221 protein-coding genes, 6 tRNA genes and 2 pseudogenes (2 of these 229 cut by a window edge) are annotated in these 221,296 nt (G+C 67.7%); 123 read left to right on the top strand and 106 right to left on the bottom strand.

Translation table 11 applies throughout. From position 1 onward, the window contains the following. Positions 1–2,091 carry the 5' portion of a transcription-repair coupling factor gene (gene mfd / locus ACP2AH_RS00620; RefSeq protein WP_425104063.1) on the bottom strand. Its footprint begins 1,422 nt before the window's first position, so only the first 2,091 of its 3,513 coding nucleotides appear in the window; the start codon lies at positions 2,089–2,091; the stop codon falls past the left edge of the window. Then, the gene (locus ACP2AH_RS00625; protein ID WP_425104064.1) at positions 2,088–2,384 is read right to left on the bottom strand and encodes a succinate dehydrogenase assembly factor 2; all 297 of its coding nucleotides are present in this window, start codon (positions 2,382–2,384) and stop codon (positions 2,088–2,090) included. The genes mfd and ACP2AH_RS00625 overlap by 4 nt, the downstream gene beginning before the upstream one ends. Positions 2,385–2,545: 161 nt before the next feature. On the opposite strand from ACP2AH_RS00625, the gene recG reads away from it, so the two are divergent. The 3 genes from recG (at position 2,546) to mobA (ending at position 5,797) form a co-directional block, all read left to right on the top strand. Continuing rightward, the gene (gene recG, locus ACP2AH_RS00630) at positions 2,546–4,627 is read left to right on the top strand and encodes an ATP-dependent DNA helicase RecG (RefSeq protein WP_425104065.1); all 2,082 of its coding nucleotides are present in this window, start codon (positions 2,546–2,548) and stop codon (positions 4,625–4,627) included. 145 nt (positions 4,628–4,772) lie between these two features. Beyond that, positions 4,773–5,180, top strand: coding sequence for a YbaN family protein (locus ACP2AH_RS00635; protein WP_425104066.1), 408 nt, complete (start codon positions 4,773–4,775; stop codon positions 5,178–5,180). Then, on the top strand, positions 5,177–5,797 hold the full coding sequence (gene mobA, locus ACP2AH_RS00640) for a molybdenum cofactor guanylyltransferase MobA (RefSeq protein ID WP_425104067.1): 621 nt from the start codon (positions 5,177–5,179) through the stop codon (positions 5,795–5,797). Before ACP2AH_RS00635 ends, mobA begins: the two co-directional genes overlap by 4 nt. Here mobA and mobB read toward each other — a convergent pair. After that, positions 5,782–6,318, bottom strand: coding sequence for a molybdopterin-guanine dinucleotide biosynthesis protein B (gene mobB, locus ACP2AH_RS00645; protein WP_425104068.1), 537 nt, complete (start codon positions 6,316–6,318; stop codon positions 5,782–5,784). The two genes, mobA and mobB, sit on opposite strands and share 16 nt — an antisense overlap. A gap of 117 nt (positions 6,319–6,435) precedes the next feature. On the opposite strand from mobB, the gene ACP2AH_RS00650 reads away from it, so the two are divergent. Both ACP2AH_RS00650 and ACP2AH_RS00655 read left to right on the top strand, forming a co-directional pair. Continuing rightward, positions 6,436–6,762, top strand: coding sequence for a sulfurtransferase TusA family protein (locus tag ACP2AH_RS00650; RefSeq protein ID WP_425104069.1), 327 nt, complete (start codon positions 6,436–6,438; stop codon positions 6,760–6,762). Between the two features lie 29 nt (positions 6,763–6,791). Beyond that, entirely contained in the window at positions 6,792–7,430 is a 639-nt protein-coding gene (locus ACP2AH_RS00655; RefSeq protein ID WP_425104070.1) for an alpha/beta hydrolase, read from the top strand. 36 nt (positions 7,431–7,466) lie between these two features. Here ACP2AH_RS00655 and ACP2AH_RS00660 read toward each other — a convergent pair whose 3' ends face one another. After that, positions 7,467–7,952: a hypothetical protein gene (locus ACP2AH_RS00660; protein ID WP_425104071.1), complete on the bottom strand. Its 486-nt coding sequence runs from the start codon at positions 7,950–7,952 to the stop codon at positions 7,467–7,469. A gap of 46 nt (positions 7,953–7,998) precedes the next feature. Beyond that, positions 7,999–8,075, bottom strand: a tRNA-Lys gene (locus ACP2AH_RS00665). Between the two features lie 223 nt (positions 8,076–8,298). Between ACP2AH_RS00665 and wrbA the strand changes: the two genes are divergently transcribed. Continuing rightward, a complete protein-coding gene (wrbA, locus tag ACP2AH_RS00670; RefSeq protein ID WP_425104072.1) occupies positions 8,299–8,895 on the top strand; it encodes an NAD(P)H:quinone oxidoreductase in 597 nt (198 codons plus the stop codon). Positions 8,896–9,033: 138 nt separating this feature from the next. Here the strand turns inward: wrbA and tgt are convergent, their stop codons facing one another. The 7 genes from tgt to gyrA form a co-directional block, all read right to left on the bottom strand. Continuing rightward, complete coding sequence (tgt, locus tag ACP2AH_RS00675; protein ID WP_425104073.1) at positions 9,034–10,188, bottom strand: tRNA guanosine(34) transglycosylase Tgt; 1,155 nt, start codon at positions 10,186–10,188, stop codon at positions 9,034–9,036. Beyond that, on the bottom strand, positions 10,185–11,270 hold the full coding sequence (gene queA / locus ACP2AH_RS00680; RefSeq protein WP_425104074.1) for a tRNA preQ1(34) S-adenosylmethionine ribosyltransferase-isomerase QueA: 1,086 nt from the start codon (positions 11,268–11,270) through the stop codon (positions 10,185–10,187). Before queA ends, tgt begins: the two co-directional genes overlap by 4 nt. A gap of 82 nt (positions 11,271–11,352) precedes the next feature. Further along, positions 11,353–11,811, bottom strand: coding sequence for a peptidylprolyl isomerase (locus tag ACP2AH_RS00685; RefSeq protein ID WP_244376647.1), 459 nt, complete (start codon positions 11,809–11,811; stop codon positions 11,353–11,355). 31 nt (positions 11,812–11,842) lie between these two features. Next, complete coding sequence (locus ACP2AH_RS00690; protein WP_425104075.1) at positions 11,843–12,409, bottom strand: peptidylprolyl isomerase; 567 nt, start codon at positions 12,407–12,409, stop codon at positions 11,843–11,845. 41 nt (positions 12,410–12,450) lie between these two features. Continuing rightward, a complete protein-coding gene (gene coaD, locus ACP2AH_RS00695) occupies positions 12,451–12,960 on the bottom strand; it encodes a pantetheine-phosphate adenylyltransferase (RefSeq protein ID WP_421697738.1) in 510 nt (169 codons plus the stop codon). A 98-nt stretch (positions 12,961–13,058) separates the two neighbouring features. Continuing rightward, complete coding sequence (locus ACP2AH_RS00700) at positions 13,059–14,150, bottom strand: alpha/beta hydrolase family protein (protein ID WP_425104076.1); 1,092 nt, start codon at positions 14,148–14,150, stop codon at positions 13,059–13,061. Positions 14,151–14,242: 92 nt separating this feature from the next. Then, a complete protein-coding gene (gene gyrA / locus ACP2AH_RS00705; protein ID WP_425104077.1) occupies positions 14,243–17,026 on the bottom strand; it encodes a DNA gyrase subunit A in 2,784 nt (927 codons plus the stop codon). Positions 17,027–17,301: 275 nt separating this feature from the next. Between gyrA and ACP2AH_RS00710 the strand changes: the two genes are divergently transcribed. Further along, positions 17,302–17,928, top strand: coding sequence for a MarC family protein (locus ACP2AH_RS00710; protein ID WP_425104078.1), 627 nt, complete (start codon positions 17,302–17,304; stop codon positions 17,926–17,928). Between the two features lie 150 nt (positions 17,929–18,078). Here ACP2AH_RS00710 and ssb read toward each other — a convergent pair whose 3' ends face one another. Continuing rightward, the gene (ssb, locus tag ACP2AH_RS00715; protein WP_425104079.1) at positions 18,079–18,645 is read right to left on the bottom strand and encodes a single-stranded DNA-binding protein; all 567 of its coding nucleotides are present in this window, start codon (positions 18,643–18,645) and stop codon (positions 18,079–18,081) included. Between the two features lie 272 nt (positions 18,646–18,917). Between ssb and ACP2AH_RS00720 the strand changes: the two genes are divergently transcribed. Next, positions 18,918–19,070, top strand: a complete 153-nt coding sequence (locus ACP2AH_RS00720; protein ID WP_425104080.1) for a hypothetical protein — start codon at positions 18,918–18,920, stop codon at positions 19,068–19,070. Between the two features lie 97 nt (positions 19,071–19,167). Continuing rightward, positions 19,168–22,071, top strand: a complete 2,904-nt coding sequence (uvrA, locus tag ACP2AH_RS00725) for an excinuclease ABC subunit UvrA (protein WP_425104081.1) — start codon at positions 19,168–19,170, stop codon at positions 22,069–22,071. Positions 22,072–22,105: 34 nt separating this feature from the next. On the opposite strand, the gene ACP2AH_RS00730 is transcribed toward uvrA, so the two are convergent. Further along, a complete protein-coding gene (locus ACP2AH_RS00730; protein WP_425104082.1) occupies positions 22,106–23,194 on the bottom strand; it encodes a COX15/CtaA family protein in 1,089 nt (362 codons plus the stop codon). Between the two features lie 153 nt (positions 23,195–23,347). Here ACP2AH_RS00730 and ACP2AH_RS00735 point away from each other — a divergent pair, with 153 nt between their 5' ends. Beyond that, positions 23,348–23,590, top strand: a complete 243-nt coding sequence (locus ACP2AH_RS00735) for a DUF2842 domain-containing protein (protein WP_425104083.1) — start codon at positions 23,348–23,350, stop codon at positions 23,588–23,590. Between the two features lie 9 nt (positions 23,591–23,599). Here ACP2AH_RS00735 and ACP2AH_RS00740 read toward each other — a convergent pair whose 3' ends face one another. Then, a complete protein-coding gene (locus tag ACP2AH_RS00740) occupies positions 23,600–25,078 on the bottom strand; it encodes a lipopolysaccharide biosynthesis protein (RefSeq protein WP_425104084.1) in 1,479 nt (492 codons plus the stop codon). A 92-nt stretch (positions 25,079–25,170) separates the two neighbouring features. Further along, positions 25,171–25,248 (bottom strand) — tRNA-Pro (locus ACP2AH_RS00745). A 133-nt stretch (positions 25,249–25,381) separates the two neighbouring features. Here ACP2AH_RS00745 and ACP2AH_RS00750 point away from each other — a divergent pair. Next, on the top strand, positions 25,382–26,050 hold the full coding sequence (locus ACP2AH_RS00750) for a nitroreductase family protein (protein ID WP_425104085.1): 669 nt from the start codon (positions 25,382–25,384) through the stop codon (positions 26,048–26,050). Here ACP2AH_RS00750 and ACP2AH_RS00755 read toward each other — a convergent pair. After that, a complete protein-coding gene (locus tag ACP2AH_RS00755; RefSeq protein ID WP_425104086.1) occupies positions 26,023–27,564 on the bottom strand; it encodes an aldehyde dehydrogenase family protein in 1,542 nt (513 codons plus the stop codon). The genes ACP2AH_RS00750 and ACP2AH_RS00755 overlap by 28 nt on opposite strands. A gap of 390 nt (positions 27,565–27,954) precedes the next feature. Between ACP2AH_RS00755 and ACP2AH_RS00760 the strand changes: the two genes are divergently transcribed. Next, positions 27,955–28,329, top strand: coding sequence for a septal ring lytic transglycosylase RlpA family protein (locus tag ACP2AH_RS00760; protein WP_244450897.1), 375 nt, complete (start codon positions 27,955–27,957; stop codon positions 28,327–28,329). Positions 28,330–29,045: 716 nt separating this feature from the next. Here ACP2AH_RS00760 and ACP2AH_RS00765 read toward each other — a convergent pair. From ACP2AH_RS00765 to ACP2AH_RS00790, 6 genes and pseudogenes are all read right to left on the bottom strand, one after another. Then, positions 29,046–29,337: pseudogene (locus tag ACP2AH_RS00765) on the bottom strand (MerR family transcriptional regulator); the annotation flags it as partial. Next, entirely contained in the window at positions 29,334–29,639 is a 306-nt protein-coding gene (locus ACP2AH_RS00770) for an integration host factor subunit alpha (protein WP_244376685.1), read from the bottom strand. The gene ACP2AH_RS00770 and the pseudogene ACP2AH_RS00765, both read right to left, overlap by 4 nt. A 98-nt stretch (positions 29,640–29,737) precedes the next feature. Continuing rightward, the gene (locus tag ACP2AH_RS00775) at positions 29,738–30,709 is read right to left on the bottom strand and encodes a beta-ketoacyl-ACP synthase III (RefSeq protein WP_425104087.1); all 972 of its coding nucleotides are present in this window, start codon (positions 30,707–30,709) and stop codon (positions 29,738–29,740) included. Further along, a complete protein-coding gene (plsX, locus tag ACP2AH_RS00780) occupies positions 30,706–31,785 on the bottom strand; it encodes a phosphate acyltransferase PlsX (protein ID WP_425104088.1) in 1,080 nt (359 codons plus the stop codon). The genes ACP2AH_RS00775 and plsX overlap by 4 nt, the downstream gene beginning before the upstream one ends. 121 nt (positions 31,786–31,906) lie before the next feature. Beyond that, positions 31,907–32,446 carry a YceD family protein gene (locus ACP2AH_RS00785; RefSeq protein WP_425104089.1) on the bottom strand — a complete coding sequence of 180 codons (540 nt, stop codon included), beginning with the start codon at positions 32,444–32,446 and terminating at the stop codon, positions 31,907–31,909. Beyond that, a complete protein-coding gene (locus ACP2AH_RS00790; RefSeq protein WP_425104090.1) occupies positions 32,443–33,006 on the bottom strand; it encodes a ubiquinol-cytochrome C chaperone family protein in 564 nt (187 codons plus the stop codon). Before ACP2AH_RS00790 ends, ACP2AH_RS00785 begins: the two co-directional genes overlap by 4 nt. Before the next feature lie 207 nt (positions 33,007–33,213). Here ACP2AH_RS00790 and ACP2AH_RS00795 point away from each other — a divergent pair, with 207 nt between their 5' ends. Continuing rightward, positions 33,214–33,750 carry an outer membrane protein assembly factor BamE gene (locus tag ACP2AH_RS00795; RefSeq protein WP_425104091.1) on the top strand — a complete coding sequence of 179 codons (537 nt, stop codon included), beginning with the start codon at positions 33,214–33,216 and terminating at the stop codon, positions 33,748–33,750. An 18-nt stretch (positions 33,751–33,768) separates the two neighbouring features. On the opposite strand, the gene ACP2AH_RS00800 is transcribed toward ACP2AH_RS00795, so the two are convergent. The 9 genes from ACP2AH_RS00800 to glyA all read right to left on the bottom strand — a co-directional run bounded on the left by ACP2AH_RS00800 (position 33,769) and on the right by glyA (position 41,587). Further along, positions 33,769–35,010 (bottom strand): NAD(P)/FAD-dependent oxidoreductase, encoded by a 1,242-nt coding sequence (locus ACP2AH_RS00800; protein ID WP_425104092.1) that lies wholly within the window; start codon positions 35,008–35,010, stop codon positions 33,769–33,771. 72 nt (positions 35,011–35,082) lie between these two features. Then, on the bottom strand, positions 35,083–35,847 hold the full coding sequence (locus ACP2AH_RS00805) for an ABC transporter substrate-binding protein (RefSeq protein WP_425104093.1): 765 nt from the start codon (positions 35,845–35,847) through the stop codon (positions 35,083–35,085). Between the two features lie 108 nt (positions 35,848–35,955). Then, on the bottom strand, positions 35,956–36,966 hold the full coding sequence (gene thiL / locus ACP2AH_RS00810; RefSeq protein ID WP_425104094.1) for a thiamine-phosphate kinase: 1,011 nt from the start codon (positions 36,964–36,966) through the stop codon (positions 35,956–35,958). A gap of 12 nt (positions 36,967–36,978) precedes the next feature. Continuing rightward, entirely contained in the window at positions 36,979–37,473 is a 495-nt protein-coding gene (gene nusB, locus ACP2AH_RS00815) for a transcription antitermination factor NusB (RefSeq protein WP_425104095.1), read from the bottom strand. Between the two features lie 5 nt (positions 37,474–37,478). Then, positions 37,479–37,973, bottom strand: coding sequence for a 6,7-dimethyl-8-ribityllumazine synthase (ribH, locus tag ACP2AH_RS00820; RefSeq protein WP_425104096.1), 495 nt, complete (start codon positions 37,971–37,973; stop codon positions 37,479–37,481). A 42-nt stretch (positions 37,974–38,015) separates the two neighbouring features. Continuing rightward, on the bottom strand, positions 38,016–38,606 hold the full coding sequence (locus ACP2AH_RS00825; RefSeq protein WP_425104097.1) for a riboflavin synthase: 591 nt from the start codon (positions 38,604–38,606) through the stop codon (positions 38,016–38,018). Between the two features lies 1 nt (position 38,607). Continuing rightward, a complete protein-coding gene (ribD, locus tag ACP2AH_RS00830) occupies positions 38,608–39,720 on the bottom strand; it encodes a bifunctional diaminohydroxyphosphoribosylaminopyrimidine deaminase/5-amino-6-(5-phosphoribosylamino)uracil reductase RibD (protein ID WP_425104098.1) in 1,113 nt (370 codons plus the stop codon). A gap of 31 nt (positions 39,721–39,751) precedes the next feature. Continuing rightward, complete coding sequence (nrdR, locus tag ACP2AH_RS00835; protein ID WP_307017463.1) at positions 39,752–40,270, bottom strand: transcriptional regulator NrdR; 519 nt, start codon at positions 40,268–40,270, stop codon at positions 39,752–39,754. Between the two features lie 9 nt (positions 40,271–40,279). Continuing rightward, positions 40,280–41,587, bottom strand: coding sequence for a serine hydroxymethyltransferase (glyA, locus tag ACP2AH_RS00840; RefSeq protein WP_425104099.1), 1,308 nt, complete (start codon positions 41,585–41,587; stop codon positions 40,280–40,282). A 240-nt stretch (positions 41,588–41,827) separates the two neighbouring features. On the opposite strand from glyA, the gene ACP2AH_RS00845 reads away from it, so the two are divergent. Further along, positions 41,828–42,859, top strand: coding sequence for a histone deacetylase family protein (locus ACP2AH_RS00845; RefSeq protein ID WP_425104100.1), 1,032 nt, complete (start codon positions 41,828–41,830; stop codon positions 42,857–42,859). A 15-nt stretch (positions 42,860–42,874) separates the two neighbouring features. Here ACP2AH_RS00845 and ldtR read toward each other — a convergent pair whose 3' ends face one another. The 3 genes from ldtR to ACP2AH_RS00860 all read right to left on the bottom strand — a co-directional run bounded on the left by ldtR (position 42,875) and on the right by ACP2AH_RS00860 (position 45,058). Further along, complete coding sequence (gene ldtR, locus ACP2AH_RS00850; RefSeq protein WP_244376700.1) at positions 42,875–43,396, bottom strand: transcriptional regulator LdtR; 522 nt, start codon at positions 43,394–43,396, stop codon at positions 42,875–42,877. Positions 43,397–43,539: 143 nt separating this feature from the next. Continuing rightward, positions 43,540–43,971, bottom strand: a complete 432-nt coding sequence (locus ACP2AH_RS00855; RefSeq protein WP_244376701.1) for a DUF6163 family protein — start codon at positions 43,969–43,971, stop codon at positions 43,540–43,542. A 25-nt stretch (positions 43,972–43,996) separates the two neighbouring features. Beyond that, positions 43,997–45,058 carry an enoyl-CoA hydratase/isomerase family protein gene (locus ACP2AH_RS00860; RefSeq protein ID WP_425104101.1) on the bottom strand — a complete coding sequence of 354 codons (1,062 nt, stop codon included), beginning with the start codon at positions 45,056–45,058 and terminating at the stop codon, positions 43,997–43,999. A 249-nt stretch (positions 45,059–45,307) separates the two neighbouring features. Here ACP2AH_RS00860 and hemB point away from each other — a divergent pair, with 249 nt between their 5' ends. The 6 genes and pseudogenes from hemB (at position 45,308) to ACP2AH_RS00890 (ending at position 52,526) form a co-directional block, all read left to right on the top strand. Further along, positions 45,308–46,369 carry a porphobilinogen synthase gene (hemB, locus tag ACP2AH_RS00865; RefSeq protein WP_244376704.1) on the top strand — a complete coding sequence of 354 codons (1,062 nt, stop codon included), beginning with the start codon at positions 45,308–45,310 and terminating at the stop codon, positions 46,367–46,369. A gap of 20 nt (positions 46,370–46,389) precedes the next feature. After that, positions 46,390–47,730: a branched-chain amino acid ABC transporter permease gene (locus ACP2AH_RS00870; RefSeq protein ID WP_425104102.1), complete on the top strand. Its 1,341-nt coding sequence runs from the start codon at positions 46,390–46,392 to the stop codon at positions 47,728–47,730. 8 nt (positions 47,731–47,738) lie between these two features. Further along, on the top strand, positions 47,739–48,965 hold the full coding sequence (locus ACP2AH_RS00875; protein ID WP_425104103.1) for a threonine ammonia-lyase: 1,227 nt from the start codon (positions 47,739–47,741) through the stop codon (positions 48,963–48,965). Between the two features lie 70 nt (positions 48,966–49,035). Next, positions 49,036–49,551, top strand: coding sequence for an RDD family protein (locus tag ACP2AH_RS00880; RefSeq protein WP_425104104.1), 516 nt, complete (start codon positions 49,036–49,038; stop codon positions 49,549–49,551). Between the two features lie 83 nt (positions 49,552–49,634). Further along, positions 49,635–50,384 (top strand): arginyltransferase, encoded by a 750-nt coding sequence (locus ACP2AH_RS00885; protein ID WP_425104105.1) that lies wholly within the window; start codon positions 49,635–49,637, stop codon positions 50,382–50,384. Positions 50,385–50,509: 125 nt separating this feature from the next. Continuing rightward, positions 50,510–52,526: pseudogene (locus ACP2AH_RS00890) on the top strand (PhoX family protein). Positions 52,527–52,629: 103 nt separating this feature from the next. Here the strand turns inward: ACP2AH_RS00890 and parC are convergent. The 11 genes from parC to rpoZ form a co-directional block, all read right to left on the bottom strand. Next, on the bottom strand, positions 52,630–54,864 hold the full coding sequence (parC, locus tag ACP2AH_RS00895; RefSeq protein ID WP_425104106.1) for a DNA topoisomerase IV subunit A: 2,235 nt from the start codon (positions 54,862–54,864) through the stop codon (positions 52,630–52,632). A gap of 57 nt (positions 54,865–54,921) precedes the next feature. After that, positions 54,922–55,650 carry a DNA repair protein RecO gene (recO, locus tag ACP2AH_RS00900; RefSeq protein WP_425104107.1) on the bottom strand — a complete coding sequence of 243 codons (729 nt, stop codon included), beginning with the start codon at positions 55,648–55,650 and terminating at the stop codon, positions 54,922–54,924. Positions 55,651–55,659: 9 nt separating this feature from the next. After that, positions 55,660–56,595, bottom strand: coding sequence for a GTPase Era (gene era / locus ACP2AH_RS00905; protein WP_425104108.1), 936 nt, complete (start codon positions 56,593–56,595; stop codon positions 55,660–55,662). Beyond that, entirely contained in the window at positions 56,592–57,311 is a 720-nt protein-coding gene (gene rnc, locus ACP2AH_RS00910) for a ribonuclease III (protein WP_425104109.1), read from the bottom strand. Before rnc ends, era begins: the two co-directional genes overlap by 4 nt. Next, on the bottom strand, positions 57,308–58,063 hold the full coding sequence (lepB, locus tag ACP2AH_RS00915; RefSeq protein ID WP_421697702.1) for a signal peptidase I: 756 nt from the start codon (positions 58,061–58,063) through the stop codon (positions 57,308–57,310). Before lepB ends, rnc begins: the two co-directional genes overlap by 4 nt. 133 nt (positions 58,064–58,196) lie before the next feature. After that, positions 58,197–58,607, bottom strand: coding sequence for a holo-ACP synthase (acpS, locus tag ACP2AH_RS00920; RefSeq protein WP_244376715.1), 411 nt, complete (start codon positions 58,605–58,607; stop codon positions 58,197–58,199). Between the two features lie 13 nt (positions 58,608–58,620). After that, positions 58,621–59,397, bottom strand: coding sequence for a pyridoxine 5'-phosphate synthase (locus ACP2AH_RS00925; RefSeq protein WP_425104110.1), 777 nt, complete (start codon positions 59,395–59,397; stop codon positions 58,621–58,623). Beyond that, positions 59,394–59,987: an orotate phosphoribosyltransferase gene (gene pyrE, locus ACP2AH_RS00930; protein WP_425104111.1), complete on the bottom strand. Its 594-nt coding sequence runs from the start codon at positions 59,985–59,987 to the stop codon at positions 59,394–59,396. The genes ACP2AH_RS00925 and pyrE overlap by 4 nt, the downstream gene beginning before the upstream one ends. Before the next feature lie 78 nt (positions 59,988–60,065). Then, a complete protein-coding gene (locus tag ACP2AH_RS00935) occupies positions 60,066–60,254 on the bottom strand; it encodes a CsbD family protein (RefSeq protein WP_425104112.1) in 189 nt (62 codons plus the stop codon). 66 nt (positions 60,255–60,320) lie between these two features. Next, complete coding sequence (locus ACP2AH_RS00940; protein WP_425104113.1) at positions 60,321–62,522, bottom strand: RelA/SpoT family protein; 2,202 nt, start codon at positions 62,520–62,522, stop codon at positions 60,321–60,323. A gap of 168 nt (positions 62,523–62,690) precedes the next feature. Next, positions 62,691–63,077: a DNA-directed RNA polymerase subunit omega gene (gene rpoZ / locus ACP2AH_RS00945; protein WP_425104114.1), complete on the bottom strand. Its 387-nt coding sequence runs from the start codon at positions 63,075–63,077 to the stop codon at positions 62,691–62,693. A 245-nt stretch (positions 63,078–63,322) separates the two neighbouring features. Between rpoZ and ACP2AH_RS00950 the strand changes: the two genes are divergently transcribed. Together ACP2AH_RS00950 and ACP2AH_RS00955 are read left to right on the top strand one after the other, a co-directional pair. After that, on the top strand, positions 63,323–63,940 hold the full coding sequence (locus ACP2AH_RS00950; protein ID WP_421697698.1) for an NYN domain-containing protein: 618 nt from the start codon (positions 63,323–63,325) through the stop codon (positions 63,938–63,940). Between the two features lie 5 nt (positions 63,941–63,945). Then, positions 63,946–64,617, top strand: a complete 672-nt coding sequence (locus ACP2AH_RS00955; RefSeq protein ID WP_425104115.1) for a uracil-DNA glycosylase — start codon at positions 63,946–63,948, stop codon at positions 64,615–64,617. A 4-nt stretch (positions 64,618–64,621) separates the two neighbouring features. Here the strand turns inward: ACP2AH_RS00955 and epmA are convergent, their stop codons facing one another. Further along, the gene (epmA, locus tag ACP2AH_RS00960; RefSeq protein WP_425104116.1) at positions 64,622–65,665 is read right to left on the bottom strand and encodes an EF-P lysine aminoacylase EpmA; all 1,044 of its coding nucleotides are present in this window, start codon (positions 65,663–65,665) and stop codon (positions 64,622–64,624) included. Between the two features lie 131 nt (positions 65,666–65,796). Between epmA and efp the strand changes: the two genes are divergently transcribed. Then, positions 65,797–66,366 carry an elongation factor P gene (gene efp, locus ACP2AH_RS00965; protein ID WP_425104117.1) on the top strand — a complete coding sequence of 190 codons (570 nt, stop codon included), beginning with the start codon at positions 65,797–65,799 and terminating at the stop codon, positions 66,364–66,366. 74 nt (positions 66,367–66,440) lie between these two features. On the opposite strand, the gene smpB is transcribed toward efp, so the two are convergent. Continuing rightward, positions 66,441–66,914 carry an SsrA-binding protein SmpB gene (gene smpB / locus ACP2AH_RS00970; RefSeq protein WP_244376725.1) on the bottom strand — a complete coding sequence of 158 codons (474 nt, stop codon included), beginning with the start codon at positions 66,912–66,914 and terminating at the stop codon, positions 66,441–66,443. Between the two features lie 39 nt (positions 66,915–66,953). Continuing rightward, positions 66,954–67,844 carry a 4-hydroxy-tetrahydrodipicolinate synthase gene (gene dapA / locus ACP2AH_RS00975; protein ID WP_421697694.1) on the bottom strand — a complete coding sequence of 297 codons (891 nt, stop codon included), beginning with the start codon at positions 67,842–67,844 and terminating at the stop codon, positions 66,954–66,956. Positions 67,845–68,169: 325 nt separating this feature from the next. Here dapA and ACP2AH_RS00980 point away from each other — a divergent pair, with 325 nt between their 5' ends. Then, positions 68,170–70,383, top strand: coding sequence for a transglycosylase SLT domain-containing protein (locus ACP2AH_RS00980; RefSeq protein ID WP_425104118.1), 2,214 nt, complete (start codon positions 68,170–68,172; stop codon positions 70,381–70,383). A 126-nt stretch (positions 70,384–70,509) separates the two neighbouring features. Here the strand turns inward: ACP2AH_RS00980 and ACP2AH_RS00985 are convergent, their stop codons facing one another. The 7 genes from ACP2AH_RS00985 to ACP2AH_RS01015 form a co-directional block, all read right to left on the bottom strand. Then, a complete protein-coding gene (locus ACP2AH_RS00985) occupies positions 70,510–70,647 on the bottom strand; it encodes a hypothetical protein (protein WP_425104119.1) in 138 nt (45 codons plus the stop codon). A gap of 3 nt (positions 70,648–70,650) precedes the next feature. Beyond that, positions 70,651–72,762, bottom strand: coding sequence for a flagellar motor protein MotB (locus tag ACP2AH_RS00990; RefSeq protein ID WP_425104120.1), 2,112 nt, complete (start codon positions 72,760–72,762; stop codon positions 70,651–70,653). A 104-nt stretch (positions 72,763–72,866) separates the two neighbouring features. Next, a complete protein-coding gene (locus ACP2AH_RS00995; RefSeq protein WP_425104121.1) occupies positions 72,867–74,126 on the bottom strand; it encodes an aminopeptidase in 1,260 nt (419 codons plus the stop codon). A 134-nt stretch (positions 74,127–74,260) separates the two neighbouring features. Beyond that, complete coding sequence (locus tag ACP2AH_RS01000) at positions 74,261–74,539, bottom strand: hypothetical protein (RefSeq protein ID WP_425104122.1); 279 nt, start codon at positions 74,537–74,539, stop codon at positions 74,261–74,263. A gap of 165 nt (positions 74,540–74,704) precedes the next feature. Continuing rightward, positions 74,705–75,289: a nucleoside 2-deoxyribosyltransferase gene (locus ACP2AH_RS01005; protein ID WP_425104123.1), complete on the bottom strand. Its 585-nt coding sequence runs from the start codon at positions 75,287–75,289 to the stop codon at positions 74,705–74,707. A 46-nt stretch (positions 75,290–75,335) separates the two neighbouring features. Continuing rightward, positions 75,336–75,412 (bottom strand) — tRNA-Arg (locus ACP2AH_RS01010). Positions 75,413–75,436: 24 nt separating this feature from the next. Then, positions 75,437–75,742 (bottom strand): ETC complex I subunit, encoded by a 306-nt coding sequence (locus ACP2AH_RS01015; protein WP_425104124.1) that lies wholly within the window; start codon positions 75,740–75,742, stop codon positions 75,437–75,439. 410 nt (positions 75,743–76,152) lie between these two features. Between ACP2AH_RS01015 and rpsU (ACP2AH_RS01020) the strand changes: the two genes are divergently transcribed. The 3 genes from rpsU (ACP2AH_RS01020) (at position 76,153) to ACP2AH_RS01030 (ending at position 76,937) form a co-directional block, all read left to right on the top strand. Further along, positions 76,153–76,434, top strand: a complete 282-nt coding sequence (rpsU, locus tag ACP2AH_RS01020) for a 30S ribosomal protein S21 (protein WP_425104125.1) — start codon at positions 76,153–76,155, stop codon at positions 76,432–76,434. A 45-nt stretch (positions 76,435–76,479) separates the two neighbouring features. Continuing rightward, on the top strand, positions 76,480–76,737 hold the full coding sequence (locus tag ACP2AH_RS01025) for a hypothetical protein (protein WP_425104126.1): 258 nt from the start codon (positions 76,480–76,482) through the stop codon (positions 76,735–76,737). Positions 76,738–76,860: 123 nt separating this feature from the next. Continuing rightward, a tRNA-Pro gene (locus tag ACP2AH_RS01030) sits at positions 76,861–76,937 on the top strand. A gap of 10 nt (positions 76,938–76,947) precedes the next feature. Here ACP2AH_RS01030 and ACP2AH_RS01035 read toward each other — a convergent pair. The 4 genes from ACP2AH_RS01035 to ACP2AH_RS01050 all read right to left on the bottom strand — a co-directional run bounded on the left by ACP2AH_RS01035 (position 76,948) and on the right by ACP2AH_RS01050 (position 80,648). Then, positions 76,948–78,492, bottom strand: a complete 1,545-nt coding sequence (locus ACP2AH_RS01035; RefSeq protein WP_425104127.1) for a hypothetical protein — start codon at positions 78,490–78,492, stop codon at positions 76,948–76,950. 135 nt (positions 78,493–78,627) lie between these two features. Continuing rightward, a complete protein-coding gene (locus ACP2AH_RS01040; RefSeq protein WP_425104128.1) occupies positions 78,628–79,125 on the bottom strand; it encodes a DUF192 domain-containing protein in 498 nt (165 codons plus the stop codon). A gap of 28 nt (positions 79,126–79,153) precedes the next feature. Continuing rightward, the gene (locus tag ACP2AH_RS01045; RefSeq protein WP_425104129.1) at positions 79,154–79,756 is read right to left on the bottom strand and encodes a cold-shock protein; all 603 of its coding nucleotides are present in this window, start codon (positions 79,754–79,756) and stop codon (positions 79,154–79,156) included. Between the two features lie 124 nt (positions 79,757–79,880). After that, positions 79,881–80,648 (bottom strand): SIR2 family NAD-dependent protein deacylase, encoded by a 768-nt coding sequence (locus ACP2AH_RS01050; protein ID WP_425104130.1) that lies wholly within the window; start codon positions 80,646–80,648, stop codon positions 79,881–79,883. Between the two features lie 54 nt (positions 80,649–80,702). On the opposite strand from ACP2AH_RS01050, the gene ACP2AH_RS01055 reads away from it, so the two are divergent. Further along, positions 80,703–81,125, top strand: a complete 423-nt coding sequence (locus tag ACP2AH_RS01055) for a VOC family protein (protein WP_425104131.1) — start codon at positions 80,703–80,705, stop codon at positions 81,123–81,125. Between the two features lie 235 nt (positions 81,126–81,360). Beyond that, a tRNA-Glu gene (locus ACP2AH_RS01060) sits at positions 81,361–81,435 on the top strand. A gap of 464 nt (positions 81,436–81,899) precedes the next feature. On the opposite strand, the gene ACP2AH_RS01065 is transcribed toward ACP2AH_RS01060, so the two are convergent. From ACP2AH_RS01065 to ACP2AH_RS01095, 7 genes are all read right to left on the bottom strand, one after another. Further along, positions 81,900–85,340 (bottom strand): bifunctional cytochrome P450/NADPH--P450 reductase, encoded by a 3,441-nt coding sequence (locus tag ACP2AH_RS01065; RefSeq protein WP_425104132.1) that lies wholly within the window; start codon positions 85,338–85,340, stop codon positions 81,900–81,902. Between the two features lie 26 nt (positions 85,341–85,366). Next, positions 85,367–86,647, bottom strand: coding sequence for a glycosyltransferase (locus tag ACP2AH_RS01070; RefSeq protein WP_425104133.1), 1,281 nt, complete (start codon positions 86,645–86,647; stop codon positions 85,367–85,369). Then, on the bottom strand, positions 86,647–88,188 hold the full coding sequence (locus tag ACP2AH_RS01075; protein ID WP_425104134.1) for an MFS transporter: 1,542 nt from the start codon (positions 88,186–88,188) through the stop codon (positions 86,647–86,649). Before ACP2AH_RS01075 ends, ACP2AH_RS01070 begins: the two co-directional genes overlap by 1 nt. A 249-nt stretch (positions 88,189–88,437) precedes the next feature. Further along, positions 88,438–89,403 (bottom strand): aminotransferase class IV, encoded by a 966-nt coding sequence (locus ACP2AH_RS01080; RefSeq protein ID WP_425104135.1) that lies wholly within the window; start codon positions 89,401–89,403, stop codon positions 88,438–88,440. A 33-nt stretch (positions 89,404–89,436) separates the two neighbouring features. Further along, positions 89,437–90,684, bottom strand: coding sequence for an aminotransferase class III-fold pyridoxal phosphate-dependent enzyme (locus ACP2AH_RS01085; RefSeq protein ID WP_425104706.1), 1,248 nt, complete (start codon positions 90,682–90,684; stop codon positions 89,437–89,439). Positions 90,685–90,733: 49 nt separating this feature from the next. Continuing rightward, complete coding sequence (locus ACP2AH_RS01090; RefSeq protein WP_425104136.1) at positions 90,734–92,326, bottom strand: ABC transporter substrate-binding protein; 1,593 nt, start codon at positions 92,324–92,326, stop codon at positions 90,734–90,736. Positions 92,327–92,369: 43 nt separating this feature from the next. Next, positions 92,370–94,547 carry an alpha-ketoacid dehydrogenase subunit alpha/beta gene (locus ACP2AH_RS01095; RefSeq protein ID WP_425104137.1) on the bottom strand — a complete coding sequence of 726 codons (2,178 nt, stop codon included), beginning with the start codon at positions 94,545–94,547 and terminating at the stop codon, positions 92,370–92,372. 158 nt (positions 94,548–94,705) lie between these two features. Here ACP2AH_RS01095 and ACP2AH_RS01100 point away from each other — a divergent pair, with 158 nt between their 5' ends. Genes ACP2AH_RS01100 through ACP2AH_RS01110 form a run of 3 tightly spaced genes read left to right on the top strand, consistent with a single transcriptional unit; the run spans position 94,706 to position 97,766 of the window. Continuing rightward, positions 94,706–95,845 (top strand): acyl-CoA dehydrogenase family protein, encoded by a 1,140-nt coding sequence (locus ACP2AH_RS01100; protein WP_425104138.1) that lies wholly within the window; start codon positions 94,706–94,708, stop codon positions 95,843–95,845. 8 nt (positions 95,846–95,853) lie between these two features. Then, positions 95,854–97,110: a four-carbon acid sugar kinase family protein gene (locus ACP2AH_RS01105; protein ID WP_425104139.1), complete on the top strand. Its 1,257-nt coding sequence runs from the start codon at positions 95,854–95,856 to the stop codon at positions 97,108–97,110. 17 nt (positions 97,111–97,127) lie between these two features. Next, positions 97,128–97,766 (top strand): class II aldolase/adducin family protein, encoded by a 639-nt coding sequence (locus ACP2AH_RS01110; protein ID WP_425104140.1) that lies wholly within the window; start codon positions 97,128–97,130, stop codon positions 97,764–97,766. 15 nt (positions 97,767–97,781) lie between these two features. Here ACP2AH_RS01110 and ACP2AH_RS01115 read toward each other — a convergent pair whose 3' ends face one another. Together ACP2AH_RS01115 and ACP2AH_RS01120 are read right to left on the bottom strand one after the other, a co-directional pair. After that, a complete protein-coding gene (locus tag ACP2AH_RS01115) occupies positions 97,782–99,107 on the bottom strand; it encodes an acetoin dehydrogenase dihydrolipoyllysine-residue acetyltransferase subunit (protein WP_425104141.1) in 1,326 nt (441 codons plus the stop codon). A gap of 23 nt (positions 99,108–99,130) precedes the next feature. After that, complete coding sequence (locus tag ACP2AH_RS01120) at positions 99,131–99,985, bottom strand: IclR family transcriptional regulator (RefSeq protein WP_425104142.1); 855 nt, start codon at positions 99,983–99,985, stop codon at positions 99,131–99,133. 183 nt (positions 99,986–100,168) lie between these two features. On the opposite strand from ACP2AH_RS01120, the gene ACP2AH_RS01125 reads away from it, so the two are divergent. Genes ACP2AH_RS01125 through ACP2AH_RS01150 form a run of 6 tightly spaced genes read left to right on the top strand, consistent with a single transcriptional unit; the run spans position 100,169 to position 107,269 of the window. After that, positions 100,169–101,182, top strand: coding sequence for an ABC transporter permease (locus ACP2AH_RS01125; protein WP_425104707.1), 1,014 nt, complete (start codon positions 100,169–100,171; stop codon positions 101,180–101,182). Positions 101,183–101,186: 4 nt separating this feature from the next. Further along, a complete protein-coding gene (locus ACP2AH_RS01130) occupies positions 101,187–102,023 on the top strand; it encodes an ABC transporter permease (protein WP_425104143.1) in 837 nt (278 codons plus the stop codon). Next, positions 102,020–103,018, top strand: a complete 999-nt coding sequence (locus ACP2AH_RS01135; RefSeq protein WP_425104144.1) for an ABC transporter ATP-binding protein — start codon at positions 102,020–102,022, stop codon at positions 103,016–103,018. The genes ACP2AH_RS01130 and ACP2AH_RS01135 overlap by 4 nt, the downstream gene beginning before the upstream one ends. Before the next feature lie 29 nt (positions 103,019–103,047). Beyond that, positions 103,048–104,052 (top strand): ABC transporter ATP-binding protein, encoded by a 1,005-nt coding sequence (locus ACP2AH_RS01140; protein ID WP_425104145.1) that lies wholly within the window; start codon positions 103,048–103,050, stop codon positions 104,050–104,052. Positions 104,053–104,072: 20 nt separating this feature from the next. Then, positions 104,073–105,329, top strand: coding sequence for a CaiB/BaiF CoA transferase family protein (locus ACP2AH_RS01145; RefSeq protein WP_425104146.1), 1,257 nt, complete (start codon positions 104,073–104,075; stop codon positions 105,327–105,329). After that, complete coding sequence (locus ACP2AH_RS01150) at positions 105,326–107,269, top strand: 3-hydroxyacyl-CoA dehydrogenase NAD-binding domain-containing protein (protein ID WP_425104147.1); 1,944 nt, start codon at positions 105,326–105,328, stop codon at positions 107,267–107,269. The genes ACP2AH_RS01145 and ACP2AH_RS01150 overlap by 4 nt, the downstream gene beginning before the upstream one ends. A 136-nt stretch (positions 107,270–107,405) precedes the next feature. On the opposite strand, the gene pcaF is transcribed toward ACP2AH_RS01150, so the two are convergent. The 4 genes from pcaF to ACP2AH_RS01170 form a co-directional block, all read right to left on the bottom strand. Continuing rightward, complete coding sequence (gene pcaF, locus ACP2AH_RS01155) at positions 107,406–108,611, bottom strand: 3-oxoadipyl-CoA thiolase (RefSeq protein WP_425104148.1); 1,206 nt, start codon at positions 108,609–108,611, stop codon at positions 107,406–107,408. A 506-nt stretch (positions 108,612–109,117) separates the two neighbouring features. Then, a complete protein-coding gene (locus ACP2AH_RS01160; protein WP_425104149.1) occupies positions 109,118–109,333 on the bottom strand; it encodes a hypothetical protein in 216 nt (71 codons plus the stop codon). 283 nt (positions 109,334–109,616) lie between these two features. Beyond that, positions 109,617–110,975 (bottom strand): sigma-54-dependent transcriptional regulator, encoded by a 1,359-nt coding sequence (locus tag ACP2AH_RS01165; protein ID WP_425104150.1) that lies wholly within the window; start codon positions 110,973–110,975, stop codon positions 109,617–109,619. After that, positions 110,975–112,813: a sensor histidine kinase gene (locus ACP2AH_RS01170; protein ID WP_425104151.1), complete on the bottom strand. Its 1,839-nt coding sequence runs from the start codon at positions 112,811–112,813 to the stop codon at positions 110,975–110,977. The genes ACP2AH_RS01165 and ACP2AH_RS01170 overlap by 1 nt, the downstream gene beginning before the upstream one ends. A gap of 260 nt (positions 112,814–113,073) precedes the next feature. On the opposite strand from ACP2AH_RS01170, the gene ACP2AH_RS01175 reads away from it, so the two are divergent. Both ACP2AH_RS01175 and ACP2AH_RS01180 read left to right on the top strand, forming a co-directional pair. Beyond that, positions 113,074–114,453: a dicarboxylate/amino acid:cation symporter gene (locus ACP2AH_RS01175; RefSeq protein WP_425104152.1), complete on the top strand. Its 1,380-nt coding sequence runs from the start codon at positions 113,074–113,076 to the stop codon at positions 114,451–114,453. 516 nt (positions 114,454–114,969) lie between these two features. Next, positions 114,970–115,095: a hypothetical protein gene (locus tag ACP2AH_RS01180; protein ID WP_279613748.1), complete on the top strand. Its 126-nt coding sequence runs from the start codon at positions 114,970–114,972 to the stop codon at positions 115,093–115,095. A 21-nt stretch (positions 115,096–115,116) separates the two neighbouring features. Here the strand turns inward: ACP2AH_RS01180 and ACP2AH_RS01185 are convergent, their stop codons facing one another. Genes ACP2AH_RS01185 through ACP2AH_RS01195 form a run of 3 tightly spaced genes read right to left on the bottom strand, consistent with a single transcriptional unit; the run spans position 115,117 to position 117,410 of the window. Further along, complete coding sequence (locus tag ACP2AH_RS01185; protein ID WP_425104153.1) at positions 115,117–116,475, bottom strand: MFS transporter; 1,359 nt, start codon at positions 116,473–116,475, stop codon at positions 115,117–115,119. A 1-nt stretch (position 116,476) separates the two neighbouring features. Next, on the bottom strand, positions 116,477–116,866 hold the full coding sequence (locus tag ACP2AH_RS01190) for a hypothetical protein (RefSeq protein ID WP_425104154.1): 390 nt from the start codon (positions 116,864–116,866) through the stop codon (positions 116,477–116,479). A gap of 40 nt (positions 116,867–116,906) precedes the next feature. Further along, complete coding sequence (locus ACP2AH_RS01195) at positions 116,907–117,410, bottom strand: DUF3833 family protein (protein WP_425104155.1); 504 nt, start codon at positions 117,408–117,410, stop codon at positions 116,907–116,909. Between the two features lie 352 nt (positions 117,411–117,762). Between ACP2AH_RS01195 and ACP2AH_RS01200 the strand changes: the two genes are divergently transcribed. From ACP2AH_RS01200 to ACP2AH_RS01230, 7 genes are all read left to right on the top strand, one after another. After that, positions 117,763–118,275, top strand: coding sequence for a nuclear transport factor 2 family protein (locus ACP2AH_RS01200; protein WP_425104156.1), 513 nt, complete (start codon positions 117,763–117,765; stop codon positions 118,273–118,275). Between the two features lie 240 nt (positions 118,276–118,515). After that, a complete protein-coding gene (locus tag ACP2AH_RS01205) occupies positions 118,516–118,818 on the top strand; it encodes a hypothetical protein (RefSeq protein WP_425104157.1) in 303 nt (100 codons plus the stop codon). Positions 118,819–119,010: 192 nt separating this feature from the next. Next, positions 119,011–120,477 carry an amidase gene (locus ACP2AH_RS01210; RefSeq protein ID WP_425104158.1) on the top strand — a complete coding sequence of 489 codons (1,467 nt, stop codon included), beginning with the start codon at positions 119,011–119,013 and terminating at the stop codon, positions 120,475–120,477. Positions 120,478–120,599: 122 nt separating this feature from the next. Then, on the top strand, positions 120,600–121,706 hold the full coding sequence (locus ACP2AH_RS01215; RefSeq protein ID WP_425104159.1) for an ABC transporter ATP-binding protein: 1,107 nt from the start codon (positions 120,600–120,602) through the stop codon (positions 121,704–121,706). Positions 121,707–121,709: 3 nt separating this feature from the next. Further along, positions 121,710–122,633, top strand: a complete 924-nt coding sequence (locus ACP2AH_RS01220; RefSeq protein ID WP_425104160.1) for an ABC transporter permease — start codon at positions 121,710–121,712, stop codon at positions 122,631–122,633. Next, positions 122,626–123,429, top strand: a complete 804-nt coding sequence (locus tag ACP2AH_RS01225; protein WP_421697627.1) for an ABC transporter permease — start codon at positions 122,626–122,628, stop codon at positions 123,427–123,429. The genes ACP2AH_RS01220 and ACP2AH_RS01225 overlap by 8 nt, the downstream gene beginning before the upstream one ends. Before the next feature lie 53 nt (positions 123,430–123,482). Further along, positions 123,483–124,514 (top strand): extracellular solute-binding protein, encoded by a 1,032-nt coding sequence (locus tag ACP2AH_RS01230; protein ID WP_425104161.1) that lies wholly within the window; start codon positions 123,483–123,485, stop codon positions 124,512–124,514. A 297-nt stretch (positions 124,515–124,811) separates the two neighbouring features. On the opposite strand, the gene ACP2AH_RS01235 is transcribed toward ACP2AH_RS01230, so the two are convergent. From ACP2AH_RS01235 to ACP2AH_RS01255, 5 genes are read right to left on the bottom strand one after another with little or no spacing between them, the layout of a single operon-like run. Next, positions 124,812–126,326, bottom strand: a complete 1,515-nt coding sequence (locus ACP2AH_RS01235) for an ABC transporter substrate-binding protein (protein ID WP_425104162.1) — start codon at positions 126,324–126,326, stop codon at positions 124,812–124,814. Between the two features lie 18 nt (positions 126,327–126,344). Continuing rightward, entirely contained in the window at positions 126,345–128,045 is a 1,701-nt protein-coding gene (locus ACP2AH_RS01240) for a dipeptide ABC transporter ATP-binding protein (RefSeq protein WP_425104163.1), read from the bottom strand. Further along, positions 128,042–128,839: an ABC transporter permease gene (locus tag ACP2AH_RS01245; RefSeq protein ID WP_425104708.1), complete on the bottom strand. Its 798-nt coding sequence runs from the start codon at positions 128,837–128,839 to the stop codon at positions 128,042–128,044. Before ACP2AH_RS01245 ends, ACP2AH_RS01240 begins: the two co-directional genes overlap by 4 nt. A gap of 23 nt (positions 128,840–128,862) precedes the next feature. Next, on the bottom strand, positions 128,863–129,801 hold the full coding sequence (locus ACP2AH_RS01250) for an ABC transporter permease (protein ID WP_425104164.1): 939 nt from the start codon (positions 129,799–129,801) through the stop codon (positions 128,863–128,865). Positions 129,802–129,803: 2 nt separating this feature from the next. Beyond that, complete coding sequence (locus tag ACP2AH_RS01255) at positions 129,804–130,691, bottom strand: proline iminopeptidase-family hydrolase (RefSeq protein WP_425104165.1); 888 nt, start codon at positions 130,689–130,691, stop codon at positions 129,804–129,806. Between the two features lie 117 nt (positions 130,692–130,808). Between ACP2AH_RS01255 and ACP2AH_RS01260 the strand changes: the two genes are divergently transcribed. Next, a complete protein-coding gene (locus ACP2AH_RS01260; protein WP_425104166.1) occupies positions 130,809–131,570 on the top strand; it encodes a helix-turn-helix transcriptional regulator in 762 nt (253 codons plus the stop codon). Between the two features lie 98 nt (positions 131,571–131,668). After that, the gene (locus ACP2AH_RS01265) at positions 131,669–132,580 is read left to right on the top strand and encodes a proline iminopeptidase-family hydrolase (RefSeq protein ID WP_425104167.1); all 912 of its coding nucleotides are present in this window, start codon (positions 131,669–131,671) and stop codon (positions 132,578–132,580) included. 24 nt (positions 132,581–132,604) lie between these two features. On the opposite strand, the gene phnX is transcribed toward ACP2AH_RS01265, so the two are convergent. From phnX to ACP2AH_RS01280, 3 genes are all read right to left on the bottom strand, one after another. After that, entirely contained in the window at positions 132,605–133,414 is an 810-nt protein-coding gene (phnX, locus tag ACP2AH_RS01270; RefSeq protein WP_425104168.1) for a phosphonoacetaldehyde hydrolase, read from the bottom strand. 143 nt (positions 133,415–133,557) lie between these two features. Then, positions 133,558–134,250 carry a response regulator transcription factor gene (locus ACP2AH_RS01275; protein WP_425104169.1) on the bottom strand — a complete coding sequence of 231 codons (693 nt, stop codon included), beginning with the start codon at positions 134,248–134,250 and terminating at the stop codon, positions 133,558–133,560. Then, the gene (locus tag ACP2AH_RS01280; RefSeq protein WP_425104170.1) at positions 134,243–135,334 is read right to left on the bottom strand and encodes a sensor histidine kinase; all 1,092 of its coding nucleotides are present in this window, start codon (positions 135,332–135,334) and stop codon (positions 134,243–134,245) included. The genes ACP2AH_RS01275 and ACP2AH_RS01280 overlap by 8 nt, the downstream gene beginning before the upstream one ends. Before the next feature lie 642 nt (positions 135,335–135,976). On the opposite strand from ACP2AH_RS01280, the gene gvpA reads away from it, so the two are divergent. The 20 genes from gvpA to ACP2AH_RS01380 all read left to right on the top strand — a co-directional run bounded on the left by gvpA (position 135,977) and on the right by ACP2AH_RS01380 (position 150,484). After that, on the top strand, positions 135,977–136,189 hold the full coding sequence (gene gvpA, locus ACP2AH_RS01285; RefSeq protein WP_018390783.1) for a gas vesicle structural protein GvpA: 213 nt from the start codon (positions 135,977–135,979) through the stop codon (positions 136,187–136,189). Between the two features lie 165 nt (positions 136,190–136,354). After that, positions 136,355–137,242 carry a hypothetical protein gene (locus tag ACP2AH_RS01290; RefSeq protein WP_425104171.1) on the top strand — a complete coding sequence of 296 codons (888 nt, stop codon included), beginning with the start codon at positions 136,355–136,357 and terminating at the stop codon, positions 137,240–137,242. A 103-nt stretch (positions 137,243–137,345) separates the two neighbouring features. After that, a complete protein-coding gene (gvpN, locus tag ACP2AH_RS01295; RefSeq protein ID WP_425104172.1) occupies positions 137,346–138,404 on the top strand; it encodes a gas vesicle protein GvpN in 1,059 nt (352 codons plus the stop codon). After that, entirely contained in the window at positions 138,401–138,751 is a 351-nt protein-coding gene (locus ACP2AH_RS01300) for a hypothetical protein (RefSeq protein ID WP_425104173.1), read from the top strand. The genes gvpN and ACP2AH_RS01300 overlap by 4 nt, the downstream gene beginning before the upstream one ends. Before the next feature lie 30 nt (positions 138,752–138,781). Further along, positions 138,782–139,345 carry an Hsp20/alpha crystallin family protein gene (locus ACP2AH_RS01305; protein ID WP_425104174.1) on the top strand — a complete coding sequence of 188 codons (564 nt, stop codon included), beginning with the start codon at positions 138,782–138,784 and terminating at the stop codon, positions 139,343–139,345. Between the two features lie 4 nt (positions 139,346–139,349). After that, complete coding sequence (locus ACP2AH_RS01310; protein WP_425104175.1) at positions 139,350–140,363, top strand: hypothetical protein; 1,014 nt, start codon at positions 139,350–139,352, stop codon at positions 140,361–140,363. Beyond that, positions 140,360–141,154 carry a GvpL/GvpF family gas vesicle protein gene (locus ACP2AH_RS01315; RefSeq protein ID WP_425104176.1) on the top strand — a complete coding sequence of 265 codons (795 nt, stop codon included), beginning with the start codon at positions 140,360–140,362 and terminating at the stop codon, positions 141,152–141,154. Before ACP2AH_RS01310 ends, ACP2AH_RS01315 begins: the two co-directional genes overlap by 4 nt. 10 nt (positions 141,155–141,164) lie before the next feature. Further along, positions 141,165–141,416 carry a gas vesicle protein GvpG gene (locus ACP2AH_RS01320; RefSeq protein ID WP_425104177.1) on the top strand — a complete coding sequence of 84 codons (252 nt, stop codon included), beginning with the start codon at positions 141,165–141,167 and terminating at the stop codon, positions 141,414–141,416. Between the two features lie 98 nt (positions 141,417–141,514). Continuing rightward, entirely contained in the window at positions 141,515–141,778 is a 264-nt protein-coding gene (locus ACP2AH_RS01325) for a gas vesicle protein (protein WP_425104178.1), read from the top strand. 90 nt (positions 141,779–141,868) lie between these two features. Continuing rightward, a complete protein-coding gene (locus ACP2AH_RS01330; protein WP_425104179.1) occupies positions 141,869–142,210 on the top strand; it encodes a gas vesicle protein in 342 nt (113 codons plus the stop codon). Continuing rightward, positions 142,200–144,320 (top strand): CDC48 family AAA ATPase, encoded by a 2,121-nt coding sequence (locus tag ACP2AH_RS01335; protein WP_425104180.1) that lies wholly within the window; start codon positions 142,200–142,202, stop codon positions 144,318–144,320. Before ACP2AH_RS01330 ends, ACP2AH_RS01335 begins: the two co-directional genes overlap by 11 nt. Continuing rightward, on the top strand, positions 144,317–145,330 hold the full coding sequence (locus tag ACP2AH_RS01340) for a GvpL/GvpF family gas vesicle protein (protein ID WP_425104181.1): 1,014 nt from the start codon (positions 144,317–144,319) through the stop codon (positions 145,328–145,330). The genes ACP2AH_RS01335 and ACP2AH_RS01340 overlap by 4 nt, the downstream gene beginning before the upstream one ends. A gap of 68 nt (positions 145,331–145,398) precedes the next feature. Then, positions 145,399–146,196 (top strand): GvpL/GvpF family gas vesicle protein, encoded by a 798-nt coding sequence (locus ACP2AH_RS01345; RefSeq protein WP_425104182.1) that lies wholly within the window; start codon positions 145,399–145,401, stop codon positions 146,194–146,196. Next, positions 146,189–146,425: a gas vesicle protein gene (locus ACP2AH_RS01350; protein ID WP_425104183.1), complete on the top strand. Its 237-nt coding sequence runs from the start codon at positions 146,189–146,191 to the stop codon at positions 146,423–146,425. Before ACP2AH_RS01345 ends, ACP2AH_RS01350 begins: the two co-directional genes overlap by 8 nt. 10 nt (positions 146,426–146,435) lie before the next feature. After that, a complete protein-coding gene (locus ACP2AH_RS01355) occupies positions 146,436–147,128 on the top strand; it encodes a GvpL/GvpF family gas vesicle protein (protein ID WP_425104184.1) in 693 nt (230 codons plus the stop codon). Then, entirely contained in the window at positions 147,125–147,430 is a 306-nt protein-coding gene (locus tag ACP2AH_RS01360) for a gas vesicle protein K (protein WP_425104185.1), read from the top strand. The genes ACP2AH_RS01355 and ACP2AH_RS01360 overlap by 4 nt, the downstream gene beginning before the upstream one ends. 110 nt (positions 147,431–147,540) lie before the next feature. After that, the gene (locus ACP2AH_RS01365; RefSeq protein WP_425104186.1) at positions 147,541–147,816 is read left to right on the top strand and encodes a metal/formaldehyde-sensitive transcriptional repressor; all 276 of its coding nucleotides are present in this window, start codon (positions 147,541–147,543) and stop codon (positions 147,814–147,816) included. Between the two features lie 8 nt (positions 147,817–147,824). Further along, on the top strand, positions 147,825–148,790 hold the full coding sequence (gene dmeF / locus ACP2AH_RS01370) for a CDF family Co(II)/Ni(II) efflux transporter DmeF (RefSeq protein WP_425104187.1): 966 nt from the start codon (positions 147,825–147,827) through the stop codon (positions 148,788–148,790). 146 nt (positions 148,791–148,936) lie between these two features. Next, the gene (locus ACP2AH_RS01375; protein WP_425104188.1) at positions 148,937–149,965 is read left to right on the top strand and encodes a L,D-transpeptidase family protein; all 1,029 of its coding nucleotides are present in this window, start codon (positions 148,937–148,939) and stop codon (positions 149,963–149,965) included. A 135-nt stretch (positions 149,966–150,100) separates the two neighbouring features. Beyond that, positions 150,101–150,484, top strand: a complete 384-nt coding sequence (locus ACP2AH_RS01380; RefSeq protein ID WP_425104189.1) for a hypothetical protein — start codon at positions 150,101–150,103, stop codon at positions 150,482–150,484. Between the two features lie 8 nt (positions 150,485–150,492). Here ACP2AH_RS01380 and eutC read toward each other — a convergent pair whose 3' ends face one another. Then, a complete protein-coding gene (eutC, locus tag ACP2AH_RS01385) occupies positions 150,493–151,314 on the bottom strand; it encodes an ethanolamine ammonia-lyase subunit EutC (RefSeq protein ID WP_425104190.1) in 822 nt (273 codons plus the stop codon). Next, a complete protein-coding gene (locus ACP2AH_RS01390) occupies positions 151,311–152,699 on the bottom strand; it encodes an ethanolamine ammonia-lyase subunit EutB (RefSeq protein ID WP_425104191.1) in 1,389 nt (462 codons plus the stop codon). Before ACP2AH_RS01390 ends, eutC begins: the two co-directional genes overlap by 4 nt. 181 nt (positions 152,700–152,880) lie before the next feature. Here ACP2AH_RS01390 and ACP2AH_RS01395 point away from each other — a divergent pair, with 181 nt between their 5' ends. The 3 genes from ACP2AH_RS01395 to ACP2AH_RS01405 all read left to right on the top strand — a co-directional run bounded on the left by ACP2AH_RS01395 (position 152,881) and on the right by ACP2AH_RS01405 (position 155,597). After that, positions 152,881–153,624 carry an alpha/beta fold hydrolase gene (locus tag ACP2AH_RS01395; protein ID WP_425104192.1) on the top strand — a complete coding sequence of 248 codons (744 nt, stop codon included), beginning with the start codon at positions 152,881–152,883 and terminating at the stop codon, positions 153,622–153,624. Positions 153,625–153,747: 123 nt separating this feature from the next. Further along, on the top strand, positions 153,748–154,803 hold the full coding sequence (gene speB / locus ACP2AH_RS01400) for an agmatinase (RefSeq protein WP_421697609.1): 1,056 nt from the start codon (positions 153,748–153,750) through the stop codon (positions 154,801–154,803). Beyond that, entirely contained in the window at positions 154,803–155,597 is a 795-nt protein-coding gene (locus ACP2AH_RS01405) for a carbon-nitrogen hydrolase family protein (RefSeq protein ID WP_425104193.1), read from the top strand. Before speB ends, ACP2AH_RS01405 begins: the two co-directional genes overlap by 1 nt. Positions 155,598–155,671: 74 nt before the next feature. Here the strand turns inward: ACP2AH_RS01405 and oxlT are convergent, their stop codons facing one another. Beyond that, on the bottom strand, positions 155,672–156,979 hold the full coding sequence (oxlT, locus tag ACP2AH_RS01410; RefSeq protein ID WP_425104194.1) for an oxalate/formate MFS antiporter: 1,308 nt from the start codon (positions 156,977–156,979) through the stop codon (positions 155,672–155,674). A 644-nt stretch (positions 156,980–157,623) separates the two neighbouring features. On the opposite strand from oxlT, the gene ACP2AH_RS01415 reads away from it, so the two are divergent. The 3 genes from ACP2AH_RS01415 (at position 157,624) to zigA (ending at position 160,620) form a co-directional block, all read left to right on the top strand. Then, positions 157,624–157,767: a hypothetical protein gene (locus tag ACP2AH_RS01415; protein WP_244376795.1), complete on the top strand. Its 144-nt coding sequence runs from the start codon at positions 157,624–157,626 to the stop codon at positions 157,765–157,767. Positions 157,768–157,975: 208 nt separating this feature from the next. Continuing rightward, positions 157,976–159,325 (top strand): MFS transporter, encoded by a 1,350-nt coding sequence (locus tag ACP2AH_RS01420; protein ID WP_425104195.1) that lies wholly within the window; start codon positions 157,976–157,978, stop codon positions 159,323–159,325. Between the two features lie 80 nt (positions 159,326–159,405). Beyond that, a complete protein-coding gene (zigA, locus tag ACP2AH_RS01425; protein ID WP_425104196.1) occupies positions 159,406–160,620 on the top strand; it encodes a zinc metallochaperone GTPase ZigA in 1,215 nt (404 codons plus the stop codon). 24 nt (positions 160,621–160,644) lie between these two features. Here the strand turns inward: zigA and ACP2AH_RS01430 are convergent, their stop codons facing one another. Further along, the gene (locus ACP2AH_RS01430; protein WP_425104197.1) at positions 160,645–161,010 is read right to left on the bottom strand and encodes a response regulator; all 366 of its coding nucleotides are present in this window, start codon (positions 161,008–161,010) and stop codon (positions 160,645–160,647) included. Positions 161,011–161,317: 307 nt separating this feature from the next. Between ACP2AH_RS01430 and rpsU (ACP2AH_RS01435) the strand changes: the two genes are divergently transcribed. The 4 genes from rpsU (ACP2AH_RS01435) to ACP2AH_RS01450 all read left to right on the top strand — a co-directional run bounded on the left by rpsU (ACP2AH_RS01435) (position 161,318) and on the right by ACP2AH_RS01450 (position 162,538). Beyond that, positions 161,318–161,590 carry a 30S ribosomal protein S21 gene (gene rpsU / locus ACP2AH_RS01435; protein ID WP_307018461.1) on the top strand — a complete coding sequence of 91 codons (273 nt, stop codon included), beginning with the start codon at positions 161,318–161,320 and terminating at the stop codon, positions 161,588–161,590. Between the two features lie 184 nt (positions 161,591–161,774). Next, the gene (locus ACP2AH_RS01440; protein WP_421697603.1) at positions 161,775–161,984 is read left to right on the top strand and encodes a cold-shock protein; all 210 of its coding nucleotides are present in this window, start codon (positions 161,775–161,777) and stop codon (positions 161,982–161,984) included. A 111-nt stretch (positions 161,985–162,095) separates the two neighbouring features. Further along, the gene (locus ACP2AH_RS01445; protein WP_425104198.1) at positions 162,096–162,320 is read left to right on the top strand and encodes a hypothetical protein; all 225 of its coding nucleotides are present in this window, start codon (positions 162,096–162,098) and stop codon (positions 162,318–162,320) included. Between the two features lie 17 nt (positions 162,321–162,337). Beyond that, positions 162,338–162,538, top strand: a complete 201-nt coding sequence (locus ACP2AH_RS01450; RefSeq protein ID WP_425104199.1) for a hypothetical protein — start codon at positions 162,338–162,340, stop codon at positions 162,536–162,538. A gap of 12 nt (positions 162,539–162,550) precedes the next feature. Here the strand turns inward: ACP2AH_RS01450 and ACP2AH_RS01455 are convergent, their stop codons facing one another. Continuing rightward, entirely contained in the window at positions 162,551–163,144 is a 594-nt protein-coding gene (locus tag ACP2AH_RS01455; RefSeq protein WP_425104200.1) for a TetR/AcrR family transcriptional regulator, read from the bottom strand. A gap of 133 nt (positions 163,145–163,277) precedes the next feature. Between ACP2AH_RS01455 and ACP2AH_RS01460 the strand changes: the two genes are divergently transcribed. The 4 genes from ACP2AH_RS01460 to ACP2AH_RS01475 all read left to right on the top strand — a co-directional run bounded on the left by ACP2AH_RS01460 (position 163,278) and on the right by ACP2AH_RS01475 (position 166,014). Continuing rightward, positions 163,278–163,682 (top strand): RidA family protein, encoded by a 405-nt coding sequence (locus ACP2AH_RS01460; RefSeq protein WP_425104201.1) that lies wholly within the window; start codon positions 163,278–163,280, stop codon positions 163,680–163,682. A 303-nt stretch (positions 163,683–163,985) separates the two neighbouring features. Beyond that, complete coding sequence (locus tag ACP2AH_RS01465; protein WP_425104202.1) at positions 163,986–164,267, top strand: PqqD family protein; 282 nt, start codon at positions 163,986–163,988, stop codon at positions 164,265–164,267. An 11-nt stretch (positions 164,268–164,278) separates the two neighbouring features. Then, complete coding sequence (locus ACP2AH_RS01470) at positions 164,279–165,181, top strand: hypothetical protein (RefSeq protein ID WP_425104203.1); 903 nt, start codon at positions 164,279–164,281, stop codon at positions 165,179–165,181. Further along, positions 165,178–166,014 carry a sulfotransferase domain-containing protein gene (locus ACP2AH_RS01475; RefSeq protein WP_425104204.1) on the top strand — a complete coding sequence of 279 codons (837 nt, stop codon included), beginning with the start codon at positions 165,178–165,180 and terminating at the stop codon, positions 166,012–166,014. Before ACP2AH_RS01470 ends, ACP2AH_RS01475 begins: the two co-directional genes overlap by 4 nt. Before the next feature lie 31 nt (positions 166,015–166,045). Here ACP2AH_RS01475 and ACP2AH_RS01480 read toward each other — a convergent pair whose 3' ends face one another. Next, positions 166,046–167,917: an asparagine synthetase B family protein gene (locus ACP2AH_RS01480; protein ID WP_425104205.1), complete on the bottom strand. Its 1,872-nt coding sequence runs from the start codon at positions 167,915–167,917 to the stop codon at positions 166,046–166,048. A 513-nt stretch (positions 167,918–168,430) separates the two neighbouring features. Here ACP2AH_RS01480 and ACP2AH_RS01485 point away from each other — a divergent pair. From ACP2AH_RS01485 to ACP2AH_RS01505, 5 genes are all read left to right on the top strand, one after another. After that, a complete protein-coding gene (locus tag ACP2AH_RS01485) occupies positions 168,431–168,991 on the top strand; it encodes a phage tail protein (protein ID WP_425104206.1) in 561 nt (186 codons plus the stop codon). Positions 168,992–169,000: 9 nt separating this feature from the next. Next, entirely contained in the window at positions 169,001–169,546 is a 546-nt protein-coding gene (locus tag ACP2AH_RS01490) for a phage tail protein (RefSeq protein ID WP_425104207.1), read from the top strand. A 9-nt stretch (positions 169,547–169,555) separates the two neighbouring features. Then, complete coding sequence (locus tag ACP2AH_RS01495) at positions 169,556–170,116, top strand: phage tail protein (RefSeq protein WP_425104208.1); 561 nt, start codon at positions 169,556–169,558, stop codon at positions 170,114–170,116. Next, the gene (locus tag ACP2AH_RS01500; RefSeq protein ID WP_425104209.1) at positions 170,113–170,691 is read left to right on the top strand and encodes an N-acetyltransferase family protein; all 579 of its coding nucleotides are present in this window, start codon (positions 170,113–170,115) and stop codon (positions 170,689–170,691) included. Before ACP2AH_RS01495 ends, ACP2AH_RS01500 begins: the two co-directional genes overlap by 4 nt. Before the next feature lie 94 nt (positions 170,692–170,785). Beyond that, the gene (locus tag ACP2AH_RS01505; RefSeq protein WP_425104210.1) at positions 170,786–171,043 is read left to right on the top strand and encodes a hypothetical protein; all 258 of its coding nucleotides are present in this window, start codon (positions 170,786–170,788) and stop codon (positions 171,041–171,043) included. Positions 171,044–171,054: 11 nt separating this feature from the next. Here ACP2AH_RS01505 and ACP2AH_RS01510 read toward each other — a convergent pair whose 3' ends face one another. After that, positions 171,055–173,070, bottom strand: a complete 2,016-nt coding sequence (locus ACP2AH_RS01510; RefSeq protein WP_425104211.1) for a sigma-54-dependent Fis family transcriptional regulator — start codon at positions 173,068–173,070, stop codon at positions 171,055–171,057. A gap of 338 nt (positions 173,071–173,408) precedes the next feature. Between ACP2AH_RS01510 and ACP2AH_RS01515 the strand changes: the two genes are divergently transcribed. From ACP2AH_RS01515 to ACP2AH_RS01575, 13 genes are all read left to right on the top strand, one after another. Continuing rightward, on the top strand, positions 173,409–174,497 hold the full coding sequence (locus tag ACP2AH_RS01515; RefSeq protein ID WP_425104212.1) for an ATP-NAD kinase family protein: 1,089 nt from the start codon (positions 173,409–173,411) through the stop codon (positions 174,495–174,497). A 64-nt stretch (positions 174,498–174,561) separates the two neighbouring features. Further along, a complete protein-coding gene (locus ACP2AH_RS01520) occupies positions 174,562–175,545 on the top strand; it encodes a thiamine pyrophosphate-dependent dehydrogenase E1 component subunit alpha (RefSeq protein WP_425104213.1) in 984 nt (327 codons plus the stop codon). Positions 175,546–175,575: 30 nt separating this feature from the next. Next, entirely contained in the window at positions 175,576–176,598 is a 1,023-nt protein-coding gene (locus tag ACP2AH_RS01525) for an alpha-ketoacid dehydrogenase subunit beta (protein ID WP_425104214.1), read from the top strand. A gap of 12 nt (positions 176,599–176,610) precedes the next feature. Next, positions 176,611–177,720: an acetoin dehydrogenase dihydrolipoyllysine-residue acetyltransferase subunit gene (locus ACP2AH_RS01530; protein WP_425104215.1), complete on the top strand. Its 1,110-nt coding sequence runs from the start codon at positions 176,611–176,613 to the stop codon at positions 177,718–177,720. Positions 177,721–177,779: 59 nt separating this feature from the next. After that, entirely contained in the window at positions 177,780–178,565 is a 786-nt protein-coding gene (locus ACP2AH_RS01535; protein WP_425104216.1) for a glucose 1-dehydrogenase, read from the top strand. A 9-nt stretch (positions 178,566–178,574) separates the two neighbouring features. Continuing rightward, on the top strand, positions 178,575–178,928 hold the full coding sequence (locus ACP2AH_RS01540; protein WP_425104217.1) for a carboxymuconolactone decarboxylase family protein: 354 nt from the start codon (positions 178,575–178,577) through the stop codon (positions 178,926–178,928). A gap of 30 nt (positions 178,929–178,958) precedes the next feature. Continuing rightward, complete coding sequence (locus ACP2AH_RS01545) at positions 178,959–180,032, top strand: 2,3-butanediol dehydrogenase (RefSeq protein WP_425104218.1); 1,074 nt, start codon at positions 178,959–178,961, stop codon at positions 180,030–180,032. Positions 180,033–180,263: 231 nt separating this feature from the next. After that, entirely contained in the window at positions 180,264–180,353 is a 90-nt protein-coding gene (gene kdpF, locus ACP2AH_RS01550; protein ID WP_425104219.1) for a K(+)-transporting ATPase subunit F, read from the top strand. An 11-nt stretch (positions 180,354–180,364) separates the two neighbouring features. Continuing rightward, positions 180,365–182,056, top strand: coding sequence for a potassium-transporting ATPase subunit KdpA (gene kdpA, locus ACP2AH_RS01555; protein WP_425104220.1), 1,692 nt, complete (start codon positions 180,365–180,367; stop codon positions 182,054–182,056). Positions 182,057–182,064: 8 nt separating this feature from the next. Then, the gene (gene kdpB, locus ACP2AH_RS01560) at positions 182,065–184,107 is read left to right on the top strand and encodes a potassium-transporting ATPase subunit KdpB (RefSeq protein WP_425104221.1); all 2,043 of its coding nucleotides are present in this window, start codon (positions 182,065–182,067) and stop codon (positions 184,105–184,107) included. A gap of 14 nt (positions 184,108–184,121) precedes the next feature. Then, positions 184,122–184,712: a potassium-transporting ATPase subunit KdpC gene (gene kdpC, locus ACP2AH_RS01565; protein WP_425104222.1), complete on the top strand. Its 591-nt coding sequence runs from the start codon at positions 184,122–184,124 to the stop codon at positions 184,710–184,712. Positions 184,713–184,729: 17 nt separating this feature from the next. Further along, complete coding sequence (locus tag ACP2AH_RS01570) at positions 184,730–187,453, top strand: ATP-binding protein (protein WP_425104223.1); 2,724 nt, start codon at positions 184,730–184,732, stop codon at positions 187,451–187,453. Next, positions 187,450–188,151: a response regulator gene (locus ACP2AH_RS01575; RefSeq protein WP_425104224.1), complete on the top strand. Its 702-nt coding sequence runs from the start codon at positions 187,450–187,452 to the stop codon at positions 188,149–188,151. The genes ACP2AH_RS01570 and ACP2AH_RS01575 overlap by 4 nt, the downstream gene beginning before the upstream one ends. A gap of 36 nt (positions 188,152–188,187) precedes the next feature. Here the strand turns inward: ACP2AH_RS01575 and ACP2AH_RS01580 are convergent, their stop codons facing one another. Beyond that, positions 188,188–188,559, bottom strand: coding sequence for a chlorophyllide reductase (locus tag ACP2AH_RS01580; RefSeq protein WP_425104225.1), 372 nt, complete (start codon positions 188,557–188,559; stop codon positions 188,188–188,190). Between the two features lie 82 nt (positions 188,560–188,641). Between ACP2AH_RS01580 and ACP2AH_RS01585 the strand changes: the two genes are divergently transcribed. Both ACP2AH_RS01585 and ACP2AH_RS01590 read left to right on the top strand, forming a co-directional pair. Beyond that, entirely contained in the window at positions 188,642–189,208 is a 567-nt protein-coding gene (locus ACP2AH_RS01585) for a hypothetical protein (RefSeq protein WP_425104226.1), read from the top strand. Between the two features lie 6 nt (positions 189,209–189,214). Next, complete coding sequence (locus tag ACP2AH_RS01590) at positions 189,215–189,466, top strand: helix-turn-helix domain-containing protein (protein ID WP_425104227.1); 252 nt, start codon at positions 189,215–189,217, stop codon at positions 189,464–189,466. A gap of 72 nt (positions 189,467–189,538) precedes the next feature. Here ACP2AH_RS01590 and ACP2AH_RS01595 read toward each other — a convergent pair. Both ACP2AH_RS01595 and ACP2AH_RS01600 read right to left on the bottom strand, forming a co-directional pair. After that, positions 189,539–189,630, bottom strand: a tRNA-Ser gene (locus tag ACP2AH_RS01595). A gap of 149 nt (positions 189,631–189,779) precedes the next feature. Next, entirely contained in the window at positions 189,780–190,493 is a 714-nt protein-coding gene (locus ACP2AH_RS01600; RefSeq protein WP_425104228.1) for a glutathione S-transferase N-terminal domain-containing protein, read from the bottom strand. Positions 190,494–190,691: 198 nt separating this feature from the next. Between ACP2AH_RS01600 and ACP2AH_RS01605 the strand changes: the two genes are divergently transcribed. Then, entirely contained in the window at positions 190,692–191,447 is a 756-nt protein-coding gene (locus ACP2AH_RS01605) for a hypothetical protein (RefSeq protein WP_425104229.1), read from the top strand. Positions 191,448–191,459: 12 nt separating this feature from the next. On the opposite strand, the gene ACP2AH_RS01610 is transcribed toward ACP2AH_RS01605, so the two are convergent. Together ACP2AH_RS01610 and gatB are read right to left on the bottom strand one after the other, a co-directional pair. Then, positions 191,460–191,957, bottom strand: coding sequence for an N-acetyltransferase family protein (locus ACP2AH_RS01610; protein ID WP_425104230.1), 498 nt, complete (start codon positions 191,955–191,957; stop codon positions 191,460–191,462). Beyond that, positions 191,954–193,447 carry an Asp-tRNA(Asn)/Glu-tRNA(Gln) amidotransferase subunit GatB gene (gatB, locus tag ACP2AH_RS01615; RefSeq protein ID WP_425104231.1) on the bottom strand — a complete coding sequence of 498 codons (1,494 nt, stop codon included), beginning with the start codon at positions 193,445–193,447 and terminating at the stop codon, positions 191,954–191,956. Before gatB ends, ACP2AH_RS01610 begins: the two co-directional genes overlap by 4 nt. A gap of 421 nt (positions 193,448–193,868) precedes the next feature. Between gatB and ACP2AH_RS01620 the strand changes: the two genes are divergently transcribed. The 3 genes from ACP2AH_RS01620 to ACP2AH_RS01630 all read left to right on the top strand — a co-directional run bounded on the left by ACP2AH_RS01620 (position 193,869) and on the right by ACP2AH_RS01630 (position 197,147). Further along, positions 193,869–195,563, top strand: coding sequence for an L-lactate permease (locus ACP2AH_RS01620; protein WP_425104232.1), 1,695 nt, complete (start codon positions 193,869–193,871; stop codon positions 195,561–195,563). Between the two features lie 108 nt (positions 195,564–195,671). Beyond that, positions 195,672–195,914 carry a DUF6455 family protein gene (locus ACP2AH_RS01625; protein WP_425104233.1) on the top strand — a complete coding sequence of 81 codons (243 nt, stop codon included), beginning with the start codon at positions 195,672–195,674 and terminating at the stop codon, positions 195,912–195,914. Between the two features lie 90 nt (positions 195,915–196,004). Further along, positions 196,005–197,147 (top strand): glycosyltransferase family 2 protein, encoded by a 1,143-nt coding sequence (locus tag ACP2AH_RS01630; protein WP_425104234.1) that lies wholly within the window; start codon positions 196,005–196,007, stop codon positions 197,145–197,147. 47 nt (positions 197,148–197,194) lie between these two features. On the opposite strand, the gene ACP2AH_RS01635 is transcribed toward ACP2AH_RS01630, so the two are convergent. From ACP2AH_RS01635 to ACP2AH_RS01655, 5 genes are all read right to left on the bottom strand, one after another. Beyond that, on the bottom strand, positions 197,195–197,488 hold the full coding sequence (locus ACP2AH_RS01635; RefSeq protein ID WP_244376855.1) for a chorismate mutase: 294 nt from the start codon (positions 197,486–197,488) through the stop codon (positions 197,195–197,197). Between the two features lie 3 nt (positions 197,489–197,491). Continuing rightward, positions 197,492–198,973: an Asp-tRNA(Asn)/Glu-tRNA(Gln) amidotransferase subunit GatA gene (gene gatA, locus ACP2AH_RS01640; protein WP_425104235.1), complete on the bottom strand. Its 1,482-nt coding sequence runs from the start codon at positions 198,971–198,973 to the stop codon at positions 197,492–197,494. 5 nt (positions 198,974–198,978) lie between these two features. After that, positions 198,979–199,266 (bottom strand): Asp-tRNA(Asn)/Glu-tRNA(Gln) amidotransferase subunit GatC, encoded by a 288-nt coding sequence (gene gatC / locus ACP2AH_RS01645; protein WP_371345920.1) that lies wholly within the window; start codon positions 199,264–199,266, stop codon positions 198,979–198,981. Between the two features lie 180 nt (positions 199,267–199,446). Then, positions 199,447–199,749 carry a hypothetical protein gene (locus tag ACP2AH_RS01650; protein ID WP_425104236.1) on the bottom strand — a complete coding sequence of 101 codons (303 nt, stop codon included), beginning with the start codon at positions 199,747–199,749 and terminating at the stop codon, positions 199,447–199,449. A gap of 25 nt (positions 199,750–199,774) precedes the next feature. Beyond that, the gene (locus ACP2AH_RS01655; protein WP_425104237.1) at positions 199,775–200,101 is read right to left on the bottom strand and encodes a hypothetical protein; all 327 of its coding nucleotides are present in this window, start codon (positions 200,099–200,101) and stop codon (positions 199,775–199,777) included. A gap of 112 nt (positions 200,102–200,213) precedes the next feature. Between ACP2AH_RS01655 and ACP2AH_RS01660 the strand changes: the two genes are divergently transcribed. After that, positions 200,214–201,137, top strand: a complete 924-nt coding sequence (locus ACP2AH_RS01660; protein ID WP_425104238.1) for a MarR family transcriptional regulator — start codon at positions 200,214–200,216, stop codon at positions 201,135–201,137. A gap of 7 nt (positions 201,138–201,144) precedes the next feature. Here ACP2AH_RS01660 and ACP2AH_RS01665 read toward each other — a convergent pair whose 3' ends face one another. After that, positions 201,145–201,849 carry a metal-dependent hydrolase gene (locus ACP2AH_RS01665; protein ID WP_425104239.1) on the bottom strand — a complete coding sequence of 235 codons (705 nt, stop codon included), beginning with the start codon at positions 201,847–201,849 and terminating at the stop codon, positions 201,145–201,147. Positions 201,850–201,967: 118 nt separating this feature from the next. Between ACP2AH_RS01665 and ruvX the strand changes: the two genes are divergently transcribed. The 6 genes from ruvX (at position 201,968) to dprA (ending at position 207,515) form a co-directional block, all read left to right on the top strand. Then, the gene (gene ruvX / locus ACP2AH_RS01670; RefSeq protein ID WP_244376862.1) at positions 201,968–202,450 is read left to right on the top strand and encodes a Holliday junction resolvase RuvX; all 483 of its coding nucleotides are present in this window, start codon (positions 201,968–201,970) and stop codon (positions 202,448–202,450) included. A gap of 23 nt (positions 202,451–202,473) precedes the next feature. Continuing rightward, positions 202,474–203,406 (top strand): AEC family transporter, encoded by a 933-nt coding sequence (locus ACP2AH_RS01675; RefSeq protein ID WP_425104240.1) that lies wholly within the window; start codon positions 202,474–202,476, stop codon positions 203,404–203,406. Between the two features lie 82 nt (positions 203,407–203,488). Next, positions 203,489–204,442 carry an aspartate carbamoyltransferase catalytic subunit gene (locus ACP2AH_RS01680; RefSeq protein WP_425104241.1) on the top strand — a complete coding sequence of 318 codons (954 nt, stop codon included), beginning with the start codon at positions 203,489–203,491 and terminating at the stop codon, positions 204,440–204,442. Continuing rightward, the gene (locus tag ACP2AH_RS01685; protein WP_425104242.1) at positions 204,435–205,730 is read left to right on the top strand and encodes a dihydroorotase; all 1,296 of its coding nucleotides are present in this window, start codon (positions 204,435–204,437) and stop codon (positions 205,728–205,730) included. The genes ACP2AH_RS01680 and ACP2AH_RS01685 overlap by 8 nt, the downstream gene beginning before the upstream one ends. A gap of 63 nt (positions 205,731–205,793) precedes the next feature. Further along, complete coding sequence (plsY, locus tag ACP2AH_RS01690; RefSeq protein WP_425104243.1) at positions 205,794–206,399, top strand: glycerol-3-phosphate 1-O-acyltransferase PlsY; 606 nt, start codon at positions 205,794–205,796, stop codon at positions 206,397–206,399. Between the two features lie 3 nt (positions 206,400–206,402). Continuing rightward, on the top strand, positions 206,403–207,515 hold the full coding sequence (gene dprA, locus ACP2AH_RS01695; RefSeq protein WP_425104244.1) for a DNA-processing protein DprA: 1,113 nt from the start codon (positions 206,403–206,405) through the stop codon (positions 207,513–207,515). 141 nt (positions 207,516–207,656) lie between these two features. Here dprA and ACP2AH_RS01700 read toward each other — a convergent pair whose 3' ends face one another. Continuing rightward, positions 207,657–207,875 carry a hypothetical protein gene (locus ACP2AH_RS01700; RefSeq protein ID WP_425104245.1) on the bottom strand — a complete coding sequence of 73 codons (219 nt, stop codon included), beginning with the start codon at positions 207,873–207,875 and terminating at the stop codon, positions 207,657–207,659. A 275-nt stretch (positions 207,876–208,150) separates the two neighbouring features. Here ACP2AH_RS01700 and topA point away from each other — a divergent pair, with 275 nt between their 5' ends. Next, positions 208,151–210,811 (top strand): type I DNA topoisomerase, encoded by a 2,661-nt coding sequence (gene topA, locus ACP2AH_RS01705; protein WP_425104246.1) that lies wholly within the window; start codon positions 208,151–208,153, stop codon positions 210,809–210,811. A gap of 10 nt (positions 210,812–210,821) precedes the next feature. Here the strand turns inward: topA and ACP2AH_RS01710 are convergent, their stop codons facing one another. Then, positions 210,822–212,300, bottom strand: coding sequence for an MDR family MFS transporter (locus ACP2AH_RS01710; protein WP_425104247.1), 1,479 nt, complete (start codon positions 212,298–212,300; stop codon positions 210,822–210,824). Between the two features lie 267 nt (positions 212,301–212,567). Here ACP2AH_RS01710 and rnr point away from each other — a divergent pair, with 267 nt between their 5' ends. The 5 genes from rnr (at position 212,568) to rpmG (ending at position 217,728) form a co-directional block, all read left to right on the top strand. Then, positions 212,568–214,808, top strand: a complete 2,241-nt coding sequence (gene rnr / locus ACP2AH_RS01715; protein ID WP_425104709.1) for a ribonuclease R — start codon at positions 212,568–212,570, stop codon at positions 214,806–214,808. Between the two features lie 42 nt (positions 214,809–214,850). Then, the gene (locus tag ACP2AH_RS01720) at positions 214,851–215,300 is read left to right on the top strand and encodes a DUF983 domain-containing protein (protein WP_244376871.1); all 450 of its coding nucleotides are present in this window, start codon (positions 214,851–214,853) and stop codon (positions 215,298–215,300) included. Positions 215,301–215,409: 109 nt separating this feature from the next. After that, a complete protein-coding gene (locus ACP2AH_RS01725; RefSeq protein ID WP_425104248.1) occupies positions 215,410–216,150 on the top strand; it encodes an NUDIX hydrolase in 741 nt (246 codons plus the stop codon). 118 nt (positions 216,151–216,268) lie between these two features. Continuing rightward, the gene (locus ACP2AH_RS01730; protein WP_425104249.1) at positions 216,269–217,429 is read left to right on the top strand and encodes an MFS transporter; all 1,161 of its coding nucleotides are present in this window, start codon (positions 216,269–216,271) and stop codon (positions 217,427–217,429) included. Positions 217,430–217,560: 131 nt separating this feature from the next. Further along, positions 217,561–217,728, top strand: a complete 168-nt coding sequence (rpmG, locus tag ACP2AH_RS01735; protein ID WP_018390658.1) for a 50S ribosomal protein L33 — start codon at positions 217,561–217,563, stop codon at positions 217,726–217,728. A 355-nt stretch (positions 217,729–218,083) separates the two neighbouring features. Here the strand turns inward: rpmG and ACP2AH_RS01740 are convergent, their stop codons facing one another. Then, entirely contained in the window at positions 218,084–218,455 is a 372-nt protein-coding gene (locus tag ACP2AH_RS01740) for a response regulator (RefSeq protein WP_244376874.1), read from the bottom strand. Between the two features lie 106 nt (positions 218,456–218,561). On the opposite strand from ACP2AH_RS01740, the gene ACP2AH_RS01745 reads away from it, so the two are divergent. Beyond that, complete coding sequence (locus ACP2AH_RS01745) at positions 218,562–218,864, top strand: DUF3572 domain-containing protein (protein WP_425104250.1); 303 nt, start codon at positions 218,562–218,564, stop codon at positions 218,862–218,864. Positions 218,865–218,888: 24 nt separating this feature from the next. Next, complete coding sequence (locus tag ACP2AH_RS01750; protein ID WP_425104251.1) at positions 218,889–220,259, top strand: DNA polymerase IV; 1,371 nt, start codon at positions 218,889–218,891, stop codon at positions 220,257–220,259. On the opposite strand, the gene ACP2AH_RS01755 is transcribed toward ACP2AH_RS01750, so the two are convergent. After that, positions 220,216–221,034: a cell envelope integrity EipB family protein gene (locus ACP2AH_RS01755; RefSeq protein WP_425104252.1), complete on the bottom strand. Its 819-nt coding sequence runs from the start codon at positions 221,032–221,034 to the stop codon at positions 220,216–220,218. The genes ACP2AH_RS01750 and ACP2AH_RS01755 overlap by 44 nt on opposite strands. Before the next feature lie 157 nt (positions 221,035–221,191). Here ACP2AH_RS01755 and ACP2AH_RS01760 point away from each other — a divergent pair, with 157 nt between their 5' ends. Then, a protein-coding gene (locus ACP2AH_RS01760) for a RidA family protein (protein WP_425104253.1) crosses the window boundary here: on the top strand, positions 221,192–221,296 show its 5' portion. Its footprint extends 357 nt past the window's final position; 105 of the gene's 462 nt are visible here — the first part of the coding sequence; the start codon lies at positions 221,192–221,194; its stop codon lies beyond the right edge, outside the window.

A 221,296-nucleotide genomic window follows, 5' to 3' on the forward strand; every position in this document is an offset into this window, starting at 1 on the left:
GACGGGCAGGCCCTTGAAGCGCTCGGAAAACGTCTTGAAATGCTGGCGGGCCAGCAGCGTGGTCGGCACCACCACCGCCACCTGCTTGCCGTTCAGCGCCACGGCGAAGGCGGCGCGCAGAGCCACCTCGGTCTTGCCGAAGCCGACATCGCCACACACCAGCCGGTCCATGGGATGGCCGGAGCCGAGATCGTCGAACACCGCCTCGATGGCGGCTTCCTGGTCCTCGGTCTCCTCATAGGGGAAGCGGGCGCGGAACTCGTCATAGAGGCCTGCCGCCGGCACGAGGCGCGGCGCCTCCTGGGTCTGGCGCTGCGCCGCCACCTTGATCAGCTCAGCCGCCATCTCGCGGATGCGGCTCTTCATCCGCGCCTTGCGCGCCTGCCAGCCGCCGCCGCCCAGCCGGTCGAGCTGCGCCTCGGTGTCCTCCGAGCCGTAGCGCGACAGCAGTTCGAGATTTTCCACCGGCAGGAACAGCTTGGAGCCTTCCGCATAGTGGATTTCGAGGCAGTCGTGCGGCGCGCCCATCGCCTCGATGGTCTTCAGCCCGATGAAGCGGCCGATGCCGTGGTCGACATGCACGACGAGATCGCCGGCGGTGAGCGCGCCGAGCTCCGCGATCACGTCCTGCGGCCGGCGCGCCTTGCGCTTCGGGCGCACCAGCCGGTCGCCGAGAATGTCCTGCTCGCCGATGACGGCGAGGCTGTCGGTCTCGAAGCCGCTTTCGATGCCGAACACGGCCAGCGCGATGGTGCCCTTGGGCAGGGCCTCCGCCGCATCGCGCGAGCCGACGGTCTGCGTGCCCTTGAGGCCGTGATCGGCGAGCACGGTGGAAAGCCGGTCGCGCGAGCCGTCCGACCAGGCGGCGAGGATGGTGCGCTTATTTCTCGCGAGGTCGCGCAGATAGGCGGCCGCCACCTCGAACAGCGAGGCTTCCGGGTCCGCCCGCTCCGGCGCGAAGGAGCGCGCGGGGCGGCCGTCGAGGTCGATCACGTCCTTCGATTCGGGCAGCGCATAGGCCGACAGCGCGACGTTCTTCGCCGCCTCGCGCCGCGCCTTCCATTCCTCGGCGGTGAGATAGAGCGCCTCCGGCGGCAGCGGCTTGTAGGGCGCGCCGCCGCCATGCTCCATGCCGTGGCGGCGGGCGTCGTAATAATCGGCGATCTGGTCGAGCCGTGAGGCGGCGGCCTCGTCGTCCTGCGCTTCCATGACGATGGGCGCGTCGGGGGCGTAGTCGAACAGCGTGTCCAGCCCCTCATGGAACAGCGGCAGCCAGTGCTCCATGCCGGGATAGCGCCGGCCCTCGCTCACCGCTTCATAGAGCATGTCGCCGCGCTGCGCCGCGCCGAAGGCGGCAACATAGGCCATGCGGAAGCGTTTCATGGTCTCGCTGGTGAGCTGCACCTCGCTCATCGGCACCAGATCGAGCGCCCGCATCTGCATGGCGGTGCGCTGGGTCTCGGGGTCGAAGGAGCGGATCGATTCCAGCGTGTCGCCGAAGAAATCCAGCCGCACCGGCGCCGGCAGGCCGGGCGGGAACAGATCGACAATGCCGCCGCGCACCGCGTATTCGCCGGTGTCGCGCACGGTGGAGGTGCGCTGGAAGCCGTTGATCTCCGCCCAGCTCACCACCTCGTCCAGCGAGAGCGCGTTGCCCGGCGCGGCGGAGAAGGACTGGGTGGCGATCAGCGCACGGCTCGGCACGCGCTGCAGCGCGGCGTTCACCGTGGTGAGCAGGATGGTGCCGGCCTCGCGGCCCTTCACCCGCGCGAGCCGGGCCAGCGTGGTCATGCGTCGGGCGATGATGGCGCTGTTGGGCGAGGCGCGGTCATAGGGCAGGCAGTCCCAGGCTGGGAAGGGCAGCACCTCCACGCCCGGCGCGAAGAAGCCGAGCGCCCGCTCGAGCTCCGCCATCCGCTCGCTGTCGCGGCAGATCACCATCAGCGTCGGCCAGGGCGCCTTGTCCTGCGCCGCCAGAGCGCGGGCGAGGTCGGCGACGACGAGACCCTCCATCCCGCCCGGCACATTGGCGAGCGTGACCGTGCGGCCGGGCGCGAGCTTCGAGGTCAGGGTGGCGAACGCGGTCTTCATATCGGCGGCAGGCCCTCGCCCGACAGATGGAACTGGCGGAAACGGTGAAAGACGGGGGTGTCGAACTCCGGCGACGGCACACCGCTGCCGAGCCAGCCGAACAGGTCGGGATCCTCGACCTCGATCAGCTTCTCGAAATCTTCCACCTCGTCCTCGCTCAATTCGCCGATGCAGGCATCGGCGAAGCGGCCCATCAGCAGATCCATCTCGCGGGTGCCGCGATGCCAGGAGCGGTAGAGGATGCGGCGGCGGCGGGCATCGAGGCCCGCGCTGGAGCGCGTGGTTCCGGTCATGTCCAGGTCTCGGTTTCGCGGCCACGCGGGCGCGGCGGCGCGCAAGAGGCGCCGGTTCTAGCGCGGGCGGCGCCCGCTGTCAGGTGGCTTGTCGGCATGGCTGATAGAACGCCCGGGAAGCGATTGCGCGCCGCGCGCCTATCGTCCACCTTCCGCCGATCATGCGGCCCGATCTTCTCAATCCCTATTTCGCCGAAATCACCGGCCTTCCCGGCATCGGCCCGAAGCTGGCCCGGCCCTTCAACCGCCTGCTCGGGCGGGAGGAGGGCGCGCGCGTGCTCGATCTCCTGCTGCATCTGCCCGCCTCCACCATCGACCGCCGCGCCCGCCCGACGCTGGCGGAAATCGTGCCCGACACGGTGGTGACGGTGGAAATCCATGTCGACCGCCATGTCCCCACCCCGCGCGGCTCCCGCGCCCCCTACCGTGTCTATGGCCATGACGCCACCGGCGACCTGACGCTCGCCTTCTTCAAGGCCGAGCGCAGCTGGATGGAACGGCTGCTCCCCGTCGGCGAGACGCGCTGGGTGTCGGGTACCGTCACGCTCTACGACGGCATGGCGCAGATGGTTCACCCCGACCGGGTGGTCGACGCTGCCGGCCTCGCCAAGCTGCCGCCGATCGAGCCGCTCTACCCGCTGGTCGAGGGCCTGGGTCAGGGTCATCTGCGCCGCGCCATCGAGGCCGCGTTCACCCAGGTGCAGGACCTGCCGGAATGGCGCGCCGCCCCGCCCGGCATCGGCTTTCTCGACGCGCTGCGCGAGGTTCACCAGCCGCGCGAGACGCTGGATGCGAGCCCGCAGGGGCCCGCCTGGCAGCGCCTCGCCTATGACGAGCTGCTCGCCGGCCAGCTCGCCCTCGCTCTGCTGCGGGCCAGCACGGTGAAGCAGGCCGGGCGGCCGAGCCTCGGCGATGGACGGTTTTCGGCGCGCATTCTGAGTGCCCTGCCCTTTTCCCTCACGGGATCGCAGACCGAGGCGCTGAAGGCCATCCGCGCCGATCTCGGCTCGCAGGACCGCATGCTGCGCCTGCTGCAGGGCGATGTCGGCTCAGGGAAAACCGTGGTGGCGCTGCTCGCGGCGGCGACCGTCATCGAGGCCGGCCGACAGGCGGCATTGATGGCGCCGACGGAAATCCTCGCCCGCCAGCACATGAAGACCATCGCGCCACTGGCGGAAGCGGCGGGGCTTCGCGTCGCCCTGCTCACCGGGCGGGAGAAGGGGCGCGGGCGAGCGGAGCTTCTGGCCCGGCTCGCGGCCGGTGAGATCGACCTCGTCATCGGCACCCATGCGCTGTTTCAGGAAGGAGTGGAGTTCCACGACCTCGCGCTCGCCATCGTCGATGAGCAGCACCGCTTCGGCGTGCATCAGCGCTTGGCGCTGGCCGCCAAGGGCGAGGCGGTGGATGTGCTGGTCATGACCGCGACGCCGATCCCCCGCACGCTGGTGCTGACCTATTTCGGCGACATGGATTCCAGCGAATTGCGGGAGAAGCCGGCCGGGCGCCAGCCCATCGACACCCGTGCCATTCCTTCCGACCGCATCGACGAGATCGTCGCCCGGCTCGGCCGCGCGCTGGCGGACGGCCGGCGCGCCTACTGGATCTGCCCGCTGGTCGAGGAATCGGAAACCTCCGACCTCGCCGCCGCCGAGGCGCGCTTTGCCGATCTCGCGGCGCATTTTGGCGCCCGTGTCGGCCTCGTCCACGGCAAGATGAAGGGGGCGGAGAAAGACGCCGCCATGGCCGCCTTCGCCGCCGGGGAAACGCAGCTTCTGGTCGCCACCACCGTGGTCGAGGTCGGCGTCGATGTGCCCGAGGCCAGCATCATCGTGATCGAACATGCGGAACGTTTCGGCCTTGCGCAGCTTCATCAGCTGCGCGGCCGGGTCGGGCGTGGTTCGGAGGCCTCCACCTGCGTGCTGCTCTACCGCCGCCCGCTGGGGGAGATCGCCCGCCAGCGGCTGGAGGCACTGCGCTCCTCCGAGGACGGGTTCTTCCTCGCCGAGCAGGATTTGAAGCTGCGCGGCGAGGGCGACGTGCTCGGCACGCGGCAGAGCGGCTTTCCCGGCTTCAAGCTGGCGCGGCTCGATGTGCATGGCGATCTTCTCGTCGCGGCGCGGGCCGAGGCGCTGGAGATCGTCAAGAACGATTCTGATCTTCGGGGCCCGCGTGGCGCGGCCCTGCGGCTGTTGCTACATGTGTTCGAGCGCGACGTGGCGGTGAAGCTGTTGAGCGCGGGCTAGAGCCTGATCCGATCAGGTTATCTCAACCTGATCGGTGAATCAGTCTCTAAACGATTGATAGAGAACGTTTTCCGATCGGATTGCGCTGCAATCGGATCGGCACGTTCTCGACCCGCGGGGGCGCGGCGAACAAGGCGATGCGGTGATGCACGGCGCGATGACCGGCCCGGAACGAAAGAGTTCTTCCCTCACGGCGCCCCTGCGCTGGGCGATGTTTGTTCTCGCCTGGGTCTGTGTTGGTCTGGGCATTGTCGGGCTCGTCACGCCTGTCATGCCCGGCACGGTGTTCCTCATTCTCGCGGCGTGGCTGTTCACCCGTTCCTCGCCGCGTTTTGAGCGCTGGCTGCTCACCCATCCCCGCCTCGGCCCGTCCGTCGTGGCGTGGCGAGCGAATGGCGTGGTGCCGCGCTGGGCGCAGCTCACCGCGACCGCCAGCATGGCCGGCAGCTTCGTGCTGCTGGTCGTCATCGGGCTTTCCGTGCCGGTTCTGGCGATCATCGGCGCGATCTTCGTCGGCACCAGCGCCTATCTGCTCACCCGGCCGACCGCATGAGCGAGGCGGCGCGACCCGCTGGGCTGATCCTCGCCGGCGGCCTGTCGCGCCGCATGGGTGGTGGCGACAAGGGGCTGAAGCGGCTCGGCGGCGAGACGGTGCTGGCGTGCATCGCCGCCCGGCTGGCGCCGCAGGTCTCGCCGCTGCTGCTCAATGCCAATGGTCCGGCGGCGCGCTTCGGGCTCGATCTGCCTGTGGTGGCCGACACCCTGCCCGGCCACCCCGGCCCACTGGCCGGCCTGCTCGCCGGGCTCGACCATGTCGCGCGCGAGATGCCGGGCGCGCGCCACCTGCTCACCGTGCCGAGCGACTGCCCGTTCCTGCCGCGCGATCTCGCCGCCCGTCTGGCGGCCGCAGCCGGGGAAACGGGGGCGGCCTACGCCGTTTCCGGCGGGCGCGAGCATCCCGTGGTCGGGCTGTGGCCGGTGGCGACGCGCGTTATGCTGCGCCGCCTGCTGGTGGACGACGACGAGCGGCGGATGATGCGCTGGGTGCGCCACATCGGCGCCGTGCCGGTGGAATGGCCGGCGACGCCGCTCGACCCGTTTCTCAACCTCAATACGCCCGACGACCTTCTCACCGCCGAGCGCCTGATCGCCGTCTATCCCGCGCTGTGAGCCGCCGGGCGCCAGGCGATGGAATCGACCGGCGCGGCGTGCTGATCGGCGAAATCGGCGATGGCCTCGATATCGTCGAGGTCGATCACCGGGCGCGGGCAGCCCGGCACCGCCCGGTCGCTGGCGAGGCCGAGGATGAACGGATCGTCGGGATAGAGAAACGGCTTGCCGAGTTCGGCGCGGTGAACCTCGATCTTGGGATGGTGGTCCTGCTTGAAGCCTTCCACCAGCACCAAATCCACCGGCGACAGGCGCGCGACGAGTTCCGGCAGGTCGGGCTCCGGCGCGCCGCGCAGCTCATGCATCAGCGCCCAGCGATTGGCGGAGGAAATCAGCACCTCGCTCGCGCCGACCGTGCGATGGGTGTGCGAGTCCTTGCCCGGCTTGTCGACATCGAAATTATGGTGCGCGTGCTTCACCGTGGAGACGCGGTGCCCGCGCCCGACCAGAACGGGAATGAGCCGCGCCAGCAGCGTCGTCTTGCCCGCGCCGCTCCACCCCGCGAATCCGATCAGCCGCATGCTCGCCTCCCCGCGCCTTTTCCCAGCACTTCGGCCCTCGCAGCCCCGGCGTCAAGTCGCCCGGGCGGGTGCGCCGATCACGCTTGCGCCGGGTCGGGGCGGAAGCGCTTGCCTCCCGTGCCGTCCCGGCGTAACCCGCGCGCCATGGTTGCCCCCATTGCCGACGAGACCCCGCTGCATCTCGACCTCAAAGGGCTGAAATGCCCGCTGCCGGCGCTGCACACGCGCCGGGCGCTGGCTCGCGCGCGAGCGGGCGCCGTGATCGTCGTCGAGTGTACCGACCCGATGGCCGCGATCGACATTCCCCATCTCGTGCGCCAGGACGGCCATGAGCTGGTGGCGGAGCAGCGGCAGGGCGAGCTCCTGAGCTTTCAAATTCGCAAGCGGGAGACGCCAGCGGCGCGCGAGGGGGATGGTCATCCCGCCGGAGGTACGGCTATCTAGCGGCGCTGGTCCAGCCCCGGGGTTTGCCAATGAAGCTGACGCGCCGTCTGTTCACTCTCACCGGCCTTGTCGGCCTCACTGTCCACCTCACCGCACTCACCGGTCACGCCAAGTCGGCGCAGGCGCCGCATCACGGCCAGAGCGCCGCCGCGCCGCTGCCGTCGCGCGCCGACACCCATGTCTATCTGCTGCGCGGGCTGTTTGGCGTGTTCTCGCAAGGGCTTGACGCGCTGGCGCAGGAATTGGTGGCGCAGGGCTACCATGCCGAGCTCTATGGCTGGGACGAGGCGCAGCAGGTGATCACGCTGATCGAGCGACGCGAGCGCGACGGCCATGAGGGACCGACGATTCTGATCGGCCATTCTCTCGGCGCCAACGCGGTGATAAATGTCGCTAACACGTTGCAGAATCAGGGGATTGCAGTCGATCTCGCGGTGACGTTCGACGCCACTGACCCCGATCCGGTGCCGGAGAATGTCGCAATTCTGATCAATTTCTGGGCCGCCGACGGCTTCGGCGAGCCGGTCGAGGCGTCGCCCGGCTACACCGGCGACCTTGAAAACATTGATCTTTCCGGCCAGCCGGGGATCGACCATACGAGCATAGACTCGATGGACCAGTTCCACCAGACCGTCATCGCGCGGCTGGAAGGCCTGACGGGAAACTAGAACGCCGGCTCCCGAAAAGAGAGCCGGCGCAAGGGCTTACTTGAGAGCGGCGTCGACCGCCTGGCGCACGAAGGCTTCCGGTGAGATCTTCGCCGCCGCCGCCTTGGTGTTGATGGCGTTGAGGATTTCCGGCGGGAAGGGCACGTCGAGAATCACCGCGTCGGCGCTGTCGAGCGAATAGACGGTGCGGACGACACGCGAGGCGAAGCTCGTCACAGCTTGGGTCTTCTGGGCGTCGGAAAGGCCGGATTTCGCAGCAACTGCAGGGCAGTAGGCGGAAATGACGCCGTCGATGATCAGGCCGGAGCTGAAGCCCGCGGCGCGCAGACCATCCACCGCCGCATCCAGCGCCTCCGGCTTGTCGAGCCCATCGCCCGTGGGCAGCACGGACTTGATCGTCGCCGCCTGCGCGGCCTCGAGCGTGCTCTTCGGGCACTCGAAAGCGCCGGCCGCAAGAGCCGGCTGCGCCGCCACGAGGGCGAGAGCGAAGACCGAGGCCGGGAGAAACGGTGCGTAGGACATCTCAACTCCTGCTACGGAAACGGCTTCTAGAATATGCCTTTGCGCGTGGTGAGCCCGCTGGGACTCGAACCCAGGACCTCATGATTAAAAGTCACGCGCTCTAACCAGCTGAGCTACGGGCCCCCACGAAAAGGGGGCTTAAGCGTTTCGCACCGCGATGGCAAGCGGACGGCGCGTCGCGGCGGCACCTATCAAGAGCCTGATAGCCGCGCCAAATGTTTCATATTGCACGCGCGCAAGAGCGCCACGTCGATCATGCCGCTTCCGGTGCGGCTTTGGCACGATTAGCCTGCAGCCATGACATTCGGGAGCGCCGCTGGCACTCCCTGGGGCAAGGAGAAGACACATGGCCAAAGTTCTGGTGCTGTATTATTCCACCTACGGTCACATCGAGAAGATGGCGGAGGCCGTCGCCGAAGGGGCACGCGAGGCGGGCGCCGAAGCCGTGGTGAAGCGGGTGCCGGAAACGGTGCCGGAGGAGATCGCCCGACAGAACCATTTCAAGCTCGACCAGAAGGCGCCGGTCGCCACGGTGGACGAACTGAAAGATTACGACGCCATCATTTTCGGCGCCCCTACCCGCTTCGGAACGGTCGCCTCGCAGATGCGCAGCTTCATAGACCAGACCGGCGGACTTTGGTTCGCCGGCGCGCTGGTGGGCAAGGTTGGTTCGGTATTCACCTCCTCCGCCACCCAGCACGGCGGACAGGAATCCACCATTCTCGGCTTCGTACCGACCCTGCTGCACCATGGCATGGTGGTGGTTGGCCTGCCTTACGCCTTCCAGGGCCAGATGGGTGTCGACGAGATCAAGGGCGGCTCGCCGTATGGTGCGTCGACGATCGCCAATGGCGACGGTTCGCGTCAGCCTTCCGAGGTCGAGCTGGCCGGAGCCCGCTTCCAGGGCAAGCACGTCGCCACCATCGCGGCCAAGCTGGCCTGATCGGAGCGATACTGAGCCGTTGCAGTCAGGTCATCCCGGCCGAAGAACGCTTCGCGCCGGGGTGACCAGTGGGTTCACTTCAAGCCCCGGCGCGCTTCCTGAGCGTGTTCGGGTTGGCGCGAGGACCGGCGAGGGCGATCACCGCGCCGGAACATCCCCGCGTGCCCAACCCTCCTTCACCTCGGCCTTGAACGCCTCGAACCGGCCTTCGGCGATGGCGGCGCGGATGCCGGCCATCAGGCTCTGGTAATAGGCGAGGTTCACCCATGTGAGCAGCATGGAGCCCAGCATCTCGTCGCAGCGCACGAGGTGATGCAAATAGGCGCGCGAATAGTCCCGCGCCGCCGGGCAGTCGCTCTCTTCGTCCAGCGGGCGAGGGTCCTCGGCGTGGCGCGCATTCTTCAGGTTGATCTTGCCGAAGCGGGTGAAGGCCTGCGCATGCCGCCCGGCGCGGGTCGGCATCACGCAATCGAACATGTCGACGCCGCGCGCCACGCTTTCGATAATGTCGTCCGGCGTGCCGACGCCCATGAGATAACGCGGTTTTTCCGCCGGCAGGATGGGCGTCACCACCTCCAGCATCGCAAGCATCACATCCTGTGGTTCGCCGACCGCGAGACCACCGATGGAGTAGCCGGGGAAGTCGATGTCGATCAGACACCGCGCCGATTCGATCCGCAACTCCGTGTCGTCACCGCCCTGCACGATGCCGAACAGCGCCCGGCCTTTCGGCTGTGCCTCAAACGCCTTCTTCGAGCGCTCCGCCCAGCGCAGCGACAGGCGCAGGGCGCGGGCAATCTCGTCCTTCGGGGCCGGAAGGCGGACGCACTCGTCCAGCTGCATCTGGATGTCCGCACCCAGCAGACCCTGGATTTCGATGGAGCGCTCTGGCGTCAGCTCGTGATAGGCGCCGTCGATATGCGAGCGGAAGGTGACGCCCTTCTCGCTCATCTTCCGCAGCCCTGCCAGCGACATGACCTGGAAGCCACCGGAATCGGTGAGAATGGGATGCGGCCAACGCATCATCTCATGCAGCCCGCCCAGCCGGGCGACGCGCTCGGCGCTGGGGCGCAGCATCAGGTGATAGGTGTTACCGAGCAGGATGTCGGCACCGAGCTCGCGGACCTGCCCGGGATACATACCTTTCACGGTACCGGCGGTCCCCACCGGCATGAAGGCGGGCGTGCGCACCACACCGCGTGGTGTCACGACCTCGCCGAGCCGGGCGGCACCGTCGGTGGCGTGCAGGCGATAGTGGAAATCTGTCTGATCAGGCGTGTCGAGATGGGTCATGGCCGGGCTTGTGGCAGCAAAAGGCAGGCATCGCCATAGGAGTAGAAGCGGTAACCGCTGGCGATAGCGTGAGCATAGGCGCGTTTCTGCGTTTCATGACCTATGAACGCCGCGACCAGCATCACCAGCGTCGAACGCGGCAGGTGGAAATTGGTCAGCATGCCGTCGATGAAGCGGAAGCGCGTGCCGGGAGTGATGAAAATATCGGTTTCGCCGCGCCAGGCGCTGAGCAGTCCCTCTTGCGAGGCGGCGCTCTCGATCAGCCGGGTGGCCGTGGTCCCGACGGTGACGACCTTGCCGCCTCGCGTCCGCACCGCGTTCAACGCGGCTGCGGTTTCGGGGGAGACCTCGCCCCATTCGGCATGCATCCGATGGTCGGCCGTGTCGTCGGCCTTGACAGGGAGAAAGGTGCCGGCGCCGACATGAAGGGTGACGCGATGGGTCTCAACGCCGCGCGCGCCCAGCCGCTCGATCAGTTCGGGGGTAAAGTGCAGCCCCGCTGTCGGCGCTGCGACAGAACCCTCATGGGCGGCGAACATGGTCTGGTAATCGGCCCGGTCCTGCGCGTCGTCGGCGCGTTTCGCGGCGATATAGGGCGGCAGCGGAATATGTCCGATGGCGGCGATGGCGGCATCGAGCGCTGGACCGGCGGCCGCGAAGCGCAGCGTGACCTCACCCCCCTCGCCTTTCGCCTCAATGCGCGCGGCGAGAGTGGCGCTACCGTCGGCAGCGGCGAATTCGATGGTGTCGCCGGGCGCCAGCCGCTTGCCGGGGCGGGCGAGCGCCAGCCAGCTGTCCGGGCCGAGCCGCTTATGCAACATGGCTTCGACCTGCACCCCTTCGCCCTGCGAGGTAGCACGGCGGCGGATGCCGTCGAGCCGTGCCGGCAGCACGCGCGTATCGTTGACCACCAGCGCGTCGCCGGGTGCCAGCAGTTCCGGCAGATCGCGCACTTGCGCGTCGGTCAGATCCGGGTCCGCGCCGGCGCGCACAACGAGCAGCCGCGCCGCATCGCGCGGCGAGACGGGCCGCAGCGCGATGCACTCGGGCGGCAGAACGAAATCGAACAGGTCGACACGCATGGAAGGCCCGGCTCTTACAAAAGGCGATCCCGGATGCGCTCACGCGCATCCGGGACAGCATCATGCCTCAACGTCGCGGTGATCAGGCGGAAACGGTCGCCTTGACGATCTTGTCCGGGTTCTGCACCGGCTCGCCGCGCTTGATCTTGTCGACATTCTCCATGCCTTCGATCACCTCGCCCCACACGGTGTACTGGCCATCAAGGAAGCCGGCATCGGCGAAGCAGATGAAGAACTGGCTGTCGGCGGAATCCGGGTGCTGGGCGCGGGCCATGGAGGCGGTGCCGCGCACATGACGTCCCTTGTTGAATTCAGCCTTCAGATTCTTGCCCGAGCCGCCGCGGCCGGTGCCGGTGGGATCGCCGGTCTGGGCCATGAAGCCGTCGATGACGCGGTGGAAGACCACGCCGTCATAGAAGCCCTGCTTGGCGAGCTCGCTGATGCGCGCGACATGGCCGGGCGCCAGGTCCGGGCGGAAGCGGATCTTGACCGGCCCCTGCGTCGTTTCGAGCAGCAGCGTGGTTTCAGCGGTGTCGGTCATGTGTCTCTCCTTTATTGGAAGGTTGGCGGCGTCACTTGACGTCCGCAGCCACCTTCATCGAGATGATCTTGTCGGGGTTCTGCACCGGCTCGCCGCGCTTGAGCTTGTCAACGTTCTCCATGCCGGACACGACCTGGCCGATCACGGTGTACTGGCCGTTGAGGAAGGACGCATCGCCGAAGGTGATGAAGAACTGCGAGTTGGCGCTGTTCGGGCTGGAGGCGCGTGCCATGCCGACGGTGCCGCGCTTGAACGGCACGTTGGAGAACTCGGCCGGAAGGTTCGGATAGCGCGAGCCACCGGTGCCGTTGCCATATTGGCCATCGCCCGTCTGCGCCATGAAGCCTTCGATGACACGATGGAACGGCACGTTGTCATAGTAGCCCTCGCGCGCCAGCGTCTTGATGCGCTCGGCGTGCTGGGGGGCGATATCCGGGCGCAGCACGAACACCACCGGGCCCTTGGTGGTCTGCATGATGATGGCGTTCTGCGGGTCGACATTCGGCGGCAGCTTGGGCGCCTGCGCCGAGGCCGGAGCGGCGGCGACCATGGCCAGCGCGCAGGCGACGGAGAAGGCAGCGAGAAGGCGTCGGATCATGGGCATGAACTCCGTTGAGCGATGGCGGGGACCGCCCGCCGCTAGGCCCCGCGCCCGAACCGACCGCGCAGGCGGACGAGAACGGGACCGGGCACGAAGGCGGAAACATCCCCACCCATGGCTGCGATCTGCCGCACCAGCGTGGCGGTGATGGGGCGGGCAATGGGAGAGGCCGGCAGGAAAACGGTCTGCACGCCGGGTTTCAGCGTCGCGTTCATTCCGGCCATCTGCATTTCATAGTCGAGATCGGTGCCGTCGCGCAGGCCACGGATGAGCAGGCTGGCGCCATGGGCCTCGGCGGCATCGACGACGAGCGTATCGAAGGTGACGCAGTCGAGCCGGGCGCCCTCCTCGCGGGCGATGGGCGCAAACACCTCGCTCAACATCTCCAGCCTCTCGGCCGGCGCGAAGAGCGGCGCCTTGCCGGGATGGATGCCGACGCCCACCACCAGCCGGTCCACCAGCCGAGCGGCGGCGCGCGCGACCTCGACATGGCCGTTGGTCGGCGGGTCGAAGGAGCCGGGGTAGAAGGCGGTGCGCATGGCGCTCATCTCGGGCCTCTCGGTGCGCGGCAAGGGTTAGCGGTCTCGCGGCCCGGACGCAAGCTGCGGAGGTTTCACCTGCCCGCTGGTCACTGTGTCGCCTCCGCTCAGGGCGCACCGAGTTCGGTATCCAGAAAATGCAGTACGGCGTCGGCCACCTGCGCGTGGAGGGCCGCGCGCCCCTCCGCGGCGGTGCCTTTATGGCAGACCGGTCCATCGCCGTGCTTCTCCGCCTCCAGCAACGCGACCGCCCCCGGCTTGCACAGCGGCAGGAAGCTGAAATGCGTGGCGCCGTCCAAGGCGGTATAGCGTCCCAATGCGAAAGGGAGATGCGCGGCCAGATAACGCGACTCCAGGGCGGCGGGCACCTGCGCGTCGCCCTCGCCTGCCGACATCACCAGCACAGGCACCTTCAGGGCAGCGAGGCTCTCCGGCGTGAAGCCGCGCGCCAGCCCGAGATCGAGCGCTACCGCCGCACCGACCCGTTGGTCGGCGAGATCACCGGCCAACAGCGCGCGCGCCTCGGCCGTACCCACGCGTCGGTCGGCAAGATCACCGGCCAACAGCGTGCGCGCCTCGGCCGTGCCTCCCACCTCAAGCCGACCAGCTATCTCGCAGGCCGCGAGTTGGGCATGAAGCTCGCAGTCCGCCGCGAAACGGGCCGGATCGAAACGCGCTCCGGCAAGGGCCATCGCCGTCCAGCCGCCGAGAGAATGGCCGATGACGCCGACCTTGTCGGCAGCCGCACCGAAGGCGGGGTCGCGGGTGATCCGGTCGATCAGCCGGGACAGATCGCGCGGCCGTTCCCAGAGTCGTGCGCCGGTATCGGGCTTGAGGTTGCGGCTGGTGGTCCCGGGATGATTCACCGCCGCGACGACATAGCCATGCCGCGCAAGCGTGACCGCCAGCCAGGCCTGATTGCCCAGATTGCCGCCAAAGCCGTGAGAGAGCACGACGAGACGGTGGCGGCCAGGTGTCGGGGCGGCGTCGACGATGACGGATTCGCCCACCAATGCAGCGTTGTCGCCGATCAATGTCTGCGGGCCCGACGCCGATGTCGGATACCAAACCGCCGCTTCCAGCGGGCGCTCCGGCATCTCAACGAGGCTCAGTCGGCGAAAGCCGACACCGTCGGCGCGCGAGACTCCAACGCTGATCGCCATGAAGGCAAGCGCGAGAAGGAGGAAAAGGGGGCGCATGGGCGATGACACTCGGGCGGGGCACGATACGAGGCGTGGAAACAAGAACGGCGCCTTCTGGCGCCGTTCCGTGTTCTCATGATGGCCTTGGCTCAGCTTGCGGCGTCTTCACCCGCCGCCTCGCCGCCCAGCGCCTCGTCGCCTTCTTCCTCAGTGACGCGCTCGACGGAGACGACCTTCTCGTCCTCTGCCGTGTCGAACACGATCACGCCTTGGCTGCCACGCCCCACGGTGCGGATGCCGTTCACCGGACAGCGTATGAGCTGACCACCGTCAGTGACGAGCATGATCTGATCGGCGTCCTCCACGGGGAAGGAGGCAACCAACGGGCCGTTGCGGTCATTGACCGCCATGGCGACGATGCCCTTACCGCCGCGCCGCGTGGTCCGGTACTCGTAGGAAGAGGTGCGCTTGCCGTAGCCATTCTCCGAGAGCGTCAGAATGAACTGCTCTGCCGCGCCCATGGTGACATAGCGCGCCTGGTCGATATCCGCCGGTGCGACCACGGCTTCTTCCGCGTCCGGCTCGACGATCTCGGCCTCAACGATCTCGCCCTCCTCGCCATTGGCTTCCACGCCGTTCTGGCTGCGGCGGATGGCGTTGGCGAGCTTGATATAGGCGGCACGCTCTTCCGCCGTCGCCTCGACATGGCGAATGATGGCCATGGAAATGAGCCGATCGCCTTCTTCCAGCTGGATACCGCGCACGCCCATGGAATCGCGCCCCTTGAAGACGCGCACCTCGGTGACCGGAAAGCGGATGCACTGGCCATTGGCACTCGTCAGCAGCACGTCGTCGGCCTCGGTGCAGAGCTGCACGCCGGCGATGGCCTCGCCGACCTCCAGCTTCATCGCGATCTTGCCGTTGCGGTTCACATTGGTGAAATCGGACAGCTCGTTCCGCCGCACCGTGCCGGAATTGGTGGCGAACATGATCTGAAGCCGGCTCCACGCGTCCTCGTCCGGCAGCGCCATGATCGAGGTGATACGCTCGCCTTCGGTGAGTGGCAGAATGTTCACCAGCGCCTTGCCGCGCGACTGCGGCGCCGACATGGGCAGGCGCCAGACCTTCAGCTTGTAGACCTGCCCCTTGGACGAGAAGAACAGCACGGGGGCATGGGTCGAGGCGACGAACAGACGGGTGACGAAATCCTCGTCCTTGGTCTGCATCGCCGAGCGACCCTTGCCGCCACGCCGCTGCGCGCGATAGGTCGACAGCGGCACACGCTTCACATAGCCGGCATGGGAAACCGTGACGACCATGTCCTCGCGGGCGATCAGGTCCTCGTCCTCGAAGTCGCCCTCGGCTTCGGTGATCTCGGTCTTGCGCGGCGTGCCGAATTCCGCCTTCACCGCCAGCAACTCGTCCTTGACGATGCCGCGGATGCGCTCGCGGCTGGCGAGGATGTCGAGATACTCCCGAATCTCCACCGCGATCTTGTCGAGTTCGTCCGCCACCTCGTCCCGGCCCAGCGCGGTGAGGCGCTGCAGGCGCAGATCGAGAATCGCGCGCGCCTGCTCGGCGGAGAGGCGATAGGTGCCGTCCTCGGCGAGACGGTGACGGGGATCGTCAATCAGCGCGATCAGCGGAGCAACATCCATCGCCGGCCAATGCCGCGTCATCAGCGCTTCGCGCGCCGAAGCGGGATCCGGAGAGGTGCGGATCGTGTGAATGATCTCGTCGATATTGGCGACAGCGATGGCGAGGCCGACCAGCACATGCGCACGGTCACGCGCCTTGCGCAGCAGGAACTTCGTCCGCCGGCTGACCACGTCCTCGCGGAAGGCGACGAAGGCGGTCAGCAGGTCCAGCAGGTTCATCAACGCCGGCTTGCCGCCGTTCAGCGCCACCATATTGGCGCCGAAGGACGTCTGCAGCGCGGTCATGCGGTAGAGGTTGTTGAGCACGACATCCGCCTGGGCGTCGCGCTTGATCTCGAACACCACCCGCATGCCTTCGCGGGAGGATTCGTCGCGAATCTCGGCGATGCCCTCCAGCCGCTTCTCGCGCACCAGCTCGGCGATGCGCTCGATCATCGTCGCCTTGTTCACCTGATAGGGAATTTCGGTGACGATGATGGCGTCGCGGTCCTTGCGGATTTCCTCGATCGTCGCGCGAGAACGCATGACGATGGAGCCACGGCCGGTGAGATAGGCTTGCCTTATGCCGCTGCGTCCGAGAATGAGCGCGCCAGTGGGGAAGTCCGGGCCCTGAATATAGTCGAGCAGCCGCTCCACATCGAGCGAGGGATCATCGATCAGCGCAACGCACGCATCCACCACCTCACCGAGATTGTGCGGGGGGATGTTGGTCGCCATGCCGACCGCGATGCCGCCGGCACCGTTGACGAGCAGATTAGGGAAGCGGGCCGGCAGGACCGTCGGCTCCTGCTCGCGGCCGTCGTAATTGTCCTGGAAATCGACCGTGTCCTTGTCGAGATCGTCCAGCAGGTTCATCGCCGGCTTGGCGAGCCGGACCTCAGTGTAGCGCTCGGCCGCCGGCGGGTCGCCGTCGACGGAACCGAAATTGCCCTGACCGTCGATCAGCGGCAGGCGCATCGAGAAGTCCTGCGCCAGACGCACCAGCGCATCATAGATCGCCTGGTTGCCGTGCGGATGGTACTTACCCATCGTATCGCCGGTCACACGCGCCGATTTATTGTAGGGACGTTCGGGCGTGTAGTTGTTCTCGCGCATCGAGAACAGGATGCGGCGATGCACCGGCTTCAGACCGTCGCGCACGTCGGGGAGCGCGCGGGAGACGATGACGCTCATCGCATAGTCGAGATAGCTGCGGGACAGCTCCTCGGTGATCGAGACGGGCCGGATATCCGAAGGGCCGCCGCCCTCCGGGTTGAACGTGTCGGAATCGGACAAGGAATCGTCTTTCCGTGGTTGCGGAACGTGTGTGCCTGTTTAGACCATTCCGCCCGGAAACGCCAGCGCTACGGCTTTTTCTCCGACGCCAAAACGCCTGACGTTCCAAAGGCTTACAGCCCCAATTCCACAGCCCCGCGCGAAGGTGGCGAAAGCGTGGCGCCGCGTGTGGCCAAGCGGCGTCGTCTGAGGGGCCTTGGCAGGCCCGCGCGGGGGCGATCTTATAGAATACTACCGTTGGCGGGGCGCCATGACGGAAGGCGGAAGGTGGCGACGTGCTCGACTATATGTTCTCGGCAATCGTAACCATGGCGGTTGTGATCGACCCGATCGGCCTCGCGCCGCTGTTCCTGGCGGTGACATCGGACCTCACGGCTATGGAACGTCGGTTGGTGGCGCTCCGTTCGGCCGCTATTGCGCTGGCGATATTGGTCACGTTCGGCCTTGTCGGCGCGCCGCTTCTGGCTGCGCTGGGCATCACCCTGCCCGCCTTCCGCATCGCCGGCGGGCTGTTGCTGTTCGCGATCTCTTTCGAGATGGTGTTCGGACGACGGACCGAGCGGAAATTCGATGCCTCGGAAGTGGCGCAGCGCGAAAAACTGCTGCGCACCCTGGCCGTGTTCCCTCTCGCGATCCCGTTGATGGCGGGCCCCGGTGCCATCACGGCCATGCTGCTGCTGGCGGGCGAGGCGCATGGAGACCCGGCACGGCTCGCGGCGCTGTTTGCTATCACCGCGCTGGTCATCGCAAGCTGCCTCGCCGTCTTCCTCGCAGCCCGTCGGATGGACAGGCTGCTCGGCGTCACCGGCAACGCCATTCTCTCGCGCTTGCTGGGCGTAGTGCTGACCGCGCTGGCGGTACAGTTCGTGATTGACGGTATCCGGGCGTCGTTCCTCACCTGAAGCCCGCCGGGCCTCGGGCATCGCATCACACCGTAGCGTCGATCCCCTGCCCGCTTCCGCAAGCCGCGCGACAGCAAGGCGGCCCGCGCCAATAGACGTAAGCGCTGACGGGTGAGCCGCTTTGCCCAGGGTCAGAGCGGTAGCCCTGCCTCAGAACGGAATTTCGTCGTCGAGGTCGCCGCCGGAGCCGCCAGCGGGCCCGCCGCCGAACTTGCCGCCGCCCGATCCACTCGCGGGCGCCGGACGACGCTCGCCACCGAAGGAACGCCCGCCACCCGAAGCACCGCCATAGCCGCCGCCCGAACCGAAATCGCTGCCCCCGGCGCTGTAGTCGTCGGCACCGCCGCCGCCTTCGGCCCCGCCGCCGCGGCTGTCGAGAATGGTGAGCTCGCCCCGGAAGGGCCGCAGCACGATTTCGGTGAAATAACGCTCGCCGCCATTCTGGTCGGTGGCCTTGCGGGTCTCGATCTGGCCTTCAATATAGACCTTGGAGCCCTTGCGCAGATACTGCTCCGCGACCCGCAGCAGATTCTCGTTGAAAATCACCACGCTATGCCACTCGGTGCGTTCCTTTCGCTCGCCCGAGGCCTTGTCGCGCCAGGTTTCCGAGGTCGCGATGCGCAGATTGCAGACCCGCCCGCCATTCTGGAACGTCCGCACTTCAGGGTCGCGGCCGAGATTGCCGATCAGGATCACCTTGTTGACGCTGCCCGCCATCTTGTCCTCCGAAACTGCCGGACGCCCGCTCTGGCGCGCGCTCGTGAAAGGGAACGCATAGTAGACCAGCCCGCGCCCGGCCGCGCGCCTCGGGCCTGTGCTTGTCCACCGCTTTGCGCCACACCGCGCAGTGGAACACCGGCCAGGCACAGTGTTCTTGTTCTGTTCCTAGCATTGTGTCTAAGCTGCTGCAAGAGTGCTGAGTCGACATTGCGAAGCGCGCGCGCCGGACTATGTTTACCCTGTGTTCTAAAAGGGAGCCTGTCCCCATCATGACCCAGATGCGCCACCCCCCGCGCGCCCGTGCCATCGCCATCCGTGCAGAAGAGGCGCGCCAGGCGTTGATCCGCCGGGCCTTTCTGGCCGTAGCCGGCGCACTTGCTGTCGCGGCGGGACTGGCAGCGCTGCACGGCGTCGGGGGCTGATCCCTTCGCCGGGCGGGCCTCGTCGCCGTAATGCGCCGCCCTGCAAAATCTGTTGTTCGGCGTAGCTGCCCGTAGAAACCGGCGAGAAGAGTTCGGAATGAAGGACCGCGTGGATCTCCCGCGCCGCGATGCCCGCACGATTGCGATCCGGGGCGCGCGCGAGCACAACCTCAAGAATGTCGATCTCGAAATCCCGCGGGACAGCCTGGTGGTGTTCACCGGCCTGTCCGGATCGGGCAAGTCGTCTCTGGCCTTCGACACCATCTATGCCGAGGGCCAGCGCCGCTATGTCGAGAGCCTCTCGGCCTATGCGCGCCAGTTTCTGGAGATGATGCAGAAGCCGGATGTCGACCAGATCGACGGCCTCTCGCCGGCTATTTCCATCGAGCAGAAGACGACCTCGAAGAATCCGCGCTCGACGGTCGGCACCGTCACCGAGATTTATGACTATATGCGCCTGCTCTGGGCGCGCGTGGGCGTGCCCTATTCGCCGGCCACCGGCTTGCCGATCGAAAGCCAGACCGTCAGTCAGATGGTCGACCGGGTGCTCGCCCTGCCGGAGAAAACCCGCCTTTATCTGCTCGCGCCCGTGGTGCGCGGTCGCAAGGGCGAGTACCGCAAGGAGCTGGCCGAATTCCAGAAAAAGGGATTCCAACGCGTCAAGATCGACGGCGAATTCCATGAGATCGCCGACGCGCCGTCGCTCGACAAGAAGTTCAAGCACGATATCGACGTGGTGGTGGACCGCCTCGTCGTGCGGCCGGATATCGCCAGCCGGCTGGCGGACTCGTTCGAGACGGCGCTCGGCCTTGCCGACGGCATCGCGGTGATCGAGTTCGCCGACGAGAAGGAAGAGAGCGGCGACGCCCGCCGCATCGTGTTCTCGGAGAAATTCGCCTGCCCGGTTTCCGGCTTCACCATCGCCGAAATCGAACCGCGGCTGTTCTCCTTCAACAATCCGTTCGGCGCCTGCCCCACCTGCGATGGGCTGGGCCATGAGAGCAAGATCGACCCGAACCTCATCGTCCCCGATGCGGCCCGCTCGCTCAAGCAGGGCGCCATCGCGCCTTGGGCGAAATCGACCTCGCCCTATTACGGCCAGACGCTGGAAGCGATCGCCCGCCATTACGGCGTCAAGCTCACGACCCCCTGGGCGGAACTGCCGGAGAATGTGCGCAGCGTCATTCTGCACGGCTCGAAGGCCGAGACGATCCGCTTCGTCTATAATGACGGCATGCGCGCCTATGAGACGGTGAAGACCTTCGAGGGCATCGTCACCAATCTGGAGCGGCGCTGGCGCGAGACGGAAAGCGACTGGGCGCGCGAGGAGATCGGCAAGTATTTTTCCGCCGTGCCCTGCGCCTCCTGCCATGGCTACCGGCTGAAGCCTGAGGCGCTGGCGGTGAAGATCGCCGGCCGGCATATCGGCGAGGCGGCGGAGCTTTCCGTGCGCCACGCGCTGGAATGGTTCGCCACCCTCCCCGGCCAGCTCACCGACAAGCAGAACGAGATCGCCGCGCGTATTCTCAAGGAGATCCGCGAGCGCCTCGCCTTCCTGCTGGATGTCGGGCTGGATTATCTCACCCTCGCCCGCGCCTCCGGCACGTTGTCGGGCGGCGAGAGTCAGCGCATCCGTCTCGCCTCGCAGATCGGCTCGGGTCTCACGGGCGTGCTCTATGTGCTGGACGAGCCGTCCATCGGCCTGCATCAACGCGACAATGAGCGCCTGCTCGGCACGCTGCGCCGGCTGCGCGATCTCGGCAACACGGTGATCGTGGTCGAGCATGACGAGGACGCCATCCTCGCCGCCGATTATGTGGTCGATGTCGGCCCCGGCGCTGGGGTGCATGGTGGGCGCATCGTCGCGCAAGGGACGCCGAAGGAACTCCTCGCCAACCCGAATTCGCTCACCGGCAAATACCTCACCGGCGAGTTGAACGTGCCGGTGCCCAAGCGCCGCAAGCCGAACCCCAAGCGGATGCTGCGGGTGGTGAATGCGCGCGGCAACAATCTGAAGAACGTCACCGCCTCGATCCCGCTCGGCCTGTTCACGGCGGTCACCGGCGTGTCGGGTGGCGGCAAATCAACCCTGTTGATCGACACGCTCTACAAGGCGGTCGCGCGGCGGCTGAACGGCGCCTCCGAGCCGCCGGCCCCGCATGACGGGCTGGAAGGGCTGGAGCACCTCGACAAGGTCATCGACATCGACCAGTCGCCGATCGGCCGCACCCCGCGCTCGAACCCGGCGACCTATACCGGCGCCTTCACCCCGATCCGCGAATGGTTCTCCGGCCTGCCGGAAGCGAAAGCGCGCGGCTATGGGCCGGGCCGGTTCTCGTTCAACGTCAAGGGCGGGCGCTGCGAAGCGTGCCAGGGCGACGGTGTCATCAAGATCGAGATGCACTTCCTGCCCGATGTCTACGTCACCTGCGATGTCTGCAAGGGCAAGCGCTACAACCGCGAGACGCTGGAAGTCACCTTCAAGAACAAATCCATCGCCGATGTGCTCGACATGACCGTCGACGAGGGCGCGGAGTTCTTCAAGGCGGTACCGGCGGTGCGCGACAAGCTGGAAACGCTCGCCCGCGTCGGCCTCGGCTATATCCATGTCGGCCAGCAGGCCAATACCCTGTCGGGCGGCGAAGCGCAGCGGGTGAAGCTCTCCAAGGAGCTGTCGAAGCGCGCCACCGGGCGCACGCTGTACATCCTCGACGAGCCGACCACCGGCCTGCATTTCCACGATGTGGCGAAGCTGCTGGAGGTGCTGCACGAGCTGGTCGAGCAGGGCAACACGGTTGTCGTGATCGAGCACAATCTCGAAGTCATCAAAACCGCCGACTGGGTGATCGACCTCGGCCCGGAAGGCGGCGATGGCGGTGGCGAGATCGTCGCCGCCGGGCCGCCGGAAGTGATCGCCAAAGCCGAGCGCAGCCATACCGGCCGCTTCCTCGCCGAAGTGCTCGCCCGCCGACCGCTGAAGCCGCGCAGCGCGGCGGAGTAGGGGCGCGGCCCTTTCGGGTCGCGCCGCTGGTGCCTCAGGCGCCTTCCCGCAGACGCACCAGATTCACCGTCACTGCGATCAGCACAAGCGTGGCGCCGAACTGGTGCGTCAGCGCGATGTCGATCGGCACCTGGTGGATCAGGGTCAGGATGCCGAGGGCGGCCTGGGCGCAGACCAGCAGCAGGATCAGGGTCGCCCGCTGGCGCACCGCGCCGCCGATCCGCCGCGCGCTCAGCCAGTGACCGAGTGCCAGCGCGAGCAGCACATAAGCGACGAGGCGGTGGTTGAACTGCACGGTGAGAACATTCTCGAACAGGTTCCGCCAGGCCGGCTGCTGCACGAACAGATTGTCGAGCGGCGGCACGAGATGCCCGTCCATCAGCGGCCAGGTGGTGTAGGTCAGCCCGGCGTCGAGGCCGGCGACGAGGCCGCCGAGGAAGATCTGCAGCAGCACCACGGCGAGCAGAATCCGCGCATAGCCGCGCAGCCAGTCCGGCGACGCGCGCCTCTCCTTGGGCGGCTTTAGCTGGGTCGCGACCGCGACGATAGCGGCGAGAATGATGCAGGCGAGGGTGAGATGGGTCGCCAGCCGGTACTGGCTGACATCGACGCGGTTGACCAGCCCGGACGCCACCATCCACCAGCCGACCGCGCCCTGAAGGCCGCCAAGCACGAACAGGCCGGCGAGCTTCCAGCGCAGCGGCCTATCGAGGATGCCGCGCCAGAGGAAGAAGAGAAAGGGCAGCAGGAAGGCGAAGCCGATGACGCGGCCGAGCAGCCGATGGCCCCATTCCCACCAGAAAATGTACTTGAACTCGGCGAGGCTCATGCCCCGGTTGATCTGCTGGTACTGCGGGATCTGCCGGTACTTATCGAACTCCGCCTGCCATGCCGCGTCACTCAGCGGCGGCAGCGTGCCGGTCACCGGCTTCCACTCGGTGATGGAAAGGCCCGACTCGGTTAACCGCGTGGCGCCGCCGACGACGACCATCAGCACCACCAGCGCCGCCACGAAATAGAGCCAGAGCCGCACCGGCCGCAGACGGTCGCCGGCTGAAGGTTCGCTGGCGCGTGGCACGGCGAGGTGACGGGGGACGTCGCTGGCGACGTGATCCTGAACCATAAGCGGGCGCTCCCTGCATTGGCGGCCGCCTGCCCCATCGGCCACCCCGCGCCGGGCCGCTTCCGCCCGGGCGTCGCGAGCGATATAGAGGCCGCTGCCCGCGCGCAACGGGACTCATTGTCTCGCGCCCGACCGTCCAGACCGGAGCCGCCCATGTCCGCCCCTCGTCCCGGCCTTTCCGCTCGCTCGCGCAAATTCGTCGGCACCGTGCTCTTGGTCTTTCTGGTGCTCGGCTGGGCGCTGGCGGCGATGGCGCTGGCGCAGGGGCGCGTCACCACCCTGCCCGCCCTCGGGCAATTCGTCGCTTATGTGGTGCTGGGCATTGGTTGGATCGTTCCCGCGGGCCTGCTGATCCGCTGGATGCAGCGGCGCGACCGACGGTCAGAAACGCTTTGAACAGTTGGGTCAGGCGGCGCGGGACAAGGCGCGGGGTTCTGCCTCCGGCGTAAAGGTCACCATCGCGATGTCACCGAAGCCGAGGGACGCGAGCGCATCGAAGGCCTGAACCGCGTCGGTCGCCATTCCGCCCGGTTGGGTGACGAGAATGGTGGTCGGGCTGAGGCCCGCGAGACGCTCAGCGCCCGCCATGCCGCTCAGCGGCGGCGCAGCCACAATCACGTGATCATAGGTCTGTTTCAGCGCGGTCAGGATCAGCGGCAGCCGGTCGGCGGTGACCAAGCCGTCCGCCTCGCGCGCACCGCGCCCCGGCGGGATAACGTGGCAGCGCGAGGCGCTTTCACGGTGAATGGCGTCCGAGAAGCCGCAGACACCCGACAGCAGGTCGGTCAGCCCCGGCGCACGGGGATCGGCGGTCAGGCCGTCGAGTGTCGGCGAGGCGACGTCGAGGCAGACCACCACCACGCGCTGCTCCGTCCCGGCCAGCGAACGGCCAAGCGCAAGCGCGCAGCGGGCGATGGATTCGTCGGCACGGCTGCCGGTGACCGTGACAAGGCGCGCCGCGCTTCCGCGCAGTTCGATCAGCCGGGCGAGGTCGGCCTGCTCGCGCTCGCGCGACAGCAGCCGCAGCGGGCTGGTCAGTTCGGCGGAACTCGCGGATTCGCTGGATTGCGCGCCGATCCAGGGTAGGTGCTGGCGCGGGCGCGGCGTCGTTTCCGGCAGCGGCACGGCGCCATATTCGTGGCCCGGGGCGCCCTGACGCCGCCGCAACCAGCTCTGCAAGCCAAACACCAGCGCAAAAGTGCCGATACCGGCGAAAAGGCTGGAGAGGAGCGGTGTCGGCCAGCGCGCAACTGTCGCCGGCGCGGCATTGGCGATGATTCGGGCGGGCACGGGCGCAGGGCCCTCCGGCTCCGCCGGATGCACGCCACGTGTCTGGCGCAGTTCAACATAGGTCGCGGCAAGGGCATTGGCCACATCGGCAGAGAGCCGCGGGTCGGGAGAGACGACATCGATCGCCACCTGGCCCCCACCGATCTGCCGCACCTCCAGCCCGCGCTCCAGACTGCGCAAGGCGAGGGTCTCGCGCGAGAGCGGCGCCGCGTCGCTTGGCAGTGCGAAGCCGGCCAGTTGCAGAGCTGTGCCGGACAGCACTCCGGCGCCGCTGGCGGTGGGAGCGGCGAGGCGCGCGGTCAGACGATGAGTTTCAATTGCCTGCCGGGCAAAGTCCCGCGAGGTGAGGACCTTCAGGCTGTCCCGTCCCGCCGCTGCGTCGCGCCCGTCGATCCACAGCCGCGCACGGGACTCGTAGCGGGGGGCGGTGATTTCGCCGGCGACCCCGGCCATGACGAGAGCGGCAAGGGTCGGCAGGATCAGCCCGCGCAGGAAGCGGCGCGCCGGTGCGGACCGATTCCCGGAATCCGCGACGTCCGCCTCGGAGACGGTGCCGGCATCCATCGGCGGAGTGCTTTCGCGGGGGTCGATCATGGGGCCTATTAGGCACCGCCATGGTTTCCACCGTGTTAAAGCGTCTAGACTTGTCGGGAAGTGTCACCGGCTATTGGGGGTGCCGGTGAAAATGGTCGGAGCGAGAGGATTTGAACCTCCGACCCCTAGTCCCCCAGACTAGTGCGCTAACCAGGCTGCGCTACGCTCCGACGCCGTGAGGCGCCGTCTGTCTAGCCATTTGCCGCCCCTTATGCAAGCCGGCCCGTGCCCTGTGGACGAGAGAGACGACGCCGGCCGTGCCGCGGGCTAGGATAGCGCCTCCCCCCTCAAGGATGCGGACGGATGAATCACCCTGCCCATGCGCACGCTCTGCACGCCGACGCGGTACCTGCCGCGCCACTGGACGTGCCCGCCAGCCCGGAGATGCTGGAGCGGCTCGAGAGCCGTCGTTCGTCGCCGCTTCGCGGGCTGTTGGAGCCGGGGCCGACGCAAGACGAACTGCGGCGTCTGCTTGCGCTTGGAGCGCGTGTGCCCGACCACGGCAGGCTCAGCCCCTGGCGTTTCATCATCGTGGCCGACGTGGCGCGGCAAGCCCTTGGCGAACGGCTCGACGCGCTCTATGCGCGGCACAATCCGCAATTGCCGCCCGCTAAGGCCGATATGTGGACGCAATATCTGCTGCGCGCACCGGTGACGGTGGTGCTGGTCAGCCGACCCGATCCGGCCGCGAAGGTGCCGGAATGGAACCAGGTGCTCTCCGCCGGCGCGGCGGGGATGGCGCTCACCGTAGGGGCGGCGGCAATGGGTTTTGCTACCCAGTGGCTCTTGAAATGGCCCGGGCGCGACCCTGAAGCCGCCGCTCTGCTCGGCGTGGGGTCAGGTGAACGGATCGCCGGCTTCATCCATATCGGCCGGCCGGCGCGCATCACCGAGGACCGGCCAAGGCCGGCCCTCGACGACGTGGTGTCCTACTGGACGCCGGATCAGTCGATGTCGAACGACACGCCCTGAGCGAGCGGCAACGCGCGGGAATAGTTGATGGTGTTGGTCGCCCGCCGCATATAGGCCTTCCACGCATCCGAACCGGATTCGCGGCCGCCGCCGGTTTCCTTCTCGCCGCCGAAGGCGCCGCCAATCTCGGCGCCCGAAGGGCCGATATTGACGTTGGCGATGCCGCAATCCGAACCCTCCGCCGAGAGGAAGGTCTCGGCCTCGCGCAGGTCATTGGTGAAGATCGACGAGGACAGGCCCTGCGGCACCCCATTGTGCAGCTTGATCGCTTCCGGAAGGCCGGTGCAGCGCAGCACATACAGGATCGGCGCGAAGGTCTCGTGCTTGACGATGTCGATCTGCTCGTCGAGCTCGACCAGAGCGGGCCGGACATAATAGGCGTCCGCATGCCCGCCGACCGTCACGCGCTCGCCGCCATGAACGCGCCCACCGGCCGCGCGGGCGGCGTCGAGTGCGCCCTGCATGGCCTCGAACGCGGCCTTGTCGATCAGCGGGCCGATCAGCGTGCCGGCCTCGCGCGGGTCGCCGATGCTGACGGAGCCATAGGCCTTGGCGAGGCGCGGCACCAGTGTGTCGTACACGCTCTCATGCACGATGAGACGGCGCAGCGTGGTGCAGCGCTGGCCCGCCGTACCCATGGCGGCGAAGGCAATGCCCCGCAGAGCGAGGTCGAGATCCGCCGACGGGCAGACGATGGCGGCATTGTTGCCGCCGAGTTCCAGGATTGAGCGCCCGAAGCGGCGCGCCACCCGTTCGCCGACGATGCGGCCCATACGGGTCGAGCCGGTGGCGGAGACGACGGGAATGCGGGCGTCGTCGGTCAGTGCCGCGCCGATCTCGGCGCCGCCGATCAGCAACTGCGAAAGGCCTTCCGGCGCCGCGCCGAAGGCGCGCACGGCCCGCTCGAACAGCGCTTGCACGGCGAGCGCGGTGAGCGGCGTCTTCTCGGAGGGCTTCCACAGCACGCTGTTGCCGCAGACCAGCGCCAGGGCCGCGTTCCACGACCAAACGGCGACCGGGAAATTGAAGGCGGTGATGATCGCCACCGGCCCCACGGGATGCCAGGTTTCCATCATGCGATGGCCGGGACGCTCGGAGGCGATGGTGAGACCGTAGAGCTGGCGCGACAGGCCGACGGCGAAGTCGCAGATGTCGATCATCTCCTGCACCTCGCCGAGGCCCTCGGAGAGGATCTTACCGGCTTCCAGTGTCACGAGGCGGCCGAGCTCGATCTTGTGGGCGCGCAGCTCCTCGCCCAGCAGACGCACGAGTTCGCCCCGTCGCGGCGCCGGTACGGTCCGCCACGCTTCGAACGCGGCGACCGAACGCTCCACCGCCGCGCCAGCCTCGGCAGGGGTCGCTTCGGCGACGTGAGCGACGGTCTCGCCCGTGATCGGCGAGTGGACGGCTCGTGTGCCAGCGCGCCAATGCGCTTCAGAAACACCCAGACCCTGCAGAAGACCGACCACCTCTTCCGCGACCGGCTTCATCGCGCCAGCTTCGTTCGTCGCCATTCTCACGCTCCTCGACAAATGGCCGCAGCCCGCCCGCTCAATAGCACCGCGCAGCCCCCGAAATCCATCATGGCTTTCGGATGACAGCGCCGTCTGACGCCAGCCTCAGATGAGCCCGAGGCCGTCTCACAAATAGCGATTGCCACCTGAATTCAACATGTTGGCAACCAGGCTAAAGAGTGCCCGGCGGCTCGGCCGGACCACTATCTAATCTGGGATAAGAGCAAATGGAGCGTTGCTCTTCTGGCGCGCTTTATTATGATGCAAACAACGACATGCTTCGCCGCTGCGCGTTATAGCCACATTGTCGTGATGCCCCCGCCACAATTCCTTTTCATGCATCGCCTCCTCGCTAACAGGAGAAGGACGAAGGTATTGACGGCTTGGGGAATGGGACGGGTCGCCGGCGCGGCGTTCGCGACGGGGATCATCTTTCTCGCCGGCGGCAATGCTGCCCTTGCAAGTTCAAAGAAGACGAACATCACCGCGACGTCCGGCATGGCGTCCTATTACGGCTATGGCGGCCGCACCGCCAATGGGGAGCGGCACAGCGCCAAGGCCATGACGGCGGCGCATCGCAGCTTGCCCTTCAACACCCGGGTTCGCGTCACCAACAAGGCCAATGGCCGGTCGGTCGTGGTGCGGATCAACGACCGCGGCCCCTTCGTAAGGGGACGCATCATCGACGTGTCGACCGCCGTCGCCGATCAGCTCGGCTTCCGCAGCCGTGGCGTGGCCAAGGTCGATATCGCCGTGGTTGACTGAAAAGAGAGGCCGATCGCGGACCGGGACGTGCGTTCAGTTGTCCCGGTCCCGCGCGGCGTCCAGCAGCCGTTGACAATCCTGCAATTCATGCAGCACGGCTTCGAGCCGCCTTAGGTCCTCGCCACGCAGGGGCGTCGAGGCTATTGCACCCACGTGGACGCTGCCTAAGGGCTCGTTCTGGGCAAGGGGCGTGACAGGACGCACCCGCTCGGGCACAAAACTCACCTCGTCCTCCGCCAGCGTCGCCGGACCGGCTCCCATGGGGCGGAATGGGAAAGACGGCCGCGCCTCGTCCGGCATCGGCTCTCGCGCCGCACGTTCCTGAGGCAGGTGCGGGTCAGGGTTCGGCGTTTCGTCCGTGCGGTTGCCCCGACGGGGGCTGAAAAGCGAGGGATCCCCGTTCAAGAACGGATCCGTCCGCACGGTACGCGATGGCGGTTCGATATCCGCAAGCAGCGGCAAGTCGAACGGGGTGGGTTCGCTGTCCGGCCGACGACGCGTGCGGCGCGACGAGACATCCTCGGCCGGCCCGTATGGGCGCCCGGGCAGAAGATCGAGCAAGCCACCATCCGTGCCGCCGCCCGCATCAGCGTCGGGAGGCACCGGGTACGTCGACGGCTCATCATGGGCGAATAACGCGTTCGATGCCGGCGGCACCTCCCGCTCTTCGCGCCGTTCCGGCTCGGGGGGCGCCCGTTCCTCCCCGTCGACCTCGCGCGCGAGAGCCTGCACGTAGCGCGGGCCCTCTTCCTTCAGGATGCGCTGGACGCCGCGGATCGTGTAGCCTTCCCCATAGAGCAGGTGGCGGATGCCGCGCAGCAGCTCCACATCGTCCGGGCGATAATAGCGCCGGCCGCCGCCGCGCTTGAGCGGGCGGATTTGCGGGAAGCGGGTTTCCCAGAAACGCAGGACATGCTGGGGGAGATCGAGGTCTTCGGCGACCTCGCTGATCGTGCGGAAGGCGTCAGGCCCCTTTTCCGCCCCCGGCTGGTCCTGTCGCGCGCTCACGACTCCGGCGAGGCCCGATTGATCTGCTGCTTGAGGATGTTGGAGGGCTTGAACACCATGACGCGGCGCGGGGCGATCGGCACTTCCTCGCCGGTCTTGGGGTTGCGGCCGATACGCTCGCCCTTCTGGCGTACCACGAAGGAGCCGAAGGAAGAGAGCTTCACCGTCTCGCCGCGCGCCACGCAATCAGCGATTTCGGACAGCACGGTTTCGACGAGCGCCGCCGACTCCGTGCGCGAAAGCCCGACCCGCTGATAAACCGCCTCGCACAGATCGGCGCGCGTGATGGTGCGACCTGCCATTGCCGTATTCCCTGTCCCGTCGATGCCGATGTTACTAAACGCCAAACTAGGCGCCGTCGCCCGTGCCGGTCAACGGCGCTTCGCGCCTGTGGGGCGGATTACCAGCGCACGAGCGCCGACGCCCAGGTGAAGCCGCCGCCCATGGCTTCCAGCAGCACCAGATCACCGCGCTTGATGCGCCCATCGGCATGTGCGGCAGCCAGCGCCAGCGGGATCGAAGCGGCCGAGGTGTTGCCATGCTGGTCGACGGTGATCACCACCTTTCCCGGGGCGATGCCGAGCTTGACGGCGCTGGCGTCGATGATGCGGCGGTTCGCCTGATGCGGAACGAACCAGTCGATCGTGTCCGCCGATTCACCGGTCGCCTCGAACGCATCGACAATCACGTCGGTGATCATGCCGACGGCGTGGCGAAACACTTCGCGGCCTTCCATGCGCAGGAAGCCGACGCTGCGGGTGGAGGACACGCCGCCATCGACATAGAGCTTGTTCTTGTGACGGCCGTCCGAGCGCAGATGCGAGGTAAGGACGCCGCGGCCCTCCTCCTCGTCCCGCACCGCCTCGAGTACCAGCGCGCCGGCGCCGTCGCCGAACAGCACACAGGTCGTGCGGTCCGACCAATCGAGGATGCGCGAGAAGGTCTCCGCGCCGATGACCAGGCAGCGGCGATAGGCGCCGGATTTGAGGAAGTTGTCGGCCGTCGCTAGGGCGAACACAAACCCCGAGCACACGGCCTGGAGGTCGAAGGCCGCGCCATGGGTGATGCCGAGGCCCGCCTGCACGCTGACGGCGGTGGCCGGGAAGGTGTTGTCGGGTGTCGAGGTGGCGAGGACGATGAGGTCGATGTCGTCCGGCGTCAGCCCGGCATCGGCCAGCGCGGCACGCGCGGCGTGGATGGCGAGATCGGAGGTCACCTCGCCTTCCGCCGCGATGTGCCGCGTGCGGATGCCCGTGCGCTGGACGATCCATTCATCGGATGTGTCGACCATCTGCGCGAGGTCGGCATTGGTCAGACAGCGGGCCGGCAGATAGGAGCCGACACCACGCACGACGGAACGGATTGCACTCACGATGGAACCTGTAGCTCGTCAGAGACGGAGGCATCCGCAGCGCCGGCATGGCTGACCTGCGGACGATCATTCATTCCCGCCTCAATACGGGAGAGAAGTTGGTAGCGGACCATGTCGTAGCCGATATCGACGGCCGAGGCGAAGCCTTCGGCATCGGTGCCACCATGGCTCTTGATCACGACGCCGTTCAGGCCGAGGAACACGCCGCCATTCGACTTGCGCGGATCGAGCTTTTCGCGGAGCGCCCGGAAGGCCCCGCGCGCCAGCAGATAACCGATCTTGGCCATGAAGCTGCGGCTGATCGCGCCGCGCAGGAACTCTGACACCTGCTTGGCGGTGCCCTCGGCGGTCTTGAGCGCGATATTGCCGGAGAAGCCCTCGGTGACGACCACATCGACACTGCCGCGACCGATATCGTCGCCCTCGATGAAGCCGTGATAGGCGAGGCCCGGATGGTCGGCCGCGCGCAGCGCGCCGGCCGCGTCCTTGACCTCTTCGACGCCCTTGATCTCCTCGACGCCGACGTTGAGCAGGCCGACGGTCGGGCGCTCAATGTCGAAGACGATTCGTGCCATGGCCGCGCCCATGACGGCCATGTCGACAAGGTGTTGCGCCGTCGCTCCGATGGAAGCGCCGACATCCAGCACCACGCTCTCCCCGCGCATGGTCGGCCACAGGCAGGCAATGGCCGGGCGGCTGATGCCGGCCATCATCTTGAGGTTGACCTTGGCCATCGCCATCAGTGCGCCGGTATTACCGGCAGAGACGGCGCAATCGGCTTCCTTCACCCGCACCGCATCAATGGCGCGCCACATGGAGGACACCCGTCGGCCCTGGCGCAGCGCCTGGCTCGGCTTGTCGTCCATCCGCACGACGACATCGGTGTGCACCACCGTGCTGGCCGCCGCCAGCTTCGGGCGCGTCCTGAGCAACTCGTTGATGCGGGAGGCGTCGCCATAGAGCAGGAAGGCGATGTCGGGATGGCGGGTAAGCGCGATCTCGGCGCCGGGGAGGACCACTTCCGGTCCATGGTCGCCGCCCATGACGTCGAGCGCTATTCGAACGGGCGAAGACATCTAGCGGCGGGGTCTCATTGGTCGGGTGGAAGGCGGTGCGACGCCAGCGCCGCGCTGACGGCATGCCCGAGTTGAGCCGTCCTGACAATAGCGACGTTGCATTTCCCCGCCCTGCCCCGGTTTAATCGGCATCGCCCCCACCGCCCCCGCGCAACTTGGCCAGCGCCGCAAAGGGAGACGCCTCCGCCGGTCCGGGATCGGCGGGGACTTCAAACTCGGCGTCCGGCTTGCGCGGATAGGGATCGAGCCCGAGGGACAGAAACTCCGCCGCAACCGCGCCGGCGTCGATGGTGCCATCGACCAGAGGGTCGGGCAGGTCGAGTTCCGACACATCTATTTCGGCACCGGGCCGGATTTCCGGCAGCTTCTCCGGCGGGGCGAAACGCAGGTCGATCGGCTCCGACACCTTGCTGTCGAAATCCTCCAGCGTCACCACGCAGGTCTGGGTGACGACCGAATCCACGCGGCCGGTGACATGAACCGTGCCGCCCCGGCCGGGGGTCAGCGTCACTTCGGCCGTCAGCGCGGGAATGCCGGGGATGCCAAAATCCTTGGCCAGCGCCGCGCGCGCGGCGGCGTCGGGCGTGAGCTTCAGCGTCAGCCCGTCTTCCGGCAGGCTGGCGACGAGGACCGGTTTGGAAAGCGGTGAAGCGTCGGTCATGACGGTTCTGTCTCCGTGGAGCCGAGAGCGGCCGGCGGGGCCAGCGGGAAGTCGCCGGCGGCGAAGCGGGCGAAAGGCACCGCCCGCAACGAGGCCGCCGCCTCTATCATATACTGCGCGAAGGCGCGCGCCTCATGTGCATCCGCCGTGCGGGAGCCATGGACGTTGCGCAGCACCGCCTCGGCGAGCGCGCCAACGTCGCTCGCCTCAACCGGCGGCTCATAGGCGGCGATGCGGCCATAGAACGCCTCAGCCACCTTTTTCATCTTTTTCGGCACGGTGAGGTCCCCAACTCCCATTTCCCGGAGATTGGCGTCCATGTCGGTGCAGAAGGCATCGAACACGCCCTGCCCCAGGCCGCGGCGCTCCTCATCCTCGCTCTTGAGACGATGAAACAGCAGGAAGGCATGGACGAGGATCATCTCAAACCGGCCCTCAATGGTGTCGGGCACGGCGTAATCGGTGTAAAATACGGGCTGGCGCGAATGCGCCACGATCGCGCCATAGAGCCGCTGAATGGTCTCGCTTCCGTCATTCCGGCGGAAGAAACGCAGAATCATCGACGGCTCCTGCCCTCATTGCCATGGCCGGCATGGCCCGGCTGGCGAGGTAGCGCGGGCGGCCGGCGCTGGCAACCCCGGCGGCCGGTTGCGACGACGCCATGACCGGCGGTGGCCTCGATGGTTGCATCAGGGACCCGCCCTGTGCTTTCTGCCCCTGCCGCAACGCTTTCCGGCGAGGGCGGCACGAGCTTCGGAGTTGAGTGGATGGCATCGACCTACGCGACGCGGAACAAGGCTCCCGGCACCCGGATGGCGACCTGGGCGTCGATAGCGATGGCCGGCGTGGGAGTGGTCGGGCTCACCGGCTGTTCCGGCGACATGCCCATGGCGACCGCCAATATGGGCCTGGCGCGCACGCCCACCAGCTTCGTGCAGGAACGGCAGCGCGGGTATGTCATTGCCCCGGAGGCACTGCAGCAGGTTCCGATCGGGTCCAGCCAGGAGCAGGTGCTGCTGGTGCTCGGCACGCCCTCCACCATCGCCACCGTCGACGGCGAGGTGTTCTATTATATCTCGCAAAAGGCCAAGAAGGTCATGTTCCTTCGGCCCGAGATCGTCGACCAGCGGGTCATCGCGGTCTATTTCGATCCGAAGGACAAGCGCGTCACCCGGATCGCCGATTATGGCCTGAAGGACGGCAAGGTGTTCGACTTCATCAGCCGCACCACGCCGACAGGCGGGTCTGAAGTCTCGCTTGTCGGCCAGATTTTCAACGCCACGAACTTCCGCCCGGGCATCTGATCCGGGCGCGTTTCCGGATCAGCGGAAACGTTCGGCGGAAAACGGCGCGGGGTCGGTGCACGGCACGTCCCCGCTCATCATTTCCGCGAGCAGGCGGCCGGTGATCGGCCCCAGCGTGAAGCCGAGATGCTGGTGGCCGATGGCGAGCCACATGCCATTCTGCCCCGGCGCCGGCCCGATGACGGGAAGCATGTCCGGGAAGGCCGGGCGGCTGCCCATCCAGGGCTCAGGCTCGGCCCGCGCGCCGAGCGGAAACAGGTCGCGCGCCAGCGCCTCGGTCTTATCCAACTGCACCGGGCTCTTTGGCGCGTCACGACGGGCGAATTCCACGCCCGTGGTCAGGCGGATGCCGCCAACCATCGGGGTGATGACGTAGCCTGCCTCCTCGTCCAATACGGGCCGCGACAGCGCCGCATTGCCCTCGGCGTGATAGTGCATGTGGTAGCCGCGCTTGACCTCCAGCGGCAGGCGCAGGCCGAAGGGGCGCAACACGTCCATGGCCCAGGGGCCGAGGGCTACCACCACTTCCGGCGCCTCGACCGGCCCCTCCTCCGTGGTCACCATCCAGCCCGAGCCGAGACGCGCCAGCGTGCGCGCGTCACCCCGGCGCACCTCGCCACCCAATTCGGCGAAATGCGCGGCATAGGCCTGGGTGACCCCGCCGGGGCTCGACACCGAGTGCGGGTCCGACCAGATGACCGCGCCGGTGAACACCGGTCGCAGCGAGGGCTCCATTTTCAGCGCTTCGTCGACGCTGACCTCGCGGGCGCTCAAGCCATAGGAGCGGGCGAGCGGAAACTCGCTGCGTTCCACATCGAGGCCCGCCGCGGTGCGGTAGAGCTTCAGCCAGCCGCCGTCGCGGAAGAAATGGGTCGCTTCGGCGGCTCGCGCCAGGCGGTCATGTTCGTCCACCGTGAAGGCGAGCAGCGTCTCCATGTGGCGGGCATAGTCGAGCAGGCGCGCGGGCGAAGAGGCGCGCCAATAGGCGAACATCCAGGGCGCGAGGCGCGGCAGCGCGTCCCAATGGTAGTTCGCCGCCGGATTGCGTCCCAGCGCCACATCGAGAAGCGCCGAGATCTTGCGCGGAAAGGCGACGGGATAGATCGACGCCCGCTCCACGAGCCCGGCATTGCCATAGGACGTCTCCTCGCCGGGGCCGCGTCGGTCGACCAGCACGACGGAGCGTCCCCGCTGCGCCAGGTGATGAGCGACGCTGGTGCCGACAATGCCGGCGCCGAGCACGATGGTGTCGGTCTTCATGGTGAACCTGCGGGAGGATGGGGGGCGTCGAACAGGGGGCCCGGGCGGCGCGGAACGCCGCCCGGGCGTCGGTCAGTTGATCGGGAACGGGAAGTACTTGGCGTTGATCTTGGCGAAGGTGCCGTCGGCGTTGATCTCCTGGATCGCCTTGTTAAGCGCCTCGCGCAGCTCGTTGTCTTCCTTGCGCACGGCAATGCCGGTGCCTTGCGGATTCACGTCCTTCAGGTCGGGGCCGACAAACTTGCAGCACTTGCCGTCGGTGGACTTCTCCAGCCATTCGTAGAGCACGAACTTGTCGGCCAGCACGGCGTCGAGGCGCCCGGCGGCGAGATCGGCATTGGCCTCGTCCTGCGTCGGGTAGAGCTTGATCTCGGAATCCTTGTACTTGTCTTCGAGATAGGTGGCGCCCGTGGTCGAGGACTGCGCGCCGATGGTCTTGCCCTTGAGCGCCGCCGGGGTGATCTCGGTGATCTTGGTGTCCTTCGGGGCGATGAAGTTGCCGGGGGTCAGATAGTAGGGAATGGTGAAGGACACCTTCTCCTTGCGCTCGTCGGTGATCGACATGGAGGCGAGGATGAGGTCGTACTTCTTGGCGAGCAGCGCGGGGATGATGCCGTCCCAATCCTGCGCCACGAAGGTGCACTCGACCTTCATCTTGGCGCACAGCGCCTCGCCGATCTCAATGTCGAAGCCGACGAGCTTGCCGGCCGTATCCACCGAATTGAAGGGCGGGTAGGCGCCCTCCGTGCCGATGCGTACCTTCTTCATTTCGGCCTGCGCGGCGCCGGCGCCAATGGCAAGAGCGGCGGCCGCGAGCAGAATCCTGGCGATTTTCATGTGGCTGTTCCCGTAACCAGCGCCGGGTATTCCGGCGTCTGGCTGCGAGGCTAGGTCGATGCCGGGTCGCAGGCAATCGGAGAAATCCCCACTCTTTGGCAGGGCTTGTCAGAAATGGCTGAAGCTGCCTTGGGCGAAGGAGACCAGTTGGCCTTCCCGATTGTGGACGGTGAGGCCCTGCCCTTCCCTTGTCTGCCCGATCACCGCGACTCCGATTCCCGCCGTGGTGGCCACTGTCTGGAACCGGCTCAGCGCCTCATGCGGCACGACGGCGAGAATTTCGTAGTCGTCGCCACCCGTCAGTGCGATCTCCAGCAGCGCCGGCTCCGCCTCCACCGCACGCCGCGCGGCGGGGCTGAGGGGCACGCGCGCCGTCTCGATCTCACCCCCCACGCCGGAGGCCTCCAGCATCTTGGCGAGGTCCCCGACCAGCCCGTCGGACACATCCATGGCCGCGCTGGCATGTTCGCGCAACGCGCGGCTGAGCGACAGGCGCGGACGCGGCAGCAAATAGCGCTCGCGCAGGAAGTCCGCTTCGGCTTCGGTCAGTGCCGCAAATCCGGGCCGTCCGGGCGCCAGCCGCAGGGCGAGGCCGAGCGCGGCGTCGCCAATGGTGCCGCTGACCACGATGGCCTGCCCTGGCCGGGCGCCGGTGCGGCGAACCATCGTGCCGCTCGGCACGGCGCCGATGGCGGTGATCGACACCGTGAACGGGCCCGGCGTGCGCACCGTGTCGCCGCCGAGCAGCGGCGCCTCGTAATGCGCGGCATCGGCGCCGATGCCAGCGGCGAAGGCGTCGAGCGCGGCGGCATCCATATCGGGCGGGATGGCGAAAGCCAGCATCACGCCCAACGGGCGGGCGCCCTTGGCGGCGAGGTCAGACAGGTTCACCCGCATCGCCTTGCGGGCAACGGCTTCCGGCGGATCATCGGCAAAGAAGTGGATGCCTGCAACCAGCGCGTCCTTGGTCAGCACCAATTCATGGCCGGGCGGCACCGCGAGGAGAGCGGCGTCGTCCTTGAGCCCCAGCGCGCCGGGATGGGTGGCGATGGGGGTGAACAGACGAGCGATCAGCGCCTCTTCGCCGGACGGCTTCGCCGCGCGTGATCCATCGCCCATCGCCTCACCCCTCTAGCCGGTGAAATCGGCCGGCCGCTTCTCCCGCGCGATGCCGTCGAGCACCGCGTTGACCATGCCGGTCTCCTCGCGGTCGAGGAAGGCGCCGGCAACATTCACATATTCGGCGATGACCACACGGGCAGGAACGTCCGGCCGCTCGGAAAGTTCATAGGTGCCGGCCCGCAGCGTGGCGCGGAGCACCGCCTCGATGCGCTTGAGCGGCCAGCCATGCACCAGAGCCGCGTCGAGCAGCGTGTCGACACTCCTCTGCTCGCGCACAACGCCGCTGACGATGTCGCGGAACAGGTTGAGGTCGGCGCTGGCGATTTCGTCGCCCTCGATCTCCTGTCCGATCCAATGGCTCTCGAACTGGGCGAGGATTTCCGACAGCGGGGTCGCTGCCAGGTCCATCTGGTAAAGCGCCTGCACGGCGTTGAGGCGGGCGGCGCTTTTGCGCACCGGCTTGTGCCCGGCGCCCTTGGTGCTCGGCTTGTCGTCGGTGGTCATGCGGCTCACCCGACCCGGCGTTTGAGTCGGAGCAGCGCCAGCGCCGCCTCGGCCGCGCCGCCACCCTTGTTGCCGTCGGAAACGCGAGCCCGAACCCAGGCCTGCTCGTCATTCTCGACAGTGAGAATGCCGTTACCGAGCGGCAGCTTGCGGGCAACGGCGAGGTCCATCAGCGCCCGCGAGGATTCACCGGCGACGATCTCGAAATGGTAGGTCTCACCGCGCACCACGCAGCCGAGGGCTACGACGGCGTCATAAGGCTTGCCGGAGGCCGCAGCCGCATCAAGCGCGATAGCGGCCGCGACCGGAATTTCCAGCGCGCCGGGCATGGAGATCACATCGGCATGCGCGCCGGCGGCCTTGATGGCGGCTTGCGCGCCGGCCAGAAGCTCGTCGGCGATATCGTCATAGAAGCGCGCTTCGACGATGAGAATGCGTTCACCGAACAGCGGAACGGTTTCGGCGGCATCGGATGCGCGCGGCGGGCGGGGGCTCGCCATGGTGTTACCTCATGAACTGACAGAGCCGACGACGTACAGGCGTCAACGGAACTCCGCAAGCCGCGCGGCGTAACGGGCCATCATGTCGACTTCGATATTGACACGGCTTCCCGCCTGCACCGCATCCCATGTGGTGTGCGCCAGCGTGTGCGGGATGAGCAGGCACGAGAAGCGGGTGCCATCCACCGTGTTCACCGTCAGCGAGGTGCCGTCGAGCGTCACCGAGCCCTTGATGGCGATGAAGGGCGCCAGAGCGACCGGGGCCTCGAAGGTGAAGCGCGTGGTCTCGCCGAGGTCCTCGCGCGCCACGACATCGGCCACCCCGTCGACATGGCCCTGCACGATATGGCCGCCCAACTCGTCGCCGATCTTGAGCGCCCGTTCGAGATTGAGCCGCGCGCTGACGCACCAGTCGCTTGCCGTGGTGACCGCGAGCGTCTCTGGCGCCGCCTCGACCTCGAACGCGTCGGGCTGCAGCGCCACGACAGTGAGGCAGACGCCGGAACAGGCGATGGAGGCGCCGAGGTCGATGCCGGACGTATCGTAGCGCGTGGCGATAGTCAGCCGGCGCACGTCGTTGCGCGGCTCGACCGCCCGCAGGGTTCCGATGTCGGTGACGATCCCGGTGAACATTCTAGCGACGCCTCATGATGCGCAGGCGGTCACCGCCCTGCTGTTCCTCATCCACCGTGCAGAGATAGTCATCGAGCGCGGAAAGCGGCAGTCCCTCCAGCGCGTCCAGCGCGTCCGGCCCCAGAAGCGTCGGCGCCTCGAACAGGTTCAACTCGTCGACCAGCCCGGCGGCAAGGAAGGAGGCGGCTATACGTGGGCCTGCCTCGACCATGATCCGCGTCAGGCCGCGCAGAGCCAGCAGCTTCACAACTTCATCGAGCGCCAATCCGCCCTCGGGTCGACGCCGCACCCGCATCACCTCGATGCCCATCGCGCCGAGCATCGCCTCGGGCGCGGCCGGAGCGTCCTCGGCGGCGACGATCCACAGCGGCGCGACGGCGAGGCTGCGGGCCAGCGCGCTGGTCGGGGAGAGGCGCAGGTCGGCGTCGAGCACGATGCGCAGCGGCGACCGGTGCGCCATGCCCGGCAGGCGACAGGTGAGTTTGGGATCGTCCGCCAGCACCGTGCCGATGCCGGTAAGCACCGCGTCATGGGTGGCGCGCAGCATGTGGACGCGGTCACGCACAACAGGGCCGGTGATCGCGACCGGCCGACGCCCGGCGAGACCCACCTTGCCATCGGCGGACACCGCCATTTTCAGCATGATGTGCGGGCGCCCTTCGGTGACGCGGCGGATATGACCGGCATGGTCGATCAGCGCCTGCGCCGCCCCGGTGCCGACATCGACCCTGATTCCCGCCTCGCGCAGGATGGAGAAGCCCCGGCCGGCGACGCGGAAATCGGGATCCTGCACCGCTGCGACCACGCGGGCGATACCCGCCGCCCGCACCGCATCGACGCAGGGCGGCGTGCCGCCATGATGTGAGCAGGGCTCCAGCGTGACATAGAGCGTCGCGCCGCGCGCGCCCTCCCCTGCCTGCGCCAGCGCCTGCGGCTCGGCATGGGGGCGTCCGCCGAGCGAAGTCCAGCCCCGGCCCAGCACAAGCGGGCCGCGCGTGCCCTCGCGCACGACGAGCGCACCGACGGCGGGATTGGGCCAGGTGTGCCCCCGCTCGCGCCGGCCGATGCTCAGCGCGGCCGCCATCAGGGAGTCGTCTGTGGCGGATGCAGTCATGGCGCAGCGCAGGGAACTCGAAGATCGGGCATTAGTCGTCGAGCCCGGGGTCGCGCGGGCGGCGGGCGGCCAGATCGTCGCTCGCCCCGCCTTCCACCAGACGCGGCTCCAGCTCGCCCAGCAGGGTCTCGAAATCCTTGGCCTCGCGGAAATTGCGGTAGACCGACGCGAAGCGGACATAGGCGACATCGTCGAGCTGCTTGAGGCTCTCCATCACCCGTTCGCCGATCATCTCCGAGGTGATCTCGCTCTCACCCATGCTTTCCAGCCGGCGGACCAGCCCGGAGACCAGACGCTCCACCCGCTCCGGCTCGACCGGGCGCTTTCTCAGCGCCACCTCGATGGAGCGGGCGAGCTTGTCGCGGTCGAACGGCACGCGGCGGCCGGAGCGCTTCAGCACGGTCAGCTCGCGCAGCTGCACCCGCTCGAAGGTGGTGAACCGGCCGCCGCAATCCGGGCAGATGCGGCGGCGGCGGATGGCGGCGCTGTCCTCGGTGGGACGGGAATCCTTGACCTGGGTGTCGAGGCTTCCGCAGTAAGGACAGCGCATCGTTGGGCCTCAGCTGTAGAGCGGATAGCGGGCGAGCAGATCGGCCACCTTGCCGCGCACCGCCGCCTCCACGAGGCTATCCTCGTCGACGCCCTTCTGCGAGAGCACGTCGAGCACTTCGGCGATCATGTCGCCGACCTGCTGGAATTCGGCCACGCCGAAGCCGCGCGATGTGCCGGCCGGAGTGCCGAGGCGCACGCCCGACGTCACCATCGGCTTTTCCGGGTCGAAGGGAATGCCGTTCTTGTTGCAGGTGATGTGGGCGCGGCCCAGGGCCGCTTCCGACACTTTGCCGGTAAGCTTCTTCGGGCGCAAATCGACCAGCACCAGATGCGTGTCGGTGCCGCCGGAGACGATTTCGAAGCCGTGACCCTTGAGGTTTTCGGCCAGCGCCTTGGCGTTCTCGACCACGTTCTTCGCGTAGAGCTTGAACTCGGGCTGCAGCGCCTCGCCGAAGGCAACCGCCTTCGCCGCGATCACGTGCATCAGCGGGCCGCCCTGGGTGCCGGGGAAGATGGCGGAATTGAACTTCTTTGCCAGGTCCTCGTCATTGGTCAGGATCATGCCGCCGCGCGGGCCGCGCAGGGTCTTGTGCGTGGTGGTGGTGGTCACATGGGCGTGCGGCACCGGGTTCGGATGCACGCCGCCCGCCACCAGGCCGGCGAAATGGGCCATGTCGACCATGAGATAGGCGCCGACCGAATCGGCAATGGCGCGCATCTTCGCGAAGTCGATATGGCGCGGATAGGCCGAGCCGCCGGCGATGATGACCTTCGGCTTGTGCTCGTCGGCGAGCTTGGCCACCTCTTCATAGTCGATGCGCTGGTCGTCCCGGCGCACATTATAGGGCACCGGCTTGAACCACTTGCCCGACAGGCTGACCGGGGCGCCGTGGGTCAGATGGCCACCGGCCGCGAGGTTGAGGCCCAGGAAGGTGTCGCCCGGCTGCATGAGGGCGAAGAACACGGCGGTGTTGGCCTGCGCGCCGGAATGGGGCTGCACATTGGCGAAGCCGGCGCCAAAGAGCTTCTTGGCGCGGTCGATGGCGAGCTGCTCGGCGACGTCGACATACTGGCAGCCGCCATAATAGCGGCGCCCCGGATAACCCTCGGCATATTTGTTGGTGAGTACCGAGCCCTGCGCCTCAAGCACGGCGCGCGAGACGATGTTCTCCGAGGCGATCAGCTCGATCTCGTCGCGCTGGCGACCGAGCTCGGCAGAGATGGCGCCGGCGAGCTCCGGATCGGTCTCGGCCAGCGGCGCCGAGAAGAAACGGTTGATGAAGTTGTGGCTAGAAGCATGAGCTTCGGACGACATAGACCGGCCTCCCTGGGCGGTGGCGATGCCTCCCGGCCGGCGGCGTGCCGACCGCGAAATCGAGGCGGGTCGCTTAGCACAGCACCCGGGGCTTTCAAAGCATGCCGGCCGCAGGGGTGCCTTGCATCGAGGCGGCAGCCGCAACGGAAGGGTGCGACACCGGCGCTCTGAGGTGATGACAGCGCGCGGGGGCGGCGCGTATCGTCGCGCCCTCACCTTCTCGCGAATCCGGGCCACGTCATGAAGATCATCCACTCGCCGCGCCATCTCGGCCATTCCGGCCATGTCGAACTGATGAACGGACAGGTCGTCCCGGCCTTCGAGAAGCCGGAACGGGTCGCGATGATCCTCAACGCCATCGGTGAGCGGCCGTTCGGCACGCTGATCGAGCCCGCCGCCCATGGCCTCGATCCGCTGCTGAAGGTCCATGATGCCGCCTATGTCCGCTTTCTCACCAATGCCTGGGCGATGTGGACGGCGGACGGGCGCGACTTCCCGGCCCTGCCGAGCTTCTGGCGGGCGCCCGGCATGCGCACGGACATCGAGCCGGAAACGATCGACGGCAAGCTCGGCCATTTCTCCTTCGATGCCGGCTGCTGCATGGTCGCGGGCACCTGGGATGCGGTGCAGGCCGCCGCCGACATCGCCCTGACCGGCGCCGACCTCGTCGCCGGTGGCGAGAGGGCGGCGTTCGCCCTGTGCCGCCCGCCCGGCCACCACGCCCATGCCGGCACGATGGGAGGCTATTGCTTCATCAACAATGCCGCCGTCGCGGCGCAGAGCTTCCGCGACCGTGGCGCGGCGCGGGTCGCCATCCTCGATGTCGACTACCATCACGGCAACGGCACGCAGGCGATCTTCTACGATCGTCCGGACGTGCTGGTCTGCAACATCCACGCCGATCCGCTGCAGGAATTCCCCTATTTCCTCGGCTTTGCCGACGAGACCGGCGCCGGTGCCGGCGAGGGCTTCAACGCCAACTTCCCCCTGCCCTGGGGCACGGACTATACCGGCTGGAGCGCGGCGCTGGAGGCGGCCTGCGCGCGGATCGAGGCCTTCGGCGCGGATGTGGTGGTCGTCTCGCTGGGCGTCGACACCTACAAGGAAGACCCGATCTCGCAGTTCCTGCTCGACAGCCCGGATTACCTGAAGATCGGCGCACGCATCGCCGCCCTCGGCCGGCCGACCCTGTTCGTGATGGAGGGCGGCTATGCGGTCGAGGCCATCGGCGTCAATGTCGCCAACACGCTGGAAGGCTTCCTTCAGCGTTAGCCGGTGACGGGCCGATCAGAGGCGATAGAGGATCTGGTCGGTCCAGAACCGCTCCAGCCGGTTGAGCGCCTTGTTCAGCTGCTGGAACTCCTGCGGGCCGATGCCGCCGATCTGCTCGATGGTGACGAGATGCTTGGCGTGGAGGCCTTCGACGATGTCGCGAACCTCCACCCCCTTCTCGGTGAGGCGGATGCGCACCGCGCGCCGGTCCACCCGCGAGCGGCGGTGGTCGAGAAAGCCGGTCTCCACCAGCTTCTTCAGATTGTAGGAGACATTGGCGCCGAGATAATAGCCGCGGGTGCGCAGCTCGGCGGCGGTCAGCTCGGAATCGCCGATGTTGAACAGCAGCAGCGCCTGCACGGCGTTGATGTCCTCGCGGCCGCGTCGGTCGAGTTCGTCCTTCACGACATCCAGCAGCCGGCGGTGGAGGCGTTCCACCAGCGTGACGGCTTCCCGGTAGAGCGGACGGATCGATTCCCGACGCTCCTCCCCGGCCTCGTTGATGCTGACGACATTGGCCGCCTGACCTGCGCGCATGTTTCGTACCCCGGTCTCAGATGTGGGGATTGGTTCCCTCTCGTGAGGCGGCAAGTCTCGCGGCGGCGGAGCTAAGATCGGTTTAAGCGAAAGGCTGAATCCTTCGTCACCGCAACAGGTTAACGAAAGATGAAGAGCGAGCGTCAGCGCTCACTCTCGCGCGCGGCCTTGTAGGTGAGGAAGGCGTAGCCGGCGACGAGGATCGTCTCCAGCGCGGCCACGATCATCAGCCGGCCGACGCCTTCGGGCGCGGAGGCGTTGATGAGAATCTGCACCATCGCCGTCACCAGCCAGAGCACCACCCCCCAGGAGGCGCCGAGCCAGAGGCCGACGGCAGCGACCGGGTTCATGATCGCCGCCCAGATCACCGCCGACTTGGCGGCGAGGGAAATCATCTCGAACCGGCTCATGTCGCCGTCCCAGACGCCACAGATCAGCGTCCAGCTGTAAACGGTCTTCACCATGAGGAAGCCGGCGAGGCAGCGCAGATAAAGGATCACACGCGATTGCCACAGCGGCATGCGGGCGCCGGCCGGGCCGAGCGTGGCGTCGATGGGGTCGTAGGGCGAACTCATTCCGCTTGCATACTCCAAATCGCGCTCAGGCAAGCAGCAATTCGTCGTCAAGCGGCGTATCGAACAGCGCGGCGATGGCGGCCGGGTCGACCTCCTCCAGCCGGGCCGGCTGCCAGTGCGGCTTCTGGTCCTTGTCCACCAGCAGCGCACGCACACCCTCAAAGAAGTCCGGCCGGTCGAGGAGCCGCGTTACCAACCGGAATTCGAGGCCGAGGCAGCCGGCGAGATCGAAGCCGAGCCCGCCCTGCATCTGCTGGAAGGCGATGTGCACGCTGGTCGGCGAGGCGCGGCGGATGGTTTCGAGTTGCAGCCGGGCGAAGTCCGCCGCCTCGCCATTGCCTTCGCCCACCTTCTCCAGAGCAACGACGATCGCCGCCACCGAACCGCCGGCGAAGATGCGATCTATATGCGGGTAAAGGCTGGCGAGGTCCGGCGCTGGCGGGCGCACGGCCTCGCGGGCGAGGACCGCCTCCATCACGTCTCCGGCCCCCAGCGCATCGATAAGCGCGGGCCAGCGGGCCGTGGGAATGTGATGGGTGTAAAGTCCCAGCGCCACCGCATCCGCCATGCCGATGCGCGCCCCGGTCATGGCGAGCCAGGTGCCGCTCCAGCCCGGCAGGCGCGGCAGCACGAAGGTGCCGCCGACATCGGGGAACAGGCCAATTGCAACTTCCGGCATGGCGAAGCCGAGCCGTTCGCCCGCCACGCGGTAGCGCCCATGGCCGGAAAGGCCGAATCCGCCACCGAAGCACAGCCCATCCACCAGCGAGGCGAAGGGCTTGGGATAGCGCGCGATGAGATAGTCGAGCGCGTATTCGTCGCGCCAGTATTGCCGCGCCTCTTCCTTGCGACCGGTGCGGCCGAGCTCGGCCATGGCGCGCACATCGCCACCGACGCAGAAGGCCCGCTCATGCGCCGAGCGCAGCACGACATGGGCGATCGTCGGGTCGTCGATCCAGCGGCGCAGCGTCGCGTCCATGGCGCGCACCATGGGATGGTCGAGCGCGTTCAGCGCCCGGGGACGGTCGAGCGTCACGAGGCCGAGGGCGCCGCGCTGCTCAAAGCTGATGCCGATATCCGTTGTCACGTCGATCCTGCCTCGCCGCTTTCCGTTCCCTGCCACTTAGGCTTTTCCGCGCCGTCCGCAAAGCCGCACGTCCCTCGCCGCCCCCGCCGCGTCAACATGCCCCGCGATGCGAGGGCGGGCTTATACGCAATCACACGGGTGAAGAGGTCGCGCGCGGCGTCGTATGGAGCTATAACCATTCGAAAGTGCCGCGCCGGAGGCGACGCGGCGGGATCCGGTTCACCGCCGAGCGTCTTCGCGAGCATGTCCATGACCATTCCCTTCGCCCGTCCGCGCCCCGTCCACCCCGAGCCCTCCGGCCGGCCGGATTCCTCGTCGAAGCTCGATCTGCTGCAGCGCCCCCGGCGCAACCGCAAATCCGAATGGGCGCGCCAGCTGCTGCGCGAAAACACGCTCACCGTCGCCGATCTCATCTGGCCGATCTTCGTCAAGGACGGGCATGGCGAGCGTACCGCCATCGGCTCCATGCCGGGCGTCGAGCGTCTCAGCGTCGATGAAGCGGTGCGCGAGGCGGAGCGGGCGGCGCGGCTTGGCATTCCGGCGCTGGCGCTGTTTCCCTATACCGACCCGGCGCTGCGCACGGCGGACGGGCGGGAGGCGCTCAACTCCGGCAATCTCGTCTGCCGCACCCTGCGGGCGATCAAGGATGCGGTGCCGGAAATCGGCCTCATCACCGATGTCGCGCTCGATCCCTACACCAGCCATGGTCATGACGGCCTGCTGGACACGCAGGGGCGTATCCTCAACGACGAGACCGTGGCCGTGCTGGTGGAGCAGGCGCTGGTGCAGGCGGAAGCCGGCGCCGATGTCATCGCCCCCTCGGACATGATGGACGGGCGCGTCGGCGCCATCCGCCGGGCGCTCGACGGCGAAGGCCATCACGACGCGCAGATCCTCGCCTACAGCGCCAAATACGCCTCCGCCTTCTACGGCCCGTTCCGCGACGCGGTCGGTTCCACCGGCTGCCTCAAGGGCGACAAGCGTACCTATCAGATGGACCCCGCCAACGGCATGGAGGCGCTGCGCGAGGCGGCACTCGACATCGAGGAGGGCGCGGACATGCTGATGGTCAAGCCCGGCCTGCCCTATCTCGACATCGTCTACCGGCTGAAGGAGACCTTCGGCCTGCCAACCTTCGCCTATCAGGTGTCGGGCGAGTACGCGATGATCGAGGCCGCGGCTCGCAATGGCTGGCTCGACGGCGAGAAGGCGATGATGGAAAGCCTGATGGCGTTCAAGCGCGCCGGCGCCGATGGCATCCTCACCTATTTCGCCCCGCGCGTGGCGGAAAAGCTCGCCCGCGAAGCCTGACGGCGGCGGGCGCCGCCACCATGACCGGCTACCCGCAGGGTTGCTTGCGGCTGTCACTGTTGATGTTCGGCCTCGCCCTGCTGCTTGCGGGCTGCGGTTCCGTGATCGACGCGGATCAGGCCCGGCTCTGCCGGGCGGCAGCCGTCGCGCTGCACGACGACGACACCGAGATCACCGAGACGCAGCTGGCGCCGCTGCGCAGCGATCCGGCGGCGCTGCGCTACAGCTACCGTACCCGCTCCGCCCTCGGCAGCGCCCCGCATGAACTTCTCTGCCACTTCGCCGCCCAAACCGGCGCCGGCCGCTTCGATCTCGTCGCGCTGGTCGCCGATGGCCGACCGTTGGGCGAGGTGAAGCTCTACATCCTCAAGCGCTGGTGGCTGGAGGACAATCGGGGCGAGGTCGGTGGACGGCCGCTTCTCCGCGTCGGCCCGGGGGGCGCGTACTGGCTGCAGCAGGCGCTGGGCGGCATCGTGATGATGGGCGTGTATGGGCTCATCGCGTCGGGCTTCGCGCTGGTGCATGGGTTGTTCGGGCGGATCAACCTGGCCTTTGGCGAGATCGCCGTGGCAGGCGGGGTCTATATGCTGGTCGCGTTCGGCCTTGCGGGCGCCCTCGGCCGGATCGATCCGGCAGGACTGACGGCGGCGCTGCTCACCGGGGTCGCCGGGGCGGCGCTGCTGAGCTGGGTGACCGGGCGCGTCGTGATCGTGCCGATCATCGCCCGCGCCCGGTCGCCGCAGCCGGTGCTGATCGCGACACTGGCCGTGGCCATCGTGCTGACCGAGCTGTTCCGCCTCACCTCCACCGCGCGCGAGAACTGGCTGCCGGCCCTGTTCAACCGGCCGATCTATCTGGCTGGCGAAGCCGGCTTCATCGCCACCGTGACGCCGGCGCAGCTGCTCGCCGCCGGGCTGACGCTCAGCGGCATTTCGCTGCTGCTCGGCCTCATCCGCTTCACCGCCTACGGCCGGGCGTGGCGCGCCCATGCCGACGATCCGCTGATGGCGGCAATGGTCGGCGTTCACGTTCCCCGTCTCGTGGCGGCGACTTTTGCGCTGGCGGGAGGCTGCGCCGGGCTTGCGGGAGTGGCCATGGTCGTGGCCTATGGAACGATTACACCCGGTGACGGGCTGTCAATGACGCTCAAAGCCTTGATTTCGGCAATTATTGGCGGCATTGGCTCCGTGCCGGGCGCGCTGCTGGGCGCCGTTCTCGTCGCCGGCGTCGAAATCGTGTGGTCGTCCGCCTTCGATATCGCGTATCGCGATGTGGTGATCTATTCCCTTCTGGTGGCCGTTCTCATTCTGCGGCCGGGAGGCCTTCTCCAGCGTGCGGCACCTTCGCCGCGAGAATTCTGAGTGGTTCGATGACTTTGCCCGTAACCCCCGCCGATGTCGCCGCCGCACGCAAGTTGCTGGATGGCGCGGTGCTGCGCACGCCTACCCTGCCGGCGCCGCGCCTTTCGGCGATTACGGGCGCGCATGTCTATGTGAAATACGAGAACCTCCAGGTGACGGCGAGCTTCAAGGAGCGCGGCGCGCTCACCAAGCTCTCCAGCCTGTCGCCGCAGGAGCGCGCCGCCGGCGTCGTTGCCATGTCGGCCGGCAACCATGCGCAGGCGGTGGCCTATCACGCCGCCCGGCTCGGCATCCGCGCCACCATCGTGATGCCCAAGCACACGCCGATCGTGAAAGTGGCCGCCACCGAAGCGCATGGCGCGCGGGTGGTACTGCATGGCGAATCGGTCGGCGACGCCTCGGAAGAAGCGGACCGCATCGCCCAGTCCGAACATCTGGTCTGGGTCCACCCCTATGATGACCGACATGTGATCGCCGGCCAGGGCTCGATCGCCGCCGAGATGCTGGAGGACGCGCCCGATCTCGATTCGCTGCTCGTGCCTGTTGGCGGCGGCGGCATGATTTCCGGCATGGCGGTCGCCGCCCGCGACATGCGGCCGGACATCGAGATCGTCGGCGTCGAGACGCGGCTTTACCCCTCCATGTGGAACGCGCTGCACCAGCAGTCGCTGCCCTGCGAAGGAGCGACGCTGGCGGAAGGTATCGCGGTGAAGCAGGCGGGCACGCTGACGCGCGAACTGGTTTCGGCGCTGGTCTCGGATGTCGTGCTGGTGGGCGAGCCGACCATCGAGCGGGCGGTGAACCTGTTCCTGACCCAGCAGAAGACGCTGGCCGAGGGCGCCGGCGCGGCGGGCCTCGCCGCCCTGCTCGCCGATCCCGACCGCTATCGCGGCCGCAAGGTCGGGCTGGTGGTGTCGGGTGGCAATATCGACCCGCGCATCGTCGCGTCCATCATGATGCGCGAGCTGGAGCGCGAGGAGCGCATTGTCTCGTTCCGCTTCTCCATGCTGGACCGGCCGGGCGAACTCGGCATCATTGCCAGCCTGCTCGGTGGCCTCGGGGCGAACATTCTCGAAGTGGAGCACAAGCGCCATTTCCTCGACGTGCACGCCAAGGGCGCGCGGCTCGACGTGACCGTGGAAACGCGGGATCGCGCCCATGCCGACGAGGTGTACCGCGCGCTCATCGAGAACGGCATGGATGTGGTGCGGGTGGACTGGCAGTCCGCCAGCTGACCGCGAGCGGCGCGGTGCCCTTGCCGGCGCCGCGAACGGGCCCCACCTGACGCTCCGGGAGGAAACCGGCATGTTCGACACCAGTGATGACGGGGCGGTGCGGCCCTATGCCTTCGATCCGCTCGTCGAGCCGGAATATTTCCGCGGCGTGCTGTTCCGCCGCTTCGTTGCCTTCATCATCGACACGGTGCTGATCTGCGTGCCGGTCGGCATGGCGGCGCTGCTGATTTTCGTCTTCGGCTTCCTCACTTTCGGCCTCGGCTGGTTCCTGTTCAGCCTGCTGGGGCCCGGCTATGTGGTGTGGGCGCTGGTCTATGTCGGGATTACGCTCGGCGGGCCCCGCTCCGCCACCATCGGCATGCGGGCCATGGGCCTTGAGATGCGGCTGTGGCACGGCGCGCCGATGACCCCGATGCTGGCGGTGGTGAGCCTGGTGCTGTTCTGGGTGTCGGTGAGCGTGTTCACGCCCTTCGTCACCGTCATCGGCCTGCTCAACCGCCGCAAGCGGCTGGCGCACGACTTCATCATCGGCACCGTCGTCACCAATAATGACGAACGGGCCGGCGAATTGCGCGGCTATCGCTGACATTCGCGTTGAAGGGCGCAGCCAGACTTTGACGTCGCGCCCGCGTCGCGCGATCCTTGCTGCCTTCGCAATGTGAACCCGCCGTGACCGAACATTCGCGCAACACACCGCAGTTCTACCTGACCGCTCCCTCGCCCTGCCCCTATCTGCCGGGCCGGCTGGAGCGGAAGGTCTTCACGCATCTGGTCGGTGAGCGCGCCACGCAGCTCAATGACGTGCTGACCCATGGCGGCTTCCGGCGCAGCCAGTCCATCGCCTATCGTCCCGCCTGCGAGCAGTGCCGCGCCTGCGTCTCGGTGCGCGTCTGCGTCGATGATTTCCGCGAGACGCGCAGTTTCCGCCGCGTGCGCCAGGCCAATGCCGATCTCATCGGCGACATCCGCGCCGCCATCCCCACGGCCGAGCAATATTCGCTGTTCCGCGGCTATCTCGACAGCCGCCACTCCGATGGCGGCATGGCCGATATGACCGTGCTGGACTACGCCATGATGGTGGAGGACAGCCATGTCCGCACCCGGCTGATCGAATATCGCCGCCACGGGGCGGGAACAGCGGTCAGCGGGCGCGGCCAGGGCGCGCTCTACGGGGTGGCGCTGACCGACGTGCTCGCGGACGGCCTGTCCATGGTCTATTCCTTCTACGACCCCGAAGAAATCAGCCGCTCGCTCGGCACCTATATGATCCTCGATCACATCGCCAAGGCGAAGGCGATGGGGTTGCCTTTCGTCTATCTCGGCTATTGGGTCGAGGGGTCGGACAAGATGAGCTACAAGCGGCGCTTCCTGCCGCAGGAACGCCTCGCCCCCTCCGGCTGGCTGCGGGTGGAGGAGTAGGTCGCCCGGCTGTCATATGACAGAACGATGCCGGCGCGGCGCCGGCGTCATCGGAATGTGACGTTGCGGAACTAGCTGTCTGGAACGCTTCCAACCCGGAGCGGGACAGATTGCCGGAGCCCCCCATGACCGACAACTCCCTCGACCCCGTACACGAATCCCCCTTCCGCACCAGCCTTCTCGAAGAGGCTGACGGCGCGGGCAGTAACCCGACGCTCAACCCGACCATGGGTGAGCTGATCTCGATCCGCTTCTCCCGTCGCGGGCTCCTGAAAGGTTCGCTGGCCGTTTCCGCCATCGCCGCCACCGTCGGCCCGGCGGCGCTGCTGACCGCCGAGAAGGCGCAGGCCGCCACGGATGGCGCCGCCGCCAATGGCTCGGCCTTCCGCTTCGTGGAGGTCGAGGCCGGCGTCGACGAGACCCATCATGTCGCCGAAGGCTATGACGCCGAGGTGCTGCTGCGCTGGGGCGACCCGCTTTTCCCGGGCTCCCCCGCCTTCGACCCGAAGAACCAGACCGCCGAGGCCCAGCGCCGGCAGTTCGGCTACAATAACGACTATGTCGGGTTCATCCCGCTCGGCGGCTCGTCCGCGCATGGCCTGCTGGTGGTGAATCACGAATACACCAATGAGCACCTCATGTTCCCCGGCATCGTCAGCGTCACGGAGGGCAAGCTGAAGGTGGCGCCGGCGGACAAGGCGCGCGTCGACATCGAAATGGCCGCGCATGGCGGCACCGTCGTCGAAATCCGCAAGGTCGACGGCAAATGGCAGGTGGCGCGACGGCGCGCTCAACCGCCGCATCACCGCCACGACGCCGATGCAGGTCACCGGCCCGGCCGCTGGCAGCGACCGGTTGAAGACGACGGAAGACCCGACCGGCACCAAAGTGCTGGGCACGCTGAACAATTGCGCCGGCGGCGTCACGCCCTGGGGCACCTATGTGATGGCCGAGGAGAACTTCCACGGCTACTTCCTCGGCAAGCTGCCCGAGGGCCACAAGGAGGCCGCCAATTACAAGCGCTATGGCGTCCCGGAGGGCGCCTATGCGTGGGGCAACATCTACCCCCGCTTCGACCTCGCCAAGGAGCCGAATGAGCCGAACCGCTTCGGCTGGATTGTCGAAGTCGATGTGAACGATCCCACTTCCGTTCCTAAGAAGCGCACCGCCCTCGGCCGCTTCAAGCATGAAGGCGCCGAGTCGATCGTGGCCAGGGATGGCCGCGTCGTGTTCTATCTCGGCGACGATGAGCGCTTCGACTATGTCTACAAATTCGTCACCGCAGGCACGTTCAACCCGAATGATCGCGCCGCCAATATGGACCTGCTGGATTCCGGCACGCTCTATGTTGCCAAGTTCGACGCCGACGGCGCGCTGGAATGGATGCCGCTGGTGTTCGGCCAGGGCCCGCTGACCGCCGCCAACGGCTTCGCCCGCCAGGCGGACGTGCTGATCGAGACACGCCGCGCGGCCGATCTGCTCGGCGCCACCAAGATGGACCGCCCCGAAGACGTTCAGCCGAACGGCGTCAACGGCAAGGTCTATGTGATGCTGACCAACAATACCCGTCGCAAGGACGAGCAGGTCGACGCGGCCAATCCCCGTGCCAAGAACGCCTTCGGCCATATCATCGAGATCGCCGAGGCGGATGGCGATTTCGCCGCCACCAAGGGCCGCTGGGAAGTGCTGCTGAAATGCGGCGACCCATCCGTCGCCTCGGTCGGCGCGTCCTTCTCCACCGACACCACCCGCAATGGCTGGTTCGGCATGCCGGACAATTGCGCGGTCGATTCCGCCGGCCGGCTCTGGGTGTCGACCGACGGCAATAGCCCCAAGGACACCGGCCGCACGGATGGTCTGTGGGCGGTGGACACGGAAGGCGGTGCGCGCGCGACCTCCAAGCTGTTCTTCCGCGTGCCCGTGGGCGCCGAGCTGTGCGGCCCGCTGTTCACCCCGGACGACCGCACCGCCTTCGTCGCCGTGCAGCACCCCGGTGATGGCGGTACCGACTGGGCGCCGTTCGGCCGGCCGTCCTATTATGAGGACCTCTCCACCCGCTGGCCGGACTTCAAGGACGACATGCCGGTGCGACCGGCCGTGGTGGTGATCACCAAGAAGGATGGCGGCGTCATCGGCTCGTGAACCGAGCCCTACCGCAGGCCTCAAGCCCTCTCCCCACAGGGAGAGGGCATTTTCCGCACATCTTCTTCAGGGTTTGACGAGCGGGTGCCGCTCCCCGCGCGCGTCAGCCGAACCTGTTGTTGCGCGGAAAACCCTTGGGCGGCAGGCGGCCGGCGCCGGCGCGCTCGCCGCGCCATTCCGTGAGATCGGTCACGGTCCAGGTGCGGCCGGACGTGTCGGTCCAGGTGAGACCCTCGGCGGCGGCGAAGACCTTCACGTCGCTCATCGCGCCGTCCTTGTAGCGCTGCAGCCGCACGCCGCGCCCGCGGGTCATTTCCGGGATCTGGGTCAGCGGGAACACCAGCAGCTTGCGGTTCTCTCCGATGACCGCGACGCTGTCGCCCGTCGCCACCACGACCTTGGCCGCCTCCTGCGCGTCGACGCCCAACACCTGCTTGCCCTTGCGGGTATTGGCGAGGCAGTCATCCTCGGACACGAGGAAGCCCCGCCCCTCCTTCGCCGCCACCAGCAGGCGCCGCCCGCCGACATAAGGCAGCACGTGGAGGATATCCGCCTCCTGCTCCAGTTCGATGGACAGCCGCAGCGGTTCGCCATGGCCGCGCCCGCCTGGCAGTTTCGAAGCGTCCAGCGTGTAGAAGCGGCCATTGGTGGCGAACACCAAGAGCTTCGCCGTCGTCTCGGTGAAGAAGCTGATCTTCAGCCGGTCGTCGCCTTTGAACACAAGCGAGGAGAGATCGGCGACGTGCCCCTTCAGCGCGCGGATCCATCCCTTTTGCGACACCACGACGGTGATCGGCTCGCGCTCCACCAACGCCTCGATCACCGCGTCCGCCTTGTGGGCGGACGCCTCGCCGAAGGTGGTGCGGCGGCGTCCGAGCGGGGTGTCGGGCGCGAAGCGCTTGCGCGTCTCCGCCAGCTGGCCGGCGACGGCCTTCCACTGGCGCGTCTCCGAGCCGAGCAATTTCTCCAGCCCGTCCTTCTCCTTGGAGAGGGCGTCATGTTCCTTGCGGATCTCGAATTCTTCGAGCTTGCGCAAGGAGCGCAGGCGCATGTTGAGGATGGCTTCGGCCTGCACATCGGTCAGCCCGAACCGGGCCATCAGCGCGGGCTTGGGCTCATCCTCCTCGCGGATGATGCGGATCACCTCGTCGAGATTGAGATAGGCGATGAGGTAGCCGCCCAGCACTTCCAGCCGGTGCTCGATCTCCGCGAGGCGGTGGCGGGAGCGGCGCAGCAGCACCTCGCGGCGATGGTCGACCCATTCGCGCAGCGCCTCCAGGAGACTCACCACCTTCGGCACTTGCCCGCCGACCAGCACGTTCATGTTGAGCGGAAAGCGCGTCTCCAGCTCGGTGACGCGGAACAGGCTTTCCATCAGCAGTTCGGCGTCGACATGTCGCGCGCGCGGCTCCAGCACGAGGCGCACATCCTCGGCGCTCTCGTCGCGCACATCGGCGAGAAGCGGCAGCTTCTTCTCGTTCAGCAGGTCGGCGATCTTCTCCACGAGGCGCGATTTCGGCACGCCATAGGGAATCTCGGTGACGACGACGACATAGGTGCCGCGCCCGGTCTCCTCCTTCTCCCAGCGCGCCCGCAGCCGGAAGCCGCCGCGCCCGGTGGCGTAGGCGTCGGCCATGGAGGACGGCGATTCGATGATGACGCCGCCGGTGGGAAAATCCGGCCCCTGGACGAATTTCAGCAGGTCGTCCGTGGTGGCGTTCGGGTTCTCGATCAGGTGCAGGCTGGCGTCGATCAATTCGGCCGCATTGTGCGGCGGGATCGAGGTCGCCATGCCCACAGCGATGCCGGTGGAGCCGTTGGCCAGCAGATTGGGGAAGGCGCCCGGCATGACGACGGGTTCTTCCGTCGTGCCGTCATAGTTCGGGCGGAAATCGACCGCGTCCTCATCGATGCCGTCGAGGATCAGCCGCGCCACCTCGGTGAGGCGAGCCTCGGTGTAGCGCTCGGCGGCGGCGTTATCGCCGTCAATATTGCCGAAATTGCCCTGCCCGTCGACCAGCGGGTAACGCTGGGAGAAATCCTGGGCGAGGCGCACCATGGCGTCATAGATCGCCGCGTTGCCGTGCGGGTGGAACGAACCCATCACGTCACCGACGATCTTCGCGCTCTTGCGGAAGCCGCCGCCGGGGTCGAGCCGCAACAGGCGCATGCCGTAGAGAATGCGGCGATGCACGGGCTTCAGCCCGTCGCGCGCATCCGGCAGGGCGCGGTGCATGATAGTGGACAGCGCATAGGCGAGGTAGCGCTCTTCAAGCGCCGCCTTCAGCCCGATCGGCTCGATCGTGCCATCATCGGTCGGAATCGGTGGCTCACCCATGCCCCTTGCTACAGCGAAGCGCACGGCGGAACAAGACGCGAACGCGCGGCCGCAAAGCTATCCACCGGGCCGTTTCAGCGCCGCGAGCAGCGAGGCGCGGGCATCGGGCAGGGGCAGGCCGCGCGGATCGAACACACGGCGGGCGAGGAAATGACCCGTCAGCGCGAAAGCTGCCTCGACGTCCTCCGCCAGCGGCGGCTCGGCGACCTCGGCGATGAGGAAATAGGGCAAGGTGAACAGCTGCGCCTGCCAGGGCGCGCCGGCGTCCCGGCTCACCGCGCGGCCGGATTTCGGCGAGACATAGAGCAGGTCGTTGCGTCCGCCCGTGGCGGCGCAGCGCTCAAGATCGAGGCCGAAGCCGAGTTCGGCCAGCATGGTCAGCTCGAAGCGCGCGATCATCATGCCGGTCAGCCGTTCATGGTCGAGATGGGCGACCATGGTGGCAAGCATGGCGTGCAGCGCCGGGTGCGGATCGCGCTCGGGCAGCAGGCGAACAAGACTGCCAATGTGGCTGAGCGCGAAGGCGGAATGAGCGCTGGCCATAAGCCGTCCGGCATGGGCGGCGGTCACTTCCAGCGCGAAGGTGCCGAGATGTTCGTCGAGCCGCGCGTGCCAGTTCGCGCGCACCTCATTGCCCGGCTGCAGCGCCGCCGCCTGACGGCGCGAGCCGCCGCCGCGCACCAGGCCGAGATGGCGGCCATGCGCGGCGGTCATCAATTCGACGATGGCATTGGCCTCGCCGTGCCGCCGCACGCCGAGAATGATGCCCTCGTCGGACCACTCCATCGGGCGGCCTCACTCCTGCGGGAATTCCAGCCCCATCTCGCGGTAGCGGGCGGGGTCGTCCGCCCAGTTCTCGCGCACCTTGACGAACAGGAACAGGTGAACCGGGGCCTCGACGATCTCGGTCAGTTCCTTGCGCGCCGCCATGGAGATGGCCTTGATGGTCTCGCCCGACTTTCCGAGCACGATCTTCCGCTGGCTTTCGCGCTCAACGAAAATGGTCTGCTCGATGCGTACCGAGCCGTCCTTTCGCTCCTGCCAGGAGTCCGTCTCGACCGTGGAGCGGTAAGGCAGTTCCTCATGCAGCCGGTGAAAAAGCTTCTCGCGGGTGATCTCGGCCGCGAGCGAACGCATCGGCGCGTCGGAAATCTGGTCTTCCGGATAGAGCCAGGGGCCGAGCGGAAGCAGCTGCGCCAGCCATTGGCGCAGTTCCTTCAGCCCGTCGCCGGCCAGCGCCGAGACCATGAACAGCCGGTCGAAGCTGATGAGTTCGGCGACCTTGGCGGCGAGTTCGAGCAGGCTCTCGCGCTTCACCAGGTCGATCTTGTTGAGCAGGATCGCGCGCGGACGCTTCACATCGGCCAGCCCGCGAATGATCGCCTGCACGTCCTCGGTCAACCCGGCGCGAGCGTCGATCAGCAGCACCACGGCGTCGGCATCGCCCGCCCCGCTCCAGGCGGAGCGCACCATCGCCTTTTCCAGCCGACGCTTCGGCGCGAAGATGCCGGGCGTGTCCACCAGCACGATCTGCGTCGCGCCTTCGATCGCGATGCCGCGCACCAGCGCGCGGGTGGTCTGCACCTTGTGCGAGACGATGGACACTTTGGTGCCCACCAGCGCGTTGGTCAGCGTCGATTTGCCGGCGTTGGGCGTGCCGATAAGCGCGACGAAGCCACAGCGTGTGGTCTCGGCCATCGCGTCGGGTGTTTCTTCGATGGTGTCGTTCATGGTGTGACCCGTTGGAGAAACGCCGCAGCGGCGGTCTTCTGAGCGTTCTGCTTGGAGGAGCCGGTCGCCTCGACCGGCTCGAAGCCCGGCACGTCGACGGCAATGCGGAATTCGGGATTATGGTCGGGCCCGGAACGCTCGACCAGCCGATAATGCGGCGGTGGCAGGCCCCGCCCCTGCGCCCATTCCTGCAAGGCGGTCTTGGGGTCGCGGGCGGAACTGCCGGGCGTGGAAAGCCGGATGCGCCAGAAGCGCTCCACCATCGCTTCCGCCGCGGCGAAGCCGGCGTCGAGATACACCGCCGCCAGCACCGCCTCCACCACATCGGCAAGGATGGCGGGGCGTTCGCGCCCACCGGAGCGATCCTCGCCGGCGCCGAGCCGCAGATGCGGACCGAGCTCCATGGCGAGCGCCACCTCGGCACAGGCGTCCTCACAGACGAGATCGGCCAGGCGGCGCGACAGCTCGCCCTCCTCCGCCTGCGGGAAAGCGCGGTAGAGCATGTCGGAGACGATCAGCCCCAGCACGTGGTCGCCGAGGAATTCAAGCCGCTGATAGGAGCGCACCCGCGCCTTCGAACCCTGCACGCCGGTGACGGCGCTGATATGGGTGAGCGCGAGCCGCAGATGCGCGCGGTCGGCGAAGACATGGCCGAGCGCCGCTTCCAGCGCCTCCAGGCCGGCGTCGTCGGCGACGCGGTTCTTGCCGCGCGTCATCGCACGAAGGAGAACAGACGGTCCCAACGCACCGTCCACGGCCACTTCCAGAACTGCCAGGCCGCGTCGCCTTCCTTCACCGAGAAGAAGATGATCTGCGCGCGGCCGATCAGGTTCTCATAGGGCACATAGCCGACCTGGCTCAGCACCCGGCTGTCGGTGGAATTGTCGCGGTTGTCGCCCATCATGAAATAATGGCCGGGCGGTACCTTGTAGACATCGGTATTGTCGTAGAAGCCGTTTTCGACGAGATCGAGCGTGTAGTAGCTCACGCCATTGGGCAGCGTTTCGGTCCAGCGCTTCACGCGCTCCACCCGGCCATTGCCCTCGTCGTCCATCCAGTAGCCGGCATCCTCGCGCTTCACCGGCACGCCGTTGATGTGCAGCAGCCCGCCGATCATCTGGATTTCGTCGCCGGGCAGGCCGATCACCCGCTTGATGTAATCGGTGCTCTCATCGCGCGGCAGCTTGAACACCACCACATCGCCGCGATTGGGCGTGGAACCGAGAATGCGCCCGTCGAACAGCGGCGGCGACAGCGGCAGGGAGAAGCGGCTATAGCCATAGCTGTATTTGGAGACGAAGAGATAATCGCCGACCAGCAGCGTCTCCTTCATGGACCCGGAGGGGATGTTGAAGGGCTGAAACAGAAAGGTGCGGATCAGCAGGGCGATCAGAAACGCCTGAAGGATGACCTTCACGGTTTCGCCGAGGCCGCCTTCCTGCTTCTTCGGTTCGGTGGTGGACGTCATGTTGCCTTCCGGTGCGCTCAGCGGCACGGCATGCGCCGCGCAAGGCGGCCGTGCGGCTCCTATAGCCGCTCAAACCAGCGGCGGCAACGCGCCCCGCTCACGATCGCACGAGGTGACGCGCCGGCAGGGCGGCTTATCCGCCGCTGGAGATCGGCACCGCGCTGATGATGACGAAGGCCTGCGCCAGCGGGCCGTCATCGGTGATGGTCAGGTCGATGCGCGCCTCATGGCCGGCGGGCGTCATGGCGTCGAGGCGCGCCTTGGCGCCGCCGGTGAGGTTCATGGTCGGCCGGCCGGAGGGCAGGTTGACCACGCCCATGTCGCGCCAGAACACACCCTGCGCCAATCCGGTGCCGAGCGCCTTGGCGCAGGCCTCCTTGGCGGCGAAGCGCTTGGCGTAGCTCTCGGCCCGACGGGCGCGGCGATCCGACTTGGCGCGCTCCACCGGGGTAAACACCCGGTCGAGGAAGCGCTCGCCGTGCCGCTCCAGCACTTCGGCCACGCGCCGCACGTCGGTGATATCCGAGCCGATGCCGAGGATCACGCCCTGCTCTCCCTCACGCCGCCTGCGGCGCCCCGATACGGGCCCGCCCGCGCGCCATGGCTGTGCGCATCTGGCGCACGGCCCCCTCCAACCCGATGAAGATGGATTCGCCGATGAGGAAATGGCCGATATTGAGTTCGCGGATTGGCTCGACAGCCGCCATCACTTCCGCCGTGGCGAAGTCGAGCCCGTGGCCGGCGTGAATTTCCAGCCCCAGCGCGCTGCCCTGCCCCGCCGCAGCGATCAGCCGCGCCAGTTCGGCCTCGGCCTTGTCGGTCTCGCCGGCGGCAAGGAATTCGCACCAGGCGCCGGTGTGAAGCTCAATCACCGCCGCGCCGATATCGGCGGCGCGCGCGATCTGCTCGGCGTCCGGCGCCACGAACAGCGAGACGCGAATGCCGGCCGCGCCGAGCTTTTCCACCTTGTGGGCGAGATCGATGCCGCCGCCAATGACGTCGAGGCCGCCTTCGGTGGTGCGCTCCTCGCGCCGCTCCGGCACAAGGCAGGCGGCATGCGGGCGCTGTTCCAGCGCTATCGCGACCATCTCGTCGGTCGCCGCCATCTCGAAGTTCAGCGGCACTGTGAGCTGGTCGCGCAGACGCCGCATATCGCTGTCGCGGATATGGCGGCGGTCCTCGCGCAGATGCGCGGTGATGCCGTCGGCCCCGGCGGCGCAGGCCAGCTGGGCGGCGCGCACGGGGTCCGGCAGGTCGCCGCCGCGCGCATTGCGGATGGTGGCGACGTGGTCGACATTCACGCCGAGGCGGATGGGGGGAACGAGGGGGGTCACGCCTTCACCCCCTGAATGCCGCGCGAACCCGGCTTCACCGCCGGCAGCGCCGCCAGCTCGGGCGGGAGCGCATCGGCGGGATAGGCGGGAATATCGAGTTTCGCCAGCGCCACCAGCGGCACGCCGAGATCCGCCTTGCCGTTGGAACGGTCGATGAGGCAGGCGGCGCCGACGACATTGGACGTGTGCTCAGCGATGGCCGCGAGGCATTCGCGGGAGGACAGGCCGGTCGTGATGATGTCTTCCACCATCAGCACCTTGGCCTCGGGCGGAATGGTGAAGCCGCGGCGCAGCTGGAAGGTGCCGCCTTCGCGCTCCACGAAGACGGCCATGGCGCCGAGCTGTCGGGCCGTCTCATAACCGGGAACGATGCCGCCGACGGCGGGCGAGACCACATAATCGATCTTGCCGAACGCGGCTTCGGACTTCTCTGCCAGCGCCTTGCACAGGCGCGCCGTCCGGACGGGGTCCTGGAAGATGAACATCTTCTGCAGGAAGACCGGGCTGCGCAGGCCGGAGGAGAGAATGAAATGCCCTTCCAGCAGCGCCCCCGCCGCACGGAACTCGGCCACCACCTCGTCTTGTGTCATCGCGAAAGCCCGGAGCAGGTTACGGAATGGGTGGCGTGATAGCCCATAAGGCCGGCCGCGTCACCCGTCCGTCACGTCTCAGGCCCTGGCGACCGATCCCTCGCGCAGCGCGCGGCTGCGGGCTTTTGCACAGGCCAGCGCCGCCTCGCCGGCAAGCTGTTCGACACGGGCGCTGGCGACGCGGTGCGCATCGCCGGCCAGCCGCCCCCAGAACGCCTTGGCGGCACCCGAAACGATACGGACATTGGCCTGAATCTGTTCGGTCATCGGTGTCTCCTGCAATGGCGTCGTGGGACTGCCGAGGAAACGCCGATCAGGGTTAACGGTTCCTTATCAGCCGTTCACTCGTTCGACGCTCGACACGACAGGGCGGGCGCGCAGATCGCTGAGAATGCCGTTGAGATGACGCAGGTCGTAGACGCCGATGTCGATCACCATCCGGGTGAAATCGGCCGAGCGCGAGGACATGCGCAGATTCTCGATATTGCCGTCGCGCTCGCCGATCACCTGGGCGATCTGCGCCAGCGAGCCCGGCTCATTGGTGGCGACGACGACAATCTGCACCGGAAAGCGCTGCGGGTCGTCTTCCTCCACATCCCAGCGCACATCGAGCCAACGCTCCGGCTCCTCCTCGAAATCCTGCAACGCGGGCGACTGGATGGGGTAGATGGTGATCCCCTCGCCCGGCGAGAGGATGCCGACGATGCGGTCGCCCGGAACGGCGCCACCATTGGGCGCGAAACGCACCGGCAATTCGCGGTTGATGCCACGAATGGGAATGGCGGTCTGCGGGTCGGGATCGCTCTCGATGCCGGGGATCTTGAATTTGAGGCTCTGCCCCTTCTCCAGCTCGAACCAGCCCTCGCCCTTCAGCGCCGCGCGTTCTTCGGGACGCGGGCCGGTCCATTCCGGGTGCACCGCCTTGACCACGTCGTCGGAACGCATCTCGCCGCGCCCGACGGCGGCATAGACATCCTCCAGTGAGGCGCGGGCGAGACGGCCGACCGAGGCGGCGAGCTTCTCCTCGGAGAACACCTTGCCGGCCCGCACAATGGCGCGCTCGACGATCTTCTTGCCGAGCCCGGCATATTGCGCCCGCACGGCGGCGCGGGTGGCGCGGCGGATCGCGGCGCGCGCCTTGCCGGTGACGACGATGGATTCCCAGGCCGCCGGCGGCGTCTGCCCGGCGGCGGTGATGATCTCCACCTCGTCGCCATTCTGCAGTTCGGAGACCAGCGGCGAAATCTTGCCGTTGATCTTCGCCCCCACCGCCCGGTCGCCGACGCCGGTATGCACGGCATAGGCGAAGTCGATCGGGGTGGCGCGGCGCGGCAGGGTGATCAGCCGCCCCTTGGGGGTGAAGCAGAACACCTGGTCGTGGAACAGTTCGAGCTTGGTGTGCTCCAGGAACTCTTCGGGGCTCGAGCCCTCCGCCAGCAGCTCGATGGTGCGGCGCAGCCAGGCATAGGCGTTGGATTCGCGCGTCAGCGGGTCCGAGCCGCCCGTATCCTTGTAGAGCGCGTGCGCGGCGATGCCGTATTCGGCGATCTCGTGCATTTGCCGGGTGCGGATCTGCAGCTCGACGCGCTGGCGGCCGGGCCCGACGACGGTGGTGTGAATGGAGCGGTAATCGTTCTGCTTCGGGGTCGAGACATAGTCCTTGAACCGCCCCGGCACGAGCGGCCACTTGGTGTGAACCACGCCGAGCGCGGCGTAGCACTCCTCCACCGTCTCGACGATGATGCGAAAGCCGTAAATGTCGGACAGCTGCTCGAAGGCCACCGACTTGCGCTCCATCTTCCGCCAGATGGAGTGCGGGCGCTTCTGCCGGCCGGTGACGAGCGCGCCGATGCCCTTCTGGGCGATGGCGTCGGAAAGCTCCCGCTCAATGGAGGCCACCAGTTCGCCATTGCTCTCCTTCAGCGCCTGCAGTCGGCCGAGGATCGAATCATAGGCCTCCGGCGAGAGCTGGCGGAAGGAGAGGTCCTCCAGCTCCTCGCGCATGTCGTGCATGCCCATCCGCCCTGCGAGCGGCGCATAGATGTCCAGCGTCTCCTGCGCGACGCGGGAGCGTTTTTCCTCCGGCACCCATTTGAGCGTGCGCATATTGTGCAGGCGGTCGGCGAGCTTGACCAGCAGCACCCGCACATCGTCGGCGATGGCGAGCAGCAGCTTGCGCAGATTCTCCGCCTGCTTCGCCTGCTTGGACACAAGGTCCAGCTTCTTGATCTTGGTCAGGCCCTCGACCAAGGCGCCGATCTGCTGGCCGAAGATCTTGTCGATCTCGTCGCGGGTGGCGTCGGTATCCTCGATCGTGTCGTGCAGCAGCGCCGCCACGATGGTGGCGTCGTCGAGCTTGAGGTCGGTCAGGATGGCGGCGACTTCGAGCGGGTGCGAAAAATAGGGATCGCCGGAGGCGCGCTTCTGCGTGCCGTGGGCGCGCATCGCATAGACGTAAGCGCGGTCAAGCAGCGCTTCGTCGGTATTGGGATTGTACCGGCGTACGCGCTCGACGAGCTCGTACTGCCGCATCATGACAGGGACTCGCGAGAAGGATCGGCCGGGGCGGCCGCTCTGCTAGATATCATCCGCAAGGCCGGCCAGCGCAAGCCGCATGTCGCGGAAATGGCAGGCAAAACGGAAACGGCCCGGCGGAGGGCCGGGCCGTCACCATGGAAAAAGGGCGATCGCCCGAACGCCGTATCAGCCTTCGTCGTCGTCGCTCGGCTCCGGCGGCACCAGACCCTGCAGGCCGGCGAGCAGCTCTTCCTCGGTCATGCGATCGAGCATGACATCGGAATCGTCGCCGCTCGACGAATGGGACGCGATCATCGGAACGGTCTCGGGCTCCGGCTCGTCCACCTCGGTGAACTTCTGGAGCGAGTGGATCAGTTCCTCGCGCAGATCCTCCGGCGAGACGGTTTCGTCGGCGATCTCGCGCAGGGCAACGACCGGGTTCTTGTCATTGTCACGGTCAACCGTGATCGGCGCGCCGGACGCGATGGCGCGCGCCCGATGGCCGGCAAGAAGGACCAGCTCGAAGCGATTGTCGACCTTGTCGATGCAGTCCTCGACGGTGACGCGAGCCATGCTTCGGCACTCCTGACGGGAAAAGGAAGCGGCGTCCTTAAACCAATCCGGCCGAAGGGGCAAGCGCTCGCGGCCCGCACGCACCGCCCTGCCCTCACCTTCCCTCGATCAAAATTGGCGGACAAGCGCCGCCGTCGTCTCGCCGCCGCCATAAATCGGTTATGTCTATGGAGTGGACGGTTCCCGGCATCGGCGCGTGCCGGCGGGGGTCATCGCACATTTATCAGTCCGGGTATTTTCTCATTATGGTCAACGGCATGGAAAAGATCGCCCTCTTCATTGACGGGGCAAATCTGTACTCCGCCACCAAGTCTCTCGGTTTCGATATCGACTATAAGCGGCTTTTGAAGGAGTTTCAGGGGCGCGGCTATGTTCTGCGCGCCTTCTATTACACCACGCTCGTCGAAGACACGGAATATTCCTCGATCCGTCCGCTGCTCGACTGGCTCGACTATAATGGCTACTCGGTCGTCACCAAGCCGGCGCGGGAGTTCACTGACAGCCAGGGTCGGCGCCGGGTGCGCGGCAATATGGATATCGAGCTGGCGGTCGCCGCCATGGAGCTCGCGGATCATGTCGACCATATCGTCCTGTTCTCCGGCGACGGCGATTTCCGCTCGCTGGTGGAGGCGGTTCAGCGCAAGGGGGTGCGGGTGACGGTGGTGTCCAGCATCCATACCCAGCCGCCGATGATCGCCGACGAGTTGCGCCGTCAGGCCGACGTGTTCCTCGATCTCGTGGACCTGCAGGCCAAGGTTGGCCGCGACCCGGCGGACCGCTCCGGCCGCATGCAGGAGACGCCGCGCTTTCTGGAACGCCGCGCGCCCGCGCCCGCCCCGGATGACGACGCAGCGGATTCCTGACGCCGATGGGCGCCGTTCTCGACGCTTCGCCGGCAATGGCGGTGCCGGAGCCGCCGCGCGACTGCCCGCTCTGCCCGCGCCTCGTCGCCTTTCGCGACCATTGGCGCGCGCAGGAGCCCGGTTGGCACAACGCGCCGGTGCCCTCCTTCGGGCCGGAGGATGGGCGCCTGCTCATTGTCGGACTGGCGCCGGGGCTGCGTGGGGCAAATCGCACGGGCCGCCCGTTCACCGGCGATTATGCCGGCGAGTTGCTGTATTCGACGCTGATCAAGTTCGGCTTCGCCATCGGCACTTTCGAGGCCCGGCCGGACGATTCGCTGAGATTGGTGGATGCGCGCCTCACCAATGCCGTGCGTTGCGTGCCGCCGGAGAACAAGCCGACCACCGACGAGATCCGCACCTGCCGCCCGTTCTTCTCCGCCACCATCGGGCCGCTGCCGAGCCTCAGCGCCATCGTCGCGCTGGGCAAGATCGCCCATGACCAGGTGCTGGCGGCGCATGGCGAGCGCTTGTCGCACCACAAATTCGCCCATGGCGCCGTCCACCGGCTGGGCGATCTTGTGCTCTTCGACAGCTATCACTGCTCTCGCTACAACACGAACACCGGCGTGCTGACGACGGAGATGTTCCACGCCGTCTTCGCCAAGGTGCGGGCGCATATCGACACGCTGGGCTGACCGGTCAGGGAGCGACCGGCGCCCACAGCACATCCTCGACCCGCCGCGCGCCGGACGCCAGCATTGCCAGTCGGTCGAAGCCGAGCGCGATGCCCGAGGCTTCCGGCATCTGCGCCAGAGCGGCGAGGAAATCCTCGTCGATCGGGTAGCGCTCGCCGTAAAGCCGCTCCTTCTCATCCATCCACTGGACGAAACGGCGCCGCTGTTCGCCGGCATCCGTAAGCTCGCCGAAGGCGTTGGCGAGTTCGACCGCAGAGACATAAAGCTCGAAGCGCTCCGCGACGCGCGGGTCGCTCGGCTTCGGCTGCGCCAGCGCGGCTTCCGAAATCGGGTACTCGCACAGGATGGTCGGCCGGCCGACGCCGAGATGCGGTTCGATCTTCTCAACCATGACGCGGGTGAAGACATCCGCCCATGTGTCATCCGCCGCGACGCGGATGCCCGAATCCCGCACCGCGTGCCACAGCGCGTCGCGGTCATTCGCCTCCACGTCCACCGTCGCCATGAGGTCGATACCGGCGAAACGGTCGAACGCCTCCGCCACGGTCAGCCGTTCCGGCTCGTGGGTAACGTCGCAGGCTTTGCCGCCGTACTGGAAAGCGTCGGTCCCGGCGGTCTCCGCCGCCAGTGCCAGCAGCGCGGCGCAATCGGCCATAAGCGCCTCATAGGTCTCCCGGGCGCGGTACCATTCCAGCATCGTGAACTCGGGATGGTGCAGCGCCGTGCGCTCGCCATTGCGGAAGACGCGGGCGAAGGTGAACAGCCGCGCCTCGCCCGCCGCCAGCAGCTTCTTGGCGGTGAATTCCGGCGAGGTGTGGAGATAGCGCGGCGCGCGCTCCCCATCTGGGCGCTCCAACTCGGTAGCGAAGGCCTTGAGATGCGTCTCGTTTCCCGGCGACACCTGCAGGATCGGCGTTTCCACCTCGATGAAGTCTCGCGCCGCGAAGAAGCCGCGCAGCGCCCCCTTCAGCCGCTGGCGAACGAGAAGGAGGGGGCGTCGGTCGGCATGGCGCGCGGGAGACCACCAGGGGGAAGCGGCAACGGACATGACGACTCTCCGGCGCGCGGATGCGCCTGCGGCGGGGTTGGCGGAAGACGGGCGCGCTTGTATAGGAGGCGCCAACGGAATCCCAGCGGTGCCCCGCGCGAGGCGGCGCACCCAACAGCCAGAGGACCGCAATGGTCAAGGTCATCGCCAGCACGCTGCGCAAGGGCAACGTGGTCGACATCGACGGCAAGCTCTATGTCGTGCTTACCGCCGAAAACATCCATCCCGGCAAGGGCACCCCGGTGACCCAGCTCGACATGCGCCGCATCTCCGACGGCACCAAGGTCTCCGAGCGCTATCGCACCACCGAGCAGGTGGAACGTGCGCTCGTCGAGGACCGGCCCTACACCTTCCTTTATTCGGACGGTGAAGGCTTCCACTTCATGAACCCGGAGAATTACGACCAGATCGCGGTGTCGCCGGATGTGATCGGCGAGCAGGCCGCCTATCTAAGCGACGGCATGCAGGTGCATCTCTCGGTGCACGAAGGCGTCGCCATCGCCATTGAACTGCCCCAGCGCATGGTGCTCGAAGTCGTGGAAACCGAGCCGGCGATGAAGGGCCAGACGGCGTCCTCCTCCTACAAGCCCGCCATTCTTTCCAACGGCGTGCGCTCGGCGGTGCCCCCGCACATCGCGGTCGGCACCCGCATTGTCGTCATGACCGCCGACGGCTCCTATGTCGAGCGCGCCAAGGACTGAGCGGCCCGACAGAGCGAATCAAAAAGCCCGGCCAAGTGCCGGGCTTTTCTTTTGTTTATGAGCGGGAGTGGGTGTCAGCCCCGGTCGCGCAGAAGGCGCTGCTTGTCGCGGGCCCAGTCCTTCGCCTTTAGCGCCTCGCGCTTGTCGTGCGCCTTGCGTCCGCGGGCGATGGCGATCTCCACCTTGGCGCGGCCCTGCTCGTTGAAATAGATGCGCAGCGGCACCACGGTCATGCCCTCGCGCTCCACCGCCTGCCAGATCTTGGCGATCTGACGCTTGTGCAGCAGCAATTTGCGCGGCCGGCGCGGTTCGTGGTTGAAGCGGTTCGCCTGCAGATATTCCGGGATGAAGGTGTTGTAGATGATCGCCTCGCCAGTCTTGGCGGAGACATAGCTCTCCGCCACCGTGGCGCGACCGCCGCGCAGGCTCTTCACCTCCGTGCCGGACAGCGCGATGCCCGCCTCGAACACCTCGCCGATCTCATAGTCGAAACGCGCCCGCCGATTGTCGGCGACGACCTTGCGTTGTTCTGTCTTCTTTTCAGCCATCGCTTTGCTCCGAACCGGAGCGCGCGCCCCGATCTGACGTCAGTTGAGGATTCCGGCGTGGCGCATGGCCGCGAGTACGGTTTCCTTGGTCTTCTCGGTGACCGGCACCATGGGCAGGCGTGCCTCGTCGACGATCTTGCCGAGAACGCTCAACGCATATTTGGTGGGGCTCGGGTTGGTTTCAACGAACAGCGCTTGGAACAGCGGGAACAGCCGGTCCTGCAGCTCCAGCGCCTTGGTGTAGTCGCCGGCGATGCAGGCCTCGATCAGCTGGGCGCAGAGCTTGGGGGCGACGTTAGACGCCACCGAGATGCAGCCATCGCCGCCATGCGCCATGAAGGCAAGCGCCGTGGCGTCTTCGCCCGAGAGCTGGTTGAAGCCGGGGCCGATCGCCTGGCGCTGCTGGCTGACACGGGCGAGATTGGCGGTCGCGTCCTTCACCCCGACAATGTTCTTCAGCTCGGCCAGCCGCGCCATCGTCTCCACCGACATGTCGACCACCGACCGGCCGGGAATGTTGTAGATGTAGATCGGCAGTCCGATGGCGTCGTTGATGGCCTTGTAGTGCTGATACAGGCCTTCCTGACCGGGCTTGTTGTAATAGGGCGTCACCACCAGCACCGCGTCCGCCCCCGCCTTTTCGGCGTGGCGGGCGAGATCAATGGCCTCGATCGTATTGTTGGAGCCGGCACCGGCAATCACCGGCACCCTGCCCGCCGCCTGGGCGACGGTCCATTCGACCACGGACTTGTGTTCGTCATGGGAGACGGTCGGGCTCTCGCCGGTCGTGCCGACAGGCACGAGGCCGTGGATGCCTTCCTCGATCTGCCAGTCGACGAGGTCGCGGAACGCTTTCTCGTCCACGGCGCCGTCGCGGAACGGCGTGACAAGCGCCGTAAAGGATCCACGGAAGGGCAGCGGGTGGGACATGGAGCGCTCCTGAAGCTCGATCTTTCTTGTCGCGCAACATGCCCTTGGCACGATGCGGCGAGGGGGCATCAGATATCGCGTCGGCGCGGCCGAAGGAAGGGCATTCTTGGCGCTTCCCGTGGCAAAGCCGGTGTCGCTGGGGCATGCTGCCCCCGTTTTGCCGGGTTGCGCGGCTAGATTGCCGCATGGGCTGCGGAGCGGGCGACATGGCGCGCCGGTTGTGGTTAGCGTTTCGTCAATAAGATCGCGCGACAACTGAAGCTGCCCAGCCGACCGGAAACGGCCCGCGCGGGGTCTGTTTCGTCTGTCAGGAGAGTCCGCCGTCATGAACGAGTGCGCGAACGATCATCCGCTTTCGCCGCGTTCCGCGAACGGGGCGCGCCGCCGGCCGCGCGGCGCCCTGACTCTTGCCACTGCGCTGCTGCTCGGCTCGGCCGCCTTCCTGCCGACACTCGCCGAGGCGACGACGCCGACCCCGGCGCCGAAGCCCTCCAGCGCCAAGGACCAGAAGACGGCGGCGACGAAGCCCGGGCCGAAGCCGGCCGCCAAGCCGAAGATCAACGTCTCGCCGAAGGTGACGACCGCCTCCGCCGCTGGCGGCATGGCAATGGCGGCGGGGGCTGCGAGTTCATCCCTTGCCGGTGCCACCGGCGACCTCAAGACCGCAACCGATCTCATCGACAAGGGCCAGAGCGCACAGGCGCTCGCGATCGCCGACCAGATGCGCGATCCCGGCGCACAGGCGCTGGTGCGCTGGCTGGCGCTGCGCGTCACCGCGCGCGATGTCGGCTATGACCGCGCCGTCGCCATTCTGCGCGCCCATCCGACGCTCCCGACGCCGATCGTGCTGCGCCGCCGGCTCGAATATCTGCTCTATGTCGAGAACAAGGATCCGCAGACGATCCTCAATTTCTTCGCCGAGCAGGCACCCTATTCCGGCGAAGGCAAGGTCGCGCTCGCCCGCGCTCTGTTCGCCGCCGGCGACCAGAAGGCCGGCGCGGCCTGGCTGCGCAACGCCTGGCAGGAAGACCCGCTCGCCTCCGACACCGAATCGACGGTCATGGTGGAGTTCGGCGGACTGCTGACCCGCACCGATCACAAATACCGCGCCGACAAGCTGCTCTATAACGAGGACGCCGAGCGCGGCCTGCGTGCCGCGCAGCGGGCCGGCGACGATGTGACGGCGCTGGCGCGCGCGCGCATCGCGCTCTCCACCGGCAAGGGCGATGTAGCGAAGCTGCTCGCCGCGGTGCCCGCCTCGCTGCGCTCCGACCCGGCCTATCTCTACACTCTCGCCAAGATGCAGCGGCGCAATGGCGACCATGCCGCCGCCGCCCGCACCCTTTCCAGCGCGCCGAAGGACGCCGGCCTGCTGGTCGACCCGGACGAATGGTGGGTAGAGCGCCGGCTGGTGGCGCGCGGCCTGCTCGACAAGGGCGATGCCCGCACCGCCTATAAGGTGGCGCGCGAGGCCGCCGTGCCCGAAGACGAGCATATGCGGGCCGACGCGCATTTCACCGCCGGCTGGCTGGCGCTGCGCTACCTCAACGACCCCAAGGCGGCGCTGGCGCATTTTGCCAAGGTGCCGGAGAACCAGACCCACCCGGCGACGGTGTCGCGCGGCTATTACTGGCAGGGCCGCGCCTATGAGGCGCTGGGCTCCACCGCCAATGCCCGCTCACAATATGCCACAGCCGCGCAATACGGCACCGCCTATTACGGCCAGCTGGCGGCCGCACGTCTGGGCAACAGCAAGGTGAAGGTGGAATCGGCGCCCGCCGCCAATGCCGCACAGCGCAACGCCTTCAACCGCGACGAAGGCGTGATGATCTTCCGCCTGCTGGAGAAGCTCGACAAATCGAACCTCTCCATCGCCCTCGGCTATGACCTCGCCGAACGTCTGCCGGATGCGGCGCAGCTCGGCCTGCTGGCGGAACTCGCCAAGCAGCAGGGCGACGCCCGCGCCGTGACGATGATCGGCAAGGTGGCGCTCAATCGCGGCATTCCGTTGGAGGCGGAAGCCTATCCCACCTTCGGCATTCCCGATTACCGGCCGATCACCGAGGATGTCGACCGCTCGCTGGTCTACGCCATCGCCCGGCAGGAGAGCATGTTCAACCCCTCCGCGCGGTCGAGCGCCGGCGCCACGGGCCTGATGCAGGTGATGCCGGCCACCGGCGCCACCATCGCCCGGCGCACCGGCACCACGCTCGACCCCAAGCGGCTCGCCGTGCCGGCGGTGAACGTGCAGTTCGGCGCGGCCGAACTGCGCAGCCTGCTCGACAATTACCAGAACAACTATGTGCTGACCTTCGCCGCCTATAATGCCGGGCGCGGCAATGTGGCGAAGTGGATCGCCGCCTATGGCGACCCGCGCGACCCCTCGGTCGACCCCATCGACTGGGTGGAGCGCATCCCGTTCTCCGAGACCCGCAACTATGTGCAGCGGGTGATGGAGAACGCGCAGGTCTACAAGTCGCGCTTCGGCTCGCGTGCCCCGTTGCAGATCGAGGCGGATCTGCGCGGCTCGCGGCTCTGATCGGGAGGCGGTGCCGGCCTTAAGCCGGCCCGCGCCCGCGCAGCAGGCGGCGCAGCCAGCAACCGCCGACACAGCCGACCAGATAGGTCGCGACCATCAGCACCGTCACGTCGATGGCGAAGGGCGTCATGCCGCGTCCTTTCCGGCTTTGGCCGCGTCCGCGCGCCGGCGCGCGGGGGTGCAGCCGCTCCACCAGCCGGTGACAAGACCGAGGGCGAGGGACACGGCCAGATAGGGCCAGAGTTCAAACGCCAGAAACAGCATGGCTCACCTCACGATCAGCTGCACGCCGGCCGCAACGGTTGGGACCGCCGCATCCGGGCTCTGCGCGGCGAGCGAGGGCCGCTCGCCGGTGATCAGCCGGTCCGGGGCGATACCAGCGGCGGCGAGATACTGCACCAGAGACTGCGCCCGCGCGCTCGCCGTCGCCGCATCCGTATCGGGCTGGCGGATGGAAATCTCGATCAGCGCCTCCGGGCAGCGCGCCGCCGCCGCCGCCAGCCTGTCGAGCAGGCCGAAGCTCGCCGGCTCGATGGCGGCGTCGCTGGCGGAGAAGGTGATGCTGCCCTTATCCATGAGATGGCTGATCAGGCTCTGGCACGCGGCCGCATCCAGCGGCGGCGACGGCGGCGCAACACTGAGCGCGACATCCAGCGTGAAGCCGGAGGGCAGCCCCGCCGCCAGATTGGCACGGACCGAGGCGACCGCCTCGGGGTAGAGCACCGTGCCCGTCACCTTCAACTGGGCGTCGTCAAAGCGCACCTCGCCGCTGTCGAGCCGCGAGAGCTGGCGCATGGCCGTCATCACCGCCGCCGTGAAGCCCTGCGGCGCGCCCTGGGCGATCGCCGACACGTCGTTAAGCCGGTCGCCGAGGAACTGGCTCTTGGCCGCCTCGACGAGGCGCTCATGCTCGGTGGGTGACGGGAAGAAGCCCGACAGGGTCAGCCCGTCCGCGTCCTTGCGCAGGCTGAACACATAGGGCGAGACGACCGGCGGACGGACATCGCTGCGCAGGGTGAAGCCGCGCGGGGGCGACTGTTCCAGCGCCGCCCGCACGGTGAGGAACGCCGCGGCGTCGAGCGCCTCGCCGGAAATGGCGAGCGTCGTGCCATTGCCGCGCACCGAGCCCTGCCGCAATCGCGACAATTGGTCGATGCCGAAGCTGGTCGCCGCCACCCAGGCCTCGCCGGGCGGGCCGCCCATGGCGATGCGCATCTCGTCGCTTACGGGCACGCCGGGGAAATCGCCGCGCACCGCGTCGAACACCAGCCGTTTGGCTTCCTCGGACGGCGCGAAGCCGGTCAGGCGCAGGCCGTTGGCGGTGCGCTGCACGCCCCACACGAAGGGATCGACGCGCGGCGGCTCGACGGCAAAGCGGGTCAGCGTATAGCCCTCGGGCAGGTTGCGCCGCGCCGCCGACATGGCGTCATAAGCGGCGAAGTCGGGCGCTGTGCCCTCGATGGCGATGGTGGTGCCGGAGAGCGTCACCGTGCCATTGGGCAGGCGCCCCAGTTGGGCGAGGGCGAAGGCGGCGGCCTTGAGCCAGCCTTCGGTCGGCGGCGCGCCGTCGGCGAGGCGTAGCCGGTCGGAAATCGCCGCGCCCGGCATGGCCCCGCGCACGAGATCAAGCAACGCGCGCCGCGCATCGCCGAGCGGAATGTAGCCGGAGAGGGTCACGTCACCGTCGCGCTCGCGCGCCGCCGACCAGATGAAGGGCGACACGATGGGCGGCAGCACAGCGAAGCGCGCCAGCTCGAAATCCTTCGGCAGCTCGCTACGCACGGTGACTTCCAGCGCGTCATAGCTGGCGAAGTCCGGTGCGCGGCCCTCGATCGAAAACGCATTGTCGGAAAGGGTGATGCGGCCCGCCGGCATCTTGGCGAGTTGCTCGATGCCGAAGGCGACGACGCCGATAAAGTCGCCGGCCGGCACGCCGCGCGCCCGCACCAGCTCCTTCTCGCCCGTCACCACCACCCCCGGCGCCATGGCGGCGGCCGCCTCGGCAATGCGCCGGCGGGCGTAGGAGGATGGTACATAGCCTTCGAGATGCAGCTTGCTGCCGTCGCGTATGGCGCTGAAGGTGAAGGGGCGGCGCTCCGGCAGCAGCGTCGTGCGATCCTCCACCACGCGCACGCCCGACAAGCGGGCGAGCTCATAGCGGACCTTGATCCGTGCTTCCTCGGAGAGAGCCTCGCCTTCAAGCAGCGCGTTGCGGCCCTCGAACCGCGCATGGGCCCAGGATTCGCCGATGACCGACAGCAGCGTCTCCGCCCGCTCCGTCAGGTCCTCCTCCACCGGCGCCCGCGCGAACGTAACGGCGAGCGCCACCAGCACGGCAAGGGCGGGAAGCCCTTTCCACCAGGCACGCCAACGACACATCATAGTCTCCCCCGTCCGGCAGCCGGAATCGGCCGGCCACCAGGCCGGGGGACTTGACCATAGTTCCACGACATCAGGAAGCGGCCCCTCCTGCCGGCGTCTTGTTACACCCACTCGCCCGCGCGCATCACCGGCTCGGCGGCACCGGAGGCGGTGATGCCGTCGACATCGACCTCGCCGGAACCGATCATCCAGTCGATATGGATGAGGCTCGCATTGGCGCCGCGCGCCGCAAGCTCGTCGGGCGTCAGGTTGGCGCCGTTGATGAAGCACTTGGAATAGGACTGGCCAAGCGCGATGTGGCTGGCGGCGTTCTCGTCATAGAGCGTGTTGTAGAACAGCAGCCCGCTCTTGGAGATCGGCGAGGAATGTGGCACCAGCGCCACCTCGCCCAGCCGGCGGGAACCCTCGTCGGTGTCCAGCACCTTGTTCAGCACGTCGGCGCCGGTGCGGGCGCGAGCCTCGACGATCCGCCCGCCCTCGAAGCGCACGGCAATGTCCTGGATCAGCGTGCCCTGGTAGGACAGCGGCTTGGTGCTGGCGACATAGCCGTCTACCCGGCCCTTGTGCGGCGTGGTGAAGACTTCCTCGGTCGGAATGTTGGCGTTGCAGACGATGCCATTCTTCGCCTGCGAGGCGCCGCCTGCCCATTCATGCTCATCGGCCAGGCCGACGGTGAGGTCCGTGCCGGGCCCCCGGAAGCGCAGGGCGGCGTAGCGCTGGCCGTTGAGCCGCGCGGTGCGCGCCTGCAGTTCCGCGTTATGCGCCGCCCACGCCGCCACCGGGTCGGGGGCATCGACGCGCGAGGCGGCGAAAATGGCGTGCCAGAGCTTGGCCACGGCGATGTCTTCGGGGTCGTCGGGGAACATCGCCTTGGCCCAGGCGGGAGAGGCAAAGGAGACGATGGTCCAGTTGATGTCGAAATTGGCAATATGGGAGAGCGCCGGCATATAGGCCTTCGACCGCGCGCGGTTGGCGCGCGACACCTTGTCCGGGTCTTCATGGGCCAGCAGCGAGGGGTTCTCGCCGGAAATGGCGAGCCGCGCCGCGCCTGCGCCGAAGGCCTTCGCCATGCCCTCATAGAGCCAGGCCGAGGCGGTGTCGAAACTGTCGTCGGGCGCGTTGCGGAAGCGCATCAGCGTCGCCTCCTCGTCGCTGAACAGCGTGGTGACGAGGCTGGCACCGGCCTTGTAGGCGTGCTCGGTGATTCGGCGGACCAGCGGCAGCGCGTCCAGCGAGGCCGTCATCACCAGTTCCTGCCCCGGCTGCAGGCCAAGCCCGACATGGACGGCGACGGCGCCCAGCCGGTCGAGCCGTTCCTCATGCGAGAGGAGTTCCGTTGGGGTGGCGGTGTGTTTGGTCATGCTGGTCTCCGAAAGGCGCGGGTGGCCCGGCGCCATTGAAGAAAGCCGCGACACCGCCCGTCAAGCCGCATCGGCTTACAAACGAAAACGGGCGAGCCCAAGGCTCGCCCGTTCCGTGACTATTTGCAGGGGGATCAGCGCTCGCTGCGATCGTTCACCCGCTCCTGATTGATGATGGCCTGATCGCCGCGCATGTACCACGGGTCAGCATAAGAGGGCTCGTAGCCATAGGACGGGCCAAGCGGCGCGCGCACCGGAGCGTTGTAGACGGGCCCACCATAATAGCGCTCACCCACATAGGCGTTGCGCCCTTCATAGACCTGGCCGCGATAGCTCGGGTCGGCGAAAGCGGTGCCGGCCGCACCGGCGGCGAGAATGCCCAGAGTAGCAGAGGCAAGAAGAAGCTTACGCATGATGTCATCTCCGTCGTCTTCAGGCTTTTGCTTCTAGACCGGAACGTGAATTCCGATCCGTTCGGGCTGACAACGGCGACGCAGCGAAAAAGGTTCCGTTCACGACTTTGCGCGCGGCAGAACGCTCAAGACAACAGAAGGCGAATGCATGCCGCCCGGCTCTCGCTACCACCCAATCAAACGGTTGGCGACGGTGCCGGCCAGCAGGGCGGCAGCCAGGCTGACGGCGAGAGCGACCGCCACGGCGCGCCGCGTGCGCCGCTGCAGATCGCGGTTGCGCACGGTGAAGCTGAGCGCTGCGACGGCTTGGGCGATGGCTTCCTCGGCACTGGCGCCGACGACGCGGCCATCAGCCACGATCATCAGGTTTTCCGTCTTGCCCCAGTCCTCGACCAGATACCCCTCCCCGTCCCGCCCATCGGCACCGGACGGGTGGCGTTGCTTCAGCGGGCGGGAATCGGCGGACCAGAGGAACACCGGCGTGCCGCGCGCCTCGGCATAGCCGATCTCGAACGCCGTACCCGGGTCCATATGCGTGCCGCGAAACGGGGTAATGTTGGCGATCACGGCATCCGCCGCGTCGAGCATCTCCAGGCAGGCGCGGCGAATATCCACACCTTCGGCGTGCAGGGGAAAAAGCCCTTCGGCACCCGATGCGGCGCAGAGCTCCCGCAACCGCTCCCCCTCTTGGGCGGCGTCGGGCCGAAAAACCTCCGGTCCGGCGAGATAAAGACGAAGAAGCCGGGGCATGGGCAACTCGGGAGAGGCGCGCCGCCGGGACAGCGCGCTGCGAGGATGGCGACCGCGGCTGGGCTCGAACCAGCGACCTGCCGCTTAGAAGGCGGCTGCTCTATCCAGCTGAGCTACGCGGCCCACTCGCTCCCGCCGGGCTCGTGGTCAGTGGGTCCACTGGCCGACGCGGCGGAAGCTGAAATTGTCGGAATAGGCCATACGGCGGCGGGCCGGCTCCTGCGGCTCGTGGAGCTGATAGGCGATGCCGTGGCGCTCGGCATAGGCCACCGCCTCTTCCTTGGTGTCGAAGCGCAGGCGCACCTGGCTCTTCATGTCGCCGGAGCTGGTATAGCCCATCAGCGGCTCCACCAGACGGGGCTGCTCCGGCTCATAGTCGAGCACCCAGAGCTTGGTCCGGGCGTTGCCGGACTGCATGGCGGTCCGGGTCGGCTTGTAGATGCGTGCGACCATTTCCCTCGCTCCCTTGCCGCGACCGCCGCTCCGCCGTTCCGGCTCGTGGCGGGCCCGCGCCTTGCCCGCCCTGATTAAGGCGCTCCAAACGTTCTGGCAATGGCCGCCCGCCGGCTTCCCCCATCCGCCGCCGGTCTTCGGGTCCGGCACGCGGAGGGCCCGCGCCCGGCAGGATGTCGATACCGCGCCGTCGCATAGCATTCGCCAGCTCGCGGACAGCACTTCCCGATCATCGCTACAGCAATCCACCTTCTGCCTACGTCGTCATCTGCGGTGCTGCGCGGGCGTTGCGTCGCGTCAAAAACGTAACCAACCCTGACTTTTGCTGTCCGTCGTCCTATATAGGGAGAGCGTCGTCGTTTGCGGCGACGATTTTTACCATTCGAGCACACCATAGGATTGGACAGGATTTGCAGGTTCTCGTACGCGATAACAATGTCGACCAGGCTTTGAAGGTTCTGAAGCGCAAGATGCAGCGCGAGGGTATTTTCCGCGAGATGCGCGCGCGCCGTGCTTATGAGAAGCCCTCCGAGCGCCGCAACCGCGAGGCCGGCGAAGCCGTTCGCCGGGCCCGCAAGGTGGCGCGCAAGCAGGCGGTGCGCGAGGGGCTGATCGCCGCGCCGAAGAAGAAACCCTCGACCCGGCTGGCTCCCGCCCGCGCACCCGCCGCACCGGCGCCGGCTGCCGATTAGCGGCGCGTGCCGTCTTTCGCCTCTCGACGTTGAAAGGAAACGACCATGAGCCATCCGCTCCCCGCCTCCGCCCACCCCGCCGCCGCCGATGAGACGGTGGCCCGCCCGGCCATGACCCGGATGGAAAGCAAGGCCGAGGCGATTTCGCGCGCGGCGATGGAAACGATCCAGCAGGAAGTCGCCCGGCGTGAGGCCAAGACCGCCCAGCTCCGGGCGGCACGTCTGGCGAAGGAAGCCAGCGAGCGCGCGGCGCTCGCCGCTAAGCCGGCGCCTGTCAAACGTAAAGCAGCGTCGGCGCGCTGAGGCGGGGCCGGCAGCTAACCGCGCTGCGCCATCTTGCCGAGCGGGACCCTTCTGTGCCATCTGACAGCGGCCCGGCCTTCCGGGCTGGAAAGAAGGGTCCCGTCCGGCGGGAACACACCTTGTCGGGGCATAGCGCAGCCCGGTAGCGCGGAAGTTTTGGGTACTTCAGGTCGCAGGTTCGAATCCTGCTGCCCCGACCAGACCACCCTGTCAGCGACGTGACGAGTCCCCGGTGGTGGCCGCCTCGCCGCCATTTGCACCCGCGTCATCCTCCACCGTCGCGCTATAGCGCGCCATCACGCTCGTCACTGCCTCCGCCCACAGCGCGGCGCGGTTGAGCGGATTCGGCGCCGTGGCGACCTTCTTCTGGCCGAAAGCCGATCCCTCGACGCCCGCGCCTTCGACGATGCGGCGGCAGATCGGGCGGTCATAGCCCTCCATCCCGGTCGCATAGGGAGCCATGGCCCGGCTGCGCGACAGCCGCGCGATCGAATGCGGATAAAAAGCCCCGATACATGGCAGAGGAACATGGGCGAAGCCGACCCGCAGACGGAACTCACCCAGGCTTTTGCCGAAGAGGGTCCGCACCGGGAGGCCGGAGGGAACGTTCGACTGCCTCTCCCAGATACTGTCCCCCCACGCGCCGGTGAAAAGCATGGTGTTTCCGAGGTGCGGCTCGAAGTTCACGAAGGCGATGTCGTCGCCATGGCCGGCGGTGGCGAGGAACTCCAGAGCCTTCGCCCGCAGTTCGCCCTCATAGGCGAAGCGCAAGGTGGGGATATGGCTCCCGGCGGCGTGGCCGACTTCCCGGACATGCATTCCCAGCGCCTGCGCGATGTCGGTGCCGCAATCGTCGCCGCCGCCCACCTCCACCCGCATGGTCAGGGCCTCCCGGCAGCCGCGCTCCGCCGCGAGCGCCGCCACGGTGGGCGAATCATAGCCGCGCGAAACCGTGACGACCGGCGCCAGCGGCACGCGCCGCAAGGGCGATTCCGCGTTCTGCCGCAGCGCGGTGACGGCATCGCCTAGCATCCGGCGATAGGCGTCGAAGTCGCGGTACCGCCGCCCGGTGTAGCGCTGGGTGATGACGATCTGTCCGGCGGCTGAGACGGTGAAATTATTGTGCCCCAACCGCAGCAGCACGAAATCGCTGCTGGAGGCGATCACCGGGTTGCCCCAGGCCGCGCCCAGCCGGGTGGCCGCATGGGTGTTGTCGACCGCCTCTGCCTCCACGACCGCGAAGAAGGGATGGCCCGGCGCGATGCCGGCAGCGGCCAGGCAGAAGCACAACGAGTTGGAGATGTGGTCCACCCCTCTGCGACGGTCCCGCAGCAGATAGATCGCTTCCAGAAGGTGCTTGGGCGGCAGGAACAGCGGAACGGCGCCGAACAGGGCACCGGAGCCGAAATGGCTGGCCTGCTCCAGCCCGCCGCTATCGCCGAACGCACCGGTCCACACGCCCTCGAAAAGGCCGCCGTCGAACAGTTCGACCCCCTGCCCGCCGCTGAAGGCGAAGTGCGCGCCCTCGCGGCGGCACAGCCAGGCGAGCGGCGGAAGCTCCTGCCGCTGCGTCACCTTATAGGTCGGCGCCGAGGCTTGCCCTCCGACGGTGAGGGCGGCGAGACTTTCATTCTGCTGGGCGATGCCGCGCGCGAAGGCGCGCCGGTCGGCCGCGAGCGAGGGCAGTCGCAGGTCATTGACATATTGGCGCGCCGCACCGCGGAGCCGGGCAACACCCGGAAACCGCGACCGCACGTATCTTCGGAGGTTTCTGGCCAGCCCCATCTCTGCAACCCCTACCCGCAACGGTTGCTACCACATGAGGCGTCAGGCGGGAACGGTATTGCGATAGGCGCGGAAATGCGCTCCGAGGCGTTTCCGGCCGTCCTGTTAGCGCTCGCGGAACAGCCGGTACTCGACGCGGTCGCCGACGGCGATTCCCTTGGCGCGCACGGTGCCGGCGGGAAGTTCCAGCACCGCCCGCACCGGTGGGCCGGAGGAGATGGTCTCGGTGGACAGCGGCACCGTGTCGGTGGCGATGCTGGCGATCCGCCCGTCGGAGCGGATGAACAGCATGTCGAGCGGGATATAGGTGTTCTTCATCCACATATAGATCGGCTGCTCGACGCCGAAATCGAACAGCATCCCCGCATCGGGCGCCAGCTCGGTCCGGTACATCAGTCCTTTGGAACGCTCGGCCGGCGTCACCGCCAGTTCGATATTCACCGCGAACGGCCCGGTTTTGGTGAGGATGTTGAGCTTTTCTGCCGCCGCGCCGGCCGGCAGCAGGTTCGCCAAAAGCAGGGCGGCGAGGGCAAGAACGGGCGCCAGCCCACGGAAGTACCGGCCCGCGAGGGCAAAGGCGTAGCTGATGCGCGCGCTTGTCATGCGTAAACGACGCCGGGCGGCGCCTTCCCTAGTGAGACGACGGGGTGGCGGCACCATCGGGCCGCACTTCGGCGGCCATAAGGCCTTTCGGCCCCGGCCCGAAGCGCACCAGCACCATCTGCCCGGGCCGCAGCTCGGCGAGGCCGTGCCGGCGCAGCGTCTCCATATGCACGAAAATGTCCTCGGTGCCCTCCCCGCGCGACAGGAAACCGAAGCCGCGCAGACGATTGAACCACTTCACCCAGGCCCGCTCGAATCCGCCGACCGGCTGCACCGTCACATGGGTGCGCGCCTGCGGCAGCTGCGAGTGATGCACGGCGGTGGTCTCGTCCATGGAGAGCACGCGCAGCGCCTGGAAGCCGCGTTCACGCGCCACCACCTCGCACACCACGCGCGCGCCTTCCTGCGCGGTGTTGAAGCCGCCGCGGCGCAGGCAGGTGACGTGCAGCATCACGTCGCCGCTGCCATCGTCCGGCACGACGAAGCCATAGCCCTTGGACAGGTCGAACCATTTGATGGCGCCGGCGATGAGAAGGACCTTGCCCTCCTGACCCTCGCCCGCCCCGGCGTTGTCGTCCGGTTGGGCGCGCGAATCCGTTCCCGTGCGCGGCAGAGACCCGTCCGATACCATCGGCTGCCAACCTCCAGGAAAGCCCGCTCGCCCCATCGGGCGAAAACCATGATTCCGAGGCCGAAGCATAGCATCCGGCGCTGCCACGAAAACACCGAAATCGATTCGCGGCGCGATTCCCGTCTCACCGATGCAACGCGGCATCGCACACCGCGCCGATATCGGCGTGGATCACCAGATCGGCGAGATCGTCGAGCTCGGTCGGCTCGCGATTGACGATCACCAGCCGGGCGCCGGCGCGCTTGGCCTGTACCGGAAACCCGGCAGCAGGCCATACCACCAGCGATGAGCCGAGGACGAGGAACACGTCGCAGGCCCCGCTCAGCCGCTTCGCCCGCGCCATGGCCTCGGCGGGCATGGGCTGGCCGAAGGAGATGGTGGCGCTCTTGATCGGCCCGGCGCAGGCGGGGCAATCGGGTGCCGCCTCCTGTTCGGCCTCGAAGCGCGCGCGCACCCAGCCGAGCTCATAGCGCGTACCGCAGTCGAGGCAGGTGGCGTAGGTGCTGTTGCCGTGCAGTTCCACCAGATGCGTCTCCGGCACGCCGGACGCCTGGTGCAGCCCGTCAATATTCTGGGTGATGATGCCGCTCAGCCGCCCTTCGCCGAGCCAGTGCGCCAGCGCCCGGTGGCCGCGCCCCGGCCGGGCGCCGGCAAAGGCGGGCTCCATGGCGAATCGCCGCCGCCAGGCTTCGGCCCGCATCGCCGCGCTGGCGCGAAAATCCTGGTAGTCGATCGGCCGGTTGCGGGTCCACAGCCCGCCGGGCGAGCGGAAGTCGGGAATGCCGCATTCCGTGGAAATGCCCGCCCCGGTAAAGGCGACGCCGGCCCGCATCTGCGCCAGCACGGCACGCAGCGCCTCGCCCGCCGCCTTGATGTCATCGCCCGCCATCATATGTTGCCTTCACCCGATCCGTGGACATCGCGGCTCCAGCCCCCGAGAGGACTCATGAAGTACCTTCACACCATGGTGCGCGTCACCGACATCGACGCCTCGCTGGATTTCTACTGCAACAAGCTGGGGCTCACCGAGGTCCGGCGCAAGGAATCGCCGCAGGGGCGCTTCACGCTCATTTTCCTCGCCGCGCCCGGCCAGGAAGGCGTCGCCGAAATCGAGCTGACCTATAATTGGGACCCGGAGACCTATGGCGAAGGGCGCAATTTCGGCCATCTCGCCTTTGAGGTCGACGATATCTACGCCGCCTGCCAGAAGCTGCAGGAGGGCGGCGTGACCATCAACCGCCCGCCGCGTGACGGGCGCATGGCCTTTGTCCGCTCGCCCGACAATATCTCGATCGAGCTGCTGCAGAAGGGCGAGGCGCTGCCGCCGCTGGAGCCGTGGACCTCGATGCCCAACACCGGCAAGTGGTGACAACAGGCTGAGCCGGCGGGCCGGCACCGCCCTGCCCGGCCGTCGGCAGCACGGGGCCGGTCGACCGTGGCCCGATCCGACCCCGGCGCTTGGCGCGGGCGGCGGGCTGCCAGCGCTCGTTGGCTGCCCAGGAGGGGCATAGGGCATTTTGTCGGTCGGAAGCGATGCCTGTGGATGACGCCGGCGGGGCCATCTTGCGCGCCGCCGCGCGTCACCCTATAAGGCACCCGCCTGCGCGCCCTTCGTCTATCGGTTAGGACGCCACCCTTTCACGGTGGAGAGAGGGGTTCGACTCCCCTAGGGCGCGCCAGCATCGTCGATCCTTGAATGTGGCCGGGCCGGAAATCGCTGTTTCCCGCCGGCATTACGCGGCCCGGATCGCAATGGCGCGCGCCGCGTTAAGCTCATCTGCTTGGTCGAAGCGAACGATACCGGCGGCGGCGCGCAGGGCGGTCATCCCGTAACCGCACGTCACAGGACGTGCATGCCTTCCTGGCGCAGCTAGAGAACGCAAACAGCGTCCATCCGTGTCCATGCAGCGACAGGAACTCTGGCCCGGTGCGCGCCTGTGTGTCGGCCGGCGTGGGTGTCCTTAACATGTCATGAGCCGCGCGCGTTCCCGCAGCGGCCGGAGCGCCTTTCGCCACCCCGGCGGGAGAAAGCCTGTCTGCCATCCATGCCCTGGCTGCCTCGCCGGTGAGCGTGAGGCATTGGAGCCGCTCGCCGCGGACCGTGAAAGGCTTACCCCGTCCAATCGGACGGGTGCGATCGTCGTCAGTCGGCCGCCCAAACGTCCTGGAGGTAGCGGTGCGCGGCTTCCAGCTCGGAGATGGCTGAGGCGCCGAGGATGTCGGTCAGGGTCGCGCGGACCGCGGGAGCCATGGTGCGGGCATTGCCGCACATCAAGATGGTGGCCCCGCGCGCGACCAAGTCCTTGACCGTGGCGGAATGGGCCCGCAGCAGATCCTGGACATAGGTCTTGGGTGTGTCCTCGCGCCGCGAGAAGGCGACCGCGAGCAGGGTCAGCGTGCCTTCGTCCCGGTACGCCTCCAGTTCCTCGCGGTAAAGGTAGTCGTCCTCGTTCCGGCAACCGAAGAACAGCAGGATCGGCCCCACCTCAGCGCTGCTCGCCTTCAGCGCGTGCCGTTCCTGGATGAAGCCGCGCAGAGGCGCGAGGCCGGTGCCGGGACCCACAAGGATGAGCGGCGCCAACGGATCCTTCGGGAGACGAAAGGCGCTGCCCATGTCCTTCACAACCACGCGCAGCGTCGTGCCCTCGGCGCAGTTCGCCAGATAGGCGCTGCACAAGCCGTCATGCACGGATCCGTCCGCGCCGTCGAAACGGTGTCCGCCGACGGTGAGGGTGCAGGTGTCCGGCGACAGCAACGGCGAGGACGAGATGGAATAGTAGCGGGGTTTCAGCGCCGGCCGCACGCTGAGCAGCGTGGCAAGATCGAGGGCGACAGAGGGAAGTTGCGCGAGGAGATCCATCACGCGTGGCTTGCGCGCGGCAAGGTTGGGAAAATCGTCCAGCCACTGGGCGATCCGCGCCTGGTCGGGCGGGCATCGGGCGGCTTTTGCCCAGGCGCGCAGGTCGCGCCGCGTCACCGGGCCGGCAAGGTCAACGTGGTCCGAGAGCAACTCGCCCAGCCGCATCGGCACGCCGAAGGGCAAGCCGCTCTCCTGCTCCGCCTCCGGCGTCAATGCGGTGAGAAGCACCGTCGTCTCCGCCGCGAGACCGCACCGCGCGGCGGCTGCGGCGACGAGGGCCGGCGGATTGCAGGGGAAGACGCCGAGGTGATCGCCGGCGGCATAGGTGGTGCCGCCCGGCAGGGACACTTCGAGATGGCGGGTCGAGCCCAGCGCGCCGGGCGCCTGCAGTTCCCGGTTAACGCGCACCGTGCTTGGCACGGCGTTCTGGTCGAGCGGTGTGCGGCGGCGGGGCGTGGCCCCCGTCGCCGGGCCGGCGAAATTCACCACCTCCACCTTGATCGCCGGCGTTGCCGCCGCCTCCTCATCCCCAGGAGATCCGGCGAAGCTGACGTCGAGCACATGCCACAGACCCGCCGTCCAGCTTTCCACGGCCGCCTCGAAGTCGCCGTCGGCGTCGGCCGCGCCGGGCTCCAGAAGCGGCGTGCCGCCGCGCGCCCCGAGACCCTCGGCGATGGCGCGGGGAAACTTCTGGAAGGTCTGGCGCCACTGGGCGTTGCCGCAGCCCAGCACCGCAAAGCGCACGGCCGCGCAGGCGTCCGGCGGGGCCGATTCCAGCCAGCGGGCGAAGCGGGCGGCATTGTCCGGCGGCGCGCCATTATAGGTGGAGGTGACGACGATCACCGGCCCGTCTGTCAGCCAGGGTTGGCCCACCTGCGCATCCAGCTCCGCCACGCGCGCGGCAAAGCCCCGGCTGGCGGCATCCCGCGCCAGCGCAAGGGCGATGTCGCGGCAGCCGCCCATGTTGGAGCCGTAGAGCACGCTCATGGGCCGACCCGCCGCTGTTGTCGCGGCGGGAACCGGCTGGTCCTTCGGCGCGTCCGCTTTCGCCGGGAACCGGCCTTTCACCTCTGGCCGCCGTTCCAGCAGCATCTCCAGATGGTCCGGCTTCACGGTCAGCGCCTGCTTGTTGTGCAGCACGTAGTGCGGGTCGCGCGGCCGGGCCGTGTAGCGCTGCACGAAGCGGGCGAGCACCATGCGCGCTTCGAGCAAGGCGAACTGGAAGCCGATGCAGGAGCGGATTCCCATGCCGAAGGGATGATAGGCATCGCGATGGTGCTTGCTCTCCTCGCCCGGGAGGAATCGGTCGGGCCGGAAGCCGTGCGCATCCGGCCCCCAGAAGCGCGGATTGGTGTGCAAGGCCGTCAGCGACACGAACATGCGCTCACCCGCCTTCACCTCGTAGCGTCCGTTGCCGACGGTGGTGTCGCGCGTCACGTAACGCGGGAACATCGGCACTGGCGGGCACAGCCGCAGGGCCTCCTTCAGCACGCGCTGGGTGTACTCCAGCCGGCCGCAATCCTCATAGGTCGGGACATAGGAGAAGTCGCGGCCAAGCACCTGATCCACCTCGGCGATCAGCTTCTCGAGCGCCTCCGGGTTCTTCCAGAGATAATAGAGCGCGTAGGAGAGCATGCCGCTGGTGGTTTCATGCCCCGCGATCAGCAGGACGATCAGCTGGCCGCGAATATTGTCGTCGGGCAGCTTCAGCCCGGTCACGCGGTCCGGCGTCGTGAGCATCACCTGCAGCAGGTCCGTCGGCACGGCGGCACCCGCTTCCATCAGGGCACGCCGCTCGCGGATGATGGCGTTCACATCGTCCAGCATGATCTTGTCGGCGGCGGCGCGCTGGCGGCGAACCTCGTGGTAGAAGACTTCCGGCAGGAGGCGCTTAGGCTCCTGCATGGCATCCACCAGAACCCGATTCATGGCCTCCACGAACGGCGGCAGCGCCGGGGAGTCGATGGCATCGTACCGCTTGTTGAAGGCGGCGTAGGAGATGGCCTCAAAGGTCATCCGCGTCATCAGATCGGTGACGAGGAAGCTCTCATCAGGCCCTAGCCGGTCGAGATGGGCCAGCAGGTCGTCCGCCACCTCGACGATGCGGCCATAGTAGTTCTTCAGCGCCGTGGTGCCGAAGGCAGGGGCAAGAATGCGGTGCGCGCGATGCCACAGCGGATCATCGTCACTGGCGGTGAACAGCGCGCTGCCAACGCTCTTTGCCGCGAGATTGCCGAGGCCGCCACGGCCCTCCACCACCTTGGCGAATATGTCGGGCGCCGCGTTCATTTCCGAGACGATATCGGCATCGGCGCAGAAATAGGCCCGGCCGCCCGGGGCCTTGAAGGCGAAGAAGTCGCCATATCGGGCATGCAGATCGGCCATGGCGCCCACCAGACCATCCGCATGGTGCAACTCAGGCAGGTTTCCGACGATGGGGTAGGGTTTGGGGCCGGGGACGGCCTCGTGCCTCCCCTCCCCTTCGGCGGCATCCACCACCAGCGTGAGCCGCGTCCCGTCGGGCACACTGTCATCCAGCGCGACCACGATCCCGTCCGCCGTCTCCACATGGAAGGCGGCGCCGGCCGGCAGGCGCGCGGCGCTACGGACGGCCTCCCGCACCGCCTCCGGACCGGCGCCGGGAAACCAGCCGGCGCGGGCCGGGCCGTTCGACGTTTCCAGCTCGACGGTCTTCAGCGCAGGAGGGATCTCGTTGACGGGCATGGGGCCTCCTTCGGCCGGCTGCATTATCAATTGGAGGGCGGCACCATGGGCCGCGTGCGCTGCGCCGGGCTGACCTGAAGCGCCTCGATGGCCGCCACGGTTGCCGCCATATCCCGTTGGGGATCGATCTCTCGGGCCATCGCCCTGGCGCGCGCGGCAAGCGCCGTATCGTCCAGCACCGCGCGGAGGGATCGGGCGAGGCTCTCGCGCGTCACCTTCTTGTGCGGCAGCACGACGCCTACACCCATGCGGCTCATCCGCACCGCATTGTCGGGCTGGTCGAAGGCGAAGGGGATGGTGAGCACCGGGACGCCGGCCCGCAAGGCTTCGGCGCAGCCGCCCACCCCGCCATGCTGCACGATGGCGGCCGCACGGGGAAACAGGAGGGAATGCGGCGCGTAATCGAGCGCCAGCACCTCTCCGGCCGGCGCGTCCGGCGGCGGGTTGTTGCCCATCAGGAGGATGGCGCGGCGCCCGAGCGCGCGCGCCGTATCGGCCGCGATCTGGTAGAAATCATGGGCGAGATGGACCACTGTGGTCCCAAGGGTGAACACCACCGGCGGTGTTCCCGCCGCCAGAAAGGCGTCGATACGGGCGGCGGTCCCCGGGCTTGCCTCCTGCGCGAAGAAGGGAAAGCCCGTCTGCACGGAAGCGGCCGGCCAGTCGCTCTGGGGGGCTCCGAAGGCGCAGGGGAACAGCGCCAGCACGAGATCGGGCGAGAACTTGTCGGCGAACAAGATGTCCCCGGTGCCGACGCCGACCTCACGCTGAAGGGCGAGCAGGGGTTCGGCCCACCGGGTCGTCTGACGGCGCATGAGGCGGAACAGCATACGCTGCGGCCAGGCCCCGAGATGGCGCAGGTGATAGGCCGCGGGAAACCAGGGCAGCACGCTGGGATCGAGCGCCGACATCATGGTGGCGGGGGCCAGCATGGCATTGGCCCATGGAAGGGCGCGCCGCGCGGCGACGAGGCGGGCCACATGGATGAGTTCGCCCACCACCAGCGCATCAGCACCCTGGGTGGCGTCCATGAGATCGGCATAGGTCTCCCGAACATGGGGAAACACAAGGTCAAGCAGCAGGCGACGCCCGCCATGCACAGGGTCGCCGAAAATCCCCTTCAGTACGTCGGGGGGAAAGTCCGGCCGCAGGGGATGGAAGGGCAGGCCCAGCGCCGCCACGTGGGCACCATAGACAGCCGGCGCCGCGATCATCGGGTCATGGCCGTGCGCGCGCAGCGCCTGCCCGATGGCGAGCATGGGATAGAGATCGCCGAACGATCCCAGCGTGGCAAGAACAACGCGCATCACGAAGCCCCCTCGACGATGGCCGGCGCGGCGGGTTTGCGGCGCATCAGCGCCACGGCGGCCAGCAGGCCCAGCGCCATCATGCCGGTTCCGACATAATAGCCGTCACCAATGCTTCGGGCGGCGCTAAGACGCAGCGCGGACGCGACCGCCGGCCATTGCGCCACCAGCGCCTCCACAGCCTCCGGCCGACCATAGACGGCCTGCTCCATGAGGCCTTCGAGCGCCCGGCGCGCCGCGCCCTCCGGCGCCGCGCCCGCCGCGATGTCGAGGAACCGGCCGCGCTCCATACCGGCGACCACCGTGCCGATCGCCGCCATGCCAATGGCCCCTCCCATCTGCCGCACCGTGTCGAGAGCGCCGAAGGCACGCCCGCGCTGACCCTCGGGGGCGCGCGCGGAGCCGTCCGTATAGGTTTGCGACAAGGCGAGCCCCATGCCCGCGCCCGTTGCGACGAGGGCGGGCATCATCAACACAAAGTCGGCGCGCGGCAGGGCCTGCGTTTCCCACAAAAGGCCCAGCGTCCCCAGGGTCAGGCCGGTGACGACGGGCAGCTTCGCGCCATGGCGGTCATAGAGCAGGCCGCCCAGGGGCGCGCAGACCATCAGCGGCACGAGGAACAGCAGCATGGCGAGGCCGGTTTGCAGCGGCGTGAAGTGCAGGACCCGCTGCAGATAGATGGCCCCGAAAGCCGATTGCCCCACAAGCGCGCATTGGGCACAGAACAGGACGATGCTGTCAGCGGCAAACTGCCGGTCGGCAAACAGACGCACATCGACCAACGGTTCGGCGGCACGTCGCTGTGCCAGGACGAAAAGCACCAGAAGACCAGCGCCCAGACCAACGAGGGCGAGCGTCAGCGGCGATGTCCAGCCCCACACATGGCTTTGCTGGAGGCCCAGGACGATCGGCCCCAGCGCCGCCGCCAGCAGCAGGCTGTGGGCCGGCCGGAAGGTGCCCCCGCGCGGGCCGGTTGCGGCGGGTCCCGCAGCGCGCAGCATCAGGAGCGTGGCGGCGGCCAGCGGCAGGTTGACGAAGAAGGGCCACCGCCAGCCGCCAAGCTGAACCAGCGCGCCGCAGATGATGGGCCCGAACACCAGGGCAAGGCCGCCAAGTCCGCTATAGATGCCCATGGCCCGGCCGCGCTGCGCCGGGCCGAACGCCTCGGTGGCCAGCAGCGCGGCGGCGGGGGCCATCAGGATGTTGCCCAGCCCCTCAAGCACGCGGCCGGTGAGCAGCATGGGCAGGTTCAGCGAGAGGCCGCTCAGCAGTGAGCCGACCGCGAACAGCGCCACGCCGGCGCGGAAGACCCGCTCGCCGCCAAAGACATCCGCGAGCCGCCCCCCGGTGGCGATCGCGGCCGCCACGGTCAACGCATAGACGGTGATGACCCATTGCTGGGCGCCGTGGCTCAGCATCAGGTCGCGCTGAATAGAGGGAAGCGCTACCGCCGTGCCGGTCGCGTCGATCATGATCATGCCCAGCGCGCCGCTGCCGGCAAACACGGCGCACCATCGTTGCTGGCTCGTCACGGCGGTCATGCAGGCTCCCGAACGCAGATCCTGGCAGCACCCGCCAGCGGGGCGTCACGGCCATGGTCCGGCGCCGAGTTTCTGCGGCCGGCAGGAACTTGTCCACGGGCCTTTGTAATAAAATATCGTCGTGCGAGCCCGATCGAGCGGCCCCAGCCATTGCTGTCTCTTGGGCTGGAGGAGCGGAAGACAAATCCAGCCCCCTCCCCCTGCATTTCTTCCGGCGCGCGCGTGACGGGGCCGGAGCCCCGCCCCGCGTCAATCGCGATAGGGGATCGCGAAGCTGATCTCGGGATCGTAATGGGCGTCCCAATAAGCCTTCCACAACGCCTTGCTGATCGGCCCCACCTCGCCATTGCCGACCGGCTTGCCGTCGAGCGTGGTGATGGGCATGACGCCGCCCGCCGTCGTCACGAAGAGCAGTTCGTCGCAATGATAGGCAAGCTCCACCGGCACGTCGTCGATCGTGTAGGGGTAGCCAAGCTTCTCGGCGGCCGCGAGCACGGTCTTGCGGGTGACGCCTTCGAGCACGCCCTTCTTGGGCGTAAAGAGCTTCCCATCCTTGATCAGGATGATGTTGAAGCCCGAGCCTTCGGTCAGATTGGCGTCACCGTCGGTCAGGATCGGATACATTGAGCCGCGGTCGCGCGCTTCCAGCAGGCCGCGCGTGAAATCGCCCCACTGCAGGTTCTTCACCGTCGGATCGATGGCGCCGGGCGGCACGCGACGCACGGTGCGCGCGATCACCGCGCTGCCCCCGGTCTTCTGCGTCTCCTCGTTCATCACCCAGAGATAGGGCATGACCATGAGATAGCAGACATTATCGCACTCCTCGGGCGCGTACTGGCGAATGAAGCGCAGACCGCGCGTCACGATCATCATGACAAAGGCATCTCGGATGCCGCTTTTCGCGGTCATCTCGACCAAGTGGTCGCGGATTTCCTGACGCGACAGCGGGCTCTTCAGGCGCAGGCGTTCGCAGCTGCGTTCGAAGCGGTCCAGATGATCGTCCAGACGAAAGAAGCGGCCGTCCCAGATGGCCGGAACGTCATAGGTCAGGTCCGAATGCAGGAAGCCTTGGTCCAGGATCGGAATGCGCGCCTGCCCGAGAGGCACATACTCACCCTCGACATAGGCAACGCCTTGGGCGAACGGGTTGTCGCTCGCTTCCAGCGCCTCCACCCGCTTACGATATTCCGTGAAGATGTGGTCGGTGTAGGACATGGGGAATCCTCGGTCAGGAGCGCGAGCGTGCGGTCAGCCGGGCTGAAACCCGAGAGCGGCGATTTCCTTCATCGCCGCCGCGACGCCTTCGATGGCGCGGTCGATATCGGCCGGCTGGTGCGCCGCGCAAAGGAACAAATTGTGCTTGGGGTGCATGTAGACCCCCTGGCGGAGCGCCGCTGAACAGAAGGCATTCGCGATCTGGAGGTCCTTGTCGCCATCGAACAGCACCATCGGCATCTGGACCGGCCCGGTCTGGCGCAGGCGGAAGCCGTGTTGCGCGGCGGCAGCATCGAGGCCGTCGCGGAACCGCTGGCCCATCGCTTCAGTGTGGGCCAGCGCGTCGCTGTCGCGCAGGATCTCGATGGTCTTCAGGCCTGCGGCCATGGCCGCCGCGCCATACCAGAACGAGCCGGTCACGAAGATCTTGCCGGCCCCCTCGCGCATGCGCTCGCTTCCCGCCACGGCGGCAAGCGGCCAGCCATTGGCGATGGCCTTGGAGTAGGCGCCAAGGTCGGGCTTCACCCCATATTTCGCCCAGCTGCCGCGCACATCGAGCCGGAACCCGGCGCGGACCTCGTCGACGATGAGCGCCGCACCGGTCCGGTCGCAAACCGCGCGCGCATGCTGGAGGAAGGCCGTCTCGGGCAGTTCCTGATCGCGGCCGACATCGTGACGAAAGGCGGCCAGCAGGATGCCGGCCAGATCATCGCCCGCCGCGGCCACGGCCTGGTCGAGGCTCGCCGTGTCGTTGAAATCGAAGGTGATGAGGTGCGCACGGTCCTCCGCGGTCACGCCCACCAGCGAGGGCGAGCACCACGGCACCGCGCCATGATAGGCGCCGCGCGCCACCAGGATTTTTCGCTTGCCGGTCGCCGCGCGCGCAATCGTCACGCAGGCGGTCGTGGCGTCCGTGCCGTTCTTCTGGAAAATCGCCCAGTCGGCGTAGTCGAGCGTCTCGACCACCAGCTCCGCGAGCTCGACCATGGCCTCTGTCGGCCCGTTGCTGATGTCGGCATTCTTCATTTGTGCCAGTGCCGCCGCGTCCACGTCCGGATGGTGGTATCCAAGGACGTTGGGGCCCCAGGCGCACATGAAGTCGATATAGCCATTGCCATCGACATCCCACACCCGGCATCCCTCGGACTTCGCGAAGAACTGGGGGTAGCCCGGGCCGATCGCGCGGGTCGCCATGTGGCCCCACATGCCGTTCGGCACCACGCGCTGCGCACGCGCAAGAAGTTCGGCGTCGCGGCTGTTGGGCAGGCTGCGTGTCATGATGTCCTCCATGGGCAAAAAGGGAGGCTGCGCGCCTCCCTTCCCGCAGCCCTCAGTTCGAGATTTCCGCAAGCGGCAGGTTGCAGCAGGCGCTGTAGCGCATGCCCTTCACATTCGGGCTGTGCGCCAGGATCAGATTAGGGCTGACCATCGGAATGATGATGCGATCCTTGGCCATCTGCTCGCCCGCTTCGAACCACAGCTTGTCCGCCTCTGCGGTGGTCGGGGCGGCAAGGGCCTGCTTCATCAGCGTGCTGGTTTCCTTGTTGATGATGCTCGGATCGGTCGCGGCGCCGGCGCGCTTGGCCCAGACCGAGCCTTCGGACAGGCCGAACACGTCGACATATTGCGAGGTGCCGTAGAAGTCGGGCGCAAAGAACACCGCGGTCAGCGGAATGTGGTCGCCATTGGCGGCTTCACGCCAGTTCGCGAACGGCATCGGCGACAGTTCGACCTTGAGGCCGACCTTCGACAGATCCTGCTGGATCTTCTGCATCATCAGCGACAGGTCGACCCCGTACACGTTCATGTCGGGATAGATCGACTTCAAGGTGGAGCCGCTCTTTACCCCGGCCTTGGCCAGAAGTTCCTTCGCGCGTGCGGGATCATAGGCCAGAATCTTGTGGCCATCGCCACCGGGGAAACCGAGCGGGATCGGCGTCGCCATCGGCCGGCCTGCGCCGGCCAGCGTAAAGTCGATCAGCGAGGTACGGTCGATGGCGAGGGAGATGGCCTCACGCACCTCCGGCGTCAGCTTGAAGGTGTTGGCCTTCGCGCCGGGCGACAGGGCGACGTAGACGAAGTTGTAGGACGGCACCTGCTCGACGACGATCTGCGAGCCGGCAAGTGTCTTGGCGGTCTCGGGGTCGATCTGCATGGCGATGTCGGCGGAACCCGACTGGAGCATCTGCGCCTGCGCCACCGCGTCCTTCACCTGGCGGAAAACAACTTCAGGCACGGCTGGCGCCTTGCGCCAGTAGTTTTCGTTGCGCTTGAGGCGGAGCTCGGCGTTCGGCTCATACGACTCCAGCACGAACGGGCCGCTGCCCGCCGAATGCGTCAGGAACCAGTTTTCCGAGGTGTCCTTGTTTGCCGCAGTCTCGTCCGACAGCGCGCCAGCGGCCGAAGCGACATCGCTGTTGATGACGGCAAGGAAGCCAGCCGCGACCTGATTGAGGAATTCGGAATTGGGGGCAGACAGGTGGACAATGACCGTCTGGGCATCGGGCGTGTCGATCGACGTGATCGGATCGGCGAGGAAGGCGCCGTTGCCCTTGATGTTCTTGAGGCGCTCGAAGGACCACTTCACATCCTTGGCCTCGACGGGCGTGCCATCGGAGAACTTGGCGGCCGGATCGAGCTTGAAGGTGAACTGAGTCTGGTCCTTGTTCGCTTCCCAGCTCTTGGCCAGGAGAGGCACCACCTTGTTGTTCTTGTCGAGCGTGACCAGCTGCTCGTAGACGGAGGTATTGTAGATCTGGCAGGTGTCGCACCAGGCCCGTGCGGGATCGAGCGAATTGACGTCCATGTCGCGCGCGATCACGAGCGTGCGTTCTTCCGCCCGGGCCGGGCCACAGAGTACGGTCGCGGCAAGCGCCATCGACAGCAGGACCATTTTGGACTGTTTCAGGTCAAGTTGTTTCATCGTGGTTCACCTCTCTGAAGGTCGAGCTGCGGCTGCTCGTGTTTCATTGGTTTTCCGCAATTCTCAGCAGGGCGCTCTTCACATCGCCGACGCCCGCGAGCGCCGCGCGATTGAGAACCGCCGACACCGTGGGCGCAGCAAGGCCGCCGGCGACGCGCACTATCTCGTGGTCAAGACTGTCGAAGAAGCGGTCCTGAATCTCGGCCGCCCAGGTCGCGCCCATGGAAAGGCTGCGGGCGGTCTGTTCGGCGATGACCACGCGGCCGGTCTTGTCGATGGACGCACCGATCAGTTCCCAATCCAGCCCGTGATGGTCGATATTGCGCAGATCGATGATCTCCGCATCGACGCCGGTTTCATGCGCCGCCCTGACCGCATTCTGGACCATGACCGAGGTCGCCAGCACGGTGCAGGCGGTTCCCGGCCGGACGATCCGTGCCGAACCGAAGGGGATGCAGTAGTCGCGGTCGCCCTGGGGAACCTCGAATTCGCGCTGGTAAAGCTCGGTATGTTCGATGACGGCGACGGGATCGTTGCAGGCGAGCGCCGAATTCATCAGCCCTATATAGTCGAAGGCGGTCGACGGCGTGATGATGCGCCAGCCCGGGAAAAGGCCGAAGAGCGCGGACGGATCGCTTGAGTGCTGGGAGCCGTAACCCGTGTGCGGCGAGACGCGCACGCGCATGACCAGCGGAACCGGAAAACCGTCGCCGAACATGTGGCGGACCTTGCCCACCCCATGCGCGATCTGGTCGGCGGCGGTGAAGCAGAAATCGCCGAACATGATCTCGACAATGGGGCGAAGCCCGTTGAGCGCCGCCCCGAGCGCCACGCCGGTAAAGCCGTTTTCGGCGATCGGCATCGGCAGCACCCGGCCGGGCCAGCGCTCCAGCGCACCCTTGGTGAAGCCGCTGACGCCGCCCCGCATCTGGTGGACATCTTCGCCCATGACGATGATGGTCGGATCGCGATCCATCGCTGCCGCGATCGTCTCCGACGCCGCCGTGACGAACTTCACCTTTTCGAGCGGCAGGCCGTTCAGCCGGTCATGATCGAGCGTCCGCCTGCCGGCCAGTTCGGACAGATCGCCCAGAATGCCCCGGTCCGGGTTTCCGGCATCCGGCCACAGAGCGTCCGGGATGCGCAGCGCATTGCCGCCCGGCACCGGTTCGGTCAACCGCGCGGCCGCCGCCGCGACGCGCTCTGTTACCATCTGGTCGATGCGCGTGCATTCGTCGGCCGACAGATGGCCGAGCGCCATCAGCCGCTCCCTGGCCAGTGCCACCGGATCGCGCTCCCGCCATGCGGCCTCTTCCTCCGTGGTGCGATAGCCGAAGTCGCTGCCGCTGCGGCTGCCGGATTGATGGAAGTGGCGGTAGCAGAGCGCCTCGACCACAACGGGACCGCCCTGCTCGCGGATGCGCCGGCGCGCCTCGGCCATGGCACGGTGGACGGCCACCACATCCATGCCGTCGCATTCGATCGAGGTGATGCCCAGCATGGCGCCGCGCGAGGAAAGGCGGGTTTCGCGCGTGACATCGGAAATGCGGGTCGCAACGCCGTAGAGATTGTTCTCAATGAAGAAAATCACCGGCAGGCTTTGGGCTGCCGCGATGTTCATCGACTCGTAGCTGGCACCATTCTGGGTGGCGCCGTCGCCGAAGAAGGCGACGGAAATCTGGTCGCGCTCCAGCATCTTGTCGGCGAGCGCATAGCCGACCGCATGGGGCGGGTTGCCACCCACAATGGCGGAGGTGCCGACCACGCCCGCATCCGCGAAGCGCATATGCATGGAGCCACCGCGCCCCCCACAATACCCCGGCGCCAAGCCCATGATCTCGGCCATGAAGCGATAGACGGCGTCATCCATGCCCGGCGTGAACGCATCCCGGCGGATATCGAAATCGTGCGGCACCTCGGTGTTGATGAGCTTCATCAGCACCTGATGATGGGCGCGGTGTGTGCCGTTGATCTTGTCGCCGGCGCCGAGCACGGACATCGCGCCGACCGCGCCCGCCTCCTGGCCGATACTGGCATGCGCCGGACCGTGGATGAGCCCCGCCTTCTCCAGATCGAGCAGCTTTTCCTCGAAACGGCGGATCAGCAGCATCTGGCCATACCAGTGAATCAGGTCTTGGGCCTCTTCCTCACGCCAGTCAGACTCTTCGAGCTCAAGGCGAAACCATGCGGCTGAAGGAGATAGCGGAACCTGACGAACCATGGTTGCTCCCGGAATAGCCCTCGGAGACGGTCAGCGCTCAGCCGAACGCCATTCTTGTTTATGGAAATAAATTCCGATTTTCTGTTGAACGGCACACTAAGCTGTGCCAGCCTTTGGATGCAACAGGAATTTTCACAGCATTTGAAAGGTTATCCGGCATGATCAGGGACGCCCATCTGCTGGAGGCGCTGGCACAGACGGTGCAGCGTTTCGTGCGCGAGCGGCTGGTCCCGGCAGAGGCGCGTGTCGAAGAGGAAAATGCGATCCCGCCGGAGCTCGTCGATGAAATGCGCGACCTCGGCCTCTTCGGCATGTCCATCCCGGAAGAATTCGGCGGGCTCGGCCTGACGATGGAAGAAGAGGTGATTGTGGCCTTCGAGCTGGGCTACACCTCGCCGGCCTTCCGGTCGGTCATCGGCACCAATAACGGCATCGGCTCCCAGGGCATCATCGTTGACGGCACGGCTGCGCAGAAGGCGTATTGGCTGCCGCGCATGGCGACCGGGGAGGTCATCGGCGCCTTCGCCTTGACCGAGCCGGACGTCGGTTCGGATGCCGGCTCGGTCAAGACCACCGCCGTCCGCGAGGGCGACCACTATGTCCTCAACGGCACCAAGCGCTTCATCACCAACGCCCCGGTAGCGGATGTCTTCACGGTCATGGCGCGCACAGGCGGCCCGGGATCGGCGGGGGTTACCGCCTTCCTCGTGCCACGCGCGTCACCGGGCATCAGCTTTGGCGCCATCGACAAGAAGATGGGCCAAAGGGGCACCTATACCAGCGACGTGATCTTCGAGAATTGCCGGGTCGCGGCCGACGCGATCATCGGCGGCGTCGAAGGCCGGGGGTTCAAGACGGCGATGAAGGTGCTCAATCGCGGGCGCCTGCACATCTCGGCGGTATGCGTCGGCGTCGCACAGCGGCTTTGCGAGGAGTCCGTGAACTATGCGCGGACCCGCGTCCAGTTCGGCAAGCCGATCGCCGAACATCAGCTCATCCAGGCCATGCTGGCCGACAGCGCGACCGAGACCTTTGCCGGCCGCTCCATGGTGCTGGAAGCCGCCCGCCTTTTCGATGCGGGGGAACGCATCGTCCAGCAGTCCGCCAGCGCCAAGCTGTTCTGCTCGGAAATGGTCGGCCGTGTCGCCGACCGCGCAGTACAGATCCATGGCGGCGCCGGCTACATGAAGGAGTATCCGGTGGAGCACTTCTACCGCGACGTCCGTCTGTTCAGGCTCTATGAAGGCACCTCACAGCTCCAGCAGATCATCATCGCACGCGAGATGATGAACGCCTGAGGTCAGACATGGGCCGGTTCCTCGGTGTCGTAGCGGACGACTTCACGGGCGCGCTCATGGTCGCCGGCTATATCGAGGCCGCCGGCATCTACTGTCCCGTCATCTTCGATCCGGCCGCCATCGTGGCGGACGCGCCGATCGTCGTTGCGGGCACCCGCACCCGCACCATTCCTGTTTCGGAGGCCCTTGGCGAGCTGGCCCGCATGACGGACGCCTTCGTGCAGGCCGGCTATGCGCGGCTCGCCTACAAGGCCTGCGCCTCGTTCGATTCGACCGAGGAAGGCAATATCGGGCCGGCGGCGGATTTTCTGGCAGAGCGGCAAGGCTTGCGACCCGTGCTGATGTGCGCCGGCTTTCCCCGCTATGGCACGACGGTGCATCAGGGCTATCTCTTCTATCGCGGCCGGCTGGTCTCCGACTCGATCAAGCGCTTCGATCCCCTAACCCCGATGCCCGACCCCGATCTCGTGCGCTTCCTGTCGCGGCAGACGCCGCATCCCGTCGCACTGGTCAACCACGCGACCTTGTTGAAGGGGGCCGGCGCGGCACGCGCGGCCGTCGAGGCGCGGGCGGCGGAAGGGGCGGGCCATGTCCTGTTCGACCTGAGTGACGACAACGACACCGAGGTCGCCGCCGACATCGCCTGTTCGCAGCCGAGCGTCGTCGTGGCGAGCGATCCTCTGATCATCGCCTATGCCTGCCGGCTTGCCCGCGCCGAGCCGGCAAATCCGAGGCCCGCGCCGCGCCACGCCGAAGGCCCGGCGGCGGTGATTGCCGGCACGGTCGGCCCGGTGATCCTCCGGCAGCTCGATGTGTTTGGCGAGGCCCATCCTGTCCTCACACTGGACCTACTCGACCCACGGGGCGACGCGGGGACGATCGCGGCCGCGCTGGAATGGGCCTCCCCCTTCATCGGTGCGCAGCCCTTTGCCATTTCCACCGCAACGGATGGGGAGGGCGTGGAGCGCGTGCAACATGTGCTTGGCCCGCTCGGTGCGGCGCGGCGTGCCGAAAATCTGCTGGGGTCCATCGCGAGGGGCCTGCACGAAAGGGGCGTCAACCGCTTCGTCGTCGCCGGCGGCGAGACCTCGGGCGCCGTCGTCTCGGCGCTGGGCATCGGCGCCGTGCGGGCCTTTCCCGAAGGGCCGCTCGGCACCGGCTTCTGCGTCGCGGAAGGCCCGCGCCCCATCTCGCTCTATCTCAAGCCGGGCAAGCTCGGGGCCGACGACGTGCTTCTGCGCGCGTTGGATCTCATGCAGGCGTAAACCAAGGAGATCGGCCCATGTCCAGCCCATCCGCCCCGCGCGTCGCGCTGGTGGACGCCACGTTGAAGAGCCTCGCGCTGAAGCTGAACAGCGGCACGGCGGGCAATCTGAGCCTGCGGCATGGCGAGGGCATGCTGATCACGCCCACCGGCATTCCCCCTCACGAACTCGCGCCCGAGCAGATCGTCGAGATGGACCTTCGCGGCAACTGGCAGGGCCGCTGGAAGCCATCCTCCGAATGGGCCATCCATGCGCGTCTTTACCAGACGACATCTGCCGGGGCTGTCGTCCATGCCCATCCCGACCACAGCGTGGCCCTGGCCACGCTCCGGCGTCCCCTGCCGCCCTTCCATTATATGATCGCCAGCTTCGGCGGCGACATCGTTCCGTGCGCGCCTTATGCCTGCTTCGGCACGCCGGCTCTCGCGGAGACCGTCATCGAGGCCATGGGCACGACCTATTCGGCCTGCCTGATGTCGAACCATGGCATCGTCACCACCGGTCCCGACCTCGCCACCGCCCTTATGCGCGCCGAAAAGCTCGAAATGCTCGCCCGCCAGTATCTTCTGGCGCGCATGGGGGGCGAGCCGGTGCTGTTGACGCCGGACGAACTGACCGAGGTGCACAGCCGCTACAGCAGCTACGGCCAGCAATAGGTTGGCTCACGGCCATCAGGCACTGCGCCAGACCTCGCCGAGGATGCGCAGCGCCAGCTCCGGCTTCTCCAGATGAGGCATATGCCCGCAGGCGTCGAAGGCATGCAGCGCCGCATTATCGGGTAGACCGCGCGTGGAGCCGAAAGGCAGCACACGATCCTGCCGGCCGAAGACGACCCGCACGAGCTGCGGCAATCGCGCTAGATCCGCGGCGACCGAAAAGCTCTGCGTGCCATCGGGAAAGAAGCGATTGGCGAAAGCTGCCATCGCCCTTGTCAGATCCTCGTCCTTGCGCTGCTGCACAACGGCCCGCACGAACGCGTCGGAAATCGTCGCCGGATCGTGAACCAGCAGCTCCAGCCAAGGCCGCAGGCTCTCGGCGCTGCGGGCCCTCAAGATACCTTCGGTGAACGGCGCGTTGATCTGCGGCCCCAGCCCCGCGGGCGCGAAGAGGCAAAGGCCACGAATATCCGCCTGCGCCCGCCGTGCCAGTCGCGCCGCCAGCGCGCCGCCGAAGGAGTGGCCGGCAAGAATCATCGGTCCGATCGTCTCGGCGGCCAGCGTCGCTTCGACCAGTTCGGCCATTTCGTCGAGGTCAGCAGGCACCCCGCGCGGCGACTGGCCGTGCGCGGGAAGATCCAGCGCCAGCGCCGGAAAGTCGACGCGACCGCCAGCAAACAGGCCGCGCCAGTTGTTCAGGTCGCCACTGAAACCATGCAGCATGACGACGGGAAGGCCTTCCCCCCGGCGAAGCCAGACCGCGTTGAGCCGTTGGCTGCCCCCCAGACCGGGCGTGAGCGACGGCGCTGCCGGCACGAATTGGCTATAGGCGAGCCGAGAGTCCGGCGCGCCCGCCGTCGCCGTCTGGGCAAGCCCGGCCAGAACATCCTTCTTCTGCACGCGATTGCGCGGACCGGTTCCCTTCCACCCGTCGATCGAAATCCCGTGTTCACGGGCGAGGCGCCGCGCGAGCGGGGTCGGGTTGGGAATGTGCCGCCGCGAGGTCGCAACCGCCGGCCGCGCATTCGGCTCTGCCACAGGCAGCACGGCGGCCTGCGCAGGCGCCATTTGCACCGGCAGCGGCGGCGCGTCGGCAGCAACCTCGTCAGGGGCGAGGATACGGGCGACATCCGCGCCCACATCGACTTCGACATCGCTCCCGACCAGATCGCGAATGATACCGGCGGCCGGCGATTCCACTTCCACGGCTGCCTTGTCGTTGTCGATCTCGAACAACACCTGCCCCTTCGCGACCATGTCGCCTTCCCGGACATGCCAGCGCGAGACGCTGCCGCTTGCCATTTCCAGGCTGACTTTCGGGAAAATCACATTGACGGGCATGGCGGGTCCTTGGGGAGCGAGGCCTATTCTGCTGACGTGGTCCAGTCGGGCGTGGAGGGCGGGACAGGCGCCGTGTCGGGATCCCCGGCGAGACGGGCGCGCAGGCGCTGCGTCAGCCGCACCAGTTCGGGCCCGACCACGTCACGGCACAGTTGCTGCGGCAGGAGGTCGACGATGCCGCCGCAGGTCAGGGCCACGAGCGGCGAACCATCCGTCGGCCGAAACGCGACGCCGACCGCATTTATGTAACTGTGCCATGTGCCGAAGACGCTGACGAAGCCGTCGCGCTCATAGTCCCTGACCGATTTATCGACGAGCGCCGACAGCGCGGCTCGGTCCTTTTCGACCGCGGACACCTGCGCCAGCACCGAGGCACGGATCGGCGGTTTCATCTCGGCGAGATAGGCGAGGCCCATCGCCGTGCGGCAGATCGGCACCTTGGAGCCGATGTTCAGCCGGAGGGTGACGGGCGACATCGAGCGGCAATTGGCGAGATAGACCATCTCCAACCCGTCACGCGTGCCAAGAGCCACCGCCGCGCCTGTCTTGTCGGCCAGCTCCTGCATCAGCGGCCGCGCCATATAGATCACGGGATTGGAGCTCAGCGCCGAATAGCCCAGCGACACGGTCGCCGAGCCGATGCTGTAGCGGCCGAGCGTCTCGTCATAGGTCAGATAGCCGAGATTGACGAGCGTGGCGGTCAGGCGCGACACGGTCGCCTTGGGCAGCCCGGTGCGTTCGAGCAGGTCCTGGTTTCCCAGTGTCCCGTCATCGGCCGTGAACGCGCGCAGAATTTCCAGCCCGCGCGTCAACGAGGCCGCCGGGTTGCTGCCCTCCCCGACCTCACCCCCTTCAGCCGGCTTGGTACGTTTGCGCATCTGTCCGTCTCTCCCACCACATCATACCGGTCGAAGCACTTAGCGGCCCCTTCGCTGCAGCACAAATGGAATATAATTTCATTTACGTTGACGGCCGCCGTGGCTGTTGTCAATAATGACGTTGCAGCGACCGCCCGCATATCCGCGCCCGCAGAACCGGCATCAGGCAGAGGGGACGTCTTCTTGACACGCTATATACTGCGCCGCCTCATCGCGATGCCGTTTCTGGTGCTCGGCATCGTCACCCTCGCCTTTCTCCTGACGACGGTGACCAAGGGAGACCCGCTGGCCTCGATCGTTTCCGACCGCCAGATGAACGACCCGGAGGCCGTCGCGGCCGCGAAGGCACGCTGGGGCCTCGATCGCAGCCTGCCCGAACGATACGTGATCTATGTCCGCAATCTCCTGAGCGGCGACATGGGAACGTCCTTCATCACCCGTCGCCCGGTGGCGCAGGATGTTCTCTTTCGGCTCCCCGCGACGATGGAACTGGTGATGGCGGCCATGCTGGTGGGGTCCACCATCGGCATCACGCTCGGGGTGCTGGCGGCCTATTTCCGCAATACACCGACCGATCACCTGGCGCGCTTCTTCGCGCTCATCGGCTCGTCGGTACCGGTCTTCTGGCTTGGCCTTGCCCTGCTCTATGTGTTTTCGGTCAAGTTCGGCATCCTGCCCGGACCCGGCCGGCTGGATCCGCGCGCGGCATTGCCGCCGCGCATTACCGGCTTCATGACCATCGACACGCTGCTAGCCGGAAATTTCAAGCTCTTCGCCGACGCGGTATGGCATCTGATCCTGCCGGCCTTCGTGCTCGGCTGGGCCGTCGCCGGCACGATCTCCCGCCTGGTGCGGGCCAACATGCTCGAAGTCCTCGATCGCGAATTCATCCTCACCGCCCGTTCCAAGGGCGCAGGCGAATTCCGGGTCGTCACCCGTCACGCGCTTCGCAACACGCTCGTGCCGACCCTGACCGTGATCGGCTACTCCTTCGCCTATCTGCTGACCGGCGCGGTGCTCACCGAAACGATCTTCTCGTGGCCCGGCATGGGATCCTATGCGGTGGATGCCGCCCGCGGTCTCGATTTTCCGGCCATCATTGGCGTGACGATTGTCGGCGGCATTGTCTTCCTGGTGACCAATCTGCTCACCGACGTCGCCTATGTCATCGCCAACCCCCGCGTCCGTCTCGGGTAGGCCCATGAGCGCACTCTCCTTTTCCTCGCTCAGACGGGTCGGCTGGATATCGCTGCCATTGGCCATCGGCCTGGCCATCGTCCTGTTCTGGCTGGCCGTGACGTTTCTGGCCCCCTTCATGTCGTCTTACGACCCGGTCGACATGGTTGGACGCCGTCTGCAGGCGCCGAGTTGGGACCACTGGCTGGGAACCGATGCGCTGGGGCGTGATGTGCTGAGCCGCACGCTGCATGGCGCACGCCATTCGCTGCCCATCGCCGTGATCGTGGTGGCGCTGTCCGTCGCCATCGGCGCGCTTCTCGGCGCCATTTCCGGCTTCATCGGCGGCTTGGGCGGCGCCGCCATCATGCGGCTGGTAGACGTCACCCTCTCCTTCCCCCCGATGCTGCTCGCCATGGCGGTCGCCGCCTCGCTCGGTCCCGGCCTTGAGAATGCGGCCATCGCCATGGTGATCGTCTGGTGGCCGATCTATGCCCGCCTGATGCGCGCCCAGGTGCTGGAGGTCCGGGAGCGCGAGCATGTCGAGGCGGCCATCGCCGCCGGTGCGAGCAAGCCGCGCGTGCTGCTGAAGCATATTCTGCCGCTCTGCTGGACCCCGGTTCTCATCAGCGCCACCATGGATCTCGGCCAGGTGATCCTGCTTGCCGCCTCGCTGAGCTTCATCGGTCTCGGCGCCGCGCCGCCAACCCCGGAATGGGGGTCAATGATCTCCGACGGCGCGTCCCAGTTCTATTCGTGGTGGGTCGCCCTCGGACCGGGCCTCGCCATCCTGACGATTGTGCTCGGCTTCAATTTCGTCGGCGACGGCCTGCACGACTATTTCGATCCGAAGTCCAGATGAGGCGCGACATGCGGCACGAACCGCTGTTCTCCGTGCAAGACCTGCGTGTCTCCTTCGGCCGTCTCGGCCACCATTTCGAGGCGGTACGCGGCATTAACCTCCACGTCGATCACGGCGAGGTGCTGGGCATCGTCGGCGAATCCGGTTCGGGCAAGTCGGTTGGCATGTTGGCCGCGCTCGGTCTGCAGGCAAAGACGGCCCAGGTTCGCGGGTCGGCGAAGTTCAAGGGACGCGAGTTGGTCGGAATGTCCCGGCGCGAATTGCGCACGCTCCGCGGCTCGCGCATCGGCATGATCTTTCAGGACCCGCTTTCGTCACTGAACCCGGTCATGACCGTCGGCGCCCAGATTGCCGAGACCATTCTCCTTCATAACCCGGCGGCATCGAAGAAGGCCGCGCTCGATCGCGCGGTCGAGCTGCTGGCCCTTGTCGCCATCTCGCAGCCCGACCGGCGCATCCACCAGTTCCCCCACGAGTTTTCCGGCGGCATGCGCCAGCGCGTGATGATCGCCATGGCCGTTGCGAACGACCCGGATCTGCTGATCGCCGACGAGCCCACCACGGCGCTCGACGTGACCGTGCAGGCCCAGATCATGGAGGTTCTGAACGATCTCAAGAGGCGGCTGAACCTCGGGCTGATCCTTATAACCCACGATCTCGGGGTTCTCGCCGGCCATGCGGACCGGGTCGCCGTGGTCTATTCCGGCGAGGTGGTGGAACAGGCAGGCATCGACGATCTGTTCGAGCGCCCGAGTCATCCCTATACGCGCGGGCTCATCGCCTCCATCCCCGACATGGCTGAGGAAAAGGAGCGGCTGTTCTCGATTGAGGGAGCGCCGCCCGCCCTGGGCCGTCTTCCGGGCGGCTGCGCTTTCCATCCGCGCTGCCCGCAGGTGCAGCCCATCTGCCGGACGACGGCCCCCGTGCTGCGGAACGTCGAAGGCCATAGTGCGGCCTGCCACTTCGCTGGCGCTCCAGCCGAGGGCGCAGCCTGATGCCCCAAGTCCTTATGCCCCAAGTCCTTATGCCCCCAGTCCTTCTCTCTGTACGCGACCTGACGAAGCGCTTCCCGATCAAGGGCGGCCTCCTGATCGAGCGCGAGGTCGCTCAGGTTAATGCGGTTGCCGGCGTGTCGTTCGACGTCAATGCCGGCGAGGCACTCGGCCTCGTCGGCGAGTCGGGCTGCGGCAAGTCCACGCTCGGCAGGTGCATCCTGAGGCTGATCGAACCCACGAGCGGCGAAACCCTCTTCCACGGCCGGAACATCAACCTGGCCACGCCAGCCGAAATGCGGCGTCTGCGGCGCAAGATCCAGCTCGTCTTCCAGGATCCCTACGCATCGCTCCACCCACGGATGCGGGTGTCCGAGAACATCGCCGAACCGCTGCGCATCAGCGATCTGAACGCCGCGCAGCGAAAGGATCGCGTGGCGGAAATGCTGGAACTCGTCCGCCTGAATCCCGAGCACGGGCAGCGCTACCCGCACGAACTCTCGGGCGGCCAGCGCCAGCGCGTGGTCATCGCCCGTGCGCTTGCGCTCAAGCCGGAACTGCTGGTGCTCGATGAACCGGTGTCCGCGCTCGATGTCTCCGTGCAGGCCGGCGTGCTCAATCTGCTCAAGGACATCCAGCGCGACATGGGCACCGCCTTCGTCTTCATCGCCCATGACCTGTCCGTCGTGCAGCACATCTCGCACCGTGTGGCGGTGATGTATCTCGGCAAGATCGTCGAGATCGCATCCAAGTCGCGGCTCTACGGCGCCCCCATGCACCCGTACACGCAGGCTTTGATGTCTGCCGTTCCGCTCGCCAATCCGAAGCTGGAGAGGTCGCGCTCGCGCATCGTGCTGAAGGGTGATCTTCCAAGCCCGCTCAACCCACCGTCAGGCTGCCGCTTCCGCACGCGTTGCCCCATCGCGCAGCCGATCTGCGCGCAACAGGAGCCGCCTCTCGCGGAGTTTGGCGAAGGCCATTCGGTCGCCTGCCATTTCCCAACCGCAATCGACCCGGGTTTGTCGGCCCGCGCCTGACGCGGAGCAGGGAGGACGACATGACTGAACAAGAACTGCCGCTCAAGGGCATTCGCGTGCTCGACCTGACCCGCGTGCTGGCCGGGCCATGGACCACCATGAGCCTCGCCGATCTCGGTGCCGAGGTGTGGAAGATCGAGAACATCAAGGGTGGCGACGACACCCGCGCCTGGTCGGTGCCGAACTACAAGGGCGTCAGCACCTACTATCTCTGCGCCAATCGCGGCAAGCACAGCATCGCGCTCGACCTGAAGGCGCCCGAAGGACGCCAGCTCGTGCTCGACCTCGCGTCGAAAGCGGATGTGATCGTCGAGAATTTCCGCGCCGGTACCGTGGACCGGCTCGGCATCGGCTATGAGGACATCCGCAAGATCAACCCGCGTGTCATCTATTGCTCGATTTCCGGCTACGGACAGTCCGGGCCCGAGCGGGAGCGGCCCGGCTATGATTTCATCATGCAGGCGGAAAGCGGCCTGATGTCGATCACCGGCCAGGAGGATGGCCCACCGAGCCGCCTGGGCGTCGCCTTTACCGACATCGTTGCCGGCATGGTCGCCACGCAATCGGTGCTCGCCGCGCTCTACCAGCGACGCGAGACCGAGCGCGGACAATATATCGACGTCGCCCTGCTCGATTCGACCCTCAACATGCTGATCAATGTCGGCACCGGCTATCTGAACGCCGGCGTCGAGCCGCAGCGCTACGGCAACGCCCACCCCACCGTCGTGCCCTATCAGGTCTTCGAAACCGCCGACGGCGTCTTTGCGCTGGCCGTGGGCAATGACCGGATGTTCGTTGATTTCTGCGAGCAGGTGATCGGCCGGCCCGAGCTTGCCCGCGATCCGCGCTTCGTCTCCTCGCACGAGCGGGCGCTGCACCGGGAGGAGCTCCTTCCGCTGCTGGCGGAAATCCTGCGGGGGAACACCTGCGATCACTGGATCGACACCTGCCACAGGGCGAGCGTGCCGGCCGGACAGGTGAAGACGGTCGCCGAAGCCCTCAGGAGCCCGAGCGTGGTGGAACGCGGCGTGGTCCAGCAGCTGGATCATCCCGCACTCGGCCCGATTTCGCTCATCCGCGCCGCGCACGGCATGGCCGCCCAGCGCGCGCACACGCCCAAGGCGCCGCCGCTGCTCGGCGAGGACACGCGCATCGTGCTGCGCGACGTTCTCGGCCTCGACGATCACCGCATCGACAGCCTTGCCGCCTCCGGGATCATTGGCTGCCGCAATGCCGCTTCCGTTGCACCGCTCGCGCCCGCCGGAGAAACGGTATGAGCGTCCATGTCACACGCCGCAGCGCGATAGCGGTCGTTACCATCGACAATCCCCCGGTCAACGCCATCAACATGGCCGTGCGCACGCGGCTGCTGGCCCTAGTCGACGAGCTGGACGCCGATGATCACATCCGGGCCGTGGTCCTGACGGGGGCCGGCAAGCTCTTCGTCGGCGGGGCCGACATCACGGAGTTCGGCCGTCCGGTGGAGATGCCCGCCCTGCCCGCGGTGATCGAGCGGATCGAGAACGCCACCAAGCCGTGGATCGCGGCGGTGCATGGCGCCGCCTTGGGTGGCGGGCTCGAAGTGGCGCTCGGCTGCCGCCTGCGGGTCGCCACGGCCGACGCTAGGTTCGCGCTCCCCGAGATCAATCTCGGCATCATCCCCGGATCCGGCGGCACGCAGCGCCTGCCTCGGTTGATCGGTGTCGAAACCGCGATCCGGGTGGCCGCCGAAAACCTGACTCTGGATGGAGCACGCGCCGCTGAACTCGGCCTCGTCGATCGTCTCGTGCCGGAGCCGCTCGTCGACAAGGCCGTAGAATTCGCTCTGGAAGCCCTCGGCCGCCCGCTGCCGGCGCCCGTTTCGCGCCGCCCTGTTGCCGCTCCCGAGCCCGCGCTGTGGGAAGAGGCCGCCCAGCGGGTCCGCCGCGCCGCCCGTGGCGCATCCGCCCCACCACGGGCGCTCGACGCGCTGCGTTTCGGCGTCGAGAACGGCTTTGAAGCCGGCTTGGCCCGGGAGCGCGCGATCTTCCTGGAATTGCGCGCCAGCGAGGAAGCGGCCGCGCTTCGCCACCTCTTCTTCGCCGAGCGCGCCGCGCCGCGCCCCCACGATTTGCGCGGCATCGCCGCGCTGCCGCTGGCAAGCGCCGGCGTCATCGGTGGCGGCACGATGGGCGTCGGCATCGCGGCGGCGCTGCGCAACGCCGGCATCCCGGTCGTGCTGATCGAGCGCGACGAACAAAGCCTGGAGCGCGGCCTGACCGCGCTGAAGGCCATCTTCGAGGCCGCCCGAAAGAAAGCGAGCCTCAGCGACGAGGAAGCCGAGGCTCGCATGCGGGGCGTCACCGGCGCGGTCGGCTACGAGGCGCTCGCCGGCTGCGAGCTGGTCATCGAGGCCGTGTTCGAAGATCTTGCGGTCAAGCGTGACGTCTTTGCCAACCTCGGGCGCGTGTGCCGGCCGGAGGCTGTTCTGGCCACCAACACCTCCTATATCGACCCGAGGCAGATCGCTGAGGGCCTACCTCATCCCGACCGCTTCATCGGCCTGCATTTCTTTAGCCCTGCTCAGGTGATGCGGCTTCTCGAAATTGTGCCGATCCCCCAAACCCGGCCCGAGGTGCTCGCCACCTGCTTCGACCTCGCCCGCACGCTGGGCAAGGTGCCCGTACGCTCCGGCATTTGCGACGGGTTCATCGGCAACCGCATCCTGCGCCGCTATCGCGCCGAGGCCGAGGCCATGCTGCGCGACGGCGTCACCCCTGCCGCCATCGACGCCGCCATGCGCGGCTTCGGCTATGCGATGGGGCCGTTCGAGATGCAGGACATGGCAGGTCTCGACATCTCCTTCCTGCACCGCGAGGCCGCCCGCGCCCGTGGCGAGGCGATACCGGAGACACCCGGCGACCTTCTGGTGCGCGCGGGCCGAAAAGGCCAGAAGAGCGGGGCGGGCTGGTATGACTACGCCCCGGGCAGCCGCACGCCCCTTCCTTCGGCGGAAGCGGCCCGGCTGATCGCGCCTCTTGTCGGTGCACCGCGTGAGCTGGGCGCCGACGCGATCGTCTCGCGCCTCATCGACGCCATGGCGGCGGAGGGGCAAGCGATCCTGGACGAGGGCATTGCGGGCTCGCCGGCCGATATCGACCTGGTGGAAGTCCATGGATACGGCTTCCCGCGCAAGCATGGCGGGCCGATGTTCCTCTCCCGGCGGCAGCCTTCGTGACAGGCACGGAGGACCCCTCCGGTCGACCACCTATCGGGATAAATGACCGCGCGTGACGTGGCTCGGCCAGTGGTCGGGAGCTGCCGATCGGATTGCGAGGCAATCCGATCGGAACGTGCTCCAGACATAAGCGGGATCAGGCCCGCGCGAGAGCGATCGCGATCCCCTGGCCGACGCCGATGCACATGGTGGCCAGCGCAAGCTTGCCGCCGCGCAGGCCGAGTTCGAGAGCCGCGGTGCCTGCGATGCGCGCACCCGACATGCCCAGCGGATGGCCCAGGGCAATGGCGCCGCCATTGGGGTTCACATGCGCCGCATCCTCCGCGATGCCGAGCTGGCGAAGCACGGCGATGCCCTGTGAGGCAAAGGCTTCGTTGAGTTCGACGATGTCGAAGTCCGCCGGCGTGATGGCCAGCCGGCCGCACAGCTTCAGCGTCGCCGGGGCCGGACCGATGCCCATGAGGCGGGGGGCGACACCGGCAGTGGCGCCGCCAAGCACGCGCGCCATCGGCGTCAGGCCATATTTCGTCACCGCCGCCTCCGAGGCGACGATGAGTGCGGCAGCGCCATCATTGACGCCGGAGGCATTGCCGGCTGTGACCGTGCCGCCCTGACGAAACGGCGTCGCCAATTTCGACAGCGCCTCGATGGTGGTGCCGGCGCGCGGATGTTCGTCCTTGGCCACGATAATGGCATCGCCCCGGCGCTGCGGGATCGATACCGGCACGATTTCCTTCGCCAGGCGTCCGCTCGCTTGCGCGGCAACGGCCTTGTCCTGGCTACGCACGGCAAAGGCATCCTGATCGGCCCGCGAGACCGAAAACGCCTCAGCCACGTTCTCGCCGGTCTCGGGCATCGAATCGACGCCGTACTGCTCTTTCATCAGCGGATTGACGAAGCGCCAGCCGATGGTGGTGTCATGGATTTCAGCATGGCGCGAAAAGGCCGTTTCGGCCTTGGGCATGACGAAGGGCGCACGGCTCATGCTCTCGACGCCGCCGGCGATCATCAGATCGGCTTCGCCAGCCTTGATGGCGCGAGCGGCCGACATCAACGCGTCCATGCCCGAACCGCAGAGGCGGTTGATGGTCGATCCCGGCGTGCCTTGGGGCAGTCCGGCCAGAAGCAGCGACATGCGCGCGACATTGCGATTGTCCTCACCGGCCTGATTGGCACAGCCGAACAGCACATCGTCGACCGCCGACCAGTCGATGGACGGGTTACGCTCGACCAGGGCACGCAGCGGCACCGCTCCAAGATCGTCGGCCCGGACCGACGACAGCGAACCACCGAAGCGGCCGATCGGGGTGCGGATGTAGTCGCAGATATAGGCCTCAGCCATCCAAGATTCCTCTGCTGATGGAGATACTTGCCCTGGGCTCGCCTGCTGCGCACCCGCCCGGGAGGCGGCCGCGCCGCCCTACCCGGCTCAGCACGCGAGGAGCGTTGGAAGCCGCGCATGCAGCGCTTGACGCCCGCCGCTCTCGGGCGTTGCCGAGCAAGCCAAGAAGAGTGCGATCTCTAGGGGGTCGTCTCCTTCCGACCGGCGGCGCCCGCGGGCACCCCACCACTTTTTATGGAACTAAATTCCACTTTCAAAGTCTATCCGGTTTCAGAGGCCCGTTGCAACGGATTCGTCCCGACGCTCCTCATGACAAAGCGCGCAAGGGGGCGATGGGGCGATGGGGCGATGGTGTGTGCCCACCAACTTCGATCGCCCAGACTTTCTGCATGCGCCCGCAGCGCCGAGTGGGGGCTTGGAATGGATACGCGCCCTTCAACGGCCCCATGGAGGCCGCCCGGAGGGCCTTGTTCGTCTTCTCAAAGTCGACCCGATCCGGGGCAGAACTACGCCGCGTTTTCGCGGGGCACCAACGTCACCGTTGGCGGCACGATCGCGATAACGTCCAGGCAGGTTGAGCCTGTCACACAGCGGAAGTGATGGGCTTCCTCATAGCTCTCTTTGACCGCAGGCTGATTGAGAAGAAAATCAGCCCCCTCCATCCGATAGAGGAAATGTTCACCAACGAGTCCATCGGAATTGGGGTAGTCCTCAAGATTCAATACATGCTCATCGCACATCCGCATTACATAGATATGATCGAATACGACCTTAAGCGCTTTTTTTCATCATGCGGAACGACAAAGTATGCGACGACGCGCCGCCCGTCAGAAGAAAGACGGATGATGTCACTGAGGCTGCACTTAATCGGCACCTCAAGAGGTATCGGAACATAGAGCGCCACGCGTCTCTCCAGAAGGTTGGGCTCGGAAACTTCGTCACAACTGTTCCACTTTGACCGCAGACTGAGAAGACGCCGGTCGAAGGCCGGGCCGCCCCCCTCGCCTATCCCCTGCCCGCGCCCGGCTCCGCCTCGTGCCGATAGGCGGACTGGTCGATGCCGTGGCGGCGCAGCTTGTCGTAGAGCGTCTTGCGCGGGATGCCGAGGCGCTTCAGCGTCGCCTGGATATCGCCGCGCGTGGCGGCCAAGGCGTCGCGAATCTGCGCCGCCTCAAAGGCCTCCACCCGCTCGGGCAGGCTGGCGCCGGCCTCCTCGTCCGCCACCACGGCCGCCGGCGCCGGCTCGACCAGGCCGAGCGCCACCCGTTCGACGTAATGCACCAGCTCGCGCACATTGCCGGGCCAGTCATGGCTGGCCAGATGCGCGCGGATCGCCGGCGTCACCATCGGCACCGGGCGGCGGAAGCGCTTGGCCGAGCGGGCGAGAAAATGCCCGAACAGCAGTGCGATGTCGGCCCGGCGCTCGCGCAGCGGGGGAATGCGCACGGTAGCGACGTGCAGGCGGTAATACAGGTCCTCGCGGAAACCGCCCCGCCGCACCAGTTCGAGCAGGTCGATCTTCGACGCCGCCACCACGCGGATATCGACCTTGCGCACCTCATTGGTGCCGAGCGGGGCGATCTCGCGCGCTTCCAGCACGCGCAGCAGCTTCACCTGCAGCGCCGGCGACATCGCCTCGATCTCGTCGAGAAACAGCGTGCCGCCATGGGCATGTTCCATGCGGCCGATACGCTTTTTGACCGCGCCGGTGAAGGAACCGGGCTCGTGCCCGAACAATTCGCTCTCGATCACCGTTTCCGGCACCGCGCCGCAATTGACCGCCACCAGCGGGCGGGCGGCGCGCCGGCTCCAGCGGTGCAGCGCCTGCGCCACCACTTCCTTGCCGGTGCCGGTCTCGCCTTCCACCAGCACATCGACATCGGCATCGGCGAGTTGGCGCAGCGTCTGGCGCAGCCTTTCCATGGCGGGCGTGGTGCCGAGCAGCGGCATGTCCGCGCTCGCCTCCTCCGCCGCCTGCCGCAAGGCGCGGTTGTCGAGCACGAGGCGGCGCTTCTCCAGGGCATGGCGCACCGTGCCGAGCAGCCGGTCGAGCGGATAGGGCTTGGCGATGAAATCATACGCCCCCTCGCGCATCGCCTCGACCGCCATGGTGATGTCGCCATGGCCGGTGATGAGGATCACCGGCAGGTCCGGGTCCATGCGCTTGAGCCGCCGGAACAGTTCGAGCCCGTCCATGCCGGGCATGCGCACGTCGCTCACCACCACGCCGGTGAAGGAGGCGTCCAGCCCGTCAAGCGCGGCGGCGGCGGAGGCATAGGCCACGACCTCATGGCCGGCGAGCATCAGCGCCTGCATATTGGCGGCGCGCAGCGTCGCGTCGTCGTCGATGAAGGCCACATCCATCACGGCACCCGCGGCAGGCTGAGAGTGAACACCGCCCCGTCCTGATTGGCGGCGGTAAGCGCGCCGCCGAACTCGGCGACGATGTCGTGCGAAATCACCAGCCCGAGGCCGAGCCCCGCCGGCTTGGTGGTGGTGAAGGGAATGAACAGCGCGTCCAGCACCGCCGACGGCAGGCCGGGGCCATTATCGGCGAGGGTGAGCAGCACCCGCTCGCCCTCCGCCCGCGCCGCAAGCCGCACCCGGCCGCCGGGACGGTTGGCCAGCGCCTCCAGCGCGTTCTGCAGCAGGTTGACCAGCACCTGTTCCAGCCGCACCCGCTCGGCGCGGACGAAGAAGTCCTCCGGCCCCATGTCGAGCTCCAGCGCCACCTCCTGCTCCTTCAGCCGGTAGCCGACGAGCAGCAGTGCGCCCTCCACCGCCGCGCGCAGCGACACCGGGCCGAGCGGACCCGGCGCCTTGCGGGCAAAGGCCCGGAGTTCGCCGGTAATGGCGCCGATGCGCTCGGTAAGGCCTACAATGGTGGCTAGGTTGCCGGAGGCGCTGCCCGTGTCGCCGCGCGCCAGCAGCATCGCCCCGCTTTCGGCGAAGGTGCGGATCGCCGCCACCGGCTGGTTCACCTCATGCGCGACGCTGGCGGCGATCTGGCCGAGCACCGCCAGCTTGCTGGCCTGCACCAGTTCGTCCTGTAGCCCCTGCAACGCCGATTGCGCGTGCTGGCGCTGGTCCATTTCCTCGCGCAGCCGGTCATTGGCCGCGCTCAGTTCCAGCGTGCGCGCCTCCACCCGCCGCTCCAGTTCCCGCCGCGCCCGCGTCTCCTGCCGGCGCTTACGCAGCGCCTGCCGGCGGCGCGACCAGATGAGCGCCAGACCGCCCATCAGCAGGGCGCCGGCGAGCACGGCGAGCACCCGCGCCGCGGCGATGCTCACCTGGGCGGCGGCAGTGATCGGGCTGAGCACATGCAGCGTCCAGCCGGTGGTGGGCACGGGCGCCGCCGCCTCCACAAAGGTCCGCGCCGCGCCGCCGTCCGGCATCGTCACGCGGACGCGGTCGTCGCCCTCGGCGGTGATCGGCAGCGGGCTGAGCGCGGCGTCGCCAAATTGCAGGCTGGCGCGAATTCGCGCCCGCTCGGCCTCGGGGATGAGCGCAGTGGCGCGAAACTGCCAGCCGGGCACGCTGGTCACCAGCACGATCTGGCGCGTATCGGTGACGAAGATCGGGCTGTCGAGCCGGCGCCATTCCGCTTCCACCTCGGCGAACACCGCCTTCACCACGATGACGCCGATCAGCCCCGCCGGGCTGTCGATGCGCCACGCCAGATAAAGGCCCGGCTGCCGGCTCACTGTGCCGAAGGCGAAGTGCTCGGCCTCCCCTTCCGTCAGCGCCTGGCGGAAATAGGGCCGGAACGCATAGTCATTGCCGACGAAGGAGGTCGGGTCGCGGTAATTGCTGGCGGCGAGCGCGACGCCCTGCCGGTCGAGCAGATAGATCACGCTGGCGCGCGTGCCGGCGGCGAGCGCCTCGAACTTGGCGTCGAGCCCGCGCAGCACGGGCGGGTCGCGCCGCGTCAGCGCCGTGCGCACATCGGGATCCTGCGCCAGCACCACCGGCAGGGAGCGCTGCTTCTCGATCTCGCTGCGCAGCATCGCCGCCCGCAGCCCGGCGGACGCCTCGGCCTCGCGGCTCAGCTGCGCCATCACCCAGGCCTCGGCGCCGCGCCGCGCCATCTGGTCGAGCGCCGCCAGCAGGACCAGCGCGGCAAGCAGCGGCACGAGTGTGCGCGCGCGTCCCCGGCGCCGGAGCCAGAGGCGGAGACGGATCAGGCCGGGGATGGACCGCACGCAGCGCCTCCTGTGCGGAAAGTCGCACGAACTGCCCACCAATTTGTGCGATATTTCGCACATTCTGTCGAGAGCCTGCCGAAGCAGTCCTCGCGACCTCTTATTTGTCAACGACTTAGCAGACATGCCGGGGACGAGCGCCCGCTGGCACGGCGCTTGCGGAACGGGGCCTGCGGCACGTCTGCCGCGTCCCAACCAACCCCGGCTTCACACGCCGCCCGCATTACGAGGCGTCGAAGGGGCCAACCGCAGGAAGCGCCATGAAACACGCCCTCGCCCCGGCCTCGGTGAAAGCCGCGCCGCGTCCCCTCTACCGCCAGCTTTATGTCCAGGTGCTGGTCGCCATCGCCGCCGGCATCGCGCTCGGTCATTTCTACCCCAGCCTCGGCGCCGACATGAAGCCGCTGGGCGATGCCTTCATCAAGCTGGTGAAGATGGTGATCGCCCCGGTGATCTTCCTCACCGTCGCCACCGGCATCGCCAATATGCGCGATCTCGGCAAGGTCGGGCGCGTCGCCGGCAAGGCGATGCTCTACTTCCTCACCTTCTCCACGCTCGCCCTCGTCATCGGCCTCGTTGTCGCCAATGTGGTGCGGCCCGGCGCCGGACTGAACATCGACCCGGCCTCGCTCGATGCCAAGGCGGTCGCCGACTACGCCGCCAAGGCGCATGAGCAGACGCTGGTGGGCTTTCTCAGCAACATCATCCCCTCCACGCCGGTGAACGCCTTCGCTTCGGGCGACATCCTGCAGGTGCTGTTCTTCGCCGTGCTGTTCGGCATCGCTATGGCCGGCGTCGGCCCGCGCGCCGAGCCGCTGATGCATGTGCTGAATTCCGCCTCGCAGATTTTCTTCCGCCTGGTGGAAATCCTGATGAAGGCGGCGCCGGTCGGTGCGTTCGGCGCGATGGCCTTCACCATCGGGAAATACGGCATCGGCTCGGTCGCCCATCTCGCCATGCTGGTCGGCACCTTCTATCTCACCAGCCTGCTGTTCGTGTTCGTCGTGCTGGGCGCGGTGGCGCGCTATAACGGCTTCTCCATCCTGGCGCTCATCCGCTATCTCAAGGAAGAACTGCTGCTGGTGCTCGGCACCTCCTCCTCGGAGGCGGCGCTGCCCAGCCTGATGGAGAAGATGGAACAGGCGGGCTGCCGCAAATCGGTGGTCGGTCTCGTCATCCCCACCGGCTATTCCTTCAATCTCGACGGCACCAACATCTATATGACGCTGGCGGCGCTGTTCATCGCCCAGGCCACCGGCATCGAACTGAGCCTCACCGACCAGATCGTGCTGCTGCTGGTGGCCATGCTCTCCTCCAAGGGCGCGGCGGGCATTACCGGGGCCGGCTTCATCACCCTGGCGGCAACCCTCTCCGTGGTTCCCGCCGTTCCCGTCGCCGGCATGGCGCTGATCCTCGGCATCGACCGCTTCATGTCGGAATGCCGGGCACTGACCAATTTCATCGGCAACGCCACGGCCACCGTGGTGGTGGCGCGCTGGGAGGGTGAACTCGACCGTGAGCGGCTCGACGCGGCGCTGGCCGGGCGGCCGATGGAACTTCCCGACGACGAAGAGGAAGAAGACCTGCGCGCGCCGCACCCCGCCTTCCCCCACACGCCGCTCCCCGCCGCCGCCGAATAGAGCCCCGCGAGCGCCCAACACGCGGCCGGACCCGGCGAAGAACATCGGCCAAGGCCCGGCCGCAGGTCCCTGCGCCAGCCGGCGGGCTGCTCACGAAGGTGTTATTAATACATAATACCCAAACGCCGATTCCTCCTCTTATCATCCGTGTGCCCGCTCATGGGATCAGAAACAACAACGGAGGACGTTCGAGATGGAAAGCCAGGCTGTGAAGTGGGGTCTTCTTGCCGCAACAGTCGCGACGGCGGGCGCGGCGATCATGACGGCATTCTAGTCGTTTCAGCATTGCGCCGGTCGCGATCCTTCCGTTTGGGAAGGTGCGCGGCCGGCGATCTGCGAACAGCGGGCAAGGCAAAAGGCGGCGGCACCCCGCCTTATTGGTGACGCAATGCGACGTTACGTCATCAGGTGCCGCCTGTGCGGCCAGCCCCATCACCGCGATGCCGGGCTTTTTCACCTGACATGGACGCACCAGCGTCAGCCGCCGGCCACAGGCCGCAGCGGCCAAGAGGATTTATGCGCAACTACACTTTCACCCCGCCCACGCCCGCCATCGTCCGCTCCAGCCCGGAGTGGAAGCCGGAGCCCTGCGGTCTCACGCGCGAGCAGATCCGCGCCATCATCATCGAACAGATCGGCTGAACCGCCAGCCCGCAGGAGCGCTCAGCGCGCTCCTGCCCTTTCGGCCGATGCGGCCTCGATCACCGTCCGCAGCCGACGCTGCGCCGCCTCGTCCAGAGGGAAGCGCCACATCAGCGCAATGGCGGCGAGCTTGGCCGGGATCGGCAGCCAGGCATAGAGCAGGGCGAGGGCAAGCCCCGCCTGTTCGGTCGGCGCCCCGGTGCCGGGCCGGTAACCCGCCCAATCCAGCAGCGGAAACGTGACGCCGACGGCGATCGCGAGCGCCAGCTTGGTGGCGAGCGCCCAGAGCGCGAAATACAGCCCCGAGCGCTGTTCCCCCGACGCCGCGGTGTCGATATCGACCACATCCGCCTGGATCGCCGGCGGCAGCGCCACGTCGAAGGCCAGCAGCACGCCCGTCGCCGCACAGATCAAACCGAACGCCACCACATCGCCCGGACCGAGAAAACCGGCCCCGGCGAAGACGACGCACGCCGCCAGCATCGCCCCGCACCACGCTCTGTGCTTGCCGAAGCGGCTGGCGCAGCGCAGCGCCAGCGGCAGGCCGGCGACGCCGCAGAGAAAATAGAGAAACAGCAGCGGCCCCTGCAGCTGCGCCGCGCCGATACGGTCGGCGACGAAATACAGGAACAGCGTCGCCGGTATGGCGTTGGCGATGCCGTTGAGGAGAAACGCCGCGATCAGCCGCAGAAACGGGCCGTTGGACCGCAAATGCCGCAGCCCCGCCGCGAGGGACAGTTTCTCCCGCGAGAGATTCGCCGGCTCCGGCACGCCGAACACGCAGGCGGCGCAGAACAGCGGCAGGGTGACGAGCACGAATACCCCCATCGCCGCCAGGCCGTGAAAGCCCTTCGCCTCCGTGCCCAGCCCGATGGCGAAAGGCAGCGCGATGGCGACCAGCGTGCCGAGCAGCGTCACCCCCTCGCGCGCCGCCGCCACCCGGGCGCGGCCACGATAATCCGCGGTAATCTCTGCGCCCCAGGCGGTGTAGGCGAGGCTCAGTGCGGTATAGCCGAGCGAAAGGCCGAGCCCCCAGAGAAAGAGATGGGCGATGCCCGCTCCCGCGCCGGGCCAGAACACCATGAGGGCGCAGAGCGCGGTGACCGGCGCCGCCAGCGCCATCAGCGCCCGCCGCCGGCCGAAGCCGGGCGCGATCCGGTCCGCCGCCCAGCCGAGCAGCGGGTCGGCCAGGGCATCGATCAGACGGATCGCCAGCAGAGCGGCGCCGACGGCGGTGAGCGACAGGCCCAGCGCCTCGGCATAGAAGCTCGGCACGATCACATAAAAGGGCAGCGCCAGCGCCGCCAGCGGCAGGGCCGGCAGGGCATAGAGCGCGAGGCGCCGGCCGGTGACGGCCGGACCCGCCGGCGCCCCGCCCATCTCAGCGGCCCATGGTGGCGGTGCCGGAAAGCCCGTCGTCGCGCGTCCAGGCGATCTTCTTCGGACCGAGCGAGGTGATGGTGAAGCAATGGGTGCGGCCGTCATACCAGGTCGGCCATTTCTGGCACAGCCGGTCGTCCTTCACCCACCAGCGCCCCTCCTCGCTCGGCGCCAGCATGGCGCCGATGGAGAAGCCGGAAATGTCGCCGGCCACCACGCCGTCGTCGCGATAGACCAGCGGCAGGGTGATGCCATAGGGCGTGCTCAGCCGCACCAGTTCGCCGCCGATCTTGTCCTTGATCTCCGGGCCACTCAGCGGCTCGGCCAGCGCCGGTCCGGCGGTGGCGGCCAGGAGCAGGGCGAGGCAGAGTGTCTTCTCGCGGGAGCGCATGGAATCCTCCTGTGACATCGGGAGAGAAGGTCGCGGGCGCCTAGGGGCGACGGAAGGTGACGCGGGTAAGCGCGACCGGGAGCCCGTATTTCGTCACCCAGGCGGTGTTCAGCACCGTGCCGTCCCCGCGCAGCACCATCTTGTCGTGGAAGCGGACGAGGTTTTCCCCGGCACCGGGATCGAGGTCGAGCAGATAGCTGAAGGTGGCGGTATCGCCCTTCACCGTCACGTCGGTGGCGCCGCGCACATCCTCGCGCGTGCCGCGATAGCGCCCCGGCCCCAGCTTCTCGAACCGCCAGGTCTTGCGGTCCTTCTCGCCGTCCGCGAAGTGGAAATCCTCCACCAGCGTGAGCACATTGCCGTTCCAGCGGCCGGTGAGGTCCACCGTGAAGCTGCGCCGCACGCCGTTAATGGCCGAGAACGAGCCCTCCGCGACGGTGCGGCCAGCGAAATACTGTTCGAGCACCAGATCCCTGGCCTGCACGGCCGACGTGCCAAGGCCGGCAAAGGCGAAAATTCCGGCAAGAAGGAGCAGGCGTTTCATCGAATCCTCCGCAGCAGTGCCCGGATTACGCGGGCAGAGCCGCGGCGGATCAGATCGCGCCGCAGGGTGGCCGCCGGCCCGGCGCGCCCCGGGGTACGCGCTTCAAGCGACGACAGCGACGCAACGCATCCGCCCCGGCACGCACGATGCCGATTGGTTAGATGAACTTACCTCACCGGTCACGATTGGCCGGATTGTGAGCGGGCCGGACCTCCCCTAACGTCATGCTCAGAGCGTGACAGCAGCAAGCCGGACCTTAGCTGGCCTCCGAACGCACTATTTACATAGCCGGCTTGTTTTCTCGTTTACGACGCCCGCCGCCAGACCTTCCACCCGATCAAGGAGCACCCCCATGCCCGCACGCCCCCTCCCCGCCGCGCTACTGGCGCTCGCCGTCGCCGGCACCGTCATTCTGCCGCCGGTCGCCAGCGCGGAATCCGGGCCCGGCACCGAGGCCCGCAACCGGCAGATCGTCACCGAGGCGTTCGAGCGCTGGCAGGCCGGCGGCACCGGCTTCTTCAGCGAGGTCCTGTCGCCGGATGTCGTCTGGACGATCGAGGGCTCCGGCCCCACCGCCGGCCGCCACGAGGGCCGCGACGTGCTGATCGCGCGCGGGGTGCGTCCGTTGACCAGCCGCCTCGCCACCCCGATCCGCCCGGTGGCGAAAACGGTGTGCGCCGATGGCGAGCATGTGATCGTCGCCTGGCAGGGCGAGGCGACAGCGGCGGATGGCCAGCCTTACGTCAATCGCTATGCCTGGATCCTGCGCATGCAGGAGGGGAAGGCGGTCGAAGTCAACGCCTTCCTCGATCTCGCCGCCTATGACGACGTGCTCCGCCGCATTCCCGCCGCTCCGGCCCAGTGACGCGCATAAATCCGTATGGCCGACTGTGGCAGGATAGATAGCCGGCTATATCCGCTTGCCGTAGCACGTGATTGCTCAGACCCCTAGCATGCCTGCGACAATAATATAGCCGGCTCACAAGACCGCTTCGAGCTTCCCCCTCGCAAGCCGCGCGACAGATGCGCCGCCCACCCCTTGCCGGCGAGTCCCTGCCTCCTACATCTGGCGCGCAGGCCGCGAATGGTCGCATGGGGAATGAGTATGTCGTCGCGTTACCTTCGTCTTGATCCGGAAACCGTCCGCCTCCTCGACAGCTGCATCGCCCAGGCCCAGCACGCCGCCGCCCAGCTTCATCGCGAGGGCGTCGACGAGGTCATGCGGGTGCGCCTCGCCTCCGCGCTGATGGAGGCGATCAGCCTCGGCGAGCGGGACGAGGAGCGCCTCGTCGCCTTCGCACTCCAGGTTGTACCGGCCTTTCGCGAAAAGCTGGCGAAGCAGACCCCGCCCCTGCCGGAGACTCACGCTGTCGCGCGCGAACGTGCGGCGCCGGCGCCGGGCCGCTAGAGCCATTCCCGAAAGAGTGCATGGCGCCTTTACGGAAAAAAGGGCGCCTCATCCGCGAGTTAAAGCGCTTGCGGTGAAGGTGGATGAACCGGAAAGGCTCTCGCCCGGCGCTCCGCAACCGGGCGGCTCTTGCGCGCCCGCGGGCCGGGGGGCGATACATCTCCACCCCCCTGTGGTAGCGGACACCGCCTCATGGACATCAGCGAACTTTACGACGCGAGCGACGCCGTCGCTCTCGCAGACCACGTCGCCAAGGGCGATGTAACCCCCGGCGAACTGCTCGACGAGGCGCTCGCCCGCGTCGCCGCGCTCAACCCGCAGCTCAACGCGGTGACGCTGCTGCGCGAGGACGTGGCGCGCCGGATGATCGAGGAAGGGCTGCCGGAAGGGCCGCTGAAGGGCGTGCCGTTCCTGCTCAAGGATCTCGGCGCCGAGGCGATGGAGTTCCCCTCCAATAATGGCTCGCGCCTGTTCGCCAACACGCGCTACGGCCAGGATTCGGCCATTTACGCCCGGCTGCGGGCGGCCGGGCTCGTCACTTTCGGCCGCACCACCTCGCCGGAAGGCGGCGTCGGCCCCACCACCGAGGCGGCCGTCTATGGCGGGCCGACCCGCAACCCGTGGAATCTCGACCACACGCCCGGCGGCTCCTCCGGCGGCGCGGCGGCGGCGGTGGCGGCCGGCATCCTGCCGGCGGCGCATGGCTCGGATGGCGGCGGCTCGGTGCGCATTCCCGCCTCTTCCTGTGGCCTGTTCGGCTTCAAGGCCACCCGTGCCCGCACGCCGGATGGCCCCTATGTCGGCGAAGGCTGGGCCGGCATGGCGATTGACGGCTTTCTCACCCGCTCCGTGCGCGACACGGCGGTGCTGCTCGACGTGACGCAGGGCCCCGATCTCGGCGCCCCCTATGTCGCGCCGCCGCTGGAAGCCTCCTTCGCCGCCGCGCTGGCGCGGCGCGACGGGCCGTTCACCATCGCCTTCACCACCACGACGCTGACCGGCGAGCCCATCGCGCCGGAATGCCGGGCGGCGGTGGAATCCGCCGCGAAGCTGCTGGAGAGCCTCGGCCACCGGCTGGTCGAGGCCCGTCCGCAGGCCGACACGGCTGGGATGATGGCGGCCTGGACCAAGATTGTCGGCTGCGGCACCGCGCTCACGGTGGAAAGCGCGGTGCGCCGGCGTGGCCGGCCGCTGGAGGATGGCGAGATCGAGAGCGTCGCCCGCTCGGCGGTGGACTATGCGCGCGGGATCAGCGGCGCCGACTATCTCGAAGCCGTCAACAAGGTGCATGCCTATGGGCGCGAAATGGCCGGCTTCTTCCAGCACGCCGATTTCCTGCTGACCGCGACCCTCGCCGAACCGCCGGCCAAGCTCGGGCGATTCGACCATGTCGGCCGCGACTACCTCGCCTACCGCATGGGGCCGGACGGGGTGTTCGCCTATTCCCCCTTCACCGCCGCGTTCAATGCTTCCGGCCAGCCCGCCGCTTCGCTGCCGCTGCACTGGACGCCCGAAGGCCTGCCGGTCGGCATCCACCTCGCCGCGCCCTTCGGCCATGACGAAGCGCTGCTCGGCCTGTGCGCGCGCATCGAGGAAGCCGCCCTCTGGGCCGCGCGCCGCCCGCCGATTGCCTTTAAACAGGACCGGCCAAAAATATGATCACATTGCCCTCCTCTCCGCTTGCCGGATGAGGAGGGCTCACTTAGGCTGCTGTTCGATGACACCGCCTGCGGTGTGTTCGACACCCCTTTTGGGGCCCCTTTTCTAGCAACGGGTGAATAATGCCGGAGCCTTCCCCTGTACCGGACGCCCGCATCGCCGTCGATTGCCAGGGCATCGTCAAGCAATTCGGCGATGGCCCACGCGCCCTTCGGGCGCTCGACAATGTCTCCGTGGCCATTCGCGAGAATGAATTCTTCACGTTGCTAGGGCCATCGGGCTGCGGCAAGACGACGTTGCTTCGCATGATCGCGGGGTTTGAATACCCCACCGAAGGGACGATCCGGCTGCATGGCGAGGACATCGCCGGCCTGCCGCCGTTCAAGCGGCCCATCAATACGGTGTTCCAGAGCTACGCCCTCTTCCCGCATCTGACGGTGTGGGAGAACGTCGCCTTCGGCCTGCAGATGCTCGGCTGGGCCAAGGCGAAGATCGAGGCGCGCGTGGCCGAGATGCTCAAGCTCGTCCATATGGAGGAGTTGGCGCAGCGCCGCACCGACCAGATCTCCGGCGGCCAGGCCCAGCGCGTCGCCCTCGCCCGTGCGCTGGCCCCGGCGCCGAAAGTGCTGCTGCTCGACGAGCCGCTCTCCGCGCTCGACTACAAGCTGCGCAAGGAGATGCAGATCGAGCTCAAGCGCATGCAGAGCGAGACCGGCATCACCTTCATCTTTGTCACCCATGACCAGGAAGAAGCGCTCACCATGTCCGACCGCATCGCGGTCATGTCCAAGGGCCGGGTGCTGCAGATCGGCACGCCCTGGGACATTTACGACAAGCCGGCCGAGCGCTTCGTCGCCGACTTCATCGGCGAGACCAATTTCCTCTCCGCCGCCATGGTCGGCATCGAGGCCGGTGTGGCGCGGGTGCGCCTGCCCTCCGGCATCGAGATTTCCGCCAGCCTGGCGGAAGGCTACCGCCCGGCCGGCGAGGCGACGGTGGTGGTGCGGCCGGAGCATGCGCGCATGGTCACGACCGGCGGCCAGCTGTCCGGCGTGGTGGAGAACATCGTCTATTTCGGCACCGACACCCATATCCATGTGAAGCTGGATCAGGGGTCCACCTTCATGGTGCGACAGCAGAACTCGCGCAGCAAATCCTGCGGCGCCAGTGTCGGCGACCGCGTCGGCATCGACATCGCGTCCGATGCGGCGCAAGTGCTGCGGGACTGAGCGATGGCGAGCGCGGCCGAGATCGCCCGACGCGACGAACAGTCGAAAACCCGCACGCGCTGGCTGCTGTCGCTGCCGGCGCTGTTCATCGTCTTCATCGCCGCCATCGGCCCGCTCTTCGTCATGCTGGCCTATTCCTTCATGGCCAAGGGCGATTATGGCGACGTGAAGCCCGGCGAGTTCTCGCTCGACGGCTGGTTCTCCGTGCTGTTCCAGCGCGACATCTTCGACGACACGGTGACGCTGGCCGACGCGCATCTGTCGATCCTCTGGCGCTCGGTGCGGCTGTCGGTCATCACCACGCTGGCGACGCTGGCGCTGGGCTTCCCCACGGCCTATTTCATCGCCACACGGCCGCGCAGCACGCGCGAGGTGTGGGTGTTCCTCATCACCATCCCGTTCTGGACCAATCTGCTCATCCGCACCTTCGCCATGCAGCAGGTGATCCGGAACGAGGGCGTGCTGAACACGCTGCTGATGTGGCTCGGCGTCATCAAAGAGCCGATCCCGATCATGTACACGGACTGGGCGATCCTGTTCGGCATGGTCTATGTCTACCTGCCGCTGATGGTGCTGCCGCTCTATGCCAGCATGGAGAAGCTGGATTTCCGTCTCGTCGAGGCGGGGTACGATCTCTATGCCGGCCGGCTCGCCGTGCTGCGGCGCATCATCCTGCCGCTGGTGAAGCCCGGCATCGTCGCCGGCTCCATCCTGGTCTTCGTCCCCTCGCTCGGCGCCTATGTCATTCCGCGTGTGCTCGGCGGCGGCAAGAATTTGATGCTCGCCAATCTCATCGAGCTGCAGTTCGGCGCCGGCCGCAACTGGCCGCTCGGCGCGGCGCTGTCGATCTCGCTGATGCTTCTCGTCATGGTCGCCATGCTGGTTTATGTGCGCAACGCCACGCGCTCGGGAGGCGGGCATGGCTAAGCCGCGCTTCGACATACGCGCGCAGCCGGGCTTCGGCACGGTCGCGCTGTTCACCTTCGCGATGCTCTACCTGCCGATCGCGACGCTGGTGGTCTACGCCTTCAACGCCAGCGACTCCCTGTCCAGCTGGGGCGGGTTCTCGCTGCACTGGTTCTATGAGGCGGCGGAAAACCAGTCGGTGCAGGATGCGGCGTGGCGTTCGCTCGTCATCGCGGTGAGCGCGGCGACGATGGCGACCATCGCCGCCACCATGGCGGCGCTGGCCACCACCCGCACCGGGCCCTATCGCGGGCTCTCGTTCAAATACGCCTTCATCAACCTGCCGCTGATGGTGCCGGAGATCGTCACCGCCGTGGCGCTGCTGATCGTGTTCGCCAAGGTGAAGGTGTGGACCGGCTATTCCGGCCTCGGCTATCTCATCCTGGCGCACACCGCCTTCTGCATCCCCTTCGCCTATCTGCCCATCCGGGCGCGGCTGGAGGGCATGGACCAGTCGCTGGAGCGTGCGGCGGCGGACCTTTACGCCCCGCCCTGGCAGGTGTTCCGGCGGGTGACGCTGCCGCTGCTGCGGCCCGGCATCATCGCCGGCTTCATGCTGGCCTTCGTCATCTCGCTGGACGACGTGGTGATTTCCGAATTCGTCAAATCGGGCGGGCAGGACACGCTGCCGACCTACATGCTGGGTCAGCTGCGCCGGGCGGTGACGCCGGAGATCAATGCGATTGCGGCGGCCTTCCTGGTGCTGTCGGTGGCGCTGGTGACGGTGTTCTTCTTCATCAACCGCAAGAAAGCCTGACCGACAAACCTAATCCGACACGCCAGAAACAACGGACCGGACGGAGTGGAACGATGACACTGAAATCGACGATGGTGGCGGCGCTCGCCCTTCTCGTCAGCGCGGGCGCGGCCTGCGCCGAGGGGCAGCTGAACATCTATAACTGGGGTGACTACACCAGCCCCGAACTGATCAAGAAGTTCGAGGAGACCCACAAGGTCAAGGTGACCGTCACCGACTACGATTCCAACGACACGGCGCTGGCCAAGATCCGCGCCGGCGGCCATGGCTTCGACATCGTCGTCCCCTCGGCCAACTACATGCCGATCTGGATCAAGGAAGGCCTGCTGCTGGAGGCCCGCCCGGACCAGATGCCGAACTTCAAGAATGTCGACGCGCGCTGGGTGAACGTGCCGTGGGATCCCGGCCGGCACTATTCCGTGCCGTGGCAGTGGGGCGTCAGCGGCATCGGCGTGAACAAGAAGGTCTATGGCGGCGACATCAACACCTCGGCGATCTTCCTCGATCCGCCGAAGGAGCTGGTCGGCAAGATCAATGTCGAGCCGGAAATGAACGACGTGCTCTACGCCACGATCAAATATCTGGGCGGCAACTGGTGCACCACCGACAAGGCGCTGCTGAAGCAGGTGCGTGACAAGCTGCTGGAAGCCAAGCCGAAATGGCTGGCCATGGACTATTCCGTCACCGAGAAGCTGCCGTCGGGCGACTATGCCGGCGTGTATTACTGGAACGGCGCCATCCTGCGCTCGCGCCTGAAGAACCCGGACATCGCCTTCGGCTATCCCAAGGAAGGCTATCCGATCTTCATGGACAGCGTCGCCGTGCTGAAGGACGCCAAGAACCCGGAAAACGCCAAGGCCTTCATGAACTTCATCATGGAGCCGGAAAACGCCGCGATGATTTCGATCTTCGCCAAGTACTCCAACGGCATCAAGGGCTCGGAAGCCTTCTTTCCTGAAAACATGAAGGGCGCGCCGGAGCTGAACGTGCCGCCGCAGTTCGAGAAGGCCGGCGAGTTCCTGGAGACCTGCGCACCGGAAGTCTCCCAGCTCTATGCCCGCATCTGGACCGACATCAACAAGTGATCGGTACCATCTGACAACGACCGAGGGAGGGCCGCCGGCCCTCCCTTTTTTATGCCGCGAGGGAGGGGGCGGCAGCCCCCCGCTCACTTGGAAACGGTCTGCACGACCCGGCTCTAGCGCGTCATCCCGGCCGCAGCCGAAGGCGGAGAGCCGGGATCGTCCACCGGGACGGAGTGGTTCCAGTTCGCGTCAAGACAACGCGTTGATTGAGCGAATGGAGTATTTCCGGAGCGATCCCGGAAAGGACCTGCGGTCCTTCCGGGATGACGCCAACGGAAGAACCTTCAAGAAGGCGCCTCAGTTCTTCACCGTCTCTTCCAGGAAGAAGCGGCCGAGCGGGTTCTGGTGGAACTTCTCGATATTGCTGCGGGTGACGTTGATATAGGGGCTGTAATAGAGGTCGATCCAGTTGACGTCGCCCTTGGCGGTCTTCTGCAGCGTCACATACATCGCCTCGCGCTTGACCGGGTCGGTCTCCAGCCGGGCGGCTTCCACCAGCGCCTTCACCTCGTCGTTCTTGTAGCGGGTCATGTAGTTCAGATTGGTGTCGTGGCCGAGCACGAAGGTGGTCTTCTGGTCCGGGTCGAGAATGTCGTTGGTCCAGTACATGACCGAGATGTCGTAATCCCCGCTCACCAGCATGTCCCAGCTCTGGCTGGGGTCCACCTTCTGCAGGTTCACGCTCACGCCGGCCTTGGCCAGCTGCTGCTGCACCAGAACCGCGATCTGCTCGTCCGTCTCCTTGCCGGCATTGACGATGTAGTTGAGCGTCAGGCCCGAGGCGCCGGCATCGGCCAGCAGCTTCTTGGCCTTTTCCGGGTCATAGGGGCGCTGGAGATTGTCGGCATAGTGGTAGAGCGAGCCCTTGGGCACATAGGAATAGGCGACCTCGCCGAGATTGAAGGTCGCCGCCTCGACGATGGCCTTCTTGTCGATGGCGAGGTCCAGCGCCTCGCGCACCTCCTTCTTCGCCAGCGCGCCATGCTCGTGGTTGATGAGCATGTGGTCCTCGCGGGTGGAGGGGTCGCTGATGACCTTGAGCGCGGGATTGGTCTTCAGCTCGGCGACGCGCGAGAACGGCACGGTGATGGCGGCATCCACCTCGCCGGCCTGGATCTTCAGCATGCGGGTGTTGTCGTCGGGAATGACCAGCCATTCCACGCCGTCGAGGCTCACCTTGCCGGCGTCCCAGTAATTGGGGTTCTTCTTCAGGATGATGCGGTCGCCCCGGCGCCACTCCACCACGCTGAAGGCGCCCGAACCAACCGGCTTCTCGGCGAAGGTATCGGCGGCCGCGCCTTCCACCAGCTTCTTCGGCAGCACCGAGGCATTGGGCAGCGCCATCATGGAGAGGAACGGCACCGACTTGCCCTTCAGCTTCACCACCAGCGTCTTCGGGTCGGTGGCGGTCGCGGTGTCGATGATCTTGAAGCTGTCGGACCAGAGCGAGCCCTTGTCGTCGCGGATGCGGATCAGCGAGTAGGCAGCGTCCTCAGCGGTGACGGGCGCGCCGTCGGAGAACTTCGCGTCGCGCAGCTTGAAGGTATAGGTGAGCCCGTCCTCGGAGATGGTCCAGCTCTCGGCGAGGCCGGGCACCAGCTGGGTGCCGCTGGCATCGACGCGCACGAGCACGTCGAACACGTTGGAGAACACCCAGTTATCGACATTCTGCGCCGACTTGATGGGGTCGAAGGTGGTGGAATCCTCGTTGCGGGCGATGGTCAACACGCCGGCGGCATGGGCGAGGCTGGTGGAGAGCGAGAGGAGTGCGGCCAAAGCCGCGAGGCGGGACGTCCGGAGTGCGGTCTTCACGGTTTTTTCCTCTGGTGGTTAGACGGCAAGGGAAGGCGGCGGCGCGATGAGGCGCCGGTCCGGGTCGATGTCGGGAATGGCGGCGATCAGGGCGGCGGTGTAGGCCTCGCGCGGGCGCTCGAAGACCTCCGCGCAGGGCCCCTCCTCCACGATGCGCCCGTGATGCATCACCACCACCCGCGTGCAGAGATGGCGCACGATGGCGAGGTCGTGGGCGATGAACACCAGCGTCAGGTCCATGGTCGCCACCAGCCGCTGGAACAGCGCCACGATCTGCGCCTGGATGGTGACATCGAGCGCGGCGACACATTCGTCGGCGACGATCAGCCGGGGATCGACCGCCAGCGCCCGCGCGATTCCCGCGCGCTGGCACTGGCCGCCGGAAAGCTGGCGCGGGCGGCGGACGGCAAGGGCGGGATCGAGTTCGACCAGCCGCAGGAGTTCCTCGACGCGGGCGGGAATGGCGGCGGCCGGCACCTTGCCCTGCACGTGCAGCACCTCCATCAGCGTCTCGCCGATGGTGAGGCGTGGGTTGAGCGAGTTGAACGGGTCCTGAAACACCATCGCCGCCTGCTGGCGGATACGCGCCAGCGCCGCCCCCGGCTGCCCACGCAGGCTCAGCCCGTCAAAGGTGACATGGCCGTCGGAAATCGGCGTCAGCCCGAGCATGGCGCGCGCCAGCGTCGACTTGCCCGAGCCGCTCTCACCGACAATGCCCACCGTCTCGCCGGGACGGATCTGCAGCGACACGCCGGCGACCGCGCTGAAGCTGCGGCGCCGGCCGAACAGCCCGCCGGCGACGGGGAAGCGCACCTCCAGATCGTCGATCTCGACCAGCGGCCGCGGCGGCGGGGCGAACGCGCGCACGGGCTCGGCCGAAGCGGCCGGATCGGTCACATCGTCCACCTCATCGGACTCATCGTCCACCGGCAGTGAGGGGTGGCTGGCGATCAGCGCGCGGGTATAGGGATGCTGGGGGCGGGCAAGGAGGGCGCGTTTCTCGCCGACCTCCACCACCTGCCCCTGCCGCATGACAGCCACCCGGTCGCAGGTCTGGGCGACGACGCCGAGATCGTGGGTGATGAGGATGATCGACAAGCCCCGACTCTGGCGCAACTCCATGAGAAGACGCAGGATTTGCGCCTGGATGGTCACGTCGAGCGCGGTAGTGGGCTCATCGGCGATGAGGATTTTCGGATCGCATGTCAGCGCCACGGCGATCATGGCGCGCTGGCGCATGCCGCCGGAGAATTCGTGCGGGTAGGCGCCGAACTGGCGCAGCGGATCGGTGAAGCCGACCTGCCCCATCAGCGCAATCGCCTCCGCCTTCGCCGCCGCCCGGTCGAGCCGCCGGTGAAAACGCAGCCCCTCCACGATCTGGTCGCCGACCCGCATGACAGGATCGAGATGGCTGCTAGGATTTTGAAAAATCATGCCTATTTCGGCGCCGCGCACCTGCTGCATCTGCGGCTCACTCAGCGCCAGCAGGTCGCGCCCGCCCATGATTGCCGCCCCGCCGGTGACGGACAGCGCGCGTGAGGGCAGCAGTTGCAGCAGCGTGCGGCAGAGCAGGCTCTTGCCGGAGCCGCTTTCGCCCACGAGCCCGAGAATTTCGCCGGGCTGAAGATCGAGCGAGACGCGGTCAAGCAGGGTGCGCCGGCCATCGTCGCCGTTCACGGCGACGGAGAGATCGCGGACGGACAGCAGCGCGGCGCTCATTCGTGAACTCCCATCGCTTCGCCGAGCGCGTCGCCGATCATGGAAAAACCGAACGCCAGCAAAACGATAGCGAGTCCGGGAAACAGGGTGATCCACCATGCCTGCGACAGGAACGCCTGCCCCTCCGCGACCATGATGCCCCACTCGGCGGTGGGCGGCTGCACGCCGAGCCCGAGATAGGAGATGGCCGCGCCGGAGAGCAGCACCAGCACCGCGTCGGACATGCAGAACACCAGCGACCCCGCGACGGAATTCGGCAGCAGATGGCGGAACAGCACCCGCGTGCGCGAAAAGCCGAGGCTCACCGCCGCCACGGCGTAATCGGCATTCTTCAGCACGAGAATCTGCGCCCGGATGAGACGCGCATAGGACACCCAGCCAACCAGCGCCATGGCGATGTAGAAGCTGGAAAGCCCCGGCCCGAGAATGGCGATGATGGACAGCATCAACACGAGGAAGGGAAAGGCGAGGATGATGTCGATCAGACGCATCAGCACCGCGTCGACGACCCCGCCGAGATAACCGGCGATGGCGCCGATCACCGTGCCGATGACGAGCGGGAAGAACACGCCGATCAGCGCCATCTGCAGGTCGACACGGGCGCCGAAAATGAGCCGCGAGAGGATGTCGCGGCCGAAATTGTCGGTGCCGAACGGGTGCGCCCAGGAGGGCGGCTGCAGCCGCGCCGCCGCATCCTGGAAGATCGGGTCATAGGGCGCGATCAGCGGCGCGGCGAGCGCGGCGAGCACGAAGCCGCCGAGCAGCACGAGGCCGGCGACCAGCGTGCGGTTCATCCGCTTGGGGGAAACTGCGGCGCTCACAGCTTCACCCTCGGATCGGCAGCGACGGTGGCGATGTCGGCCAGGAAATTCACCAGCACGGTGGCGCAGGCGAACACCATCGCGACGCCCTGCACCACCATATAATCGCGCGAGAAAATGGCGCGCACCAGCAATTGCCCCATGCCGGGCAGCGCGAAAATGCTCTCGATCACCACCGTGCCGCCGATCAGCCAGCCGATGTTCACCGCCAGCAGATTGATGGTGGGCACGATGGAATTGGGCAGCACGTGGCGCCAGAACACGATGGATTCGGGCATGCCGCGCGCACGGGCGGCGGTGGCAACATCGGATTTCAGCCAGTCCACCATCGCCGCCCGCAGCGAGCGCAGCAGCACGGTGGACAGCGACAGCGCGATGGTGAGCGAGGGCAGCGCGAGATGGGCGAGCTTCTCACCCAGCGTGTCGCCATAGCCGGAAACCGGCAGCAGCGGGAATTTCACCGCCAGCAGCATGATCAGCATCAGCCCCAGCCAGAAGGGGGGAAAGCCGATGCCGAAGGTGGAGACGAAGCGGATCGCGTGATCGATCGGCCGCCCCTGGTTGCGGGCGGCGAGCGCGGCGAGTGGCACGGCGATGAAAATGGAAAGCAGCACGCTGCACAGCACCAGCGCGAAGGTCGGCTCAATGCGGGTGCCGATGAGGCGCAGCACGTCGATTTTGTAGACGATCGACATGCCCATCTCGCCATGGGCGAGATTGCGCAGGAAATAGAGATATTGCAGCCAGATAGGCTCATCGAGCCCGTATTGCGCGCGGATATTGGCGATGGCGGTCGGGGTGGCGCGCGCGCCCAGCAGCACCCGGGCCGGGTCGCCCGGGATCATCCGCACCAGCACGAAGGTGACGAGGCTGACGCCGAACACCACAGGCACGAACTGTAGCGGCCGCGTCAGGATGAAGGAGTAGCGACGCATCTCTAGCGCGACACGCTGGCGAGAAAATCGAGCAGCGGCGGGTAATAGCCGGCCGGGTTCTCGTAGAACGGCATGTGGCTGGCATTGGCGACGACGTTGAGCCGCACATCCGGCAAAGCGTGTTTCATCTTCATGGCGCAGGCTGGCGTGAGTTCGTCGCGCTCGCCCACCACGATGAAGGTCGGCACGGTGATCCGAGGCAGATCGGGAATGCGGTTCCAGTCCTTGAGATTGCCGATGTAGAGGAACTCGTTCGGCCCCTGCATGGTCATGTAGGGCCCCATGTTCCAATCGGAGAGCGAGCGCAGCACCGGCGCCGGCCATTCCGGCAGGCGGCAGACATGGCGGTAGTTCAGGATAGTGATCGCCGCCTGATATTCGGGGTGATCGAACGTGCCGGCGGCCTCATGCTTCTGCATCATCGCCACCGTCTCGGGACCGAGCGCGGCGCGCAGCTTCTCCAGCTCGCTCACCAGATGCGGCATGTCCGCCACCGTGTCGGCGAGGATCAGGCTTTTGAGCGCGTCCGGGTAGGTCAGGGCATAGTCTATGGCGAGCCAGCCGCCCCAGCTATGCCCGAGCAGATGCACCTTGCCGAGCCCCAGCGCGGTGCGCACCGTCTCCGTCTCCTCGACATAGCGCTCGATCGTCCACAGCGACGGATCGGTCGGACGGTCGGCGGCGCCGGTACCGAGCTGGTCGAAGGCGACGACGCGGTAGCCCTGGTCGATCAGGCAGGAATGCGCCTCGCGCAGATAGTCGCAGGGCAGGCCCGGCCCGCCATTCAGCAGCAGCACCGTTTCCTCACCGGCGCCGAAGCTGTAGGCGACCACGCGGTGCTCGCCGATGCTCACTTCCCGCCGCTCCTGCGGCTCGATTTCCCGCCACATCGCCCCGGCCGTCCCTGCTCAACATTAAGGCATGCTCAATTCCTAGAGAAATCGGGAGTCCAATCCAGCTATCAGAAGTGATAGGGTTGGCGCCGCGGAGCGGAGAAGGACGCAGCCATGGGCGCCCAGATTGCGGCGATGGAGGAACGTTTCGGCGCGGCGGCAACGCTCGGCGCACAAATCGACCTGCTGTTCGAGGCGATGGCTGGCTTCGGCTTCGACGCGCTCATCTACGACTACACACCGGCGCGCTACGATCTGCGCGGCGAGCAGATGCTTCCGTCCGTGCTGGAACTGCGCAATGTCGACGAGACCATGCGCGACTACTGGTTTGGCCACGGTTATTTCCGGCTCGACCCGGTGCAGAAAGTCGCGCTCGGCACCACAAGGCCGTTCGTCTGGAACTATGATTCCCATGCGCAGACGGTGATCCGCACCTTCATGAACGAGGACAGCGCCCCCGTGGCCGCCTTCCTTGCGGAGCGCGGCATGAGTGCCGGCGTCACCGTGCCGGTGCATCTGCCCGGCGGGGACTACGCGACTGTCACCGGCATACGCTGCGGCGACCATCGTTTCGCCGAGCACGAGGCGCCCGGCTGCCTCGGCGATTTCGGCCTGCTGGCGCATATGTTCCAGCACGCGGCGGCGGACGGGCTGCGCGGCGACCGCCGGCTCGACGGACTGCCCCGCCTCACCGCCCGCGAGCGCGAATGCCTGCGCCACGCCGCTGACGGGCTTTCCGCCAAGGAGATTTCCCGCACGCTCGGCCGCTCGGTGCCCACCGTGGTGATGCATCTCAACGCCGCCATGCGGAAGCTGGAGGCGAAGAACCGCACCCAGGCGGCGGTGCGCGCGGCCCGGCTGCGACTGCTCGACTGAGAGCGGGCCGCGCCGCCTATCACTTGTGATAGCTGCCGCGCCGGGACACCGCTTTCTATTTTCCTCGGCCATCGAAGGACAGCCGCAGGAGAATCGGCATGAGCGCAGCCGCCAGTGTGGAAGGGTTCATGCCCTTTCGGGGCTATGAAACCTGGTACCGCGTGACCGGCGATCTCGCCGGGCCGCGCCTGCCGCTGGTGGTGGCGCATGGCGGGCCGGGCTGCACCCATGATTACGTCGACGCCTTCAAGGGCATTGCCGCGCTCGATGGTCGGGCCGTCATTCATTACGACCAGCTCGGCAATGGCAAGTCGACCCATCTGCCGGAAAAGGGCGCGGAGTTCTGGACCGTCGACCTGTTCCTGGCGGAACTCGACGCCCTGCTCGCCCATCTCGGCATTGCCGGGCGCTATGCCTTTCTCGGCCAGTCCTGGGGCGGCATGCTCGGCGCCGAGCACGCGGTGCGGCGGCCGGAAGGGCTGAAGGCGCTCATCATCGCCAATTCACCCGCCAACATGCACACCTGGGTCGCCGAGGCGAACCGGCTGCGCCGCGACCTGCCCGAAGAGGTGCAGGCGACGCTGCTCGCGCACGAGGCCGCCGGCACCCTCACCCATCCCGATTACATCAAGGCCTCGATGGCCTTCTATGACCGCCATGTCTGCCGGGTCACGCCCTGGCCGGCGGAGGTCGCGCGCACCTTCGCGGCGATGGAGGCTGACAACACGGTCTATCGCCACATGAACGGGCCGACCGAGTTCCACGTCATCGGCACGATGAAGGACTGGACCATCGAGGACCGGCTGCCGCAGATCGCCGCGCCGACACTGCTGATCTCGGGCGCGCATGACGAAGCGACGCCGGAAGTGGTGCGCCCCTATCGCGAGAAGGTGCCGGACATTCGCTGGGCGCTGTTCGCCAACTCCAGCCACATGCCGCATGTGGAAGAGACGGAAGCGTGCCTCGCCACCGTCTCAGACTTCCTCAAGGAGCACGACGCACGGGGCTGACGGCCCGCCGCCGCGCCGGCCCGCTCAGGGCCGTTCGCCCCGCGCCAGACGGCCATTGATGACGGCCAGCACCGCCGGCAGATCGGCGACGCTGTCGATGACATAATGCGCCCCGGCCGCGGCGAGCTTGGCCACGGCGAGGGCCCGGCGGGCGGCGAATGCGGCGGGCGGCAGCGCCTCGGTATCGGCGCGCGAGAGGCCGAACACATTGCCGGAGACGGCGACGCCCACCGTCCAGGCGCTGGCGTTCAGTCCTTCGGCGATGCCGACCTCGGTGTCGTCGATCTTGACCACGGTGGAGGGCGGGTAGACCTGAAGGTCGGTCAGCACCTTCCACATCAGGAACGGCGTGGGGCGGCCATCGGGCACGTCGCCGGTGCAGGCCATGGCGTCGGCGACGAAGCCCTGCCCGGCCGCGATGGGCGTGATCTTCGCCATGATCTCGCGCGTGTAGCCGGTGGTGCTGCCGATCTTCAGCCCCTGCGCCCGCACAAACGCCGCCATGTCCGCCGCGCCGGGGATCAGGTCGGCGTAATCGGCCGCCACGGCGATGTTCTTCGGCACGAACACCTCATAGACCGCGTCGATATCCGCTTCGCCCGGCGCGTGGCCGTGCACGCGCTGCCACTCGGCGGCGATGCGCGGCATGGCGAGCAGCGCCGCCACATGCGGTCGCTTGGCCATGCCCATCGGCACCCGCGCTTCATCGATGCTGATCGCGACATTGAAGGCGGCAAAGGCGTCGACGAACGCGCCCATCGGGGCCAGCGAGCCGAAATCGACGACGGTACCGGCCCAGTCGAAAACGACGGCCTTCAGGTGAGACAGTGACATGACGTTAATCCGGTTGGAGGCTCCGATGCCGACGGCCCGGACCCTAGGTGCGCGGCTACGCTATCCCGCCCTTTGGTGTCAGGCGCAAGACCACGCCGCCGCCAAACCGAGACGGACGGCGTGGTCCTCGTCGCAGGATGCGCCTAGCGTGGTTTGCGCGACAGCGGGCAGCCATATTCCGCCCCGCCGCGCCCTCCATGCTCGCGCGAACACCGCATCGGATTGTGCGTCGCCTTGGGACACGAACTGACCATGCGCACCAGTTCGACCGGCGATTGCACGCCCATCTTGTGCAGAAGGTTGATGCGATGGCCTTCGACCGCCTTGACGCTGAGATTGAGCGCGTGCGCCGCCACCTTGTTGGGCTGGCCGCGCAGCATGCATTGCAGCACCGATTGCTCGCGCTCGGTGAGAGTGGCGAGCTTGGCGCGGATGCTGTCGCAGATGACCTCGCAGGCATAGTTCTGCGAATCCCAGCGGATCCAGTGCTGCACCAGCTGAAGCAGCACGGTGTCGTTCACCGGCTTCTCCAGAAAGTCGCGCGCGCCCGCATGCAGGGCCCTCACCGCCATCACCACATCGGCATGGCCGCTGATCATCACCACCGGCATGGTCCAGCCGATCCGCCCGACCTGCTCAAGCACATCGATCCCGTTGATGCCGGGCAACCGCACATCCAGCAGCAGGCAGGAAGGACGACTGATATGGGCGAGTTCGAGGAAGGGCTGCGGGTGCTGGAACATCTCGGTCCGCAGGCCGACCGACCGGAAGAGAGCGGCGAGTGAGGCATTGAGACCGGGGTCGTCGTCGACGATGTAGACCGCCGGCTCACGCATCGGCCACCTCGTCGCCGCCACGGCACGGCAGGCGGATGGTGAAGCGGCTGCCCTCAGCGCCCTCCGCTGCGGCCTCGATGCTGCCGCCGAGCCGCTGGGCCAGGGTGCGGGCGATGGACAGCCCCAGCCCCGAACCATTCACCTTGGTGGTGATGAAGGGCTCGAAGATGCGTTCGCCCAGCTCCGCCGGCAGGCCAATACCGGTATCACGCACATCGACCCGGACTTTCGACCTCCCCTCCCGCGTCGTGCGGATGTCGAGATGACGATGGCCGAGGGGCTGGGTGCCCATCGCCTGGATGGCGTTTGTCACCAGGTTGAGAATGATCTGCTGCAGAATGATCTGGTCACCCTGCACGGTCGGCAGGTCCGGCGCCAGATTCAGCCGGAAGTCGATGCACTGCTCGCGCATCGCCGGCTCGGCAAACCCCAGCACCACTTTCACCGCCGCATTGACGCACGCATCGGTGGACGGTTGCGGAGCTCCCTTCAGAAAGGAGCGCAGGCTCTTGACCACGTCGCCCGCGCGGGCCGCCTCTGAACCTATATTGATCAGAACCTCATCCAGTTCCCCGGCCCGCACCGCCCGACCGGTCAGCGAGCGACGGGCGGCACCGGCGAAATTGACGATGGCCCCGAGCGGCTGGTTGATCTCGTGTGCGAGCGCCATCGCCATTTCGCCGAGCGCCGCCTGGCGGTCGGCACGCAGCAGTTCCTCTACGAGAACCTCGGTGGCGCGCTGCGTCGCCCGCCAGGAGGTTTCGTCGATGAAGGCGAGCGCACGCAGCGTTCCCCCGCCTTCACCATCAATGGTGAAGCGCCGGATCCGCAGGTCCTGCGGCGGGCGGCCGGCCGCCATGCGCACCAGATCGATATCGTCCGCCTGCCCCTGAGTGTCCGAAAGCAGTGCGGCAATGTCGGCGGGAGCGAAGGCAAGATCGGAAAGAACAGCCTCAGCGGAGCGCCCGATGAGCTGGCTGCGCGTTCGCCCGAAGAGGCGACAGAAGGCGATGTTGGCGGTTCGTATCGCTCCACGACGGAAGCTGATCACCCCTTCGGGGAAATTCGCCAGGACCGCGTCCACCGGATCGCCCTGCCAAATTGTCCTCCTGCGCGCACCATTGAGACTTTTCGGTGGGCGACTAAAGGATTGTGGATCGCAGCCAAATATTACAGATGATTTCATTTCAATTTTCCCAATAAACTCTCGCCCCCGAGACCGTTTATCGTTAGACGTTTGGGTAATTAAGATGATCGATCAGCTGTTTCGGTACAGCTGCTCTCAAAATTATGCAAATGAATATTTTATTTTTGCGATCTGAAACTCGCCTATGGGCGTTTTTGACCCAAGTGCAATCGTCGCATTGCAGAAGCGAGCGGCTGCGTTTCCACCCGCAAATGTCGCGCCCAAGTCGAAAAATGCAGGCTGACCCCCGAATGATACCACCTCGGAATGTAGGTGGAAGCGGTTCTTGGGCAGCTGCACAAGGCGCTCCCCGCACTCAACCAAGGGTTTGCCCTGCTGCCACAAGGGCTAGCCCCCTACGGAACCCCAGTGTGCCCCGGCAAAGCCGGATTTGCCTGCCGCGACGGCGGGATAAGGCGCCTTTCGCTCCGGGGCGCGTCCATCGCAGTGTGGCGTCGCTCGAAGGCTCCGTTGGAGGCTCTGCGGAGCTCGTTCGGTGACATTCGGGAATTATCCAGCTTTCATTCTGAGGAGGTTCAAATGGCCGTAGAGAAGATCAACGCCTCGAGCAGCCTGGCCGAAGTCGTGGATCGTATCCTCGACAAGGGCGTGGTGGTCGATGCTTGGGTGCGCGTTTCGCTGGTCGGCATCGAGCTGCTGGCCGTCGAGGCCCGCGTCGTCGTCGCCGGCGTCGACACCTATCTGAAGTATGCCGAAGCCGTCGGGCTCACCGCGAGCGCCCAGGCGGCGTGAGGCGCGGCCGGGCGAGCCGTGAGGCCCCGCCCGGCGCCGCCTCCCGGAAGGGACCCGGCCGCGCGACGTGCATCGTTTCGCGCAGGGTCCTGAAGCCGGCACCGATCAGTCTGCTTCCAGGCTGGTCGGTGACTTCGGCGACATGCGCCAGCCAGGACGGCCCCCGTGCCCTTTCCGGCTACCGGCGACGACGACACCTCCACCGTCAACGAGGGCAAGGAGCATCCGAGCATGTCTTTGACCAGCCAGATTTCACAAACCATCGCGACCCTTGCCTCCACGCGCGAGGCGCGTCGCGAGGCGCTCGGTCGCATTCGCCAGGACAGCGCCCGCCACCTCGGCGAGGCCCAGGCCGCCCGGCGGCGATCGGCTTCGGAGCAGCAGAAGCGCCTCGACGAGGCCCTGCGCAGCATCAAGCTGGGCACCGCCATTCTCCTCGGCGAAGCCGATGAGCGGATTGACCGCTACCGCAAGGAACGCGCGCAGCAGGCCGCCCGCCTCGACCGCGCCCTCGCCGATGGCTTCAAGGCGTTGCGCGGCAATACCCGCAAATGGCTCGGCGCGCAGGCAACTCAGCGGAGCGCGGAAGCCGCCAAGGCACTTGGCCAGCGCCAGCAGGACCGGAAGGCCCTTGGCAACGCCGTGCAGGAGCTGACGGCGGGCAACATCGCCTTTCTGGCGGCGCTGACGTCGGACCGACAGAAGGCTTCCAGCCTTTGGCACGGGCGCGCCTCCTCCGGCAGCCCCGCCGCCTCGACCGCCAAGGTTGAACCGGCTCCCACCAAGGCCGAGCCGCCCAAGGTGGAGGCGTTCGCCGCCGTCGCCGAGCCAGTGAAGACCGAGCCCGCGCCGGTGGAGACCGCGCCGGCCGAAGTGGCGAAGGCGGAACCCGCCAAGGTCGAGCCGATCAAGGCGGAACCGGCCAAGACAGACGCCGTGAAGGCGGCGCCCGCCACCGCCGACAGCAAGCCCGGCAACGCCAAGCCGTCGACGGACAAGACTTCGACCGACAAGCCTTCGGGCGACAAGACGACCTCCGGCAAGTCCGCCTGACCGGCACGGCCGGGTTGATCGACAGGAGCGCCGGCGTGTTGACCGCGCCGGTGCAGGGCAGCAGTGCGACCCCGCCCATTCGGGCAAGACGAGGATTTTCGGCATGACGCGTGAGGCCGCATCTCAGGAGCCGGTATCGGCTCTTTCCGGTTTTGGCAGCGGAGCGCAGGCCGCGCCGAAAGAGGCCGGGCGTGCCGCCCGCTCCACGCTGACCCCTCGGCCACGTACAGGCTTCGTCGAGACCGATCAGGTGCGCGACCTGACCCGGCGCGGGCTTGCCTTCCTCAATGCCGGCTATCCCCTGCACTTCCGGGGTCCGGCAGGAACCGGCAAGACGACGCTGGCACTGCATGTGGCGGCGCAGCTGGGCCGGCCGGTCATCATCATCACCGGCGACAACGAACTCGGCACCTCCGATCTCGTCGGCTCGCAGCGCGGCTATCATTACCGCAAGGTGGTGGACCAGTTCATTCACAACGTCACCAAGCTGGAAGAAACCGCCAACCAGCACTGGACCGACCATCGGCTCACCACCGCCTGCCGCGAAGGGTTCACTTTGGTCTATGACGAGTTCACCCGCTCGCGACCGGAGACCCACAACGTCCTTCTCGGCGTGTTCGAGGAGCGGATGCTGTTCCTGCCGGCGCAGGCGCGCGAGGAATGCTACATCAAGGTCCACCCGGAATTCAGGGCGATCTTCACCAGCAACCCGCAGGAATATGCCGGCGTCCATGCCAGCCAGGACGCCCTTGCCGACCGGCTTGCGACCATTGACGTCGATTATCCCGACCGGGCGATGGAACTGGCGGTGGCCGCCGCCCGCACCGGGCTTCCCGAAGCCAGCGCCGGGCGGATCATCGACCTTGTCCGGGCCTTCCGCGCCTCCGGCGACTACCAGCAGACACCGACCCTGCGCGCCAGCCTGATGATCGCCCGGGTGGCGGCGCAGGAGGGCTTCGCGATCTCCGTCGACGATCCCCGCTTCGTGCAGCTCTGCTCCGACGCGCTGGAATCGCGCATCTTCTCCGGTCAGCGCGCCGAGAACCTCGCCCGCGAGCAGCGCCGCGCCGCGCTGCACGCGCTGATCGCCACACACTGTCCGCCGCTGACCCGCCCCCGCCGCGCTGGCCCGAAGGCCGGCATCGAAGGGGTGCTGCCATGACCGCCGAGCCGAAGACGCCGCGCACAAGGGGACTGCGGGACGTTGCCACCGTCCAGACCCGGCTGACCCGCTCCGCCCCGGCCAACCGTACCCAGGCCGTTAGCCGTTTCGCCCGGCTGGAGAATGAGCGCACCCGCCTCCTGCGCGAGCTGGAGGCCTGGAGCGCCCGCAGGGCGGAGGCGGAGCGGATGCTGGCCAAGGTGGATGAGGAACTGGCGACCATGCGCACGCTGCTCCTCGACGCCCCACCCTCCCCGGCTCGTGCCGCGCCCGCTCCCCGCCGGCGTCGGCGTGAGGAAGCCCAGGCCGCACCGCCGGCTTCGCCGCACGCGCTCATCGAATATTAGGCCTCCCGTTCCGCTAAGGGGAAACGCGCCATGACCGGTCAGGACGACAGCAAGGACAAGGACGAGGCCCCGCGGAAAAAGGCGGGTTCCCGGCCGGAGAACGCTTCCAAGGCCGAAGCCATGGCCGATCTCGGCGCCGCGTTTCGCGGCCTTGGCGGGCTGGTCGAAATGCTCGGCTCGCTGGTGGAAAAGGCCGAAGAGGTCCAGCGGGAAGGGGAATTCAAGGTCAAGGGCCTGGGCGACCAGGCCCGGGGCGTCTACGGGTTCAGCCTGCGCACCGGCATCAGCGGCGTTCCGCAGGTCCGCCGCTTCGGCAACCTCAACCCCACGGCCAAGGGCCCGGTGGTTGAGGATGTGCGCGAGCCGCTGGTGGACGTGTTCGACGAGGACGAGGAGGTCATCGTCACCGCCGAGATTCCCGGCGTGGCGGAAAGCGAGATCTCTCTGTCGCTGGAGGGCGACCAGCTCTCGCTGTCCACAACCGGCCGGCACCTCTACGCCAAGACGGTGAGCCTGCCCGGCCCGGTCGACCCGGCATCGCTGGAGCGGAGCCATCGCAACGGTATCCTTCAGGTCAAGCTGCGGAAGGTCTGACCCGATGACCGGCATCGTCGAGGGGGTCGGCACGTTCATGGTCGGTGCGGCCCGGGTCCGGGTCGTCACGGACTGCGCGGTCGACATCTCGGCCATCGTGCAGGCGGAAGAGCGCGTGGTGCGTAAGCTCGCGGATCAGGGCGCGTGGCCGCACGAGACGGTCACGCTGTTCGTGCTCGACGATCTCGCGCCGCTGGTCGGCCAGCTGGCGCGCACGCACCGGCTGCTCGCCGACGATCTGGTCCGCCTGCCCCAGCGCCCCATGGTCAATCTCTACGATCCGCGCCACGCCGGTGAGTGCTTTGTCTTCGTCAACCGTCCGATCATGATCGCGGAAGGCTTCTGGGGCGACGACCTTGCCGCCGAGGCGCTGCTCGCCCATGAGCATGCCCATCCGCTGTCGGAAGCACCGGCCACCATGGCGGCGCGCGGCCTCAAGGTGGAGGCCGATGGCCCGGCCGCGCTCGCCCCTCTCGCGGCGGAACTCGGCCACACCCTTTCCACCGGCGCGGTGACGGAACTTCTCGCCAACGCCTATTGCATCGCCCACGGTTTTGCCGACGCCCTGCACCATCTCGACCGGCTAAGCCTCGCACGGGCGGTGAACAATCTGCCACAACGCGCGGAACTGGAACGGCGCGCGGGCGCGGCCGTGGCCGCCGGCACGCTGGCGGAGAACCAGCTGCGCCCGCTGCTGCGGCTCGCCGACGCGCAGATCGGCCTGCCCTTCGCGCTGGAGGTCGTTCCCTTCGCCCAGGCGGGGCGCTCCGCCGCCGCCGCCGAACTCGACGCCCTGCTACTCGACGGGCTGATGGCGCGGATGGCCGCAGAGGTCGCCAGCACCTACCACGATCTGCGCGCCTGCTTCCTGCATCTGCGGCCGGAATGGACCGCGCCCGCCGTCGCCGCCTGGTGCACGCGCATCCTGGACCGCCTGTCGGATTTCCTCTCGGCCGGCGGCGCGCCGCTTTCCCTGCGTCTGGCCGCGACACCTCCCACCGCCGAGAGCCCGTCATGAGCGCCACCCTCACCCTGCCCGACACCGCCGCAACCGCCGCCGCCGGCGATGGCAAATATCTCTACGGCATCATCGAGGCCCCGGCGCCGGCGCGGTTCGATGTTCCGGCCATCGGCGGGCGGGGCGACGAGGTTCACACGCTCCAGCTCGGACGGCTCGCGGCCGTGGTGAGCAATTCGCCGCGCATCGACTACGACAATAGCCGCCGCAACATGCTGGCCCACACCAAGGTGCTGGAAGCGGTGATGGCCCGCCACACGCTGCTGCCCGTGTGTTTCGGCACCGTTGGTTCGGACGCGGAGACGATCATCGAGAAAATTCTGCGGGCGCGGCGGGACGAACTCGTCGGCCTGCTCGGCCAGATGCACGGGCGGATGGAACTCGGGCTCAAGGCGTCTTGGCGCGAGGAAACGCTGTTCGACGAGGTGCTGGCGGAAAACCCCGCCATCCGCAAGCTGCGCGACTCGCTGGTCGGCCGCTCGCCGGACCAGAGCCATTATGAGCGCATCCAGCTGGGCGAATTGATCGGCCAGGCCCTGCAACGCAAGCGGCAGGAGGATGAGGAGCGCGTGCTCGAACGTGTGCGCCCCTTCGTTCACAAGACGCGCCTCAACAAGGTGATCGGCGACCGGATGATCGTCAATGCGGCCTTCCTGGTCGACGAGGCGCTGGAGCCCGGACTCGACGCGGCCATCCGGGCGATGGACGAGGAATGGGGCGACCGGCTGAGCTTCAAATATGTGGGTCCGGTGCCGCCCTACAATTTCGTGACCATCACCATTCACTGGTAGGGCGAGCACCATGGGCATGCTGACGGATGTCGTTTTCGCCCCGGCCGTGGGACCCCTCAAGGGTGTCCTCTGGCTCGCCCGCCTCATCGCCGATCAGGCCGAGCGCACGCTCTATGACGAAGGCGTCATCCGTGCCGCGCTGCTGGATCTGGAACAGCAGCTGGACGCCGGCACCATCGACGAAGCGGCCTACGAGACGCAGGAGACCGTCCTGCTGGCGCGGCTGAAGATCGCCCGCGAACGCATGCGCAGCGGCCTCTAGCGACACGAACGGCCGGACGGAGCCCCGCTCCGCCCGGCGCGGCACATCACGGCACAGGCGCGGCCGCGCGGATAGGCCCGCGGAGCAGGAGACCAGGCATGGCGACGACATTGGAACTGATCCGCAAGGTGAAGACGCAGGTTCAGGAACTCACGGGCTTCTCCGCCGACAGCGTGTCCGAGTTCAACGCCAGCGACGGCGGGTGGGAGATGACGGTCAACCTGCTGGAGCTGAAACGCATTCCCTCCTCCACCGATCTGCTGGCGGCCTACCGGATCACGCTCGACGGCGAGGGCAATGTCACCAGCTATCACCGCCTGCGCCGCTATCTGCGCGACCAGGTGATGGAGGATGCGCCGTGAGCGAATGCCGAGCCGAGCGGCGCCGCCACGCGGCAGGCGTCGTGACAAGACCATGAGCCGCTTCGGCGCATGGAAGGGGAGTGAACCGGAATGAACGAACAGCGGATAGAGCATTCCCTTCAGGCGGTGGGGCTGGCGGATATTCTCGAACGCGTGCTCGACAAGGGCATCGTCATCGCCGGCGACATCACCATTTCGCTGGTCGAGGTGGAACTGCTGAACATACGCCTGCGGCTGGTGGTTGCGTCGGTCGACCGGGCGATGTCGATGGGCATCAACTGGTGGCAGAGCGACCCGCATCTCAACGCCCAGGCGCGTGAACTGGCGGAAGAAAACCGGCTGCTGCGCGCGCGTCTGGATCGGCTGGAGGCCGCGGTCGCGCCGCCGCTGGAGCCGGCGTCGGCCGGGCAGGAGGCGTCCCATGGCGGATGATCCCGCCCCGGCCAGCTTCCGGGTGTGCGAGGCGCCGACGCGCGATGTCGGCCGCGGCCTGATCCGGCTCGACCCCGACGACATGGTGCGGCTCGGTGTGGAAGTGGGCGATGTGGTCTCCATCCTCGGCCGCCGCACCACGGTGGCGCGGGTGATGCCGGCTCATGCCGGCATGCGGCGCCAGAACCTGGTGCAGATGGACGGGCTCGCCCGCGTCAATGCCGGCGCCAGCCTCGACGAGCAGGTCACGCTCCACCCGGCCACGGTGGCGAAGGCGCGCGCCGTGACGTTGGCGCAGGTCGGCGCCAGTGCCCGTTCGCCCGACACGCGGACCCTGCGGCGCCTGCTGGAGGGCATCCCCATGCTGGCCGGCGACCGCGTCCGCGCTGCGCTGGTCGGCGCCCAGACGCGCGAATTCACCGTCGAGAGTTCCGACCCGCCCGGCCCTGTCATGATCGGGCCGGAGACCCAGCTGCGCTGCCTCGACGGCACCAATGAGGGCAATGCCGTCACCTATGAGGATGTCGGGGGCCTCGCGCAGGAGGTCCGGCGCATCCGCGAGATGATCGAGCTGCCGCTGAAACACCCCGAAGTGTTCCAGCATCTCGGCATCGATCCGCCCAAGGGTGTGCTGCTCTGCGGCCCGCCCGGCACTGGCAAGACGCTGATCGCCCGCGCCGTGGCGCGCGAGGCCAATGTGCATTTCATCCACGTCAACGGCCCCGAAATCATCGACAAGATGTATGGGGCGAGCGAGGCGCAGCTGCGCCGCATGTTCGACGAGGCGGAAAAGAACGCGCCGTCCATCATCTTCGTCGACGAACTCGACGCCATCGCCCCCAAGCGCGAGGAGATGAGCGGCGACCGGCAGGTCGAGCGGCGGGTGGTCGCCCAGCTTCTGGGATTGATGGACGGGCTGCAGTCGCGCGGCCAGGTCATCGTCATCGCCGCCACCAACATTCCCAACGCCATCGACCCGGCGCTGCGCCGGCCGGGCCGGTTCGACCGCGAGATCATCGTCGGCGTGCCGGACGAGAACGGGCGCCGCGAGATCCTGGAAATCCATACGCGCGGCATGCCGTTGGCCGGCGATGTCGATCTCGCGCGCCTCGCCTTCCGCACGCCCGGCTTTGTCGGCGCCGACCTCGCCGCGCTGTGCCGGGAGGCGGCGATGAGCGCGCTGCGGCGGCTGATCCCCGACATCAATTTCGCCGATGGCCGCGTGCCGGACGAGAAGCTGGCGGCTCTGGTGGTCACGGCGGAGGATTTCGTCATCGCTCAGGCCGGCACGCAGCCCAGCGCCCTGCGCGAGATCGTCACCCAGCCCTCGCACAAGCGCTGGTCGGATGTGGGCGGGCTCGACGCCATCAAGCAGCTTCTGGTGGAAGCGGTGCAATGGCCGACCCGCCATGGCGCGCTCTATGCCGCCGCCGGCATCCAGCCGCCAAAGGGCATCCTGTTCTATGGCGGGCCGGGCACCGGAAAGACCCTGCTCGCCAAGGCGCTGGCGGGCGAAAGCGGCGCCAATTTCATCGCCGTGAAGGGCCCGCAGCTGCTGTCCATGTGGGCCGGCGAATCCGAGCGCGGCGTGCGCGAAGTGTTCCGCAAGGCCCGCCAGACCGCGCCCTGCATCATCTTCTTCGACGAGATCGATACGCTCACCCCCAATCGCGGCGCGACGGGCGGGGCGCTGACCGACCGTGTGGTGGCGCAGTTGTTGACCGAGATCGACGGTGTCGAGGATCTGCGCGGCGTCACCGTGCTGGCGGCCACCAACCGGCTCGACCAGATCGACGCCGCCCTGCTGCGCCCTGGCCGCTTCGATTTTCTCGTCGAGTTCCACGCCCCCGACCACGCAGGCCGCCGCGCCATTCTCGATGTGCACGCCGGGCGCATGCCGCTGGCGCCGGGCGTCGACCTCGACGCGCTCGCCGCCGCGACCGAGGGCATGGTCGGCGCCGAGATCGAGGCCCTGTGCCGGCAGGCCGGCGTCGCCGCCATCCGCGAACGGGTTATGGGCAACGCGCCGGCGGACGCGGCCGCGCTCACAGTGACCTCGCCTCATTTCGACGAGGCCCTGTCAGCCATGAAGAAGGAGCGTGCTTCATGAACGGTCTTCTCGTCTTCGCGGTGGTGCCGGCCGACCGGCACACACCCGGCCTGCTCGCCGCCGCCGAGGGGCTTCCGCCGGGGCTGCGCGTCGTCGTCGCCGGCCCCCTTGCCGCCGTGGTCGGCGACGCGCCGGAAGGCGGGCTGAAAGGGCGGGAGCGGAACGCGCTGCTGCCCTGGCTGCTGGCGAGCCAGAAGGTGATGGAACGGCTGCTGGCGCGCGGCCCGGTTCTGCCGGTCGCGCTCGGCACGGTGGCTGACGATGAAGAGCGCGTGCGGCGTATGCTCGATGCCGGGGCGCGCGTGCTTGATGAAGGCTTTCGGACCATCGGCGACAGCATCGAGATGAGCCTTTCCGTCGCCTGGCCGCTCGACACGGTGGTTGCGCGCCTGCTGCCCGGCGTCTCCGCCGAACTGGTGAGCGCGGCCGCCAGCGGCGGCGAGATCGAACGGCAGGCGCTCGGCACGCTGCTCGCCGGCCTTGTCGCGGCGGAGCGGCGTCGGGTGAGGGCGCGGCTGGTCGAGCGGCTGGCGGAGATCGTCCGGGACTTCACCGTCAGCGAGCCGACCGAGAGGGGAGGCGTCGTCGACCTGGCGCTTCTGGTCGACCGGGCAGCGGAGCCGGCGCTGGGCGCGGTGCTGGACGCGCTCGACGCCGAATTCGACGGCACCCTCACCTTCCGTCTCGTCAGCCCGCTCCCTCCCTACAGCTTCGCCACGGTGCAGGCTCATCTGGCCACATCCGCCGAGCTCGCCGCCGCCCGGCAGGTACTCGGCGTGGCGCCGGGCGCGGCGCCCGAAGCGGTCAAGGCCGCCTACCGCCGGCTGGCGCGCGAGACGCACCCTGATCTGGTGCCGACCGGCACAGAGGACGGAGACGACCGCATGGCGGATGTCGGCCCGGCCGGCGACGCGGCACGCTTCCTTGTGCTGTCCGACGCCTTCCGGGTCTTGGAGGGCGAAGCGTCGCCGGTGTCGCTGCGCCGGCCCGACACGCTTTTGCGGGAGTGACCGACCGGCCGGCGGCATCGGCCGCGACACAAACGGAGCCGCGGCAAGCGGCCGCGAGGGAGGCACGCATGCTGTATGTCTACGCCATCGTGGCCGATCACGCCGCGGGAGTGGAGGCGCTTCTGCCGGCGGAGGGCATCCTGCCCGGCGTCGCGGTGCGGCTCGTGCCGGCGGGTGCGTTCCACCGGCCGGCGCCGGAGGCCAGCAGCCTCAGCGTGCTGGTCAGCGAGGTGCCGGACACCGTCTTCGGCGAGGAGACGCTGCGCGCGCATCTCGGCGATGCCGACTGGACCCGCGCCCGCATTCTCGCCCATCAGCGTGTGGTCTCGGCCCTGCTTCCGGTGGCGACCGTTCTGCCGCTGAAATTCTGCACCCTGTTCGCGCAGGACGCCTCGCTCGCCGCGGCCCTTGCCACTCAGCGCCCGGCGCTGGAGGCCACCGTCGCCCGTCTGCGCGGGGCGCGGGAATGGGGCGTGAAGCTGTTCTTCGCCGCCCCGCCCCGCTCCACCCTCCCCCTTGAGCCGGTCGGCGCCGGGGCCGGGCTGGCGTTCTTCCGCCGCAAAAAGCAAGAGCAGGAGGCCCGTGCCGCTGCCGAGGCCGCGCTCGACCACTGCGTCGCCGCCAGCCATCGCCGCCTCGCCAGGCTGGCACGGGCGGCGGTCGCCAATCCGTTGCAGCCACCGGAACTCCACGGGCAGGCGGCGGTGATGGCGCTCAACGGCGCCTATCTCGTCGCGGCGGAGGACGAGCCGGCGTGGCGGGACGCGCTCGCCGAACTGGAACAGGCCCATGCCGCCAGCGGCGCCCGCTATGTGCTCACCGGCCCCTGGGCCCCGTATCATTTCACAGGAGACGGGCTTGTCTGAGCTTCCCCCCATGCCATCGCGCCATTCCGGCGAGATCGCAGTCGCCGATCTGCTCGACCGCGCCCTGCACAAGGGTCTCGTCATCTGGGGCGAGGCAACGATCTCGGTGGCGGGGGTCGATCTCGTCTATCTCGGCCTCAAGCTTCTTCTGACCTCGACCGACACCATGAACCGGATGCGCGCGACGGCCAACGCCCCGCCGGACGAGTGGCATCTCCAGGCCGATTAGGGCGACGCCCATGCTGTATCTCTACGCCATATTGGAAACGCCGCCGCCGCAGAAAACGCTTCCCACCGGCATTGGCGGGGCGGTGCCGCTCTTTGTCGAATCGCACGGCCTTGCCTGCGCCGCGAGCGAGGCAGCGGATGCGACCATCGCGCCGGAACCGTCGCAAATCTGGCGCCATCAGGAGGTCGTGGCGGCGTTGATGGAAGGGCGGCCGGTGCTTCCGCTACGCTTTGGAACCGTCGTGGCCGACGCCGCCGCCGGGCTGCGTCTGCTGGCGCGCCATCATGCCGAGCTGAGCGCCCAGCTCGACCGGGTGCGCCATTGCGTCGAATTCGCGCTGCGCGTCGCCGGTTTCGCCGACCACGCCGATCCGAGCCTTGATACCGGGCCACTGGCCGGGGCGGGACCGGGCGCGTCGCATCTGCGCACTCTCGTCCGGCGGGAGCGTGGCTGGCCCGCCTCCAGCGACGCTTTCCCGCATGGCACGCTCAATACCCACGCACAATCCCGGTTGCTCTGGGCCCGCTCGCCCTCGCAGCCGGACCTGCGCGCCTCCTTCCTCGTCCAGCGGCGTAGCGCCGCCGCCTTTCTCGCCGATGTCGCCGCGCTGCAACGCCTGCGGCCCGACCTCGGCATCACGGTCACCGGGCCCTGGCCGCCCTATTCCTTTTCTGATCCCGACCTTTCCGGAGGCCCCGAATGACCGCGCCCTGCACGGCCGAAACCCTGGAGAACGCTCTGCGCGGGCGAATCGACATCGATCCGGAAAAGGTGGAGCAGGGGCTGGTCAAGCTGGTGCTGATGCTGGTGGAAACGGTGCGCCAGGTGGTCGAGCGGCAGGCGATCCGCCGGGTGGAGGGCGGCACGCTTTCCGAGGAGGAGACCGAGCGGCTCGGGCTCGCCCTGCTGCGGCTTGAAGAGAAGATGGCTGAGCTGCGCCAGCATTTCGGGCTGGACGACGCGGACCTCGATCTCAAGCTGCACCTGCCTTTGAGCGAGCTTTAGTCGCCGTCTCCACGCCGCAGCGCCGCCTGCCGATCGCACGCATTGCCTGTCGCTGCGTGCGGCGACCCGCCACTTGCCGCTTCGGGGCATATAGGGTACCCCCCTATCCTATGTCGCACCTCATGACGCCCAATCCGGCTCTGCTTGCCCGTGTCCAGCGCATCGCCGGGCAGGTGGCGGCGATCGAGCGTAGCCTAGCCGGCGGTGCTGATTGCGCCGATCTCCTGCACCTCGTCGCCGCCACGCGTGGCGCCATCGGCGGCCTGATGGAGAAGATCATCGAAGAGCATCTCCACGCCCATGTCGCCGATCCCGACCTCACCCCCGCCGCCCGGGTCGAGGGCGCGCGCGAGCTGATGGACGCCATCCGCCGCTACAGCAAATAGGTCCCGCCATGGCCCCGCTGCCGGATCCGCAGGCCTTCGCCCACCCGCACCAGTTTCTCAGCGCCACGCATGACGAGAGTTCGCGGCGCACCCGGCTCGTCGTGCTGTTGACGGCGGTGATGATGGTCGGGGAAATCGCCGCCGGGTTCACCACCGGCTCCATGGCCCTGCTGGCCGACGGGTTCCACATGGCGACCCATGCCGGCGCGCTCGGCATCGCCGCCCTCGCCTATGGCTATGCCCGCCGGCATGCGGCGGATGCCCGCTACAGTTTCGGCACCGGCAAGGTCGGCGATCTCGCCGGCTTCGCTTCGGCGGCGATCCTTGCCATCGTCGCCGCCGCGATGGCGTTCGAATCGCTGCTGCGGCTGTACCACCCAGTGGAGGTGGCGTTCGGCGAGGCCGCGCTGGTGGCGGTGCTGGGGCTGATCGTCAATCTGGTCAGCGCCTTCCTGCTCGGCGGCGGCCACGCGCATGCGCACGGTCATTCGCATGGCCATAGCCACGATCACGATCACGGACACCAGCACCCGCATCACCACGCGGTCGGCGGCGGCGACAATAATCTGCGCGGCGCCTATTTGCATGTGCTGGCCGACGCGCTGACCTCGGTGCTCGCCATTTTCGCGCTCATCGCCGGCGGCAGCCTGGGCTGGGTGTGGCTCGACCCGGCCATGGGCGTGGTCGGCGGCCTCGTCATCGCCCGCTGGGCGTGGAGCCTGATGCGCGACACCGCCGCCGTGCTGCTCGACGCCACCGATGCGGAGGTGGCGGGCGAGGTGACGGAGGCCGTTGAGGGTCCCGGCGATGTCCGCATTGCCGATCTGCATGTCTGGCGCATCGGGCCGGAGGCGCATGCCGCCATCATCAGCGTCGTCGCGCCGTTGGGCATCACCTGCGACGCCATCCGCGCCCGGCTGACGCCGGTGCATGAACTGAAACACGTCACGGTCGAGTGCCGGCACGCAGCGTGAGAGAGGCGGTCACAGCTTCGCGAAGGGTGGGCGGGCTAACCTTCTGGAAACCATACGGGCGTTAATCGGAAACAATCGGCGCGCGTGAGCACTCTCTCCGCCCACCTGCCGTCGATCCGCCTTGATGCGACGCTAGCCGAGCTGCCATGAACCTGTTGCGCACCTTCTTCCTGCTCGGCTTCGCCCTGCTCCTCGCCGGCTGCGCGAGCATGGACGGCGACGATCGCGGCTCGATTCCCATTCCGCAGAAGCTGATGCAGGAGATGGCGGCCAAGGGCATGACGCCCGACGACCCGATCATGGTGCGCATCTACAAGCAGGAGAGCGAGCTGGAGGTGTGGAAGCGCACCCGTTCCGGCCGCTATGCCCTGCTCAAGACCTATCCGCTCTGCCGCTGGTCGGGCAAACTCGGGCCGAAGACCCGCGAGGGCGACCGGCAGGCGCCGGAAGGCTTCTACACCGTCACGCGCAGCCAGCTGAACCCGCGCTCGCAATATTACCTCTCGTTCAATCTCGGCTATCCCAACGCGCTGGAACAGGCGCTCGGCTACAGCGGCAGCGCGCTGATGGTGCATGGCGCCTGCACCTCCGCCGGCTGCTACGCCATGACCAATGACGGCGTGGGCGAGGTCTATGCGCTGGCGCGCGACGCGCTCGCCGCCGGCCAGCCGGGCTTCCAGGTGCAGTCCCTGCCCTTCCGCATGACGCCGGCCAATCTGGCCGAGCACCGCGCCAACCCGAACATGCCCTATTGGCGCAATCTGAAGGAAGGCACCGACCTGTTCGCCGTCACCCGCGTGCCGCCCAATGTCTCGGCCTGCGGCGGGCGCTACCGTTTCACGCCGGGCACTCAGCCCGCGCCGGCTCTGACCGATCCGCTCGCGCCCTGCCCGGCGATCGCCCCCGACGCCGCCCTCGTGGCGGCGGCGAGCAAGCAGGCGCAGGACGAGCAGACCATCGCCGCCCTCGCCGCCAGCCACCCGCCGGCCAATGCCTCCTATGTCGATGGCGGCATGCACCAGAGCTTCCGCGACATTCTGCGCCGCTCCGGCCCGCAGAAGCTCGCGGCGATGACCTCGGGCGGCAAGGTCCCGGTGAGCGAGCCGACCGCCGCTCTCGCCGACCCCTATAAGGGCGCCGAGCAGAGCTATGAGGAAGGCGACAGCGCCAATTAGAGCGTTTTCGAGCGAAGTGGATACCGGTTCGCGTGAAGAAAACGCGACAAAGCAAATAACTACCGGCGCCTTGCCATCTTCCCCCGGCCGGCGCTTTGCGGCAGATAGGCCCTTCACGCTGAGGCAAGAGGCGAGATGGCCACCCGAATGACCCCGAGCGAGATGCTGGCCACGGCCCGCCATCTCAAGCGCCTGCCCTTCACGGAAGCCGATCTCGCCATGATCCGCTCCGGCACGCCGGCGGTGGCGCCGAAGCTGTCGGCGAAATATGAGCCCTCCGAGGGGTTCTATTACCTCGCCGCGCCCTCGCTCCATATGGAGTTCGTCGTGGTGAAGGAGGTGCGGCTGCGCCTGCCCTTCCTCACCCTGCCGCGCTACGTCATCCTCATGGGCTTCGAGCATGGCGAGACATGGGAAATCGGGCCGACGGTGAAGCGCCTGCGTGCCGTGCCCTACATCTTCCAGCGCATGGCGGCGGCCGATAGCTGGCTCGACAGCGAATATGGGCGCAAGAAGTAGCGGCCGGCTCAGCCGATCCGCACCGGCGGCGGGCGGCCGCCGACCAGCAGCAGGTCGCTCTCATCCTTGAGCGTCACCCCGGTGACGCGGCGCGCCAGCGCCTCTTTCAGCAGCCAGGCGAGCTTGAAGGCGGCATGCTCGTGTGAGAGCCCCTCGCCGCGCACGTTGGAAATGCAGTTGCGCTCCGCATCGGAACGCCCGGCGCGCGGCGCGAAGGTGAGGTAGAGCCCGAGACTGTCCGGCGAGGACAGGCCCGGCCGTTCGCCGATCAGCACCACGCAGGCGCTGGCGTTCAGCCGCTCGCCCACCTCGTCCCCCAGAGCCACGCGCGCCTGCGACGCGACACAGACCGGCCCGACGCTCCAGCCGGCCTCGGCGATCCGCGCCTTGAAGGCGGAAAGGAACGGCACCGCCTGCGCGTGGATCGCGGTGGAGGAGAGCCCGTCCGCGACGACGAGCGCGAGATCGACCGGCGCCCTCGCCCGCGCCTCCAGCAGCGCCCGGCTTTCGTCGGAGAGCCGGCGCCCGAGATCGGGGCGGCGCAGATAGGCGTCGCGGGCCGGGGCGGCGGAGGTCACTTCCAGAGTTTCGAATCCGAGCGCCGCGACTTCGCTCGCCATGCGGGCGGAATCGAACGGCAGATGCACCGCGTCGCGCGCCTGGGCATGGGCGAGCGCGAAGCGCAGCACCTCGCGCGTCGGCAGACCGGTGCCGGCGCGCCCCAGCGCGATGCGGGCCGGGGTGATCCCGGCCAGCCGGCGCCAGCTGTCCTCGATCACCGCCGCATCGATCGGCTCGGCGGCGGCTGCGTCTTCCCGCACCTCGCTCATGCCGCCAGCTCCGGCGCGGCGGCGAGCAGCGGGTGGCTGCCGCGCTGCGTCTTCAACCGCCCGCCGGGATCGGTGATGCCCATGCGCTGCAGCCATGCCTCGAATTCCGGCGCCCGCTTCAGCCCCAGCACCTCGCGCAGGTAAAGCTGGTCGTGGAATGAGGTGGACTGGTAGTTCAGCATCACGTCGTCCGAGCCGGGAATGCCCATGATGTAGGTCACGCCCGCCGCGCCGAGCAGCGTCATCAGCGTATCCATGTCGTCCTGGTCGGCCTCGGCATGGTTGGTGTAGCAGACGTCGCAGCCGAGCGGCACGCCCATCAGCTTGCCGCAGAAATGGTCCTCCAGCCCGGCGCGGATGATCTGCTTGCCGTCATAGAGATATTCCGGCCCGATGAAGCCGACCACGGTGTTCACCAGCAGCGGCTTGTAGGGACGGCAGACCGCATAGGCGCGCGCTTCCAGCGTCTGCTGGTCGACGCCGTAATGGGCGTTGGCGGAAAGCGCCGACCCCTGGCCGGTCTCGAAATACATCACATTGTCGCCAAGGGTGCCGCGCTTGAGCGACAGCGCCGCCTCGCGCCCTTCCTTCAGCGTGGCGAGGTCGATGCCGAAGGAGGCGTTCGCCTTCTGCGTGCCCGCCACCGACTGGAAGACGAGGTCCACAGGCACCCCGCGATTGATCACCTCGGTGGAGGTGGTGACATGGGTGAGCACGCAAGCCTGCGTCGGGATCTCGAAGCGCTGGATGATGCCGTCGATGAGCTTCAGCAGTTCGCTCAGCACCGGCACGCTGTCGGAGGCCGGGTTGATGCCGATCACGGCATCGCCGCAGCCATAGAGCAGCCCGTCGAGGATGGAGGCGGTGACGCCGGCGGGATCGTCGGTCGGATGGTTGGGCTGAAGCCGCACCGCCATGGTGCCCGGCAGGCCGATCGTGTTGCGGAACCGCGTCACCACCCGGCACTTCTTGGCGACCGCGATAAGGTCCTGGTTGCGCATCAGCTTGGACACCGCCGCCGCCATTTCCGGCGTGATCGCCGGAGCGAGGGCAGCGAGAGCCTCGCTGGTGGCGCCGGTTGAGAGCAGGAAGTCGCGAAAATCGCCCACCGTCATGTGCGAGATCGGGCGGAAGGCGGCGGCGTCATGCGTGTCGATGATGAGCCGGGTGACCTCGTCATCCTCATAGGGCACCAGCGCCTCGTTGAGGAAGGTGGTCAGCGGCACGTCGGCGAGGCACATGCGGGCGGCGACATTCTCTTCCGCCGTCGCGGCCGCGATGCCGGCCAGCATGTCGCCGGAGCGTAGCGGCGTCGCCTTCGCCATCAGGTCCTTCAGATCGGCGAAGGCGTAAACATGCGATCCGGCGACGGTGCGGTAGGCCATGGGCAGGTTCCCTCGGCGCCCGTGCTCAACATGGCGCCATGGGCAAAATGTACCCTGCTGCCGCCTGACGGCAAGGCGCAACTTCGCTCGTCCCCTCTCGACGCCGCAAGGCTGGCATACCACGCTGGACGCCGCCCGAGCCGGCCGTTACCACGCGCCGGAAATCCTCGGAGGAAACGCCATGGCTACCTTCATTCTCATTCACGGCTCCTGGCATTGGGGCGGCTGCTTCCAGAAGGTGGCGAACCTGCTCGGCGCCGCCGGCCATGCCGTGATCGCGCCGGACCTCGCCAGCCACGGATTCGATCCCACCCCGACCGCCGCCGTTACCGACATTTCCATCTACGCCGCTCCGGTGCGCGCGGCGCTGGAATCGATCGAGGGCAAGGCGATCCTCGTCGGCCATTCCGTCGGCGGCGCCACCTGCACCTGGCTGGGTGAGGAAATGCCAGAGCGCATCGAGGCGCTGGTCTACCTCACCGGCTTCATGGCGCCCAATGGCAAGAGCGCGCGCGACTTCGTCATGACCCCGACCTATCTCAAGGACTCGGCCATCGTGGAGACGCAGGGCATGCTGCGGCTCGGCAAGGAGGGGCTCGGCCTCGATCTCTCCCGCCGCGACCTCATCGCCCGTTCGCTCTATTCCGACTGCAGCGCGCATGACATCGACCGCGCGCTGCCCAATCTCGTGCGCCTCACCCCGCACGCGCCCTTCGCGGCGGTTTCGGCCATTACCCCGCACCGCTTCGGCCGGCTGCGCCGGCACTATATCGAGTGCCTCAGGGATCGCGGCCTGCCGCTGGCCGTGCAGCGGGAGATGCAGGCGGCGGTGCCGGGCGCGCAGGTCCACGCGCTCGACACCGGCCATTCGCCGTTCTTCAGCGCGCCGGAGGCCGTGGCGGAGCTGTTATTGAACATCCGCTGAGCCCGCCGGGCCACACCCGGCCCTCATCCGGCGGGGAAAGGTCCGCGCCCCCTTTCCCGCCGGCCCCGGCACCCGCTAGCCTGACGAGACTTCCAGAAGCCCGAAGGCTCACAAGAGGCTCGTATGTCCGATCAGGAAAAGCTCGCCGCGCTGCGCGCAAAATATGCCGGCGTCGGCGGTGGCGTCGTCTATGACGAAACCTTCAAGCGCGTCGCCGAAATGCAGTTCAAGGACGGCGAAAAGCGCGTCTGGCCCTGGGCCGGCGCCGCCACGCTGCTCGACGCGCCCTATCGCCCGGACGCGCAGGAACTGGCCGATTTCGCCGGGCTCGACATGGCGCTGATCGGGGTGCCGATGGATCTCGGCGTCACCAACCGCGCCGGCGCCCGCCTCGGCCCGCGCGCGGTGCGCGCCATCGAGCGCGTCGGGCCTTATGAGCATGTGCTCGGCATGGTCCCCGCCGCCGAGGCCAAGGTGGCGGACATTGGCGACGTGCCGTTCCGCTCGCGCTTCAGCCTCGATTCCTGCCATGAGGATATCGAGGCCTTCTACAAGAAGATCGTCGCGGCCGGGGTGATTCCGCTTTCCTGCGGCGGCGATCATTCCATCACCGGCTCCATCCTCAAGGCGGTGGGCGAGAAGCGACCGGTGGGCATGCTGCACATCGACGCCCATTGCGACACGTCCGGCACCTATGAGGGCGCGAAGTTCCACCATGGCGGCCCGTTTCGCAACGCGGTGCTCGACGGCGTGCTCGACCCGGCGCGCACCATCCAGATCGGCATTCGCGGCGGCGCGGAATTCCTGTGGGAGTTCTCCTATGAGAGCGGCATGACCGTGATCCATGCCGAGGAGGTCACTGGCCTCGGCGTGCCCGCCATCATCGCCAAGGCGAAACAGGTGCTGGGCGACGGGCCGGTCTATGTCTCCTTCGATGTCGACAGCCTCGACCCCGCCTTCGCCCCCGGCACCGGCACGCCGGAAATCGGCGGCCTGACCTCGCGCGAGGTGCTGGAACTGCTGCGCGGGCTCAACGGGCTCGACGTGATCGGCGGCGATGTGGTGGAAGTCGCCCCGCAATATGACGCCACCTCCAACACCGCCCATGCGGCGGCGCAGGTGCTGTTCGAGATCTTCTGCCTGGCGGTGACGGCGCACAAGGCGCGGAAGGGTTCCTGATGCGCCTCGCTCTGTGGCAGACGGCGGGCGATCCCGGCAACGAGCCCGCCGCTAATCTCGACCGTCTGGAAGCGGCGGCCGCAAAGGCTGCGGAAGGCGGTGCCGACTTGCTGCTGGCGCCGGAAATGTTCCTCACCGGCTACAATATCGGCCGCGAGGCGGCGTTGGCGAAGGCGGAACCGGAGGAAGGCCCCAGCGCCCGCCGCGCCGCCGACATCGCCCGCGCGCACGGAATCGGGCTTTGCTACGGCTATCCCGAGCGCGGCGATGGCGGGGCGATCTACAATTCCTGCCTGCTGCTCGACAAGGACGGCACGCGCCTGCTTAATTTCCGCAAGACGCATCTGTTCGGCGATCTCGACCGGGCGATGTTCGCGCCCGGCGAGGGCACGGCGGAACTGGCCCGCTTCGAGGGCTACGGCGTCGGCATGCTCATCTGCTACGACGTGGAATTCCCCGAAGCGGTGCGGGCGCTGGCGCTGGCGGGCGCCGACCTCGTTCTGGTGCCGACCGCCAACATGAAGCCCTATGACGCGGTGTCGCTCTATGTCGTGCCGGCCCGCGCCTTCGAGAACGAGCTTTATGTCGCCTATGCCAATCGCTGCGGCGTCGAGGGTGATCTCGACTATATGGGGCTGAGCTGCGTCGGCGATCCCATGGGGGGCAATCTGGTGCTGGCGGGCGACGGCGAAGAACTCATCTTCGCCGATCTCGATCCGGCCCGGCTGCGCGAAGCCCGCCGTCTCAGCACCCATCTCGGCGACCGACGGCCGGAAGTCTACGGGCGGCTCTAGTCACCGCCTCAAAACGACGACTCCCGGAACGGCCTTTCGACCGTCCGGGAGTCCCTTACTGCGTAGAGCTGCGCTCAGTGCGCCGGCTGCTCGCGGCCGACCGTGACCGGCGCCGCTTCCGCCTCCACCGCGCTGCGGGCGATCAGCCGCGCACGCATCGGCTTCAGCACGAACAGGGCGAGCAGAGCGGCGACGGCGTTGAGCCCGACCGCGATGGCGAACACCGCGTACCAGCCATAGATCGAGGCCACGACGCTGGCGAGCGGCACCAGCAACGCTGCCGTGCCCTTGGCGGTGTAGAGCATGCCGGCATTGGTGGCGGCGAACTTCGAGCCGAACGTGTCGCCGCAGGTCGCCGGGAACAGCGAGTAGATTTCACCGAACACGCCGAAGAAGCAGGCGGTGGCCAGCACGAACACCAGCGGGTTCGAGCCGTGGAACACCATCACGAGCAGCATCACCGCCGCCGTGCCGAAGGCGATGAACATCGTGTTCTCACGGCCGATCCGGTCGGAGACATAGCCGAAGACCGGGCGGCCGAAGCCGTCGAAGATGCGGTCGAGCGAGATGGCGAGTGTCAGCGCCGCGGCCGAGATACCGAAGATGCTGACCGGCGTGTCGGCAACGCCGAGATCATGCGCGATCGGCCCGATCTGCGCCGCCGCCATCAGGCCGCCGGACGCGACCATGACGAACATAAGATAGAGCAGCCAGAACACCGGCTTGCCGAGCGTCTGCGACGGCGGATAGTCCACCTTGCTCTGCGGGATGCGCAGCGCCTTCTTCGGCGCGGCAATCTTGAACGACGGCGGATAGAGGAACTGCGCCGCGATCAGCACGATCAACCCCTGGCCGAGGCCAAACCAGAAGAACGCGGTCTGGTAGCCATGCGCGGCGATGGTGTTGGCGATCGGCACCACGGTGAGCGCCGCGCCGGCGCCGAAGCCGGCGGCGGTGGCACCGGCCGCGAGGCCGCGCCGATAGGGGAACCATTTCAGCGCATTGCCGACGCAGGTGCCATAGACCGAGCCGGCACCAATGCCGCCGCACACGGCGCCGACATAGAGCATGGTGAGCGAGCCGGCATAGGAATTGATGACCCAGGCCAGCGCGATCATGACCGCGCCGAAGCTCAGCACGACGCGCGGGCCGTAGCGATCGACGAACCAGGCCTCGACCGGCACCAGCCAGGTTTCGGTCAGCACGAACAGCGTGAACGCGGTCTGGATCGCCGCGCGGCCCCAGCCATGCGCCTGGTCGATCGGGTCGACGAACAGCGTCCAGCCATATTGAAGATTGGCGATCATCGCCATGCAGAGAATGCCGCAGCCGAGCTGGAACCAGGGTTCCCAGGGGCGGACCGCCGTCGTCTTGGTGTCCATTGACGTCTCCTCAACCTGATGAATGCCGCACAGCTCTTCGTGGCTGCTTCATGCCCCGCCGGTCCCGTCGAAAAGCGATAATCGCCCCATTCCCTCCGGAAAGAGTCGACGCGCCGTCCCAAGAAAAATGATCGGAACTAGACTACCGAGCGCGATCCCATGACCCAGCGTAAACACTCGATGCCATACGGCAGGTCGTCATAAGATTGATACGATAGATATCATTAATGTCAGCGGATTCAACATGAAATATACCAACGTATAGTGACGTAACGCCAATTGCTTTTATTTCACACCCCATAGCAAACACATCTTTATTCGGATAAGATAAACGAAGATTTTGCCTCTTCTTGTCACGATGACAGCCGTTAAGGCAGCTCGCGGCAAGGACGTGACGAGCCCCCTGCCCTAGCGTCCCGACGCACCACGCGGCTCTCTGTTCGGTCAAAGCTCTTTAGCCGGCGGGCGACACGCCGCTCGCAAGCCGGCGATCCGCTACGGACGCCGCAGAGGAAGCGGGCCAGGGGCGCCGTCGTCGGGCAAGCGCCACCTTCATCTCACGGAACCGGGAGGCCGGTCGCCGCGTTCTGTTACCGCTCGCCTGCCGGCTCATCGTCAGCAGGCGGAGGCCAACGGGGAAAATCATGAACCGAACTGTCCTGACCGTCGCCGTCGTCGTGCTTGCCTGTGTGGCCGGCTTCTTCGCCTACCGCGCCTATGAGCGCGACCAGAATTCGCTGCAGATCGAAGTGGGCCCGCAGGGTGTAAAGGTCGACCCGCCGGGCTGATCGCGCTCCTCCGCCTGCGGGGCGCCTGGCAGTCCTGCCGGCGCCCCGGCTGTTTTTCCCGGCCCGATGCTCTGGATCATTTCAGCTTTGGTCGCGTTTTCTTCACGCGAACCGGTATCCACTTCGCTCGAAAACGCTCTAAAAGCGCCTCCGATATCCCCCAGCCGCGCTGCCTCTTGCGCTTCACGCTGCCGTTCGGAGTGCCGTCATGTCGTCCACCCTTGCCGCCGGGTCCGCCGGCGCGGTCGCCAATCCCCGCTCGCGCGTCATTCTGGCGAGCCTGATCGGCACCACCATCGAATTCTATGATTTCTACGTCTACGCCACGGCGGCGGTGCTGGTGTTTCCGCACCTGTTCTTTCCGCCCGGCAATGAGACCACGGCGCTGCTCGCCTCCTTCGCCATTTTCGGCGCCGCCATGGTGGCACGGCCGCTGGGGGCGATCTTCTTCGGCCATCTCGGCGACAAGCGCGGGCGCAAGGTGACGCTGGTCGGCGCGCTGCTCACCATGGGCATCGCCACCTTTCTCATCGGCCTGCTGCCCACCTTCCACCAGGCCGGCTGGTTCGCCCCGGCGCTGCTTGTGGTGATGCGCCTCGCCCAGGGCTTCGCCATCGGCGGCGAATGGAGCGGCGCGGCGCTGGTAGCGACCGAGAACGCCCCGCCCGGCAAGCGCGCGGTCTATGGCACCTTCCCGCAGCTCGGCGCGCCGCTGGGGTTCATCCTGGCCAACGGCCTGTTCCTCCTCATCGCCGCGCTGCTGCCCTCGGAAGACCCGACGCGCCCGTCCGATGCCTTCCTCGAATGGGGCTGGCGTATCCCCTTCCTGTTCTCCATCGTCATGGTGGCGGTCGGCCTGTGGGTGCGCCTGCACCTCGTGGAAAGCACGGCGTTCAAGAAGACGGTGTCGGACGGCAAGGTGCACAAGCTGCCGCTCGCCTCGGTGTTCCGCACGCATTTCCGCCAGCTGGTGCTCGGCACCTTCTACATGCTGGCGACCTATGTGCTGTTCTACCTGATGACCACCTTCTCGCTGAGCTATGGCCGCGCCGGCACCGCGGCCGCCCTGCCCGGCCTCGGCTATGACTACACCACCTTCGTGCTGATGATGATCATCGGCGTGGTGTTCTTCGGCGTCTTCACCATGGTCTCCGGCCCGTGGGCCGACCGCTGGGGCCGCCGCCGCACGCTGATCGGGGTGACGCTGGCCATCATGGCATTCGGCCTTCTCTGGGTGCCGATGCTCGCCGGCGGCACGTTCGGGGTGATGGCCTGGCTCATCCTCGGCTTCAGCCTGATGGGCATGACCTTCGGCCCGATGGGCGCACTGCTGCCGGAGCTGTTCCCGGCCAATGTGCGCTACACCGGCTCGGGCATCGCCTACAACGTCTCCTCCATCCTGGGCGCGGCGGTGGCGCCCTTCATCGCCGTCGCGCTGTGGGCGTGGGGCGGTGGCAGCCCGTTCTGGGTCGGCGTCTATCTCACCGCCATGGCGAGCCTCACTTTGCTGGCGCTGCTGCTCGGCAAGGAGACACGCGACGTGGATATCGAGGCCTAGCAGGCCCCACCGACCGGCTTGCATCGGCACCCTCCACATGCAAATGATACATTGTATCACTTCGCATGTGGAGCGTCGCCATGCCTGACACACGTCTTCCGGTCACGGTCCTTTCCGGCTTTCTCGGCGCCGGCAAGACCACCCTGCTCAACCATGTGCTGGCGAACCGCGAGGGGCTGCGCGTCGCGGTGATCGTCAACGACATGTCGGAGGTGAACATCGACGCCGAGCTGGTGCGGGCCGGTGACGCCAATCTCTCGCACACGCAGGAAAAGCTGGTCGAAATGACCAATGGCTGCATCTGCTGCACCCTGCGCGACGATCTACTCGCCGAGGTGAAACGCCTCGCCGATGAGGGACGCTTCGACTATCTCCTCATCGAATCCACCGGCATCGCCGAGCCGCTGCCGGTCGCCGCCACCTTCGAGTTCCGCGACGAGGATGGCTTCTCACTCTCGGATGTCGCCCGGCTCGACACCATGGTGACGGTGGTGGACGCGGCCAACCTCCTGAGGGATTTCGGCTCGCGCGATTTCCTGCGGGATCGCGGCGAGATCGCCGGCGACGAGGACAGCCGCACGCTGGTCGACCTGCTCACCGACCAGATCGAATTCGCCGACGTGATCGTGCTCAACAAGGTGTCCGATGTCGCGCCCGCGCGCCGCAAGGAGGTCCGCGCCGTGGTCAAGGCGCTGAACCCGGACGCGCTGATCATCGAGACCGATCAGGCGCATGTGCCGCTCAAGGACATTCTCGGCACCGGCCGCTTCGATTTCGAGCGCGCCCATGAGCACCCCACCTGGTTCAAGGAGCTGAACGGCTTTCGCGACCATGTGCCGGAAACCGAGGAATACGGCATTTCCAGCTTCGTCTACCGCGCGCGCCGGCCGTTCCACCCCGAGAAGTTCAACGCCTTCCTCGCCCGCACCTGGCCGGGGCTGGTCCGGGCCAAGGGGCTGTTCTGGCTGGCGACGCGGCCGCGCCGGGTCGGCGAGATGTCGCTTGCCGGCGCCATCTGCCGCACCGGCTCGATCGGCCAGTGGTGGGCGGCGATTCCGACCGAGCATTGGCCGACTCAGCCCGACTGGCGCTCCTGGCTGCGCCAGCACTGGACGCCCGGCTATGGCGACCGCCGGCAGGAACTGGTGTTCATCGGCGTCAATCTCGACGAGGCCGGCATCCGCGCGGCGCTCGACGACTGCCTGGTCGGCCCGCTGCGGCCGACGCTGTTCGACCCCGAGCCGCTGAAGCATCTGCCCGATCCATTCCCCACCTGGGAGCGCGTGCCGGCCTGAGCCGCACGCGGCGCCCGCCGTGGCTCAGGCGCGCCCCGCCAGCAGGCCCTGCATCGAGCGGGCGATGTCGGCGGGGCGATAGGGCTTGGCGAAGAACAGGCTTCCCTCCGGCATTTCGGCCGTACCGGCGATTCGGTTGCCGGAGGTGACGATGATCTGCACCGGCGGCCAGCGCTTACGCACGGCGGCGGAGAGCTTCAGACCGTCCATGCTGCCGGGCATGTCGATATCGGTGAACACCAGCCGGATGGCGGGGATGGCCTCCAGAATCGCCAGAGCCTGGTCGGCGCTGGCGGCCTCATGCACTTCGAACCCCTGCTCGGCGAGATAGTCCGCAATGTCGAAGCGCACCAGCGGCTCGTCTTCCACCACCAGCACTGCAATTGGCATCGTCGAAAACCCCCGGCATGGCACAAGGCACAATGCCATGGCGAGCGGCAACGCGGCATGTCGAAGAATGATCCCGTTCTTGCCGTGCCACATTTTCGTGACGCACGACGGCGGATCGGCAAAGACCTGATTCACGTCGCGTTCTTGCCGCTTGTCGCGAAGGCCGGGAAGGGTCTATGAAGTCGCCTTCAATGCCGCGCCCCGTGGGGTCGCGTCTCCCTTCGCCCCGTCACCCCACGACAGGCGACCGCGCCGGTTCTCACGAACCGCCCAACCAGCAGCTTCGCTGCATGTGATCGGACACGAATTGCAGGTCCTCGTTCGCGACAACAATGTCGAACAAGCTATGCGCGTTCTCAAGAAGAAGATGCAGCGCGAAGGCATCTTCCGCGAGATGAAGGCGCGCCGCGCCTATGAGAAGCCCTCCGAGCGCCGCGTGCGCGAAGACGCCGAAGCGGTTCGCCGCAGCAAGAAGGCCGCGCGCAAGCAGGCCATCCGCGAAGGGCTCATCGCCGCCCCGAAGAAGAAGCCGATGGTTGGCCGTGGCGCGCCCCGCCCCGCCGCCCCGGTGGCCGAATAAAAATAAATTTGCCGGGGGTTGTGAGATTTCCGCAACCCCGGTACGATAAGATATCGATCTTGGACGTTGAACTTTGTTTTGCGCAGCTTTGCGCCGTAGCGAACTTCCTCTCAAATCGATGTCAACCTGATGCGCGCGTTCCGACGCGCCATCAAATATCTATGTCGACTGAAAGGATTTAGTCATGGCGACAGGTACTGTGAAGTGGTTCAACGGCCAGAAGGGCTTTGGTTTCATTCAGCCGGACAACGGCGGCCCGGACGTGTTCGTTCACATCTCGGCGGTTGAGCGCGCCGGTCTGATGGGCCTCAATGAGGGCCAGAAGATCTCCTACGAGCTCGAGACCGACCGCCGCAGCGGCAAGAGCTCGGCCGGCAGCCTCAAGGCTGCGTGACGAGACTGCTTCCGGTCAGTGACCACGGATGTACTGGCGCGGACCGTTGAGGCAGAAGTGGGAAGGCCGGGGAGACCCGGCCTTTTTCGCGTTTACAAAGGGATGTCGCGCATGGCGAGAAAAGCACCGGAAACCCCCTTCGTGCCCAAGCTCTCGCAATCCGAGAGCAAGGCCGAGACGGTGTCGCGCATTGCCATGTCGATGATCGAAAGCGACACGGTGAGCCGGGACGCCAAGATCGCCCGCCTGCGCGAGGCGCGCCTCGCCCGCGAAGCCGCGGACAGCGCCGCCGCCCCCGCCCCCACCAAGCCCGCCCGCCGCACCGTCAAGCGCTAGCCTGCCCGAAAGCCGCCATGCCCGATTCCCTTGCCACCAAGCTCAAGACCCTGCGCAACCGCCTGCTGACCGAGCAGCGCGACCTCATCACCCGCGCCGCCGAAATCGACGCCCTGCCCTCCGACAAGACGCTGCAGAAGATCGCCACCCTTGAGGTCGCCATCGGCGCCGTCGAATCGCTGCTGGACGAGCAGGCCGGGACTCCCGCCGCCAAATAGGCGGCGCGCGGCTCAGCCCGCCGCCCGCAGGCCCTCGGCGAGGCAGCGAAACGCCGCAATCGCCTTCGGCAGAGCCTGCGCCGGTGCGGGGCTTGCCGCCGTCCACAGCGCCGCATTCAGCGCCGCCCCGTTGAGCAGGCACGCCGCCGCCTCCGGGTCCACCGGCTTCAGCACACCTTCGGCCACCAGCGTCTCGACCGTCCGCCGCGTCGTGGCGAGGCAGGCATTCTGGCTCGGCCATTGCGAGGGATCGCCGAGCACGGCGGGGCCATCGAGCAGCACGATGCGCTGCACCTCCGGCTCCAGCGCCATTTCGATATAGGCCACCCCCTCCGCCAGCAGGGCCTCCCAAGGCGAAGACTCGCGGGCGGCCAAGGCCTGGGCCCGCGCGGCCATTTCGCTGTCGATCTGCTGCACCACCGCCGCCAGCAGGCCGCGCTTGTCGCCGAAATTGTGATAGAGCGCGCCGCGCGTCAGCCCGGCGGCGGCGGTGAGTTCGTCCATCGAGGCCTCGGCATAGCCTTGTTCGGCGAAGGCCTTGCGCGCCGCGGCGATCAGCTTGGCGCGCGTCGCTTCCATCTTCTCCGCCCGCCGTCCTAAGGCCATGCCGCGCCCTCCCCCTTATCCGTCGCCCTGCGGTTGACATACGTCGCGTATGCGATAATTTCACATACGATCCGTATATCACATCGTCCCGCGCCGGGAAGTCCCCGCGCGGGCGGAACGACAGGACAGACCCATGCGCGACGCCATTTTCCCCGCCGGCCGGCAAGTTCTCTATGAAAAGCACGGCTATTCCGGCGCCGTCCGTTCCGGCGATCTGCTGTTCGTCTCCGGCCAGGTCGGCAGTAGGTCGGATGGCAGCGCCGAGCCGGATTTCGCCCGCCAGGTCGACCAGGCCTTCGCCAATCTGCAGGCGGTTCTCGCCGCCGCCGGGGGCAGCCTCGACGACGTCATCGACGTGACCACTTTTCACACCGACCCCGAGCGCCAGTTCGACACGGTCCTGGCGGCGAAGGCGAAGGCCTTTCCCGCAGCGCCTTATCCCGCATGGACCGCCGTCGGGGTGAACTGGCTCGCCGGTTTCGATTTCGAGATCAAGGCCATCGCGCGCCTGCCCCAGACGGGCGCGGCGCCGCGCTGACCGGCGCCGCAACAAGCGGCCGGAGGTGAGAAACGCCTGATAGGCGAGACTTTCCCGCCGAGCCATGTCTCCAGCCCACCCATTGCCGCATGGTTGCGGCGATGGGAGGGCCGGACCAGCGATAGAGTCCGTCGCCTTCACACATCCGGTGAAAGGCGAGGCCGGTTGTCGGCCCGCATTGGTCCGCCTTCGCTCGCCGGGGCGCCCTGTATTAGATGGTGCAATTGCGTAGGGGCATGCACTGGACGGTTGCGTTCCGTGGCGATAGGTGTAGGTGCACCCGAAGCAACCTGAGCGCGATCCATGCCTCTGTCGCCCCACTCGGAGATCGTTCGACGATCTCATCCGTTCGAGGCCGCCATCGGTGACACCCAGGTTCTGCTGGATGTCGAGCAGGGGTTCTATTTCGGGCTCAACTCGGTTGCCTCGCGCATCTGGCAGCGGCTCGAACACCCCGTGCGGGTCAGCGACCTCTGCGTGTTGCTCAAGGCAGAGTACGACGGCGAGGAAGCCCGCATCGACGCCGAAGTGCTGGCCTTTCTGGCGCAGCTCGAAGCCCAGAACCTCATCGATGTCAGTGGGTGACGGCGCCGCTCATGACCGATCGCCTTCTCTGCGGCTGGCGCGTCCGTTCCACGGTCGCCTTGCCCGAGCTTCTTGAGTGGCAGGGCGACGACCGGTCGCCAGACCTCACGGTTCGCCTTGGCGAGGTTGACGACAGCCTGCCCGGCGGGCGGACGATCAGCCCATGGCTGCAGATCGACGGCACCGGCACCGGCCTGTTGCAGGTGCCGATGGTGGGGCGGTTCCTTGTGCAGCCGTCGGGCGACATCACCATCGCGCCGGATCCGGAGGCGAGCGACGCCGAGATCCGGTTGTTCCTGCTCGGCTCGGTGCTCGGTCTGGTCTGCCATCAGCGTGCCCTGCTGCCGCTGCACGCGTCTAGCGTGATTATCGAGGGTGGCGCGGTCGCCTTCTGCGGTCCCTCCGGCATGGGCAAGTCCACACTGGCGCTGCGCTTCGCACGGCGCGGGCACGCGGTCGTGTCTGACGATGTCTGTGTTCTCGACACGGGCAGCCCCGCCCGGGTGCGGCCCTCCTTTCCGCGGCTGAAACTCTGGCGCGATGCGCTGGAAGACGCAGCGCTCTCGACGGAAGGCTTGGAGCGCAACCGGCGCGGGCAGGACAAGTTCCACTTCATCGAACCGCAGGCGGGGGTGCGGGAGCCCGTGCCCCTGCGCGCCCTCTTCCTGCTGCGCCGGACCACGCGTGGCGAACAGGAAGGCATCGAGCGCCTTTCCACGCCGCTCAATATCCTCGCGGCGCTGGAGACAGACACATTTCGGATGCCGATCGGCCGGGCGCTGGGGGCGGAGAAGGCGTTGTTCCAGGCGCGCACCCTGATTGCCGGCACGGTGCCCGTCTATACGCTCCGGCGCCAGCCGGATGCGCCGCCCGAGCGCTGGCTCGACGCCATCGCCGCCACCGTGCGCGGATGAGCGGCCTCACTCTCCTCGCCTCCTATCCGAAGTCCGGCAACACCTGGTTGCGGGCCTTCCTGGCCAGCCACCTGCGCGGCGGCGAGCCGGTCGATCTCAATGTCGATCTGGCACGGATTGGAAATCTGAGCGCGCGGGCGCTGCAGGATCGTCATGCGGGGCTGGAGCATGCCGACCTGACGCCGCACGAGGTTGCCCTGCTTCGCCCACTGACCAGCCGTCGCATCGCGCACCAGCAGCCGGGCTTCTATAAGGTGCATGACTGCCATCTCGCGCCGCCCGGCGCGCACGAGCCGGCGACCCCGGCCGATGCGATAAACCGTGTCGTCTACATCGTTCGGGATCCGCGCGACGTGGCGATCTCGCTGGCGCATCATTTCGGCTGGTCGATCGCCGCCAGTGTCGACCAGATGGCGGATACGACCTTCCGCATAGGCTGCTCTTCACCCCGCCTCAACGCGAATGTCGAGCAATGGGTGTCGTCCTGGAGCGCCCATGTGGAGAGTTGGCTCGACGCAGCGGGTCTGCGCCTGCTGCTGCTGCGCTATGAGGACCTGCTGGCCGACCCGCAGCAGCGTTTCACCGAGCTCTGCCGTTTCCTGGATCTCGACGATACGCGCCCGGCGGTCAGCCGGAGCCTGGAGGCCAGCCGATTCAGCGTGCTCGCCGGCCAGGAAGCCCGCGCGGGATTCCGCGAGCGTTACCATACCTCCACCGCACCCTTTTTCCGCGAAGGGGGCGCCGGCGGCTGGCGCTCGGCGCTGGCGCCGGAACCGGCGGAGCGCCTCGCCGCCGACCACGGCCGGGTCATGGCGCGCCTGGGCTATCGGTAGGCGCCCCCCGGCATCCGCAGCCTCAGCAGCGCTAGCCGTTGCCGCCCTCGACGCGGCGGATGAACCGGCCGGCGGTGAGCGCCCGGCTGAAAGCGCAGAGATAATCGGCATTCGCCTCCTCGCTGCGGTCATCGCTGCCTGGCCAAGCGTCGAGCAGCGCGTCCATGCGGTCGAGATCGAGGCACTCGCTGGCGAAGGGGCTGTTGCGCAGCCGCGCCATTTCCGCCCGCAGGCCGGGCAGCGCCTCCTGAAAGCCGACCCGCCAGTCGGCCGCCTGCAACCCCTTGCGCCGCTCGTTCAGCACGACATCCGGCACCAGCCCCCGCATCGCCCGGCGAATGAGCGAGCGCGGCACGCCGCCACGCGCGAACTGCTCCTCGGGAATGGACAGGCACAGTTCGACCACGCGCCGGTCGCTGGTCGGATCGCGCACGTCAATGCCGAACAGCCGCCGAGTCGCCATGGCGTGGTGGCCGCGATGATCCGTGCGGTCGAGAACCGCGAGACGCAGGGCGCGGCTGTCGCCCGGCGTCAGATTGCGCAGGCGACCACCCAAGGTGCTCGCACGGTCGGTGAGACCCGACTGCTTCAGGAAATCCGGGTGGATGGCGGAGTAGTCGAACACGCCCGTCGGCGCCCGTCCCAGCAGAGAGCGGAGGCGGCGGCTCAGGCCCTGCGGCAGCAGCGAGTCGGCGGCCTCGCCGGCAATGCCGAGCCAGGAGCGCCCCGCGCCCCGCCGTAGATCGACGATGGCGCGCCATGTGCCGGCGATATCGGCGTCGCGGAGCCGGCCTGCGAGCCTCAGACCGCCGTCATAGCTGATGGTCATATTGCCCATCGCGCCAACCAGAAGGACGTCCAGCCGCCGCCGTCTCGCCTCCCGATGGATGGCGTCGATCCAGACCGTGTTGCTGGTGTTAAGGACGGGCCAGTCGATAGCCGCCTCACGCCGGTAGAGCGCGTCGAGCAGCGGTTCGGCATCATTGTCAATTCGCACATGCTCGATCCTGGGGTAGAGCGACGCCACCGCGGCGGAGTGGGGCCACTCATCGGTGAAGCGGTTGGGCCTCGCCGGCTGCGGATGGCGCGGCGCGGCGGTGAAGGCCGTGAGTTCCCGCCCCTCGGCCGCCAACCGCCGTGCCGCGAGCGCCGTGACACTCGCACTGTCAAGCCCGCCGGAGAGATCGCTGCCGATACGCTCGCCCGGTCGGATGCGGGCACGCACGGCCTCATCCAACGTTTCGCGGAGAACCTCTTCATAGTCTTCGTCGCGCGGCAGGTGCAGTACAGGCACGTCCTCCGGCCGCCACCAGCGCTCCAGCGCGTATTCGCCGCGTGCCCAGCGCACGCAATGGCCGGGCGGCACGCGGTTGATGCCGCGAAAGAAGGTGCGCAGCGGCTCGCGCGGCAGCATGCACAGCCAGGCCGCCATCTGGTCGCGGTCGATCTCGCGCGGCACGTCGGGGCAGGCGAAAAGCCCGCGCTGCTCGGTGGCGAACAGCAAGCGGCCACGATCGGTCCAAAAGAACAAGGTGCGCAGGGCGCCGGGATCAGTGGCGAGGCAAAAGGCGCGCGCGTCCCTGTCCCAGATCGCGCAGGCATAGTCGCCGATCAGATGGGTGAAGCAGTCCCTACCCCAGCGGTGATAGGCCGCCAGCAGCAGCGCGCCCGTATCGGTGGCCGCGGCGAGGCCGAGACGGTTCAAGAGGTCGTCGCGATTGTCCAGGCGGCCGTCGAAGCCGAGGATCGCCCGGCTGTCCTGGGCGGTAATCGCGTCCTCGCAGGCGGCGAGAACGCACTCAGCGGCGACCGTCGAGGAAGGAGCGCGTGCCGAGCGCCTGAGAGCGGCCAGGCACCGCTCCGCTGTTCCGGGCGCCAGATTCAGCCCGCCGCAAAATCCCATGGAGGATGCCTTGTGGCCGCCTGCGCCGCCATTCCGAGCTGCAATTGAAGGCGTTTATCTCCACGCCGTACGCGACACGGTTAACAAGCCAAGCGCCGCGCCAGGGCGCATCAGAATCGCCCCCCGGTCCGCGCCCTAGGATGTGCCATCGCCGTCAGCCTCATTGCTACCGCCGACCTGCGCGCTGGCCATGGGCGCAACCTCAAGTATCGGCACCTCCCATCGCGGCTTGTCGACCGGCGCTTCCTTTACGACATCCGCGTTGACGGCCTCGTCCGATCCGCTTGCCATCCCGGCTACCCTATCCGTTTCATCGTTGACCCTTGGTGATGTGAATCTTGTCGCGCCGACACGCGCGCGTCAAATGCCGGTGCGCCTCAAAGTTGCGAAACCGAAAGTAATTTTGCCGTCAGACGGCCTCTTTACAGGCTCTGGTTGCATCGCTAGATTCTGCACAACTTAGGCATGCATTCTCCTTGAATGCACGTCGTTATCCAGCGGGGGCGTTGAAAGATGGCTGAGGCATATTTCGGTGAGATTCGCCTTTTTCCCTACGACAGGGTGCCGAAGGACTGGGCGCGGGCGGAGGGGCAGGAAATCCCTATAAATCAGAATCAAGCGCTGTTCGCTTTGTTGGGAAACAGCTTTGGCGGCACCAAAGGCAAGACCTTCTGTCTGCCGGACCTGCGTGGGCGTGTTCCCCTTGGCGTCCGCGCTGAGCGGCAGCACATCGAGAACCCGTTTCGGCTGGGGAATATCGGCGGCGTCGAAAACGTCAGCCTTGGTCAAATGAACCTTCCCGTCCACGCCCACGACTTCAATGCCTGCAAAGAAGTGGGCGACATCAATGACGCGACAGGCGCCAACGTTGGCGCGGTGGCGAAGGATAATATGACCCCCCAGAACGAGCGTCTGCTTTACGGGCCCGATACCGGCGCGACGGCTGACAAGGTGAGCCTGCACCCCGCCTCGCTGTCACTTGCGGGCGGGGGCGCGGTACATGAGAACATGCAGCCATTTGCGGTCGTCAGCTACTGCATCTGTCTGCAGGGCAACTGGCCAAGCCGGGATTGAGAAGCAACCATGGAATATTATCTGGGTGAAATCAGGCTCTTCGCCGGCAATTACGCTCCGAGCGGCTGGGCTCTCTGTAACGGCCAGACCTTGGCGATCGCGCAATACCAAGCCCTGTACCAACTCATCGGCACGAGTTGGGGCGGGGACGGCAGATTGACCTTTCAGCTGCCGGATCTGCGGGGTCGGCTGATGATCGGCAGTGGACAGGGTCCGGCACTCACCTCCCGTTCGATTGGCGAGAAGGGCGGCAGCGAGACGGTGAGACTGTCTCTCGGCCAGATCCCCCCGCATACACATGGCTTGATCGCCTCGAACAATAAGGCGACCTCCAGCGTACCCGACCCCACACGTCTCTTTGCGGCAGCCGCCTCACCAACGGCGCCAGCCGGGAGCGAGGGCCTCCCCTATGCGGTGGCAGGCAAAACTCTCCGTCAACTCAATACGGACACCATCGGCGTCAGCGGCACTGGCGCCCCCCATGACAACATGATGCCCTGCTTCGCGATCAATCACATCATCGCGCTGACAGGGCTCTTTCCTTCGGTCATCTGAGGACGCCTCATGGAACCCTATATCGGTGAAATCCGTCTCTTTGCCCTGCCCTACGCCCCCCTCGGCTGGCTGGACTGCAACGGCACACTGCTTGATGTAGCCAGCCACACGACGCTTTTTTCCATTATCGGCTCCGTTTATGGCGGCGACGGAGAAAAGAATTTCGCCTTGCCCGATCTTCAAGGCCGCGCCGTCCTCGGAGCTGGGGCCGGAGCTGGCCTTGAACCCCGCCCTATCGGAAGCGTCGTGGGATTGGAGACCGAGGTCCTCACAACGCTGCACCTTCCACCCCACACGCACGAAGTGACGACCTACTCAAACGGCGAAGACGACGAGCTTTCCGATAAAGCCACCGGTATTCACTTTCTGTCCCGTTACAAAGTGAAGGGCAGCACCAAATTGGCGAAGTACTTCCTGAAGCCCCCGGCGGGTAAGCACATCTCGAACGTCAAACTGTCGGCGAGGACCATCTCCCCCTTCGGCGGCAGCCAGCCGCATGAAAACATGCAGCCCTACCTTACCCTGCGCTACTGCATCGCCAATGAAGGGATATATCCTGTGCCGCAATGAAACCCTTCGATCCGCCCCCTGGGCCAGACGACGACCCCAGCGTCGCTGGCCCGGCGTCTTCCGGATGCCCCCACCTCTCCCTCCGCCCCGAAACCCCGGACGACGCCCCGTTCCTCGCCGCGCTGTTCGCCAGCGTGCGCGGTCCGGAATTCGAGGGCAATGGCTGGCCGGAGGAGGTCCGCGACGCCTTTCTGGCCCAGCAGTTCCGCTTCCAGTCCGCCCATTACGCCCACCACTATGCCGATGCCGATTTCAGTATCGTCGAGCGGCACGGCGCGCCTGTCGGCCGCTTCTACCTCCACCGGGGGCTGACGGATCATCGCATCGTCGATATCAGCCTGCTGCCGGAGGCGCGCAATCAGGGGCTTGGCGGCGCGCTGCTGGACATCGCCTGCGCCGAGGCCGACCGGCTCGGGCGCGTTGCCTCCCTCCATGTCGACAAGAGCAATCCCGCCCAGCGGCTTTACGCTCGCAAGGGTTTCATCCGGGTCGGCGAAAGCGGGCCGCGCTGGCACATGATCCGGGCGCCGGGGCCGGAAGCGCCGGCCGGGGCGCATGCCGAAACCGGCGCCTGAGACAGCGATCAAGAGCAGGTTCTGGAAGTGGGGTCCCGCCTCCTCTATAGGGAGACCGCGCCCTTCCCCAAGGGCACCCGCGCAGGAACCCTTGATGATCGACCCTTTCGCCCTGATCTCCGGCTTCGCCCTGTTGGGCGCCTCCGCCCTCATCGCCTTCCGCGTGCGCCAGCTGGTGCCGGCGGCGCTGGCCATCGTCCTCCTCGCCGTGCTCGCGGCCCTGGCGGCGGTGCGGTTCGGCCTGTTCGACTCGTTCACCCCGCTCCTGGTGATCTACGCCAACAGCGCACTGATGGGCGGGATCGGCGGCGCCCTCTATGCCCGCAAGCGCGCGGAAGAAGGCGGGCGCTGAGCGGCCCGCGATCAGGAAAACTGGCTCGCCCCCTGCCGCAGTGTCACCAGTCCGAAGCGGCGCATGCGCCGGTGCACCGTGGTGCGGTCGAGGCCGAGATCGCGCGCCGCCGCCGAGACGTTCCAGCCATGGGCGGCCAGCGTGGCGATCAGTTCCTCGCGCCCGCCGGTGCCATTCACCGCGCAGGGGCGATCCGACGGCCAGGTCCGCGCCTGGCCCGGCGGCGTGGCCCAGACCCGCGTGAGCGCCGCCTCGCCACCCATCCGGGCCGGCGCCCGCGGTTGGAGCCGGTCCGGCAGATCCTCGACGCCGATCATCCCGCTCTCCGCCACCGCGCAGGCATAATCCAGAGCATTGGCGAGTTCGCGGATATTGCCCGGCCAGTCATGCGCCTTCAGCGCCGCCATCGCCTCCTCGGCGAGGCTGACGCGCGCCCCGCCGGCATGGCTCCTTCCGGCGATAAGCCGCCCCACCAGCCAGTCGAGGTCGCGCCGTTCGCGCAGGGGCGGCAGCACCAGCACCGCGCCCGACAGCCGGAAATAAAGGTCCTCGCGGAAGCGCCCGGCCTTCACCTCGGCCACGAGGTCGCGATGGCTGGCGGCGATCACGCGGATATTCACCGGCACCGGCTTTGAGCGGCCGAGCGGCGTCACCTCGCGCTCCGCCAGCACGCGCAGCAGGCGGGTTTGCAGCGGCAGCGGCATGTCGCCGATCTCGTCGAGGAACAGCGTGCCGCCATCCGCTTCCAGCACCAGCCCCTTCTTGCCGCGCGCCGCCGCGCCGGTGAAGGCGCCGGCCTCGTAGCCGAACAGTTCACCCTCCACCAGCGATTCCGGCAGCGCGGCGCAATTGACAGGCACGAAGGGACGGGCGGCGCGGGCGCTGGCGGCGTGGATCGCCTTGGCGAGATATTCCTTGCCGGTACCGGTCTCGCCGCTGATGAGCAGGCTCATCTGGGTGTTGACCAGCTTGGCCGCGCGCGTCGCCACCTGCCGCATGGCGGCATCGTCGCGGAACAGCCCGGCGAGCGGCGCCGGCAAAGCGGGCGCCGGCGGCTCCACCACCGGCCGCCCCGGCCGGCTCGGCGGGGCCAGGGTCGCGGCAAAGAGCGGCGTGCCGGAACGGGCGAGCCGCACCAGCCGCTGCCCCGCCGGCAGGGCGTGGGAGAAGCGCGGCAGATCGTTCACGTCGAGCTCGAAGAAGTCACCCAGCCGCCGCCCCACCAGCCCAGGCGGGGCGCCCGCCCCCTCCGCCCCGGCCTCGCGCAGCAGCAGCTGGCGGGCCGCGTTGTTGAAGCCGAGCACCCTCCCGGAACCGTCCACCGCCAGCACATAGCTCGGCTCGACATCGACGAATTCCGGCGAGGCGGCGAGCTTGATGATCCACTCCCTGCGGAAGCGGTTCACCAGATTGGCCGTCTCGATCTTGTTGGCGAACCCGCGCACGAATTGCAGCGCGAGGAACTGGCTCTCCTTCGGCTCCGGCGAGCGCAGGGCGGAAATGTCGAGCACCGCCGCCAGCGCGCCGGAGGGGTCGTAGACCGGTGCCGCCGTGCAGGTGAGCGGAATATGGGTGGCGTCGAAATGGTCGGTCTGGTGCACCACCAGCGCCTCGCCGGTGTGGATGCAGGTGCCGACCGCGCAGGTGCCGGCATGCTGCTCGTTCCAGTCGGCGCCGAGATAGAGCCCCGCCCGCATCAGATTATTGTCGAAGGTGGGATCGCCGATGAAATCGACCGTGATGCCCTTGGCGTCGGTGAGCAGCAGCACATAGCCGAGCCCGGCCACCTGCCGGTACAGCGTTTCCACGCCGAAGCGGGCGGTGTGGGTGAACTCCTCCATCGCGTCCTGGTGCTCGCGCAGCCGCGACGGCGTGAGGATGCAGGGTTCGCGCAGCACCTCGGGGTCGAGGCGGTGCTCGCTGACGCAGCGCCGCCAGGAATCCTGGATCACCGCGTCGCGTCGGGTCGTCGCCCCGCTGGCGGCACGCACGAGCTCGTCGATATGAGCGGCCTGTTCCCGTCTCATCGGCGTCCTCCCGGAATGTTGGCGCCGGACAGTGCCGGCATCGGGATGTGACCTCCCGTTTGCCGGCAGTGTCGTCCCCTTGGCGGGCCGGTGCAAGCGCCCGCCCGCCCCTGCCCGTCACGAAGTGCGGCGTGCGCCACAGCTGTGGCGTCCGGCGCCACAGGTGCGGCGGCGGCGCCTCACCGCGTGTCCGCGCCCACCCATCCCCGCATAAACGATTTCAATGGCTTGGAGCCATCCCGCCACTTGGCCCGGCGCTTGCGGAGAGAGGCGGTACAAACGAGGCCGCCCGGCAAAGGAGCGGCCCGCAGGGACGAACGCCACGGGAAGGACGCCGGATGACGTCATCGACGCCGCCGAAGGTCGGCATCATCGCCAATCCGATCTCGGCGCGGGACATTCGCCGCGTCGTCGCCAGCGCCAACAGCGTACAGGTGGCGGACCGCGCCAACATCGTGCTGCGCGCGCTGGCCGCGCTCGCCGCCTGCGGTATCGAAGAGGTGGTGATGATGCCCGAGCGCGGCGGCATCGCCACCCATGTGCTGCGCGGCATGGAGCGCTCGAATGCGCAGGGCGAGGCCCGCTTTCCCCGGCTGACCCATCTGGCCATGCCGGTCACCGGCACGGTGGACGACACACGCCGCGCCGCGCGGATGATGCGCGAGGCCGGCGACATTGCCGCCATCATCGTGCTGGGCGGCGACGGCACCCATCGGGCCGTGGTGGCGGAGTGCGGGCAGGTGCCGATCGCCGGCATCTCGACCGGCACCAACAACGCCTTTCCTGAACATCGCGAGCCCACCATTACCGGCCTCGCCACCGGCCTCGCCGCCATGGGCCAGGTGCCGGCCGCCCTCGCCTTCGCCGCCAACAAGCTGATCGAGGTGCGCATCGATGGCGGCGCCCCGGACATCGCCCTGGTCGATGTCGCCCTCGTCACCGACCGCTTCGTCGGTGCCCGCGCTCTGTGGCGGGCGGAGACGTTTCGCGAGCTCTATGTCGCCTTCGCCGATCCGGAAGTCATCGGCATGGCCGCCATTGCCGGGCTGATCGAGCCGGTGAGCCGGCGCGAGCCGGGCGGGCTCGCCCTCAGCCTCGCCCCGGCGGCGACCGCCCCGATGGTGGTGCACGCGCCCATCGCGCCCGGCCTCGTCACGCCCGTCGGCGTGGAGAGCTGGCGCCGCATGCCCTCAGGGACCGTGGTCTCACCCGATATCGCCGCCGGCTCGGTGGCGCTCGACGGCGAGCGCGAGCTGTTCTTCGACGGGCATCAGGAGGTGACGATCCGCCTGCGCGACGCCGCCTTCCGCACCGTGGATGTGGCCGCCGTCATGGGCTTCGCCGCCCGCGAGAAGCTGCTGCTGCGCCACGCCGCCCCCACCACGCACCCTGCCCCGCACCACGCCCCTCTGCTGGCGGGCGCCTGACGCCCGCACGCCCCGACAATAACCGCCGGCAACGCCCGGCATCCCAAGGAGGAACGACAACGCCATGACCAACAATCCCTTTCCCCTCTCCCGGGACGAATTGCTGACCGCCTACCGCACCATGCGCACCATCCGCGATTTCGAGGAGCGGCTGCATGTGGAATTCGCCAAGGGCGACATTCCCGGCTTTGTCCACCTGTATGCCGGCGAGGAAGCCTGCGCGACCGGCATCATGATGCACCTCACCGATATCGACCGCATCGCCTCCACCCATCGCGGCCATGGCCACTGCATCGCCAAGGGCGTCGATGTCCACGAGATGATGGGCGAGATCTACGGCAAGGTGACGGGCTGCTGCCGGGGCAAGGGCGGCTCCATGCACATCGCCGACCTGTCCAAGGGCATGATGGGGGCGAACGGCATTCTTGGCGCCGGCGCGCCGCTGATCTGCGGCGCTGGCCTCGCCGCCAAGTTCCGCGGCGATGGCGGGGTGGGCCTCACCTTCTTCGGCGACGGCGCGGCCAATCAGGGCACCGTGCTGGAGAGCATGAATCTCGCCGCCATCTGGAACCTGCCGGTCGTCTTCGTGGTCGAGAACAATGGCTACGCGGAATCGACCTCAGTCGAATACGCCACCGCCGTCGATTCCTATGTCGACCGCGCCGCCGGCTTCGGCCTGCCCGGCGTGACGGTGGACGGCACCGATTTCTTCGCGGTCTACGAGGCGGCGGGCGAGATCATCAAGCGCGCCCGCGAGGGTGGCGGCCCGGCGCTGCTCGAATGCAAGACCGTGCGCTTCTTCGGCCATTTCGAGGGCGACGCCCAGACCTACAAGGCCAAGGGCGAGAACGACCACAACCGCGCTCACCGCGACTGCCTGAAGCTGTTCGGCGCCCGCGTCACCGCCGCCGGTGTGGTGAGCGAGGCCGACCTCGCCTTGATCGACCGCGAGGTGGCGGCGCTGATCGACGATGCGGTGGAGACCGCCAAGGGCGCGCCGCTGCCCGGCGCCCGCGACCTCACCACCGATGTCTATGTCGCCTACTGAGCACAACAACCAAGAACCGGAGGAAAACCCATGGCCCGCATGATCAGCTACAAGCAGGCGATCAACGAGGCGCTCGACCTCGAAATGCGCCGCGACCCCACCGTCATCCTGCTCGGCGAGGACATTGTCGGCGGCGCCGGCGCGCCCGGCGAGATGGACGCCTGGGGCGGCGTGCTCGGCGTCACCAAGGGGCTGCATGCCAAGCACGGCAACCGGCTGATGGACACCCCGCTGTCGGAGAGCGCCTATATCGGCGCCGCCATTGGCGCGGCGGCCTGCGGCATGCGCCCGGTGGCGGAACTCATGTTCCTCGACTTCATGGGCGTGTGCTTCGACCAGATCTTCAACCAGGCCGCCAAGTTCAAATACATGTTCGGCGGCAAGGCGAAGACGCCCGTGGTCATCCGCGCCATGGTCGGCGCCGGCTTCCGCGCCGCCGCCCAGCACTCGCAGATGCTCACCCCGCTCTTTACCCATATTCCGGGCCTGAAGGTGGTGTGCCCCTCCAACGCCTATGACGCCAAAGGCCTGCTGATCCAGGCGATCCGCGACGACGACCCGGTGATCTTCTGCGAGCACAAGGCGCTGTACGGCTCGGAGGCCGACGTGCCGGAGGAGAGCTACGCCATCCCCTTCGGTGAAGCCAACATCGTGCGCGATGGCAAGGACGTGACCCTGGTCGGCTACGGCCTCACCGTACCGCGCGCGCTGGCCGCTGCCGACACACTCGCCCGCTCCGGCGTCTCGGCGGAGGTGATCGACCTGCGCACCCTCTCGCCCATCGACTGGGACACGGTGATCGAGAGCGTGGAGAACACCGGCCGGCTGGTTGTCATCGACGAAGCCAATCCGCGCTGCTCCATCGCCACCGATGTCGCCGCCTATGTCGCGCAGAACGCCTTCGGTGCGCTGAAAGCGGCGCCGCAGATGGTCACCGCGCCGCACACGCCGGTGCCGTTCTCGCCCGTGCTGGAAGACCTCTACATCCCCTCGGCCGACGCCATCGTCGCGGCGGTCCACAAGACCACCGGCCCCGTGAAGTCGGCGGCGTAAGGAGCCTTCTCGATGAATGAACGCATCAAGCCGATCGTCATGCCCAAATGGGGCCTGTCGATGTCGGAAGGCAAGGTGACCGGCTGGCTCAAGCCCGCCGGTTCGCCGGTCGCGCCGGGCGACGAGATTGTCGAGGTGGAAACCGACAAGATCGCCGGCGTGGTCGAGGCGCATGAAACCGGCACGTTGCGCCGGGTGATCGGCGAGCCGGACACGGTCTACCCCGTCAAGGCGCTGATCGGCGTCATCGCCGATGACGAGGTGCCGGATGCCGAGATCGACGCCTATGTCGCGGAATATGCGACGCAGGCGGCGGCCGCGGCGGCGGAGGAAGAAGCGCCGCGATACCACTTCATCGACACGCCGGCCGGACGCCTGCGCTACGCCCAACGCGGCGAGGGAGCGGAGAACGTCATCCTCATCCACGGCTTCGGCGGCGATCTCGACAATTGGCTGTTCAACATCGACGCGCTGGCGGAATCCGCCACTGTCTACGCGCTGGACCTGCCCGGCCATGGCCAGTCCGACAAGAAGCTCGCCGATCCCTCGCTCAAGGGGCTGTCCGCCGCGCTTCTCGGCTTCATGGACGCGCTCGACATTCCGCGCGCCCATCTCGTCGGCCATTCCATGGGCGGCGCCATCGCCGGCCGCACCGCGCTCGACGCGCCCGACCGCGTCGCCTCGGTGACGCTGATAGGCTCGGCCGGGCTCGGGGACGCGATCAATGCCGGCTACACCGACGGCTTCGTGCAGGCAACCTCGCGGCGCGACCTCAAGCCAGTGCTGGAACAGCTGTTCCACGATCCCGACACCGTCACCCGCCAGCTGGTGGATGACCTGTTGAAATACAAGCGGCTGGACGGGGTGGCGGAAGCGCTCACCGCCCTTTCCGCCGCGCTGTTCGCCGGCGGCCGGCAGGCCGATCAGCTGGCCGATGCCCTCGCCGCCGCCGAGGTGCCGGCGCTGGTGATCTTCGGCGCCAGCGACAAGGTGATCCCGCCCGCCCATGCGCAAGCGCTCGGCACCGGCGCGACGGTGGAGGTGATCGAAGACGCCGGCCACATGGTGCAGATGGAGAAGGCCGCACGGGTCAATGAACTGATCCTCGCCCACATCGCCTGACCCATCCCCCCCAGACACCACAACGCCGCCGCGCGGTCGCGGACGGCGAAGGAGGAATCATGCCCAAACTCAGGGATAAGAGCATCGTCATCACCGGCGCCACCGGCGGCATCGGCGCCGCCATCGCCCGGGCGCTCGCCGCCGACGGCGCCGCCATCACCGTCGCCGATCTCGCGCAGGACGCCGCCGACCGGCTGGCGAGCGAGATCACGGCCGCTGGCGGCAAGGCCATCGGCGTGGCGGTGGATGTGCGCGAGCGCGCGCAGGTTCGCGCCATGCTGGACAAGGCGGCGGACGCCTTCGGCCGCGTCGACGTGCTGTTCAACAATGCCGGCGTCGCCCAGACCCGACCCTTCCTCGACATCACCGAGGAGGACTGGCGCTTCGTGACCGATGTGAACGCGCTCGGCGTGCTCCTCGGCATGCAGGAGGCGGTGAAGACGTTCCGGAGCCAAGGGGGCGGCGGCAAGATCATCAACACCGCCTCCATCGCCGCCAAGCAGGGCTATGAGCCGCTCGCCCATTACTGCGCCTCGAAATTCGCCGTGGTGGCGATGACGCAGGCGGCGGCGCGCGCCTTTGGCAAGGAGGGCATCACCGCGAACTGCTTCTGCCCCGGCGTCGTCGCGACCCCGATGTGGGACGTGATCGACAAGGGCTTTCGCGACAACAAGCTCACCACCAAGGAGAACGAGGCCTTCGACACCTTCGCCGCCACCGCCGTGCTCGGGCGCGCCTCGCAGCCGAACGATCTCGTCGGTGTCGCCCGCTACCTCGCCTCGTCCGACTCCGACTTCATGACCGGCCAGTCCCTGATGGTGGACGGCGGCATGGTCTTCATCTGAGGAACGGCCATGGCCGGCAGTGAAAACATCCACGACCAGCTCAAGGACATGAACCGGCGCTTCGGCGCGCTGGCCAAGGCAGCGCCCGGCCCGATGGGCGCCTTCCGCACGCTGATGGGCGAGGCCTCCCGCCCCGGCGCGCTGAGCGCGGCGACCAAGGAGCTGATCGCCGTCGCCCTCGCCGTGCATCAGGGTTGCGCCGACTGCATCCTGTTCCACGTCGCCAATGCCGCCAGCCACGGCGCCCGCCGCGAGGAACTCATCGAGGTGCTCGCCGTCGCGCTGGAAATGGGCGGCGGTCCTTCCGCCGTCTATGCCAGCCGGGCGCTGGAAGCCTTCGACGCCCTCGCCGCCAAAAGCTGACGCCCATTCCCCTGTTACAAGGACATTCCCATGAAAGCCGCCCGCTTCCACGGCAAACGCGATGTGCGCATCGAGGACGTGCCGGAGCCGGACCGCGCCCGGCTCGGCCCGCGCGACGTGCTGGTCAAGAACCGCTTCTGCGGCATCTGCGGCACGGACCTGCACGAATATGCCGCCGGCCCGATCTTCATCCCCACCGCGCCGCATCCCTACACCGGCGCCCAGCTGCCGCAGACGCTGGGCCATGAATATGGCGGCACCGTCGTCGCCATCGGCGCCGAGGTGACGCATGTGAAGCCCGGCGACCGCGTCTCCATCCAGCCACTGATCTCGCCGCGCGACGATCATTACGGCAAGCGCGGCCTCTACCAGCTCTCCGACAAGCTCGGCATTGTCGGCCTCATGTGGCCCTGGGGCGGCATGGCGGAATATTCCGTTGTCAATGATTACAACGTCTTCGCCATGCCGGATCATGTAACGGACGAACAGGCGGCGCTGATCGAGCCCACCGCCGTCGTCGTCTATGCGGCCGAACGCGGCGGGGTACGGCCCGGCACGTCCGTCCTCGTCACCGGGGCCGGGCCCATCGGCCAGCTGCAGATTCTCGCGGCGCGGGCGGCGGGCGCGACGACGATCTTCCTGTCCGACACCAATGACAACCGGCTCAAAATGGCCCGCGCCGTGCTGCCCGACGTGATCACCCTCAACCCTAGGACCGACAAGGTGGTCGAGGCGATCCGTGACCAGACCGAGGGCCATGTCGGGGTGGATGTGGCGCTGGAATGCGTCGGCGCGGAAGCCGCCACCGCCACCTGCATCGAGGCGGTGCGCCGGCAGGGCGTGGTGGTGCAGGTGGGCCTGCATGTCGGCAAGCCGGCGGTGGACGGGTTCACCATCACCTTCAAGGACATCGATCTGCGCGGCTCCTGGTGCTACTCGACGTTGATGTGGCCGCGCGTCGCCGCGCTCATCGGCTCCGGCCTGCTGCCGGCGGAGAAGGTCGTCACAAGGCGCATCAAGCTGGACGATGTGGTGGCCGAAGGCTTCGAGCAGCTGCTGAGCCCCGCCGGCACCGAGCTGAAGATCCTCATCGACCTCGCCTGACAACCGCGCGCGCCCCGGCGAAGGTCGGGGCGCGGGCGGACTTTACGCCGGCTTTATGCGTGGCGGCCTGTTCCACCTATCGGCTTTATGCGGGTGAGGCGTAGCTCCGGGTCAGTCTGAACCGGAGCTCATCATGATCGCCGACATGTCCTTCCTGGCCGGTGGCCTCGCGCTGTTCGCGCTCGCCTCCCTCGCCGTCCTCGCCGCCGACCGGGTGTGAGGAGGCGCGCCATGACGCTTGAACTCACCCTCGGCCTCGCGACGGCCGTCATCCTCTTCGCTTATCTGCTCGTGGCGCTGCTGCGCCCCGAGCTGTTCTAGGGGAGGACGGCATGGACGCCGATCTCCTGCAATTCGTCCTGTTCGCCGGCCTGCTGATCGCCCTCGCCGTCCCGCTCGGCGCCTATATGGCGGCGACCTTCGCCGGCGATGTTCGCTTCCTCGCCCCGGTGGAACGGGCGCTGCTCACGGCCGCCGGCCCGGCGGCGGAGAAGCCGCAGCGCTGGACCGGCTACGCGCTGGCGCTGCTCGCCTTCAACGCCGCCGGCTTCGCGCTGCTCTACCTCATCCTGCTGTTCCAGGACCGCCTGCCGCTGAACCCGCAGGGCTTTGCCGGCCTGTCGCCGCATCTCGCCTTCAACACGGCGCTGTCCTTCGTCACCAACACCAACTGGCAGTCCTATGGCGGCGAGACCACGCTCTCCAATTTCAGCCAGATGGTGGGGCTGACCACGCAGAATTTCGTTTCCGCCGCCTCCGGCATGGCGGTCGCCGCCGCCGTGGCGCGCGGCTTCGCCACACGGCAGGGCAAGACGCTCGGCAATTTCTGGGTCGATCTCACCCGCGCCACGCTCTACATCCTGCTGCCGGCCTCGCTCGTGCTGGCGCTGGTCTTCGCCTATTGCGGCCTGCCGCAGACCCTGGCGGGTGCCTTTGACGCCACCACGCTGGAAGGCGCGCACCAGACGCTCTCGCTCGGCCCGGTGGCGAGCCAGATCGCCATCAAGCAGCTCGGCACCAATGGCGGCGGCTTCTTCAATGTGAATTCCGCCCACCCGTTCGAGAATCCGACGGCGATCACCAACCTGCTGTCGACACTGGCCATCCTGGCTCTGCCGGCGGCGTTCTGCTTCACCTATGGCCGCATGGTCGGCGACCGCCGGCAGGGCCGCGCGCTGTTCGCCGCCATGGCGCTGCTGTTCCTCGCTGGCTTCGCCGCGCTCTATGCCAGCGAGCAGGCCGGCAACCCGCTGCAGGCGGGGCTGGTGGACGCCACCGCCGGCAACATGGAAGGCAAGGAGGTCCGCTTCGGCATTCTCGGCTCCACCTTGTGGGCCGCCGCGACCACCGCCGCCTCCAACGGCTCGGTCAACGCCATGCATGACAGCTTCACGCCGCTCGGCGGGCTGGTCGCCATGCTCAACATCCAGCTCGGCGAAGTCGTGTTCGGCGGCGTCGGCGTCGGGCTCACCGGCATGCTGCTCTTCGTGATCCTCGCCGTCTTCCTCGCCGGGCTGATGGTCGGCCGTACGCCGGAATATCTCGGCAAGAAGATCGAGGCGCGGGAGGTCAAGCTGGCGGCGCTCACCCTGCTGGTGATGCCGCTCGGCGCACTGATCCTGCCTGCCCTCGCCATCGCCGCCGGCACGGCGCAGAGCTCGGTGCAGGATGCCGGCCCGCATGGCCTCTCGGAATTGCTCTACGCCTACTCCTCCGCCACGGGAAACAACGGCTCGGCCTTTGCCGGCTTCTCCGCCAACACGGTCTGGCACAACACGTTTCTCGGCATCGCGATGATGCTCGGCCGCTTCGGCTACATCATCCCCATCCTCGCCATCGCCGGCAGCCTGGCGGCCAAGAAGACCGCGCCGCCCACCGCCGGCACCTTCCCCACCCATGGCGCGCTGTTCGTCGCGCTGCTGGTCGCCACCATCCTCATCGTCGGCGCGCTGACCTTCCTCCCCGTCCTCGCCCTCGGTCCGCTGGCGGAGCATGTCTCCCTGCTGGCCGGCCGGACCTTCTGAGAATTGCCATGAGCAAGCACTCTTCCCCCGCTTTCGGCCTCTTCGCCCCGGCCATTCTCGGCCCGGCCGTCCTCCATGCCTTCCGCAAGCTCGACCCGCGCAGCCTCGCCCGCAACCCGGTGATCTTCTCCACCGCGCTGGTGAGCCTTGTCGCCACGGTGCTGGCGCTGCGCGAGGCGCTCACCGGCGGTCCCAACGCCGCCATCGGTATCCAGATCGCCATCTGGCTCTGGTTCACCGTGCTGTTCGCCAATTTCGCCGAAGCCGTCGCCGAAGGGCGCGGCAAGGCGCGGGCGGATGCGTTCCGCGCCACCAAATCCTCCGCTCAGGCCAAGGTGCTGGCGGATGCGCGCGACCGCACCGCCTTCCGCGCCCGCGACGTGGAGCGGGTGGAGGTGGGCGAGCTCATCCTCGTCGAGGCCGGCGACACGCTGCCCACCGATGGCGAGGTGGTGGAAGGCGCCGCCTCGGTGGATGAAAGCGCCATCACCGGCGAGAGTGCGCCGGTCATCCGCGAATCCGGCGGCGACCGCTCCTCCGTCACCGGCGGCACGCGGCTGGTGTCGGACTGGCTGGTGGTGCGCGTCACCGCCAAGCCCGGCGAAACCTTTCTCGACCGCATGATCGCGCTGGTGGAAGGCGCCAAGCGGCAGAAGACGCCGAACGAGATCGCCCTCGACATCCTCCTGGCCGGACTCACCCTCGTCTTCCTGCTGGTCGTGGTCACGCTCCCGGTCTTCGCCTCCTGGTCGGGTACCACCCTGCCGGTCATCTATCTCGTGGCGCTGTTCGTCACCCTCATCCCCACCACCATTGGCGGCCTGCTCTCGGCCATCGGCATTGCCGGCATGGAACGGCTGGTGAAGGCGAATGTCGTGGCCAAATCCGGCCGCGCGGTGGAGGCGGCCGGCGATATCGACGTGCTGCTGCTGGACAAGACCGGTACCATCACCTTCGGCAACCGCATGGCGGATGCGTTCGAGCCGGCGCCGGGCGTCACCGAACAGGAACTGGCGGAAGCCGCCCTGCTCGCCTCGCTCGCCGACGACACCCCGGAGGGCAAGTCCATCGTCGACCTCGCGCGGCGCCGCTTCGGCCTCGCCGCGACGCTGGATGCGCGCGCCACCTATGTGCCGTTCAGCGCCCATACCCGCATGTCAGGGGTGGACCTGCCCGGCGGCGGCGCGCTGCGCAAGGGTGCGTCCGACGCCATGGCCGTGCTTTCCGGCGCGCCGCTCAGCCCGGCGGTGGACCAGATCGTCAAGCGCATCGGCGCCTCCGGCGGCACGCCGCTGGTGGTGGCTCAGGACCGGCGCGTGCTCGGCGTCATCCATCTCAAGGACGTGGTGAAGCCCGCCATTCGCGAACGCTTCGCCGAGCTGCGCCGCATGGGCATCCGTACCGTGATGATCACCGGCGACAACCCGCTCACCGCCGCCGCCATTGCCGCCGAGGCGGGGGTGGACGATTTCCTCGCCGAAGCGACGCCGGAGAAGAAGCTGGAACTGATCCGCCGCGAGCAGGCGGAAGGCCGGTTGGTCGCCATGTGCGGCGACGGCTCGAATGACGCGCCGGCGCTGGCGCAGGCCGATGTCGGCGTCGCCATGAACACCGGCACCCCGGCGGCGAAGGAGGCGGGCAACCTCATCGACCTCGACAGCGACCCCACCAAGCTCATCGAGATCGTGCTGGTGGGCAAGCAGTTGCTCATCTCGCGCGGGGCGCTCACCACCTTCTCGGTCGCCAATGACGTGGCGAAATATTTCGCCATCCTGCCGGCCCTGTTCGTGGCCGCCTATCCCGGCCTCGGCGTGCTCGACGTGATGGGGCTCGGCACCCCGCAATCGGCGATCCTGTCCGCCGTCATCTTCAACGCGCTGGTCATCGTCGCGCTGATCCCGATCGCGCTGAAGGGCGTCGCCTACACGCCCGCCTCGGCTTCCGCCCTGCTCGGCCGCAACCTGCTCATCTATGGGCTCGGCGGGCTCATCGTTCCCTTCCTCGGCATCAAGGCCATCGACCTTGTCGTCGACCTGCTGCATCTGGCCTGAGAGGAGGCCGTTCCATGACCCAAGCTCTTCGCCCGGCGCTGGTGCTGCTGGCCCTGTTCACCGCGCTCACCGGCCTCGCCTACCCGCTCGCCGTCACCGGCATCGCCCAGCTCGCCTTCCCCGCTGCGGCCAATGGCTCGCCGGTGATTGTCGGCGACCGCGTGGTCGGCTCGGCGCTCATCGGCCAGTCCTTCACCGGGGAGCGCTATTTCCACGGCCGCCCCTCCGCCACGACAGGCGCCGATCCGGCGGATCCGGCGAAAAGCGTGGAGGACCCCTATAATGCGGCGAATTCCACCGGCTCAAACCTCGGGCCGAGCTCGGCCGTCCTGGCCGAGGCGGTGAAGGCGCGCGTCGCCGCGCTCGGCGGCGGGCCGGTCCCGGCCGATCTCGTCACCGCCTCGGCCTCGGGCCTCGATCCCGACATCTCCCCGGCCGCGGCGGCGCTGCAGGTCGCCCGCGTCGCCAAGGCGCGCGGCCTGCCGGAAGACGAGGTGCGCGCGCTGGTCAACCGCTCTATCCTCGGCCGCAGCTTCGGCGTTCTCGGCGAACCGCGCGTCAATGTGCTGGCGCTGAACCTCGCCCTCGACGATCTGAAGCGCTAACGGATCTGCGTGCTGCCATGCCCACCCCCGCCGAGGAACGCCCCGCCCCCGAAGCCTTTCTCGACGAAGCCCGGATAGAGGCGCGCGGGCGGGGCGCGCCGGGACGCTTGAAAATCTTCCTCGGCGCCTCCCCCGGCGTCGGCAAGACCTTCGCCATGCTGGAGGAAGCGCGCGCCCGCCAGTTGGCGGGCGTCGATGTGGTTGTCGCGCTGGTGGAGACCCATGGAAGGGCGGAAACCGCCGCCCTGCTGCGCACGCTGGAGCAGCTGCCGCGCCGCGTCGTCGAGTATCGTGGCCAGAGCCTCAGCGAGCTCGACCTCGACGCGCTGCTCGCCCGCCGTCCGGGCCTTGCCCTTATCGACGAGCTCGCCCACAGCAACGCCCCCGGCTCGCGCCATCCTAAGCGCTGGCAGGATGTGCTGGAAGTGCTCGACGCCGGCATCGACGTGACGACGACGCTCAACATCCAGCACATGGAGAGCCTCAACGACATCGTCTCCCGCATCACCGGGGTGCGCGTCGCGGAGACCGTGCCCGACCATGTGCTGCAGCGTGCCGACGGCATCGAACTCATCGACCTGCCGCCGGACGAGCTGATCAAGCGGCTGAAGGACGGCAAGGTCTATGTCCCGCAGCAGGTGGGGCGGGCGCTGGAGAATTTCTTCTCGCGCGGCAACCTCACCGCCCTGCGCGAACTGGCGCTGCGCACCGCCGCGAGCCGGGTGGACGCGGAAATGCTCGCCTATATGCGGGCGAACGCCGTCAAGGGCCCGTGGCCGACGCAGGAGCGGCTGCTGGTCTGCGTCAATGAGGCGCCGGTGGCCAAGGCGCTGGTGCGGGCGGGACGGCGCATGGCCGACCGCGCCCGCCTGCCCTGGATCGTGGCCACCGTGCTGACGCCGCGGCACGAGACGCTGCCGGCGGACGCGCGCGCCGCCACGCTGGACGCGCTGCGCCTCGCCGAGACGCTGGGGGCGGAGACCGTCACCCTCCACGCCGAATCCGACGCGGTGGCCGAGCTTCTGCGCTTCGCCCGCAGCCGCAACGTCTCGCGCGTCGTCATCGGTCGGCCGCGCACCCATGGCGCGGGCTGGCGACGGCTGGCGCGGCTGCTGCGCGAGCCGGTGGCGGAGCGGCTGCTCGACGCGGCGACGGATTTCGAGGTGACGATCGTCAGCGACCCGAAGCCGCCTGCCCGGCGCGGCGGCTTCGTCTGGCCGAAGCTCGACCCCGACTGGCGCGGCTATGTGGCGGCGGTGGCGGCGACCGCCGTGGCGAGCCTCGTCGCCTGGCCGGTTGGCGCCTGGGACGCGATTCCCGGCGGCGCCATTTCCGCGATCTATCTCACCGCCGTGCTGGTGGTGGGCGCCAATTTCGGCCTTGGCCCTTCCATGGTGGCGACGCTGCTCGGCTCGCTCGCCTATAATCTGCTCTACACCGAGCCCTATTACACGCTGGCGGTGAACAACCCCGAGGACATCGTCTCCATCCTCGTCTTCCTGGTCGGCGCCGTTTTCACCGGCTCGCTGGCGGGCCGGCTGAAGGCGCAGGTGGAGGGGCTGCGAGTGGCGCAGCGCCGCACCGAGACGCTGTACGATTTCGCCCGCAAGATCGCCTCCGCCGGCAATGCCGACGATGTGCTGTGGGCCGGCGCCTACCACATCGCCGCGACGCTGGACTGCCGCTCGCTCATCCTCATGCCCGACCCATCCGGCGCGCTGGAACAGGTGCAGGGCCATCCCTCCATCGAGGAGCTGGACCCGCGCGCGGAAGGCGCGGCGCGCTGGGCGTTCGAGCGCAACGAGCCCGCCGGTTCCGGCACCGCCACCCTGCCGATGAGCGAATGGCTGTTCGTGCCGCTGGCGGCGGGCGAGAAGACGCTCGGCGTCATCGGCGTGCGCTTCAAGGATCGCAGCCGCAGCCTCGATCCCGAGACCCGCCGTCTGCTGCTGGCCGTGGAGGATCAGGTCGCGGTGGCGGTGGAGCGGGTGCGCCTCGCCGAGGAACTCGCGGATGCCCGCGTCTCCGGCGAGAGCGAAAGGTTGCGCGGGGCGCTGCTCAACTCGGTGAGCCATGATCTGCGCACCCCGCTCGCCACCGTCATCGGCACGGTCTCGGCGCTGGCCGAGGACCCGGACGGGCTTGCCCGCGCCGACCGGCGGGAACTCGCGGGCACCGCACTCGACGAGGCGCGCCGGCTCGACCGCTATGTGCAGAACCTGCTCGACATGACCCGCCTCGGCCATGGCGCGCTCACGCCCCGCCGCGCGCCGGTGGAACTGGCGGAGATCGTCGGCCGGGTGCGCGCCGACCTCGCGCGCTCGCTGGCCGGCCATCAGCTCGACATCGCCCTGCCGCGCGACCTGCCGATGCTGGATGTCGACCCGGTGCTGATCGGTCAGGCGCTGACCAATGTGATCGAGAACGCCGCCAAATACGCCCCGCCCGGCACCGCCATCACCGTGTCGGCCCACGCCGAAGGGTCGGAGGCACTGGTCGCGATCAGCGATGAGGGCCCCGGCATTCCCGACAGCGAGCAGGAGAAGGTGTTCGACCTGTTCCACCGCGTCACCCAGGGCGACGGGCGCCCCGCCGGCACCGGGCTCGGCCTTGCCATTGTGCGCGGTCTGGTGGAGGCTCACGGCGGCACGGCCCGCGCGCTGCCCGGGCCGAACGGACGCGGCACCACCATCGCGCTGCGCCTGCCTCTCGCCACGGCGCCCACCGACGACGGCACATGACCGAGCCCGACACGCCCCCTGCCCGCATCCTCGTGGTGGAAGACGACGCGCCGATCCGCCGTTTCCTGCGCATCGCGCTCGGCAGCGGCGGCTATGACATCACCGAGGCGGAGCGCGGGCGGCAGGGCATCGAACTCGCCGCCACCTCGGCGCCGGACTGCGTGGTGCTCGATCTCGGCCTGCCGGACATGGACGGCAAGGCGGTGATCGCCGCCATACGCGAATGGTCGCGCGTGCCGATTCTGGTGCTGTCGGTGCGCGATCAGGAGACCGAGAAGATCGCCGCGCTCGACGCCGGAGCGGACGATTATGTCACCAAGCCGTTCTCCGTCGGCGAAGTGCTGGCGCGGCTGCGGGCGCTGCTGCGCGCCCGCCGCGACCGGGGCGCGGAGCCGGCCGAGCAGGTGCTGGGCTCGCTCTCCGTCAATCTCGCCAGCCGCACGGTGCGGGTGGACGGGCGCGAGGTGAAGCTGACCCGCAAGGAATTCGACGTGCTCGCCCTTCTCGCCCGCCATCCCGGCCGCCTCATCGCCCATGGCCAGTTCCTCACCACGGTGTGGGGTCCGGCGCATGCCGACGACACCCATTATCTGCGCATCGCCATCGGCCATATCCGCGACAAACTGGGCGACGACGCCGCCAATCCGCGCTTCATCCTCACCGAACCGGGCGTCGGCTACCGGCTGCGGGAAGGGTGAGAGCGCGGGGCGCGCCGGCCGCCCGCCGTGCGCCCGTCATCGGCAGCCCGCGCGGCTCAGCATGTCGTCGACGAGGATTGGCGTCGCGGCGGTTTTGTCCCGGCTCGCCTGGTCAACGCTGGAAAGCGCGGCGAGCGCCGCCGCACTGGAAATGCCGAGCGGCCGCGCACAGGTGAGCGTGACGCCGCCCCGCCGCCCCGCCTCGGCCACCAGCAGGCCGGTGGCCTCCCCGACACCCGCGAGATAGGCCATCGCCGCGTTGCGCGCGGCATTGTCCTTCGGCGCGCGCTGGAGAAGCTCGACCACCTGGGCGACCGAGATCGTCCCGCTGGGCGTGGAGGGGGTGGCATGAGCGGGAAAAGCGAGGCCGACGGAGAGCGTCAGCAGCGCAACGGATGTGGCATTCATGGGTAGGCTCCATTATCGTATGACAATAACTGAAGCCTAGACGTCTTCGAAAATTATTGTCAAACGATAATTTTGGGACATAATGAACCCGACCCAGGGGGAAAGCATGAGAAGCCAGCCCAGCCCCGCCGAAGCGGGCGACATGAGTTCGGCGGCCATCATCGGCCTGTCGCCGGCCGCGCGTCGCGCCTTCCGCGCCTTGAACATCGGGGCCTTGGCGCTGGCGGCGCTGCTGCCGGCGCTGGCGGTTTTCTACTGGCTGACCGGCTCACCTCAAGCGGCTTTCGGCCCGACCATGCGGCTGGTGGGCATCGCCACCGCGCTGCTGCATCTCCTCCCGCTGAGCTGGGGCCTGATCCGGCTGCGCGCCTGCCTCGCGCAGTTCGCGGCCGGCCACCCCTTTGCGCCCGAGGGCATTGCCGGGTTGCGCGATTTCGCGCTGGGCGCCGGGGCGAGCGCTGTGGCCAAGCCGGTCGCGGGCCTGTTGTTCACTCTGGCGCTGGGGTGGCACGGCGGCCGCAAGCAGATCGTCCTCGACATCAGCTCCGACGTGATGATCCTGGCGCTGTTCGCCGGCGTCATCGCCGCGCTGGCCTGGGCGATGCAGAAAGCCGCCCTGGTCGCCGAAGAAAACAGCCAGTTCGTCTGAGCCGCCATGCCCATTAAAGTGAGCCTCGCGGCGGTGCTGGCCCGGCGCAATGTGAAGTCCAAGGACCTCGCCGCATCCATCGGCATCACCGAAGCCAATCTCAGCCTGCTGAGGCAGGGCAAGGTCAAAGGCATACGCTTCGACACGCTGCAAGCGATCTGCCGCGCTCTGGACTGCCAGCCGGGCGATATCCTCCACTATGAAGCCGATGACGACATCACGGCGGCGCCAAGCAGGCCGGAAACGGACGGCTCATAGCCCTCGGCGTATGGCGGCGGGGGGAAGGACAGGAGCGCCACAGCTGACGAACGGCGCCGAAGCGACGCCAAATGGCGGAGACGGAGGGATTCGAACCCTCGAGGCCCTTTTGGGGGCCTGCTCATTTAGCAAACGAGTGCCTTCAGCCTCTCGGCCACGTCTCCAGCCGGCTGCGTCGGTCGCCTTGCGGCGGCGCGTTGCGAGCCGGCGACCTGTCTAGGTTTCCACCGCCCCTCGGTCAAGGCCGAATACGCATCCGATCCACCGACTTGGCAAGCGGCGATGGCCCGCGCGCACCCGCGGGCGGCGTCGCTCAGCCGGGCGGGCGCTGGCCGAACAGCACGCTCTGCGCCTGCTTGTCGGTGGCGAAGTCGATCTTGGTGCGGTCTTCGGCGTTCAGCGCGAGGCCCCGCTTCACCGCCGGCCGTGCCAACACGCGCTCCAGCCACCCTGCGAAATGCGGGAATTCCTTGATGTCCTGACCCTGCCGCTCCCACAGCTTGGCCCAGCCGATGCAGGCGATGTCGGCGATGGAATAGTCGCCGGCGAGGAAGGGCCGGTCGGCGAGGCGCGCGTTCAGCACCCCGTAGAGCCGATGCACTTCTTTGGTGTAGCGCTCAATGGCGTAGGGAATCTTCTCCGGCGCGTAGATGCGGAAATGGTGCGCTTGACCCGCCATCGGCCCCAGCCCGGCCATCTGCCAGAACAGCCATTGGTCCACTTCCACCCGCCCGCGTTCGTCCGCAGGGTAGAACATCCCGGTCTTGCGGCCGAGATATTGCAGAATGGCGCCCGATTCGAACACCGAGAGCGGCGCCCCGTCCGGCCCTTCGGGATCGAGGATCGCCGGTATCTTGTTGTTGGGCGACAGCGCCAGGAAGGCGGGCTTGAACTGGTCGCCACGGCCGATATTGACCGGGTTGACCTCATAGGGAAGCCCGCACTCCTCCAACATGATGGAGATTTTCCAGCCATTCGGCGTCGGCCAGTAATAGAGCTGGATCGGGCGGGTCTGCAGCTGGGACATGAGGCGCTCCCCCTTCGCCCTCCATGGGGCGCAGGACACCAGAACTAGTGCCGCCCCGAACCGCTGGCAAGCGCGGCAAGGCGGCCCTTTCCACTGCGCACGGCGGGTCTCGGCGGCGGGCGCTCGCCTCATCCGGCGGATGCGGCTAGATTTGCCGCGCCCGGCGCCGAGCGCCTTCCCCCAAGCGAGACCGTGCGCGTGAAACCAGCCGTCCTGTTCCGCCTGCTCGGCACGCTGATTCTGGCCGCGCCGCTGGCAGCCTCGCTCGCCGGCCCCGCGCGTGCGCAGGCCCCGGAATCGCCTTCTCCGGCGAAAGTCTGCGCGGATCGCTGGAACGCGCTGAAGCAAGCCGGCCAGACCGGCGCGCAGAGTTTTCGCGAGTTCTCCACCCAGTGCCTGAAGGACGCCGCGAGCGGTGCGCCGGCCGCGAGTCCGGCGCCGGCCGCGCCCGAGGCCAAGCCAGAGGCCAAGCCGGCGGTCACGGAGACAAAGCCGGCGGATGAGCCCGCGGCCCCGCCGGCGCCCCGGCGCAACACCACGCCCACCGGCGCCTCCGCCGCCGCCGCCCAGCCCTCGATCAAGCAGTGCGCGGATCTGTGGAACGAGATGAAGGCGAAGAACCAGACCGGCAAGCAGACCTATCGCGAATTCGCGCAGGAATGCCTCGCCGGCACCGGCGTGCTGGACGGCAAGCCAGCAGAGCCGCCACCCGCGCCGAAGGAGGCCGCGTCCCCCGCGCCGCAGAATCCGCCGCCGAAAACCTCGGTGCCGTCCGTGCCGCGGCCGGCGGCGACACCGGCGCCCGATCCCGCCCCCGCCCTCACCCGCCCGCCGCAGGAGAGCGACCGCGAGGCGCTGAACCGCTGCAATGCCGAGTGGCAGGCCTATAAGACCCGGCACAACCTCACCGGCGCCAAGGCCTGGCACGTGTTCATGGCCCGCTGCCTGCCGTGAGGCGGAGCGTGGTCAGTGGCCGGAGAGGTCGATCTTGAAGCCGTCGAGCCGCTTCTCGAAGCCGGCGCGCTCATAGAAGCGGTGCGCGTCGAGGCGCTGCTTGTTGGAGGCGAGCTGCAGCGAGCCCGCGCCCCGGCGCCGGGCCTCGGCGATGGCGAAGTCCATCATCGCCCGGCCGACGCCCCGGCCGCGCACCTCCGGGTCCACCTGCACCGCCTCGGCATGGGCGAGCAGCATGCCATGGCGCAGCAGCGCGCGGAAAAACACCAGCTGGAAGGTGCCGACGACCCGCCCATCGAGCCGCGCCACATAAAGCGTGGCGCGCGGGTCGGCGGCGATGGCGTCAAAGGCGCGCTCATAATCCGGCAGGTCCGCCGGGTCGGCGCTATCGCGCACGCCGAACATCGTCTCGCGGGCGAGAATGCCGACGATGGACGGCAGGTCGGCGCGGGTCGCCTCTTCGATGCGGACGGCGCCCGCCTCGGGTGCGTCGGGCGCTGCGCCGCTCATATGCCGAGCTTGCCCTTCAGGAGGTCGTTGACCGCCTGCGGGTTGGCCTTGCCGCCGGTCTGCTTCATCACCTGGCCGACGAACCAGCCGAGCATGGTCGGCTTGGCCTGCACCTGCGCCACCTTGTCCGGGTTGGCGGCGATGATCGCGTCCACCGCCGCCTCGATGGCGCCGGTGTCGGTGACCTGCTTCATGCCGCGTGCCTCGACGATGGCGCGGGGGTCGCCATCCTTCTCCTCACCGATGATGATCGCAAGCACATCCTTGGCGATCTTGCCGGAAATGGTGCCGTCGGCAATGAGGTCGACCAGCCCGGCGATCTGCGCCGGGGTAATGTGGGTCTCGTGCACCGAGAGGCCGGAGGCGTTGGCGAAGGCGGAAACGTCGCCCATCACCCAGTTGGCCACCGCCTTGGCGTCGCGCGTCGTGCCGCCATGGGCCACCGCCGCTTCATAATAGGCCGCCGTCTCCTTCTCGGCGACGAGCACGTCGGCGTCATAGGCGGAGAGGCCATAGACGGCGACGAAGCGGGCCTTCTTCTCGTCAGGGAGTTCGGGCAGATGCGCCTTCAGCTCGGCGACGAAGGCGTCGTCGAATTCCAGCGGCAGCAGGTCCGGGTCGGGGAAGTAGCGGTAGTCATGCGCTTCCTCCTTGGAGCGCATGGAGCGCGTCTCACCCCGGTTCGGGTCGAACAGGCGGGTTTCCTGGTCGATGCGGCCGCCATCCTCCAGAATGCCGATCTGCCGGCGCGCCTCGGTCTCGATCGCCTGGCCGATGAAGCGGATGGAGTTGACGTTCTTGATCTCGCAGCGCGTGCCGAAATCATCGCCCGGCTTGCGCACGGAAACGTTCACGTCGGCGCGCAGCGAGCCCTTTTCCATGTCGCCGTCGCAGGTGCCGAGATAACGCAGAATGGTGCGCAGCTTGGTCACATAGGCCTTCGCCTCTTCCGAGGAGCGCAGGTCCGGCTTGGAGACGATCTCCATCAGCGCGACGCCGGAACGGTTGAGGTCGACCAGGGACAGCGTCGGGTGCTGGTCGTGGATCGACTTGCCCGCGTCCTGTTCCAGATGCAGGCGCTCGATCCCGACCTCGATCGGCCCGTCGGCGGTGTCGACCAGCACCACGCCCTCACCGACGATGGGGCTCTTGTACTGGCTGATCTGGTAGCCCTGCGGCAGGTCCGGGTAGAAGTAGTTCTTGCGGTCGAACACCGAGCGGTTGTTGATCTGCGCCTTCAGGCCGAGCCCGGTGCGCACCGCCTGCTTCACGCATTCGGCGTTGATCACCGGCAGCATGCCCGGCATCGCCGCGTCGACCAGCGACACATGGCTGTTGGGCTCGCCGCCGAACTCGGTGGAAGAGCCGGAGAACAGCTTGGAGTTCGACGTGACCTGCGCATGGATCTCCATGCCGATCACCACCTCCCAGTCGCCGGTGGCACCCTTGATCAGCTTCTTCGGGTCGGCGGGGCGGGAATGCATGTTCATCGGACGGACCTGTTCTGGCGTGCGCGGGCACGAAAGCGCGGGAGTGTGCGTTCCCTACCCCGCCCCTGCCGGTCCTGACAACCGTTTCGCGCACAGCGCCCGGCGAGGCACGGTCAACGAAGCCTGCCACCGGTCCCCGCCGGCGCCACGCGCGCCCCTGGCAGCCTCCCCTCGCCGCTTCCATCCGGGGCGGGAACCGGCCTGCCGCCCGCGAGCTTACGGAGAGTTCGTGCGCCCCTCCTAGACCAATGACCAAGAGGACACGTCGATGTGTCTCGCTTATTCATGGCCACAATGCGACACTGGTAAGAACATTTTACCAGTTCCAACGCTCTCGGGAGGAGCAACGCCAGCAAACAACGTCCCCGTTCCGTCCGTACTCCCGGCGGCAAAGGCGGGAGACACAGGAGGAAACACCGGGATGTCGACAGGTCTACTCGCTTTCCTTGCCTTTCTGCCGATTCTCTCGGCAGGCGTCCTGCTCATCGGGTTCCGCATCGCCGCCCGCATCGTCATGCCGATCACCTATGCGATGGCCGTGGTCATCGCGCTGCTGTTCTGGGGCGTCAGCGCCAACCGTGTCATGGCTTCCACGCTGCAGGGATTGCTGCAGACCGCCGGGCTGCTCTGGATCATCTTCGGCGCCATCCTGCTGCTCAACACGCTGAAGCACTCCGGCGCCATCTCCACCATCCGCGCCGGCTTCACCTCCATCAGCCCGGACCGGCGCGTGCAGGTCATCCTCATCGCCTGGTTGTTCGGCTCCTTCATCGAGGGTGCCTCGGGCTTCGGCACCCCGGCGGCGGTCGCGGCGCCGCTGATGGTGGCGGTCGGCTTCCCCGCCATGGCGGCGGTGGTGTTCGGCATGATGATCCAGTCGACGCCCGTGTCCTTCGGCGCCGTCGGCACCCCGCTCATCGTCGGCGTGCAGACCGGGCTCGACCAGGCGGCGATCACCGCGCAGCTGACGCAGGCGGGCTCGACCTGGGCGACCTTCTTCCACCTCATCACCACGGAAGTCGCGGTCATCCACGCCATTTGCGGCACGCTGATGCCGCTGTTCCTCATCATGGTGATGACGCGCTTCTTCGGCCGCAACAAATCCTGGACCGAGGGCCTCTCCGCCCTGCCCTTCGCCCTGCTCGGCGCCTTCGCCATGACGGTGCCCTATGTGCTGGCGGCGACCTTCCTCGGCGCGGAATTCCCCTCGCTGCTCGGCGGGCTCATCGGCCTCGGCATCATGACGCTGGCGGCGCGCGCCGGCTTCCTGGTGCCGAAGACCTCCTGGGACTTCGCCCCCGCCTCGGAATGGCCGAAGGAATGGTTCGGCCAGCTCGACATCACCCTCGACAGCCTCGCCAAGCGCACCATCCCGCTCGCTCTGGCCTGGGCGCCCTATGTGCTGCTGGCGCTGGTGCTGGTGGTGAGCCGCATGGTGCCGGCGGTCGGCAACGCGCTGAAATCCGCGACGCTGAGCTTCACCAACCTGTTCGGCGAGCAGGGCATCAATGGCGATTTCCCGCTGCTGTTCTCCCCCGGCGGGCTTCTCGTCATCATCTGCCTCATCACCGTGGTCCTGCACCGCATGTCGCTGTCCGGCTTCGGCGCGGCGGTGCGTGAGAGCAGCGGCACGCTGATCGGCGCCGGCTTCGTGCTGATCTTCACCGTGCCCATGGTGCGGGTGATGATCAATTCGGGCGTCAACGCCAATGATCTCGACAGCATGCCGGTGCTGGTGGCCGAATGGGTGTCGGAACAGGTCGGCGCGGTCTATCCGTTCTTCGCGCCCACCATCGGCGCGCTCGGCGCCTTCCTTGCCGGCTCGAACACGGTCAGCAATCTGATGCTGAGCCAGTTCCAGTTCTCGGTGGCGCAGGGGCTCGGCATCTCTTCGGCGCTGATGGTGGCGGGCCAGTCGGTCGGCGCTGCCGCCGGCAACATGATCGCCATCCACAATGTCGTCGCCGCCTCGGCCACCGTCGGCCTGCTGGGGCGTGAAGGGGCGACGCTGCGCATCACCATCCTGCCGACGCTGTACTATCTCGTGGTCGCCGGCACGCTGCTGCTGGTCGGCTTCTACGGCGTCGGCCTCACCGATCCTCTGGTCGGGCGCTAAGCCGCCGCGCCGGGGCCGCCTTGCGGCTCCGGCCCCGTGCCTTGCGCGAAATCAAGGCCGGCGCGCCCGCGCGCCGGCACCCTCTCTCCGCCAACAAGGAGAGACGCCATGGATGTCGATACGATTGACGAGCGCCTCGCGCTGTTCCGCGCCATGGCGGACCATGCCGGCGTGGACCTCGCGGCCCTGTCCGCCGCCGTCCCGCAGGAGGTGCGGGCCGCCGCCCAGCGCTGCCTCGGCTGCCGCGATTCGGAAGAATGCCACCGCTGGTTCGAGACGCAGGAGGAAACCGCGCCGGTTCCCAGCTTCTGCCGCAACGCCGGGCAGTTCAATCTCTGGAAAGCCGAATAGCTCCCCAAGACGGCGCCGCTGGTCGACCCCGCCCGGCGGCTTTGCTATTCAGTCACGTCCGGCCGCATACCGTTGGCCGAGGTGACCCGAATGCGTATTGCGTCCATTTCGCTGGTGAAGGACGAAGCCGACATCATCGAAGGCTTCGTGCGGCACAATCTTCACTTCGTCGACCATATGTTCGTCGTCGACGACCGATCCAACGACAATACCAGCGAGATCCTGCGCCGCCTCGCGGCGGAATCCTCCGCCTTCACTCTGGTCGATGACGGCTGGACCGGCGGCTTTCACCAGAGCCGCCGCACCACGGCCCTGCTGCACCAGGTGGCCGCGCAGGGCGGGTGGGACTTCATCGTCCCCCTCGACGCCGACGAGTTGATCTGCGCGCCCGACCGGGCCGCCTTCGAGGCCAGCCTCGCTGCCGTTCCGCACGGGGTCGCGGCCGGAGTCGGCGCGCTGTTCTATTGCTGGACGCCCGGCGACGACATGTCGATCCGCGATCCGCTGGTGCGCCTGACCACCGCGCTGGAACCGCCGGCCGGCCACATCTTCAAGGCCATCGCCCCGGCGTCGCTGTTCGCCGATCCTTCCCTCACCTATGTCGAGGGCAACCACGCCCTGCTGCTCGGCGGGTCGAGCGTGCCGGTGCAGCGGCTCGCGGGGGTCGAACTCGCCCATTTCGCCGTGCGCTCGCCCGACCAGATCGTCAGCAAATGCCTCAAGCATTATGTCGGCTGGCGCAGCCGGAGCGACTACAAGGCCCATATGGCCAGCCAGGCGGTGGCCGCGGTCAACGCGCTGAAGCAGGAGCCGGGCTTTCATGTCAGCGCCAATGCGCCGGTGCTGGACGCCTATCTGCCGCCGGCCATGGCGGCGAAGAGCCACCACCGCCCGTTCACCGAGCGACGCGGCGTGCTCGCCTGGCCGGAACTCGCCGTGCCCCAGCCCTATGCCGAGCTTGCCGGCCTCTTGGACAACCTCATCGACCGCGCGGCGCTGAGCGACCAGGTGGTCAACGCCGCCACGGCGGCCGGCGGGGAAATGTCGGTGGCGACGCTGCGCGCGCTGGTGGACGAGCGCAACGCGCTGGAATCCGAGCTGGCGCGGCTGCGCAACTCGACCGCCGACCTTTCCCAAGCCTATGTCACGCTGCTGCGCCGGCGGCTCACCGTGTCCTGGCGCAAGCGCCTGATGAGCGGCGAGGCGCTGCTGCGCCGCTTCTTCGCCCGTTAAAGCCATCGCGAGCGCGGCACGCCCGGAAGGCCTGAGCGGCGGGGCTCTCAGCCCAGCCGCTCATTCTCATAGGCGATCACCCATTCGATCAGCTGCCGCCAGAGCTTTTCCACCAGCTCGGGCGGCACGCCCTTGGTCTCGGCATGGGCGCTGACCTTGTCGATCACGTCCTCCACCCGCTCCGGCAGGAAGGCGGCGAGGCCTTCCACCTTCTTCACCGCGATGACGTGCTTGACCACCTCCAGACGCCGGGCCAGCAGCTCGACGATCTCGGCGTCGATTGCGTCGATCTCGGCGCGGAACGGCGCCAGCGAACGCTCATTGGCGGGCAGGCGCGGCATGGCTCACTCCCACCAGCGGTCGGAGACCTCGAAGCGGCCGGCGGCCTCCTCGATCACCTGGCCGAGCGAGAACAGCGTCTCCTCGCCGAACGGCCGGCCGATCAGCTGCAGGCCGAGCGGCAGCCCTTCGGCCGAGCGCCCCGCCGGCACGGCGATGCCGGGCAGGCCGGCCATGTTCAGCGTCACCGTGAACACGTCTTCCAGATACATCGCCACCGGGTCGGCGCCGGATTTCTCGCCGATGCCGAAGGCCGGCGACGGGGTGGCCGGCGCCAGCACGGCGTCGATGCCGTCCGCGAAGACGGTCTCGAAATCGCGCTTGATCAGCGTGCGGACCTTCTGCGCCTTGAGGTAATAGGCATCGTAATAGCCGGCCGAGAGCACATAGGTGCCGATCATGATGCGGCGGCGCACTTCCGCGCCGAAGCCGCTGGCGCGGGTCTTCTCATACATCTCGACGATGTCGCGGCCGGGCACGCGCTCGCCATAGCGCACGCCGTCATAGCGCGCGAGGTTGGAGGAGGCCTCCGCCAGCGCGACGATATAGTAGGAGGGCAGCGCGTATTTGGTGTGCGGCAGGCTGATGTCGACGATCTCGGCGCCGGCGGCGCGCAGCATGTCGGCGCCCTTGTCCCACAGCGCGACGATTTCCGGCGACATGCCGTCGACGCGGTATTCGCGGGGAATGCCGATGCGCTTGCCCTTCACCGAGGCGCCCACCGCCGCCTCATAGTCCGGCACCGCCCGGTCGACGCTGGTCGAATCCTTCGGGTCGTGGCCGGCCATGGAGCGCAGCAGCAACGCCGCGTCGTTCACCGAGCGCGCGATCGGCCCGGCCTGATCGAGCGAGGAGGCATAGGCGACGATGCCCCAGCGCGAGCAACGGCCATAGGTCGGCTTGATGCCCACCGTGCCGGTGAAGGCCGCCGGCTGGCGGATCGAGCCGCCGGTATCGGTGCCCGCCGCGCCGGCGCACAGATGCGCCGCCACCGCCGCCGCCGAGCCGCCGGAAGAACCGCCGGGCACCAGAGGCTGGGTCGAGCCGCTGCGCCGCCACGGGTTCACCGTCGGGCCGAAGGCGCTCGTCTCGGTGGAGGAGCCCATGGCGAACTCGTCCTGGTTCAGCTTGCCCAGCAGCACCGCGCCATCGCCCCACAGGCGCGAGGTGACGGTGGATTCATAGGGCGGCACGAAGTGCTTGAGGATGTTTGAGCCGGCCGTGGTGCGCACGCCCTCCACCGCGTAATTGTCCTTCACGCCGAGCGGCAGGCCGTCCAGCGGCCCGGCCTCGCCCTTGGCGTAACGGGCATCGCTGGCCTTGGCCATGGCGAGCGCCTTCTCCGGCGTCGCCAGCACATAGGCGTTGAGCGCCCCGGCGGCCTCGATGGCGCCGATATAGGCCTGCGTCAGCTCGGTGGCGGTGAAATGGCCCTCGGCAAGCCCTTCGCGGGCGGCGGTGAGGGAAAGGCGGGTGAGATCGGTCATAAGGCTCACTCCACCACTTTCGGGACGGCGAAGAATCCATCCTCGGCCGCCGGGGCGTTGGCGAGCACGCGCTCGGCGTAGAAACCGTCGCTCACCACGTCGGCCCGCAGCGGCAGGGTCATGGGAATGACGCTGGTCATCGGCTCGACGCCGTCCGTATCGACTTCGCCGAGTTGTTCCACGAAGGCGAGGATGGCGTTGAGCTCGCCCTGGAGGTGGGCCACCTCGTCCTCTGTCACGGCGATGCGCGCCAGATGCGCCACCCGCCGGACCGTCGCCTGATCGACCGACATCCGAATTCCCAATCCGCTAAAACCGATGCGCGCCGTATAGCAGGCACGCACCGCGCCCCGCAACGCGCGGCACTGCGCTCGCGCTCAAGCGGCCGGGGATTCGGAGGCCGGGCGAGCCCGCCCGCCAAAGCAAAGGGCCGGCCGCGCGCGGCGACCGGCCCTCGCCTGTGACGCCGGGCGTCAGGAGCGCGCCTGCTCCAGGCACTGCGCCGCCGCCTGCGCGTTGGAGCGCGCATTGCCGCGGTCGATCTGGCCGGACATGGCGAGCGACTTGGTGGTGTCGGTGACGATGGTGCGCAGGTCACCGCTGTCGCCGGCCGCCATCACGGCGGAATAGATCGCCTTGCCATCGGCGGTCAGCGAGGCGGCGCAGGCATTGCCGGCGGCCTGGTCGGCCTGGGCCACGCCGCCGGCCAGCAGCACGAGTGCGGTACAGGCAGCCGTGGAAAGCCCGCCCACGCGGGCAAAGGTCGCAAGCTTCATGACAGTCTCCATGGTACACTAATGATCAGCGCACGCCCGCGCGGTTGACACCGCCGTTCACGTTGACGCCCGGACCCGGCCGGGCGACAGCGCGCGCATTGACATTCGCCCCGGCGGTGCACCCGACGGGATAGCCCGGGCGCGTGCAGGCGACGGCGGCGCGGGCCGCGGGCGCGGCATAGGGAGTCGGACGAACCACGCACCCGACCGGAATGCCCGGTCCAGTGCAATAGACGACGGCAGCCTCGGCCGGGGCGGCGCCACCCACGGCGAGAGCGACCAGCAACCCGCCGCAGAAGGCAGCCGGCACAAGGCGCCGCGCGAGCGGAACGAAGCGAGAGGGGAGGCTCATATGATCACATCCTGTTCAGGATCTCGCCCAGAGACCCGAACGGTACATTGGTCCATTTGAGCCCTCCCGCAATGTCGATTATTGGTCGAACCGAATGCCCACGAGGAGAAGAATGGTTGCGCGCAGTTCGGCCACGACCCGCTCCGTCGATTCCCCCGTTTGCCGCTGGGCGACGCTGATGCCCGGCGAGATACAGGAACGCGCCCGGCTAAGGGCCCGCCCGGATTTTCCCTGGATCGCGCGACAGGCCGCGGTCTCGCTCAGCGATGCCTATCGCGGCAATGTGCTGCTGACCCGGCTGCTGAATGATCGCGGCCGATTCGTGCTGGCGCTGCTGATTCTCGACATGCATTTCGAGGAGCCCGGCGCCCCCGGCCTCACCACCGGCCGGCTGAAGAACGAGGCGGTGGCGCTCGAACTGTGCAGCCCCGGCCGCGTCAGCGCCATCCTCGCCGCCTTCCGGGTGTTCGGCATGATCGCCCCCGCCCCGGATGCGGACGGGCGCCGGCGCCGGCTCGTCGTCACCGAGAAGCTGATGGCGATCCACCGTGAGCGCTGGCGCACGATGCTCCACACGCTCGCCCTCGTCATGCCCGAGGAAGGCGAGCGCGGGCTGCAGCACATCGACGACCCGGTCTTCCTCGTGCCGTTCGTGCGCACTCTCCTGAAACCGCTGCGCGCGGGCTGGCGCCCGGCGCTCGACATTCCCGCCATCGGCCATTTTGCCGAGCGGGATGGCGGGCTGCTGATCGCGCTGGCGCTGTTCGGCACCGGGCTCAACGGCCCGCCGCTGTCGATCTCGCAACTGGCGCGCTCCTTCCGCATCTCCCGCTCGCATGTCGTCGGCATCGTGCAGGAAGCCACCGCGCTGGGGCTGGTGCGGCGCGTGGAGGATGAGGGCGCGCGCGGTCCGGGCGTGCTGCCCGAACCCAAGCTGATGGACGCGATGGAGCATTTCATCGCCGTCGCGTTGGTCCGCCAGATGGTGGCGGTGCGCGCCGGCATCGCCGCCCTCGACGCCCGCGAAGCCGCCTGACGCCGGCTCAGCCCCGCGACAGAGACACCGGCACGCCCTTGTCCGGCACCACCACCGTCGCTTCCTCGCCCACCAGCGACACGAAGCGCTCGGCGCCCGGCTCCAGCAGGCCGAAGGTGGCGTAATGGGCGGGGATGATGGTCAGCCCGCCGAGATAGCGCGACACCGCCACGGCGGCGAGTTCCGGCCCCATGGTGAAGCGGTCGCCGATCGGCACGATCACCACATCCGGCTTGTGCAGCTCGGCGATGAGGCCCATGTCGGAGAAGATGTCGGTATCGCCCATGTGCCAGACGGTGGGCTCGCCCGGCGCCTTGACGATGAGGCCATTGGCATTGCCGAGATAGATCGTGCGCCCCTCTTCCATCATTCCCGAGGAATGGTCCGCCCGCACCATGGAGACGGTGAAGCCGTCCTGATGGATGGTGCCGCCGGTGTTCATCGGCTCCAGCTTGGCGACGCCCTGATGGCCGAGCCAGCTCGCGAGATCGGCATTCGCCACCACGGTCGCCTCATTGATGCGGGCGATGGCCACCGTGTCGCCGACATGGTCGCCATGGCCATGGGTCAGCAGCACATGCGACACACCGGCGATGGCGGCGCCGAAATCGCCTGTAAAGGCGGGATTGCCGGTCAGGAAAGGGTCGATCAGAACCGAGGTGCCGGCGAAATCGAGCCGAAACGCCGCGTGGCCGAACCAGGTGATCTTCATCGACGTGCCTCTTTCATTGCAGGGAGCGCGGGGAAGATAGGGCAGGAACCCGCCCGCACAAGCCCGGGCCGCCCGCCGCGATGGCGCGGCGCGCGCGGCCATGCTAGGCGATGCCGCCATGGCCGCCCCGATCCTCACCATCACCGATGCCGCCCCGCTCCTGCCGCCCCGCGGCGGGCTGATCGGGCTCGACCTCGGCACCAAGACCATCGGCGTCGCCTCGTCCGATCCCGACCGGCGGCTTGCCGCCCCGGTGGAAACCATCGCCCGCAAGCAGTTCACCCCCGATGCCGCGCGCATTCTCTCGCTTGGCGCCGCGCGGGGCGCGGTGGGCATCGTGCTCGGCCTGCCGGTGAACATGGACGGCAGCGAAGGCCCGCGCGCGCAATCCTCTCGCGCCTTCGCCCGCAACCTCGCCCGGCTGACCGAGCTGCCGATCATCCTGTGGGACGAGCGGCTGTCCACCGCCGCCGTCGAGCGTGACATGATCGCCATGGATATGAGCCGTGCCCGTCGCGCCGAAGTGGTGGACCAGCAGGCTGCCGCCTTCATCCTGCAGGGGGCGCTGGACCGGCTGCGCTTCCTCGCCGGGCCGGGCTGAACTGTTCAGGGGAGCCGGCCGACATGTCCGCTGTGCTCGGCGCGCTGGTGCCGGTGTTCCTCATCATCGCGCTCGGCGCGGTGCTCAAGCGCGGGCTGCTGCCCGAGGATTCGCACTGGATCGCGCTGGAACGGCTGACCTATTTCATCCTGTTCCCGGCTCTGCTGGTGGTCAGCATCGCCCGGGCGGACCTTGGCGAGGTGGCGGTGCTGGAAGTGTCCACCGCCTTGCTCGGCGCCATCGCCATCGTCGGGGTGGTGCTGTCGCTGGCCCGCCCCACCCTGTGCCGGGCGCTCGGCCTTGCCGGGCCGAGCTACACCTCGGTGTTCCAGGGGGCGCTGCGCTGGAACACCTATATCGTCCTTGCCATTTCCGGCTCGCTCGCCGGCCCGCGCGGGCTGGCGGTGGCCGCCGTGGGGCTGGCGGTGATGATTCCCGTGCTCAACACGCTCAGCGTCATCGTGCTGGCGCGCCATGGCGAGAACGGCGCCGCCAGCAACCGCGCGCTGATTCTGCAGATCCTGCGCAACCCCTTCATCTGGTCGTGCGGCATCGGCGCGCTGATCAACGCGCTGCACCTGCCGGTGCCGGCGGTGCTGATGACCTTCGGCGACATTCTCGGCCGCTCCTCGCTGGCGCTCGGCCTGCTGGTCGTGGGTGCCGGGCTGCGGCTGGAGAATCTGCGCCGCCCGCGCCTTGCCACCGGCTTCACCTGCCTCGTCAAGCTGGCGGTGCTGCCCGCCCTCGGCGTGGCCATCGGCCTCATGCTCGGCCTGCGCGAAATCGACCTGCTCGTCGTCGCGGTCGCCACCGCCGTTCCCTCGGCGCCGAACGGCTATGTGCTGGCGCGGCAGATGGGCGGCGACGCGCCGCTGCTGGCGGAAATCCTCACCGTGCAGACGCTGCTCGCCGCCGTCACCATGCCGCTGGTGATCGCCGCCGTCGCCCATCTGTGAGGGAAAGGCGCGGAGAAATACGCCCTGCGGCGCTAAACTGCTTGCCGTCGTCCCCCGCCGCCTCTATCCAGCCGACTTCGATATGACATCGAACCCGACTGCCAGCTTCACCCTTCCGCGCCGCCACCTTCTCGGCATCGAGGGCCTGTCTCCCGAGGAGATCGTCGGCCTGCTCGATCTTGCCGAAGAGTTCGTGCTTCTCAACCGCCAGGTGGAGAAGAAACGGGCGACCCTGCGCGGGCGCACCCAGATCAACCTGTTCTTCGAGGCCTCGACCCGCACCCAGGCCTCGTTCGAGATCGCCGGCAAGCGCCTCGGCGCCGATGTGATGAACATGTCGGTCTCCACCTCCTCGGTGAAGAAGGGCGAGACGCTCATCGACACCGCCGCGACGCTCAACGCCATGCACCCGGATGTGCTGATCGTCCGCCACAGCGCCTCCGGCGCGGTGGAGCTGCTCGCCCGCAAGGTCGACTGCGCCGTGGTCAATGCCGGCGACGGCGCCCATGAGCACCCGACCCAGGCGCTGCTCGACGCGCTCACCATCCGCCGCAACAAGGGCCGCATCCAGGGCCTCACCGTCGCCATTTGCGGCGACATCACCCATTCGCGCGTCGCCCGCTCCAACATCCTGCTGCTGCAGGCGCTCGGCGCGCAGGTGCGGGTCATCGCCCCGCCGACCCTCCTGCCCAAGGACATCGAGCGCTTCGGCGTCACCGTCTACGGCGACATGCGGACCGGGCTGGCGGATGTCGATATCGTCATGATGCTGCGCCTCCAGCGCGAACGCATGAACGGCTCCTATGTGCCCTCGGTGAAAGAATATTTCCACTTCTGGGGGCTGGACGAGGCCAAGCTGCGCTATGCCAAGCCCGACGCGCTGGTGATGCATCCCGGCCCGATGAATCGCGGCGTCGAGATCGATTCGGCGGTGGCCGATGGCGCCCAGTCCCTCATCCGTGAGCAGGTCGAGATGGGCGTCGCCGTCCGCATGGCCGTGCTGGACGCGCTGTCGCGGAATTTGCCCAATGCATGAGCCCCGCCCCATCCTGCTCGCCAAGGCGCGCCTGATCGACCCCTCGCGCGACCTCGACACGCGCGGCGACATTCTCATCGCCGACGGGGTGATCAAGGACATCGCCCCGAACCTTGCCGACGGCCTGCCGCCGGAGACGGAGATCGTCGACTGCCGCCGGCTGGTCGCCGTGCCGGGCCTTGTCGACATGCGCGCCTTCATCGGCGAGCCCGGCGCCGAGCACCGCGAGACGCTGGCCTCGGCCAGCCAGGCGGCGGCGGCGGGCGGCGTCACCACCATCATCTGCCAGCCCGACACCGATCCTGTCATCGACGATCCCGCCATCGTCGACTTCATCCTGCGCCGGGCGCGCGACACCGCCATCGTCCATGTCCACCCCATGGCCGCCCTCACCAAGGGTCTGGAAGGGCGGGAGATGACGGAGATCGGCCTGCTCGGCGCCGCCGGCGCGGTCGCCTTCACCGACGGCACAGGCTCCATCGGTTCGGCGCAGGTGCTGCGCCGCGCGCTGACCTATGGCCGCGATTTCGGCGCGCTCATCGTCCACCACACCCAGGATGCGAGCCTCGCCGGCGAAGGCGTTATGAATGAAGGCGAACTCGCCTCGCGCCTCGGCCTCGCCGGTCTGTCGAAAGCGGCGGAGACCATCGTGTTCGAGCGCGATGTGCGGCTCGCCGCCATCACCGGCGGGCGCTACCACGCCGCCTCGCTCACCTGCGCCGATTCGCTGGAGGTGCTGCGCCGGGCCAAGGACGCGGGCATCGACGTGACCGCCTCGGCCTCCATCAACCACCTGACGCTGAACGAGCGCGACGTGGTCGGCTACCGCACCTTCTTCAAGCTCACCCCGCCGCTGCGGGCCGAGGACGACCGCCTCGCGCTGGTGCAGGCGGTGGCGGAAGGGCTGGTCGACATCATCGTCTCCGACCATAACCCGCAGGATGTCGAGGTGAAGCGCCTGCCCTTCTCCGAGGCCGCCTTCGGCGCGGTGGGGCTGGAGACCATGCTCGCCGCCGGCCTGCGCCTCGTCACCTCAGGCGCGCTCGATCTGATGACGCTGATCCGCGCCATGTCGACCAAGCCGGCGGAACGTCTCGGCCTGCCCGCCGGCACGCTGCGCCCCGGCGCGCGGGCGGATATCGCCCTGCTCGCGCTGGACGACGCCTGGATTCTCGATCCGCTCACCCTCAAATCGCGCTGCCGCAACACGCCCTTCGACGAGGCGCGTTTCGAGGGCCGGGTGGTGCGCACGCTGGTCGCCGGCCGCACCGTCTATGAATATGTGTGACGGGCGCCACAGCGCGCCCGCGCCCCTCTGTGCAACCGCCCGGAAGTCTGTAAGGTCGCAGGCATGAACCCGTCCCTGCCCGCTCTGTCGAGCATCGCCGCGTTGCTGCTGGGTTACGCCCTCGGCTCGATCCCGTTCGGCCTCCTGCTCACCCGGATGGCCGGGACGCAGGATATCCGCAGCATCGGCTCCGGCAATATCGGCGCCACCAATGTGCTGCGCACCGGCCGCAAGGGGCTGGCGGCGGCAACGCTGCTGGGCGATGCGCTGAAGGGCACCGTGGCCGTGCTGCTGGCGCTGGCGTGGCTCGGCCCCGAGGCCGCGCTGGCGGCGGCGCTGGGCGCCTTTCTCGGCCATCTCTTCCCGGTCTGGCTGGGGTTCAAGGGCGGCAAGGGCGTCGCCACCTTTCTCGGCGTGACGCTGGCGCTGGCCTGGCCGGCGGCGCTGGTCTTCGCCGCCGCCTGGCTCGGCGTGGCGTTTCTCACCCGCTATTCGTCACTCGCCGCGCTGGTGGCGAGCGTCGCCACCGCGCTGTCAGCGTATTTTCTCGCCTCGACCCCCGTCGGCGTGCTGCTGAGCCTTCTCGCCGCCCTGCTGTGGTTCATGCACCGGGCCAACATAAGCCGCCTCCTCGACGGCACCGAAGGGCGCATCGGCAAAAAGGGGTAGCGCGTGAGCGGGCGCGGCGTTCATCTCGATCCCGAACAGCGCCGCGACTGGCTCCGCCTCATCCGCGCCGAGCATGTCGGCCCCCGCGCCTTCCGCAGCCTGATCAACCGTTTCGGCGGGGCCGCCGCCGCGCTCGACGCCCTGCCCGCTCTGGCGCGGCGCGGCGGCGGGCTGCTGCCCCCGCGCGTGCCGTCCATTGCCGAGGCCGAGGCCGAGATGGCGGCGCTGGCGCGGATGGGCGGGCGCTTCATCGCGTTGGGCGAGCCGGAATACCCGGCCCTGCTGCGCACCATCGACGACGCGCCGCCGCTCCTTGCCTTGCGCGGCCGGGCGGAGGTGCTGGCGCAGCCCACCGTCGCCATTGTCGGGGCGCGCAACGCCTCCGGCGCCGGCCGGATGATCACGGCACGCATGGCGCGCGGCCTCGGCCTCGCGGGCTGGGCCGTCGCCTCGGGGCTGGCGCGGGGCATCGACGCCGCCGCCCATGAGGCGAGCCTTGCCACCGGCACCATCGCCGTCATCGCCGGCGGGCATGACCGCCCCTACCCGCGCGAGAACGAGCCGCTGATGGCCCGCATCGCCGAAGAGGGCGCGATCCTCACGGAAATGCCGATGGGCTGGGAGCCGCGTGCCCGCGATTTTCCCCGCCGCAACCGGCTGGTGTCCGGCCTCTCGCTCGGCGTCGTGGTGGTGGAAGCGGCGGAGCGCTCCGGCTCGCTGATTACCGCCCGCCTCGCCGCCGAGCAGGGGCGCGAGGTGCTGGCCGTGCCGGGTTCGCCGCTCGATCCGCGCGCCGGCGGCACCAATGCGCTGATCCGGCAGGGCGCCGCGCTGGTCACCGGGGCGGAAGACGTGCTGGAAGCGCTCGCCACGCTGCGCGACCGGCCGCCCGCGCTGGATATGGAAGAAGACACGCCGGGCATGGAGGCGGCCGAGCCGAGCGACGACATGCGCTCGCGGATTCTCAGCCTGCTCGGCCCCTCGCCGCTGGCGGTGGACGATCTCGTGGCGCTGTCGGGCGCCCGGGTCAGCGAGGTGCAGATCCTGCTGCTGGAACTGGAACTGGCGGGCCGGCTGGAACGCCACCGCGACGGCAGCGTCTCGCTGCTGCTTTAAATACAGCCGCGGCCTGCGCCTCGCGCGCCTAAAGCCTGATCCGATCAGGTTGAAACAACCGGATCGGTTAATCAGTCTCTGAATTATGCCTAGAGGACGTTTTACCGATCTGATGGCGGTGCAATCCGATCGGAACGTGCTCTAAGGCGCCTCGACGGAGGGTGCCCCTCGCCGTCCGACCCGGCGCGGCGCGGTCTCCCGGTGGGCCGTTTCGCGAGCCTCCACGCAGGCCATCTCAAGCAGATAGCCCAGCATGTCCAGGTTGTTACGGGCGGCGAGCGTCGCCAGTTCCTGTGTGAGGGCGGCGATATACTCCGCCGCTTCCTTCACCGTCCTATGCGCAGGATCATTTTCGGTCACGTCAGGCGCCCGTTGCTGATAGCGGCACGGAACAGCGTACCACAGCGCGGGGACATGTCACGCCAAATGCGTGCATTCCTGAATATTACACAACCTTACCGCGTAGCGCGCGACCACCCCGCTGCGGCTGCGACCGGCGGGCTTAATTACCTGCGAAACCCTGCCCCGGGCGTCCGTCCCCGGCACGGCGCGTGCTTGGCATTTGACACACCGGGGCCTCTACCCCATTTTCCCGGCCTCTCGGGGCTGGACCCCTCAAAGGACGTGGCGCGCACATGCAGGTCGTCATCGTCGAATCGCCTGCCAAGGCGAAGACGATCAACAAATATCTCGGCTCGGGCTACGAGGTTTTCGCCTCGTATGGGCACGTACGCGACCTTCCGGCGAAGGATGGCTCGGTCAATCCCGACGACGATTTCCGCATGCTGTGGGACGTCGATCCCAAGGCGCAGAAGCGATTGTCCGATATCGCCCGCGCGGTGAAGGAGGCGGACGGCCTCATTCTCGCCACCGACCCGGATCGCGAAGGCGAGGCGATTTCCTGGCACGTGCTGGAAGTGCTGAAGGAAAAGCGCGCGCTGAAGGCGCAGCCGGTCTCGCGCGTCGTCTTCAACGCCATCACCAAGCAGGCGGTGCTGGAGGCGATGCAGCATCCGCGCGTCATCGACGCCGCGCTGGTCGATGCCTATCTCGCCCGCCGCGCGCTCGATTATCTCGTCGGCTTCACCCTCTCGCCCGTGCTGTGGCGCAAGCTGCCCGGCGCCCGCTCGGCCGGGCGCGTGCAGTCGGTGGCGCTGCGCCTCGTCTGCGACCGCGAGCGCGAGATCGAGACCTTCGTCAAGCGCGAATACTGGTCCATCGCCGCCCAGCTGGCGACGCCCCGGCAGGAGACTTTCGAGGCCCGCCTCGTCGGCGCCGACGGCAAGAAGATCACCCGGCTGGATGTCGGCACCGAGGCCGAGGCGGCCGATTTCCGCGCCGCGCTGGAAAAGGCGGATTTCAAGGTGCGCTCGGTCGAGGCCAAGCCGGCCCGCCGCAACCCGTCCCCGCCCTTCACCACCTCCACGCTGCAGCAGGAGGCGAGCCGCAAGCTCGGCTTCGCCCCGGCCATCACCATGCGCATCGCGCAGCGGCTCTATGAGGGCGTCGATGTCGGCGGCGAGACCGTCGGCCTCATCACCTATATGCGTACCGACGGCGTCGACATGGCGCCGGAAGCGGTCGCCGGCGCCCGCTCCGTCATCGCCCGCGACTATGGCGAGCGCTATGTGCCGTCCGCCCCGCGCAAATACACCGCCAAGGCGAAGAACGCGCAGGAAGCGCATGAGGCGATCCGCCCGACCGAGCTGTCCCGCCGGCCGAAGGATGTCATCCGCCAGGTGGAGCCCGACCAGGCCAAGCTCTATGAGCTGATCTGGCTGCGCACCATCGCCAGCCAGATGGAATCGGCCGAGCTGGAACGCACCACGGTCGATATCGACGCGAAAGCGGGCGGCCGGGCGCTGGAGCTGCGCGCCACCGGCACGGTCATCAAGTTCGACGGCTTCCTCACCCTCTACCGCGAGGGGAGCGACGACGACGAGGAGGATGAGGAGAGCCGTCGCCTGCCCTCCATGGCGGCGGGCGAAGCGCTCGCAAGCAAGGGCATCAAGGCCGACCAGCACTTCACCGAGCCGCCGCCGCGCTATTCCGAGGCGTCGCTGGTCAAGCGCATGGAAGAGCTCGGCATCGGCCGGCCCTCTACCTATGCCTCCGTGCTCGCCGTGCTGCGCGACCGCGAATATGTGAAGCTCGACAAGCGCCGTCTGGTGCCCGAGGACAAGGGCCGTCTCGTCACGGCCTTCCTCGAGAGCTTCTTCGACCGCTATGTCGAATACGACTTCACCGCCGACCTTGAGGAGAAGCTCGACCGCATCTCCAATGGCGAGCTGCAGTGGAAGGACGTGCTGCGCGACTTCTGGCGCGACTTCATGGCCGCCGTCGGCGAGACCAAGGAGCTGCGTGTCTCCGATGTCATCTCCGCGCTCGACGGCATGCTCACCGCGCACATCTTCCCGCCCAAGGAAGACGGTTCGGACCCGCGCATCTGCCCGACCTGCGGCACCGGCCGGCTGTCGCTGAAGGTCGGCAAGTTCGGCGCCTTCATCGGCTGCTCGAACTATCCCGAATGCAAATACACCCGCCCGCTGGCGGCGCAGGGGGCGGACGAGGCCAATGGCGGTGACGCCAACGGCACCCGCGTGCTCGGCACCGATCCGGTGACGGGGCTGGAAGTGACCATCCGCGCCGGGCGCTTCGGCACCTATCTCCAGCTTGGCGAGGGCAAGGACGGCGAGAAGCCCAAGCGTTCCAGCCTGCCCAAGGGCCTCGCGCCCGCCGATGTCGATCTCGACACCGCGCTGGCGCTGCTCTCCCTGCCGCGCGAGATCGGCCTTCATCCCGAGACCGGCGAGCCGATCCTCGCCGGCATCGGCCGCTTTGGCCCCTATGTCCAGACCGGCAAGACCTACGCCAATATCGAGCCGGGCGACGACATTCTCGCCATCGGCCTCAACCGGGCGGTGGCGCTGATCGCCGACAAGCAGAGCAAGGGCCCCGGCCGGCGCGGCGCGGTCGGCGGGCGCGAGCTCGGCGAGCATCCCACGCTCGGCGGGGCGATCACCGTGCGGCCGGGCCGCTTCGGCGCATATGTCAACCATGGCAAGGTGAACGCCACACTGCCCAAGGACATGGACCCGGAAGCGGTAACGCTGCAACAGGCGGTGGAACTCATCACCGCCAAGGCCGGCTCCGCGCCGGCCAAGCCCGCGCGCCGCGCCGCGGCGAAGCCGGCCACTGAGAAGGCGCCGGCGAAGAAGGCCGCCACCGCCAAGAAGCCGGCGGCGAAAAAGGCTCCCGCCAAGAAGGCGGCGGCGAAGAAGACGGCGGCCGGCTGAGCGCCGGCGCCTATTCCGGCAGCGGCGCGGGGGGATGGCCGGAGCGCAGCGGGCGCTCCTCCATCGCCAGCATGGCGAGCAGCGACACGGCGAGCGCCCCCGCCGCTGCCACGAACACCCAGCGGAAGGCGCCGGCGAGCGGCGCCACCTGTGCCCGCCCTTCCAGCAGCCGCTCCAGCAGCGCGCTGCTCTCGATGCCCGACAGGCCGATGACGATGGCGCCGAAGCCGGCGGTGAGCACCGCCGCGCCGAGCGAGCGGAACAGGTTCACCACCCCGGTCGCGGTGCCCATCTGCGGCAGCGGCACGGCGTTCTGCACCGCCACCGTTGTCACCGGCAGCACGGTGCCGAGCCCCATGCCGGCAATGCCCATGGCCACCCCGACCACCGCGATCGGCAGGCCGAGCGGCCACAGCGCCAGCGCGCCGAGCGCGGCGATGCTGGCGAGCAGGCCGAGGATCGGCAGGCGCTTGTAATGGGCGATATGGCCCATCACCCGCCCCGCGCCGGTCGCCCCCACCACCACGCCCGCCATGAGCGGTATCAGCGCCAGCCCGGATTGCGAGGCGGAGAGGCCCATCACCCCCTCGAGATAGAGCGGCATCTGGATCGATAGGCCCACCAGCGTGCCCATGGCAAAGGCGGCGGCGGGCACGCCCGTGCGCACCACCTTGTTGGACAGCACGGCGAGCGGCACCAGCGGCTCGGTCGCGGTGGCGACCCTGAAGGCGAAGCCGACCCAGAGCAGCACCGCCAGCGCCAGCAGGCCGAGAATGGGCAGCGAGAACCAGCGGAACTCGGTGCCGCCCCAGCTCAGCGCCATCAGCAGCGCCACCGTCCCGGCGCACATGAGGAAGGCGCCGAGAATATCGAGCCGGTGCGGGTGATGATGCGCCGGCAGCCGCCGCAGCGAGCGGTCGCTCATCAGTGCCGCCACCAGGCCGAGCGGGACATTGATCCAGAAAATCAGCGACCAGTGCAGATGTTCGGCGAAGAAACCGCCGAGGATCGGCCCGGCGATGCTCGAGGTGATGAAAACGATGGCGAAATAGCCCTGGTAGCGCCCGCGTTCGCGCGGGGCGATGAGCAGGCCGATAATCGTCTGCGCCAGCGCGATCAGCCCGCCGCCGCCCAACCCCTGCACCGCGCGCGCCGCGATCAGCCACGGCATGTTCTGCGCGGTGGCGCACAGCACCGAGCCGATGAGGAAGGTGCCGATGGAAGCCAGCAGCACCGGGCGCGGCCCGTGAATATCGGCGAACTTGCCCACCAGCGGCGTGATGGCCGTGCCGGTGAGCAGATAGGCGGTCACCACCCAGGTCAGGTTTTCCAGATCGCCGAAACTGCCGCCAATGGTCGGCAGGGCGGTGGCGATGATGGTCTGGTCGAGTGCGCTGAGGAACATCGCCACCATCACGCCGGTGACGATGACGCGAATCTCGCTATGGGACAGCGACGCGTCGGTCGCCTCCGGCGTGCGGGCATCCATGATACGAATCCAGCTCGGCGCCAACGGCGCGCCGCGAAAGCGCGGCAAATTCCGCCTGTTGGCGGTCAATTGCAAGCGAACGGCCGCCCGTGCCGCAACGTCAGCCCCCGCGCCCGGTCGACGCGGCGCGCCGGAGGCGATAGCGTCAGGTCAGCCCTCCAAACGCGGTGAATCGTGCGTAAACCTATCAAGCCGAAGGGCCGCAAGCCCGCCCGCCCTGCCCTTCCCGCCGGCCTGACCAAGGGTCTGCCCGGTCGCGAGGAATTGATCGCCTTCATCGCCTCGCAGGGCGGTGATGTCGGCAAGCGGGAGATTTCGCGCGCGTTTGGGCTCGACGGCAGCGACCGCATCGCGCTGAAGGAGCTGCTGCGCGAGCTGGCGGATGAGGGCCTGATCGGGAGCAAGCGGCGCAAGCTGCATCTGCCGGGCGCGCTCCCCGCCGTCGTGCTGTCGGAAGTGGTGGAGCGCGACGAAGATGGCGAACTCATCGCCACGCCGGTGGACTGGGACGAGGAGGAGAGCGGGGAAGCGCCGCGCATTCTCGTGCGTCTCGCCCGGCGCGGCCGTCTCGCCGGCCCGGCGCCGACGGTCGGCGACCGGGTGCTGTTGAAGACCGAGGAAATCCCGGAAGCCGACGGGCGCATCCGCCATAACGGCACCGTGCTCAAGGTGATCGAGAAGGCCCGCGCGCTCACGCTCGGCATTTTCCGCCGCGACATACAGACTGGCGGCGGGCGGCTCACCCCCATCGACAAGCGCAATATGGGGCGCGAACTCGCCATCCCGCCGGATTTCACCGGCGAGGCGCAGGAGGGCGATCTGGTCTCGGTCGAGATCATCCGTCACCACGCCTATGGCCTGCCCACCGCCAAGGTGAAGGAGCGCCTGGGTTCGGTGGCGACGGAAAAGGCGATCAGCCTCATCGCCATCCACGCCCACGGCATTCCCAGCGTCTTCCGGCGCGAGGCGCTGGCGGAAGCGGAAGAGGCCCAGCCCGCCTCACTGCGCGGCCGCGAGGACTGGCGCGACCTGCCGCTGGTCACCATCGACCCGCCGGACGCCAAGGACCATGACGACGCGGTGCACGCGACGCCGGACCTCGACCCCGACAATGAGGGCGGCTTCATCCTCACCGTCGCCATCGCCGATGTCGCCGCCTATGTCCGCCCGAACTCGGCGCTGGACCGCGAGGCGCTGGCGCGCGGCAATTCGGTGTATTTCCCCGACCGGGTGGTGCCGATGCTGCCCGAGCGCATCTCCAACGATCTGTGCTCGCTGCGCCCGCTGGAAGACCGGCCGGCACTCGCCGTGCGCATGGTGGTGGGCGCCAATGGCCGCAAGAAGCGCCACAGCTTCCACCGCATCATGATGCGCTCCGCCGCCAAGCTCGCTTACGCGCAGGCGCAGGCGGCGATCGACGGCCGGGTGGACGATGTCACCGATCCCTTGCTGGAAGGCGTCCTGCGCCCGCTCTGGGCCGCCTATGGCGCGGTGAAGAAGGCGCGCGATGCCCGCGCCCCGCTCGACCTCGATCTACCCGAGCGCAAGATCCTGCTGAAAGCCGACGGCACGGTCGACAAGGTGGTGGTGCCGGAGCGGCTGGACGCGCACCGGCTGATCGAGGAATTCATGATCCTCGCCAATGTCGCCGCCGCCGAGACGCTGGAGGAGAAGCGCATCCCGCTCATCTACCGCGTGCATGACCAGCCCTCGCTGGAGAAGATGTCGGCGCTGCGCGAATTCCTGCAGACGCTCGACATCAAGCTGCCGAAGACCGAGAGCGTGCGCCCGGCGCAGTTCAACGACATCCTCGCCCGGGTCGAGGGCACGGAGATGGCGCCGCTGGTCAATCAGGTGATCCTGCGCAGCCAGGCGCAGGCGGAATATGCCAATGAGAATTACGGCCATTTCGGCCTGCATCTGCGCCGCTACGCGCATTTCACCTCGCCAATCCGCCGCTATGCCGATCTGATCGTGCACCGGGCACTGGTGCGGGGGCTGGGTTTCGGCTCCGACGGGCTGCCGGAGACGACGACGCCCGAGCAGCTGGCGGAGATCGCCGCCCGCATTTCCGCCAGCGAGCGCCGGGCCATGGCGGCGGAGCGCGAGACCATCGACCGGCTGATCGCCCATCACATGGCGGTGCAGATCGGCGCCACCTTCCGCGCCCGCATTTCCGGCGTCACCAAGGCCGGGCTTTTCGTCGCGCTCGACGAGACCGGCGCGGACGGCTTCATTCCCGCCGTGACGCTGGGACAGGACTATTACCGCTATGACGAGGCCCGCCACGCGCTGGTGGGCGAGCGCAGCGGCGAGATGCACCGGCTCGGCGACCGCGTCGAAGTGAAGCTTGTCGAAGCCGCCCCCGTGGCTGGCGCGCTGCGCTTCGAACTACTATCTGACGGGAATTACGTAGCGCCCGACCGGCGCCGCCCCGGCGGCCGCGGGCGTCAGGCCCGCAGCACGGAGCGTCCGCACGGACCCAAGCGCTTCGGCAAGCGGAGATAGCGCCGAGAGGCGCGTCAGAGACAGCGCCGGAGGCGCAGCGCGATGCAGACACAGAAGTCCCAGCCCGACCGCCCGATCGGCCCCGCGATCATGAACGGCTTCCGCATGCGCTGCCCCGCCTGCGGCAAGGGCGCGATGTTCGGCTCCTATCTCAAGGTGAACGAGCACTGCCCGGAATGCGGCGAGGAGCTGTGGCATCATCGCGCCGACGACGCGCCGCCCTATATGGTCATCACCATTGTCGGGCATATCGTCGTGCCGCTGCTGCTGGCGGTGGAAATGGCGCTGCACCCGGCGGTGTGGATCCACCTCGTGCTGTGGCTGCCGCTCACCCTCATCCTCTCGCTGGTGCTGCTGCCCCCGGTGAAGGGGGCGCTGATCGGATTCCAGTGGGCGGTGCGCATGCACGGATTCGATCCGAACGATTCCGAGCGCGAGGCGCTGCCCCCCAGCCACCGGACGGACGCGCTGCCGGCGGCCAAGGGATCCTGATCGGTCTTAGCTCCTGATCGGTCTTGTCGGTCTCGTCGGTCTCACACTCCACCTCATCGTCCTCATCGGTCAGTCGCTTCGGCCGGCCTCACCGCACCGTATCGCCCTCATGAGCCTGACCGACGTTTCCCCCCACTTTCCCCGCGAAAGGCTCGACGCGACGCACCCGGTCATCCGCCCGGTGGACGCGGCGGCGCTGATTCTGGTGGACCGCTCGAAGAAGACGCCGCGCCTTCTGCTGGGCCGCCGCAACCCGGCACTGCGCTTCATGCCGGGCAAATTCGTCTTTCCCGGCGGGCGCGTGGACGCGGTGGACCGGCGTGTACCGGTTTACGGAATGCTGGATTCCGAGAGCGAACGCAGGCTGTTAGCCCGCGTCAGCCGCCCCAGCGCCGGCCGTGCCCGCGCGCTGGCGCTCGCCGCCATCCGCGAGACGGCGGAGGAAGTCGGCCTGCTCATCGGCACGCAGGAGGCCGGCGATCCGGGCCCGCTGCCCGGCGCCTGGGCGCCCTTCGGCGCGGCAGGACTGTTTCCCAATCTGGAGGCGTTGACCTTCGTCGCCCGCGCCGTCACCCCGCCCCGCCTCGCCCGCCGCTTCGACACGCGCTTCTTCATGGCGGAGCTGTCGCAGGTCGCCCATCGCCTTGACGACACGGTGGGGCCGGAGGCGGAATTCGTTGAAGCTCAATGGTTTACGCTCGACGAGGCGTTGCGGGCGGACGTGCCGGAAATCACACGCGCGATCCTCGGCGAGGTCGCCCCGCGCCTGTCCGGCGGCCATCGCCCGTGGCAGCCGGTGCCGTTCTTCTTCTCCCGCGGCGCCAAGGTCTATCGCGAGGCACTGGCCTGAACGGGGGCGCGGGCCAGAAACGCGCCGCATGAGGTCATTCCCAAAAGTCATTCGACTTTTGTCATCCATGGGCTAGAGCGGGCGACCCGGGAGGCGCTTCCCGGCCTCAGGTGACCCCATGCATGCCCCCGCCGCCGCCCGCCCCATCAATATCGCTTCCATCGCCGCCGCGATTGCCGCCATCTCCGCCGTCGGCCTCGGCCTCGCTTTGTCGATTCCGCTCCTCGCCTTCGAGTTGCACGACCGCGGCGTTTCCTCGACCTGGATCGGCCTGAACACGGCGGTCGGTGGGCTCGCAACCATAGCATTGGCGCCGTTTCTGCCGAATCTGGTGCGTCGTCTCGGCGCCGGCCCGCTGCTGCTGGCGGCCATCCTCAGCGCCGCGGTCAGCCTTGTCGCCTTCAAGGTCACCGCGTCCTTCGTGCTGTGGTTTCCGCTGCGCTTCATCTATGGCGCGGCCCTGTGCGTGCTGTTCGTGGTCAGCGAATTCTGGATCAACGCCGCCGCGCCGAGCGACCGGCGCGGACTGGTCATCGGCATTTACGGCACGGTGCTGTCGATCGGCTTCGCCGGCGGCCCGGCCATTCTCAGCCTCGTCGGCACGCAGGGATGGGCGCCCTATCTGTGCGGCGCCGCCTTCTTCGGCCTCGCCGGAATTCCCGTGCTGATCGGCGCCTCGAGCGCACCCGCCATCGAGAAGGAGAGCACCTCGGGCGGCGTGTGGGCACTGATGCGGATCGCCCCCGCCGCCACCCTCGCCGCCTTCATCTTTGGCGCCGTGGAAACCGGTATCATCAATTTCCTGCCGCTCTACGGCCTGCGCCGTGGGCTCGATGCCGGCGACGCCGCTCTGCTGCTCACCATAGCCGAACTCGGCAATGTCGCGCTGCAGTTGCCGCTCGGCCTGCTCAGCGACAAGGTCGACCGCCGGCGCCTGCTGCTGGGCTGCGGCATTGTCAGCCTAGGCGGGGCGCTGCTGATCCCCTATCTCGCCATAGACAGCTGGGCGCTGTGGACCGTGGCCTTTCTCACCACGGGAATCGTTGCCGGCCTCTATACGGTGGGCCTGGCTTTGCTTGGCGCTCGTTTCGACGGTGCGGCACTCGCCACCGCGAATGCGGCTTTCGTGATGCTGTACTCGATTGGCCTCACGGTCGGCCCCACAGCTGTAGGGGGTGGCATGCAACTGCTTGATCCGCACGGCTTCGCGTGGGTGATCGCCGCCTTCCTGGTGCTCTATGTGCTGGTGGTGGCAGGACAGATTTGGCGCGATCGCTGACCACGCTTCCTTGACATTCGCGCGCCGATCACGGATACGGACGCGCAACGAGCGGCGGTTCTGCCGCGCGAACCCAATTTCTTCGGCGTGGCGGCCCCACGTTCGAGAGCCACGCTCCAGGAGACCCGGTCATGGCCAAGGCAACGACCATCAAGATCAAGCTCGTGTCGAGCGCCGACACCGGCTTCTTTTACGTGACCAAGAAGAACTCGCGCACCATGACCGACAAGCTGGTCGTGAAGAAGTACGACCCGGTGGCGCGCAAGCATGTCGAATTCCGCGAAGGCAAGATCAAGTGATCTGAGGCCTATCGGATTCTGACGCGAAAAGGCGCCGTTTGGCGCCTTTTTCTTTGGCGGAACATCGAGATACGTCCGCCGCTCATCTTAAGCGACGCTGCAGCGATGAGGGACGTTTTTGATTGAGGAAGAGGTACCGGCTGGCGGGCGGGAATCGGCGAGCGGTGAACGGAGAGGCCATCCGTAGACACCGCCCGCCGACCAGACCCCACGGACCCAGGAGATGCGGCGGACCCGAGCACTCCGTAGGGCAAACGGATACCGAGGAAAAGCTAACCCAAATGCAGCTAAATGCAACGGGGTTTCGCCGCAGATTCGCACCGGAGCGCGAAGCTCCGCGCTCCGGTGATACCGTTCAGGACACCGGCACGAACTGGCGCACGGTTTCAAGGAATTTGGCGACGGAAATCGGCTTGGAAAGATAGGCCTCGCAGCCGCCTTCGCGAATGCGCTCCTCATCGCCCTTCATGGCGAAGGCGGTGACGGCGATAACGGGAATGGCCTTGAGTTCTGGATCGGCCTTCAGTGCGCGGGTGACATCAAGGCCTGAAACCTCAGGGAGTTGGATGTCCATCAGGATCAGGTCCGGCCGATGACGGCGCGCGAGATCGAGGGCTTCCACGCCATTGCGCGTCCCGACCGTGATATAACCGTGGGCTTCGAGCAGATCGTTGAAGAGCTTCATGTTGAGCTCATTGTCCTCAACGATCAGAACGGTCTTGGGCATCGGTCGACTGTCCCTGCAACGACGGCACACCGGGCAAGCTGGAATCACTCACCCTTCCGCTGGTCGATGCGCTAGCTTTACCCACCCATTCCTTACGGAACCGGAAATGAAACGCCGCAACTCCCGTCCCCCTTCCCAGATCGACGCGGCCCGGCAGGTGGCGCTGGGCGCCCTCGCCTTTCTCGCTGGCGATCCTGAGCGCATTGGCCCATTTCTGGCGGAGAGCGGGCTATCGCCGGGTGATCTGCGTGGCGTCGCCGGCTCGGCGGCCTTTCATGTCGCCCTGCTCGACTACCTCATCAACCGCCAGGATCTTCTCATCGCGCATGCGAGCGAGGCGGAAATCGATCCCGGCCATGTGGTGGCGGCGCGCGAAATTCTGTTCCACGCCGAAATGGGCGAGGACTGAGCCGGGGCACACGGAGCAAGAGCGATGGCGCGTCTGCCGGCCTTCTGCCGTGACTGCCTCACCGTCGCTGCTGAGGAGAGACGCTGCACGCAGTGCGGCAGCCCGCGGCTGCTGCGCCATGCCGAACTCGACACGCTGCACGTGGCCCATATCGACTGCGACGCCTTCTATGCCTCGGTGGAGAAGCGCGATGACCCGGCGCTGCGCGACGTTCCCGTCATCATCGGCGGCGGCAAGCGGGGCGTGGTCTCGACCGCTTGCTATCTCGCGCGCGTCAAGGGCGTACGCTCGGCCATGCCGATGTTCAAGGCGCTCGCTTTGTGCCCGGAAGCCACCGTCATCAAGCCCAACATGGCGAAATATGTCGCGGTCGGGCGGCAGATTCGCGAGCGGTTCCTGCGCCTCACCCCCCTGGTGGAGCCGCTTTCGATCGACGAGGCCTTTTTAGACCTCGCCGGCACCGAACTTCTGCATGGGGAGAACCCGGCACGGGCGCTCGCCCGGCTGGCCCGTTCGGTCGAGACGGAAATCGGCGTCACCATCTCCGTCGGCCTCGCGCCAAACAAGTTCCTCGCAAAGATGGCCTCCGAACTCGACAAGCCGCGCGGCTTCGCGGTTATTGGGACACAGGAGGCCATGGCCTTCCTGGCGGAGCGGAGCGTCGGCGCGATCTGGGGGGTCGGCAAGGCGACGCAGGAGCGGCTTGCGCGCGAGGGCTTCCGCACCATCGCCGACCTGCAGGCGGCCGACGAAACCGCCCTCGCCCGCCGCTTCGGCAATGAGGGGCTGCGACTGTGGCGCCTGGCACGCGGCATCGATACGCGCTCCGTGAACCCAGAGCGCGAGACCAAGAGCGTGTCGACGGAAACGACATTCGACAGCGACATTGCCGACTATCGCACGCTGGAACAGGAACTCTACCGGCTCACCCGCAAGCTCTCCGACCGGCTGAAGGCCGCGGACCTCGCCGGCCGCACGGTCACTCTGAAGCTGAAGACCGCCGATTTCCGGCTGATCACCCGCGCCCGCTCGCTGGAAGACCCAACCCGCCTCGCCCACCGCATCTTCGACCATGCCCGCGAATTGCTGGCCCGCGAAACCGATGGGCGACGTTTCAGGCTTATCGGCGTCGGCGTCTCGGAACTCGCCGACCCGGCATTGGCCGACCCGGCCGACCTCGTGGACACTTCGGCCACTAAGCGGGGCCTTGCGGAACTGGCGACGGACTCGCTGCGCGCCCGCTTCGGCAAAACGATCATCGACCGTGGCATCACCCTCGACGCGCCGACGCGGCGCGAGCCCGAACAGCCCCACCGCAACCGGCCGGATGACGGGGGCACGCAGGATGAGCCTATTTCGCGCACTCTTCCTTCGGGAGCGACTCGTAGGAAATGAGGGTGCCGTTCAGCGCGAACTCGCCATAGTCGAGCTTCAGCTTGCGGCTCACGCCGTTGTCGAACATGTCGAAGCTGATGACGTAATCTGGCGTCTCGTTGCTACCGCCTCGCTCATAATAGCTGATCGTCACGGGGAAACGCGCCCGCCCGGCGAGATCGCCTGCCGTCGCGGCTTCTTCGAGGCCCTTGGCGTCGCGCGTCTCACGACCGATCACGGCCAGCGTGTCATAGACCTTCTTCGCATCGGGCGAGCCGTCGAATACCGGCGCTTCGACGATCGCCTCGCCGCTCTCCGCACTGCCGATAAGGCGCAGAACATGCTGTGTCGGCAGCAGCACGTTCTCGCCGAGCGTCACCGTCTGCGGTTCCGGCTTGGTCGCCTTCACCGTCAATGCGCCGTCCTTGCGCTCGGCGACGCCGTCCGCCTCTTCGGTGGTCTCACCATTGATGCGGTTGGAGACGCGAAAGCGATAGGACTTGCCGTCGCCATCTTCCCACGTCGCCGTCGAAACCGCGCTGTTGACCCGTCCACCTTCCGTCGCCAACTGGGTATCCTGCCGCAGTTGGACCGAATAGCCGGCGCAGGCGCTGCCCCGCATCTCATAAACGATCCGACCCTCGGCCCCATTGATACGGGTGCCGGACTTGGAAGCGTCGAGCGAGACCGCGTAGGTGGCGCGGTGCGGCGACAGCTGGATCGCCATTGCTGGCAGGGCGGAGGCTCCCAGCAAGAGCGCGGCGAGGGAAGAGCGGACAAAACAGGCGGACGGCATAGGTAATGGGCTCCTCGCAGACGTCAGTCGCAGCTTGCGAATGGCGAACCGATCCGCCAAACATGACCCATCGAAGATGGCAATTGCAGGTCGGTTGCCGCTCATTGGCCGTCGCATGCCGAGACGGGCAGCGCATCCACGATAGCAGGAGATTTCCATGACCGGAACGGTTGAGGCCAAGCTCGCGGCCCTCGGCATTACCATCCCCGCGGCCAGCGCCCCGGCGGCGAACTATGTGCCCTTCGTCATCAGCGGCAACCAG

It is taken from the genome of Ancylobacter sp. (assembly GCF_965249975.1).
Classification (GTDB): domain Bacteria; phylum Pseudomonadota; class Alphaproteobacteria; order Rhizobiales; family Xanthobacteraceae; genus Ancylobacter.

Bases quoted from the DNA above. Each gene is read 5' to 3' on its own strand.
- ACP2AH_RS01120 (WP_425104142.1), bottom strand. From the start codon at position 99,985: ATGCGCAAACGTACCAAGCCGGCTGAAGGGGGTGAGGTCGGGGAGGGC.
- ACP2AH_RS01325 (WP_425104178.1), top strand. From the start codon at position 141,515: ATGGCGACGACATTGGAACTGATCCGCAAGGTGAAGACGCAGGTTCAG.
- ACP2AH_RS01495 (WP_425104208.1), top strand. From the start codon at position 169,556: ATGGAACCCTATATCGGTGAAATCCGTCTCTTTGCCCTGCCCTACGCC.
- ACP2AH_RS00655 (WP_425104070.1), top strand. From the start codon at position 6,792: ATGAAGCTGACGCGCCGTCTGTTCACTCTCACCGGCCTTGTCGGCCTC.
- ACP2AH_RS01265 (WP_425104167.1), top strand. From the start codon at position 131,669: ATGAGCGCAGCCGCCAGTGTGGAAGGGTTCATGCCCTTTCGGGGCTAT.
- ACP2AH_RS01585 (WP_425104226.1), top strand. From the start codon at position 188,642: ATGAACCCGACCCAGGGGGAAAGCATGAGAAGCCAGCCCAGCCCCGCC.
- ACP2AH_RS01675 (WP_425104240.1), top strand. From the start codon at position 202,474: ATGTCCGCTGTGCTCGGCGCGCTGGTGCCGGTGTTCCTCATCATCGCG.
- ACP2AH_RS01360 (WP_425104185.1), top strand. From the start codon at position 147,125: ATGACCGCGCCCTGCACGGCCGAAACCCTGGAGAACGCTCTGCGCGGG.
- ACP2AH_RS01720 (WP_244376871.1), top strand. From the start codon at position 214,851: ATGCAGACACAGAAGTCCCAGCCCGACCGCCCGATCGGCCCCGCGATC.
- ACP2AH_RS00750 (WP_425104085.1), top strand. From the start codon at position 25,382: ATGAATCACCCTGCCCATGCGCACGCTCTGCACGCCGACGCGGTACCT.
- ACP2AH_RS00685 (WP_244376647.1), bottom strand. From the start codon at position 11,811: ATGACCGACACCGCTGAAACCACGCTGCTGCTCGAAACGACGCAGGGG.
- ACP2AH_RS00845 (WP_425104100.1), top strand. From the start codon at position 41,828: ATGAAGATCATCCACTCGCCGCGCCATCTCGGCCATTCCGGCCATGTC.
- ACP2AH_RS01710 (WP_425104247.1), bottom strand. From the start codon at position 212,300: ATGGATGCCCGCACGCCGGAGGCGACCGACGCGTCGCTGTCCCATAGC.
- ACP2AH_RS01445 (WP_425104198.1), top strand. From the start codon at position 162,096: ATGGCGAGAAAAGCACCGGAAACCCCCTTCGTGCCCAAGCTCTCGCAA.
- dapA (WP_421697694.1), bottom strand. From the start codon at position 67,844: ATGTCCCACCCGCTGCCCTTCCGTGGATCCTTTACGGCGCTTGTCACG.
- ACP2AH_RS01215 (WP_425104159.1), top strand. From the start codon at position 120,600: ATGCCGGAGCCTTCCCCTGTACCGGACGCCCGCATCGCCGTCGATTGC.
- mobA (WP_425104067.1), top strand. From the start codon at position 5,177: ATGAGCGAGGCGGCGCGACCCGCTGGGCTGATCCTCGCCGGCGGCCTG.
- ACP2AH_RS01340 (WP_425104181.1), top strand. From the start codon at position 144,317: ATGAACGGTCTTCTCGTCTTCGCGGTGGTGCCGGCCGACCGGCACACA.
- smpB (WP_244376725.1), bottom strand. From the start codon at position 66,914: ATGGCTGAAAAGAAGACAGAACAACGCAAGGTCGTCGCCGACAATCGG.
- parC (WP_425104106.1), bottom strand. From the start codon at position 54,864: ATGGGTGAGCCACCGATTCCGACCGATGATGGCACGATCGAGCCGATC.
- ACP2AH_RS00795 (WP_425104091.1), top strand. From the start codon at position 33,214: ATGGCATCGACCTACGCGACGCGGAACAAGGCTCCCGGCACCCGGATG.
- eutC (WP_425104190.1), bottom strand. From the start codon at position 151,314: ATGAGCGAGGTGCGGGAAGACGCAGCCGCCGCCGAGCCGATCGATGCG.
- ssb (WP_425104079.1), bottom strand. From the start codon at position 18,645: ATGGCGGGCAGCGTCAACAAGGTGATCCTGATCGGCAATCTCGGCCGC.
- ACP2AH_RS01220 (WP_425104160.1), top strand. From the start codon at position 121,710: ATGGCGAGCGCGGCCGAGATCGCCCGACGCGACGAACAGTCGAAAACC.
- ACP2AH_RS01150 (WP_425104147.1), top strand. From the start codon at position 105,326: ATGAGCGTCCATGTCACACGCCGCAGCGCGATAGCGGTCGTTACCATC.
- mobB (WP_425104068.1), bottom strand. From the start codon at position 6,318: ATGCGGCTGATCGGATTCGCGGGGTGGAGCGGCGCGGGCAAGACGACG.
- ACP2AH_RS01140 (WP_425104145.1), top strand. From the start codon at position 103,048: ATGCCCCCAGTCCTTCTCTCTGTACGCGACCTGACGAAGCGCTTCCCG.
- ACP2AH_RS00880 (WP_425104104.1), top strand. From the start codon at position 49,036: ATGTTCGACACCAGTGATGACGGGGCGGTGCGGCCCTATGCCTTCGAT.
- ACP2AH_RS01230 (WP_425104161.1), top strand. From the start codon at position 123,483: ATGACACTGAAATCGACGATGGTGGCGGCGCTCGCCCTTCTCGTCAGC.
- ACP2AH_RS01455 (WP_425104200.1), bottom strand. From the start codon at position 163,144: ATGGCCTTAGGACGGCGGGCGGAGAAGATGGAAGCGACGCGCGCCAAG.
- ACP2AH_RS00870 (WP_425104102.1), top strand. From the start codon at position 46,390: ATGACCGGCTACCCGCAGGGTTGCTTGCGGCTGTCACTGTTGATGTTC.
- ACP2AH_RS01330 (WP_425104179.1), top strand. From the start codon at position 141,869: ATGAACGAACAGCGGATAGAGCATTCCCTTCAGGCGGTGGGGCTGGCG.
- ACP2AH_RS01070 (WP_425104133.1), bottom strand. From the start codon at position 86,647: ATGCGCGTTGTTCTTGCCACGCTGGGATCGTTCGGCGATCTCTATCCC.
- ACP2AH_RS00875 (WP_425104103.1), top strand. From the start codon at position 47,739: ATGACTTTGCCCGTAACCCCCGCCGATGTCGCCGCCGCACGCAAGTTG.
- ACP2AH_RS01315 (WP_425104176.1), top strand. From the start codon at position 140,360: ATGAGCGCCACCCTCACCCTGCCCGACACCGCCGCAACCGCCGCCGCC.
- ACP2AH_RS01250 (WP_425104164.1), bottom strand. From the start codon at position 129,801: ATGCGTCGCTACTCCTTCATCCTGACGCGGCCGCTACAGTTCGTGCCT.
- ACP2AH_RS01620 (WP_425104232.1), top strand. From the start codon at position 193,869: ATGTCGACAGGTCTACTCGCTTTCCTTGCCTTTCTGCCGATTCTCTCG.
- ribH (WP_425104096.1), bottom strand. From the start codon at position 37,973: ATGGCGAGCCCCCGCCCGCCGCGCGCATCCGATGCCGCCGAAACCGTT.
- ACP2AH_RS01075 (WP_425104134.1), bottom strand. From the start codon at position 88,188: ATGACCGCCGTGACGAGCCAGCAACGATGGTGCGCCGTGTTTGCCGGC.
- ACP2AH_RS01195 (WP_425104155.1), bottom strand. From the start codon at position 117,410: ATGAAACGCCTGCTCCTTCTTGCCGGAATTTTCGCCTTTGCCGGCCTT.
- ACP2AH_RS01205 (WP_425104157.1), top strand. From the start codon at position 118,516: ATGTCGTCGCGTTACCTTCGTCTTGATCCGGAAACCGTCCGCCTCCTC.
- ACP2AH_RS01185 (WP_425104153.1), bottom strand. From the start codon at position 116,475: ATGGGCGGGGCGCCGGCGGGTCCGGCCGTCACCGGCCGGCGCCTCGCG.
- ACP2AH_RS01480 (WP_425104205.1), bottom strand. From the start codon at position 167,917: ATGGGATTTTGCGGCGGGCTGAATCTGGCGCCCGGAACAGCGGAGCGG.
- ACP2AH_RS01650 (WP_425104236.1), bottom strand. From the start codon at position 199,749: ATGAAGCTTGCGACCTTTGCCCGCGTGGGCGGGCTTTCCACGGCTGCC.
- rnc (WP_425104109.1), bottom strand. From the start codon at position 57,311: ATGACGCGCGGCAAGAACCGCGTCGCCGACGACGCCGGCCTGGAGGCG.
- tgt (WP_425104073.1), bottom strand. From the start codon at position 10,188: ATGACCCATCTCGACACGCCTGATCAGACAGATTTCCACTATCGCCTG.
- ACP2AH_RS01540 (WP_425104217.1), top strand. From the start codon at position 178,575: ATGGCCGGCAGTGAAAACATCCACGACCAGCTCAAGGACATGAACCGG.
- plsY (WP_425104243.1), top strand. From the start codon at position 205,794: ATGAACCCGTCCCTGCCCGCTCTGTCGAGCATCGCCGCGTTGCTGCTG.
- ACP2AH_RS01525 (WP_425104214.1), top strand. From the start codon at position 175,576: ATGGCCCGCATGATCAGCTACAAGCAGGCGATCAACGAGGCGCTCGAC.
- ACP2AH_RS01335 (WP_425104180.1), top strand. From the start codon at position 142,200: ATGGCGGATGATCCCGCCCCGGCCAGCTTCCGGGTGTGCGAGGCGCCG.
- ACP2AH_RS01625 (WP_425104233.1), top strand. From the start codon at position 195,672: ATGGATGTCGATACGATTGACGAGCGCCTCGCGCTGTTCCGCGCCATG.
- ACP2AH_RS01180 (WP_279613748.1), top strand. From the start codon at position 114,970: ATGCGCAACTACACTTTCACCCCGCCCACGCCCGCCATCGTCCGCTCC.
- ACP2AH_RS01040 (WP_425104128.1), bottom strand. From the start codon at position 79,125: ATGACAAGCGCGCGCATCAGCTACGCCTTTGCCCTCGCGGGCCGGTAC.
- ACP2AH_RS01395 (WP_425104192.1), top strand. From the start codon at position 152,881: ATGGCTACCTTCATTCTCATTCACGGCTCCTGGCATTGGGGCGGCTGC.
- ACP2AH_RS01145 (WP_425104146.1), top strand. From the start codon at position 104,073: ATGACTGAACAAGAACTGCCGCTCAAGGGCATTCGCGTGCTCGACCTG.
- ACP2AH_RS01115 (WP_425104141.1), bottom strand. From the start codon at position 99,107: ATGCCCGTCAATGTGATTTTCCCGAAAGTCAGCCTGGAAATGGCAAGC.
- ACP2AH_RS00825 (WP_425104097.1), bottom strand. From the start codon at position 38,606: ATGTTCACCGGGATCGTCACCGACATCGGAACCCTGCGGGCGGTCGAG.
- ACP2AH_RS00935 (WP_425104112.1), bottom strand. From the start codon at position 60,254: ATGACCGAACAGATTCAGGCCAATGTCCGTATCGTTTCGGGTGCCGCC.
- ACP2AH_RS01590 (WP_425104227.1), top strand. From the start codon at position 189,215: ATGCCCATTAAAGTGAGCCTCGCGGCGGTGCTGGCCCGGCGCAATGTG.
- ACP2AH_RS01725 (WP_425104248.1), top strand. From the start codon at position 215,410: ATGAGCCTGACCGACGTTTCCCCCCACTTTCCCCGCGAAAGGCTCGAC.
- ACP2AH_RS01380 (WP_425104189.1), top strand. From the start codon at position 150,101: ATGGCCACCCGAATGACCCCGAGCGAGATGCTGGCCACGGCCCGCCAT.
- ACP2AH_RS00790 (WP_425104090.1), bottom strand. From the start codon at position 33,006: ATGATTCTGCGTTTCTTCCGCCGGAATGACGGAAGCGAGACCATTCAG.
- ACP2AH_RS00755 (WP_425104086.1), bottom strand. From the start codon at position 27,564: ATGGCGACGAACGAAGCTGGCGCGATGAAGCCGGTCGCGGAAGAGGTG.
- ACP2AH_RS01390 (WP_425104191.1), bottom strand. From the start codon at position 152,699: ATGGCCTACCGCACCGTCGCCGGATCGCATGTTTACGCCTTCGCCGAT.
- efp (WP_425104117.1), top strand. From the start codon at position 65,797: ATGGTCAAGGTCATCGCCAGCACGCTGCGCAAGGGCAACGTGGTCGAC.
- ACP2AH_RS01535 (WP_425104216.1), top strand. From the start codon at position 177,780: ATGCCCAAACTCAGGGATAAGAGCATCGTCATCACCGGCGCCACCGGC.
- ACP2AH_RS01005 (WP_425104123.1), bottom strand. From the start codon at position 75,289: ATGCCCCGGCTTCTTCGTCTTTATCTCGCCGGACCGGAGGTTTTTCGG.
- ACP2AH_RS01665 (WP_425104239.1), bottom strand. From the start codon at position 201,849: ATGAAGATCACCTGGTTCGGCCACGCGGCGTTTCGGCTCGATTTCGCC.
- kdpC (WP_425104222.1), top strand. From the start codon at position 184,122: ATGACCCAAGCTCTTCGCCCGGCGCTGGTGCTGCTGGCCCTGTTCACC.
- ACP2AH_RS01200 (WP_425104156.1), top strand. From the start codon at position 117,763: ATGCCCGCACGCCCCCTCCCCGCCGCGCTACTGGCGCTCGCCGTCGCC.
- ACP2AH_RS01000 (WP_425104122.1), bottom strand. From the start codon at position 74,539: ATGCGTAAGCTTCTTCTTGCCTCTGCTACTCTGGGCATTCTCGCCGCC.
- ACP2AH_RS01365 (WP_425104186.1), top strand. From the start codon at position 147,541: ATGTCGCACCTCATGACGCCCAATCCGGCTCTGCTTGCCCGTGTCCAG.
- ACP2AH_RS01470 (WP_425104203.1), top strand. From the start codon at position 164,279: ATGACCGATCGCCTTCTCTGCGGCTGGCGCGTCCGTTCCACGGTCGCC.
- nrdR (WP_307017463.1), bottom strand. From the start codon at position 40,270: ATGCGCTGTCCTTACTGCGGAAGCCTCGACACCCAGGTCAAGGATTCC.
- ACP2AH_RS01730 (WP_425104249.1), top strand. From the start codon at position 216,269: ATGCATGCCCCCGCCGCCGCCCGCCCCATCAATATCGCTTCCATCGCC.
- epmA (WP_425104116.1), bottom strand. From the start codon at position 65,665: ATGTCCGTTGCCGCTTCCCCCTGGTGGTCTCCCGCGCGCCATGCCGAC.
- ACP2AH_RS01045 (WP_425104129.1), bottom strand. From the start codon at position 79,756: ATGGTATCGGACGGGTCTCTGCCGCGCACGGGAACGGATTCGCGCGCC.
- ACP2AH_RS00800 (WP_425104092.1), bottom strand. From the start codon at position 35,010: ATGAAGACCGACACCATCGTGCTCGGCGCCGGCATTGTCGGCACCAGC.
- kdpB (WP_425104221.1), top strand. From the start codon at position 182,065: ATGAGCAAGCACTCTTCCCCCGCTTTCGGCCTCTTCGCCCCGGCCATT.
- ACP2AH_RS01015 (WP_425104124.1), bottom strand. From the start codon at position 75,742: ATGGTCGCACGCATCTACAAGCCGACCCGGACCGCCATGCAGTCCGGC.
- ACP2AH_RS01750 (WP_425104251.1), top strand. From the start codon at position 218,889: ATGGCGCGTCTGCCGGCCTTCTGCCGTGACTGCCTCACCGTCGCTGCT.
- ACP2AH_RS00855 (WP_244376701.1), bottom strand. From the start codon at position 43,971: ATGAGTTCGCCCTACGACCCCATCGACGCCACGCTCGGCCCGGCCGGC.
- thiL (WP_425104094.1), bottom strand. From the start codon at position 36,966: ATGGGCGATGGATCACGCGCGGCGAAGCCGTCCGGCGAAGAGGCGCTG.
- nusB (WP_425104095.1), bottom strand. From the start codon at position 37,473: ATGACCACCGACGACAAGCCGAGCACCAAGGGCGCCGGGCACAAGCCG.
- ACP2AH_RS01105 (WP_425104139.1), top strand. From the start codon at position 95,854: ATGGGCCGGTTCCTCGGTGTCGTAGCGGACGACTTCACGGGCGCGCTC.
- kdpF (WP_425104219.1), top strand. From the start codon at position 180,264: ATGACGCTTGAACTCACCCTCGGCCTCGCGACGGCCGTCATCCTCTTC.
- ACP2AH_RS01050 (WP_425104130.1), bottom strand. From the start codon at position 80,648: ATGATGGCGGGCGATGACATCAAGGCGGCGGGCGAGGCGCTGCGTGCC.
- phnX (WP_425104168.1), bottom strand. From the start codon at position 133,414: ATGTCACTGTCTCACCTGAAGGCCGTCGTTTTCGACTGGGCCGGTACC.
- topA (WP_425104246.1), top strand. From the start codon at position 208,151: ATGCAGGTCGTCATCGTCGAATCGCCTGCCAAGGCGAAGACGATCAAC.
- ACP2AH_RS01300 (WP_425104173.1), top strand. From the start codon at position 138,401: ATGACCGCCGAGCCGAAGACGCCGCGCACAAGGGGACTGCGGGACGTT.
- ACP2AH_RS01415 (WP_244376795.1), top strand. From the start codon at position 157,624: ATGAACCGAACTGTCCTGACCGTCGCCGTCGTCGTGCTTGCCTGTGTG.
- ACP2AH_RS01440 (WP_421697603.1), top strand. From the start codon at position 161,775: ATGGCGACAGGTACTGTGAAGTGGTTCAACGGCCAGAAGGGCTTTGGT.
- ACP2AH_RS01320 (WP_425104177.1), top strand. From the start codon at position 141,165: ATGGGCATGCTGACGGATGTCGTTTTCGCCCCGGCCGTGGGACCCCTC.
- ACP2AH_RS01190 (WP_425104154.1), bottom strand. From the start codon at position 116,866: ATGCGCTCCCGCGAGAAGACACTCTGCCTCGCCCTGCTCCTGGCCGCC.
- ACP2AH_RS01025 (WP_425104126.1), top strand. From the start codon at position 76,480: ATGAGCCATCCGCTCCCCGCCTCCGCCCACCCCGCCGCCGCCGATGAG.
- lepB (WP_421697702.1), bottom strand. From the start codon at position 58,063: ATGACGTCCACCACCGAACCGAAGAAGCAGGAAGGCGGCCTCGGCGAA.
- ACP2AH_RS01490 (WP_425104207.1), top strand. From the start codon at position 169,001: ATGGAATATTATCTGGGTGAAATCAGGCTCTTCGCCGGCAATTACGCT.
- ACP2AH_RS01130 (WP_425104143.1), top strand. From the start codon at position 101,187: ATGAGCGCACTCTCCTTTTCCTCGCTCAGACGGGTCGGCTGGATATCG.
- zigA (WP_425104196.1), top strand. From the start codon at position 159,406: ATGCCTGACACACGTCTTCCGGTCACGGTCCTTTCCGGCTTTCTCGGC.
- gvpA (WP_018390783.1), top strand. From the start codon at position 135,977: ATGGCCGTAGAGAAGATCAACGCCTCGAGCAGCCTGGCCGAAGTCGTG.
- ACP2AH_RS00940 (WP_425104113.1), bottom strand. From the start codon at position 62,522: ATGATGCGGCAGTACGAGCTCGTCGAGCGCGTACGCCGGTACAATCCC.
- ACP2AH_RS01165 (WP_425104150.1), bottom strand. From the start codon at position 110,975: ATGGATGTGGCCTTCATCGACGACGACGCGACGCTGCGCGCCGCCAAT.
- ACP2AH_RS01310 (WP_425104175.1), top strand. From the start codon at position 139,350: ATGACCGGCATCGTCGAGGGGGTCGGCACGTTCATGGTCGGTGCGGCC.
- coaD (WP_421697738.1), bottom strand. From the start codon at position 12,960: ATGAGCGCCATGCGCACCGCCTTCTACCCCGGCTCCTTCGACCCGCCG.
- ACP2AH_RS01355 (WP_425104184.1), top strand. From the start codon at position 146,436: ATGCTGTATCTCTACGCCATATTGGAAACGCCGCCGCCGCAGAAAACG.
- ACP2AH_RS00785 (WP_425104089.1), bottom strand. From the start codon at position 32,446: ATGACCGACGCTTCACCGCTTTCCAAACCGGTCCTCGTCGCCAGCCTG.
- ACP2AH_RS01635 (WP_244376855.1), bottom strand. From the start codon at position 197,488: ATGCCGCGCCTGCCCGCCAATGAGCGTTCGCTGGCGCCGTTCCGCGCC.
- ACP2AH_RS01460 (WP_425104201.1), top strand. From the start codon at position 163,278: ATGCGCGACGCCATTTTCCCCGCCGGCCGGCAAGTTCTCTATGAAAAG.
- ACP2AH_RS01100 (WP_425104138.1), top strand. From the start codon at position 94,706: ATGATCAGGGACGCCCATCTGCTGGAGGCGCTGGCACAGACGGTGCAG.
- hemB (WP_244376704.1), top strand. From the start codon at position 45,308: ATGACCATTCCCTTCGCCCGTCCGCGCCCCGTCCACCCCGAGCCCTCC.
- ACP2AH_RS01630 (WP_425104234.1), top strand. From the start codon at position 196,005: ATGCGTATTGCGTCCATTTCGCTGGTGAAGGACGAAGCCGACATCATC.
- wrbA (WP_425104072.1), top strand. From the start codon at position 8,299: ATGGCCAAAGTTCTGGTGCTGTATTATTCCACCTACGGTCACATCGAG.
- ACP2AH_RS01755 (WP_425104252.1), bottom strand. From the start codon at position 221,034: ATGCCGTCCGCCTGTTTTGTCCGCTCTTCCCTCGCCGCGCTCTTGCTG.
- ACP2AH_RS01465 (WP_425104202.1), top strand. From the start codon at position 163,986: ATGCCTCTGTCGCCCCACTCGGAGATCGTTCGACGATCTCATCCGTTC.
- ACP2AH_RS01600 (WP_425104228.1), bottom strand. From the start codon at position 190,493: ATGTCCCAGCTGCAGACCCGCCCGATCCAGCTCTATTACTGGCCGACG.
- ribD (WP_425104098.1), bottom strand. From the start codon at position 39,720: ATGACTGCATCCGCCACAGACGACTCCCTGATGGCGGCCGCGCTGAGC.
- ACP2AH_RS01175 (WP_425104152.1), top strand. From the start codon at position 113,074: ATGAAACACGCCCTCGCCCCGGCCTCGGTGAAAGCCGCGCCGCGTCCC.
- ACP2AH_RS01580 (WP_425104225.1), bottom strand. From the start codon at position 188,559: ATGAATGCCACATCCGTTGCGCTGCTGACGCTCTCCGTCGGCCTCGCT.
- pyrE (WP_425104111.1), bottom strand. From the start codon at position 59,987: ATGACACAAGACGAGGTGGTGGCCGAGTTCCGTGCGGCGGGGGCGCTG.
- ACP2AH_RS01260 (WP_425104166.1), top strand. From the start codon at position 130,809: ATGGGCGCCCAGATTGCGGCGATGGAGGAACGTTTCGGCGCGGCGGCA.
- rpoZ (WP_425104114.1), bottom strand. From the start codon at position 63,077: ATGGCTCGCGTCACCGTCGAGGACTGCATCGACAAGGTCGACAATCGC.
- ACP2AH_RS00770 (WP_244376685.1), bottom strand. From the start codon at position 29,639: ATGGCAGGTCGCACCATCACGCGCGCCGATCTGTGCGAGGCGGTTTAT.
- ACP2AH_RS01475 (WP_425104204.1), top strand. From the start codon at position 165,178: ATGAGCGGCCTCACTCTCCTCGCCTCCTATCCGAAGTCCGGCAACACC.
- ACP2AH_RS01240 (WP_425104163.1), bottom strand. From the start codon at position 128,045: ATGAGCGCCGCGCTGCTGTCCGTCCGCGATCTCTCCGTCGCCGTGAAC.
- ACP2AH_RS01095 (WP_425104137.1), bottom strand. From the start codon at position 94,547: ATGGTTCGTCAGGTTCCGCTATCTCCTTCAGCCGCATGGTTTCGCCTT.
- ACP2AH_RS01275 (WP_425104169.1), bottom strand. From the start codon at position 134,250: ATGCGTGAGCCGGCGGTCTACATCGTCGACGACGACCCCGGTCTCAAT.
- ACP2AH_RS01430 (WP_425104197.1), bottom strand. From the start codon at position 161,010: ATGCCAATTGCAGTGCTGGTGGTGGAAGACGAGCCGCTGGTGCGCTTC.
- gatC (WP_371345920.1), bottom strand. From the start codon at position 199,266: ATGTCGGTCGATCAGGCGACGGTCCGGCGGGTGGCGCATCTGGCGCGC.
- ACP2AH_RS01255 (WP_425104165.1), bottom strand. From the start codon at position 130,691: ATGTGGCGGGAAATCGAGCCGCAGGAGCGGCGGGAAGTGAGCATCGGC.
- speB (WP_421697609.1), top strand. From the start codon at position 153,748: ATGTCCGATCAGGAAAAGCTCGCCGCGCTGCGCGCAAAATATGCCGGC.
- ACP2AH_RS00955 (WP_425104115.1), top strand. From the start codon at position 63,946: ATGGGCGCCGTTCTCGACGCTTCGCCGGCAATGGCGGTGCCGGAGCCG.
- ACP2AH_RS01740 (WP_244376874.1), bottom strand. From the start codon at position 218,455: ATGCCCAAGACCGTTCTGATCGTTGAGGACAATGAGCTCAACATGAAG.
- ACP2AH_RS01485 (WP_425104206.1), top strand. From the start codon at position 168,431: ATGGCTGAGGCATATTTCGGTGAGATTCGCCTTTTTCCCTACGACAGG.
- rpmG (WP_018390658.1), top strand. From the start codon at position 217,561: ATGGCCAAGGCAACGACCATCAAGATCAAGCTCGTGTCGAGCGCCGAC.
- ACP2AH_RS01110 (WP_425104140.1), top strand. From the start codon at position 97,128: ATGTCCAGCCCATCCGCCCCGCGCGTCGCGCTGGTGGACGCCACGTTG.
- ACP2AH_RS00985 (WP_425104119.1), bottom strand. From the start codon at position 70,647: ATGCTGTTTCTGGCGTTTGAACTCTGGCCCTATCTGGCCGTGTCCCTC.
- ACP2AH_RS00950 (WP_421697698.1), top strand. From the start codon at position 63,323: ATGGTCAACGGCATGGAAAAGATCGCCCTCTTCATTGACGGGGCAAAT.
- ACP2AH_RS01570 (WP_425104223.1), top strand. From the start codon at position 184,730: ATGCCCACCCCCGCCGAGGAACGCCCCGCCCCCGAAGCCTTTCTCGAC.
- dmeF (WP_425104187.1), top strand. From the start codon at position 147,825: ATGGCCCCGCTGCCGGATCCGCAGGCCTTCGCCCACCCGCACCAGTTT.
- ACP2AH_RS01450 (WP_425104199.1), top strand. From the start codon at position 162,338: ATGCCCGATTCCCTTGCCACCAAGCTCAAGACCCTGCGCAACCGCCTG.
- ACP2AH_RS01375 (WP_425104188.1), top strand. From the start codon at position 148,937: ATGAACCTGTTGCGCACCTTCTTCCTGCTCGGCTTCGCCCTGCTCCTC.
- ACP2AH_RS00625 (WP_425104064.1), bottom strand. From the start codon at position 2,384: ATGACCGGAACCACGCGCTCCAGCGCGGGCCTCGATGCCCGCCGCCGC.
- ruvX (WP_244376862.1), top strand. From the start codon at position 201,968: ATGGCCGCCCCGATCCTCACCATCACCGATGCCGCCCCGCTCCTGCCG.
- oxlT (WP_425104194.1), bottom strand. From the start codon at position 156,979: ATGGACACCAAGACGACGGCGGTCCGCCCCTGGGAACCCTGGTTCCAG.
- ACP2AH_RS00660 (WP_425104071.1), bottom strand. From the start codon at position 7,952: ATGTCCTACGCACCGTTTCTCCCGGCCTCGGTCTTCGCTCTCGCCCTC.
- ACP2AH_RS01505 (WP_425104210.1), top strand. From the start codon at position 170,786: ATGATCGACCCTTTCGCCCTGATCTCCGGCTTCGCCCTGTTGGGCGCC.
- ACP2AH_RS01500 (WP_425104209.1), top strand. From the start codon at position 170,113: ATGAAACCCTTCGATCCGCCCCCTGGGCCAGACGACGACCCCAGCGTC.
- ACP2AH_RS01660 (WP_425104238.1), top strand. From the start codon at position 200,214: ATGGTTGCGCGCAGTTCGGCCACGACCCGCTCCGTCGATTCCCCCGTT.
- ACP2AH_RS00760 (WP_244450897.1), top strand. From the start codon at position 27,955: ATGGGACGGGTCGCCGGCGCGGCGTTCGCGACGGGGATCATCTTTCTC.
- ACP2AH_RS01510 (WP_425104211.1), bottom strand. From the start codon at position 173,070: ATGAGACGGGAACAGGCCGCTCATATCGACGAGCTCGTGCGTGCCGCC.
- kdpA (WP_425104220.1), top strand. From the start codon at position 180,365: ATGGACGCCGATCTCCTGCAATTCGTCCTGTTCGCCGGCCTGCTGATC.
- ACP2AH_RS01210 (WP_425104158.1), top strand. From the start codon at position 119,011: ATGGACATCAGCGAACTTTACGACGCGAGCGACGCCGTCGCTCTCGCA.
- ACP2AH_RS01530 (WP_425104215.1), top strand. From the start codon at position 176,611: ATGAATGAACGCATCAAGCCGATCGTCATGCCCAAATGGGGCCTGTCG.
- era (WP_425104108.1), bottom strand. From the start codon at position 56,595: ATGAACGACACCATCGAAGAAACACCCGACGCGATGGCCGAGACCACA.
- ACP2AH_RS01520 (WP_425104213.1), top strand. From the start codon at position 174,562: ATGACCAACAATCCCTTTCCCCTCTCCCGGGACGAATTGCTGACCGCC.
- ACP2AH_RS00690 (WP_425104075.1), bottom strand. From the start codon at position 12,409: ATGATCCGACGCCTTCTCGCTGCCTTCTCCGTCGCCTGCGCGCTGGCC.
- ACP2AH_RS01545 (WP_425104218.1), top strand. From the start codon at position 178,959: ATGAAAGCCGCCCGCTTCCACGGCAAACGCGATGTGCGCATCGAGGAC.
- ACP2AH_RS01225 (WP_421697627.1), top strand. From the start codon at position 122,626: ATGGCTAAGCCGCGCTTCGACATACGCGCGCAGCCGGGCTTCGGCACG.
- ACP2AH_RS01610 (WP_425104230.1), bottom strand. From the start codon at position 191,957: ATGAGCGGCGCAGCGCCCGACGCACCCGAGGCGGGCGCCGTCCGCATC.
- ACP2AH_RS00805 (WP_425104093.1), bottom strand. From the start codon at position 35,847: ATGAAAATCGCCAGGATTCTGCTCGCGGCCGCCGCTCTTGCCATTGGC.
- ACP2AH_RS01515 (WP_425104212.1), top strand. From the start codon at position 173,409: ATGACGTCATCGACGCCGCCGAAGGTCGGCATCATCGCCAATCCGATC.
- ACP2AH_RS01575 (WP_425104224.1), top strand. From the start codon at position 187,450: ATGACCGAGCCCGACACGCCCCCTGCCCGCATCCTCGTGGTGGAAGAC.
- ACP2AH_RS01305 (WP_425104174.1), top strand. From the start codon at position 138,782: ATGACCGGTCAGGACGACAGCAAGGACAAGGACGAGGCCCCGCGGAAA.
- ACP2AH_RS01405 (WP_425104193.1), top strand. From the start codon at position 154,803: ATGCGCCTCGCTCTGTGGCAGACGGCGGGCGATCCCGGCAACGAGCCC.
- ACP2AH_RS01420 (WP_425104195.1), top strand. From the start codon at position 157,976: ATGTCGTCCACCCTTGCCGCCGGGTCCGCCGGCGCGGTCGCCAATCCC.
- ACP2AH_RS00990 (WP_425104120.1), bottom strand. From the start codon at position 72,762: ATGTGTCGTTGGCGTGCCTGGTGGAAAGGGCTTCCCGCCCTTGCCGTG.
- ACP2AH_RS01655 (WP_425104237.1), bottom strand. From the start codon at position 200,101: ATGAGCCTCCCCTCTCGCTTCGTTCCGCTCGCGCGGCGCCTTGTGCCG.
- uvrA (WP_425104081.1), top strand. From the start codon at position 19,168: ATGAAGGACCGCGTGGATCTCCCGCGCCGCGATGCCCGCACGATTGCG.
- ACP2AH_RS00720 (WP_425104080.1), top strand. From the start codon at position 18,918: ATGACCCAGATGCGCCACCCCCCGCGCGCCCGTGCCATCGCCATCCGT.
- ACP2AH_RS01135 (WP_425104144.1), top strand. From the start codon at position 102,020: ATGAGGCGCGACATGCGGCACGAACCGCTGTTCTCCGTGCAAGACCTG.
- pcaF (WP_425104148.1), bottom strand. From the start codon at position 108,611: ATGGCTGAGGCCTATATCTGCGACTACATCCGCACCCCGATCGGCCGC.
- gvpN (WP_425104172.1), top strand. From the start codon at position 137,346: ATGACGCGTGAGGCCGCATCTCAGGAGCCGGTATCGGCTCTTTCCGGT.
- ACP2AH_RS01090 (WP_425104136.1), bottom strand. From the start codon at position 92,326: ATGAAACAACTTGACCTGAAACAGTCCAAAATGGTCCTGCTGTCGATG.
- ACP2AH_RS00635 (WP_425104066.1), top strand. From the start codon at position 4,773: ATGCACGGCGCGATGACCGGCCCGGAACGAAAGAGTTCTTCCCTCACG.
- recG (WP_425104065.1), top strand. From the start codon at position 2,546: ATGCGGCCCGATCTTCTCAATCCCTATTTCGCCGAAATCACCGGCCTT.
- ACP2AH_RS00980 (WP_425104118.1), top strand. From the start codon at position 68,170: ATGAACGAGTGCGCGAACGATCATCCGCTTTCGCCGCGTTCCGCGAAC.
- gatB (WP_425104231.1), bottom strand. From the start codon at position 193,447: ATGAACATGCATTCCCGCCCCGCCGACCCGAAGAAGCTGATCAAGGGT.
- ACP2AH_RS01065 (WP_425104132.1), bottom strand. From the start codon at position 85,340: ATGCCCGTCAACGAGATCCCTCCTGCGCTGAAGACCGTCGAGCTGGAA.
- ACP2AH_RS00740 (WP_425104084.1), bottom strand. From the start codon at position 25,078: ATGATCGACCCCCGCGAAAGCACTCCGCCGATGGATGCCGGCACCGTC.
- plsX (WP_425104088.1), bottom strand. From the start codon at position 31,785: ATGTCTTCGCCCGTTCGAATAGCGCTCGACGTCATGGGCGGCGACCAT.
- ACP2AH_RS00735 (WP_425104083.1), top strand. From the start codon at position 23,348: ATGTCCGCCCCTCGTCCCGGCCTTTCCGCTCGCTCGCGCAAATTCGTC.
- queA (WP_425104074.1), bottom strand. From the start codon at position 11,270: ATGCGTGTCGACCTGTTCGATTTCGTTCTGCCGCCCGAGTGCATCGCG.
- gatA (WP_425104235.1), bottom strand. From the start codon at position 198,973: ATGACCGATCTCACCCGCCTTTCCCTCACCGCCGCCCGCGAAGGGCTT.
- ACP2AH_RS01685 (WP_425104242.1), top strand. From the start codon at position 204,435: ATGCATGAGCCCCGCCCCATCCTGCTCGCCAAGGCGCGCCTGATCGAC.
- ACP2AH_RS01245 (WP_425104708.1), bottom strand. From the start codon at position 128,839: ATGAACCGCACGCTGGTCGCCGGCCTCGTGCTGCTCGGCGGCTTCGTG.
- ACP2AH_RS00730 (WP_425104082.1), bottom strand. From the start codon at position 23,194: ATGGTTCAGGATCACGTCGCCAGCGACGTCCCCCGTCACCTCGCCGTG.
- ldtR (WP_244376700.1), bottom strand. From the start codon at position 43,396: ATGCGCGCAGGTCAGGCGGCCAATGTCGTCAGCATCAACGAGGCCGGG.
- ACP2AH_RS01345 (WP_425104182.1), top strand. From the start codon at position 145,399: ATGCTGTATGTCTACGCCATCGTGGCCGATCACGCCGCGGGAGTGGAG.
- ACP2AH_RS01680 (WP_425104241.1), top strand. From the start codon at position 203,489: ATGACATCGAACCCGACTGCCAGCTTCACCCTTCCGCGCCGCCACCTT.
- ACP2AH_RS00700 (WP_425104076.1), bottom strand. From the start codon at position 14,150: ATGCGCCCCCTTTTCCTCCTTCTCGCGCTTGCCTTCATGGCGATCAGC.
- ACP2AH_RS01080 (WP_425104135.1), bottom strand. From the start codon at position 89,403: ATGTCCTACACCGACCACATCTTCACGGAATATCGTAAGCGGGTGGAG.
- ACP2AH_RS01055 (WP_425104131.1), top strand. From the start codon at position 80,703: ATGAAGTACCTTCACACCATGGTGCGCGTCACCGACATCGACGCCTCG.
- recO (WP_425104107.1), bottom strand. From the start codon at position 55,650: ATGGAGTGGTCCGACGAGGGCATCATTCTCGGCGTGCGGCGGCACGGC.
- ACP2AH_RS01745 (WP_425104250.1), top strand. From the start codon at position 218,562: ATGAAACGCCGCAACTCCCGTCCCCCTTCCCAGATCGACGCGGCCCGG.
- glyA (WP_425104099.1), bottom strand. From the start codon at position 41,587: ATGTCGTCCGAAGCTCATGCTTCTAGCCACAACTTCATCAACCGTTTC.
- ACP2AH_RS00995 (WP_425104121.1), bottom strand. From the start codon at position 74,126: ATGACCAAACACACCGCCACCCCAACGGAACTCCTCTCGCATGAGGAA.